220 protein-coding genes, 5 tRNA genes, 3 rRNA genes, 1 other RNA gene and 10 pseudogenes (1 of these 239 cut by a window edge) are annotated in these 230,686 nt (G+C 40.9%); 129 read left to right on the top strand and 110 right to left on the bottom strand.

Features of this window, described 5'->3' with window-relative positions:
- The 22 genes from HDEF_RS11000 to HDEF_RS07940 all read left to right on the top strand — a co-directional run.
- On the top strand, positions 1 to 1,484 hold the 3' portion of the coding sequence (locus HDEF_RS11000; protein ID WP_234809385.1) for an inverse autotransporter beta domain-containing protein. Its footprint begins 754 nt before the window's first position; only the last 1,484 of its 2,238 coding nucleotides appear in the window; its start codon lies off the left edge, out of view; it ends in the stop codon at positions 1,482 to 1,484.
- Between the two features lie 79 nt (positions 1,485 to 1,563).
- Positions 1,564 to 2,418 carry a hypothetical protein gene (locus HDEF_RS08040; protein WP_015874158.1) on the top strand — a complete coding sequence of 285 codons (855 nt, stop codon included), beginning with the start codon at positions 1,564 to 1,566 and terminating at the stop codon, positions 2,416 to 2,418.
- A 33-nt stretch (positions 2,419 to 2,451) separates the two neighbouring features.
- Entirely contained in the window at positions 2,452 to 3,309 is an 858-nt protein-coding gene (locus HDEF_RS08035) for an Ig-like domain-containing protein (RefSeq protein ID WP_044612372.1), read from the top strand.
- 882 nt (positions 3,310 to 4,191) lie between these two features.
- A complete protein-coding gene (gene leuO / locus HDEF_RS08030) occupies positions 4,192 to 5,148 on the top strand; it encodes a transcriptional regulator LeuO (protein WP_015874153.1) in 957 nt (318 codons plus the stop codon).
- A gap of 265 nt (positions 5,149 to 5,413) precedes the next feature.
- Positions 5,414 to 5,872, top strand: coding sequence for a division/cell wall cluster transcriptional repressor MraZ (gene mraZ / locus HDEF_RS08025; protein ID WP_015874152.1), 459 nt, complete (start codon positions 5,414 to 5,416; stop codon positions 5,870 to 5,872).
- Positions 5,873 to 5,898: 26 nt separating this feature from the next.
- Positions 5,899 to 6,834 carry a 16S rRNA (cytosine(1402)-N(4))-methyltransferase RsmH gene (gene rsmH, locus HDEF_RS08020; protein ID WP_015874151.1) on the top strand — a complete coding sequence of 312 codons (936 nt, stop codon included), beginning with the start codon at positions 5,899 to 5,901 and terminating at the stop codon, positions 6,832 to 6,834.
- A complete protein-coding gene (ftsL, locus tag HDEF_RS08015) occupies positions 6,834 to 7,199 on the top strand; it encodes a cell division protein FtsL (RefSeq protein ID WP_015874150.1) in 366 nt (121 codons plus the stop codon). Before rsmH ends, ftsL begins: the two co-directional genes overlap by 1 nt.
- A gap of 9 nt (positions 7,200 to 7,208) precedes the next feature.
- Positions 7,209 to 8,960 carry a peptidoglycan glycosyltransferase FtsI gene (gene ftsI, locus HDEF_RS08010; protein ID WP_015874149.1) on the top strand — a complete coding sequence of 584 codons (1,752 nt, stop codon included), beginning with the start codon at positions 7,209 to 7,211 and terminating at the stop codon, positions 8,958 to 8,960.
- A complete protein-coding gene (gene murE, locus HDEF_RS08005) occupies positions 8,947 to 10,455 on the top strand; it encodes a UDP-N-acetylmuramoyl-L-alanyl-D-glutamate--2,6-diaminopimelate ligase (protein ID WP_015874148.1) in 1,509 nt (502 codons plus the stop codon). The genes ftsI and murE overlap by 14 nt, the downstream gene beginning before the upstream one ends.
- 1 nt (position 10,456) lies before the next feature.
- Positions 10,457 to 11,818 (top strand): UDP-N-acetylmuramoyl-tripeptide--D-alanyl-D-alanine ligase, encoded by a 1,362-nt coding sequence (gene murF, locus HDEF_RS08000; RefSeq protein WP_015874147.1) that lies wholly within the window; start codon positions 10,457 to 10,459, stop codon positions 11,816 to 11,818.
- Positions 11,812 to 12,894 (top strand): phospho-N-acetylmuramoyl-pentapeptide-transferase, encoded by a 1,083-nt coding sequence (gene mraY, locus HDEF_RS07995; protein ID WP_015874146.1) that lies wholly within the window; start codon positions 11,812 to 11,814, stop codon positions 12,892 to 12,894. Before murF ends, mraY begins: the two co-directional genes overlap by 7 nt.
- Positions 12,894 to 14,231, top strand: coding sequence for a UDP-N-acetylmuramoyl-L-alanine--D-glutamate ligase (murD, locus tag HDEF_RS07990; protein ID WP_015874145.1), 1,338 nt, complete (start codon positions 12,894 to 12,896; stop codon positions 14,229 to 14,231). The genes mraY and murD overlap by 1 nt, the downstream gene beginning before the upstream one ends.
- Complete coding sequence (ftsW, locus tag HDEF_RS07985; RefSeq protein ID WP_015874144.1) at positions 14,228 to 15,400, top strand: cell division protein FtsW; 1,173 nt, start codon at positions 14,228 to 14,230, stop codon at positions 15,398 to 15,400. The genes murD and ftsW overlap by 4 nt, the downstream gene beginning before the upstream one ends.
- Positions 15,397 to 16,476, top strand: coding sequence for an undecaprenyldiphospho-muramoylpentapeptide beta-N-acetylglucosaminyltransferase (gene murG, locus HDEF_RS07980; protein WP_015874143.1), 1,080 nt, complete (start codon positions 15,397 to 15,399; stop codon positions 16,474 to 16,476). The genes ftsW and murG overlap by 4 nt, the downstream gene beginning before the upstream one ends.
- 8 nt (positions 16,477 to 16,484) lie before the next feature.
- Entirely contained in the window at positions 16,485 to 17,966 is a 1,482-nt protein-coding gene (gene murC / locus HDEF_RS07975) for a UDP-N-acetylmuramate--L-alanine ligase (RefSeq protein WP_015874142.1), read from the top strand.
- Complete coding sequence (locus tag HDEF_RS07970; RefSeq protein WP_015874141.1) at positions 17,959 to 18,921, top strand: D-alanine--D-alanine ligase; 963 nt, start codon at positions 17,959 to 17,961, stop codon at positions 18,919 to 18,921. Before murC ends, HDEF_RS07970 begins: the two co-directional genes overlap by 8 nt.
- Position 18,922: 1 nt before the next feature.
- Positions 18,923 to 19,738 (top strand): cell division protein FtsQ/DivIB, encoded by an 816-nt coding sequence (locus tag HDEF_RS07965; protein ID WP_015874140.1) that lies wholly within the window; start codon positions 18,923 to 18,925, stop codon positions 19,736 to 19,738.
- Positions 19,739 to 19,765: 27 nt separating this feature from the next.
- Positions 19,766 to 21,025, top strand: a complete 1,260-nt coding sequence (gene ftsA, locus HDEF_RS07960) for a cell division protein FtsA (protein WP_015874139.1) — start codon at positions 19,766 to 19,768, stop codon at positions 21,023 to 21,025.
- A 151-nt stretch (positions 21,026 to 21,176) separates the two neighbouring features.
- Entirely contained in the window at positions 21,177 to 22,331 is a 1,155-nt protein-coding gene (gene ftsZ, locus HDEF_RS07955) for a cell division protein FtsZ (RefSeq protein WP_015874138.1), read from the top strand.
- A gap of 269 nt (positions 22,332 to 22,600) precedes the next feature.
- Positions 22,601 to 23,521 carry a UDP-3-O-acyl-N-acetylglucosamine deacetylase gene (lpxC, locus tag HDEF_RS07950; protein WP_015874137.1) on the top strand — a complete coding sequence of 307 codons (921 nt, stop codon included), beginning with the start codon at positions 22,601 to 22,603 and terminating at the stop codon, positions 23,519 to 23,521.
- Between the two features lie 346 nt (positions 23,522 to 23,867).
- Positions 23,868 to 24,791 carry an ABC transporter ATP-binding protein gene (locus HDEF_RS07945; RefSeq protein WP_015874136.1) on the top strand — a complete coding sequence of 308 codons (924 nt, stop codon included), beginning with the start codon at positions 23,868 to 23,870 and terminating at the stop codon, positions 24,789 to 24,791.
- Positions 24,788 to 25,558, top strand: a complete 771-nt coding sequence (locus HDEF_RS07940) for an ABC transporter permease (RefSeq protein ID WP_015874135.1) — start codon at positions 24,788 to 24,790, stop codon at positions 25,556 to 25,558. The genes HDEF_RS07945 and HDEF_RS07940 overlap by 4 nt, the downstream gene beginning before the upstream one ends.
- A gap of 77 nt (positions 25,559 to 25,635) precedes the next feature.
- Here HDEF_RS07940 and ydgH read toward each other — a convergent pair whose 3' ends face one another.
- The 5 genes from ydgH to artP all read right to left on the bottom strand — a co-directional run bounded on the left by ydgH (position 25,636) and on the right by artP (position 29,667).
- A complete protein-coding gene (ydgH, locus tag HDEF_RS07935; RefSeq protein WP_015874134.1) occupies positions 25,636 to 26,589 on the bottom strand; it encodes a DUF1471 family protein YdgH in 954 nt (317 codons plus the stop codon).
- Positions 26,590 to 26,691: 102 nt separating this feature from the next.
- The gene (gene artM, locus HDEF_RS07930; RefSeq protein WP_015874133.1) at positions 26,692 to 27,360 is read right to left on the bottom strand and encodes an arginine ABC transporter permease ArtM; all 669 of its coding nucleotides are present in this window, start codon (positions 27,358 to 27,360) and stop codon (positions 26,692 to 26,694) included.
- A 5-nt stretch (positions 27,361 to 27,365) separates the two neighbouring features.
- A complete protein-coding gene (artQ, locus tag HDEF_RS07925; protein WP_015874132.1) occupies positions 27,366 to 28,076 on the bottom strand; it encodes an arginine ABC transporter permease ArtQ in 711 nt (236 codons plus the stop codon).
- Positions 28,077 to 28,084: 8 nt separating this feature from the next.
- Positions 28,085 to 28,834 (bottom strand): lysine/arginine/ornithine ABC transporter substrate-binding protein, encoded by a 750-nt coding sequence (locus HDEF_RS07920; RefSeq protein WP_015874131.1) that lies wholly within the window; start codon positions 28,832 to 28,834, stop codon positions 28,085 to 28,087.
- A 104-nt stretch (positions 28,835 to 28,938) separates the two neighbouring features.
- The gene (gene artP / locus HDEF_RS07915) at positions 28,939 to 29,667 is read right to left on the bottom strand and encodes an arginine ABC transporter ATP-binding protein ArtP (RefSeq protein WP_015874130.1); all 729 of its coding nucleotides are present in this window, start codon (positions 29,665 to 29,667) and stop codon (positions 28,939 to 28,941) included.
- 25 nt (positions 29,668 to 29,692) lie between these two features.
- On the opposite strand from artP, the gene HDEF_RS07910 reads away from it, so the two are divergent.
- The 5 genes from HDEF_RS07910 (at position 29,693) to hemG (ending at position 36,388) form a co-directional block, all read left to right on the top strand.
- Positions 29,693 to 30,745 carry a choline kinase family protein gene (locus tag HDEF_RS07910; RefSeq protein ID WP_015874129.1) on the top strand — a complete coding sequence of 351 codons (1,053 nt, stop codon included), beginning with the start codon at positions 29,693 to 29,695 and terminating at the stop codon, positions 30,743 to 30,745.
- A 179-nt stretch (positions 30,746 to 30,924) separates the two neighbouring features.
- Complete coding sequence (gene sohB, locus HDEF_RS07905) at positions 30,925 to 31,971, top strand: protease SohB (protein WP_015874128.1); 1,047 nt, start codon at positions 30,925 to 30,927, stop codon at positions 31,969 to 31,971.
- A 141-nt stretch (positions 31,972 to 32,112) separates the two neighbouring features.
- Positions 32,113 to 34,734 (top strand): type I DNA topoisomerase, encoded by a 2,622-nt coding sequence (topA, locus tag HDEF_RS07900; protein ID WP_015874127.1) that lies wholly within the window; start codon positions 32,113 to 32,115, stop codon positions 34,732 to 34,734.
- A 90-nt stretch (positions 34,735 to 34,824) separates the two neighbouring features.
- Positions 34,825 to 35,799 carry an HTH-type transcriptional regulator CysB gene (cysB, locus tag HDEF_RS07895; protein WP_015874126.1) on the top strand — a complete coding sequence of 325 codons (975 nt, stop codon included), beginning with the start codon at positions 34,825 to 34,827 and terminating at the stop codon, positions 35,797 to 35,799.
- Positions 35,800 to 35,851: 52 nt separating this feature from the next.
- Entirely contained in the window at positions 35,852 to 36,388 is a 537-nt protein-coding gene (hemG, locus tag HDEF_RS07890; protein WP_015874125.1) for a menaquinone-dependent protoporphyrinogen IX dehydrogenase, read from the top strand.
- Between the two features lie 384 nt (positions 36,389 to 36,772).
- Here the strand turns inward: hemG and HDEF_RS07885 are convergent.
- Positions 36,773 to 36,964: pseudogene (locus HDEF_RS07885) on the bottom strand (helix-turn-helix domain-containing protein); the annotation flags it as partial.
- Between the two features lie 363 nt (positions 36,965 to 37,327).
- Here HDEF_RS07885 and HDEF_RS07880 point away from each other — a divergent pair.
- Positions 37,328 to 37,675, top strand: a complete 348-nt coding sequence (locus tag HDEF_RS07880; RefSeq protein ID WP_015874122.1) for a DNA-binding protein — start codon at positions 37,328 to 37,330, stop codon at positions 37,673 to 37,675.
- Positions 37,676 to 37,721: 46 nt separating this feature from the next.
- Here the strand turns inward: HDEF_RS07880 and ispB are convergent, their stop codons facing one another.
- Complete coding sequence (gene ispB, locus HDEF_RS07875; protein WP_044612369.1) at positions 37,722 to 38,693, bottom strand: octaprenyl diphosphate synthase; 972 nt, start codon at positions 38,691 to 38,693, stop codon at positions 37,722 to 37,724.
- 809 nt (positions 38,694 to 39,502) lie between these two features.
- Here ispB and HDEF_RS07870 point away from each other — a divergent pair.
- From HDEF_RS07870 to dolP, 3 genes are read left to right on the top strand one after another with little or no spacing between them, the layout of a single operon-like run.
- Positions 39,503 to 39,859 carry a YraN family protein gene (locus HDEF_RS07870; protein WP_015874119.1) on the top strand — a complete coding sequence of 119 codons (357 nt, stop codon included), beginning with the start codon at positions 39,503 to 39,505 and terminating at the stop codon, positions 39,857 to 39,859.
- A gap of 48 nt (positions 39,860 to 39,907) precedes the next feature.
- Entirely contained in the window at positions 39,908 to 40,513 is a 606-nt protein-coding gene (locus tag HDEF_RS07865; RefSeq protein WP_015874118.1) for an SIS domain-containing protein, read from the top strand.
- Positions 40,510 to 41,082, top strand: coding sequence for a division/outer membrane stress-associated lipid-binding lipoprotein (gene dolP, locus HDEF_RS07860; RefSeq protein ID WP_015874117.1), 573 nt, complete (start codon positions 40,510 to 40,512; stop codon positions 41,080 to 41,082). Before HDEF_RS07865 ends, dolP begins: the two co-directional genes overlap by 4 nt.
- A 246-nt stretch (positions 41,083 to 41,328) precedes the next feature.
- On the opposite strand, the gene nadK is transcribed toward dolP, so the two are convergent.
- Complete coding sequence (nadK, locus tag HDEF_RS07855) at positions 41,329 to 42,243, bottom strand: NAD(+) kinase (protein ID WP_015874115.1); 915 nt, start codon at positions 42,241 to 42,243, stop codon at positions 41,329 to 41,331.
- 133 nt (positions 42,244 to 42,376) lie between these two features.
- Between nadK and grpE the strand changes: the two genes are divergently transcribed.
- The 9 genes from grpE to fumC all read left to right on the top strand — a co-directional run bounded on the left by grpE (position 42,377) and on the right by fumC (position 52,671).
- Positions 42,377 to 43,012, top strand: coding sequence for a nucleotide exchange factor GrpE (gene grpE / locus HDEF_RS07850; protein WP_100103076.1), 636 nt, complete (start codon positions 42,377 to 42,379; stop codon positions 43,010 to 43,012).
- A gap of 332 nt (positions 43,013 to 43,344) precedes the next feature.
- Positions 43,345 to 44,893 (top strand): 16S ribosomal RNA (locus HDEF_RS07845).
- 62 nt (positions 44,894 to 44,955) lie between these two features.
- Positions 44,956 to 45,031, top strand: a tRNA-Glu gene (locus tag HDEF_RS07840).
- A gap of 113 nt (positions 45,032 to 45,144) precedes the next feature.
- Positions 45,145 to 48,046, top strand: a 23S ribosomal RNA gene (locus tag HDEF_RS07835).
- 59 nt (positions 48,047 to 48,105) lie between these two features.
- A 5S ribosomal RNA gene (gene rrf, locus HDEF_RS07830) occupies positions 48,106 to 48,221 on the top strand.
- Together the 16S, 23S and 5S rRNA genes with 2 tRNA genes alongside form the textbook arrangement of a ribosomal RNA operon.
- A 73-nt stretch (positions 48,222 to 48,294) precedes the next feature.
- Positions 48,295 to 48,370, top strand: a tRNA-Trp gene (locus HDEF_RS07825).
- Between the two features lie 876 nt (positions 48,371 to 49,246).
- The gene (locus tag HDEF_RS07820; protein WP_174889345.1) at positions 49,247 to 49,939 is read left to right on the top strand and encodes a hypothetical protein; all 693 of its coding nucleotides are present in this window, start codon (positions 49,247 to 49,249) and stop codon (positions 49,937 to 49,939) included.
- Between the two features lie 249 nt (positions 49,940 to 50,188).
- Positions 50,189 to 51,250 (top strand): quinolinate synthase NadA, encoded by a 1,062-nt coding sequence (gene nadA, locus HDEF_RS07815; RefSeq protein ID WP_015874111.1) that lies wholly within the window; start codon positions 50,189 to 50,191, stop codon positions 51,248 to 51,250.
- A gap of 23 nt (positions 51,251 to 51,273) precedes the next feature.
- Complete coding sequence (gene fumC / locus HDEF_RS07810; RefSeq protein ID WP_015874110.1) at positions 51,274 to 52,671, top strand: class II fumarate hydratase; 1,398 nt, start codon at positions 51,274 to 51,276, stop codon at positions 52,669 to 52,671.
- 89 nt (positions 52,672 to 52,760) lie between these two features.
- Here the strand turns inward: fumC and HDEF_RS07805 are convergent, their stop codons facing one another.
- On the bottom strand, positions 52,761 to 53,552 hold the full coding sequence (locus tag HDEF_RS07805) for an inositol monophosphatase family protein (protein ID WP_015874109.1): 792 nt from the start codon (positions 53,550 to 53,552) through the stop codon (positions 52,761 to 52,763).
- 163 nt (positions 53,553 to 53,715) lie between these two features.
- Between HDEF_RS07805 and trmJ the strand changes: the two genes are divergently transcribed.
- Positions 53,716 to 54,447 carry a tRNA (cytosine(32)/uridine(32)-2'-O)-methyltransferase TrmJ gene (gene trmJ / locus HDEF_RS07800; RefSeq protein WP_171770500.1) on the top strand — a complete coding sequence of 244 codons (732 nt, stop codon included), beginning with the start codon at positions 53,716 to 53,718 and terminating at the stop codon, positions 54,445 to 54,447.
- Positions 54,448 to 54,602: 155 nt separating this feature from the next.
- Here the strand turns inward: trmJ and gyrB are convergent, their stop codons facing one another.
- The 4 genes and pseudogenes from gyrB to dnaA form a co-directional block, all read right to left on the bottom strand.
- Positions 54,603 to 57,017: a DNA topoisomerase (ATP-hydrolyzing) subunit B gene (gene gyrB / locus HDEF_RS07795; RefSeq protein WP_015874107.1), complete on the bottom strand. Its 2,415-nt coding sequence runs from the start codon at positions 57,015 to 57,017 to the stop codon at positions 54,603 to 54,605.
- Between the two features lie 24 nt (positions 57,018 to 57,041).
- Positions 57,042 to 58,121, bottom strand: a pseudogene (recF, locus tag HDEF_RS07790) (DNA replication/repair protein RecF).
- Positions 58,122 to 58,139: 18 nt separating this feature from the next.
- Complete coding sequence (gene dnaN, locus HDEF_RS07785; RefSeq protein ID WP_015874106.1) at positions 58,140 to 59,246, bottom strand: DNA polymerase III subunit beta; 1,107 nt, start codon at positions 59,244 to 59,246, stop codon at positions 58,140 to 58,142.
- A gap of 16 nt (positions 59,247 to 59,262) precedes the next feature.
- Positions 59,263 to 60,615, bottom strand: a complete 1,353-nt coding sequence (gene dnaA, locus HDEF_RS07780; protein ID WP_086935044.1) for a chromosomal replication initiator protein DnaA — start codon at positions 60,613 to 60,615, stop codon at positions 59,263 to 59,265.
- A gap of 307 nt (positions 60,616 to 60,922) precedes the next feature.
- Between dnaA and coaA the strand changes: the two genes are divergently transcribed.
- Entirely contained in the window at positions 60,923 to 61,873 is a 951-nt protein-coding gene (gene coaA / locus HDEF_RS07775; RefSeq protein WP_015874104.1) for a type I pantothenate kinase, read from the top strand.
- A 7-nt stretch (positions 61,874 to 61,880) separates the two neighbouring features.
- On the opposite strand, the gene tatC is transcribed toward coaA, so the two are convergent.
- The 18 genes from tatC to def form a co-directional block, all read right to left on the bottom strand.
- Entirely contained in the window at positions 61,881 to 62,600 is a 720-nt protein-coding gene (tatC, locus tag HDEF_RS07770) for a twin-arginine translocase subunit TatC (RefSeq protein WP_015874103.1), read from the bottom strand.
- A gap of 32 nt (positions 62,601 to 62,632) precedes the next feature.
- Positions 62,633 to 62,854 (bottom strand): Sec-independent protein translocase protein TatB, encoded by a 222-nt coding sequence (gene tatB, locus HDEF_RS07765; protein ID WP_044612559.1) that lies wholly within the window; start codon positions 62,852 to 62,854, stop codon positions 62,633 to 62,635.
- A 3-nt stretch (positions 62,855 to 62,857) separates the two neighbouring features.
- Positions 62,858 to 63,112 carry a twin-arginine translocase TatA/TatE family subunit gene (gene tatA / locus HDEF_RS07760; RefSeq protein ID WP_015874102.1) on the bottom strand — a complete coding sequence of 85 codons (255 nt, stop codon included), beginning with the start codon at positions 63,110 to 63,112 and terminating at the stop codon, positions 62,858 to 62,860.
- Positions 63,113 to 63,135: 23 nt separating this feature from the next.
- Positions 63,136 to 64,767: a ubiquinone biosynthesis regulatory protein kinase UbiB gene (ubiB, locus tag HDEF_RS07755; protein ID WP_015874101.1), complete on the bottom strand. Its 1,632-nt coding sequence runs from the start codon at positions 64,765 to 64,767 to the stop codon at positions 63,136 to 63,138.
- Entirely contained in the window at positions 64,764 to 65,411 is a 648-nt protein-coding gene (locus HDEF_RS07750; RefSeq protein WP_100103461.1) for a ubiquinone biosynthesis accessory factor UbiJ, read from the bottom strand. Before HDEF_RS07750 ends, ubiB begins: the two co-directional genes overlap by 4 nt.
- Positions 65,412 to 65,424: 13 nt before the next feature.
- Positions 65,425 to 66,186, bottom strand: a complete 762-nt coding sequence (ubiE, locus tag HDEF_RS07745; RefSeq protein WP_015874099.1) for a bifunctional demethylmenaquinone methyltransferase/2-methoxy-6-polyprenyl-1,4-benzoquinol methylase UbiE — start codon at positions 66,184 to 66,186, stop codon at positions 65,425 to 65,427.
- Between the two features lie 15 nt (positions 66,187 to 66,201).
- On the bottom strand, positions 66,202 to 66,717 hold the full coding sequence (locus HDEF_RS07740) for a DedA family protein (protein WP_015874098.1): 516 nt from the start codon (positions 66,715 to 66,717) through the stop codon (positions 66,202 to 66,204).
- 101 nt (positions 66,718 to 66,818) lie between these two features.
- A complete protein-coding gene (gene tldD, locus HDEF_RS07735; RefSeq protein ID WP_015874097.1) occupies positions 66,819 to 68,264 on the bottom strand; it encodes a metalloprotease TldD in 1,446 nt (481 codons plus the stop codon).
- A gap of 87 nt (positions 68,265 to 68,351) precedes the next feature.
- Complete coding sequence (gene rng / locus HDEF_RS07730; protein ID WP_015874096.1) at positions 68,352 to 69,839, bottom strand: ribonuclease G; 1,488 nt, start codon at positions 69,837 to 69,839, stop codon at positions 68,352 to 68,354.
- Positions 69,840 to 69,872: 33 nt separating this feature from the next.
- The gene (mreD, locus tag HDEF_RS07725; RefSeq protein ID WP_015874095.1) at positions 69,873 to 70,361 is read right to left on the bottom strand and encodes a rod shape-determining protein MreD; all 489 of its coding nucleotides are present in this window, start codon (positions 70,359 to 70,361) and stop codon (positions 69,873 to 69,875) included.
- A gap of 134 nt (positions 70,362 to 70,495) precedes the next feature.
- Positions 70,496 to 71,353, bottom strand: a complete 858-nt coding sequence (gene mreC / locus HDEF_RS07720; RefSeq protein ID WP_015874094.1) for a rod shape-determining protein MreC — start codon at positions 71,351 to 71,353, stop codon at positions 70,496 to 70,498.
- A gap of 9 nt (positions 71,354 to 71,362) precedes the next feature.
- On the bottom strand, positions 71,363 to 72,406 hold the full coding sequence (gene mreB / locus HDEF_RS07715) for a rod shape-determining protein MreB (RefSeq protein WP_015874093.1): 1,044 nt from the start codon (positions 72,404 to 72,406) through the stop codon (positions 71,363 to 71,365).
- Positions 72,407 to 72,706: 300 nt separating this feature from the next.
- The gene (gene hemL, locus HDEF_RS07710; RefSeq protein ID WP_015874092.1) at positions 72,707 to 73,993 is read right to left on the bottom strand and encodes a glutamate-1-semialdehyde 2,1-aminomutase; all 1,287 of its coding nucleotides are present in this window, start codon (positions 73,991 to 73,993) and stop codon (positions 72,707 to 72,709) included.
- Positions 73,994 to 74,011: 18 nt separating this feature from the next.
- Positions 74,012 to 76,318: a Tex family protein gene (locus HDEF_RS07705; protein ID WP_015874091.1), complete on the bottom strand. Its 2,307-nt coding sequence runs from the start codon at positions 76,316 to 76,318 to the stop codon at positions 74,012 to 74,014.
- A 64-nt stretch (positions 76,319 to 76,382) separates the two neighbouring features.
- The gene (gene trkA / locus HDEF_RS07700; RefSeq protein WP_015874090.1) at positions 76,383 to 77,759 is read right to left on the bottom strand and encodes a Trk system potassium transporter TrkA; all 1,377 of its coding nucleotides are present in this window, start codon (positions 77,757 to 77,759) and stop codon (positions 76,383 to 76,385) included.
- A gap of 17 nt (positions 77,760 to 77,776) precedes the next feature.
- Entirely contained in the window at positions 77,777 to 79,066 is a 1,290-nt protein-coding gene (gene rsmB / locus HDEF_RS07695; RefSeq protein WP_015874089.1) for a 16S rRNA (cytosine(967)-C(5))-methyltransferase RsmB, read from the bottom strand.
- A complete protein-coding gene (gene fmt / locus HDEF_RS07690) occupies positions 79,066 to 80,025 on the bottom strand; it encodes a methionyl-tRNA formyltransferase (RefSeq protein WP_015874088.1) in 960 nt (319 codons plus the stop codon). The genes rsmB and fmt overlap by 1 nt, the downstream gene beginning before the upstream one ends.
- Positions 80,026 to 80,098: 73 nt before the next feature.
- Positions 80,099 to 80,614 (bottom strand): peptide deformylase, encoded by a 516-nt coding sequence (gene def, locus HDEF_RS07685; protein WP_015874087.1) that lies wholly within the window; start codon positions 80,612 to 80,614, stop codon positions 80,099 to 80,101.
- Between the two features lie 122 nt (positions 80,615 to 80,736).
- Between def and dprA the strand changes: the two are divergent.
- Both dprA and tsaC read left to right on the top strand, forming a co-directional pair.
- Positions 80,737 to 81,837: pseudogene (gene dprA / locus HDEF_RS07680) on the top strand (DNA-protecting protein DprA).
- Positions 81,838 to 81,854: 17 nt separating this feature from the next.
- Positions 81,855 to 82,424, top strand: coding sequence for an L-threonylcarbamoyladenylate synthase type 1 TsaC (gene tsaC / locus HDEF_RS07675; protein ID WP_015874086.1), 570 nt, complete (start codon positions 81,855 to 81,857; stop codon positions 82,422 to 82,424).
- A 10-nt stretch (positions 82,425 to 82,434) separates the two neighbouring features.
- Here the strand turns inward: tsaC and queD are convergent, their stop codons facing one another.
- Positions 82,435 to 82,815, bottom strand: a complete 381-nt coding sequence (queD, locus tag HDEF_RS07670; protein ID WP_015874085.1) for a 6-carboxytetrahydropterin synthase QueD — start codon at positions 82,813 to 82,815, stop codon at positions 82,435 to 82,437.
- Positions 82,816 to 82,942: 127 nt separating this feature from the next.
- On the opposite strand from queD, the gene ftsB reads away from it, so the two are divergent.
- From ftsB to rpoS, 5 genes are read left to right on the top strand one after another with little or no spacing between them, the layout of a single operon-like run.
- Positions 82,943 to 83,257, top strand: a complete 315-nt coding sequence (ftsB, locus tag HDEF_RS07665; protein WP_015874084.1) for a cell division protein FtsB — start codon at positions 82,943 to 82,945, stop codon at positions 83,255 to 83,257.
- A 2-nt stretch (positions 83,258 to 83,259) separates the two neighbouring features.
- Positions 83,260 to 83,985, top strand: coding sequence for a 2-C-methyl-D-erythritol 4-phosphate cytidylyltransferase (gene ispD, locus HDEF_RS07660; protein ID WP_015874083.1), 726 nt, complete (start codon positions 83,260 to 83,262; stop codon positions 83,983 to 83,985).
- A 20-nt stretch (positions 83,986 to 84,005) separates the two neighbouring features.
- Positions 84,006 to 84,479: a 2-C-methyl-D-erythritol 2,4-cyclodiphosphate synthase gene (ispF, locus tag HDEF_RS07655; RefSeq protein WP_044612558.1), complete on the top strand. Its 474-nt coding sequence runs from the start codon at positions 84,006 to 84,008 to the stop codon at positions 84,477 to 84,479.
- A 10-nt stretch (positions 84,480 to 84,489) separates the two neighbouring features.
- The gene (gene nlpD, locus HDEF_RS07650; RefSeq protein WP_015874081.1) at positions 84,490 to 85,455 is read left to right on the top strand and encodes a murein hydrolase activator NlpD; all 966 of its coding nucleotides are present in this window, start codon (positions 84,490 to 84,492) and stop codon (positions 85,453 to 85,455) included.
- 54 nt (positions 85,456 to 85,509) lie between these two features.
- Positions 85,510 to 86,517, top strand: a complete 1,008-nt coding sequence (rpoS, locus tag HDEF_RS07645) for an RNA polymerase sigma factor RpoS (protein ID WP_015874080.1) — start codon at positions 85,510 to 85,512, stop codon at positions 86,515 to 86,517.
- Here the strand turns inward: rpoS and HDEF_RS07640 are convergent.
- The 4 genes and pseudogenes from HDEF_RS07640 to HDEF_RS07630 form a co-directional block, all read right to left on the bottom strand.
- Complete coding sequence (locus HDEF_RS07640) at positions 86,451 to 90,398, bottom strand: C80 family cysteine peptidase (protein WP_015874079.1); 3,948 nt, start codon at positions 90,396 to 90,398, stop codon at positions 86,451 to 86,453. The genes rpoS and HDEF_RS07640 overlap by 67 nt on opposite strands.
- Before the next feature lie 300 nt (positions 90,399 to 90,698).
- The gene (locus tag HDEF_RS11710; RefSeq protein ID WP_015874078.1) at positions 90,699 to 90,962 is read right to left on the bottom strand and encodes a phage integrase Arm DNA-binding domain-containing protein; all 264 of its coding nucleotides are present in this window, start codon (positions 90,960 to 90,962) and stop codon (positions 90,699 to 90,701) included.
- Between the two features lie 180 nt (positions 90,963 to 91,142).
- Positions 91,143 to 91,295: a hypothetical protein gene (locus tag HDEF_RS12610; protein ID WP_158533958.1), complete on the bottom strand. Its 153-nt coding sequence runs from the start codon at positions 91,293 to 91,295 to the stop codon at positions 91,143 to 91,145.
- Positions 91,296 to 91,406: 111 nt separating this feature from the next.
- Positions 91,407 to 92,348 (bottom strand): annotated as a pseudogene (locus HDEF_RS07630) (DUF935 domain-containing protein); the annotation flags it as partial.
- Positions 92,349 to 92,417: 69 nt separating this feature from the next.
- On the opposite strand from HDEF_RS07630, the gene HDEF_RS07625 reads away from it, so the two are divergent.
- Both HDEF_RS07625 and HDEF_RS07620 read left to right on the top strand, forming a co-directional pair.
- The gene (locus HDEF_RS07625) at positions 92,418 to 92,795 is read left to right on the top strand and encodes an IS630 transposase-related protein (RefSeq protein WP_012737971.1); all 378 of its coding nucleotides are present in this window, start codon (positions 92,418 to 92,420) and stop codon (positions 92,793 to 92,795) included.
- Positions 92,707 to 93,240 carry an IS630 family transposase gene (locus HDEF_RS07620; RefSeq protein ID WP_086934965.1) on the top strand — a complete coding sequence of 178 codons (534 nt, stop codon included), beginning with the start codon at positions 92,707 to 92,709 and terminating at the stop codon, positions 93,238 to 93,240. Before HDEF_RS07625 ends, HDEF_RS07620 begins: the two co-directional genes overlap by 89 nt.
- Positions 93,241 to 93,255: 15 nt before the next feature.
- Here HDEF_RS07620 and HDEF_RS07615 read toward each other — a convergent pair whose 3' ends face one another.
- The 9 genes from HDEF_RS07615 to HDEF_RS07575 all read right to left on the bottom strand — a co-directional run bounded on the left by HDEF_RS07615 (position 93,256) and on the right by HDEF_RS07575 (position 98,606).
- Complete coding sequence (locus HDEF_RS07615) at positions 93,256 to 93,720, bottom strand: phage portal protein family protein (RefSeq protein WP_086935010.1); 465 nt, start codon at positions 93,718 to 93,720, stop codon at positions 93,256 to 93,258.
- Entirely contained in the window at positions 93,714 to 95,117 is a 1,404-nt protein-coding gene (gene terL, locus HDEF_RS07610; RefSeq protein WP_044612554.1) for a phage terminase large subunit, read from the bottom strand. The genes HDEF_RS07615 and terL overlap by 7 nt, the downstream gene beginning before the upstream one ends.
- Positions 95,118 to 95,136: 19 nt before the next feature.
- Positions 95,137 to 95,667 (bottom strand): hypothetical protein, encoded by a 531-nt coding sequence (locus HDEF_RS07605; protein WP_044612367.1) that lies wholly within the window; start codon positions 95,665 to 95,667, stop codon positions 95,137 to 95,139.
- A complete protein-coding gene (locus HDEF_RS07600) occupies positions 95,667 to 95,945 on the bottom strand; it encodes a hypothetical protein (protein WP_015874075.1) in 279 nt (92 codons plus the stop codon). Before HDEF_RS07600 ends, HDEF_RS07605 begins: the two co-directional genes overlap by 1 nt.
- A gap of 161 nt (positions 95,946 to 96,106) precedes the next feature.
- Positions 96,107 to 96,511, bottom strand: coding sequence for a 3TM-type holin (locus tag HDEF_RS07595; protein ID WP_044612366.1), 405 nt, complete (start codon positions 96,509 to 96,511; stop codon positions 96,107 to 96,109).
- Positions 96,511 to 96,996, bottom strand: a complete 486-nt coding sequence (locus tag HDEF_RS07590) for a M15 family metallopeptidase (protein WP_015874073.1) — start codon at positions 96,994 to 96,996, stop codon at positions 96,511 to 96,513. The genes HDEF_RS07595 and HDEF_RS07590 overlap by 1 nt, the downstream gene beginning before the upstream one ends.
- Positions 96,997 to 97,186: 190 nt before the next feature.
- On the bottom strand, positions 97,187 to 97,531 hold the full coding sequence (locus HDEF_RS07585) for a hypothetical protein (protein ID WP_015874072.1): 345 nt from the start codon (positions 97,529 to 97,531) through the stop codon (positions 97,187 to 97,189).
- 575 nt (positions 97,532 to 98,106) lie between these two features.
- The gene (locus HDEF_RS07580; RefSeq protein WP_148207016.1) at positions 98,107 to 98,361 is read right to left on the bottom strand and encodes a hypothetical protein; all 255 of its coding nucleotides are present in this window, start codon (positions 98,359 to 98,361) and stop codon (positions 98,107 to 98,109) included.
- A gap of 2 nt (positions 98,362 to 98,363) precedes the next feature.
- Complete coding sequence (locus HDEF_RS07575) at positions 98,364 to 98,606, bottom strand: hypothetical protein (protein WP_158533957.1); 243 nt, start codon at positions 98,604 to 98,606, stop codon at positions 98,364 to 98,366.
- Positions 98,607 to 98,903: 297 nt separating this feature from the next.
- Here HDEF_RS07575 and HDEF_RS12850 point away from each other — a divergent pair, with 297 nt between their 5' ends.
- The 6 genes and pseudogenes from HDEF_RS12850 (at position 98,904) to HDEF_RS07555 (ending at position 101,617) form a co-directional block, all read left to right on the top strand.
- Positions 98,904 to 99,068 (top strand): helix-turn-helix domain-containing protein, encoded by a 165-nt coding sequence (locus tag HDEF_RS12850; protein ID WP_202944087.1) that lies wholly within the window; start codon positions 98,904 to 98,906, stop codon positions 99,066 to 99,068.
- Positions 99,065 to 99,403 carry an IS630 transposase-related protein gene (locus tag HDEF_RS13820; protein ID WP_407078902.1) on the top strand — a complete coding sequence of 113 codons (339 nt, stop codon included), beginning with the start codon at positions 99,065 to 99,067 and terminating at the stop codon, positions 99,401 to 99,403. Before HDEF_RS12850 ends, HDEF_RS13820 begins: the two co-directional genes overlap by 4 nt.
- Positions 99,343 to 99,702, top strand: a pseudogene (locus HDEF_RS12840) (transposase); the annotation flags it as partial. The gene HDEF_RS13820 and the pseudogene HDEF_RS12840, both read left to right, overlap by 61 nt.
- A gap of 76 nt (positions 99,703 to 99,778) precedes the next feature.
- The gene (locus tag HDEF_RS07560) at positions 99,779 to 100,252 is read left to right on the top strand and encodes a DEAD/DEAH box helicase (protein WP_015874068.1); all 474 of its coding nucleotides are present in this window, start codon (positions 99,779 to 99,781) and stop codon (positions 100,250 to 100,252) included.
- The gene (locus HDEF_RS13320; RefSeq protein WP_100103922.1) at positions 100,245 to 100,595 is read left to right on the top strand and encodes a helix-turn-helix domain-containing protein; all 351 of its coding nucleotides are present in this window, start codon (positions 100,245 to 100,247) and stop codon (positions 100,593 to 100,595) included. Before HDEF_RS07560 ends, HDEF_RS13320 begins: the two co-directional genes overlap by 8 nt.
- Positions 100,484 to 101,617 carry a tyrosine-type recombinase/integrase gene (locus tag HDEF_RS07555; RefSeq protein ID WP_234809495.1) on the top strand — a complete coding sequence of 378 codons (1,134 nt, stop codon included), beginning with the start codon at positions 100,484 to 100,486 and terminating at the stop codon, positions 101,615 to 101,617. Before HDEF_RS13320 ends, HDEF_RS07555 begins: the two co-directional genes overlap by 112 nt.
- A 454-nt stretch (positions 101,618 to 102,071) precedes the next feature.
- On the opposite strand, the gene HDEF_RS07550 is transcribed toward HDEF_RS07555, so the two are convergent.
- The 28 genes from HDEF_RS07550 to HDEF_RS07415 form a co-directional block, all read right to left on the bottom strand.
- On the bottom strand, positions 102,072 to 102,524 hold the full coding sequence (locus HDEF_RS07550; protein WP_015874066.1) for a tail fiber assembly protein: 453 nt from the start codon (positions 102,522 to 102,524) through the stop codon (positions 102,072 to 102,074).
- Position 102,525: 1 nt separating this feature from the next.
- Complete coding sequence (locus HDEF_RS13815; RefSeq protein WP_015874065.1) at positions 102,526 to 103,554, bottom strand: phage head-binding domain-containing protein; 1,029 nt, start codon at positions 103,552 to 103,554, stop codon at positions 102,526 to 102,528.
- A 28-nt stretch (positions 103,555 to 103,582) separates the two neighbouring features.
- Positions 103,583 to 105,460 (bottom strand): hypothetical protein, encoded by a 1,878-nt coding sequence (locus tag HDEF_RS07540; RefSeq protein ID WP_015874064.1) that lies wholly within the window; start codon positions 105,458 to 105,460, stop codon positions 103,583 to 103,585.
- A complete protein-coding gene (locus HDEF_RS07535; RefSeq protein ID WP_015874063.1) occupies positions 105,460 to 106,848 on the bottom strand; it encodes a phage DNA ejection protein in 1,389 nt (462 codons plus the stop codon). The genes HDEF_RS07540 and HDEF_RS07535 overlap by 1 nt, the downstream gene beginning before the upstream one ends.
- A gap of 12 nt (positions 106,849 to 106,860) precedes the next feature.
- Entirely contained in the window at positions 106,861 to 107,490 is a 630-nt protein-coding gene (locus tag HDEF_RS07530; RefSeq protein ID WP_015874062.1) for a hypothetical protein, read from the bottom strand.
- Entirely contained in the window at positions 107,468 to 107,935 is a 468-nt protein-coding gene (locus HDEF_RS07525; RefSeq protein ID WP_015874061.1) for a DUF2824 family protein, read from the bottom strand. Before HDEF_RS07525 ends, HDEF_RS07530 begins: the two co-directional genes overlap by 23 nt.
- Positions 107,935 to 108,465: a hypothetical protein gene (locus tag HDEF_RS07520; protein ID WP_015874060.1), complete on the bottom strand. Its 531-nt coding sequence runs from the start codon at positions 108,463 to 108,465 to the stop codon at positions 107,935 to 107,937. The genes HDEF_RS07525 and HDEF_RS07520 overlap by 1 nt, the downstream gene beginning before the upstream one ends.
- Positions 108,465 to 109,880 (bottom strand): packaged DNA stabilization protein, encoded by a 1,416-nt coding sequence (locus HDEF_RS07515; protein WP_015874059.1) that lies wholly within the window; start codon positions 109,878 to 109,880, stop codon positions 108,465 to 108,467. Before HDEF_RS07515 ends, HDEF_RS07520 begins: the two co-directional genes overlap by 1 nt.
- Positions 109,852 to 110,334, bottom strand: a complete 483-nt coding sequence (locus HDEF_RS07510; RefSeq protein ID WP_015874058.1) for a packaged DNA stabilization gp4 family protein — start codon at positions 110,332 to 110,334, stop codon at positions 109,852 to 109,854. The genes HDEF_RS07515 and HDEF_RS07510 overlap by 29 nt, the downstream gene beginning before the upstream one ends.
- Positions 110,315 to 110,506 carry a hypothetical protein gene (locus HDEF_RS07505; protein ID WP_044612364.1) on the bottom strand — a complete coding sequence of 64 codons (192 nt, stop codon included), beginning with the start codon at positions 110,504 to 110,506 and terminating at the stop codon, positions 110,315 to 110,317. The genes HDEF_RS07510 and HDEF_RS07505 overlap by 20 nt, the downstream gene beginning before the upstream one ends.
- A gap of 47 nt (positions 110,507 to 110,553) precedes the next feature.
- Entirely contained in the window at positions 110,554 to 111,825 is a 1,272-nt protein-coding gene (locus HDEF_RS07500; protein WP_015874057.1) for a P22 phage gp5 family major capsid protein, read from the bottom strand.
- Between the two features lie 10 nt (positions 111,826 to 111,835).
- Positions 111,836 to 112,732: a hypothetical protein gene (locus HDEF_RS07495; protein ID WP_015874056.1), complete on the bottom strand. Its 897-nt coding sequence runs from the start codon at positions 112,730 to 112,732 to the stop codon at positions 111,836 to 111,838.
- Positions 112,733 to 112,782: 50 nt separating this feature from the next.
- A complete protein-coding gene (locus tag HDEF_RS07490) occupies positions 112,783 to 114,945 on the bottom strand; it encodes a portal protein (RefSeq protein WP_015874055.1) in 2,163 nt (720 codons plus the stop codon).
- A complete protein-coding gene (locus HDEF_RS07485; RefSeq protein ID WP_015874054.1) occupies positions 114,945 to 116,354 on the bottom strand; it encodes a PBSX family phage terminase large subunit in 1,410 nt (469 codons plus the stop codon). The genes HDEF_RS07490 and HDEF_RS07485 overlap by 1 nt, the downstream gene beginning before the upstream one ends.
- 16 nt (positions 116,355 to 116,370) lie before the next feature.
- On the bottom strand, positions 116,371 to 116,787 hold the full coding sequence (locus HDEF_RS07480) for a DNA-packaging protein (RefSeq protein ID WP_015874053.1): 417 nt from the start codon (positions 116,785 to 116,787) through the stop codon (positions 116,371 to 116,373).
- A 73-nt stretch (positions 116,788 to 116,860) separates the two neighbouring features.
- Positions 116,861 to 117,046, bottom strand: a complete 186-nt coding sequence (gene lysC, locus HDEF_RS13925; protein WP_425475040.1) for an Rz1-like lysis system protein LysC — start codon at positions 117,044 to 117,046, stop codon at positions 116,861 to 116,863.
- Positions 117,009 to 117,395 (bottom strand): hypothetical protein, encoded by a 387-nt coding sequence (locus HDEF_RS07470; RefSeq protein WP_015874051.1) that lies wholly within the window; start codon positions 117,393 to 117,395, stop codon positions 117,009 to 117,011. Before HDEF_RS07470 ends, lysC begins: the two co-directional genes overlap by 38 nt.
- A gap of 4 nt (positions 117,396 to 117,399) precedes the next feature.
- Positions 117,400 to 117,864 (bottom strand): lysozyme, encoded by a 465-nt coding sequence (locus HDEF_RS07465; protein ID WP_015874050.1) that lies wholly within the window; start codon positions 117,862 to 117,864, stop codon positions 117,400 to 117,402.
- Positions 117,827 to 118,042 carry a phage holin family protein gene (locus tag HDEF_RS07460; RefSeq protein ID WP_215231434.1) on the bottom strand — a complete coding sequence of 72 codons (216 nt, stop codon included), beginning with the start codon at positions 118,040 to 118,042 and terminating at the stop codon, positions 117,827 to 117,829. Before HDEF_RS07460 ends, HDEF_RS07465 begins: the two co-directional genes overlap by 38 nt.
- Before the next feature lie 208 nt (positions 118,043 to 118,250).
- Positions 118,251 to 118,529, bottom strand: coding sequence for a phage holin, lambda family (locus tag HDEF_RS07455; RefSeq protein WP_015874048.1), 279 nt, complete (start codon positions 118,527 to 118,529; stop codon positions 118,251 to 118,253).
- Between the two features lie 507 nt (positions 118,530 to 119,036).
- On the bottom strand, positions 119,037 to 119,801 hold the full coding sequence (locus tag HDEF_RS07450) for a hypothetical protein (protein ID WP_015874047.1): 765 nt from the start codon (positions 119,799 to 119,801) through the stop codon (positions 119,037 to 119,039).
- Positions 119,802 to 120,058: 257 nt separating this feature from the next.
- Positions 120,059 to 121,048, bottom strand: a complete 990-nt coding sequence (locus HDEF_RS07445; RefSeq protein ID WP_015874046.1) for a cytolethal distending toxin subunit B family protein — start codon at positions 121,046 to 121,048, stop codon at positions 120,059 to 120,061.
- Positions 121,049 to 121,299: 251 nt separating this feature from the next.
- Positions 121,300 to 121,677, bottom strand: a complete 378-nt coding sequence (locus HDEF_RS07440; RefSeq protein WP_015874045.1) for a hypothetical protein — start codon at positions 121,675 to 121,677, stop codon at positions 121,300 to 121,302.
- 381 nt (positions 121,678 to 122,058) lie between these two features.
- Positions 122,059 to 122,463 (bottom strand): hypothetical protein, encoded by a 405-nt coding sequence (locus HDEF_RS07435; protein ID WP_015874044.1) that lies wholly within the window; start codon positions 122,461 to 122,463, stop codon positions 122,059 to 122,061.
- 696 nt (positions 122,464 to 123,159) lie between these two features.
- Complete coding sequence (locus HDEF_RS07430) at positions 123,160 to 123,606, bottom strand: antiterminator Q family protein (protein ID WP_015874042.1); 447 nt, start codon at positions 123,604 to 123,606, stop codon at positions 123,160 to 123,162.
- 126 nt (positions 123,607 to 123,732) lie between these two features.
- Positions 123,733 to 123,954 (bottom strand): hypothetical protein, encoded by a 222-nt coding sequence (locus HDEF_RS14000; RefSeq protein WP_015874041.1) that lies wholly within the window; start codon positions 123,952 to 123,954, stop codon positions 123,733 to 123,735.
- A 103-nt stretch (positions 123,955 to 124,057) separates the two neighbouring features.
- Positions 124,058 to 126,295 (bottom strand): virulence-associated E family protein, encoded by a 2,238-nt coding sequence (locus tag HDEF_RS07420; RefSeq protein WP_015874040.1) that lies wholly within the window; start codon positions 126,293 to 126,295, stop codon positions 124,058 to 124,060.
- A gap of 3 nt (positions 126,296 to 126,298) precedes the next feature.
- The gene (locus tag HDEF_RS07415; protein ID WP_015874039.1) at positions 126,299 to 126,583 is read right to left on the bottom strand and encodes a helix-turn-helix transcriptional regulator; all 285 of its coding nucleotides are present in this window, start codon (positions 126,581 to 126,583) and stop codon (positions 126,299 to 126,301) included.
- Positions 126,584 to 126,678: 95 nt separating this feature from the next.
- Between HDEF_RS07415 and HDEF_RS07410 the strand changes: the two genes are divergently transcribed.
- The 5 genes and pseudogenes from HDEF_RS07410 to HDEF_RS13995 all read left to right on the top strand — a co-directional run.
- Entirely contained in the window at positions 126,679 to 127,377 is a 699-nt protein-coding gene (locus HDEF_RS07410) for a S24 family peptidase (RefSeq protein WP_015994637.1), read from the top strand.
- A gap of 564 nt (positions 127,378 to 127,941) precedes the next feature.
- Positions 127,942 to 128,859 (top strand): hypothetical protein, encoded by a 918-nt coding sequence (locus HDEF_RS07405; RefSeq protein ID WP_015874037.1) that lies wholly within the window; start codon positions 127,942 to 127,944, stop codon positions 128,857 to 128,859.
- On the top strand, positions 128,852 to 130,150 hold the full coding sequence (locus tag HDEF_RS07400) for a DUF2800 domain-containing protein (protein WP_044612362.1): 1,299 nt from the start codon (positions 128,852 to 128,854) through the stop codon (positions 130,148 to 130,150). The genes HDEF_RS07405 and HDEF_RS07400 overlap by 8 nt, the downstream gene beginning before the upstream one ends.
- Positions 130,151 to 130,165: 15 nt before the next feature.
- Positions 130,166 to 130,720, top strand: a complete 555-nt coding sequence (locus tag HDEF_RS07395; protein WP_015874035.1) for a DUF2815 family protein — start codon at positions 130,166 to 130,168, stop codon at positions 130,718 to 130,720.
- Between the two features lie 68 nt (positions 130,721 to 130,788).
- Positions 130,789 to 130,974: pseudogene (locus HDEF_RS13995) on the top strand (hypothetical protein); the annotation flags it as partial.
- A 23-nt stretch (positions 130,975 to 130,997) separates the two neighbouring features.
- Here HDEF_RS13995 and HDEF_RS07390 read toward each other — a convergent pair.
- Both HDEF_RS07390 and HDEF_RS07385 read right to left on the bottom strand, forming a co-directional pair.
- Positions 130,998 to 131,072: transfer RNA gene (locus HDEF_RS07390), tRNA-Lys, on the bottom strand.
- Positions 131,073 to 131,079: 7 nt separating this feature from the next.
- The gene (locus HDEF_RS07385) at positions 131,080 to 131,445 is read right to left on the bottom strand and encodes a CCDC90 family protein (protein ID WP_015874034.1); all 366 of its coding nucleotides are present in this window, start codon (positions 131,443 to 131,445) and stop codon (positions 131,080 to 131,082) included.
- 90 nt (positions 131,446 to 131,535) lie between these two features.
- Here HDEF_RS07385 and HDEF_RS07380 point away from each other — a divergent pair, with 90 nt between their 5' ends.
- From HDEF_RS07380 to HDEF_RS11680, 4 genes are all read left to right on the top strand, one after another.
- The gene (locus tag HDEF_RS07380) at positions 131,536 to 131,868 is read left to right on the top strand and encodes a hypothetical protein (protein WP_015994642.1); all 333 of its coding nucleotides are present in this window, start codon (positions 131,536 to 131,538) and stop codon (positions 131,866 to 131,868) included.
- A 12-nt stretch (positions 131,869 to 131,880) separates the two neighbouring features.
- Positions 131,881 to 134,862, top strand: coding sequence for a DNA polymerase (locus tag HDEF_RS07375; protein WP_015874032.1), 2,982 nt, complete (start codon positions 131,881 to 131,883; stop codon positions 134,860 to 134,862).
- Between the two features lie 139 nt (positions 134,863 to 135,001).
- Positions 135,002 to 135,106 (top strand): hypothetical protein, encoded by a 105-nt coding sequence (locus HDEF_RS13645; protein WP_320408681.1) that lies wholly within the window; start codon positions 135,002 to 135,004, stop codon positions 135,104 to 135,106.
- On the top strand, positions 135,097 to 135,381 hold the full coding sequence (locus HDEF_RS11680; RefSeq protein WP_015874031.1) for a PDDEXK family nuclease: 285 nt from the start codon (positions 135,097 to 135,099) through the stop codon (positions 135,379 to 135,381). Before HDEF_RS13645 ends, HDEF_RS11680 begins: the two co-directional genes overlap by 10 nt.
- Before the next feature lie 16 nt (positions 135,382 to 135,397).
- On the opposite strand, the pseudogene HDEF_RS07360 reads toward HDEF_RS11680, so the two are convergent.
- Positions 135,398 to 135,685, bottom strand: a pseudogene (locus HDEF_RS07360) (CCDC90 family protein); the annotation flags it as partial.
- Between the two features lie 107 nt (positions 135,686 to 135,792).
- On the opposite strand from HDEF_RS07360, the gene HDEF_RS07355 reads away from it, so the two are divergent.
- The 5 genes from HDEF_RS07355 to HDEF_RS07335 all read left to right on the top strand — a co-directional run bounded on the left by HDEF_RS07355 (position 135,793) and on the right by HDEF_RS07335 (position 141,484).
- Positions 135,793 to 136,596, top strand: coding sequence for a KilA-N domain-containing protein (locus HDEF_RS07355; RefSeq protein ID WP_015874030.1), 804 nt, complete (start codon positions 135,793 to 135,795; stop codon positions 136,594 to 136,596).
- A gap of 304 nt (positions 136,597 to 136,900) precedes the next feature.
- Positions 136,901 to 137,674 carry a BRO-N domain-containing protein gene (locus HDEF_RS07350; protein WP_015874029.1) on the top strand — a complete coding sequence of 258 codons (774 nt, stop codon included), beginning with the start codon at positions 136,901 to 136,903 and terminating at the stop codon, positions 137,672 to 137,674.
- Between the two features lie 65 nt (positions 137,675 to 137,739).
- Positions 137,740 to 138,486 carry a Rha family transcriptional regulator gene (locus tag HDEF_RS07345; protein WP_015874028.1) on the top strand — a complete coding sequence of 249 codons (747 nt, stop codon included), beginning with the start codon at positions 137,740 to 137,742 and terminating at the stop codon, positions 138,484 to 138,486.
- Positions 138,487 to 138,505: 19 nt separating this feature from the next.
- A complete protein-coding gene (locus HDEF_RS07340; protein WP_015874027.1) occupies positions 138,506 to 139,888 on the top strand; it encodes a DEAD/DEAH box helicase in 1,383 nt (460 codons plus the stop codon).
- A 450-nt stretch (positions 139,889 to 140,338) separates the two neighbouring features.
- Complete coding sequence (locus HDEF_RS07335; protein ID WP_015874025.1) at positions 140,339 to 141,484, top strand: integrase; 1,146 nt, start codon at positions 140,339 to 140,341, stop codon at positions 141,482 to 141,484.
- 31 nt (positions 141,485 to 141,515) lie between these two features.
- Here the strand turns inward: HDEF_RS07335 and HDEF_RS07330 are convergent.
- Positions 141,516 to 141,592, bottom strand: a tRNA-Arg gene (locus HDEF_RS07330).
- A gap of 821 nt (positions 141,593 to 142,413) precedes the next feature.
- On the opposite strand from HDEF_RS07330, the gene HDEF_RS07320 reads away from it, so the two are divergent.
- The 7 genes from HDEF_RS07320 to rpe all read left to right on the top strand — a co-directional run bounded on the left by HDEF_RS07320 (position 142,414) and on the right by rpe (position 150,163).
- Positions 142,414 to 143,637 (top strand): acetate kinase, encoded by a 1,224-nt coding sequence (locus HDEF_RS07320; protein ID WP_015874023.1) that lies wholly within the window; start codon positions 142,414 to 142,416, stop codon positions 143,635 to 143,637.
- 70 nt (positions 143,638 to 143,707) lie between these two features.
- Positions 143,708 to 145,837, top strand: a complete 2,130-nt coding sequence (gene pta, locus HDEF_RS07315) for a phosphate acetyltransferase (protein WP_015874022.1) — start codon at positions 143,708 to 143,710, stop codon at positions 145,835 to 145,837.
- A gap of 108 nt (positions 145,838 to 145,945) precedes the next feature.
- On the top strand, positions 145,946 to 146,779 hold the full coding sequence (locus tag HDEF_RS07310) for a PA4780 family RIO1-like protein kinase (protein WP_015874021.1): 834 nt from the start codon (positions 145,946 to 145,948) through the stop codon (positions 146,777 to 146,779).
- A gap of 102 nt (positions 146,780 to 146,881) precedes the next feature.
- Complete coding sequence (aroK, locus tag HDEF_RS07305) at positions 146,882 to 147,403, top strand: shikimate kinase AroK (protein WP_015874020.1); 522 nt, start codon at positions 146,882 to 146,884, stop codon at positions 147,401 to 147,403.
- Positions 147,404 to 147,436: 33 nt separating this feature from the next.
- Positions 147,437 to 148,525 carry a 3-dehydroquinate synthase gene (gene aroB / locus HDEF_RS07300; protein ID WP_015874019.1) on the top strand — a complete coding sequence of 363 codons (1,089 nt, stop codon included), beginning with the start codon at positions 147,437 to 147,439 and terminating at the stop codon, positions 148,523 to 148,525.
- Positions 148,526 to 148,659: 134 nt separating this feature from the next.
- Positions 148,660 to 149,472 carry an adenine-specific DNA-methyltransferase gene (dam, locus tag HDEF_RS07295; protein ID WP_015874018.1) on the top strand — a complete coding sequence of 271 codons (813 nt, stop codon included), beginning with the start codon at positions 148,660 to 148,662 and terminating at the stop codon, positions 149,470 to 149,472.
- A 13-nt stretch (positions 149,473 to 149,485) separates the two neighbouring features.
- A complete protein-coding gene (rpe, locus tag HDEF_RS07290; RefSeq protein ID WP_015874016.1) occupies positions 149,486 to 150,163 on the top strand; it encodes a ribulose-phosphate 3-epimerase in 678 nt (225 codons plus the stop codon).
- Between the two features lie 140 nt (positions 150,164 to 150,303).
- Here rpe and HDEF_RS07285 read toward each other — a convergent pair whose 3' ends face one another.
- Positions 150,304 to 151,020, bottom strand: a complete 717-nt coding sequence (locus HDEF_RS07285) for a helix-turn-helix transcriptional regulator (protein WP_044612361.1) — start codon at positions 151,018 to 151,020, stop codon at positions 150,304 to 150,306.
- Positions 151,021 to 151,191: 171 nt separating this feature from the next.
- Here HDEF_RS07285 and trpS point away from each other — a divergent pair, with 171 nt between their 5' ends.
- The 4 genes from trpS to ubiA all read left to right on the top strand — a co-directional run bounded on the left by trpS (position 151,192) and on the right by ubiA (position 154,653).
- The gene (trpS, locus tag HDEF_RS07280; RefSeq protein ID WP_015874013.1) at positions 151,192 to 152,214 is read left to right on the top strand and encodes a tryptophan--tRNA ligase; all 1,023 of its coding nucleotides are present in this window, start codon (positions 151,192 to 151,194) and stop codon (positions 152,212 to 152,214) included.
- Positions 152,215 to 152,244: 30 nt separating this feature from the next.
- Positions 152,245 to 153,204, top strand: coding sequence for a hypothetical protein (locus HDEF_RS07275; RefSeq protein WP_015874012.1), 960 nt, complete (start codon positions 152,245 to 152,247; stop codon positions 153,202 to 153,204).
- A gap of 80 nt (positions 153,205 to 153,284) precedes the next feature.
- Positions 153,285 to 153,812 (top strand): chorismate lyase, encoded by a 528-nt coding sequence (ubiC, locus tag HDEF_RS07270; protein WP_015874011.1) that lies wholly within the window; start codon positions 153,285 to 153,287, stop codon positions 153,810 to 153,812.
- Positions 153,805 to 154,653: a 4-hydroxybenzoate octaprenyltransferase gene (gene ubiA, locus HDEF_RS07265; RefSeq protein WP_015874010.1), complete on the top strand. Its 849-nt coding sequence runs from the start codon at positions 153,805 to 153,807 to the stop codon at positions 154,651 to 154,653. Before ubiC ends, ubiA begins: the two co-directional genes overlap by 8 nt.
- Before the next feature lie 9 nt (positions 154,654 to 154,662).
- Here ubiA and metJ read toward each other — a convergent pair whose 3' ends face one another.
- The 4 genes from metJ to folA form a co-directional block, all read right to left on the bottom strand.
- Positions 154,663 to 154,980, bottom strand: coding sequence for a met regulon transcriptional regulator MetJ (gene metJ, locus HDEF_RS07260; protein ID WP_015874009.1), 318 nt, complete (start codon positions 154,978 to 154,980; stop codon positions 154,663 to 154,665).
- Positions 154,981 to 155,061: 81 nt separating this feature from the next.
- Positions 155,062 to 157,686 (bottom strand): ATP-binding protein, encoded by a 2,625-nt coding sequence (locus HDEF_RS07255; protein WP_015874008.1) that lies wholly within the window; start codon positions 157,684 to 157,686, stop codon positions 155,062 to 155,064.
- A gap of 39 nt (positions 157,687 to 157,725) precedes the next feature.
- A complete protein-coding gene (mutS, locus tag HDEF_RS07250; protein WP_015874007.1) occupies positions 157,726 to 160,290 on the bottom strand; it encodes a DNA mismatch repair protein MutS in 2,565 nt (854 codons plus the stop codon).
- Positions 160,291 to 160,469: 179 nt separating this feature from the next.
- A complete protein-coding gene (gene folA / locus HDEF_RS07245) occupies positions 160,470 to 160,955 on the bottom strand; it encodes a type 3 dihydrofolate reductase (RefSeq protein ID WP_015874005.1) in 486 nt (161 codons plus the stop codon).
- Positions 160,956 to 161,179: 224 nt separating this feature from the next.
- On the opposite strand from folA, the gene ffs reads away from it, so the two are divergent.
- Positions 161,180 to 161,276: signal recognition particle sRNA small type (gene ffs, locus HDEF_RS11200), an RNA gene on the top strand.
- Positions 161,277 to 161,562: 286 nt separating this feature from the next.
- Here the strand turns inward: ffs and HDEF_RS07240 are convergent.
- From HDEF_RS07240 to dksA, 6 genes are all read right to left on the bottom strand, one after another.
- On the bottom strand, positions 161,563 to 161,766 hold the full coding sequence (locus HDEF_RS07240) for an HHA domain-containing protein (protein WP_029588993.1): 204 nt from the start codon (positions 161,764 to 161,766) through the stop codon (positions 161,563 to 161,565).
- 504 nt (positions 161,767 to 162,270) lie between these two features.
- Positions 162,271 to 165,411 (bottom strand): efflux RND transporter permease subunit, encoded by a 3,141-nt coding sequence (locus HDEF_RS07235; RefSeq protein WP_015874003.1) that lies wholly within the window; start codon positions 165,409 to 165,411, stop codon positions 162,271 to 162,273.
- Positions 165,412 to 165,474: 63 nt separating this feature from the next.
- Positions 165,475 to 166,620 carry an efflux RND transporter periplasmic adaptor subunit gene (locus HDEF_RS07230; RefSeq protein WP_015874002.1) on the bottom strand — a complete coding sequence of 382 codons (1,146 nt, stop codon included), beginning with the start codon at positions 166,618 to 166,620 and terminating at the stop codon, positions 165,475 to 165,477.
- 224 nt (positions 166,621 to 166,844) lie between these two features.
- Positions 166,845 to 167,357 carry a 2-amino-4-hydroxy-6-hydroxymethyldihydropteridine diphosphokinase gene (folK, locus tag HDEF_RS07225; RefSeq protein ID WP_015874001.1) on the bottom strand — a complete coding sequence of 171 codons (513 nt, stop codon included), beginning with the start codon at positions 167,355 to 167,357 and terminating at the stop codon, positions 166,845 to 166,847.
- A gap of 12 nt (positions 167,358 to 167,369) precedes the next feature.
- Positions 167,370 to 168,821, bottom strand: a complete 1,452-nt coding sequence (gene pcnB / locus HDEF_RS07220) for a polynucleotide adenylyltransferase PcnB (protein WP_086935007.1) — start codon at positions 168,819 to 168,821, stop codon at positions 167,370 to 167,372.
- Between the two features lie 74 nt (positions 168,822 to 168,895).
- Positions 168,896 to 169,351 carry an RNA polymerase-binding protein DksA gene (gene dksA / locus HDEF_RS07215; RefSeq protein ID WP_015873999.1) on the bottom strand — a complete coding sequence of 152 codons (456 nt, stop codon included), beginning with the start codon at positions 169,349 to 169,351 and terminating at the stop codon, positions 168,896 to 168,898.
- 199 nt (positions 169,352 to 169,550) lie between these two features.
- On the opposite strand from dksA, the gene uvrB reads away from it, so the two are divergent.
- The 10 genes from uvrB (at position 169,551) to HDEF_RS07165 (ending at position 184,036) form a co-directional block, all read left to right on the top strand.
- Positions 169,551 to 171,566: an excinuclease ABC subunit UvrB gene (uvrB, locus tag HDEF_RS07210; protein WP_015873998.1), complete on the top strand. Its 2,016-nt coding sequence runs from the start codon at positions 169,551 to 169,553 to the stop codon at positions 171,564 to 171,566.
- 65 nt (positions 171,567 to 171,631) lie between these two features.
- Entirely contained in the window at positions 171,632 to 172,357 is a 726-nt protein-coding gene (locus HDEF_RS07205) for an amino acid ABC transporter ATP-binding protein (RefSeq protein WP_015873997.1), read from the top strand.
- 345 nt (positions 172,358 to 172,702) lie between these two features.
- A complete protein-coding gene (gene nuoG, locus HDEF_RS07200) occupies positions 172,703 to 175,435 on the top strand; it encodes an NADH-quinone oxidoreductase subunit NuoG (protein ID WP_015873995.1) in 2,733 nt (910 codons plus the stop codon).
- A 20-nt stretch (positions 175,436 to 175,455) separates the two neighbouring features.
- The gene (gene nuoH / locus HDEF_RS07195; protein ID WP_044612548.1) at positions 175,456 to 176,409 is read left to right on the top strand and encodes an NADH-quinone oxidoreductase subunit NuoH; all 954 of its coding nucleotides are present in this window, start codon (positions 175,456 to 175,458) and stop codon (positions 176,407 to 176,409) included.
- A 74-nt stretch (positions 176,410 to 176,483) separates the two neighbouring features.
- Positions 176,484 to 177,026, top strand: a complete 543-nt coding sequence (gene nuoI, locus HDEF_RS07190) for an NADH-quinone oxidoreductase subunit NuoI (protein WP_015873993.1) — start codon at positions 176,484 to 176,486, stop codon at positions 177,024 to 177,026.
- A 122-nt stretch (positions 177,027 to 177,148) separates the two neighbouring features.
- Positions 177,149 to 177,715 (top strand): NADH-quinone oxidoreductase subunit J, encoded by a 567-nt coding sequence (nuoJ, locus tag HDEF_RS07185; RefSeq protein ID WP_015873992.1) that lies wholly within the window; start codon positions 177,149 to 177,151, stop codon positions 177,713 to 177,715.
- Positions 177,716 to 177,858: 143 nt separating this feature from the next.
- A complete protein-coding gene (gene nuoK / locus HDEF_RS07180; RefSeq protein WP_015873991.1) occupies positions 177,859 to 178,161 on the top strand; it encodes an NADH-quinone oxidoreductase subunit NuoK in 303 nt (100 codons plus the stop codon).
- A complete protein-coding gene (gene nuoL / locus HDEF_RS07175; protein WP_015873990.1) occupies positions 178,158 to 180,059 on the top strand; it encodes an NADH-quinone oxidoreductase subunit L in 1,902 nt (633 codons plus the stop codon). The genes nuoK and nuoL overlap by 4 nt, the downstream gene beginning before the upstream one ends.
- A gap of 41 nt (positions 180,060 to 180,100) precedes the next feature.
- A complete protein-coding gene (gene nuoM / locus HDEF_RS07170; protein WP_015873989.1) occupies positions 180,101 to 181,603 on the top strand; it encodes an NADH-quinone oxidoreductase subunit M in 1,503 nt (500 codons plus the stop codon).
- A 393-nt stretch (positions 181,604 to 181,996) separates the two neighbouring features.
- Entirely contained in the window at positions 181,997 to 184,036 is a 2,040-nt protein-coding gene (locus tag HDEF_RS07165) for a hypothetical protein (RefSeq protein ID WP_015873988.1), read from the top strand.
- A 283-nt stretch (positions 184,037 to 184,319) separates the two neighbouring features.
- Here the strand turns inward: HDEF_RS07165 and dxs are convergent, their stop codons facing one another.
- The 4 genes from dxs to HDEF_RS07145 all read right to left on the bottom strand — a co-directional run bounded on the left by dxs (position 184,320) and on the right by HDEF_RS07145 (position 188,489).
- Positions 184,320 to 186,188 (bottom strand): 1-deoxy-D-xylulose-5-phosphate synthase, encoded by a 1,869-nt coding sequence (gene dxs, locus HDEF_RS07160; RefSeq protein ID WP_015873987.1) that lies wholly within the window; start codon positions 186,186 to 186,188, stop codon positions 184,320 to 184,322.
- A gap of 26 nt (positions 186,189 to 186,214) precedes the next feature.
- Positions 186,215 to 187,153 (bottom strand): (2E,6E)-farnesyl diphosphate synthase, encoded by a 939-nt coding sequence (ispA, locus tag HDEF_RS07155; RefSeq protein ID WP_015873986.1) that lies wholly within the window; start codon positions 187,151 to 187,153, stop codon positions 186,215 to 186,217.
- A 4-nt stretch (positions 187,154 to 187,157) separates the two neighbouring features.
- Positions 187,158 to 187,448 carry an exodeoxyribonuclease VII small subunit gene (gene xseB, locus HDEF_RS07150; protein WP_015873985.1) on the bottom strand — a complete coding sequence of 97 codons (291 nt, stop codon included), beginning with the start codon at positions 187,446 to 187,448 and terminating at the stop codon, positions 187,158 to 187,160.
- 300 nt (positions 187,449 to 187,748) lie between these two features.
- Positions 187,749 to 188,489, bottom strand: a complete 741-nt coding sequence (locus tag HDEF_RS07145; RefSeq protein WP_015873983.1) for a helix-turn-helix transcriptional regulator — start codon at positions 188,487 to 188,489, stop codon at positions 187,749 to 187,751.
- Between the two features lie 51 nt (positions 188,490 to 188,540).
- On the opposite strand from HDEF_RS07145, the gene HDEF_RS13920 reads away from it, so the two are divergent.
- Entirely contained in the window at positions 188,541 to 188,687 is a 147-nt protein-coding gene (locus HDEF_RS13920; RefSeq protein WP_234809378.1) for a hypothetical protein, read from the top strand.
- Positions 188,688 to 188,891: 204 nt separating this feature from the next.
- Here the strand turns inward: HDEF_RS13920 and HDEF_RS07140 are convergent, their stop codons facing one another.
- Both HDEF_RS07140 and HDEF_RS07135 read right to left on the bottom strand, forming a co-directional pair.
- Positions 188,892 to 189,557: a hypothetical protein gene (locus tag HDEF_RS07140; RefSeq protein WP_015873982.1), complete on the bottom strand. Its 666-nt coding sequence runs from the start codon at positions 189,555 to 189,557 to the stop codon at positions 188,892 to 188,894.
- The gene (locus HDEF_RS07135; protein ID WP_015873981.1) at positions 189,554 to 189,760 is read right to left on the bottom strand and encodes a hypothetical protein; all 207 of its coding nucleotides are present in this window, start codon (positions 189,758 to 189,760) and stop codon (positions 189,554 to 189,556) included. The genes HDEF_RS07140 and HDEF_RS07135 overlap by 4 nt, the downstream gene beginning before the upstream one ends.
- 495 nt (positions 189,761 to 190,255) lie before the next feature.
- Between HDEF_RS07135 and HDEF_RS07130 the strand changes: the two genes are divergently transcribed.
- Positions 190,256 to 190,744: a hypothetical protein gene (locus HDEF_RS07130; RefSeq protein ID WP_234809377.1), complete on the top strand. Its 489-nt coding sequence runs from the start codon at positions 190,256 to 190,258 to the stop codon at positions 190,742 to 190,744.
- 224 nt (positions 190,745 to 190,968) lie between these two features.
- Here HDEF_RS07130 and prmB read toward each other — a convergent pair whose 3' ends face one another.
- A complete protein-coding gene (prmB, locus tag HDEF_RS07125) occupies positions 190,969 to 191,904 on the bottom strand; it encodes a 50S ribosomal protein L3 N(5)-glutamine methyltransferase (RefSeq protein ID WP_015873979.1) in 936 nt (311 codons plus the stop codon).
- A gap of 100 nt (positions 191,905 to 192,004) precedes the next feature.
- Here prmB and murB point away from each other — a divergent pair, with 100 nt between their 5' ends.
- The 6 genes and pseudogenes from murB to HDEF_RS07095 all read left to right on the top strand — a co-directional run bounded on the left by murB (position 192,005) and on the right by HDEF_RS07095 (position 198,206).
- Positions 192,005 to 193,036 (top strand): UDP-N-acetylmuramate dehydrogenase, encoded by a 1,032-nt coding sequence (gene murB / locus HDEF_RS07120; protein WP_015873978.1) that lies wholly within the window; start codon positions 192,005 to 192,007, stop codon positions 193,034 to 193,036.
- Positions 193,033 to 193,989, top strand: a complete 957-nt coding sequence (gene birA / locus HDEF_RS07115; protein WP_015873977.1) for a bifunctional biotin--[acetyl-CoA-carboxylase] ligase/biotin operon repressor BirA — start codon at positions 193,033 to 193,035, stop codon at positions 193,987 to 193,989. The genes murB and birA overlap by 4 nt, the downstream gene beginning before the upstream one ends.
- 221 nt (positions 193,990 to 194,210) lie before the next feature.
- Positions 194,211 to 194,858: an endonuclease III gene (nth, locus tag HDEF_RS07110; RefSeq protein WP_015873975.1), complete on the top strand. Its 648-nt coding sequence runs from the start codon at positions 194,211 to 194,213 to the stop codon at positions 194,856 to 194,858.
- A 303-nt stretch (positions 194,859 to 195,161) separates the two neighbouring features.
- Positions 195,162 to 196,466 carry a serine/threonine transporter gene (locus HDEF_RS07105; protein ID WP_015873974.1) on the top strand — a complete coding sequence of 435 codons (1,305 nt, stop codon included), beginning with the start codon at positions 195,162 to 195,164 and terminating at the stop codon, positions 196,464 to 196,466.
- Between the two features lie 234 nt (positions 196,467 to 196,700).
- A tRNA-Leu gene (locus HDEF_RS07100) sits at positions 196,701 to 196,785 on the top strand.
- 163 nt (positions 196,786 to 196,948) lie between these two features.
- A pseudogene (locus HDEF_RS07095) lies at positions 196,949 to 198,206 on the top strand (tyrosine-type recombinase/integrase).
- A 48-nt stretch (positions 198,207 to 198,254) separates the two neighbouring features.
- On the opposite strand, the gene HDEF_RS10995 reads toward HDEF_RS07095, so the two are convergent.
- On the bottom strand, positions 198,255 to 200,939 hold the full coding sequence (locus HDEF_RS10995; protein ID WP_048901571.1) for an N-6 DNA methylase: 2,685 nt from the start codon (positions 200,937 to 200,939) through the stop codon (positions 198,255 to 198,257).
- A 109-nt stretch (positions 200,940 to 201,048) separates the two neighbouring features.
- On the opposite strand from HDEF_RS10995, the gene HDEF_RS12205 reads away from it, so the two are divergent.
- From HDEF_RS12205 to HDEF_RS13805, 12 genes are all read left to right on the top strand, one after another.
- Entirely contained in the window at positions 201,049 to 201,426 is a 378-nt protein-coding gene (locus HDEF_RS12205; RefSeq protein ID WP_148207015.1) for a hypothetical protein, read from the top strand.
- Between the two features lie 204 nt (positions 201,427 to 201,630).
- Positions 201,631 to 202,161, top strand: coding sequence for a lambda exonuclease family protein (locus tag HDEF_RS07085; RefSeq protein WP_320408661.1), 531 nt, complete (start codon positions 201,631 to 201,633; stop codon positions 202,159 to 202,161).
- A complete protein-coding gene (locus HDEF_RS13640) occupies positions 202,158 to 202,289 on the top strand; it encodes a hypothetical protein (protein WP_320408660.1) in 132 nt (43 codons plus the stop codon). The genes HDEF_RS07085 and HDEF_RS13640 overlap by 4 nt, the downstream gene beginning before the upstream one ends.
- 27 nt (positions 202,290 to 202,316) lie before the next feature.
- Positions 202,317 to 202,832 (top strand): thermonuclease family protein, encoded by a 516-nt coding sequence (locus tag HDEF_RS07080; protein ID WP_015873970.1) that lies wholly within the window; start codon positions 202,317 to 202,319, stop codon positions 202,830 to 202,832.
- 30 nt (positions 202,833 to 202,862) lie between these two features.
- The gene (locus HDEF_RS13810) at positions 202,863 to 202,964 is read left to right on the top strand and encodes an excalibur calcium-binding domain-containing protein (RefSeq protein ID WP_095034718.1); all 102 of its coding nucleotides are present in this window, start codon (positions 202,863 to 202,865) and stop codon (positions 202,962 to 202,964) included.
- Between the two features lie 110 nt (positions 202,965 to 203,074).
- The gene (locus tag HDEF_RS12605) at positions 203,075 to 203,452 is read left to right on the top strand and encodes a hypothetical protein (RefSeq protein WP_015873969.1); all 378 of its coding nucleotides are present in this window, start codon (positions 203,075 to 203,077) and stop codon (positions 203,450 to 203,452) included.
- A 187-nt stretch (positions 203,453 to 203,639) separates the two neighbouring features.
- On the top strand, positions 203,640 to 204,431 hold the full coding sequence (locus HDEF_RS07070; RefSeq protein WP_015873968.1) for a BRO-N domain-containing protein: 792 nt from the start codon (positions 203,640 to 203,642) through the stop codon (positions 204,429 to 204,431).
- A gap of 277 nt (positions 204,432 to 204,708) precedes the next feature.
- Positions 204,709 to 205,479, top strand: a complete 771-nt coding sequence (locus tag HDEF_RS07065) for a BRO-N domain-containing protein (RefSeq protein ID WP_015873966.1) — start codon at positions 204,709 to 204,711, stop codon at positions 205,477 to 205,479.
- A 117-nt stretch (positions 205,480 to 205,596) separates the two neighbouring features.
- The gene (locus tag HDEF_RS07060; protein ID WP_015873965.1) at positions 205,597 to 205,914 is read left to right on the top strand and encodes a phage antirepressor Ant; all 318 of its coding nucleotides are present in this window, start codon (positions 205,597 to 205,599) and stop codon (positions 205,912 to 205,914) included.
- 101 nt (positions 205,915 to 206,015) lie between these two features.
- Complete coding sequence (locus tag HDEF_RS07055; RefSeq protein WP_044612359.1) at positions 206,016 to 206,243, top strand: excisionase; 228 nt, start codon at positions 206,016 to 206,018, stop codon at positions 206,241 to 206,243.
- A complete protein-coding gene (locus HDEF_RS12745; protein WP_174888364.1) occupies positions 206,218 to 206,472 on the top strand; it encodes a phage integrase Arm DNA-binding domain-containing protein in 255 nt (84 codons plus the stop codon). Before HDEF_RS07055 ends, HDEF_RS12745 begins: the two co-directional genes overlap by 26 nt.
- Before the next feature lie 27 nt (positions 206,473 to 206,499).
- Complete coding sequence (locus tag HDEF_RS13805; protein ID WP_193432929.1) at positions 206,500 to 206,805, top strand: phage integrase central domain-containing protein; 306 nt, start codon at positions 206,500 to 206,502, stop codon at positions 206,803 to 206,805.
- Between the two features lie 95 nt (positions 206,806 to 206,900).
- Here the strand turns inward: HDEF_RS13805 and HDEF_RS07045 are convergent, their stop codons facing one another.
- Entirely contained in the window at positions 206,901 to 207,164 is a 264-nt protein-coding gene (locus HDEF_RS07045; RefSeq protein WP_015873964.1) for a phage integrase Arm DNA-binding domain-containing protein, read from the bottom strand.
- Between the two features lie 151 nt (positions 207,165 to 207,315).
- Positions 207,316 to 207,687 carry a BRO-N domain-containing protein gene (locus HDEF_RS07040; RefSeq protein WP_015873962.1) on the bottom strand — a complete coding sequence of 124 codons (372 nt, stop codon included), beginning with the start codon at positions 207,685 to 207,687 and terminating at the stop codon, positions 207,316 to 207,318.
- Between the two features lie 328 nt (positions 207,688 to 208,015).
- Between HDEF_RS07040 and HDEF_RS07035 the strand changes: the two genes are divergently transcribed.
- Positions 208,016 to 208,477, top strand: a complete 462-nt coding sequence (locus HDEF_RS07035; RefSeq protein WP_015873959.1) for a hypothetical protein — start codon at positions 208,016 to 208,018, stop codon at positions 208,475 to 208,477.
- A gap of 648 nt (positions 208,478 to 209,125) precedes the next feature.
- Here HDEF_RS07035 and HDEF_RS07030 read toward each other — a convergent pair.
- Positions 209,126 to 209,743, bottom strand: a complete 618-nt coding sequence (locus HDEF_RS07030; protein WP_234809376.1) for a helix-turn-helix domain-containing protein — start codon at positions 209,741 to 209,743, stop codon at positions 209,126 to 209,128.
- Positions 209,744 to 210,257: 514 nt separating this feature from the next.
- On the opposite strand from HDEF_RS07030, the gene HDEF_RS07020 reads away from it, so the two are divergent.
- A complete protein-coding gene (locus HDEF_RS07020; RefSeq protein ID WP_044612357.1) occupies positions 210,258 to 210,689 on the top strand; it encodes a Mor transcription activator family protein in 432 nt (143 codons plus the stop codon).
- Between the two features lie 20 nt (positions 210,690 to 210,709).
- On the opposite strand, the gene HDEF_RS10990 is transcribed toward HDEF_RS07020, so the two are convergent.
- The 3 genes from HDEF_RS10990 to HDEF_RS12190 all read right to left on the bottom strand — a co-directional run bounded on the left by HDEF_RS10990 (position 210,710) and on the right by HDEF_RS12190 (position 212,335).
- Positions 210,710 to 211,333 (bottom strand): pentapeptide repeat-containing protein, encoded by a 624-nt coding sequence (locus HDEF_RS10990; RefSeq protein ID WP_015873954.1) that lies wholly within the window; start codon positions 211,331 to 211,333, stop codon positions 210,710 to 210,712.
- Between the two features lie 395 nt (positions 211,334 to 211,728).
- Entirely contained in the window at positions 211,729 to 212,028 is a 300-nt protein-coding gene (locus tag HDEF_RS07010; protein ID WP_015873611.1) for an IS3 family transposase, read from the bottom strand.
- A 58-nt stretch (positions 212,029 to 212,086) separates the two neighbouring features.
- The gene (locus HDEF_RS12190; protein WP_158533956.1) at positions 212,087 to 212,335 is read right to left on the bottom strand and encodes a hypothetical protein; all 249 of its coding nucleotides are present in this window, start codon (positions 212,333 to 212,335) and stop codon (positions 212,087 to 212,089) included.
- Between the two features lie 29 nt (positions 212,336 to 212,364).
- Between HDEF_RS12190 and HDEF_RS07005 the strand changes: the two genes are divergently transcribed.
- The 3 genes from HDEF_RS07005 to HDEF_RS11665 all read left to right on the top strand — a co-directional run bounded on the left by HDEF_RS07005 (position 212,365) and on the right by HDEF_RS11665 (position 214,046).
- Positions 212,365 to 212,835: a glycoside hydrolase family 3 N-terminal domain-containing protein gene (locus HDEF_RS07005; RefSeq protein ID WP_052543464.1), complete on the top strand. Its 471-nt coding sequence runs from the start codon at positions 212,365 to 212,367 to the stop codon at positions 212,833 to 212,835.
- Positions 212,836 to 213,270: 435 nt separating this feature from the next.
- Positions 213,271 to 213,681, top strand: a complete 411-nt coding sequence (locus HDEF_RS12735) for a phage tail protein (protein WP_015873949.1) — start codon at positions 213,271 to 213,273, stop codon at positions 213,679 to 213,681.
- 170 nt (positions 213,682 to 213,851) lie between these two features.
- The gene (locus tag HDEF_RS11665; RefSeq protein ID WP_268802441.1) at positions 213,852 to 214,046 is read left to right on the top strand and encodes a tail fiber assembly protein; all 195 of its coding nucleotides are present in this window, start codon (positions 213,852 to 213,854) and stop codon (positions 214,044 to 214,046) included.
- 84 nt (positions 214,047 to 214,130) lie between these two features.
- On the opposite strand, the gene HDEF_RS06990 is transcribed toward HDEF_RS11665, so the two are convergent.
- The gene (locus tag HDEF_RS06990) at positions 214,131 to 215,627 is read right to left on the bottom strand and encodes a hypothetical protein (RefSeq protein ID WP_015873946.1); all 1,497 of its coding nucleotides are present in this window, start codon (positions 215,625 to 215,627) and stop codon (positions 214,131 to 214,133) included.
- A gap of 524 nt (positions 215,628 to 216,151) precedes the next feature.
- Between HDEF_RS06990 and HDEF_RS13305 the strand changes: the two genes are divergently transcribed.
- From HDEF_RS13305 to HDEF_RS13295, 3 genes are read left to right on the top strand one after another with little or no spacing between them, the layout of a single operon-like run.
- Positions 216,152 to 216,379, top strand: coding sequence for a hypothetical protein (locus HDEF_RS13305; RefSeq protein WP_015873944.1), 228 nt, complete (start codon positions 216,152 to 216,154; stop codon positions 216,377 to 216,379).
- 33 nt (positions 216,380 to 216,412) lie between these two features.
- Positions 216,413 to 216,649, top strand: a complete 237-nt coding sequence (locus HDEF_RS13300; protein ID WP_200488983.1) for a hypothetical protein — start codon at positions 216,413 to 216,415, stop codon at positions 216,647 to 216,649.
- Position 216,650: 1 nt separating this feature from the next.
- Positions 216,651 to 217,241 (top strand): flagellar biosynthesis protein FlhF, encoded by a 591-nt coding sequence (locus HDEF_RS13295; protein WP_234809375.1) that lies wholly within the window; start codon positions 216,651 to 216,653, stop codon positions 217,239 to 217,241.
- A gap of 119 nt (positions 217,242 to 217,360) precedes the next feature.
- Here the strand turns inward: HDEF_RS13295 and tnpA are convergent.
- The 3 genes and pseudogenes from tnpA to HDEF_RS13290 form a co-directional block, all read right to left on the bottom strand.
- Positions 217,361 to 217,642 (bottom strand): annotated as a pseudogene (gene tnpA / locus HDEF_RS11655) (IS200/IS605 family transposase); the annotation flags it as partial.
- Positions 217,643 to 217,926: 284 nt separating this feature from the next.
- Positions 217,927 to 218,121 (bottom strand): hypothetical protein, encoded by a 195-nt coding sequence (locus HDEF_RS12730; protein ID WP_015873941.1) that lies wholly within the window; start codon positions 218,119 to 218,121, stop codon positions 217,927 to 217,929.
- Positions 218,122 to 218,395: 274 nt separating this feature from the next.
- Positions 218,396 to 218,563 carry an HNH endonuclease signature motif containing protein gene (locus HDEF_RS13290; RefSeq protein WP_234809374.1) on the bottom strand — a complete coding sequence of 56 codons (168 nt, stop codon included), beginning with the start codon at positions 218,561 to 218,563 and terminating at the stop codon, positions 218,396 to 218,398.
- 855 nt (positions 218,564 to 219,418) lie between these two features.
- Between HDEF_RS13290 and HDEF_RS12590 the strand changes: the two genes are divergently transcribed.
- Positions 219,419 to 219,565 (top strand): hypothetical protein, encoded by a 147-nt coding sequence (locus HDEF_RS12590; protein ID WP_015873936.1) that lies wholly within the window; start codon positions 219,419 to 219,421, stop codon positions 219,563 to 219,565.
- A gap of 130 nt (positions 219,566 to 219,695) precedes the next feature.
- On the opposite strand, the gene HDEF_RS06965 is transcribed toward HDEF_RS12590, so the two are convergent.
- The gene (locus HDEF_RS06965) at positions 219,696 to 220,370 is read right to left on the bottom strand and encodes a hypothetical protein (RefSeq protein WP_015873935.1); all 675 of its coding nucleotides are present in this window, start codon (positions 220,368 to 220,370) and stop codon (positions 219,696 to 219,698) included.
- Positions 220,371 to 221,196: 826 nt separating this feature from the next.
- Here HDEF_RS06965 and HDEF_RS13915 point away from each other — a divergent pair.
- The 3 genes and pseudogenes from HDEF_RS13915 to HDEF_RS06960 all read left to right on the top strand — a co-directional run bounded on the left by HDEF_RS13915 (position 221,197) and on the right by HDEF_RS06960 (position 222,907).
- Positions 221,197 to 221,319: a hypothetical protein gene (locus tag HDEF_RS13915; protein ID WP_425475052.1), complete on the top strand. Its 123-nt coding sequence runs from the start codon at positions 221,197 to 221,199 to the stop codon at positions 221,317 to 221,319.
- Positions 221,267 to 221,410 (top strand): annotated as a pseudogene (locus tag HDEF_RS13285) (glycosyltransferase); the annotation flags it as partial. The gene HDEF_RS13915 and the pseudogene HDEF_RS13285, both read left to right, overlap by 53 nt.
- 78 nt (positions 221,411 to 221,488) lie before the next feature.
- Positions 221,489 to 222,907 (top strand): hypothetical protein, encoded by a 1,419-nt coding sequence (locus HDEF_RS06960; RefSeq protein WP_100103920.1) that lies wholly within the window; start codon positions 221,489 to 221,491, stop codon positions 222,905 to 222,907.
- A gap of 293 nt (positions 222,908 to 223,200) precedes the next feature.
- Here the strand turns inward: HDEF_RS06960 and HDEF_RS06955 are convergent, their stop codons facing one another.
- Positions 223,201 to 223,842, bottom strand: a complete 642-nt coding sequence (locus HDEF_RS06955) for a protein disulfide oxidoreductase DsbA (protein WP_015873932.1) — start codon at positions 223,840 to 223,842, stop codon at positions 223,201 to 223,203.
- Positions 223,843 to 223,880: 38 nt separating this feature from the next.
- Positions 223,881 to 224,648 (bottom strand): UDP-2,3-diacylglucosamine diphosphatase, encoded by a 768-nt coding sequence (locus tag HDEF_RS06950; RefSeq protein WP_015873930.1) that lies wholly within the window; start codon positions 224,646 to 224,648, stop codon positions 223,881 to 223,883.
- A gap of 109 nt (positions 224,649 to 224,757) precedes the next feature.
- Between HDEF_RS06950 and cysS the strand changes: the two genes are divergently transcribed.
- Positions 224,758 to 226,143: a cysteine--tRNA ligase gene (gene cysS, locus HDEF_RS06945; protein ID WP_015873929.1), complete on the top strand. Its 1,386-nt coding sequence runs from the start codon at positions 224,758 to 224,760 to the stop codon at positions 226,141 to 226,143.
- Between the two features lie 21 nt (positions 226,144 to 226,164).
- Here the strand turns inward: cysS and sixA are convergent, their stop codons facing one another.
- Entirely contained in the window at positions 226,165 to 226,638 is a 474-nt protein-coding gene (gene sixA / locus HDEF_RS06940; RefSeq protein WP_015873928.1) for a phosphohistidine phosphatase SixA, read from the bottom strand.
- Positions 226,639 to 226,954: 316 nt separating this feature from the next.
- On the opposite strand from sixA, the gene HDEF_RS06935 reads away from it, so the two are divergent.
- From HDEF_RS06935 to HDEF_RS06925, 3 genes are all read left to right on the top strand, one after another.
- Positions 226,955 to 228,160 (top strand): phosphoglycerate kinase, encoded by a 1,206-nt coding sequence (locus tag HDEF_RS06935; protein WP_044612354.1) that lies wholly within the window; start codon positions 226,955 to 226,957, stop codon positions 228,158 to 228,160.
- A gap of 62 nt (positions 228,161 to 228,222) precedes the next feature.
- Positions 228,223 to 229,314: a class II fructose-bisphosphate aldolase gene (fbaA, locus tag HDEF_RS06930; protein WP_015873926.1), complete on the top strand. Its 1,092-nt coding sequence runs from the start codon at positions 228,223 to 228,225 to the stop codon at positions 229,312 to 229,314.
- Positions 229,315 to 230,532 (top strand): multifunctional CCA addition/repair protein, encoded by a 1,218-nt coding sequence (locus HDEF_RS06925; protein WP_015873925.1) that lies wholly within the window; start codon positions 229,315 to 229,317, stop codon positions 230,530 to 230,532.
- Positions 230,533 to 230,686 lie beyond the last annotated feature (154 nt).

Below are 230,686 nucleotides of genomic sequence, written 5' to 3'. Positions count from 1 at the left end.
TCACAAAATGGCGTGATTCGTTTGATATGGAAGATTATATGGAACGACCCGCCGAAGGTTTTGATATTCGCCTGCAAGGCTATCTCCCTAATTACCCTCAGTTAGGCGGAAAAATGAAATATGAACAATATTTTGGTAAAGAAGTGGCTCTTTTTAATAAAACAAAGCGTCAAAAAAATCCAAAAGCCGTTAGTATCGGTATTGATTACAGACCTTTTCCTCTTGCCAGTATTTATGTTGATCACAAGCTGGGACAAAATCATCATCGCGAAACAAAATTGGGGCTGACATTAAATTATCAATTTGGGACACCATTAAGTTCGCAATTAGACCCCAATAATCTCAATGAAGCTCGAAATCTGAAACAAAATCGATTAGCCCCTGTAGATCGCAATTATAATATTGTGATGGAATACAAAGAAAAACAATTGCTTAGTGTTGATTTGCCTGCAATGGATAAAAATATATTAGAAGGTGATATTTACGTAATACGTCCACTAATTAAAAATAAATATCCGATTAAAACGGTGTCATGGCTAGGAGATGTATCTCAACTTTCTTTATCCTCTTCATCAGCAGACAAAAACAGTCCGGTGGGCTGGAAAATAATTTTACCCGAGTGGAATTCAGAAAAAGACGCTAAGAATACCTATCGATTAGCGATACAAATAGAAGACACTAAGGGTCATCAAGCCATTTCAAATTATATGGATATTGTTGTTCGTCATGAAAGGAAAATAGCATTATCAGTGGCGGACAGTAGAGAAGATAGCATCAATCAAGGTGAAATCCAGTTGAAGCTTGAAGTAAAAGATCACCATGAGAAAACGATGAAAGAAAAGGATATGACGCCTGAATGGACCATACTCGACCCTAATAATAACAAAATTCCGTTGCTGGAACGGGAAAATTGCTCTGAGGATACCGAGTCTTGTATTCGCGTTCTAAGTACAGAGAAAAAAGCAACAGGTGAACATGTGTTGACATTGAGCAGTGACATGTCAGGCACTTTTGAAATTTCTGCATCCATAAAAAATTACGGCCAAAGTAACATTGTGGATGTCATTTTCAATAAAAATCCTATCGGAAGACGGTTGCTGATGAACGGTCCAAAACCTCAAAATATTTATAGAGGTATTTTTCTTCTAGAGGATAACCCTCACCCGGGATCGGGTGCTCAAGATTATACAAAGCCTGGTGCTCCTCATCCTAAAGTTGGAAAAACCTATCTTTTTCGTGCCTGGATTGACGAAAATAATGACGGTATTTGGGATAAAAACGAACCTGAAGCCATGGATAAAATCACGCGTATACAGTGGAAGTTAGAACCTGTAAATCCTCAAAAGTCTTTCAATTCAGAAGAACTCATCATCAAAGGGGCAACAACAGATCAATACACCATCCCGATCAAAAATGATTCAGAGCCGATCAAGTCTCATCAAGGTTTCCGTTTAATGGTTGAATCTAATGATATTTATTCTTAACAGCACAAAACTCATTAAATTCATTCTCTGCTCTACATGATTAAGACATATTTTTTATTGATTAAAAAAAGGAAAAATAATGAACACTCATTTTTCATTCAAAAAAATGACTTTAACATTGTTGTTACTGACGTTTGGTTTAGGAGAGGTAGGTGCAATTTTGACAAAAACAAAGCGTCACATTCAAGGAGAAATACCTAAGTTAAAAAATAAAAATAATCAGGATGGGGTTGATTTATCTACTACGGCGACAGATAACTTCAAAATAGGTGACGAACTTATATTAAGTTATAGATATAGTGATCCTGATAGAGATGAGGATGATTCAACAACAACAGTTATATGGTATTCCATTATCAATGGAGAAACGAAAAAAATTTCTACCTCTCACATCAAAAACAAATCAGCAAATTCTACCGGAAATGGTGAAAGTAAATTAGAGATTACTTCTGCAACAGAAGGAGCATCTAACTTCAAAGTAAGCATTACTGCTACTTCAAAATCGGGGGATCCTAACTCAGGGGAAAGTTTTGTGATTAATGATATTTTTAAAAATCCCTATGGCGATTCTATTTCTAATAAGATAGAGAAAAATCTTTCTCTAAAGGGCTCGATAGCAGGTATTTATGACTCAAAAGATAAGAGTTTTAGTAAAAACTTGATTAATGAAGAAGAGCAAATAAAAGTAGGGGAAACCTATGTATTTAGACTTTGGTCAGGTGCTGATAAAAATGTCGATTTGACCTCAAAAGTCAAGTATGAGTGGCGTTTATTAGGACAGAGTGCCAGCGATAATATCACTGCCCCTCCAGAAGGTTTTAAAACGAAAATATTCAACAGAGATTTCATTGTGCCAAATAATGAAGAAGCCAAAAAGATCACCAATTCTAAAGATGGGGCACAGGGGTTCAACCTGGCTGTGGATTGGAAGTAATTTTATTTTTTAGAATGAATGAAGAGGATAAAGATGCTCAGCAGATTTTTTCGAAACAATAAAGAATATGACAATTCTGCTTGTGATCATTTTTTTTCTTTGAAAAGAAAATCTTGGGTTTCTTTATTGGGCTATCTCGCTTTGATATTTTGTGGATCTGCTTCTGCGATATTGAGTGGAAAAACCAGCGCTATTCATGGGCATCCGCCTAATGTGAAGGGTACTCTTTATTTATTGCAGCCTGATGGAGTAACTCTCATAGAAAAAGATGAGCTGTTGCATCCATCAGATATTCCAAACAAATTAAAATTATCGAGCCTGAATACAGGGCTCGAATTTTTTGATAAAGACGGTGATCTTGGTTTAAGGGGAAAGATTTATGTTAATGAAGCCGATATCATTTGGATGTATGAAGATGGAAAAAGGCTAAATAGCTACGAACAATCGAAACCGCTCGGTAAAACAAAAAAATATCGAGTCAATGTGGTGGTTCCCGTTGAAGTGTCTAGTGCCACGGGAATTCCTTCTAAAGATAAAATCTCATTTGAGTGGCAGTATAAACCAGAAGTAGGGATCGTACCTAAGATCAGCAACATAAAAACTGTTCGTCCTTCTGTTCTCGCTAATGGGAAAGATTCTCACGTTATTATTATCACGGTTACAGATCAACGCAATCAACCTTTAGAAAATCAAGATGTGCTAATTTCAGTGAATAACGGCGTCAAAATTGCTGACACTTATGGTGAAGACTCAATAATGCTGTCTACAAACAGAAAAGGAAAAATAAGTGTGAATATAACCAGTGATATCAGTGGTTTTCACACAGCCTTTTTCGAGATTATTGAAAATAAATGGCAATCTCAAATTCAAATGAATTTTATTCAACCATAATCCTTTGAAAAAAGAGAAGAGAATATTTCTTTAGGTATAATAAAAACGGCTGAAAATATTTTTTTCTTATATGAAATAATAAGAAAAAACTTATATTTAATTGATATTAAATAAAAAAATAAAAGTGATATATTGATTTTATGATTAATTAAGAATTAATAAAAGAATCAAATTTCTTTTTAAATCACCATAAAGTGAGATTTTTATATATTGAAATATAATAAGAATAAGTTTTAATTTTTTGATTATCCTGAGTGAATTTTCCATTTTTTATCCGTTTTTTTAACAAAACTATCTCTTTAATGCTTTTATTTCTTATATTATTTCAAATTATCTTACTATTATTTTTATTGATTTTAACGAGGTAGATAAGATGAATAAATAACATTAAGGTAAATAAACTTTCTTTAATAAAAGAAAAGTCATTTTTTCATCTTTTAAAAAATAATTTTTTATAAAATAACCGAATTTATTGATTGATTTTTTTAAATTATTTAATTTTATTTATTATTTAATCATATAAATAAATCAGTTTATTACTATAAATAGGTTTTATTGTAAATCTTTTTTAAAAAAAAGATAAATTAATGTAATTTTTATGTTTGATTTAAATTTTTTATATAATTTATCTATGGTAGTATCATTTTTATTAATTAATTTTATTTATTATATTATGGACGATTTATTTAAATGAAAATTATTGGCGATTAGAAAAATTCATACTTTCTACACGGATGGGATTCAATTATTTTCAATAGAAAAAGAAAGATCATTGATTCTATTAATCGCAAGATATGTAAAGTGTCATTCATTTTATGATGTTGGCATTAGCGACGCTTGCTTTTACAGGGTCATCTGCGTTAAAGCTTATTGGAGTTAAGCATGTCTGAATATAACTTAGTAACCGTTAATCAAGTAACCAAAAAAAAATCATTTGACATACATTTAAGAAATGTTGATCTCAATTTGTTGACAGTGTTTGATGCTGTCATGCAAATGCAAAATGTGACAAGAGCAGCGCATTCGCTCGGTATGTCACAACCTGCAGTGAGCAACGCCGTTGCTCGCTTAAAGGTGATGTTTAACGATGAATTATTTGTGCGCTATGGGCGTGGCATACAACCTACATTGCGGGCCCGTCAACTCTTTGGACCTGTACGTCAAGCGTTACAATTAGTACATAATGAATTGCCAGGTGCGGGTTTTGAGCCTAAAACCAGCACACGTTTATTTAATTTATCTATTTGTAGTCCTTTAGATGTTCGATTAACCGCACAAATACTCAATCGTATTAAACAATCAGCACCTAATATACAGCTGGTCATCTCATCTTATTTAAACGATAACATTGAACATCAGCTACGTTATCAGGAAACGGAATTTGTGATCAGTTATTCTGAATTTGAACGTTCAGATTTTCATCAAATACCTTTATTTAATGATGAACTTGTTTTAGCAGTTTCAAAGAATCATCCACGTATTGGCGATACCATCTCTTCCGATGATCTGTTTAATGAGGCGCATGCTGTTGTTTCATTGAATAAAAAAGGATCTTTCAGCGAGCCTTACTACATTTCTAATGAAAGTGCGCAATCAATAGCATATGAAAGTACAGATATGAGTAGTGTGCTCAATATTGTATCTCAAACTTATTTTGTCGCAATTGCGCCTCGTTGGTTGGTACAGGAACAGAGTAAAACGCTTAACTTAAAATTAGTCGAACTGCCTTGGGAAAATGCGACACGTGCATGTTATCTCACCTGGCATGAATCAACTGATAGAGATAATGGTCATCAATGGATGAAAGCATTATTGAAAGAATTTAGTTTATCAATCTAATATCCTCTCTATATCACTTTGATTTTACTACTGAAATACCAGTATTTCAGTAGCATTTCATATCATTTATTTTTCTTTATTGCCCTAAACTATTTCTTGGATGATTAAGTCATTTTTATTTCAATCGGCTTCAACCTTCATTTTTCTTTACTTGACAAAGTTTTTATACTCTCCGTAAACTCGCAAAAAGTGGCAATTTGTGGGGTAAAGTGAGTTAATAATGATTTTTTTATTCTGAGAGGGGTAAAATAAAGGAGTAAGTGAAATGTTTCGTGGTGCGACTATGCTTAGTCTCGACAATAAGGGAAGATTGGTGATTCCTGTTCGATATCGAGATATCCTCAAAGAAAAATCACAATCTCGAATGATTTGTACGATTGATCTTCATCAAACCTGTTTATTACTTTATCCATTTCTAGAATGGGAAAGCATTGAAAAAAAATTATCTGATTTGTCCAGCATGAATCCACTAGAGCGTCGGGTTCAGCGTTTATTATTAGGTCATGCCAGTGAGTGTGAAATGGATAAATCAGGCCGATTATTGATTTCAGCGACTTTGCGTCAACATGCACAATTAAGTAAGGAAGTGATGTTGATAGGGCAATTAAATAAATTTGAAATCTGGAGTGGGCCAAATTGGCAGCAACAAATTAAAGACGACATCACCTCTAAACAACCCGTTCAAGAATCTTTGTCTGAACGATTAAAAGGCTTATCTCTGTAAAATAACGATGTGTCATACCATCAATCATGATTGATAATCAACATAAAACCGTATTGCTTTATGAAGCAGTTGACAGTTTAAATATCCAGAACGATGGCATTTATATTGATGCGACTTTTGGCCGTGGAGGCCATTCCTCTCTCATTTTATCTCGGCTTGGATCTCAAGGAAAATTAATTTCTATTGATCGTGATCCAGAGGCTGTTAAAAAAGCGAAATTGATGAAAGATCCCCGTTTTTCTTTTATACAAGGCTCTTTTTCTGATTTATACCACTATGTAAAAAAGCTTGATTTAATGGGTCGTATTAACGGCCTGTTATTCGATTTAGGGGTTTCATCACCTCAACTCGATGACGCAAAGCGAGGATTTTCTTTTATGCGAGATGGCCCATTGGATATGCGAATGGATCCTTCTCGTGGTTTATCCGCTGCAGAATGGCTGATGAAAGTGAATGTCGAAAACTTGGCTTGGGTATTAAAAAATTTTGGAGAGGAACGCTTTTCAACGCGTTTGGCCAGAGCCATTGTAGAACGTAATCGACTTAACCCTATCAAAAGTACTAAAGAATTAGCTGATTTAATCAGTCATGTCATACCTGTACGAAATCATCATAAACATCCTGCTACACGCAGTTTTCAGGCAATTCGTATCTATATCAATAATGAATTGCAAGAAATTTCCTCTGCTTTGAATGCCGCTCTTGAAATTTTATCATTAGGAGCACGTTTATCCGTGGTGAGTTTTCATTCTTTGGAAGACAGGATTGTAAAAAATTTTATACGCCAACACAGCCGTGGGCCTCAAATTCTTCGTGGATTACCATTAACAGAAATACAAATACAGTCTATGTGGCAACCTAAACTGAAATTGATAGGAAAAACCATGCCATCCCAAAAAGAAGTTCTCGACAATCCCAGATCACGTAGCTCGATACTCCGTTTTGCAGAGAGAATCAATTGATGAAAGATCTGCAAAGAAAGGGATTGGTGTGTCTGATAGGCTCGGATTTGGCTAAAAATGCCAAAATGCCCCTTATATTACTTTTTGCTGTATTGGTATCCGCTTTATTAGTGGTGGCTAACATCCAGCGGACCCGATTGCTGATTTCGGAACGTGAAGAATTGGTTTTGGAACGAACTGCCCTGGATATTGAATGGCGTAATCTCATTTTAGAAGAAACGGCGCTGGGAGATCAAAGCCGGATTGAACGTATTGCGATCAATAAATTTAAAATGCGTCATGTTGAGCCATCAAAAGAATATTTAGTGATCAAAAAACAAAATGTCATTGAATATAAAAACCACCTACCAGATCAAGCAAGATAGTGGATACAAATGGCAAAAAAATTAAAACAGGCAAAAGAACAGACTGGCTCTATTATTCGCTGGAGATTTTTGTTGCTTTGCGGTTGTATTTTATTAGCGATCTTAGGATTAAAGCTTCGCTTGGCTTATCTACAGATCATTAAAACCGATAAATTAGTCCAGGAAGGTGATCTCAGATCACTACGAGTGCAAACAATGCCTAGCCCTCGGGGTATGATCACCGATAGAGCAGGGCGCCCATTAGCGGTCAGTGTTCCGGTGAATGCTATTTGGGCTGATCCTAAAGAGCTCAGTGAAAAAGGAGGCATTACGCCTAACCCCCGATGGAAAGCTTTATCTGATGCATTGGAGCTTCCTATTCCCAAGCTGATTGAGCGGATTAATAGTCATCCCAAAGCACGTTTTGTTTATTTGGCGAGACAAATCAGTCCTGATATAGGTCATTATATTCAAAAGTTAAAATTGCCTGGGATCTATTTACGCCAGGAATCTCGTCGTTACTACCCTGCCGGTCAAACAACGGCTCATATTATTGGCGTAACGAATATAGATGGTCAAGGTATTGAAGGTGCAGAGAAAAGCTTTAATACCTTATTGATGGGGCAGCCGGGTCAACGCGTGGTGCGTAAAGATCGTGATGGTAGAGTGATCGAAGATATTTCTAAAGTAGACTATTATTTAGCCGATCATCTTGTGCTGAGCATAGATGAAAAATTACAAAGGCAAGTGTTTCGTGAATTAAATCAAGCAGTTATTGCTCATAAAGCAGAATCTGGTACAGCGGTTCTATTGGATGTCAATACAGGTGAAGTGTTGGCGATGGCCAATAGCCCTTCTTACAATCCCAATAATTTAATGAATACGCCTCAAAAAGCGATGCGTAATCGCGCCATTACAGATATTTTTGAGCCCGGTTCCACGGTCAAACCCATGGTCGTGATGGCGGCATTACAACATGGTGTAATAGAAAAAGACAGTGTTTTGAATACCACTCCCTATTATATTAATGGTCATAAAATTCACGATATTAGTTTCTATCCCAAACTATCTATTACAGAAATTTTACAAAAATCCAGTAACGTTGGGGTGTCTAAATTAGCCCTTGCGATGCCTCCGTTATGGGTTGCTGAAATTTATTCAAAATTTGGCCTGGGTAAACCGACCCTGTTGGGGTTAGTAGGCGAAAGCAAAGGCTTATATTCACAAAAAAAACGCTGGTCAGATTTAGACAGAGCCACTTTTTCTTTTGGTTATGGATTGATGGTCACACCACTACAACTGGCGCGAGTGTATGCCACTATTGGGAGCATGGGGATCTATCGTCCATTATCTATTACTAAGGTTGATCCCCCTGTTTCTGGTCAACGCATTTTGCCTGCAGAAATCGTTAAGAGTGTTTTACAGATGATGGAAAGCGTCGCATTGCCAGGGGGAGGGGGAGCTAAAGCCGCCATTAAAGGCTATCGTATTGCCATTAAAACCGGTACCGCAAAAAAAGTGGGGCCCAACGGAAAATATATTAATGAATATATTGCTTATACGGCAGGGGTCGCACCAGCCAGTAACCCAAAATTCGCTCTTGTGGTGCTGATTAACAATCCCAGAACGGGGAAATACTACGGTGGGGCCGTCTCTGCTCCTCTCTTTGGGTCTATTATGAACTCTGTATTACGTACAATGAACATTGCACCGGATGCTTTAATTCAAAATGATACTGAATTAGTCATTAATCATTCAGGAGCCGAAAGTGGCAAATCGTAATTTATGTGATTTATTTGCTTCTACTCCTTGGGAACAACAGATCAAGGAAGCACTGCGGCTGGTTCCCATCACAATAAAGGGGATAACATTAAAAAGCGATGAAGTCACTACGGGAGATTTATTCGTCGCTATTGTCGGCCATGAAACTGACGGACGACATTATATTCCACAGGCCCTTTCACAGGGTGCAGGAGCCATCTTGGCTGAAGCAGAAGGCGTAGTGAATGATGATGTGAGCGTTGATCAAATACAGGGTGTACCTATTGTTTATCTTTTTAATTTAAATCAATATTTATCACAATTGGCTGGTGAGTTTTACCATCATCCCGCGTCTCAATTGAATTTGGTGGGCATCACAGGTACTAACGGGAAAACCACTAATACTCAATTACTGGCGCAATGGACCATGGCTTTAGGAGAAGTAAGCGCTGTCTTAGGCACCTTAGGCAACGGACTTTTGAGGCAATTGTCATCGAATCAAAATACCACTGCCTCTGCGATAGAAGTACAACAAATTTTATCAAACATGCTCACACATAAAGCCACTTTTGCCGCCATGGAAGTTTCTTCTCACGCATTGGTACAACATCGAGTGGCCGCTTTACCCTTTGCAGCGAGTGTATTCAGCAATTTAAGCCGGGATCACCTCGATTATCATGGCGATATGGCCAATTATGAAATCGCAAAAAAATCTCTCTTCCTGGATCATGAATCCAAAAATCATATTATTAACGTGGATGATGAAGTCGGTCAGCGTTGGTTACCTGAATTACCAAACGCGGTCGCAGTAAGCACATCTCATCAGATCCCTTCTGGATTGCAGGGCGCTTGGCTGTCTGCTCAAAAAATCCAATATCATGAAAACGGGGCTTTGATTTTTTTTGATTCAAGCTGGGGCAAGGGGGAATTAAAAAGCCCATTGCTTGGTGCTTTTAATGTCAACAATATATTGCTTACCTTGGCGACTTTACTGGCATTAAAATATCCCCTTGATGCCTTATTAAAAGCCGCCTCAAAATTACAGCCTATCCCTGGCAGAATGGAGGTCTTCAAAAAAGTCGGACGGCCCACCGTCATTGTGGATTATGCTCATACTCCTGATGCGCTGAAACAGGCGCTGGCTGCTTCTCGAATGCATTGTCAAGGAAAGCTATGGTGTCTATTTGGTTGCGGCGGCGATCGTGACAAAGGCAAGCGGCCATTAATGGGAAAAATTGCAGAAACACTGGCTGATCAGATGGTCATCACAGACGATAATCCCCGTACTGAATCGCCTAAAATGATTACCGCTGACATTCTCAAAGGGGTATTAAAAACAGATCGAGCTTCTGTGATTCAGGATCGCACAGAAGCGATTACCCATATTCTCAATCAGGCAATGCCAGAAGATGTCATCTTAATCGCAGGAAAGGGACATGAAGTCTATCAATTCATTGAACACCAGAAATTAGATTATTCGGATCGTGCCACGGTCGCGCGTTTAATGGAGGGTTGAGATGATCCCGACTTTTTTGAAAGAGCTTGCTGAGGTGCTTCAAGGTCATTCGATTGGGGATAACGTGCCTATCACAGAGATAGGGATTGATAGCCGTACTCTCAAACCAGGGGCTTTATTCGTTGCCTTAAAGGGAGAACAGTTTGATGGACACCATTTTACAGGCGAAGCCCAGTCTCATGGCGCCGTCGGGTTATTGTCAGAATGCTTATTACCCATCAAATTGCCGCAAATTGTTGTTCCTGATACCCGAAAAGCGCTCGGGCAATTAGCGGCCTGGGTTCGCCAACAGGTCAACCCTCGTCTGGTTGCCTTAACCGGCTCTTCTGGAAAAACCTCTGTCAAAGAAATGACGGCCGCTATTTTGCGTCAATCTGGACATGTTCTTTACACCAAAGGCAATTTCAACAATCGCATCGGGGTTCCCCTCACACTATTACGCTTAACCCCGGAACATGATTTTGCAGTATTAGAATTAGGCGCCAGCCAACCAGGGGACATTGCGGATACCGCCGCATTAAGCCGTCCAGAAAATGTGTTGATCACGAATTTAGCGCAGGCACATCTGTCCGGTTTTGGCTCTTTAAAAGGGGTTGCGAAAGCAAAAGGAGAAATTTTAACAGCGCTTGCACCGACAGGGACTGCGATTATCCATGCCACCAGCCATGATTGGCCCAAATGGAAGTCGGTTTTTCGTGGAAAGCGACTCTGGCGTTTTGGTTTAGAAAAAGGAAAAGAAGTCGATTTTTTTGCGAGTCACCTCTCAAAAATGCCACTGGCCACGGATTTTACTTTGCATTCTCCGTTAGGATCCCAAAAAATATATTTACCATTGCCCGGGCTGCACAATGTTTTGAATGCACTGGCCGCGAGCGCCCTGGCTATTTCGGTAGGAGCAGATTTATCGGCCATATCCAAAGCGCTGTCAGAACTCAAACCTGTGCCTGGTCGAGCATTCCCGATGATCCTAGGGCCTGGCAAATTACTGCTAGATGACACTTATAACGCGAATGTCGGCTCTATGATCGCGGCCACGGAAATGATGTCAAACATGCCGGGTTATCGCGTCATGGTGGTTGGAGATATGGCAGAATTAGGGGAACAATCTAAAAATTGTCACAAAAAAATAGGGAACATCATGCGTCAAGCAGGAATCGATAAAGTGTTCAGTCTCGGCTATTTGAGCAAATTCATGACAGATAGCATTGAGCATGGGGAACATTTTACTCAACGAGAAAAATTAATTGAACGAGTGCGAGATTTGCTCTCAGAGCATTCAGAAATCAGCATTTTAGTGAAAGGCTCACGGAGCTCAGCCATGGAAAAATTGGTTTTAGATATTAAGGAGCAGGCATCATGCTAGTCTGGCTCGCAGAATATTTAGTGAAATTTTACTCTGGGTTTCATGTCTTTTCATACTTAACTTTTCGAGCCATTATTAGCTTGCTAACCGCACTCTGCATTGCATTATGGACGGGCCCTGCTTTCATCCGTTGGTTGCAAAAATTACAAATTGGTCAGGTCATTCGTGATGATGGGCCCCAATCACATTTTTCTAAAAGTGGCACACCTACCATGGGCGGATTAATCATCCTCCTGTCTATTTTTATTTCTGTGGTGATCTGGGCTAATCCTGCAAATCCTTATGTTTGGTCTGTGCTGTTTATTTTAGTGGGCTACGGTTTCATTGGTTTTATCGATGATTACAGAAAAGTGGTCAGAAAAAATGCACGAGGATTATCTCCTCGCTGGAAATATTTTTGGCAATCCATCCTGGCTTTATTGCTGTCTTTTTTTCTCTATAGCATCGGAAAAAATACGTCAGCAACGCAATTAGTGGTGCCTTTCTTTAAAGAAATCATGCCTCAATTAGGTTTGCTTTACATTTTATTAGCCTATTTCGTCATCGTGGGGACCAGCAACGCAGTCAATCTGACCGATGGGTTAGACGGTTTAGCTATCATGCCGACTGTTTTGGTCGCAGCAGGTCTTGCCTTGGTGGCTTGGGCGACAGGAAACATTAATTTTGCACATTATTTACACATTCCTTATCTACGCCACGCAGGCGAGCTTGTTGTGGTATGCACGGCTATTGTGGGGGCAGGGCTCGGCTTTCTCTGGTTTAACACTTATCCTGCGCAGGTATTTATGGGAGATGTCGGTTCGTTAGCCTTAGGAGGTATATTAGGGACAATTGCCGTACTTTTACGTCAGGAATTTTTATTGATTATTATGGGGGGAGTCTTTGTCATCGAAACCTTATCGGTCATTCTACAGGTGGGATCTTTCAAATTGAGGGGAGAACGTATTTTTCGAATGGCACCCATTCATCATCATTTTGAACTCAAAGGCTGGCCAGAACCCAGAGTGATTGTCCGTTTTTGGATTGTTTCCTTGATGTTTGTATTGATCGCATTAGCCACTCTAAAGGTCAGATAATGAGACCCCATTATCAGGGACAGCAGATTGTCATCGTTGGATTAGGATCCACAGGTTTTTCTTGCCTTGATTTTTTTCTCTCACGAGGAATAGTGCCGCGGGTCATGGACACCCGTGTGAATCCTCCTTGCTTGAATTCTGTACCCGCCGGTGTCAATTATCATCTTGGTGGATTCAATGAAAAATGGCTTATGACGGCAGATGTGATCTTGTTGAGCCCAGGTATTTCACTAGCACATCCCATGCTCCAGGCAGCCTCAAAAAAAGGCATCGACATCATTGGGGATATCGAATTATTTTGTCGTGAAATCCCACCGGTTCCTGTGGTGGCCGTGACCGGATCTAACGGTAAAAGCACGGTCACCACTCTAGTAACGCAAATGGCTCAAACGGCGGGCTGGCCGGTTTCTATGGGAGGGAACATCGGCATCCCTGCTCTTAAGCTGTTAAAACAAAAAAGCCGTCTTATTGTATTGGAGCTTTCCAGCTTTCAATTGGAAACCACTCATACTTTAGCTGCCAAAGCCGCCACCGTTCTCAACATCACCGAAGATCATGCCGATCGTTATCCTTTGGGTTTAAACCAATACCAAGCGGCCAAATTACGTATTTATCAAAATGCCCACACGGCTGTCATTAATGCCGATGATCCTCTGACTTTACCCAGAAACGGCACACAAAAAAGCGCCACTAAATTTGAGGTGTCTTTTGGTCTAAATCAGGGGCAATATCGGTTACATCAAGACGGCCATGATTTTTGGTTACAGGCATCAGATCAAAATGTATTGAACACAAAAGACATGAAGCTTATCGGTAAACATAATTACCTCAATGCATTGGCGGCATTGGCATTGGCGGATGCGGTAGACATCCCTCGTGAAGCCAGTTTGAAAGCTTTAATTGAATACAAAGGGCTCCCCCATCGTTTCGAAAAAATTTTTGAAAAAAATGGCATTTGCTGGATTAATGATTCAAAAGCGACGAATGTCGGCAGTACCCTTGCTGCCATCAAGAGCGTGCAGTGTCAAGGCACGTTGCATTTATTGTTGGGAGGGCAGGGCAAATCGGCTGATTTTTCGATACTTCAACCTGACCTAAACCAAAACAGAATTCAAATTTACTGCTTTGGTCAAGGCGCTGAAACCTTAGCCGCACTCAGACCCGAGGTTTCTCAACGCACAGAAACTCTAGAACAAGCGATGAAATTATTAAAATCCCGCTTAAAAAAAGGGGATACGGTTTTACTCTCACCTGCTTGCGCCAGTTTCGATCAATTTTCTGATTTTGAGCAACGTGGCCAAGAATTTTCCCATCTGGCAAAGGAGCTCGGCGCATGAACCTCTCCTCTTTTTTTAAAAAATTAAAAAAACATTCGACTCATGATGCTCTTTACGATCGTTTTTTGCTTTGGATGACATTATGTTTAGTGGCACTAGGATTTGTGATGGTCACCTCGGCTTCCATGCCGGTCAGCCAGAGATTAAACGGAGATTTCTTCTTGTTTTCTAAACGCAGCGCCGTTTATTTTGGTCTCTCTTTTTGCTTATCTCTCTGCGTCTTGCAAATTTCGATGGCACAGTGGCAGCGTTACGCTTATGTGTTTTTATTGATCAGCATCGCCATGTTGGTGACGGTGTTATTTATAGGGCATTCCATCAATGGTGCTTCACGCTGGATTGCCTTAGGGATGATTCGGATTCAACCTGCAGAATGTGCGAAATTATCGTTTTTTTTATATCTATCTCACTACCTTGTTCGAAAAGCGCAAGAAGTCCGCCGTCATTTTTGGGGATTTTGCAAACCTATTGGAGTGATGCTGATTCTGTCGATTTTGTTATTGGCTCAGCCAGATTTGGGCACTGTACTCGTCATGTTCATGACCACCTTATCGTTGCTTTTTTTAAGCGGGGCAAAGCTCTGGCAATTTTTAGCCATAATTGCCTCAGGCCTGTTGAGCGTGTTTTTATTAATTATTTTAGAACCTTATCGTATTCGGCGTGTCACATCATTTTGGGATCCCTGGGCGGATCCTTTCGGCAGCGGCTATCAACTCACGCAATCTTTAATGGCATTCGGCCGTGGTGAACTGTGGGGTCAAGGCTTAGGCCATTCTATCCAAAAATTAGAATATTTGCCGGAAGCGCACACTGATTTTATTTTTTCTATTATCGCTGAAGAACTGGGTTATCTGGGAGTGATCGTGGTTTTAGCCCTGATATTTGGCATCTCTTTTCGCGCTTTGTTTATTGGTTATCGGGCATTAAAATTTGAACAACAATTCTCTGGTTTTTTAGCCTGTGCGATTGGGATCTGGCTGAGCTTTCAGAGCTTGATTAACGTAGGCGCCGCCTCGGGATTATTGCCCACTAAGGGGTTAACCCTGCCATTGATTAGCTATGGAGGATCGAGTTTAGTGATGACCATGATCGCCATTGCCTTGTTGCTACGTATTGATTTTGAGACTCGTTTGGCTATGAGCCAAGCCTTTGCGAGAAGTAAAACATGACGCAGAAAAAAAAACGCTTGATGGTACTGGCAGGGGGCACGGGGGGCCATATTTTCCCAGCTCTGAGCGTCGCTCATCATCTGATGGAAGAGGGCTGGCATATTCGCTGGATGGGCACAAAAGACAGAATGGAAGCCACTTTAGTGCCTCAGCATGGAATTGAAATCGATTTCATTGAAATTTCTGGTTTAAAAAATAAACGATTTTTGTCTCAAGTATGGTCTTCACTAGAAATTTTTCGGGCGGTATGCCAAGCCAAAAAAATCATTAGGGCTTATCAACCGGATGCGGTACTGGGCATGGGTGGCTATGTTTCTGGTCCTGCAGGCTTGGCTGCATGGCTATTAGGCGTGCCCCTGGTGGTGCATGAGCAAAATGCGATAGCGGGTTTTACAAATCGTTGCCTGAGCAAAATGGCCAAAAAACGCTTACAGGCTTTTTCTGGGGCGCTTTCAAATGCAGAAACAGTTGGGAATCCTGTCAGAGCAGAGCTGTTAAAATTACCTCTTCCAAATGAACGCTTTTCTGAGCGTTCAGGCCCATTGCGGATTTTGGTTTTAGGAGGGAGTCAGGGCGCAGATATATTGAATCAAATGATGCCATCTATCACTGCTCATTTAGGAGAAAAAATCCTCGTTTGGCACCAGGTTGGCAAAAATCGGGCACAACATGTTCTGCTGGCTTATCAGAAAAAAAAGCAGTCCCCTTACAAGGTGGTGGAATTTATTGACTGTATGGCTAAAGCTTACTGCTGGGCGGATGTTATTTTTTGCCGCTCCGGTGCTTTGACGGTCAGCGAAGTTGCCGTAGTAGGTTTGCCCGCAATATTTGTTCCCTTTCAACACAAAGATCGTCAGCAATATTGGAATGCTTTGCCTTTAGAGAAAGCAGGGGCAGCAAAAATAGTAGAGCAAAATAAACTCAGCATAAAAACTATCGTCAATTTACTAGAGAGTTGGGATCGCTCGACATTGCTCAGAATGGCAGAAAAAGCAAAAACAGTGGGAAAACCCGATGCCACTGAGCAGGTTGTCTCTGCCATAAAAGCGGCTATTAAAACAAATAATTTTTCATAGAGTCAAAAATGAATCAAAAACAATTAACCAAATTACGCACGATGGTGCCTGAAATGAAACGAGTCCGACATATTCATTTTATCGGAATCGGGGGAGCAGGCATGGGCGGCATCGCGGAGGTATTAGCAAACGAGGGTTATAAAATTACCGGCTCTGACTTGGCCGAGAATGTGGTCACACAGCAGCTCAGTCATTTAGGGATCTGTATTTTTTTTCATCATCATCGTGACAATGTAAAAAATGCGAGTGTCGTGGTCGTTTCTAGTGCCATTCCTGAAGATAATCCAGAAATTCTTGCCGCGCATGAGGCCCGCATTCCTGTCATTCAAAGAGCAGAAATGTTGGCTGAACTCATGCGTTTTCGACATGGTATTGCCATCGCAGGGACTCATGGAAAAACCACTACAACTGCCATGGTTGCCAGTATTTACGCTCAAGCAGGATTAGATCCCACCTTTGTCAATGGGGGTTTGATCAAAGCCGCAGGAAAGCATGCGCAACTCGGCTCCAGTCGTTATCTTATTGTTGAAGCAGATGAAAGTGATGCTTCATTTATTCACCTTCAGCCTTTGGTTGCGATTGTCACCAATATTGAAGCCGATCATATGGATACCTATCAGGGTAATTTTGAACATTTAAAACAGACTTTTATTAATTTTTTACACAATTTACCTTTTTATGGCCGAGCCATTCTTTGTATCGATGATCAAGTGATTCGTACACTCCTGCCTCGTATTGCTCGACATATCACGACATATGGTTTTAGTGAAGATGCAGATATCAAGATCACCGGTTATGAACAAAAAGAATTTACAAGCTACTTTATGTTAGAACGGGTTCATAAACCTATTTTAAAAATACAACTGAATGCGCCGGGTCGTCATAATGCGTTGAATGCGGCCGCGGCTGTTGCGGTCGCGACAGAAGAAGGCGTTGAAGACGAGCACATTTTGCAAGCATTGTCTTTTTTTCAAGGTACAGGGCGACGTTTTGATTGCTTGGGCATTTTCCCATTACAGCCTGTCAATGGGCAGCAGGGGGAGGTGATGTTAATCGATGATTATGGTCATCATCCCACTGAAGTGGCCGCAACCATTAAGGCGGCGAGGGTAGGGTGGCCTACAAAACGCCTTGTCATGATTTTTCAACCTCACCGTTACAGTCGGACTCGAGATCTTTATGATGATTTTGTGAACGTGCTGTCTCAAGTGGATATTTTGTTGATGTTAGAGATTTATTCGGCAGGGGAATCACCTATACCAGATATCAGTAGTTGTGCGCTCTGCGACAGTATTCGTGATTTCAGTCATAGAATGCCTATTTTGGTCACCGATCACGAAAAATTACCATCTTTACTGGCAAAACAATTAAAAGAGAACGACATGGTGCTGGTTCAGGGTGCCGGCAATATTGGTAAAGTTGCCCGAACACTCGCTGAATGTGAGCTAAAAGTGCCGCCATTGATTCAAAAAGAGAGTCATTATGCCTGAGAAAGTGGCCGTTTTACTGGGCGGAACCTCTTCTGAGCGCCAGATATCTTTGCAATCAGGGCATGCTGTGGTGGCTGGTTTAAGAGAAGCAGGGATAGACGCCAGGCCGATAGATACAAAAAATTTTCTTGTGACTGAGCTGAAAGAGAAGGGATTTACCAAAGCCTTTATCGCTTTACATGGCCGGGACGGTGAAGATGGTCATTTACAAGCGGTGCTGGAATTTTTAAAGATTCCTTATACTGGAAGCGGTGTGATGGCGTCCGCATTGGCGATGGATAAACATCGCAGCAAAATGATATTTCAGGGGGCTGGTTTACCTGTATCCCCTTATGTTGCGCTTAATCGTGAACAGATTTGGCCAAATGTTACCCAAAATACATCAAATGATTTATTATTAAATAACAGAATTTCCAATAAATTAATAAAAAATATCAATCAATTGGGGCTACCCTTAATAGTGAAGCCGAGTCGTGAAGGCTCGAGTTTTGGTATGACTAAGGTAGAGCATCTTGACCAGCTGGACGATGCACTGAAAAAAGCCTGGCATTATGACGAAGAAATACTCGTTGAAAAATGGCATTTTGGAACAGAATTGACGGTAGCCATACTAGGCGACACCGTTTTACCCTCAATTCGAATTCAGGTATCCGATATCTTTTATGATTATCAAGCAAAGTATGTTTCAGATAAAACACAGTATTTTTGTCCGAGTGGTTTAAAACAGGAGCAAGAAAAACAATTGGCGACATTATCAATGAATGCTTATCGGGCATTAGGTTGTGATGGTTGGGGAAGGGTAGATGTCATGTTAGATGACGAAGGCCATTTTTATTTAATGGAAATCAATACTGCCCCTGGTATGACAGACCATAGCCTTTTCCCGATGGCGGCTCGCCAAGCAGGTTTTAGCTTTTCTGAACTGGTTTGTAAAATATTGTCATTGGCACATTAATATGTCCCAAGCTGTTTTAAAAAAAGCGCGTAATATCAAAAAAAAGAAGAGAATATTTCGCGATTATCAGCCGTTTTTGGGGATCATTTTTTTTTGGATACTTTTAGTTGTTTTGTGCATAGCATCCTATTGGGCGATTGAGCAGGTTAAACGAACGTATTCATCCCCTCTCTCAACATTATTGTTGACAGGTGAAAGGCGCTTCACCACAAAAAAAGATATTCAACAAGCGATTTTATCAACAGGCATAGCTCACTCTTTTATGGAAGAAGACGTTCACCTGCTTCAACAGGCAATAAAACGTTTCCCTTGGGTAAAACAGGTGTATGTGCGAAAACACTGGCCTGATAAACTCGATATTCATGTGACAGATTATGCGCCTATAGCTGTTTGGAACGACTTACATTTACTGGATCATGAAGGGAAAATATTCAGCGTGCCTCATGATCGTATGACACATGAAAGATTAGTGTTGCTCTATGGCCCTGAAGGCAGTGAACAAGATACGCTGGCTTCTTATCTCACTATGGATCAGCTCTTATCCGCGCATCAGTTTCATTTAAAAATGGCCGAGATGAATGCACGACGCTCCTGGCAATTGATTTTAGATAACGAGATTCGGCTTGAAATTGGAAAAGTTCATATGATGTCACGTTTGAAACGCTTCATTGAATTATATCCATTTTTTGAAAATCACCCTGATCAACGTATCGATTATATTGATTTACGGTATAAAAATGGTGCAGCAGTTCATTGGTCTCCTATATTTGTCGAGACCCAGCCTGTACAGATGCAGAGTAAGAAATCACCGCCCTGAGTAATATGAGATACAGGCAAAATAATAATGATGAAATCAACGGACAAAAAATTAGTGGTAGGCCTTGAGATAGGCACGGCAAAAGTCTGTGTATTAGTCGGTGAGGTATTGCCCGATGGAATGATCAATATTATTGGGATAGGTAATTGCCTTTCCAGGGGAATGGATAAAGGAGGCGTGAACGATCTTGAGTCTGTCATAAAATGTGTTCAACGTGCGGTTGATCAAGCTGAATTGATGGCTGACTGTCAGATTTCTTCCATCTATTTAGCTTTATCTGGCAAGCATATCAGCTGTCAAAACGAAATAGGTATGGTCCCTATTTCAGAAGAGGAAGTCACTCAAGGAGATGTTGATAGTGTCATGCATACTGCCAAATCTGTACGAGTCAGAGATGAACACCGTATTTTGCATGTGATTCCACAGGAATATGCGATTGATTATCAAGAAGGGATAAAAAATCCGATTGGCCTTTGTGGTGTTCGTATGCAGGCTAAAGTGCACCTCATCACATGTCATAACGATATGGCAAAAAATATTGCAAAAGCGGTTGAACGCTGCGGTCTGAAAGTTGATCAATTGATATTTTCTGGTTTAGCGGCAAGTTATGCCGTATTAGCAGAAGATGAACGTGAATTGGGTGTCTGCTTAATTGACATCGGTGCAGGTACAATGGACATGACCGTTTATTATAATGGGGCATTACGTCACAGCAAGGTGATCCCTTATGCCGGCAACGTAGTGACCAGCGATATTGCCTATGCTTTTGGTACGCCTCCCAGTGATGCGGAAGCCATTAAAGTGAGATACGGTTCTGCTTTAGGCAATATGATTCCAAAAGATGATAAAGTGGAGGTGCCGAGTGTCGGAGGACGCCCGCCCCGTAGCTTGCAACGGCAGGCATTGGCTGAAGTCATAGAGCCCCGCTGTGCTGAATTGTTACAGTTAGTTCAGGATGAAATCCTACAGCTGCAGAATAAATTACGTCATCAGGGGGTAAAGCACCATCTTGCTGCAGGTATTGTGTTAACAGGAGGTGCTGCTCAGATGAATGGCCTGGTAGGCTGTGCCCAAAAAATCTTCCATACTCATCAGGTGCGAGTTGCAACGCCTCTTAATATTACCGGTTTGACCGATTATGTACATAAACCGGACTATTCTACTGTGGTTGGTTTATTACATTATGGTAAAGAATGCCATTTAGGTGCCGAATCAGAAATAAAAAAACGTTTTCTAACGGGTTATGTACTAAAACGTATTCATAAATGGCTTAAGAAAGAATTTTAATGATTCAGATATCATCATAAGATTGAAACAATCCATAAAAATCAGGCAAAAAAATCAATATAGAATAATAAAAACCTCTTTTTAATTTTTTTCATAAAATATCAAAAAATGATTTTAAGTAGCCGCAAAAAAATGCGAAACGGAGAAAACTATGTTTGAACCAGTTGAAATAACCAATGAAGCAATTATTAAAGTCATTGGCGTTGGCGGCGGTGGCGGCAATGCTGTCGAGCACATGGTAAAAGAACACATTGAAGGTGTTGAATTTTTTGTTGTCAATACGGATGCTCAAGTATTACGTAAAACGACTGTGGGTCAAACGATTCAAATTGGGAGCACCATTACCAAAGGTTTAGGAGCTGGTGCAAACCCTGATGTTGGACGAAACGCGGCTGAAGAAGATAGGGACGCTCTGAGGGCTGCTCTTGAAGGAGCCGATATGGTCTTTATCGCGGCTGGTATGGGGGGAGGGACAGGCACAGGGGCCGCGCCTGTGGTAGCCGAAATCGCAAAAGAATTAAATATTTTAACGGTTGCTGTGGTCACTAAACCTTTTAATTTTGAAGGCAAAAAGCGTATGTTATTTGCCGATCAAGGCATTATCGAGCTCTCGAAGCATGTGGACTCTTTAATTACCATTCCGAATGATAAGTTACTAAAAGTATTGGGACGAGGCATTTCTCTACTGGATGCGTTTAGTGCAGCTAATGATGTATTAAAAGGCGCAGTACAAGGGATCGCTGAATTAATTACACGCCCTGGTTTAATGAATGTCGATTTTGCGGATGTACGTACGGTCATGTCTGAAATGGGCTATGCCATGATGGGGTCTGGGTCGGCTAGTGGCGAAGATAGAGCAGAAGAAGCTTCAGAGATGGCTATTTCCAGTCCTCTCTTGGAAGATATCGATTTATCGGGTGCTCGCGGTGTATTGGTGAATATTACAGCGGGGTTTGATCTCAAATTAGATGAATTTGAAACAGTGGGTAATACCATACGCGCTTTTGCTTCTGACAATGCCACTGTGGTGATCGGGACTTCTTTACACCCAGAAATGAATGATGAATTGCGAGTTACCGTGGTGGCAACGGGTATTGGAATGAATAAACATCAAGAAAATACTTCGGCTAAGAAAAAAATGCAGACCGGATCAACACATCATTATCAAACAAATGTTCTGCCACCTTTGCCTCAAGAGACAAAGAACACAAATCATCACTTAAGCAATGAAGGTGATACGGAAATCAAAAAAGAACCGGATTATCTTGATATCCCTGCTTTTTTACGTAAGCAGTCAGATCAATAGACCTGTTTAAACCCTACTGAAAACATCGATTTTTGTGTGCTCAGTTTTTTATGAAACAGTTCTCTCTCGGTATCTTTATCTACTAAAATACCCTTTGTGCCTCTCGCGTAGAGGCCTTGAGATTGATGGGCTTATATTTTGCAATAAATTTAATGAAGTCATATTTGAAAATTTAGAATGATTCATCTCTATGTTAGAATTAAGTTAATTTGAAATAAAGATTGTGATTATTAATGATTGTTCTTAAATAAAACTGCGAGATAGTACGCATGATAAAACAAAAAACATTAAAACATGTTGTGAAAACAACCGGTGTTGGCCTGCATACAGGGAAAAAAGTGACTCTTACTATGCGACCTGCATCAGCAAACGATGGGATTATTTATCGTCGCGTTGATTTAAACCCCGTTGTTGAATTTTTTGCAGATCCTGAATCTGTACGTGACACCCAGCTTTGCACCTGCCTAGTAAATGAAAATAATATACGTATTTCTACGATTGAACATCTTAATTCTGCCCTCGCCGCATTCGGAATCGATAATGTGATTATAGAAGTTGATGCGCCTGAAGTGCCTATTATGGATGGTAGCGCCAGCCCTTTTATATTTTTATTACTAAATTCAGGCATCAAAGAACTCAATGCGCCAAAAAAATTTTTAAAATTAAAAGAAACCATCCGAGTTCAAAAAGATGATAAATGGGCCGAATTATCGCCATATGACGGTTTTCGCTTGGATTTTAGCATTGACTTTAAGCATCCTGCAATTCATGAAAATACTCAAAGCTACGGTTTTGATTTTTCTGCACAAACTTTTATCCTTGAGCTTAGCCGTGCCAGAACTTTTGGTTTTATAAAAGATATTGAATATCTGCAATCAAAAGGTCTCTGCTTGGGTGGCAGCTTTGACTGCGCTATTGTGATGGATGATTATCGTGTGCTCAATGAAGACGGTTTAAGGTTTGAAGATGAATTTGTTCGTCATAAAATGCTGGATGCCATCGGTGATTTATTTATTTGCGGTCACAACATTATTGGTGCTTTTTCTGCCTTTAAATCTGGCCATGCATTAAATAATCAGCTATTAAAAGCCGTTTTAGAGAATCAATCCGCTTGGGAGTATGTTACTTTTGAGCATGAAGAAGCTCCTATCTTATTTGGTCACTCGTTAGAGATGTGCTTTGTTCGATAAAGTCATCTGATTATTGACCCCTTCTTTGAGGTGTCTCGACTTTGTTTTGATCAGGGTGACTCGCTCACCTACTGACAATGGCCAAAAGGTCAAATTTAAACCCAGTGGTCAAAAAACATCTCCATGCCATCAACCTCTGAGCGAAGATGCCAACAGCCATCATTTTTCATCGAAACAGACTCTCAGTTCTCAGCACATCCCAAGCACTTAATAATTTTTTGCTTTAGCTTTAAGATTACAATAATCTCCAATGATATTTTTTTCATTTGATCCCTGATCTTGTGTGTTTTTCAGATTTTCGAGGAGGTTAGTATTCTACTTTTTTCTTCTTTAGGTAATGTTATTTATGACTTATGCTCTCGAATTATCACAACTGAAAAAAACCTATTCCACTGGAACAAAAGCGCTTCATGGAATTAACTTACATGTTAATAAAGGTGATTTTTATGCTTTGTTGGGCCCAAATGGCGCAGGGAAATCTACCATCATCGGCATTATCAGCTCTTTGGTAAACAAAACAGAAGGAAAAGTACAGGTATTTGGTGATGATATTGACAAAAATAGTATTCATGCCAAACGCCACCTTGGCTTGGTTCCACAGGAATTTAATTTTGCTTCTTTTGAAACCGTGCTCCAAATTGTGGTGACGCAAGCAGGTTACTATGGAGTACCTCGCAAAGAAGCGCAAATAAGAGCAAAAAAATATCTGACCCAACTTGATTTATGGAATAAACGTAATGAAACAGCCATTCGTTTGTCGGGCGGAATGAAACGCCGTTTAATGATTGCACGGGCTTTAATGCACCATCCAAAATTGCTTATTCTGGATGAGCCTACGGCTGGAGTAGACATTGAGCTAAGACGCTCTATGTGGTTTTTTTTACAAGAGCTTAATGCACAGGGTACTACTATTATTCTAACGACACATTATCTTGAAGAAGCGGAAATGCTTTGCCGTCATATTGGTATTATCCAAGGTGGAAAGCTGATAGAAAATACTTCCATGAAAAATTTATTAAGTAAATTGGAATCAGAAACCTTTATTTTAGACATCTCACTAAAAAGTCAATCGCCTCATCTGGAAGGTTATCTTTACCGCTTCATCGACGATATCACCCTTGAGGTCGACGTCAAACGTGGACAGGGGTTAAACAATGTATTTAGCCAGCTGAGTTCACAAGGGATCCAGATTCAAAGTATGAGGAATAAATCGAATCGCCTGGAAGAATTGTTTGTAAACCTGGTGAATAGAAAAGGGGGGGAAACATGATCCGCTTATATTGGATTGCCTTAAAAAGCATTTGGATGAAAGAAGTCAATCGTTTTACGCGAATATGGGTACAAACCCTGATCCCTCCTATGATCACCATGTCGCTCTATTTTGTTATTTTTGGTAAATTAATCGGCTCAAAAATTGGTCAAATGAACGGCGTCAATTATATGGAATTTATTGTTCCAGGTTTAATTATGATGTCTGTGATCACTAATGCGTATTCAAATGTTGCCTCCTCTTTTTTTAATGCAAAATTTCAGCGCAATATTGAAGAATTATTAGTCGCCCCTGTACCCACCCATATTATTATTATTGGCTATATGGGAGGAGGTATAGGGCGAGGTATTTGCGTTGGAATGCTTGTCAGTATTGTGTCGTTGTTTTTTGTTCCTTTTCAGGTTCATTCCTGGCCGATGGTTTTGCTCACCTTATTATTAACCAGTGTATTGTTTTCTTTGGCAGGTTTACTGAACGCGCTTTTTGCAAAATCTTTTGATGATATTAGCCTGATCCCAACTTTTATATTGACACCTTTAACTTATTTAGGCGGGGTCTTTTATTCACTCACATTGCTTCCTTCGTTTTGGCAATCGATATCCAAAGTGAATCCTATTGTTTATATGGTCAGTGGGTTTCGTTACGGGTTTCTAGGTTTTAAAGAGTTACCAATAAGTATCACAATAGGGGTGCTAATGACATTTATTGTTGTTTTTTATCTTTTGGTTTGGTATCTGATAGAAAAGGGATTTGGGCTACGTACCTAAATTTAAAACGAAAAAGAATATGCGATTGATCTGAACGAACGACCTCATCGCAGGATCTCTGAGGCCACCCCTCTATCTTATTTAAATAGATCCGCAGTGACAGTCAAATTACCCCCATTTTTACTCTGCCATTGACGAGTAATATGATAGTACTTCGCCCCTTTTTTTGCTGCCCGTTTGGCCACCTGGTAGGATACATCTGTCATGCTGGAAAAATGTCCTGTAAAAGTCACTCTATCGAAGGGCTTCATGTTTTTTGCCGCGATATTATTTAATTCCTCAATTTTTATTCCATTCGGTAAAGTTACCGAGTAACGACTTCCTACTGACGAATCTCTTTCAAAAAGACGACCTACCTTTTTGAAGGGATTCATCGAAGATTCTTCATGAATTGGTAAAATTTTCTTGGTGCCACCACCGCCTGCTGCCAAAGCCGCTTTACCATCATCTGAATCAGCGGGAGTAAAATTTGCGTTTGATGCAGGGCGTTTAGGCGCATTGGCTTCATAAATATAAGCCGTAATACTTTGATTGCCCCCTCTATTAGCGTCTATTTGACGAATAATAAAAAAAGCATCCGCTTTTTTTTCTGCGGCCTTTTTAGAAATGGCTTCATCAACGTCAGATTGACTACGAAAGAAACCGGTCACATTTACAGTATCAAATGGAAGTAATAGTTCCGATTCTTTTTGGGGTAATTCTTTCACGCCATTAAATATTCGATAATCATTTTTCTTTATAAGAACAGCGGCGTCTTTATGATAAAGATTTGCCGTGACTCGCCAATTTCCACCCCGATTAGTACTGTGAATGCCCTGAACATAAAAAGCATATGCAGAGAGTTTATCTGCCTGCCGTGACACAGCCTCTGCCACTTCACCAAGGTTATTAAAACGGCCATTTAATGTGATCTGTTTAAAAGACGTGAGAGTCTGTGCTTTTTCTGCTGATAATTCTTGAGCTGCCTTTACTTCAGGAAGGGTCCAAAATAATAAAATGAATGTGATAGCAGTACCATGTTTAAATTTCATAAAAAATTCCTTCGGGAATGACGTGATTTTTTCACGTATGAATGTGAATTCATTTCTTAAAGAGATAAGAAAAAAATGAGCGCGTCAATGAAAAACTTGAGATTAATGACGTCGTTCAAAAGCCAATCCCTTCCTTTCTACAAAACGCATCAATAAGGTCAATACTCCGTTGATGCAGAAATAAATGATACCTACGGCTAAAAATGCTTTGATATCGTAGGTTCTGCCGTATATCAACTGAGTGTAGCCCATCAGATCCATTAAGGTAATGGTGTATACCAGTGATGTACTTTTAAAAATCAATACCACTTCATTTGAATAAGAAGAAAGGGCGCGTTTCAAAGCAAAAGGCAACAAAACACGCAAAGCTTGCGTTTTTGACATCCCGAGAGCCTGGCAGGCTTCCCATTGGCCAACAGGGAGTGCCCGTAAAGCACCGTAAAATAACTGCGTGGTATAAGCGGCACTGTTTAACGTTAAAGCCATCATCGCGCATAACCAGGGCTGAGATAAAAAGTGCCATAACCAGGCGCAGCTGCGCAGAGAGGGAAATTGCCCAGGGCCATAATAAATTAAAAAAATTTGTATTAATAAAGGAGTACCGGTAAATAGTGTCAGATAAATTTTGACAATTGACGATAAAAATGGCCTATGTAGACCCAAAATAAGAGTTAAAACAATAGATAAACCTAAAGCAAAAAACAGAGAAAACGCGGTTAAGGTCACACTGATTTGCAGCCCATTGAGTATTTTCAATATATATTCAAACATGCCTTTTAAGTCCGTTCAAAACGGGTCGTGTAAATCTCAAGGCACTTTATCAAATATTGACTTATCAGCGTGATCACCAAATAAATCAAGGCGGCGATAAAGTACCAGGTAAAGGGTTCTTGAGTACGAACCGCAATATTTTTTGCTTGTAACATCACATCATTCACACTAATCAAAGACACTAACGCCGTATCCTTTAATAAAATCAGCCATTGATTCCCCAAACCTGGCAAGGCATGTCGCCACATTTGCGGCATAATAAGCCGAATAAAAATAAAGAACGAAGAAAGCCCTAAAGCTTGACCGGACTCTCTTTGTCCAAAAGAAATGGCTTTGAATGCCCCTCGAAAAATTTGAGCAGCATAAGCAGAATAAAGCAAAGCTAATGCGATGACAGCGCATAAAAATGGGCTAATTTCAAGGAAATTGGAATGACATTTAATAGGTAATTCAAATAGATAAAAATTTATGGTGAAGCCATCTGTCAGTAGTATAAAGAGTTCTGAAGATCCAAAATAAATAAAAAAAACGATTAAAATTTCAGGGAGCCCCCTTAATAAGATCCCCCATCCATGGATGAGATAACGAAGCCCTCTGTATTTTGATGATTCGCAGATCGCGAAAAGTATTCCTAAAAACAACCCAACTAACAGTGAACAAAGTGCTAAGGAAAGCGTCATTCCTGTCGCATTGAGTAAAGAAAAGAATTCATTCATTGATAAAATCAGCTCTTGGGAAACCATTTTTTGTAAATATGGTCATAGCTTCCATCCTGTTTGATTTGTTTTATTGCTTCATTTAACTTATTGAGTAATGAATCATCAGCTTGCTTGACTGCAATGCCCAAACCTACCCCAAAATAATTAGAGTCGGTAATTTTATTTCCCAGTGCACCCAGAGTTGGATTTTTTATCAGCCATTGATTGACTGCCGCTGTATCACCAAAAACAGCGTCCAATCGACCATTTTTAAGATCTAAAATGGCATTTTGATAAGTGCTATAAGAAATGGGGATCATTTCAGGATGTTCGTCCATCAAAAATTTTTGATGTGTGCTGCCATTTTGCATACCCACTCGTTTCCCCTGTAAATCGTCTATGCCAGCAAATTTACCGGTTTGAATAATAAATAAAGCGGAATTTTTACAATATGGGATCGTGAAAGCCACTTGTTTTGAACGTTCCGGAGTGATATCCAGCCCTGCGATAACAGCATCGATACGACGCGATTTAAGGCTTGGTATTAAGCTATCAAAGGCCTGATTTACAAAAACACACTCTATCTGCATTTTTTGACACAGTGCCTTCGCCAGGTCTATGTCAAATCCTTCGATTTCATTATGAGCACTCATAAACTCAAAAGGAGGATAAGAGGCCTCAGTCGCAAAACGAAGAATTTTTTTCTCAGCAAACACAGACAAACTGATCGCCAGGCTGACAAGGGCAAAAAATACAGAAAGGACTAATTTTTTCATTTTTAACTCCTGTTCTTACTATAAATGGAGCATCATGGATTCACGGTTTTTCACCATTCATGGTGTGGATGTTTAAAAATAGACTTAAAGAAATAAACTCCCGCCTAATGTGATAAATAATGGGCAAAGGCTTCTGTTTTGGGGTGTTTAAAGAGATTACAATCCCCCTCTTCTATTATTTTTCCATTTTCCATGTAAATAAGCCGAGTTGCTGTTTTACGGGCAAATTCAAGTTCATGTGTCACTATCACTTGTGTGATGCCTGTTTCAGAAAGTTCTCGAATAATATCCACCACTTGGGCCGTAATTTCAGGATCTAAGGCCGCTGTGGGCTCGTCAAATAATAAGACCTTAGGTTCCATCATAAGTGCTCGTGCAATAGCGACTCGCTGCTGTTGTCCTCCAGAAAGATGCAACGGATAACGATCTGAAAAATTCTGCAAACGTAAACGAGCCAGCAACTTTTCAGCCCTAAAACGCGCTTCCTGTTTAGAAAGCCCCAGTAACCAGCAAGGCGCTTCTATTAAATTTTGCATCACCGATAAATGTGGCCAAAGATGATATTGCTGAAATACCATACCCACGTTTTTTCGTAATTCACGAATAATGTTTTCTGATAAATTTTCATTGAAATCGAAACGATGCCCTGCAATCTGCAAGATTCCAGAACCCGGCATTTCAAGCAAATTTAATACTCGCAATAAAGAGCTTTTGCCTGCACCGCTGGGCCCAAGTAAGACTAATATCTCCCCTTCAGGACAATATAATCTGATATTGCAAAGTGCTTGTTGTGAACCGTAATAACAGTTAATGCCTTTTAGTTGAATACTCATTGACCTGATTTTAGTGAAATCTTAAGTGCGCCAGAGAGTAGCTTTCATAGAATGTGGATGCAATATTTATTGGCAAAATTTTATTATTTTTGAGAGGTTTCTTTACCAACGAACGCTATCACATGGTATCCAGTGCAGAAAAACCGTTCAGATTCAGTACACTTACAATATAGATATAAATAAAAAAATGAATAATCAAATTATGAAAAGCTTTTTAATTAAAGAACTGAATTTAAATAAAGATGAAAACATAAAGATTACCGCTATCGGAGGTATAACAAATAAAAATTACCTAATATTAACGAAAAAAATGAAATTAGTGCTTCGTGTACCTGGTGTTGCTACTGAGAATTTTATTAATCGTCATAATGAAAAAAATAACAGCGAATTAGTTTTTAAAATGGGTATCAATCCAGAAACAATTTATTTTGATACTATAAGTGGAATAAAAATAACTCAATACATTCCTGATTCAGAAACATTCAGCCCGGGCCTTGTAAGAAAAAAAAATAATATTGAAAATATCAGTCTTTGTTTTCGTCAATTGCATCAATCAAATATTAAATTTTGTAATGAATTTAATGCTTTTTCTGAATATAAAAAATATCAACATATTTTAAATTTAAAACATGACCATGATGGTATTTATCATAATAAAATGCTGGTTGAATTTTTTTATAAAACAGAAAAAATTTTAGACAGGTTGAATAAAGATAGATGCCCTTGTCATAACGATTTAGTTGCAGAAAATATTGTTAAAAGTGGAGATAAAATCTATTTAATTGATTGGGAATATTCCGGCATGAATGATCCCATGTGGGATTTAGCGCCGCATTTTCTAGAATGTCAGTTTAACAGTGAAGAAGAACAAATATTTTTAACGTATTATTTTGAAAGAAATATCCCTAAGGAATCCAAACAAAAAATACTGTTATTTAAATTTATGCAGTATGTACTATGGCCCCTTTGGGCAAAAGTCAAAGAACAATATGATGACAATTTTGAAAAATATGACATAAATCGATTCAAAAATGCATATCAATTCATGCGTCAATATCAAGAGCAATATGAAAAATAATAAAAAATCAGAAATGATAGATTCTGGTACATAGACAAAACCAGATGCCTTTAGACGCCCTTTGCGTAAACCGTTGCAGATGCTAGAGTGACCAGATTTTATGAAATCTACTTTCTGAAAAACTTGCAGCGAGGTTACGCGAGCCGTCCGTTATCATGTTTTTAATAAGGATAAAATTTGTGGAATTACTTTCTTTGTATGGCCTGTTTTTAGCAAAAATGATCACCATATTAGGTGCCTTTGCGGTATTTGCTGTACTCATCATCCATATTCGACAACGTAAATCAGACCAAACTGGTGAACTGAAATTTTTTGATTTAGGGAAAAAATATAAAGAGATAGAAGAACAAATTCGTTTATTTAAAATGTGTGAATCAGAACAAAAAATTTTTCATAAGACGAAAAAAAAACAAAAAAAGCTTAAAGCAAAATTCAAAAAGCAAAAGATGACATCGGGCCAACACCATTCACAGAAACCTTGTATTTACGTTATTGATTTTAACGGAAGCATAGACGCCCATCAGGTCAGTTCCTTAAGAGAAGAGGTCTCCGCTATATTGAGTGTGATGACGAAAGAAGACAGTGTTTTTCTTCGTTTAGAAAGCCCAGGGGGAGTTGTTCATGGCTATGGCTTGGCCGCATCACAATTAGCGCGTTTTCGTCAAGCTGGCGTTTCTTTAGTGGTCTCGGTCGATAAAATTGCGGCCAGTGGAGGTTATATGATGGCTTGTGTCGGAGATCATATTTTGTCTGCGCCTTTTGCCATCATAGGTTCGATTGGCGTCGTAGCACAAATTCCTAACTTTCATCGTTTTTTACAAAAAAATAATATTGATGTTGAATTGCATACGGCAGGTGAGTTTAAGCGAACATTAACCGTATTTGGCGAAAATACAGAGCAAGGGCGTGAAAAGTTTTGTGAAGAATTAAATGAAACCCATCTTTTGTTTAAGCAATTTGTACAGGAAAAACGCCCTCAGATTGATATCAACACCGTGTCAACCGGTGAGCATTGGTTTGGCGTTCAAGCCAAAGAGAAAGGTCTGGTAGACAGCATAGGTACGAGTGATGATTGGTTGATTTCAAAAATGGAAAATCATCAAATCATCCGTGTATCGTATCAAACCCATAAAAGCTTAATAGAGCGCTTAACAGGCAGTATGGTAAAAAGTGCGGATCGTTTATTATTGCGCTGGTGGCGGAGAGGAGAAAAACCCTTCATCTAAAAAACAATCTGGCGACGCTTGTAAATAATCAATATATTTGAACTCAAGAAAACATGAATCAATCTTTCTTTTTTTGAATTTATGGCATGGAATCAATTTTGCCCTTTTTTTTAAAAATTTTAATTCAGGTAATAAAAAATTATGGGTAAATCGCTCGTGATAGTTGAGTCTCCGGCTAAAGCCAAAACAATTAATAAATATTTAGGCAGTCATTATGTGGTGAAATCGAGTGTAGGGCATATCCGCGATTTACCAAAAAGTGGTTCTAATAATAAAAAAAACGCTTCAGAAATCATAAAAAAACAAAAGACTGAAAAAAAGATGTTTCAAGATCATCAAAGTAGCCTGATCAAACGTATGGGGATTGATCCCTATCATGGCTGGAAGGCGCAATATGAAATTTTATCTGGTAAAGAAAAAGTGGTTTCCGAATTGAAAGCCTTAGCAGCAAAGGCAGATCATATCTATTTGGCGACAGACTTAGATCGTGAAGGGGAAGCGATTGCGTGGCATTTACGTGAAGTCATTGGCGGTGATCCCCAGCGTTTCAGTCGGGTGATTTTCAATGAAATCACCCAAAATGCGATTCAACAGGCTTTTAAAAAGCCAGGCGAATTAAATATGAATCGCATTCATGCTCAACAGGCTCGGCGATTTATGGATCGTGTTGTGGGTTATATGGTATCTCCCCTTTTGTGGAAAAAAATCGCCCGTGGGCTATCCGCAGGGCGAGTGCAATCTGTTGCTGTCCGCCTCGTCGTAGAAAGAGAAAGAGAAATCAAAGCTTTTGTGCCTCAAGAATATTGGCATTTAGAGGCAAATCTGTTGACACCACAGAAAATCATGATCCCCATGATGGTAAGTCATTTTGAAGGTGAGCCTTTTAAACCTTTGAATCGAGAGCAAACCTATGCTGCGGTTAACGATCTAGAAGATGCACAATATGTTGTTTTAGACCGAAAAGACAAACCGACCAGCAGTAAAGCGGGCGCACCTTTTATTACCTCCACGTTACAACAAGCAGCAAGCACTCGCTTAGGGTTTGGCGTTAAAAAAACCATGTTGATGGCGCAAAGGTTATATGAAGCAGGTCACATCACTTATATGCGTACTGATTCCACACATCTCAGCCAGGACGCATTAAGCATGGTGAGGAATTATATTCAGAAGCATTTTGGCAATCGTTATTTAATTTCACCTGCTTATGAATATGGCAATAAAAAAAATGCCCAAGAAGCGCACGAAGCCATAAGACCCTCGAATGTTGACGTGTTCTCAGAACAGTTAGAAGACATGGAACCAGATGCGAGAAAGCTGTATCAGCTGATATGGCGTCAGTTTGTGGCCTGCCAAATGACCCCGGCTCAATACGATGTGACCACTTTGATCGTAGAGGCAAAAAACTATCAATTACGGGCTAAAGGCCGGACCTTGCGGTTTGATGGCTGGACTAAAGTGATGCCGGCTTTGCGCAAAGGAGACGAGGAGGAGACTTTGCCAATCATAGCCGTCGGGACTTCTATGCATTTAGAAAAATTGATTCCCAGCCAACATTTCACCAAGCCGCCTGGCCGCTATAGTGAAGCTTCTTTGGTTAAGGAATTAGAAAAACGCAGCATAGGGCGCCCTTCCACTTATGCCACTATTATTTCCACTGTTCAGGAGCGAGGTTATGTCCGCATTGAAAATCGCCGTTTCTATGCAGAAAAGATGGGTGAGATCGTCACAAATCGCTTAGAAGAAAATTTTCGTGAATTGATGAATTATGATTTCACCGCTCGTATGGAAAATGCATTAGATCAAATTGCTCAGCATCAAGCAGAATGGAAAAAGGTGCTGGATGAATTTTTCAGTGAATTTAGCGAGCAACTGAATATCGCTGAAAAAGATCCCTCAGAAGGGGGAATGCGTCCAAATTCAATGGTGATAATGGATATTAATTGCCCTGCTTGCGGCCAAAAAATGGGGATACGTACAGCCAGCACGGGTGTTTTCCTGGGTTGCTCGAGTTACGCGTTACCTCCGAAAGAACGTTGCAAAACGACGCTTAATTTGATCTCAGAAAATGAAATTTTAAATCTTCTTGATGGAGATGAAGCAGAGACTAATGCATTACGTTCGCGACGCAGGTGTGAAAAATGCGAAACTGCGATGGACAGTTATCTGCTTGATACAGCGCGGAAATTACATATTTGTGGTAACAACCCTATCTGTGATGGATATCAAATGGAGCAGGGGGAGTTTCGTATTAAAGGGTATGAAGGTCCGATCGTAGAATGTGACAAATGTGCGCATGAAATGCATTTAAAAGTGGGGCGTTTTGGTAAATATATGGGATGTACGAATGAAGAATGCAAAAATACCCGTAAGATTTTGCGTAATGGAGAAGTGGCTCCCCCGAAAGAAAATCCCGTGCCTTTACCTGAATTACTCTGTGAAAAATCTGATGCTTATTTTGTGTTGCGTGATGGAGCGGCAGGTTTGTTTCTTGCGGCCAACACCTTTCCTCGATCACGTGAAACCAGAGCTCCCCGAGTGGAAGAATTACAGCGTTTTAAAGATAGGCTTCCAGAAAAATGGCATTATCTCGTCGAGGCGCCCCTAAAAGATACAGAGGGGAATAAAACATTCCTCCGTTTTAGTCGTAAAACGAAGGAGCAGTATATTTCTTCTGAAAAATCAGGAAAAGCAACAGGTTGGTGTGCATTTTACATTGATGGGCAATGGGTTGAAGGTAAAAAAAGACCTCTTGTAAAGTCGTAAATAGAGTGATGAATGTAATGTAAGAAGGCGAGAACCAAAGATTTTGCTCAATCGGAGCGTCTCTGTGCTTTATAAAAGGATATTTTAAAGATGAAATTACAGCAACTTCGTTATATTGTTGAAATTGTTAACCATGATCTTAATTTATCTTCTACTGCAGCGGGTTTATATACCTCTCAACCAGGAATCAGTAAACAGATTAAAATGTTAGAAGAAGAACTTGGAATACAAATTTTTGCACGCAATGGAAAACATTTGACAGAGATCACCGTGCCTGGAAAAAAAATCATGGTGATGGCTCAAGAAATATTAGCGAAAGTGAGTTTAATCAAAGCTGTGGCAACAGAATATAAAGCGCCAGATCAAGGAGTATTATGTATCGCAACCACTCATACTCAGGCCCGATACACATTACCTAAATTGATCAAAGGGTTTATTAAAAATTATCCTAAGGTGTCCTTACATATACATCAAGGTTCGCCAATTCAGATTGCGGACGCTTTGTCAAAGGGTAAAGTGGATTTGGCTATTACCACTGAGGATGAAGATTTATATGGTGACGCGGTGATGTTGCCTTGCTATCGGTGGAGGCGGATCATCGTTGTTAAGCCTGATCATCCCTTAGCCCACCGAACTTCTTTTAACATTCAAGAATTAGCGGCTTATCCGATCGTGACCTATACCTTTGGTTTTACAGGACGCTCAACCTTAGATAAAGCGTTTTATGCCTCCGGTTTAACACCGAATATTGCTTTTACGGCCACAGATGCAGATGTTATAAAAACTTATGTACGTTTGGGTCTAGGGGTAGGCGTGATTGCTAATATTGCGATGGATCCTATACAAGACAGTGATTTAATTCGTATTGACGCTCGCGCTATTTTTGATGACAGCATCACTCATATTGGTTTTCGTCGCCATACTTTTTTACGTGGTTATATGTATGATTTTGTAAAGCGTTTCGCCCCCCATCTCACTCGAACACTTGTGGATAAAGCATGTTCCTTGCACTCCCATCAACAAATAAAAGGGCTGTTTGAGAATATTACTCTCCCTGTTTTATAAAAATTTCCGCTTCAAATGAAAAAAAACAGGCACTTTAAGCAGGAGCAAAGGGATGAAAACAAAAACATTAATTCTTTATTCGACTAGGGAAGGGCAAACAAAGAAAATTGCCTCTTTTATTGCAGATAAATTATCATTTTCGATGACATCTGAGATCAAGGCTCTTTCTGGAGCCATGGACATTAACCTGAAATCCTATCAACAGGTGATCGTCGGTGCATCTGTACATTATGGCCGTTTTAACCGAATCTTAAATCAGTTCATCAAACAACATATTGTGCTTTTAAATCAAATGCCGACGGCTTTTTTTTCCGTGAATTTATTGGCTCGAAAGCCAGAGAAGTGTTCCCCACAAACCAACAGTTATGTCCGTCAATTTCTATTAAAAACACCTTGGAAGCCCCTGTTATCTGAAGTATTTGCCGGGGCGTTGCGTTATCCGCATTATCGCTGGTGGGATAAAATGCTGATTCAGCTCATTATGAGTTTAACGCAGGGTGAAACCGATACCAGTAAAGAAGTGGAATATACTGACTGGAATCAAGTTAATATTTTTTGTCAAAATTTTTTAAAAATAATTCAAAATTGATAAAACGGTATTGTTCAGCAAAGTGTCATCAATCAAAATGCAGTCAATTTTGTAAATTGAATCGAGCCGTGCAGATTTAGGATCATTTTTTCAGTTTAAAAATGCGTTATTAAATTAAAAATAAATCATAGCTATAAACTACTCTTTAATTAATCAAAATAAAATGAGAACCGCTCTAAAAAATATCAAGCATACATGGACGAAGGCCAATAGCCCTCAGATGAATGGGATATCTGTGAGCGGTTTCATAAAACAATGTTATAAATAAATCCTTTTTATATTCCTTTAATGTGTATCTAACTCTTCTAAACTCTCTTTGAATTTTTTTCTGATTTTTCTCTCAATCGGTTGACCTGTTTCTGAATCGAAATAACGGGTAGGCTAAATATCCGACGGATGGACCCCTAAACATTCGGCAATCAGCCATTCTCCCTTAGGCCAAGGTCTTATTAATGTATTAGCTAAAGTGGAAGAGCCCAATCCTGATTGTCTAGATAAAGCCGCTAATGTGATTTTCTTTTTACGCAATGCTGCAATAATATCGGCTGAATGCCAATCAGATTTCCTTAAAATCATTGTTTATCCTTCTTTATTGTAAGATACTGGTTAATTAATGTTATAACTAACTTGCTTTCATTAGTTATTTTTTGAACTTAAAGGTTTTTATTCGGAAATTATATCATTATTTTTTAGAAAAAATTTCCTAAATTTTTCTAAAAATCGTTTTTTGTTAAGTACATCTCAATAAACAAAAAAAATGATACAAAAAAAATACATTTTTTAAAAAAAATCTTTAAAATCAAAATGTTGAATTTTTTTCAAAAAATAAATGAATTAAAAAAACGACGAGATTTATCTGAATTGAAAAACAAAATGATGATTTTTATTGTTTTCAACAAATCAATTAACATTTAAATGAAATCAGAGGTAAACAGTTCTATGGATAAGGAATGGTTTTCGGCTAAGGAATTAATTCATTCCCCCGGGCTTCCGTCTTCAACGCAAGGGATTAATCAAATGGCGCGCCGACAAGGTTGGAAACATCGGCGTCGGTTAGGCGTTCAGGGGAAGGCACTTGAATATCACATTGATAGTTTACCAAAACCAATTTTAAAACAGTTAAGGTTAAAGGAAGACGCTGAAAAGTATAGCTTAAATCAACAGGATCCATTTACTATCTGGATAGAAGCGTACCGCCAATTAACAGATTCTGAACGTGAAAAACTGATTGCGTTTCTTTTTCGTGAAGGTATTCAAGGGTTAATAAAAAGACTGAGTAACGATTAATCAACCATTTTGATGGTTTTGCTTTCAGATATATTGAAGAAAAAAATTAAAATGAACGCTTCACAGCGAAATAAGCAAGGCTCTCTAGCGCTGTACGATAAGAATTTTTAGGTAAAATTTGTAGTGCTGAGATGGCTTTATTCGCTTCTTCTTTTGCTCGATTCAACGTATATCCCAATGATCCACATTGTTTCATAATGTTGAGTATTTGAGGAAGCGATTGACGCGCATTTCCTCGTTTAATTGCGAATGAAATCATCTGCTTTTGTTCTTCTGTTCCATGATGCATGGCATGTAGTAGTGGTAAAGTCGCCTTACCTTCATCAAGGTCATCCCCAATGTCTTTGCCAAAAAGATTGCCCTTTGAATTGTAATCAAGCAGATCATCGATTAATTGATATGTTGTTCCAAGATAACAGCCATAACTTTGCAGTGCTGATTCTTGTTCTGGGCTTGCTTTTGCCAAGATGGCCGCAGATTGTGAGGCGGCTTCAAACAAACGCGCTGTTTTGCTATATATGACTTTCATATAATCATATTCGGTAATGTTCACATTATTACAATACATTAATTGCTGTACCTCCCCTTCAGAAATCACATTAGTGGCTGAAGACATCACTTTTAGGATGCGCATTGAACCTAAATCAGTCATCATCTGAAATGCTCGGGTGTAAATAAAATCTCCAACCAAGACACTTGCAGAATTACCAAAAACGGTATTTGCTGTTTTTTTCCCACGACGCAGATCAGATTTATCGACGACATCATCGTGCAACAAGGTTGCGGTATGAATAAATTCTATTAATGCGGCCACAATAATATGTTGATCGCCTTTATAATTTAATGCGCGAGCCGATAAAATTGAAATCATGGGGCGAATACGTTTTCCACCCCCATTAATAATATAAGCGCTTAATTGATTGACAAGCTCTATATCAGAATGCATCTGATCGATGATAATGACATTTAACGCTGCCATGTCTTCTTTAGTTAATGCTTTAATTTCTTTTAAATTCATTGTCTTATTAAAAATTTTTCTTAAAAAATTAGAAAGAGAAATAAAGTTATTGTACTTAAAAAATCAGTCAATGACTCTAAATTTGATGAAAATGATGCTAAAAGCGTTCTTCCTGGAAGACAGTTTATGACCACAGAACCCTAATCAGCCCGTCGCTCAGTCTGATAAGGCAAAGAGTATGCCAGTTGAACCTACGCTAGCGCATTTAGAAAAAAACCGAAATTCTTTTAAAGATTTAGGTGATACTTTAGCATTCTAGAAAAAATTATATTTAATAAACCGAACAAGACCTCCAGGCTATTTTTAACGTCATTTTTTGTCAAAGAAGTTGTTTATTTTTCTCAACAAGTTAGTCCTTATTGCTCTTCTCAGACACGCAGAGATCTATTTCTCGAGCCATTGAGAAATGCCTGTTATAGCGCCGCTTATTTCGCTCAAAAGGGATCACTTGAGCACCAAGATTATTCCCTTTGGATTAGTGATGATAAAATGAGCAACATTCTTCAAATGACGAGCATAAAGTAAATGGTTTTCTTAAAAATTCTTTAGGGCCAAATAAAACGTCGCCTTCTCAAAGTCAGCCAGAGGGCGGGAGTGAAAATCCTTATTAATAGTGCCATATATGATTATCAGAAACTGAATAGTAAAGTTTTTAAAAATACGACGCTGATCTCAAATTTAAATTTTACTCGACACTTTTATATAATTTTTATTATAAAAACGTTAAAAAACATTTAAAATTCATTACTCAGTGCATAGTTTCGTGAATTAATTGATATATAAAGAGTAAAACAGGATCATCAAAAATGATGGACAAAACATTAAGTCGAAGAGAAATAGGTTTTCGCTATGAAATGATCGCCCGCCGTTATCTTGAAAAAGCGGGTTTGGTTTTTAAAGAGTCTAATGTTACTCTTCGGAGCGCTGAGATCGATCTTATTATGCGTGATCAAAAAACATGGGTTTTTGTTGAGGTTCGATTTAAACGAAATTCTTTTTTTGGAAGTGCGGCCGACAGCATCAATAACAAAAAGCAAAAACGCTTACGTGATGCGGCCGCAATCTGGCTATCAAAACGTGGAAGCCATTTTAATACATCCTATCGTTTTGACGTTTTTGCCATTACTGGCAATCAATTCGAATGGTTTCAAAACGCATTTAATTAAATACGATCTTTTAACTAATCATTTTTATTATGAGAGTGGTTATATTACGTGTTGGATAGAATCAAACATTACTTTACTGAAAGTATTCAAACCCAAATTGCTGCTGCAGAAGCCTTGCCTCAGTCCTTGTGTTATGCTGTAACCCTCCTTGTACAAGCATTAACGAATGGCAATAAAATTCTTTGCTGTGGTAACGGTTCATCCACAGCTAATGCTCAGCGTTTTGTCACCAATATGATCGATCGTTTTGAAACAGAACGCCCTAGCTTACCGGCCATCACTTTAAGTTCAGACAACATATTGCTTACCGCGATGAATTACGAACATTTGCATTATGAAATTTATGCACGGCAAGTACAGGCTTTAGGTCAATCAGGGGATATCTTTTTTGCCATTTCGACTCGAGGTAATCATCCTGCCATCATTAAAGGTGTTGAAGCTGCACTCACTCGTAATATGCAAATTATTGCATTGACAGGCGATGATGGAGATGAGCTACAAGGTCTTTTAGGAGAAAATGATGTTGAGATTCGAGTGCCTTCTTCTCGTAGCGTGGGTGTTGAACAAGTACATATGGTCGTTGTGAACTGTTTATGTGATTTAATTGATCATATTTTATTTCTTCAGCAGGATCATGAATGGGAGAAAAAATGAAAATAAATTTGGCGGCTATCGTGTTAAGCAGCGTGATTTTGCAGGGTTGTGTAGGTGCCGTATTGATTGGGGCTGCTGCTGTTGCGACAAAATCAGCGGTTGATCCGCGCACAATAGGAACGCAGGTCGACGATAGCACCTTAGAGCTACGTGTCATTAATGCAATTAATAAAGATCCAAAATTAAAAAAAGAAGCAAAAATATCAGTGACGGCTTATCAGGGTAAAATTTTGCTGACGGGTGAAGCACAGTCCTCTGAACTTTCGGAACGTGCAAAAGCGATTGTTGCTAAGGTAGAAGGAGTGAGTGAAATATACAATGAAATTCGTCAGGGGCGGCCCGTTGATTTAGCAACCACTTCATCGGACATATGGATCACCACTAAAGTTCGTTCTCAGCTTTTATCCATACTTTCGATAAAATCATCAAAATTAAAGGTAGTAACAGAAAATGGAGAAGTATTTTTATTGGGCTTACTGACAAGAAAAGAAGGTGAATCTGCAGCAGAAATAGCCAGTAAAGTGAGTGGTGTCAAGCACGTTACTACTGCATTTACTTATGTTAAATAAGCTTTTAACAGATATGAGATATGGCACTTTTAATAAAGTAATTTTTTTTAATTAATTGTAAGCTACTCTTATATAAGCTAATAAGGTTTTTAATGTTACCCATATGGGCTTTGTTATCACTTCTCGTGACATAGTTATCCTCTTACTTTATCTGTCACTTTATATAACATAATTGATTGTTTAGGCACACACCATAACAAGCAGAAGCATATCTGTGTCTCTGCGTTTTTAAATAGCTTTTTATTTTTAAAATAATTTTTTTGACCATCCAAGTTTTGTATTCAGTCTATTAATATAAATGTAATCTTTTGGATGGATTAAATTGAGATGATGAGCGCTTTTATAAATGACCACTTCTTGATCATTTCCAATCGATAAAACTGTTTGGCTATCACAACTTATTTTTAGATTATGATTTGAATTTTTAAATTTTAAACAAATTTTACTGTTGCTGTTAATTACCAAAGGTCTAGCAGAAAGGGTATGGGGAAACATAGGAACTAACAAAATAGCTTCCAAAGTAGGAGTTAAAATTGGTCCGCCTGCAGAGAGCGAATAAGCGGTAGAACCGGTAGGAGTAGCAATGATCAATCCATCAGAACGCTGAGAAAAAGCAAAAAGATCATCAATCCATACTTCAAATTCAATCATATGAGCGACTTTCTCTGGATGTAACACCATTTCATTAATTGCAGTTCCAGTTAAATTAGGTGTTCTCGGGCAGCTCGAGTTGTTTGGCTCAATCAATGTTAGAGAAGACTTTACCTGCGTTTCTAATAAAAAACGTCGTTCGGTGAGATATTCACCTTTTAACACTTCGGAAAGTTCTTTTTGTACATTATCTGGGCTTAAATCAGTTAAAAAACCGAGGTTTCCTCGGTTCACTCCTATTACTTTGATATCATATTGCGCTAATATTCTCGCTGCACCTAGCATATTACCATCTCCCCCTACTACTATGGCGAGATCGGATTGACTACCAATATCTTTTAGGCTAGCTGTCGTCACATCTCTTAGAGAAAGAGCATCTGCAATCTCTCGCTCAACAATAACTGTGTAATTTTCAGATTTTAGCCAGTGATATAACATATGATGAGTTGCTAAAGCCTCTGAATCTCTAGGGCGACCAAGAATACCTATGCTATTAAATTTTTTATTCATTCGTTTGTATTGTCTCACACGATCTTATCGTTACTGTAGATTGTAATTAATTCACTTGAATCATGGCGAGTGATCCCCATAATAAACTTAAATTTTAACATGCATGCTAAATCGAATTAGGAGAAAAATTAAGATGAGCGAGAAACAATCTGAAGAAGAAAGTTTTGATATAAATTTAGAAAAACAAGCAGAAGAGCAGATAGATCAACAAACTTCAACACCAGTAGAAAATGATGAATCTCATTTTATTAAAAAAGAAAGTGAAAAAAGTAGCGATATTATTACAATGAAAGCTCGAATTTTAAAATTAGAATCTCAATTAACGGATGCATTAAAGCGTGAGAATGAAAATTTGTTAAGGCATAAAGCGAATGAACAGAATATTCACCGTAGTACTCAAAGAGATATAGAGAAGGCGCATAAATTTGCTCTTCAAAAATTTGCCTATGACCTACTGCCTGTAATTGACAACCTAGAGCGCGCCTTAGAAACAGTGAATAAATCTGAGAAGGGAGCGAATCCAATAATTGAAGGCATTGAACTCACATTAAAATCGTTATTAGATACTGTCAATAAATTTGGTATAGAAGTGGTTGAATCTGAATGTAATCTACCCTTCAATCCGGATATTCATCAAGCCGTGGGAGTTGTTGAATCAGATATGCATGAACCTAACCATATTACTTCTATCGTCTGTAAAGGTTATACTTTAAATGGTCGATTATTACGCCCAGTCATGGTTAAGGTATCATCAAAAAAAACATCATAAAATGTAATTTCTCACGCCCAATGAATTTATTTGTCAACAGTTGACTCGATTTTCTGCAGAATTTCAGAATTAACTATAAACCTCAAAATATACGAGACGTTAAATGTAATTAATTAGCATGATAGATGTGTATTGTAATGGAAGAAAGGGATGTAAAGGAGTTGACGGGAGAGAATAAGTGAGTAGAATGCGCGGTCATGTTGTGATTAGGAAGCAGCTCTTTAAAAATTTATCAGATAATGTGTGTGTGCACTGAAGTGAGAGGGAATGATATTAACGTTATGATGTTGAGCAAACAGAGATGTTTGTGAGACGAAGAGAATAAGAAGTAAGAATTGAAGAGTTTGATCATGGCTCAGATTGAACGCTGGTGGCAGGCCTAACACATGCAAGTCGAGCGGCATCGAGTGATCGCAGTTTACTGAGTTCATGTCGGCGAGCGGCGGACGGGTGAGTAAAGTCTGGGAATCTGGCCGAAGGAGGGGGATAACTGCTGGAAACGGCAGCTAATACCGCATGAAGTCGCGAGACCAAAGTGGGGGACCTTCGGGCCTCACGCCTTCGGATGAGCCCAGATGAGATTAGCTGGTAGGTAAGGTAAAGGCTCACCTAGGCGACGATCTCTAGCGGGTCTGAGAGGATAGCCCGCCACACTGGAACTGAGACACGGTCCAGACTCCTACGGGAGGCAGCAGTGGGGAATATTGCACAATGGGCGAAAGCCTGATGCAGCCATGCCACGTGTGTGAAGAAGGCCTTCGGGTTGTAAAGCACTTTCAGCGAGGAGGAAGCGATAAATGCAAATACCATTTATTTTTGACGTTACTCGCAGAAGAAGCACCGGCTAACTCCGTGCCAGCAGCCGCGGTAATACGGAGGGTGCGAGCGTTAATCGGAATAACTGGGCGTAAAGGGCATGTAGGCGGTGAGTTAAGTCAGATGTGAAATCCCCGAGCTCAACTTGGGAATGGCATTTGAAACTGGGTCGCTAGAGTTTTCTAGAGGGGGGTAGAATTCCAGGTGTAGCGGTGAAATGCGTAGATATCTGGAGGAATACCGGTGGCGAAGGCGGCCCCCTGGAGAAAGACTGACGCTGAGGTGCGAAAGCGTGGGGAGCAAACAGGATTAGATACCCTGGTAGTCCACGCTGTAAACGATGTCGATTTGGAGGTTGCGGTCTTGAACTGTGGCGTCCGGAGCTAACGCGTTAAATCGACCGCCTGGGGAGTACGGCCGCAAGGTTAAAACTCAAATGAATTGACGGGGGCCCGCACAAGCGGTGGAGCATGTGGTTTAATTCGATGCAACGCGAAGAACCTTACCTACTCTTGACATCCACGGAATTGTGCAGAGATGCGCAAGTGCCTTCGGGAACCGTGAGACAGGTGCTGCATGGCTGTCGTCAGCTCGTGTTGTGAAATGTTGGGTTAAGTCCCGCAACGAGCGCAACCCTCGTCCTTTGTTGCCAGCGCGTAGAGGCGGGAACTCAAAGGAGACTGCCGGTGATAAACCGTAGGAAGGTGGGGACGACGTCAAGTCATCATGGCCCTTACGAGTAGGGCTACACACGTGCTACAATGGCGTATACAAAGGGATGCGAACCTGCGAGGGAAAGCGGAACTCAGAAAGTACGTCGTAGTCCGGATTGGAGTCTGCAACTCGACTCCATGAAGTCGGAATCGCTAGTAATCGTAGATCAGAATGCTACGGTGAATACGTTCCCGGGCCTTGTACACACCGCCCGTCACACCATGGGAGTGGGTTGCAAAAGAAGTAGGTAGCTTAACCGCAAGGAGGGCGCTTACCACTTTGTGATTCATGACTGGGGTGAAGTCGTAACAAGGTAACCGTAGGGGAACCTGCGGTTGGATCACCTCCTTAACTATAAACTCTCACTATCAGTGTCCACTCACATTATCTGATAAATCATGAAAAAAGACGCTGTCCCCTTCGTCTAGAGGCCTAGGACACCGCCCTTTCACGGCGGTAACAGGGGTTCGAACCCCCTAGGGGACGCCACAGAGATGTGTTCAAAACTATCTTAAAAACAGCTTCAGTGTTTTCAAGAAATTGCTCTTTAAAAATAAGGGATAAGCAAGAGATTGTAAGTCAGAAACAATTTCGGGTTGTAAGGTTAAGTAATGAAGCGTACAGGGAGGATGCCTAGGCAGTCAGAGGCGAAGAAGGGCGTGTTAATCTGCGAAAAGCGACGGTAAGCTGATAAAAAGCGTGTTAGCCGTTGATACCCGAATGGGGCAACCCAGTGCAGAATATGCACTATCGTAATATGAATAAATAGTATTGCGAGGCAAACCAGGGGAATTGAAACATCTCAGTACCCTGAGGAAAAGAAATCAACCGAGATTCCCTAAGTAGCGGCGAGCGAAAGGGGAGGAGCCCGGAGTCACCATCTTTGCGCAATTAGGGGAATCGTTTGGGAAGACGAGCCATAGAGGGTGATGGCCCCGTACCTGAAAATTGCAGCAGAGTGAGCTCGAAGAGTAGGACGGGACACGTGATATCCTGTTTGAAGATGGGGGGACCATCCTCCAAGGCTAAATACTCCTGACTGACCGATAGTGAACCAGTACCGTGAGGGAAAGGCGAAAAGAACCCCGGGAGGGGAGTGAAATAGACCCTGAAACCCTGTACGTACAAGCAGTGGGAGCTTCGAAGCAATGAGAAGTGACTGCGTACCTTTTGTATAATGGGTCAGCGACTTATATTTTGTAGCAAGGTTAACCGAATAGGGGAGCCGAAGGGAAACCGAGTCTTAACTGGGCGATGAGTTGCAAGGTATAGACCCGAAACCTAGTGATCTAGCCATGTGCAGGTTGAAGATGTGTTAATCCACATTGGAGGACCGAACCGACTTATGTTGAAAAATGAGCGGATGACATGTGGCTGGGGGTGAAAGGCCAATCAAACTAGGAGATAGCTGGTTCTCCCCGAAAGCTATTTAGGTAGCGCCTCGTGGGTTTATCTTCGGGGGTAGAGCGCTGTTTTGGCTAGGGGGCCATCCCGGCTTACCAACCCAATGCAAACTGTGAATACCGAAGAATATGACCACGGGAGACACACGGCGGGTGCTAACGTCCGTCGTGGAGAGGGAAACAACCCAGACCGCCAGCTAAGGTCCCAAAGTCATGGTTAAGTGGGAAACGATGTGGGAAGGCTTAGACAGCCAGGATGTTGGCTTAGAAGCAGCCATCATTGAAAGAAAGCGTAATAGCTCACTGGTCGAGTCGGCCTGCGCGGAAGATGTAACGGGGCTAAACCATGCACCGAAGCTGCGGATGCGTGCAAACGCATGGTAGGGGAGCGTTCTGTAAGCCGAAGAAGACGCTCTGAGAAGAGTTTTGGAGGTATCAGAAGTGCGAATGCTGACATGAGTAACGATAAAGCGGGTGAAAAGCCCGCTCGCCGAAAGACTGAGGTTTCCTGTCCAACGTTCATCGGGGCAGGGTAAGTCGACCCCTAAGGCGAGGCTGAAAAGCGTAGTCGATGGGCAACAGGTTAAGATTCCTGTACTGAGTATTACTGCGAAGGGGGGACGAAGAGGGCTAGGCAATCCGGGGGCCGGTGGTCCCGGTTCAAGCGTGTAGGAGGATGAGCCAGGCAAATCCGGCGCATCTTGACTCTGAGGCGTGATGAGGATTGCCCTTATGGGGTAAGAAGTTGCTGATGCCGAACTTCCAGGAAAAGCCTCTAAGCAACAGGTAATAGTCAATCGTACCGAAAACCGACACAGGCAGTCAGGTAGAGAATACTAAGGCGCTTGAGAGAACTCGGGTGAAGGAACTAGGCAAAATGGTGCCGTAACTTCGGGAGAAGGCACGCTGGCGTTAGGTGAAAGGACATGCTTCTGGAGCTGAGGCCAGCCGCAGAGACCAGCTAGCTGCAACTGTTTATTAAAAACACAGCACTGTGCCAACACGTAAGTGGACGTATACGGTGTGACGCCTGCCCGGTGCCGGAAGGTTAATTGATGGTGTGAGTGTCAAAACAAAGCACTTGATAGAAGCCCCGGTAAACGGCGGCCGTAACTATAACGGTCCTAAGGTAGCGAAATTCCTTGTCGGGTAAGTTCCGACCTGCACGAATGGCGTAATGATGGCTAGGCTGTCTCCACCCGAGACTCAGTGAAATTGAACTTGCTGTGAAGATGCAGTGTTCCCGCGGCAAGACGGAAAGACCCCGTGAACCTTTACTATAGCTTGACACTGAATATGAAACCTTAATGTGTAGGATAGGTGGGAAGCGAAGAAGTGTAGACGCCAGTCTATGTGGAGCTGCTGTTGAAATACCACCCTTTGATGTTTGATATTCTAACTTGGTCCCGTTATCCGGGGTGAGGACAGTGTCTGGTGGGTAGTTTGACTGGGGCGGTCTCCTCCTAAAGAGTAACGGAGGAGTACGAAGGTCAGCTCATCACGGTCGGACATCGTGAGGTGAGTGCAAAGGCATAAGCTGGCTTGACTGCGAGAGTGACGGCTCGAGCAGGTACGAAAGTAGGTCTTAGTGATCCGGTGGTTCTGAATGGAAGGGCCATCGCTCAACGGATAAAAGGTACTCCGGGGATAACAGGCTGATACCGCCCAAGAGTTCATATCGACGGCGGTGTTTGGCACCTCGATGTCGGCTCATCACATCCTGGGGCTGAAGTAGGTCCCAAGGGTATGGCTGTTCGCCATTTAAAGTGGTACGCGAGCTGGGTTTAGAACGTCGTGAGACAGTTCGGTTCCTATCTGCCGTGGGCGTAGGAAGATTGAGGGGGGCTGCTCCTAGTACGAGAGGACCGGAGTGGACGCATCACTGGTGTACGGGTTGTCATGCCAATGGCATTGCCCGGTAGCTAAATGCGGGAGAGATAACCGCTGAAAGCATCTAAGCGGGAAACTTGCCCCAAGATGAGTCTTCCCCGCAAGAGATTGTGGTAAGGGACGTTAGAGACGATGACGTAGATAGGCTGGGAGTGTAAGTGCAGCGATGTATTCAGCGGACCAGTACTAATGACCCGAGAGGCTTAACCTTACAACACCGAAACTGTTTTAGAGCGCATGACTTGCTTATTCTGAAGAAAAAAAATATGGCTTGGCGGCCAAAGTGCGGTGGACCCACCTGAAACCATCCCGAACTCAGAAGTGAAACGCCGTTGCGCCGAGGGTAGTGTGGGGTTTCCCCATGTGAGACTAGGACACCGCCAGGCTCCTTACATAAGCAGCCAAAACATTTAAAGCCGGCCTTTCTGTTGACGACATACTTACTGAAAAGACATTTTTAGGGGTGTAGTTCAATTGGTAGAGCACCGGTCTCCAAAACCGGGTGTTGGGAGTTCAAATCTCCCCACCCCTGCCATGCTTAATATAAAAGTTCAAATTTCATCTCACCTCTTCAACTGTTTACAACACCTTTTACCCCTGATTGCCATCGAGGCTCCTGTTTTTCATACAATTAAAAACATCTAAAAAATACTTGAAATATCTTCCGACTTACTCATCTGACCTCAATAACATTGAGCACATATCTCCCCAAGCTAGAAAATGACGTATTAATATGTTCAAGTGCTTCCTGTATAAAAGAACCTGCATCTGAAAGCACTGGGATTTAAGGAAACCGAAAGAGTTGTTTTTTTCAAAAATGAATTAATGAAATCTGATGAATAATCATACCAACTGCATGCTTTTCTAAAATAGAAACTTTAGAGCATTTTAAAAATAGAACATGATTTTCATAACATTATCTTTTTAGCGTAGGTTTTCGCCCCGTTGGCCCAACCCCTAGGTAGAGGAAAAACACACTCATCATCAAGATTTTATCGCGAAAATCCGAGCTAAGGTTGAACATCCTTTTCGGGTATTAAAATGCCTCTCATTCGCCCTTGATACTAAAAAATGCGCTAGAGGGCGCTATACCGTTAAAAGAAAACGTATTAACCTCCTTTTTTATCAGATTATTTTTAGGTTTTCAGTGTTTCCATAACCGTTACAATTGTAAAAAATGAAAATAATTTTCATTTTTTAGATTTAATATTTTTTCAGTATATTTTTATATCAATATATTTATTTTTTAAAATTAAACAACATATTCGGCTATGCTCTTTCCATAAAAATTTATAGTAGTCAGATTAATTTTGATCTCTTATAGATGAAAAAGAGCGTTTTTTGTAAAAATTTATTAAACACTTCAATTAAAATATTCAAATATAATTTATATATTTTAATCGAGGTGTTTATGCATATAAAAATTCCATTTTTTTCTACCAATAGAAAATATGTTTTTGAGACTCCATCACAAAAAAACAACCTTTTAAATAAAGTGAAAAAATTTTTCAAAAAAATAAAAAATTCAAATAACAATATTCAATTAAATAATTTTTTAAATTCTAAAAAAATAGATGTACGTTCTCAGGGAGAAAATTTTCTAAATGATTTAAGAAAAATCAAACACATAAATCTTGAAACAGTGATCCAGTGTCGAAATAAATACAATGATCTTAAAAAAGGGGTGCATACAAATAAAAAAGAAGAAGTAACTGGAATAGCGATGGCCTTCGTTTTATTTGAAAATGTTAAATTTAAATTAGATGATTTTCTAGTAATTGCAAAAATCCGAAATATATGCGAAGAGCATGGGAAAGATCATGGTTTTAGTGATGAAAATTCTACAGATGATTTACTGAAAACAGATTTTAAGGGTCTTGTGGATCAAGCTGCTTTTTATACAGTTCAAGAGGAACTTTTCGGAAAAACCAATTTGACACATGCTAATATAGCAAGTATTTATAAAAATAATAGTTATAAGATAAATCGATATTATGATTATTTATCTAAATTACAGGGTCTTTCAACATATAACGATGAAGAGATAAAAAGTCTTTTAAACTCCTTAAAAGCAGATAAAAAACTGCATGCTTGGAGTCGTTAGATAAATTTTATAATAAGATTTTTTTGAGTCAAATATGCAATTTGTTGATTGGTCTTCAAAGATAAGATTCTCATTCAATAAATATTCGAATTACTTTATCATACATTCCCTCTTTAAAAACACCTACTTTACACAACAACCCATAAATTGAATAAATGAGTACCTTTCGATTATTGAAAATTTAAGTCAACAAGTGCAATCTATATGACATTTAATGCAAAAAATTGAACGATGTATGAGCGATGACCTATGTTAGATCTAAATTCAATTGATTATCCGTTCCCTACTGCTCCCGTTTCATTGAGCCAGAATGAAACCGTATTTTATCGTGAAAAAATCAAAGGATTGTTAAAAAAAAGGAATGCGGTATTGGTCGCGCACTATTACACCAGCCCAGATATTCAATCTTTGGCAGAAGAAACAGGGGGTTGTGTCGCCGACTCATTAGAAATGGCGCGTTTTGGTTGTCATCACCCTGCATCGACTTTATTGGTTGCCGGCGTTCGTTTTATGGGGGAAACGGCTAAAATTTTGAGCCCAGAAAAAACGGTATTGATGCCGACGCTAAAAGCAGAATGCTCTTTGGATTTAGGTTGCCCTGCCGATGCATTTAGCGCTTTTTGTGATGATTATTCTGATCGTACCGTGGTGGTCTACGCCAACACCTCGGCCGCCGTCAAAGCAAGAGCAGATTGGGTCGTCACCTCAAGTATTGCGGTGGAATTGATAGAACATCTGGACGATTTAGGGGAAAAAATCATTTGGGCGCCAGATAAACATTTAGGACATTATGTTCAAAAAAAAACGGGGGCAGATATCCTTTGCTGGCAAGGGGCTTGTATTGTTCATGATGAATTTAAAACACAGGCCTTAGTTCAAATGAAGGCGCTTTATCCTGACGCGGCGGTATTAGTGCACCCAGAATCTCCTCAAACGGTGGTCGAGTTGGCAGATGCCGTGGGATCAACCAGCCAGCTGATTCAATCGGCCAAAAGCTTACCTCATCAAACTTTGATCGTTGCGACAGACCGAGGGATTTTTTATAAAATGCAGAAAATGTGCCCTGATAAAACGCTATTGGCCGCCCCTACAGCCGGTGAAGGCGCAACATGTAAAAGTTGTGCTCATTGCCCTTGGATGGCGATGAATGGTTTACAAGCCATGGCCGAGGCACTAGAAGCACAGAGCAGCCCTCATGAAATTTTTGTTGAAAAGGGATTGATTGAAAAAGCATTGATTCCTTTAAATCGCATGTTAGATTTTGCCAATTCATTAAAATCCTCTTTCAAAAGCACCTCAGAAAGGATTTGATCCTAGTATCAACTGGAGTCGTCATGCTCACAAAACGTATTGAAAAAGATGCCATGGGTTCTATAGAAGTACCGGATGGGCAATTATGGGGCGCTCAAACTCAGCGTTCATTACAGCATTTTTCTATTTCTACTGAAAAAATGCCGGTTTTATTGATTGAAGCGCTCGCCATCGTGAAACATGCCACCGCTCAAGTGAATATCGATTTGGGATGTTTAGAAAAAGCAAAGGGCGAGGCCATTATTAAAGCAGCCCAAGAAATTATAGAAAAAAAACATATTGGCGAATTCCCTTTATCTGTTTGGCAAACAGGATCTGGCACACAAACCAATATGAATATCAATGAAGTTCTCGCCAATAGAGCCAGTGAAATTTTAGGCGGCAAAAGAGGCATGGCGCGTTTGGTCCATCCTAATGACGATGTGAATAAAAGCCAAAGTTCTAATGATGTTTTTCCAACCGCCATGCACATATCTGTTGTGTGTGCGCTTAAGAAAAATTTATTATTGCAATTAAAAATATTACAAAAAACTTTTCAAGAACAATCAGCTGAGTTCCATTCTATTGTGAAAATCGGCCGCACGCATTTGCAAGATGCCACGCCGCTCACTTTAGGCCAAGAAATATCAGGTTGGGCCGCGATGCTGTCTCATAGCATCGATCATATTCAAGCCACTTTACCGCATCTTTATGAGCTGGCATTAGGCGGGACAGCCGTAGGCACTGGGTTAAATACACATCCAGAATATGCTGAACGTGTCGCGAAAAAAATCTCAGAGATGACAAAAGAGCCCTTTGTCAGCGCGCCAAATAAATTTGAAGCGTTGGCGACCTGTGATGCGTTGGTGCATGGGCATGGTGCAATAAAAGGTCTGGCCGCGTCCTTAATGAAAATTGCCAATGATATCAGATGGCTTGCATCTGGCCCTCGTTCTGGGATTGGCGAAATTATTATTCCTGAAAATGAGCCTGGCAGCTCGATCATGCCAGGTAAAGTCAATCCTACCCAATGTGAAGCCATGACCATGTTATGTGCTCAGGTGATGGGAAATGATGTCGCGATTAACATTGGTGGGGCTTCAGGTAATTTTGAATTGAATGTATTCCGCCCCATGATTATTTATAACTATCTGCAATCTATGGAATTATTATCAGATGGCATACATGGGTTTAACCAATATTGTGCAAAAGATATTCAACCTAACAGAACACGTATCACAAAGTTATTAAATGATTCACTGATGTTAGTGACGGCGTTGAATACGCATATTGGTTATGACAAAGCGGCGGACATTGCGAAGTTAGCACATAAAAAAGGTCTTACGCTTAAAGCATCGGCGTTAACATTGGGCTATCTGACGGAGGAACAGTTTGAAAAGTGGGTGCGCCCAGAGGATATGGTCGGAAACAAAAAAATATAGTTTTTATCAGAGTGGCTGGGGCCCCTCCTTGTTTTTTATGTACGGGGGGCGCCAGAATAGTTAAAAAAGACATTCAGTTTTATCTTTTTCTATTCTTTGTCCATTTTTATTTCACCGATGGCTTTCAGTAACGCTTTGATCATCATGGGGTGAGCCGCAATGATATTCTCAGATATCTCATGATCATGGCCCCCTGAAAGATCGGTGACCAGCCCACCTGCCTCACTCACCAACATTTCTCCCCCCCAAAAATCCTGTTTTTTAATGGCGATAGCGAAAAAACTGTCCAAACGGCCTGCGGCGACATAGGCAAAATCGAGGGCAGACGAGCCCGAACAATGAAAATTCATTTTTTTGTTGATAAGCAACATGATCAATTGGCTCAGCTCATGAGGTGCGTGCTTTTTTTGATCGATAGATAAAAGAGTACTGATTGTACTGCCTGTGAGATCCTTCGTTTTATTGTTCATGCGGAGACGATAACCATTAAGCTGAGCACCTTGCCCTCGAGTGGTAGTAAACAATTCATTACGAATAGGATCATAAATGATGGCTATTTCTGTCCGTCCTTTGACACGTAAAGCAACAGAAATGGAAAAATGAGGGAGGCGTTTCAGGAAATTATTTATACCGTTTATTGGATCCACTATCCATTTCATATCAGACTCTTTCTCAGGTATTGCATCGTCATATTTTGTGGTCACAATGTGAGTGGGATAGGATTGATGAATTGTTTCAATGATCCTCTGCGCTGCTTGTTGTTGGACAAAGGAGACAAACTCATTATTTTCTTGATTATAAGAGGGAGTTTCATAACATTTAGCAATAAAATTCCCTGCTTTTCGGGTCGCGCGTATGGCGATATTGAGCATCGGGTGCATTGATTGGTATCCATAAACAGATGTTAAAGAGCAAGAGATCTATAAATCAAGAACCCATAGCCAAAAGCGGGCGAGTATACACATTTCAATAAAATCATGAAAGAGTAGCAAAGGTCATCATGTGATAAAATTCACTTTTTAATTGAGTATTTTTATGGTTCGTATATTGCACAATATTCGTATTGTTTTGGTTGAAACTTCTCACCCTGGCAATATAGGCTCTGTCGCAAGAGCAATGAAAACCATGGGATTGAGTGATCTCTATTTAGTCAATCCATCCAAAAAACCGGACGCAAAAACCATATCATTGGCGGCTGGGGCCGCTGATCTGATCGAGCGGTCTACTCTGGTAGACACTCTAGATACTGCCTTGGCTGAATGCAATCTGGTGATAGGCGCCAGCGCGCGTTCACGAACTTTATCCTGGCCGGAAATAGATCCCAAACAATGCGCACTATATAGTCTTCATCAGGCCGAGAGCGGCCCTGTTGCATTAGTGTTTGGCTGTGAGCGGACAGGTTTGAGCAATCTCGAATTGCAAAAATGCCACTATCATGTGGTCATCCCTACTAACCCAGAATACAGCTCTCTGAATTTAGCAATGGCAGTCCAAATTTTGTCTTATGAAATCAGACTTGCTTATTTGAAAAGCGCCTCTGAATCTCAGATATCCAAAATACCCAATTACCCTTTAGTCAACGAGTTAGAATGTTTTTATCAACATTTAGAAGAAGTTTTGCTGCACGTTGGTTTTATTCATCCGGCTCGTCCAAGACAAATGATGCATCAGTTACGGCGATTATTTACACGTGCTCGCCTAGAGAATAAGGAGCTCAATATTCTACGCGGTATATTGACCTGTATTAAAAAATCTCCAATAAATTCAAAAAAATAATGTATTTTTATCGACAAGGCAGTGCACGTTCAGCGTAAAATATTAATCGACTGTGTCGCTTATGTGCGATTTGGTATGCCGTCGTTGTGTCATCTATTCTTTTTCTTTCATTCATTCGAATGCGCTCATACTATTAGGGCAGCATGAAATTAACGTTAAATATCAATATTAGCCGCTTTTAAAGCGTTCTCTTCGATAAAATTTCGTCTAGGCTCTACCGCATCTCCCATCAACGTTGTAAACAATTGATCTGCGGCGATCGCGTCTTTTATCCTGACCTGTAGCATGCGACGCGTTTCTGGGTCCATGGTGGTCTCCCAGAGCTGGCCCGGATTCATTTCTCCCAATCCTTTGTAGCGCTGAATGGCCAAGCCACGACGAGATTCTTTCATCAGCCAATCCAGGGCCTCTTCAAAACTGTTGATACAGGTCTTTTTTTCTCCTCGTTGAAGGAAAGCACCAGGTTCTAACAGATCTCGTAATTGATCGCCCCAGTGACAGATTTTTTGATATTCGCTACTTTGAATAAAGTGCAGATCGAGCAGATAGTCCGTGTCAACACCATGGGTACGAATTTTCAATACAGGGTCATATATTTCGTTCTCTGTATTTTTATTCAATACAAAAATATAATGACTGCCTTGCGTTTCTTTTTCGTTTAATTTATCCACCAGCAGGGTCATCCAGGCTTGAAGTTTTTCGGAATCTTTGAGGTCGCCTTCCTGTAAGGTTGGTTGATAGATCATCTGATTTAAAAGCGCCCGAGGATATCGACGTTCCATTCGATTAAGCGTTTTCTGCACACTATAGTGTTGATGCACCAATTTTTCGAGCGAGGCACCAGAAAGCGCAGGCGCCTGGGGATGAGTATGAAATTTGACGCCTTCCAAGGCTAAAGACATCTGGTACTTTTCCATGGCATCATCATCTTTGATGTATTGTTCCTGCTTGCCTTTTTTCACTTTGTATAAAGGAGGTTGTGCAATAAAAATATGTCCTCGTTCAATCAATTCAGGCATTTGTCGGTAAAAAAAAGTCAACAATAAAGTACGGATATGTGAGCCATCGATATCCGCATCCGTCATAATAATAATGCTGTGGTAACGCAATTTGTCGGGATTATATTCGTCTCTGCCTATCCCACAGCCTAAGGCCGTGATGAGCGTAGCGACTTCTTCAGAAGCCAGCATTTTGTCAAAACGCGCTTTCTCTACGTTCAAGATTTTTCCCTTTAAAGGCAGAATGGCTTGATTTTTACGGTTTCGGCCCTGTTTTGCAGATCCGCCTGCTGAGTCGCCTTCTACCAGATAAATTTCAGATAAAGCCGGATCACGCTCCTGGCAATCCGCCAATTTCCCAGGCAAACCGGCGAGATCCAAGGCACCTTTACGTCTTGTCATTTCACGAGCTTTACGGGCCGCTTCACGGGCACGCGCCGCATCGATAATTTTATTGACAATTGTTTTTGCATCAGACGGATTTTCAAGAAGATACTCGACCAGTTTTTCATTCATCAAGGTTTCAACCGCGGTTTTGACCTCAGAAGACACCAGCTTGTCTTTGGTTTGAGAGGAAAATTTGGGATCCGGCACTTTGACTGAAATGACCGCGATTAAACCTTCACGCGCATCGTCTCCAGTCGCATTGATTTTTGATTTTTTGCTGAAACCTTCTTTTTCCATATAACTGTTCATGGTGCGGGTCATCGCGGCTCGGAAACCGACCAAATGGGTGCCGCCATCCCTCTGTGGGATGTTATTGGTAAAGCAGTAGATATTTTCCTGAAATCCATCGTTCCACTGCAGAGCGACTTCTACACCAATGTCATCTTTGACAGTCGAAAAATAAAATACCTTTGGGTGGATGGGGGTTTTATTTTTGTTTAAATATGTCACAAAAGCTTGAATACCGCCTTCATAGTGAAAATGCTTTTCTTGATCGTTGCGTTTGTCTTCAAGGCAAATGAAAACACCAGAATTAAGAAAAGACAGCTCGCGTAAACGCTTTGCCAAAATATCGTATTGAAATTCCGTTTGGTTGGTAAATGTTTTTAGACTCGGCCAAAAACGGACCCTGGTTCCTGTCAATTCCGTTTTACCCATCACTTTTAAAGGAGCTTGCGGCTCACCCATGACATAAGTTTGTTGGTGTATCGAGCCTTCACGAGAAATAGTCAGCTCTAATTTTTCAGATAAGGCGTTCACCACTGAAACCCCTACACCATGCAATCCGCCTGACACTTTATAGGAGTTGTCATCAAATTTACCGCCAGCATGCAAGACAGTCATGATGACCTCGGCTGCCGAAACTCCTTCTTCCTCGTGAATACCGGTCGGAATGCCTCGACCATCATCTTCTACTGACACAGAATTATCCTCATGAATAATGACCGTGATTTTTTTACAATATCCAGCAAGGGATTCGTCGATCGCGTTATCCACAACCTCAAACACCATATGGTGTAAACCGGTCCCATCATCTGTATCACCAATATACATCCCTGGACGTTTACGAACGGCATCCAGCCCTTTTAATACCTTGATATTTGATGAATCATAAGTATTTGACATTCAGTTTCTCTCTTAATGTTGACTTTATGGTTGAAGCGCTATTTTGCCGTCTTCGACAAGAAATATTTTTGAGGTGTCATTGACCATGTCAACGATAGATTCGTTGTTGATGGTATTGATGAAAAATTGCGCTTGAGTCGATTTCAAACATTCGATTAATAACCGTCCTCTAGTCGCATCTAATTCAGAAGGAAAATCATCCAGCAAATAAAAACAATTTAGCCCGGTTTGCTGGGTCAACAATTCGCCCTGTGCTAATCGAAGTGCGCAGATCAATAATTTTAGCTGGCCTCTTGACAATATATTTTCTACCGTTTTGCCCTCTGCTCTGACACGAAAATCTGCTTTATGAGGGCCATAGTTGGTGTAAGCCAGTATTTTATCGCGTTCAAACTGATTTTTTAATAACTCGCCATATGCCCGATTCGGATCCCAGCCCTGTTGAAAAGAGAAGTTCAGTGACAGCTCCGGCAGTAATACTGCACAACGGGCAGTAATATGGGGTACAAGCATTTCAATGTATTTTTTTCGCCATTAGCTGATACGTTGAGCCAGAGGAATCAGTTCTTTATCCCAAGGATAGATATGATCATAACAGTTGATGTTCTGTAGTAAGGCGTTGCGTTGTCTGAGTAATTTTTTAAAATTTGCCCATACATTGAAAAACTCGGATTGATGATGGAAACAGCCCCAATCCAGAAAAGCCCGCCGAAACTTAGGGCCGCCAAGGAGTAAAGAAAAACCTTCAGGTGTCATTAATTGTATCGGAAGCATTTTCGCCAAATCAGCGAACTTATGTCTGCTCGATCCATCGATACGTACTTGTGTTTCGCCTTGACGATTTTTGCTTAAACCGATGAGCGCGGTTTCATGATCTTTTTTTAGCCTCGCATGCAGCACAAACTCATGAGCATCATGACGAATAAGATGTCCCGTTTGTGAAGTGCGAAACCCCTTACCATGACCCAAAGTATAAATCGCTTCTAGTAAGTTGGTTTTACCTGAGCCATTCCTGCCGATAAAAAAATTAAACTTTACTCCCAAAAATAGGTCCGCGTAAGCGATATTACGAAAATCACGAATCAGTAATCGTGTTAATGCCATTGAATGCTCATATCAACATTAAAGCCGCATCGGCATGAGAATATAGCTCACCATCTGACTTGAATGATCTTCAATTTGCAGGCTACTGGCCGCATTGATCAACAGAAAACGGACTTTGTCACATTTCAAAATATTGAGAATATCGAGTATATAACTTACGTTTAAACCAATTTCGAGTTCTTCTCCCTCGTATTCAATATCTAAAATTTCTTCTGCTTCTTCTTGTTCCGGATTATTGGCCGTTATTTTCATTTGATTATGGCTCAGATAAAGCCGCACCCCCCGAAATTTTTCATTCGATAAAATAGCCACTCGGGAAAAAGCCTGCTTGAGAAGGTCACATTTTGCTTCAAGTATTTTATTCGGATTTTTTGGAAGAACCCGACGATAATCAGGGAAACGCGCATCGATTAATTTACAGGTGAAGGTCAAATTATCCAGATGAGCTCGAATATTATGCTCACCGATGTGCAACTTTACAGGATGAACGCTGGCCTCTAATAAACGTCCTAATTCTATCACTCCTTTGCGAGGCACTATGACTGAATAGGAAGGCAAAGTCTCATCGGTAGACATAGAACACACTGCCAAACGATGTCCGTCCGTTGCAACAGTACGTAACTCTTTATTTTCTGTTTCGAAGAGCATTCCGTTGAGATAATAACGGACATCTTGATGTGCCATGGAAAACTGAGTGGCATCAATTAATTTTTTTAATGTCTCTTGGGGTAACGAAAATGCGACCTGAGTTTTCCAGTCATCTAAACCAGGGAAACCAGATGAGGGTAAAGTAGAAAGCGAAAATCGACTTCGCCCTGAATAGACAAGTAAGCGATCACCATCCAGGGTTACGGTGATGGTCGATCCTTCTAACAACCCTCGCCAAATATCAAAAAACTTGCGAGCGGGAACGGTGGTAGAACCTGACTCATGCAAATCAGAATGAGATAAAACCACTCGAACGACCATCTCCATTTGTAGATCAGTAGCCGTCAAGAACAACACATTCTCATTGACCTGTAATAGTAAGTTTCCAAGAATAGGCATCGTCGGACGCGCGGATAAAGGGCTGATAACCTGTTGTAATGGTTTTAATAAATGTTCACGCTCAATAATAAATTTCATGTCATCGTTTTATATACTAGGAGGATAATGTTCGAATGAGATTAGAAAAATCTTCCTTCATATTATGACTTTCTTCACACAATTGTTCGATCTTTCGGCAAGCGTGCAGCACAGTGGTGTGATCGCGTCCCCCGAACGCGGCGCCAATTTCAGGAAGACTATGATTGGTGAGCTCTTTAGCTAAAGCCATCGCCATTTGACGTGGGCGGGCGACGACACGTGATCGCCTTTTGGAAAGTAAATCCGCGACCTTAATTTTATAATACGCGGCAACTGTTCTTTGAATATTATCAATCGTGACCAACTTTTCCTGCAGGGCCAATAAATCACGTAAAGCGTCTCGTACAAAATCGATGGTAATCGCCTTGCCTGTGAAGTTTGCGTTCGCCATCACCCTGTTCAAAGCACCTTCAAGCTCACGGACATTAGATCGCAAACGTTTGGCGATGAAAAACGCCACTTCTCCTGGCAACCGAATATTATTTTCATCCGCCTTTTTCATCAAAATCGCTACGCGCGTTTCAAGTTCTGGTGGGGCAATCGCCACGGTTAATCCCCAACCAAAACGAGATTTGAGGCGATCTTCCACTCCATTAATCTCTTTAGGATAACGATCCGACGTCAAAATAATTTGCTGATTGCCTTCTAATAAGGCATTAAACGTGTGAAAAAACTCTTCTTGAGAACGTTCTTTATTGGCAAAAAATTGAATGTCATCTATTAACAATGCATCGACCGAACGATAATAGCGTTTAAATTCTTCGATTGCGTTATTTTGTAACGCTTTAACCATGTCTTGCACAAAGCGTTCAGAGTGCATATACACCACCTTTGCTTTGGTTTTATGCGCAATAATGCCATTGCCTACAGCGTGCAATAAATGTGTTTTTCCAAGACCTGTGTCACCATATAAAAAAAGAGGATTATAAGCAGCTCCCGGGTTACCAGAGACCTGTATTGCGGCAGCCCGAGCCAACTGATTGGATTTACCCTCTACGAAAGTATCAAAGGTGTTTTTAAGATTGACATTAGATCGATAAACATACCCAGATTTAATAGGGGAAGGCGCCCAACTTGGTTTTAAAGAAGCTGGTCGGTTCGTTTCAGAGTCGATTTGTGGGGATGATTTGTTCCCTACTTCAAAGCGAAGAGACGGCACTTCCTGAGGAGAAAAATCATTTAATAAATGACAAATATGATCAATATATTTGTCACGAACCCAATCCAAAACAAAACGATTAGGGGCATAAAACGTTAAAGTATTGTCGATCAATTCCACCTGTATAGGGCGTATCCACATACTAAATTCTGTGGCAGGTAATTCGTCTTGCAATCGGGCAAGACATTGCTGCCAAAGCGAAAGTGACACGGCAAACTCCATTCAAACAAAACTCATTAAAAGATTTTCTGTCATTGTACCACATTGATCACAGGCCCCCCTGACGATGCTCTGCTGCTAAAGTGCGACAAACACTTTGAGCTTCATGCCGGGGAGATAGAATACAGCGCTTTACACAAGACAGGATCATACCTGAAACTCAAACATAGATCTTCTTCCCTGAATATGAAACAGATGGCTAAAATTTTTTATTAAGATATAGATTTCTTCGTAACAGGATTGGTGAGATGTACTATAGATGTCATTTAGAAATCCTGACAATGAGTAAAATCAATTGATGAATCCAAAAAATGCCCATTTGGCAACGCATTACTTACAGTTTGATCGCGCTCAATGGGCTTCATTGCGTGATTCTGTTCCATTAATATTGACAGAAGAAGAAATAATCAGGTTAAGGGGGATTAATGAAAACCTTTCGTTAGAAGAAGTGGCTGCCATTTATTTGCCTCTGTCCAGATTACTGAATTTTTATATTAGTTCAAATTTACGGCAGAGGGCGATTCTAGAAGAATTTTTAGGGACTCACAAGCAAAACGTGCCCTACGTTATTGGCATTGCCGGCAGTGTTGCTGTCGGTAAAAGTACAACAGCACGTTTATTACAGGCTTTACTCAGTCGTTGGCCAGAACATCGACGTGTTGAGTTGGTGACAACCGATGGTTTTTTGCATTCAAATAAAGTTCTGACCGAACGGGGGTTAATGAAAAAAAAAGGATTCCCCGAGTCGTACGATATGAAAAATCTGGTCAAGTTTATTTCCAGGATCAAATCGGGCGCCCCTAAAGTAGAGGCCCCTGTTTATTCTCATCTGAGATACGACATTATTCCTAATCAAAAAAAAATAGTTCAACAGCCGGATATTTTGATCCTGGAAGGGTTGAATGTATTACAAAGTGGGATGGATTATCCACATGATCCTCATCATGTTTTTGTGTCTGATTTTGTAGACTTTTCTATTTATGTCGATGCTTCTTATGATTTATTAGCGCATTGGTATATCAACCGATTTCTTCAATTTCGTCGGGGGGCTTTCTCCGATCCCAATTCTTACTTTCATCATTATGCTCAAATTTGTGAAAAAGAAGCGATGACTGTCGCTCGTCGCTTATGGACAGAAATTAATGGATTAAATTTAAATGAAAATATTTTACCGACACGTGAACGAGCCAGTTTGATTATGACTAAGGGCGATAATCATGAGGTAAAAAGCGTGTGGCTTAAAAAATAAACGCTTTTTACGACCGCTTAGGCAAATAGAATTTCGCACTCAAGACCCCGATTTCAAATAATAAATAGATCGGAATGGCAAGCAAAGTTTGTGAAAATACATCCGGAGGGGTTAGAAGCATACCAATGATAAATGCGCCTACGAACACATAAGGGCGTTTTTTTTTCAATTGATCTGGAGTTGTCACGCCAATCCAACAGAATAAAATAATGGCAACCGGCACTTCAAAAGAAACACCAAACGCCATAAATAACGTCATGACAAAATCTAGATAGTGATTGATATCTGTAGCGATTAAGACCCCTTTAGGGGCTGATTTTGCAAAAAAATCAAAGGCGAGTGGGAATACAATAAAGTAAGCAAATGCCATACCCACATAAAAAAGACAGGTGCTTGAAATCAGTAATGGCAGCATAAGGCGGCGTTCATTTTGATACAATGCCGGGGCTACAAAACCCCAGACTTCATAAAGAATGAATGGCACTGAAATAAATATTGACAGAGTTAGAGTCAGTTTAAGAGGCGTCATAAAAGGAGAGGCTACACCAGTTGCAATCATGGTTGCGCCCACTGGAAACTGCTTTATCAAAGGGGCCGATATCCACTGATAGATATCATTAGAAAAATAAACCAACGATAAAAAAACGACGAATACAGTGATAATACAATGTAATAACCTTTTGCGTAATTCAATCAAATGACTGATAAGAGATGTATTATCCTTCATTTATTTTTTAGATTCGTAGAGTTGCTCAGCATTCATGATCTCCTGGATTTTTTTAAATGCTTAGGTTCAAGTTCTTCAAGTTCTTCAAGGCGAAATTCTTTGGATAAATCATTTTGTATTGTCTCAGAAAAAGAACGTAATATCCGAATCCAACGCGTGACTGTTTTGACTACTATAGGTAATTTTTTAGGACCTAAAACCAACAAAGTTAATACAATCACCAGTAGTAACTCACTAAAGCCAATATCAAACATGACCTAGACCTTTTTTCTTTGATGATTGGTATTGTGATTTTTTTTTTCAGATGTTCGAACCTCTTTTTTAAGAGGTTTTTCTCTTATCATCTTTTCTGAAAAAACAGCATCATTAGCATGATCCTCTTTCATTGCTTTTCTAAAGCCTCTCATTGCCGATCCGAGATCTGAACCCAAGGTTCTCAGTTTATTAGTGCCAAATAATAAAAGTACAATAAGAGCAATAATAAGTAATTGCCAGATGCTGATTCCTCCCATATTCTATTCCTCCGCTTGTAAAATCAATTCAAATATTTCCAGCCTTTTAACCACACAATCACACCTGAAATATAAAACATCAAGAAAAGAAGCCCAGAATCCATCCATTGTAAGAATACGCCCGCAGTGACTGATATTGACCCAATGTAAAACAAATAACGGGATTTGCGAGACCGCTTTTTTTCTTTTTGAAACTGAGACATAAATTGCTCGACATTGTATTGCCATCTTTTATGCTGCTGCAAACTGTCATACAACAAATCAGGCAGCTCAGGAAATTTTTTTGTCCATGATGGGATCTTTTCTTTGAATTGCGATAATACAGACCTCATTCCTACTTGACTTTTTAACCAATCCTCTAAAAAAGGTTTTGCCGTTGTCCATAAATTAAGCTCAGGATAAAGTTGACGACCGAGTCCTTCGACATATAACAGAGTTTTTTGCAATAAAACCAATTGAGGCTGTATCTTCATATTAAAACGCCTGGCGGTATTAAAAAGATTCACTAAAAAATGACCAAAAGAAATTTCAGCCAAAGGCTTTTTAAAAATAGGTTCGCAAACTGTACGAATAGCGAATTCAAAATCCTCAACATCTGTGTCAATAGGGATCCACCCTGAATCAATATATAATTGCGCCACACGACGATAATCACGATTAAAAAAAGCCAAAAAGTTTTCGGCAAGGTAATGTTTATCTTGTTTATTTAAAGATCCCACAATACCAAAATCAACAGCAATATATTGTGGGTTTTCTGGATTTTCAGCATTAACAAAAATATTACCGGGATGCATATCTGCATGAAAAAAACTGTCTCGAAAGACTTGAGTGAAAAAGACTTGAACTCCTCGTTCAGCGAGCCGCGCCATGTGGGTGCCCTGATTTTGTAGAGTTGCAATATCTGAAACAGGGATGCCATAAATACGCTCCATGACCAGCAGATTTTCACGACAATAATCGAAATAAATTTCAGGAATATAAAGCATCTCATTATTTTCAAAATGACGGCGAAATTGCATGGCATTCGCCGCTTCGCGCAAGAGATTCAATTCATTTAATAACGTTTTTTCATATTCTTTGACGAGCTCTTTAGGGCGTAATTGATACCCAAAAGAAAGTAATTTAGGCAACCATCCGGCTAAACAATACATTAAACTGATGTCGGCTACGATCACGGCGTGAATATCGGGCCGAATCACTTTAAGCACCACTTCTTTTCCATTTTTCTTTAGACGGGCAGTGTGTACTTGAGCAATAGAAGCCGAAGCCAAGGGATTAAGATCAAAATGTTCAAACCAGGTTTCTAATGTGCCACCTAAAGCAGATTCTATTTGTTGGCGAGCAATCAAACCATCAAACGGCTCAACCTGATCTTGCAACAGGGCGAGCTCGTCAATAATATCAGCAGGAAAAAGGTCCCGACGAGTGGATATCATTTGCCCAAATTTAATCCAGACAGGCCCTAATCTTTGGAGAGCCAAACGCAAACGTTCACCGAGTGGCTTATCTTTAGCAAGGGGAAGGATCCAAAAAAATAATTTACAACCCCCTCGTATTGGAAGGGTAAAACGCGTCCGTGGAATGAGTTCATTTAATCCATAATCAAGAAATACTTTAATAATGAAATATAAACGCCCAATATCTTTTAGCGTCATTGATTTTTTTCCATGCGAGATATCCTGGCGTTTAGGGCCTCGACATTGAGTCTAATGGCACAGACCTCTTTTTTAAAAGATTCAACAGCAAGAGAAGGAGGGATGAGTCTCCATTCTTCTGTGATGGCCTCTGATAAATGACGTTTTTTTCGCTTTAAATGAGAAACCACAAAATCATGGCCTTTACAAAGAAACTGTTTCACTGTTTCTGCGACTAAATCGCCGCAATAAGGAGATAAGCATTCCGCGATATCCCATTCCACAAGATCGAGTAACGTGACCGAGTGTTGAATAATCTGAATATCGCCTTCTACCATGATCTTCCCTTCACGTATCAATAAAGATAATGTTTCGCGATTTTTCATCAGTCTGAGCAGAGTATCAAAGCGGGTGATAATCGTACAACCGGCTGAACCAGACCAATCAGTAAAAACATCAATGTGATGTTCAGTGAATAAAAATGATAAAGAGAAACTTAATTCGCCTAACTTCAGACTTAATACTTTCCCTGAGAGACGTGAACGAACTGCATTGATATATTTGTCATGGAATGATGAGCTGTTTAAAACTCTCTCGAGAACAGAAGAAAAAAATATTGCCACCATTTTTGGTTCTGTCTTTTTTTCTTTCTCTAATAACAGCACGAAATAAGCCCTCTCAAAATTTAAAACCGCGGTGTAAAGCGACAATACCGCCCGTTAAATTCGAATAAGTTACCTGCTCAAATCCTGCATTCATCATCATTAATTTGAGCGTGTCTTGATCAGGATGCATTCGGATAGATTCCGCGAGATAACGATAACTTTGTTCATCTTGAGCAACAATTTTTCCCATTTTAGGCAAGACATGGAATGAATAAACATCATAAATTTTTCTTAACCAAGGAAATACAGGCGCTGAAAATTCAAGCACAAGAAGGCGCCCTCCTGGTTTTAATACCCTCAATATTGAAGACAATGCTTTTTCTTTTTCAGTCACATTTCGTAGACCAAAAGCAAACGTAATACAATCAAAGTAATTATCACAAAAGGGTAATGATTCTGCATTCGCTTGAACGTAATGAATATTGTTAATCCTGCCCTGATTTCTTATTTTTTCACGGCCTATCATTAACATGGAGGAATTTATATCTGCCAAAATGACTTCACCTTTTTCACCCGCCATTCTAGAAAATTTTGCTGTAAAATCTCCGGTGCCACCCGCAAGATCCAGGATTTTTTGGCCAGGACGTACCGCACTGGATTCAATAGTAAATCGTTTCCAAAGACGATGAATACCAAATGACATCAGATCGTTCATAAGATCATATTTAGCCGAGACAGAATCAAATATATCTGCGACCATATCGGCTTTTTTATTTTTATCTACAGTACGAAATCCAAAATGAGTCGTATTATTTTCTTTGTGCTGATCAGTCATTTTTAAAACTCTAGATTAACCTATCCAATGAGAGAGCGATTTTATACCGAAAGCGCCAGGGGCTAATACACCGAAGGCCCAAATGAGTGCAGAGGTTATATTAGCTAACTGAAAGTAGTATTGAGACATACCACAAATACCGGCCACCAATGGAATAACAGCACGTAAAGGCCCAAAAAAACGGCCAAGAAAAGCGCCAAAAATACCCCAACGCTCAAAAAATACATGGCCACGTTTTAATAAATAAGGGTAACGAGACAGAGGCCAAATTGTTGCTATTTTGTCGTTATAACGAGCACCAATCCAGTAAGAAAGCCAGTCCCCTAAAAAAGCGCCCAGCACAGCTGCAATATATATTGGCAAAAAAGGAATGGCACTTTGACCTATTAATGCACCCAAACCAAGTAAAATAACAGTCGCCGGAAGTAATAAGGAAACAAACGCGAGTGATTCACCAAAAGCGAGGAAAAAAATGATGGGGATCATCCAAATTTGATGATCAGAAACAAAGTCGGTAATAAATTTTATCATACGATTTAGGTTTTATATTCTCATTGAACTTGAACTGTAAAGAGGTAATAGTGTGAAGCCATTACAAATCTATGCCATCCGTTTACATAGACCTTTATAGCCTAGATTGTTCCGCCGACTGTTAGCGCCTCTAATTTTAATGTTGGCTGCCCAACTCCGACAGCAACACTTTGTCCATTTTTGCCACAGACACCAACGCCTTTGTCTAAAGTTAAATCATTCCCTACCATAGAAATTTGTTGCATAGCTTCAATGCCCGAGCCAATCAAAGTGGCTCCTTTGACAGCATGTGTTATAGATCCGTTTTCAATCAAATAAGCTTCTGAAGTCGAAAATACAAAATCACCAGAAGTAATATCGACTTGTCCACCCCCAAAATTTGGCGCGTAAAGACCATATTCGACGCTGCCAATGATCTCTTCTGGCGTTGATTTCCCTGATAACATATAAGTATTCGTCATACGGGGCATCGGCAAATGGGCATAAGATTGACGACGACCATTACCCGTGGGGGCCACTCCCATCAAACGGGCATTTAATTTATCTTGCATATAGTTTTTTAAAACCCCATTTTCAATCAACACATTGTATTGCCCTGGGACGCCTTCATCATCAATAGCAAGTGAGCCCCTTCGCGCATTTAATGTGCCATCGTCAACCACAGTGCAGAGCTCAGATGCCACCATTTGGCCTATTTTCCCGCTAAATGCAGAGGTTCCCCTACGATTAAAATCAGCTTCTAACCCGTGACCCACCGCTTCATGAAGTAAAACTCCTGGCCACCCGTGACCCAATACGACTGGCATACTACCTGCGGGAGCAGGAAGCGCTGAAAGATTCACTAAAGCTATTCTGACCGCTTCTTTAGCGAACGCCTCTGCTCTGATTTCTCCATTTTCTATCCCTAAAAAATAATCATATCCAAAACGGGCGCCGCCTCCACTGTTCCCTTGTTCACGTTTTCCTTCAGATTCAACGAGCACGTTGACCGATAAACGCACCAATGGTCGTATATCTGCCGCAAGTGTCTCATCTGTTGCGGCCACCAAAATGAGCTCATAAGTGCCACTTAAACTGGCCGTCACTTGCTGAACCCCTTTATAGGCCGCTCGAGCAACTTTATCCACCTGATGCAGGATCGCTATTTTTTCTTCTTGGGGGAGACTTTGTAAGGGATCTAAAGGAGGATAAAGGATAGGATGCGGGTATTTTTTAAATGATACAGATGTCACTTGATGAGGTTGATTTTCTATGTTTCTGGCGGAGCAGGCACTTTTCTGTAGTGTGTTCAATGTAATTTGATCTGCATAAGCAAAACCTGTTTTTTCGCCACTGACAGCCCGTACTCCGACCCCCTGATCTATATGATAAATACCTTCTTTAACAATACTATCTTCAATAATCCAGGCTTCATGATAATTGGATTGAAAATAAAGATCCGCGTAGCTCAGCTTCCGTTCTGATAGCTGGCCTAATACCTGATATAAATGTTGATAATTTAATTTATTAGCAGCAAGTAGCTGCTCACTGACAAAGTTAAGAGGCATATGTATCACTCATTATTTTTTATTGTTAAAAAAAATTACAAAACCTGGTCTACACCGTGATCCTGCGTGACAGGACAGCCATATCCATTAAACAGATGGGGGTGAGATTGTTAAAATATGAAACTGATTTTGAGTATAAAGCGGGTCTATTTTTATTTGAATTTTTTTACCTAATAGGCATTGTATTTTAGCTAATGTCTCCGCTTTTTGGTGCAGAAGAAAATCACTAACACGATTTGACACGTACACTAACATTTGCTGTGAATCAGAAGAATGATGTAGCTGTATCATTTTTCTGAAAATTTCATGACAGACGGTTTCAGGTGATTTAAACCAACCTCTGCCTTCGCAAGTTTGACAGCGATCACAAAGTATCTTTTCAATATTTTCAGTGGTACGTTTGCGAGTGATCTCTATTAATCCTAAGGGTGAAAACTCACCGACCGTTGTTTTGACACGATCTTGATTTAATGCTTTCTTCAACGAAGATAATACGTTTTTTTTATGCTCCTCGTTTTTCATATCAATAAAATCAATAATGATAATACCCCCTAAATTTCGTAGACGTAACTGACGTGCAATCACCCGTGTTGCTTCAATGTTGGTATCAAAGATAGTCTCTTCAAGGTTTTTATAACCGACGAAACCCGCGGTATTAATATCGATGGTTGTCATGGCTTCTGTCTGCTCAATGATCAGGCAACCCCCAGATTTTAATGGCACCTTTTTATTCAACAAGGATTGAATTTCGTTTTCAACATGATAAAAACTAAAGAGTGTCTGATTATTTTTTTTTTCAACAGGATAATGTTCTAATTTAGGGAGCATTTCAGGAATATATTCCTCACTGAATGCTTTCAACGAATTATAGGTTTGTTGATCGTCTATCCTAACGCGATCAAGACTAGCCACTACTGTAAAATCACGTAATATACGTTTTTTCAAAGGGAGCTCGGTATACAAAACGTTTTTGCTGCCGTTTTGTGTTTTTCCTGCAATGATATTTGCCCAAAGCGATTTAAGAAAAGCGGCATCAGACGCCAATGCTTTTTCATCCATTCCTTCAGCGGCAGTGCGGACAATAAAACCGTTTTTTTTATCGCAATAAGACGAAACGATATTTTTTAAACGCTCTCTTTCCTGCTCATTTTCAAGACGTTGAGAAATGGCCACTTCTGGTGTCATGGTTAAAACCAGATAACGCGAAGCTAAAGTAATATGAGTAGTCAGACGAGCCCCTTTGGATCCTAATGGATCTTTTATCACCTGAACCATGACATTTTGCCCCAGATGAATGAGTTCAGCGATGTCTTGTCTTTGATCCTCATTTTCTGGAGGCTTTAATGAAAGAATATCTGAAGCATGAAGAAAAGCCGCTTTTTCAAGCTGAATATCAATAAAGGCCGCTTGCATTCCTGGTAAGATCCGAGTAACACGGCCTTGATAGATATTTCCAACTAAGCCTGTCTTATTTTCATTTTCACGTTCAATGTAAATTTCTTGCAGAATATTGTCATCGATATACGCTACTCTGGTTTCAAAAGGGGTGACATTGATTAATAATTCAGAAGTCACTGTTATTTCTCTTAAATTTTAAGATAATTGTTATTATTGGACCAAAAATTTTCGCCGGGTTTTTCGCATCAATAAAAATAGCCAAGGCCAAACAATACCATTGATGAGGGCATTTGAAAAAATTCCAGTATTAAATGAGACATGAATGATCAAAAACTCGGTCAAAAATACCGTGATGGTCATAATTATAGAGAGCAATATAACAAATAAAGTTTGTTGCCATAATGCCATATTTCGGAATGTCTGAAATTTAATGGTAACCAAATAAGCAATCATACTCATTCCCAATGAATGAATACCCAGAGTAGATCCCAATAAAAGATCTGTGATTAACCCTAAAATAAAACCCGTGCCCAGGTTAACTCGATGAGGTAAAGCCATCACCCAATAAATAAAAATTAAAAGAAGCCACGAGGGTTGAAACATATCAATTTGCTGTGGCCAAGGCATGATTTGCAATATGATTCCAATCAAAAATGATAAATAAATGACCCAGCGCCCACGGCTTTTATAATAGCTCATTGATATTACCTTTTCTGAGAAACAGTCTCAGCTGACTTTGCAGAAGGCATTATTGTGGAATAAGAGGAAATATACCCTCTTTTTATAACATCACTTAATATCATTTTTTTGTAAACCTATATCCATTACCTGGTTTACTGAATTTGGGGATCCAACGGCATATTCGCATGATAATTTTTATCCCATATCAGTAATAAATACCTGAAATTTTTTAAATTTACAGTCGGTCGAGCCGTAATAATGCTGTCTGCTCTCTGAGTGTCGATTTTCACTGAAGAAACAACAGCAACAGGATACCCTTCAGGAAAACGTCCGCCCAAGCCTGAGGTCAACAAAATATCACCATCATGAATATCTGCGTCATTATTGAGATACTCTAGTAGTAGATCGTATTGACATCCTCTACCTACTGCCACAGCTCTAATATCATTACGTAAAACCTGTACGGGTATGGCGTGTGATGTATCACAAATCAAGAGCACTCGGCTGGTCAGTTGACTGACACTCATCACCTGGCCGACGACGCCTTTGTCGTTGATCACAGGCTGCCCCTCATAAACACCATGAAAGCTTCCCTTATCAATTACAATTTGATCACTGTAAGGATTACGACTTATCGAAAGCACCTCTGTTATCATTTTTTTTTCTGTTTGAACTAAAGGCGAAGCCATCAGCGCTCGTAGCTGGCTATTTTCTTTTTTTAATTGTTTTAATTTTTCTAAATCAATATTTTTAAGGAAGAGATCCCGACGCAAAGTTTGATTTTCCAGTTCATACTGCTGATGCGTTTTCAGCATTCCCGAGACACGGTCTAATATTTTTCCAGGGGTATTTGTTAAAAAATACAAGGGTGAGACTGCGGTATCAAGATAACGGCGTATTTTAACCAAAGCACCTAATCGAGCATCCAAAATAACCAGTAATATGGCCAGAAAAACAGCACAAAAAAGTCGTAATTCAAGTGACGAATCATGACTAAAAAGACGCCTCATAATGGATGCTTATTCCTCACTAAATAAGTCACCGCCGTGCATATCGATCATTTCCAGGGCTTTTCCTCCTCCACGAGCAACACAGGTCAGAGGATCTTCAGAGACCACCACAGGGATACCTATTTCTTCCATTAATAAGCGTTCAAAATTACGTAATAAAGCTCCCCCGCCTGTTAACACCATCCCACGTTCTGAAATATCAGACGCTAATTCTGGAGGACATTGTTCTAAAGCAACCATGATGGCACTCAGAATACCCGTTAGCGGCTCTTGTAACGCTTCAAGAATTTCGTTTGAATTCAAAGTAAAACCACGTGGTACTCCTTCCGCTAAATTACGGCCTCGAACTTCCATTTCCAGGATTTCATCACAAGGATAGGCAGAGCCGATACCGTGTTTAATTCGCTCGGCTGTGGCTTCACCAATCAAGGAGCCGTAGTTGCGGCGCACGTAATTAATGATCGCTTCATCAAAACGATCACCACCAATACGAACAGAAGAGGAGTAAACGACACCATTTAAGGAAATGACAGCGACTTCAGTAGTACCTCCTCCAATATCAACGACCATGGAGCCTGTTGCTTCAGAAACGGGCAGACCTGCGCCAATAGCGGCTGCCATGGGTTCCTCAATAAGAAATACTTGACGGGCACCGGCTCCTTGAGCCGATTCGCGTATTGCACGACGTTCCACTTGTGTCGCACCGACAGGCACACACACCAATACACGGGGGCTTGGGCGCATAAAACTATTGCTATGAACCTGCTTAATAAAGTACTGGAGCATTTTTTCGGTGACAAAAAAATCGGCGATGACTCCATCTTTCATAGGACGAATGGCCGCGATATTACCCGGAGTGCGTCCCAACATCTGTTTGGCATCAGTACCTACAGCAGCGACTCTTTTAGAGGAGCCGCCTCTATCTTGACGAATAGCAACTACTGAAGGTTCATTCAGTACGATCCCTTGTCCTTTAACATAAATCAGGGTATTGGCGGTACCCAAGTCAATGGATAAATCACTGGAAAACATGCCACGAAATTTCTTAAACATAATGGCGGAAAAGTCCTAAAAATGAAGAGGTCACGAAATTCACCTACTGTATCAGTCAGAAGGGATGCCAACAAGGCCAGAGATGTTAATTAGAGTGAGAATTTAAATGCAATGTCAGCTGATTTTTTAAAATAAAGTTCAAGATAAATAAAAAATAATCCTTAACAGGTAAAAATTGATGACAGCCCTCAGAGGTTTTACAGGGAGCTTAGACATGAAAAATTTAGCGGTTAAAATTCAAAAAATTGAGATCGCCAGAAAATGCTGAATTTTTGCGTTTATCAAATACAGCCCATGGCATCAGAATCGACTTTGAGCAAAGCAGCGCCTTGCAGAACTGATTGTTTTTTCAATTTCTTCAACACCGTGTGCTAATGACATAAAACCTGCCTCAAACGCAGAGGGCGCGAAATAAATCCCTTCTTTAAGCATAAAATAAAAAAAACGTTTAAAACGTTCAATATTGCATTTTTTTACATCTTCATAACAAGTGACTGTTTTCGCATCAGTAAAGAAAAAACCAAACATCCCCCCAAGATGATTAATGATCAAAGGAATATTGTGTTCTTGAGCAGCCTTTTTTAGGTTTAGGACTAATAATGTCGTCAATTCAGTTAATTTTTTATGCAAACCAGGCCGAGCCAATTCTGTTAAGCAGGCAAAACCCGCCGCCATTCCGAGCGGATGGCCTGATAACGTCTCTGCCTGATACACTGGACCTAAAGGCGCCAATATTGACATCACCTCCTTGCGCCCTCCAAAAGCAGCGACAGGCATTCCTCCCCCGATAATTTTTCCTAAACAGGTAAGATCAGGTTTGATATTGTAATACTCTTGAGCGCCTCCTAAAGCCACCCGAAAACCCGTCATCACTTCATCCATAATGAGTAATGCTCCAAATTCATCACATAATTGACGCAATCCAGGCAAGAAATTTTCTGATGGAAGGATGCAGTTCATATTTCCCGCAACGGGCTCTACGATAATAGCCGCTACTTCTTTTGGATAATCCTCCAGGTTTTTTCGGACTGAGCTCAGATCGTTATAGGTACAGATTAAAGTATGTTGAGCAAAATCTTTTGGAACCCCTGGCGAATCAGCTTGCCCTAATGTTAAAGCCCCCGAACCGGCTTTGACGAGTAAACAATCTGAATGACCGTGATAGCAGCCTTCAAATTTGATAATTTTATCTCGTTTTGTGAATCCTCTTGCCAGGCGGATGGCACTCATGGTCGCTTCTGTGCCTGAATTCACCATTCTCACCATATCCATACTGGGCATTAATTGGGTCAATAGTTGCGCCATTTTCACTTCTATTTCAGTGGGTGCTCCAAAACTAATCCCATTTTCAATCGCTTTAGTCAGTGCATCACATATCACCGGATGACGATGTCCCAATATCATCGGCCCCCAAGATCCGACATAATCAATGTAAGCTCGACCGTCTACATCATATAAATAGGCGCCACCTGCTTTTTCTACAAAGAAAGGCTTACCATCCACCCCTTGAAATGCCCGAACTGGAGAATTCACCCCTCCTGGAATAAAACACTGAGCGAGGTCGTATAGTTTATTGGAATCATTCATTTAACAAGTTCCTAATGACTATGAACGTTTATTTTTTATCGCAGAAGCAAACGCATCGCTGAGTGCAGAATTCTTAAAATGACTGATGGGGGCATTTTTAAGAGGTCTTTTTTTGGTCAGTCTCTTTTCTTTTGATTCATTTTCAGAAGCCGTTTTGTCTTTTTTATCAGCGATCTGTTCGTCCAATCGCATGCTCAAAGCAATACGCTTGCGTTCCATATCAATAGAAAGCACCTTAACCTGTACAATGTCGCCCGTTTTGATCAGCTGATGAGGATCTGTCACAAATTGATTAGCCATGGAAGAGATATGCACCAGGCCGTCTTGATGTACACCTATATCAATAAAAGCGCCAAAATGAGTGATGTTAGTAACAGAGCCCTGTAAAATCATGCCTGGAATCAGATCCTTGAGCGTTTCTATCTCATCAGAAAAGATCGGCGTTTTAAACTCAGGTCTCGGATCCCGCCCTGGTTTTTCAAGCTCTTTCAAAATATCGCGCACTGTGGGGAGACCAAATCGGTCATTCACAAAATTCTCTGGATTTAATGATCTTAAAATGGAGATGTTGCCCATCAATTGAGATAAGTGTTGTTTCGTCGATTTCAAAATATTTTCCACTACTGGATAGGCTTCAGGATGAACAGTGGAAGCATCTAAAGGATTGTCTCCATTATTGATGCGCAAAAATCCCGCGCTTTGTTCAAACGCTTTTGGGCCGACTTGGTTAATGTTGAGTAATTGCTGCCGATGAATAAAACGGCCGTTAAGATCACGCCAATTCACGATATTTTTTGCCATGCTTGTGCTTAAGCCAGCCACTCGAGTCAGTAATGGAACGGAGGCGGTATTGAGATCGACGCCCACTGAATTGACACAATCTTCCACCACGGCCGTTAATTTTTTAGCCAACTGCGTTTGGCTGACATCATGCTGATATTGGCCCACCCCAATCGATTTTGGATCGATTTTCACTAATTCAGCCAGAGGATCCTGTAGCCGTCGAGCAATAGAGACAGCACCACGAATAGACACATCTAAATCAGGAAACTCTTCTGCCGCCAGTTCAGAAGCGGAATAAACGGAAGCCCCTGCTTCACTGACAATCACTTTTTGACTGTTTACTTCCGGATACTGCTTTTGAACTTCTGCATAAAAGCGTTCTGTTTCTCGGGATGCCGTTCCGTTCCCAATCGCAACCCATTCTACCTGATGTTCAAGACACAAATGCGCCACTCGGATAGCCGCTTTGGCTGCTTGACCTGTGTGGGGATACACCGTATCGGTCGCGAGCAATTTTCCTGTGGCATCGACTACCGCAATTTTCACCCCGGTTCTTAACCCAGGATCCATTCCCATCGTGGGACGCATCCCTGCAGGGGCCGCCATCAGCAAATCTTTCATATTGAGTGCAAAGACTTCAATGGCTTGTTCTTGGGCCATTTCTCGTACATTCCCCATCAACTCTGTTTCAAGATGGGGGATTATTTTCACACGCCACGCCCATTGCAACACGGTTTTGCGCCAATGATCCGAAGGCGCATTATTAAGCCGAATGTTAAAATGCTCCACCAGAATCGCTTCGCTGGGATCTTCGTCTGAAAGCACCTTTAAAGCCAATTGAAGCACACCTTCACTACGCCCGCGAAATAGCGCGAGCGCACGATGTGAGGGAATTTTTGCAATAGGCTCTTGATAATCAAAATAATCACGAAACTTAGCGCCTACTTCTTCTTTCTCAGGTAAAACCTGAGAAACGAAATGCGCATTTTTCCAAAGATATTGACGCACTTTTGAGAGCAATGCCGCGTCTTCCGAAAAACGCTCCATTAAAATATAACGGGCGCCTTCTAAAGCGGATTTTGTGTCTGTGATGTTTTTTTCAGCATTGATATATTGTTGCGCCAAGATCTCAGGATCTTGATGCGGGTCCTGCCATAACGTTTCGGCAAGAGACTCAAGACCTGCTTCGATCGCAATCTGCCCTTTGGTACGACGCTTCGGTTTGTAAGGCAAATAAAGGTCTTCCAATTCTGCTTTGTTTAGGGTGCTGTTAATCGCATTGGCTAGAGCATCGGTGAGCTTTCCCTGTTCCTCTATCGACTTCAAAATGCTGTGCCGACGATCCGCTAATTCACGCAAATAACCCAACCGGCTTTCTAATAACCGAAGTTGAGTGTCATCTAATCCCCCTGTGATTTCTTTACGATAACGCGCGATAAAAGGAACGGTATTTCCTTCATCTAATAGCTGCACTGCACAAGAAACCTGCTTGGGATCGGCTTTAATTTCTTCTGCAAGAAGATGGTTTAATGAATTCATCATGATTTTTATCATCAACGTAATGGAGCGAAAGAGGAGATTATTTTTATTTATTTTTCATAGTCAGTTACAAAAAAAAGGGGCTAGGTTGAAATAATCGCTCAACATCAGGCACAAATTTTTTATGAGTAATAAACATCACAATATGATCCCCTTGTTGAATGACAGCGTTATTATTGGCAATAATCACTTCATCACCGCGTGCAATAGCCCCAATAACCGTACCCGAAGGAAGCTTAATATCTTTAATTTTACGACCGACGACTTTAGATGTGCTTTCATCACCATGAGCTATCGCCTCAATGGCTTCAGCAACACCACGGCGAAGTGAAAAAACACTCACAATATCTGCTTTGCGCACATGACCCAATAACGCTGAAATAGTGACTTGTTGCGGTGAAATCACAATGTCTATGACGCCGCCCTGCACTAAATCAACGTACGCACTACGTTGAATCAGCACCATGGCTTTTTTAGCGCCCATCTTTTTTGCTAACATGGCTGACATAATATTGTCTTCATCATCATTAGTCACAGCGATAAAAACATCGACTTGCTCTACTTGCTCTTGAGCCAGTAATTCCTGATCAGAGGCATTACCATAATAAACAATCGTATTATTTAACATTTCTGTTAATTCGGTGGCTCTATTTTTGTTACGCTCAATTAATTTAACATAGTAATTTTTTTCTAATTTTAGTGCTAAACCAGCCCCTATATTACCGCCTCCGACTATCATAATCCGTTTGTAAGGTTTTTCTAAACGCTGTAATTCACTTATCACAGCTCGAATGTGTTGCGAAGCGGCCACAAAAAACACTTCATCATTCGCTTCAATAATAGTGGACCCTTGTGGCCGAATCGGTCTATCTTGCCGAAAAATAGCCGCAACCCTTGTGTTGATATGAGGCATACGTTCAGGTAAAGAAGAAAGTGCATTACCGACAAGAGGACCGCCATAATACGCATTTACTGCAACAATACTGATTTTTTTATCAGCAAAATTAATCACTTGCAAAGCCCCAGGATACTCTATGAGCTGATAAATATAATTGATGACTAATTGCTCTGGTGAAATCAGATAATCAACAGGTATGACTTCGGGTTGGAAAAGCTTCGCCGTTTCAAAAATATATTCAGTAGAACGAATACGAGCGATGCGATTGGGTGTGTTAAACAATGAATAAGCCACCTGGCAGGCCATCATATTGATTTCATCAGAATTGGTGACTGCAATTAACATATCTGCATTTTGAGCACCTGCTTCTCTTAATATACGAGGATAAGATCCCTGCCCTTGTATCACTCGTAGATCTAACTTGTCCTGTAGCTCACGCAAGCGGTTGACATCAATGTCAACAACAGTGATATCATTATTTTCGCTCGCCAGGTTTTCTGCCAGTGTTACACCTACCTGCCCTGCTCCAAGAATAATGATTTTCATAATTTTTTATACCCTTGTCACGAGCGCTTGGTGATTTTTGCATAAAAGAAACCATCACCTTCATCAGTTTGGGGCAAGTTTTGTAGACCTATTACTGCTTCATCTTGAATTGTTATGCTTTCTGCATTGAGTTGATGTTTCAAAAATTCGGTGATTTGTTGTTGATTTTCTTCAGGTAAAATAGAACAAGTGCTGTAAAGCAGCATCCCTCCCTGTCTGAGCGTTGGCCAGACAGCTTTGATAATCTCGGATTGTAATTGAGCCAGTGCTGCGATATCACTATCACGCCTGAGCCATTTGATATCAGGATGGCGACGAATAATACCTGTGGCGGAACAAGGCACATCCAGTAAAATTTTATCGAACATTTTTCCTTCATACCATTGCTCAGGTACAAGAGCGTCAGCCACTTTTAGCCTGGCTGATAAATGCAAACGTTGTAAATTTTCTTTTATGCGCTCTAAACGCTTTGCATCGATATCGACCGCTAATACATCAGCACTGGGAGCCCTCTCAAGAATATGAGTTGTTTTAACACCAGGGGCCGCACATAAATCAAGAATATAGTCATCGTTTTGGGGGTCGAGTAAATCAATACATCTTTGAGCCGACACATCCTGGACTGTTGCCCAACCCAGATCAAAACCAGGGAGTTCTTTGACTGAACATGGGGGCAAAATTTGTACTGCGTCAAGGCAAATAGAGTGCGCTTTTGCTTTGATTCCTGATTTTTCTAATTCTGTCAGATATTTTTCTCTAGAATGATGAAGCACATTAACCCTTATCCACATTGGAGGTCTTTCGTTATTCGCCCTCAAAATAGATGGCCATTGTTCAGGATAAGCGGTTTTTATTCGTTGCAATAACCATTGTGGATGTAAATAAGGATCTTGAGCCTCCACTTTTTGAAGTAAGCTTTCTTTTCTCCGCTCAAATTCACGCAGTATCGCGTTTATCAATCCTTTGAATTGTGGATATTTCAAAACAGCAGCCGCTTTCACTGTTTCAGATAAAATAGCATGTGGTGGAATGCGGGTATAAATGAGCTGATATAAGCCAACCATCAGCAAGAAATGCAAAAGACGTTTTTTGGCATTTAACGGGCGTGTCATTAAATGCTTCACACAATGCTCCAACCTTGGCAGCACCCTCAAGGTGCCAAAACACAGTTCCTGGAGCAATGCCTTATCTTTATAAGGGACATGATTCTGTACTTCAGGCAAAACAACACTGAGTGAACGCCCTTTATCTAATACTTGACTGATAATTTGAGCAGCAATAGCGCGAAGATGATATGTATTTTTCATCAGGATAAAAGTTGCTTCCCTATTTGAAACCATTCATTTCTTGAATTGAGAAAATCCCAGGCAGAGATAATTTTTTTACCAGGCAACTGGAATTTCGTCATGTTTAACACACCCTCAGAAGTAAGAATTTGGATCCCGTTTTTATCCGCTTTTAGGACGGTGCCTGGCTGGAGATGAGAAACTTGCTGCGAATCGGGCATGGCTTGAGCTTCCCAGACCTTTATAATTTGTTCATTTATTATGAAATAACTGACAGGCCAGGGGTTAAATGCCCGAACACAGCGTTCTAAATGAGCAGCAGGCAGCAACCAATCGAGGCGCGCTTCTTTTTTAGTTAATTTGTGAGCGTAAGTTGTTTTTTGTTCATCTTGAGTTTCTCCGTGCATTTTGCCTTCAGCCATTTTTTTTAATGTAAGCAATAAATCTTGAGATCCTAATGCGGCCAACTTAGCCTGCAAACTCGCGCCGGTATCATCGGGCTGTATTGGATAAACGGTTTTATACAACATGTTCCCTGTGTCTAATCCTGAATCCATTTGCATAATAGTCACCCCCGTTTCTTGATCTCCTGCCCAAATCGCCCGTTGAATCGGAGCCGCGCCCCGCCAGCGAGGAAGAAGAGAAGGATGCACATTAATGCATCCCAAACGAGGCATGTTCAATACCGCTTGAGGAAGGAGTAAACCATAGGCAACCACGACCATGACATCCGCATCTAAATCAAGGATACTTTGTTGCTCTTCTTTTAAACCGAGTGAATGAGGTTGATAAACGGGAATATGATGTTGGGTGGCCAAGATTTTTACCGGGCTAAAAGCCAGTTTTTTTCCTCTTCCAGCAGGACGATCGGGTTGTGTAAAAACGCCGAGAATTTTTTGTCTATGAGATAATAAATGTTGAAGGTGACAGGCTGAGAAATCTGGTGTCCCTGCAAAAATAATTTTTAAAGATTCGGACACTGAGCTTCCTTAAATTGAGATGAGACGTCTTTCAAAACCAATAGAAAGGGGTAAGTTGTTTTGTGCTATTGGTTCATTTATCTTTTTTTTCATTAATTTTTTGCAGTTTTTCCATCTTTTTTTGGATACGCTGACGCTTAAAGGGCGAAAGGTAATCGACAAAAAGCTTCCCAATAAGATGATCCATTTCGTGTTGAATGCAAATTGCCAATAAGTCATCGGCAGACAACCTAAAAGATCTCCCCTCACGGTTTAATGCTTGAATGGTAATCTCTTTTGCTCTTGGTATGAACGCTTTTTCGCCAGGAATAGAAAGGCAACCTTCTTCAATGCCGGTTTCTCCGCTTTTTTCTAATAATTCCGGATTAATTAATATGAGAGGCTGATGACGATCTTCTGAAACATCAATAACAATAATCCGTTGATGAATATTGACCTGCGTTGCCGCTAAACCAATGCCTTCCGCCTGATACATAGTTTCCAGCATATCATCCGCTATTTGCCGAATTTGATCATCCATTTTTTTTACTGGACTTGCAATTTTGCGAAGCCGATCGTCTGGAAAATGTAATATTTGTAATATTGACATAAATTATTCGATATCTATTGAAGTAATAAAAAATACTGAATGCTCATTTTAATCATTTTTGTTATTGATGAACAACATCATATCAGGCCTGTTTCATAACAGGCTTTGTAAAGAGAGAGATTATGTTAAAAGCAGAAATATGGTTACGAATGAGTATGGTCAAAGGGTTAAATACCGCTCAAAGGATGAAAGTAGCAGAATATTTACAGGGTTATGCTGACATTCAACCGGATCCGGATATGCTTATGGCCGGAGGTTTAAACCAAAAACAATGCCAACAATTTATTTCACCTTTAAATGAAAAATACATTAACGCTACCTTAACCTGGTTAGAAAAAGATGCTCATCATCTGCTGGTGTATGGTGATTCAGACTATCCAAAACAACTCACTTATATCTCTTCTGCACCTCTTTTATTATTTGCGATAGGAGATATCTCTACTCTTTCTCAAGAACAAATTGCCATGGTTGGCAGCCGAAATTTCAGCCACTATGGTGAGCGTTGGGCAAAATATTTTACCAAAGAGCTCGTCCAGACCTGATTGATTATTACCAGTGGATTAGCGATTGGAATTGATAGCATTTGCCATCAATCTGCCTTGAATTCAACGGGTAAAACCATTGCCGTACTGGGCAGTGGTTTAGAAAATATTTATCCTCGACGTCATTGTGATTTAGCCAAACGTATTACAGAAGAAGGGGGCGCTATTGTATCTGAGTTTTTAACTACTGCTCTGCCTTTGGCCACGCATTTTCCAAAAAGAAACCGAATTATCAGTGGGCTGAGCGCCGCAGTTGTCGTGGTAGAAGCTTCTCTGAGAAGTGGCTCTCTTATTACCGCTCGTTATGCACTTGAACAAGGTCGCGACGTATTTTCTTTACCTGGTCCTCTAGGAAGCCCTACCAGCGAAGGGACTCATTGGTTAATTCAACAAGGCGCTTATTTGGTCAACAAACCCCAAGATATTATTGAGCAAATAAGAAGTTCACTAAAATGGTTGCCGATGTCTCGGTCTGCCAGTGTGGCTTTTACACAATCAGAGTCGTCATTGGAGCTGCCGTTTCCTGCTTTATTGAGCAGCATAGAGTATGAAGCCACTCCTGTTGATCTGATTGCCCAACGTACAAATCAACCAGTATCACAAATACTCATCCAATTACTTGACCTGGAACTTGAAGGATGGGTTTCTTCCGTGAACGGCGGGTATATTCGTCTTAAATAGTAAGGTGTAATGATGACATGCAGATAAAAAATAACCCTACGTTCGCTTCAGTCTTAAAAGCATTAAAAAAAGAGCAGGTAATAGCTTATCCGACAGAATCTGTTTTTGGCTTAGGCTGTGATCCAGATAGTCAAAAAGCGGTGAATAATTTATTGCTTTTAAAGCAACGCCCTCAAAAAAAGGGATTGATTTTGATAGCAGCCAGTTATCAGCAATTACAACCCTATATTAATGATGAGCAGGTCAGTGCTGAACAACGTGAAAAAATTTTTACAAGCTGGCCAGGGCACTTAACCTGGGTTTTCCCAACCTCTATCCAAACACCCTTTTGGTTAAGTGGGGAATTTAATTCATTGGCAGTCAGAGTGTCTGCTCATCCTTTGGTCAGACAGTTATGTTCCTGCTTTGGTAAGCCTTTGGTGTCAAGCAGTGCTAACATGACAGGCCAAACACCTTGCCGTACATCCAGAGAAGTGGTTTTACAGTTCGGCCATCAGTTGTCTGTGTTATCAGGCAATGTAGGAGGGCATATGAAACCCTCTGAAATCAGAGATGCGTTGACCGATAGATTAATTCGCTCAGGATAAGTATGAAGGTCTATTGCCCTAAATGGGTCTCAGAGCCTCTATAAATACAACCTGCTGAACAGGTTTCTTTGATAGTGATTGAACTTAATTGAGGTAATTTAGGCTTAAGTCGATCCCAAATCCAAACGGCCAATAACTCACTGGTTGGATTTTCCAATCCTTCGATATCATTTAAATATTGATGATCTAATTTATTCCAAATAGGTTGAAATGCTGCTTTCAAATCAGCAAAATCCATAATCCAACCACTTTTAGTATCAATTTTGCCAATAATTTCTAATCGAACTACAAATGAATGACCATGTAAACGCCGACATTTATGTCCTTCAGGAACGTAAGGAAGACGATGAGCTGCCTCAAATTGAAATTCTTTAAACAAACTGGTGTTCATAATACAAAATTGCCTCTTTTAAACATATTTTTATAGACCTTTATTGGCTTATAAGGATTTTAAAAAGCTTCTGGACTAAAGTACACCCAAAATTAATAGAATGATGAGGCCATTTTTAAGAGGTTATATGAAAATATTTATATTGCTGCTGCTGTTATTAGCAATTGGATTACAATATTCTCTTTGGTTAGGGAAAAATGGGATTCGTGACTTTGTCCGAATTAAAAAGGATGTCGCAGAACAAAAAATAAAAAATAATGAATTAAAAATGAGAAACGCCCAACTTTTTGCTGAAATTAACGATTTAGACGGGGGAAAAGAAGCACTGGAAGAGCGTGCTCGAAATGATTTAGGGATGATCAAACAAGATGAAAAATTTTATCGTTTGATCCCTGAATCCTCAAAAACCAACATCGTTTCTCCTGCTAAACAATTAAGATAAAAATGAACACATACACTTCTCTTTCTCTTGAGGTAATGGCTGTTGTGCCTGCTGCAGGCATCGGGTCTCGAATGAAAACAGATTGCCCAAAACAATATTTCTCAATCAGAGGTAAAACAATACTTGAATACGCGGTTAAACCTTTATTATCTCATCCTTGTATTCAACAGATTATGATTGTGATTCACCCTAAAGATCATTTTTTTCAATCAACACCTCTTGCTCGACATCCGAAAATTCGGGTGGCTTTAGGTGGAAAAGAACGTGCAAATTCTGTTTTGGCAGGGTTAAAATATTTCGGTTACCTTAACGTGCATTCTAAATGGATCCTGGTTCATGACGCCGTTCGCCCCTGTGTCAGTGATGAAGATATAGAGCATTTACTTTCTATTACTCAACACAGTGAAGTAGGAGGTATATTAGCCACGCCTGTTCGAGATACAATAAAAATAGCTCAGGCTGATATGACTATTTCATCTACCCCTGAGAGAGCCAAACTTTGGCATGCCCTGACACCACAGCTATTCCCTTTTGGATTATTAAAAAATTGTTTATCACGTGCCTTAGCAGAAAAAAAACTCGTCACAGATGAAGCCTCTGTACTTGAATGCTATGGTTATCATCCACTATTAATCCAGGGGAGATCTGACAATATCAAGATCACTTATCCAGAAGATTTAAAGTTAGCTGAATTTTACTTAAACCAAAAACATGATGAATCACCATGAACGTGAATATGTTAAATCTAATACGCATAGGAAAGGGTTTTGATGTCCACAAATTTGGCGGGTCTTCTCGCCTGATCATTGGGGGGGTTTATATCCCTGAAAAACAGGGTGTGATAGCCCATTCAGATGGGGATGTGGTCTTACATGCAGTGATTGACGCATTGCTCGGTGCTGCAGCTTTAGGTGATATTGGAACACTTTTCCCTGATACCTCCCCAGATTTCAAAAATGCCGATAGTCGCGCCTTATTGTGCAGAAGCTATGAGAAAATTCTGGGGAAAAAATATCAATTAGGGAATATAGACATCACTATTATTGCACAAGAACCTAAAATGGCACCTTACATTCCAGAAATGAGAGAAAATCTGTCCAAAGATCTTCAGTGCAACATAGATCACATTAATATCAAAGCCACCACAACCGAAAAATTGGGTTTTATTGGCCGTGGTGAAGGTATTGCATCTGAAGCAGTGGTTTTATTAATCAAAAAATGAAGATAATATAATGAAAAAAAACACCCGCCGCATTTTATATCAATCTCTATTTATGATTGCCAACTTCTCTCTTTTTGCCTGTAGTAATAAAGACTCAAAACCAGCGCCTATTAGTGTTGCCAGAGACCATTCTATTAAAATTAAACAAGAACATGACAGAATGCATACAATTATCTATAACCGCAGTTATGATAATACTCTTAAAGGCAGTTATAACGGGCATACCTATCGAGTGAAACGAGGTGACACCTTATTTTATATTGCTTGGCTTACAGGAAATGATTATCGTGATTTAGCAAAAAAAAATAATATTCCTGAACCTTATACACTAAAAATTCATCAGTTAATTCAGTTAGATAAAAACTCTAAACAGATGATAAAACAAAAAGACGTGACTTCTATTGGCTTACCTCTTCGCCCATCTCACCAGGAAATTCAAACAACAATGGTTGATTCTCAATCAACTAACGCGTATTCTCAACATTCAGGTAAACAAAATGTTAGCGAAATATTGCAAAAATCAGCTATTGTTGAAAAATCAACACCTGATGTTACTTTGCCTCGTAATCCGATTAATACCTCAAAAAATCATGGTACAGCTCCCACGCTTCAATGGAAATGGCCGACTGACGGAAAAATTATCGATGAATTTTCTGCTTCCGAAGGAGGTAATAAAGGGATTGATATCAGTGGTTCCCGAAGACAACCTATTTTTTCAACAGCAGATGGGCAAGTGGTTTATGCAGGGAATGCATTACGAGGTTATGGTAATTTAATCATTATTAAGCACAGTGATGATTACCTGAGTGCCTATGCTCATAATGACAAGATACTGGTCCGGGAACAACAAAAAGTCAAAGCTGGGCAAAAAATAGCAAATATGGGTAGCTCCGGAGCCAGTTCAGTAAAGTTACATTTTGAAATTCGTTATAAAGGGAAATCCGTCAACCCGCTGCAGTACCTTTCGCAGCGATAAATTAAGCAAAATACGCTGAAATTTTGTTTTCGGTATTACGGGCAGGAGCAGCATATGAGACAAAATACGCTGAAAGTTAACGAGTTAAATGAAGATATTAATTTTACGCAGTACAGTGAAAAAAATAATCTAGACCCAGAAATTTTCACTGAAAAATTTTTACTAGTCGATGAATCTACTGAAAGTGAGTTAGATGAAGACGAAGAAGATGAATTATTAGTAGAAAATGTCACACAGCGAGTACTGGATGCAACTCAGCTTTATCTTGGTGAAATTGGCTATTCTCCCTTATTAACAGCAGCAGAAGAAATTTATTTTGCTCGCCGTGTATTGTGTGGCGATGAATCGTCACGTCGAAGAATGATAGAAAGTAATTTACGTTTAGTGGTAAAAATTTCTCGTCGTTATATCAATCGTGGTCTGCCATTATTAGACTTAATTGAAGAAGGTAATTTAGGTCTCATTCGTGCTGTTGAAAAATTTGATCCTGAGCGGGGTTTTCGTTTTTCAACTTATGCCACATGGTGGATACGTCAAACGATTGAGCGTGCGATTATGAACCAAACGCGAACTATTCGTTTACCTATCCATGTCGTCAAAGAGTTAAATGTATATTTACGTGCTGCAAGAGAACTTTCCCATAAACTTGATCATGATCCCAGCCCAGAAGAAATTGCAGAGCAACTGAATAAACCTGTTGATTATGTCAGCCGTATGTTACGGCTTAATGAACGTATCAGCTCTGTTGATACTTCTTTTGGAAATGCGGCAGAAAAAGGATTATTAGATGTTTTATCTGATGAAACTGACAATGATCCTGAGAATACAACCCAAAATGATGATATGAAAAAAAGCGTCGTTAAATGGCTATTTGAATTGAGTACTAAGCAACGAGAAGTCTTAGCAAGACGCTTTGGATTATTAGGTTACGAGCCCGCGACACTTGAAGAGGTGGGATGTGAAATTGGTTTAACGCGTGAACGTGTTCGACAAATTCAGGTTGAAGGCTTGCTCCGTTTGAAAGAAATGCTGCAAACACAAGGTTTAAACATATCCGCTTGATTTCCTCCCTTAAAGTTTTTGACCCCGTCACCAATGTCAAACATATTTCTTTTTTCTCGATGACCGACCACCTCATCGTCTCCGTCTCCCAAAAAAAAATAAATTTTGGCCGGGTTTGTGGCATTGGGGGGATTGGATTGCATATCAGAAGAGGAGAGGCTTGAAGGCGTGACCAGTCTGTTTAAAGATAAAATCCCGTCTGAATGTGCCTCAGTGTCAAGCGATATCTTGTCATCGGTAGGTGAAAGTGCCTTGATGTCGTAAAATTTGTACTGGCTGTCTTGTAAGGTAAGATCCATATAAAGAGGTAAATCGTTCTGCACTTTTTTTTCTCTATACTCTAATAAAATTGCCCCAGCTTGGGAGGGCAATATTTTATCTTTAATGTCTTCGAGTAAATATCGAGTCCCTAGACGGATCAACATAGTCCATTTTTTACCTGTTAATTTTTGATAGGGATGTTCGCTCAACATGATGTTTCCTGTGCTGTAATACACCGTCTCTATTTCTGTATCGGAATCCAATAATGTTTGAAAATGGGTTTGACACTGTTGCAGCAGGGTTTTTTTAGCCTCTATTGCTGCCTGTCCTTTGGTGACCTGATTGGTGATGTCGATGTCCACTTCTGCGCCCCAAAATTTCAACCATCCCGTCCGTAATTTTTGTAACCCCGTCAATGTGGTATATCGCTCAATCTCTTGCACCTGACGAACTGAAAAATAGATCCCCCCCGCTACAGCGGTCAACATACCTAAGGCTATTCCTATCGCCCCAGCCATTAATGCGATTTGTCCCGTCAAAGCCAAGAATGCAAGGCCGCTTCCTAGACTGATAGAAGCACTTAAAGAAGACAGTGCCAGACTGACCTGTAAATCTTGTCGAGCATCAGGGGCCGTTGCCGTTTTCAGTTCAGTGGCGGCTTTTTGGGCTTGATAAATATCGAAAGCGGCTCCAAACATATTTAAAAAAGCCCCGCCATATCGAGCCACCGTGACGCCTGCTTTATAGTGCAAACCTCTTATTCTGGAAGAGACCCCCAGAACAGGCTGATAAGAGATCTTTTGCATAATGCGGGCGCCCAATTGTCTAAACCCTAATGTTAACAAGATGCTCCCCAGGTCGTATAACAGACCCGACATCGCGAGTTTGGCTTGAAAGTCCAGTGCCTGTTTTTCAGGCTCCATTAATTCATCAGAAGAACGACGGCGCCAGTAATGAGACAGGCATGTGACAGATTGGAGCCAAGAGAGACCTTGACTGGCTTCCCCAAACATACCGATCGTACGAGATAGCTTTAAAAATCGTGGGTTGAGGAGATTTTTCTGAGTTTGAACCGGCTTCAAGGGTATCGACAAAGAACCATCAGTCGTGCTCATCAATGATTGCAATTTTTTAAAAGAGGCAGATTGCAACATTTGAGTCGGCTCCAACTGATACACATCCAATACAACCGCCCCCCCTTGTTGAGGCGTACCGCTTAAGCGGGTGAAATAATCATGTAACAGCACTCTCATGGGGTGACTGGCTTTTTGAACATCTGAAGTCGTGACACGTATTTCACCAAAATTCGCATCATAGAGAGACCAATGAATTTTTTTATCAACGCTTTGACGTTTGGCTATCGTTAAAATATGTTGCCCCATACGCAGCTGGTAATACCCTGCCGTTTGATGCGCCAATGTGTTAAAAAATTGAGAGAGATTCTGAGCGCCTTTGTGAACAAAAACAGAGGCGTCTTCCATCTGATGAATCACTCGCCTGAAACTTTCGGCTTCTTTATCGTCTAGTGGAAAAAATATTTTTTGCGCGCTGATCTCAGCATGAGATTGAAAAGAGTTCAGTAATTTGACAAGTAAAGCGTCATCGCCCGTCTTGAGTAAGCTTAAATAAGCTGCACTCACCTTTCTCGCTTTTTGTTGCGCCAAGTCACTGCCATCGTCTATATAAATCGCTTGTACAGAAGGCTGAATTTCAGCACGAAATTCAGCCGTATTATTGTATAATTTTATCCTTTCGTTCCAATTCAACAGATTTTCGACGACGAAGTTATCCCAGTCAGCGGTTCTTTTTAAGGCCAGCTGTCCTGTTAAACCCCCTAGTTGATCATGAGCGTCACTCAATTGCATCAGGCTTTGTACTTGACTTGTAAATTCAGAATACAGCAGGGGATCAGACAATGTTTGATATAATTTTTTTCGGTCGAGTTCTCCTGAGGGGAGGTGAAAAAACTCCGTTAAGAGTTGAAAATGACCTAAGCTTAATAAGCTCTCCCGCCTCGAGGAAAGGTGATCGACCAAAATCAAAATTTGTTTTAATTTGTCCGTTAAAGAAGAAGTCATATGTTTTTGAGCACGAGCCATATCTGAAAGATTTTTCGAGCTCTTTTGATTCATTTCTGAGGTGATGTTCCTTGTATGACCGGTGAAGCCATCAACCCACTGACGTACTTTGATCACTTTTAACTCAATGTCTAATTCTTGGGCAATGTCTCGAGCAGCCTCACTGAATAACCGAAAATTTTTTGATGTCAGAGTTTTTGAAGAAGAAAAATGTGAAGCACCCCCTGTATTTTTAAGATCATCAGAAGATATTAAAAACAGCCCGGTGATTTTAATGTCTTTTGTCACCGGATAGTGGGGATAAATATTGATATCTGGTCGACCAGTGATCAGCACTGTATTTTGTGAAAGGGTATTATTGATAATATCATCAGGCGTGGCTACTCGTTGCGGGTAAGAAAATAATTGTTTCGATAACATACCATTACGTGTTAATTCAGAAACAGGAATGTTTTTTGTCAGCGCTAATCCCTCGCCGCCGGATTTTTTTATCACTTCTTTAAAGTTGGCTTCAAGCGAGGTTTCATCTGGGTCGGCGGCCAAAATATTTTGTTCGGGGACCTCTAATATCACGCCTACCGTATAACCTCTGAGGGTCTCATTTGACAAAATACTGGCAGAAATAAGATCAGATTGCCTGAGTTTATCCTGAATGTTTTTTGAAAAAATGTCTTTGCGTGACATCAAATCTGTGATGCTAGAAGGATAAACAAGATACCTAAATCTTTTATTTTGTATTTTAGGATTCGTAAAATACCGAGGTGCCCAGGCATCTAATACAGGAGATAACAACCTAAAAGCGCTACTGTGCTTTTTTTGTATCAGCTCACCATTTTTATTCCAGCCTAAAAGCAAAGTCTTGCCTGCCGTCTGAGCCCCGATTTCTGATAGTGTTTGAGTAGTAAATTTTTTACCAGAGCCAGAACCATCAGCGACAGCCACGAGTTCTGTTCTGGCCGATATGTCGGCCAGAATACCCTTGCGTTTCATTGCTCTCGCAAACTGAGTCGCAAAATTAGGGGGGGTGTAATTGATCAGCCGACATCCCACTAAACTGATCCGGTTTGGAGTACTGTCGATATGATATTTTTTACTAAAATGTTGATTAAAATGAGTTAAAAGTTCGGCTAAACCACCCGGGTTCATGCCAGACATTCTCCTAATAGAGGGTGATGTATTTGCACGAGCGGGATTGCCGTGTCCTACTACTTGCCAACGTAATTTGCCTTGAAGCGCTTTTGGACAGCCTGATAACACGCGATAATGATTTCGCTGGTCAAGTTGGACTAAAACTGAGCCGGGATGTTTTTCCGCTAGTCTCAAGGCAGCATCCAGGATGATCGGATCATTTTCTAGCTGGATAATCAGTTGTCCCGCATATCGGGTCAAACCGCCATCAGATCTTGTCATGACAGTTTCATATAGGCCATCCCATTGGGTAACCGGCACAAAATCAGCAGGTGTCCGTTTGGTTCGATGAACAGGCAGACCAGATTGATGATGAGGAATAAAAGAATTTCGGGGGAATTGCTCTTGGGTCATGGTTATTTTTCATCCTTAAAAAATAGAAAAATTCTGAGGGAGTCATTTTTGTATTAGTATTAATAGATATCTCTGTTTTAGAGTATATTCGAATTACTAAGGATATTCTAAAACACGTCTCATTAAAAATGAGACCTTATAAATCTATATTTTATAAAAAACAGATCAAAATTCCATTTCACCACTGGGCCTACGCATTAATCCCCCACGGCTGTCTTATTAAAATTTCTGCAATTCAGTCATCATGTTATTATTTATATATCTGTCTTTTTTAGATTTGATACAAGTTGAGCGTTGCTGTCATTTTTTTGTAAATTGTTCCATCCATTCTGTCATTGAGAGCGCCTTCACTTCGTTGATTCTGTCGTTCAGGCTCACAGGGGCGTCAAAAATCTGCCGATTGGCCGAAATGGCTTCATTGATGGCCATCCGCTTTTCCTTTCCTAATCCATATTCTTTCCCCGTCCGTGGGTCTCGGTAGCAGTAGTAGCCCTGATGACGAACATGCAGATGAGGAGATAGATCCCGGCTGTTTTTCCTGTTCGGGCCATGTATTTTCTCCATTAAGGTTTTTTATGCATGAATAAGGCAAGGCCTACGGCCGATGAGATGAGGCCTTACGTCATATTGTAGTGGCATAGTTAATTTGGCCACCTGATAAAAACCAGGTGATAGACTTAAGTTATCAATACAGGTGTAAAAATGGATAAGAAACACAAACTCCCCTACAGCCCTGAATTTAAGCTAGAAGGGGCTCATTGACCGCCTCACCCCATCACGGAGGGCGCTGATACTCACACCCATGGCTTCACTGCCTTGACGAAACGGGTAATTTTGTTCGATAACCAGATGGGCTACTTCGCGTTTCAATTCTGGTTTAAATGTTGGCTGAGACATTTTCTTGTACTTCCTTTGTTCAGTAACGCTTTCGGGATTAATTTACTGTCTGAATTCATTAAGCCAGAACAAGGCCAACGTGCCAGTTATGCAAATATTCCGCCCCCGGGTCTACCGTCGCAAAGGTGCGCTGGGGGTTATCTGCGGTTCCCAATCGGTTAACATCTCCTCTGCTAAAACCTCAATATCATCAGGTTGATTTCTGTTGATAGCCCTGTTTGAACAGGCACAGCCCTGTGCGCGGTTTGTTGCGGAGGCTTGAGCGGGGGTTGTAGAGACACTCAATAAATCCGCCTCTTTCGCCGGCTCTGAGAGCCCCAGCTTGTTTCTTACCTCTGATGCCGAGACTTTCAGACCCAAGGGCACCAGCTTTTCTAAATTCGCCGCCAAGGCCGTCACATCTTCCTTTTCAGGGAGGGTGATCATGACACGCGGGTAAACGGCTTGAGGGCCATAATTAATATCAATATAGGGCCGGATCAGGTCACGGTTGAGGGTATTGGCCAGTTGCCTGGCATCTGCGGCAATAATGTCTTGCCGTACGGCTTCCTGCGACGCTTCATTGCCTAATTTCCCCGGCGTGCCTTCCGTGGTCGCCGTTTGACCCAATACGGCCTTGGAGATTTGCCGGTCAATCCATTCGACCATACGGGAAAAGACTTCAGAGGCCCCGGACGCCTGCGCGACCTGCTGAAATTCAATCACCATGGAATCAGGCAGGATGGCCGCCGCATCAGAGCCTATATTGGCCACCGCCGTTTTTAATACTTTTTTATCTTCTTCACTGGCTGACGGGCCATATTTGCCTAACCGGAGCGGAATACCGTAACTCTCAAGGAATCCGAGCCAGTCTTTCATGCCATACATCTTGCAGAGATAGGAAAAGGCCACCAGTCGGGCTAAGCCCCCACGAAGCGCCAAGCCTGATTTCAATCGCGGTTGATGCACAATAAATTTATAAGGGGGCATCGACAGGCCATGAATGGGGTCGGCTTCGTCCACAATGCGCATGTCTTCAGGATGTTCAGGATGAAACAGGAAGAAACGCGGATCGCGCCAGCGGTATAGCTAAGCGATTTAATTTTAGTTACAATATAAAGAACTAATTAGCATGAGGTCACTATGAGTTATTCAGTGGATTTTCGTCAAAAAGTCCTGAGTATTCGAGAGAAAGAAGGACTGAGCATCAGAGCAACGGCGAAGCGTTTTCACGTAGGTACAGATACTCTCAGGCGTTGGCTCAAGCGAATAGAACCGAAACCCTCGGGTCCGCGTCGAGGCAAGATGGATAAAGAGGCGTTTATCAAAGATGTGGCAGAGTATCCAGATAGCTATCAACGGGAACGGGCGGCCCGTTTCGGGGTGTGCCCCAAAGCCATCTGGCAAGCATTGAAAAGATGGGGTCTGACCTATAAAAAAAACTCTGCGTCATCCCAAGGCAAACGAAGAGGCACGACAGGGGTTCCAGGAAAAAATCGCGGGGTATCAAAAGCAGGGTAAATCTCTGGTTTATCTCGATGAGAGCGGCTTTGCTCACGATATGCCCCGCCTCTACGGATACGCTACACGAGGTCAACGCTGTTTTGGGACTCACGATTGGCAGGCTAAGGGCCGCACTAACGTCATTGGTGCCTTATTAGGGGTCACTCTCATCGCGGTGGGCCTCTTTAACTGCTCCATTAACAGCGATGTTTTTTATGCCTGGGTCACTCAGCTGCTCCTACCCGCTCTTCCTCATCCGTGCGTGATGATGATGGATAACGCTTCTTTCCACAAGCGAAAAGATATTCAACACGCCATTCTCAACGCCGGTCATTCTATTGAATATTTGCCTCCTTATTCGCCCGAGTTCAACCCTATTGAGCACACATGGGCTCAAGCTAAAAGAAAAAGAAGAGAACTTCAATGCGACATCAATACCTTGTTTTCAGAACATATTATGTAACTATTCTTATGTCGTTTAGCTATATGCTTTCGGTTCCCACTTCACACCCGTTCTATCCCACATAATTTCATTCACACTATAGCCCTTACCGAGGGCGTCCAAGGCATTGTCTACCAGGTCGCCAAAGTCAGGGGCCTCCATCAGGCGGTGAATGTCTTGTGCACATTGTTGTGCCCGGCTGTCTTCGCCCCCGGCAACGACGGTGACCGGTAAACTGGCCACCGCCATCTTGCGGGTACGCAACACGCTGGAATAATGCGGGTCACGTTCTTCCATTTCTTCAGCCAGGGTCAAATACGCCTCCGTATCCCCTTCCGCTGCGGATTTCAAGAGATTGGCCAATCGTTGTGGGGTTAAGCCACTGGCGACCGAACCCCTCCCCCAGAGATGACGAACAGCGGTAGGCCCCGCCAGTTCACCTGAGAGTTTTTGGGTCTCCTGCTTTTTCTGCGATTTCTTGTTTCGAACCATCTTTACCATGCTCCTTGACGTTTGAAGCGATGGCCATCGCCCTTAACGGGGCTGTAGCCGTAACTTTGTTGCTGATTGCTCACCCAGCCCAAGAATTGGCTGGTGCTGTCGATTTGGTCGTCATGCTCTGCCAGCGGGAAAGTGAATAGCTCTTTCTCAAAATCCAGTAACCAGGCGGCTGAATCAGGAATAAAGACCTTCCCCGCTTCAAACTGGGCAGACTGGGCAGACATGCGGGTCAGCTTGTCCTGTTCAGGGGTGATGGCAATGATGGGGAGTGGGGTACTTGCCTTTAACTCTTGAATCAAAGATTGACCGCTGGCTTTGTCCTCAATCAAAATCGCATTCGGGTGCCATTTTTCAGCCAGGCTCTTCACTGCCGACTTCAAACGCGGATATTCCACCCGGTCACGCCACACCTCCAGCAAGTAATAGGCCAGTTGGGTTTCTGCCCATGTGGTACACACAGACGGGTCATTCAGTTGGGCCGATTTGTAGGCGGTATCCCATGATTGAACAATTCGGACAGGGTGAGCCGGAGGCGTTTTATAACGATGGACCCACGGCTTTTTAATCATGCCCCCTTCAGCCGGGACCGGTTCCTGCTGGTATTGACCCGAGAAGCCATAAGTGCCTAATGCTGTCTGGGTCTTGGCGATTTCAGGTTTCCCTTCCCGTTCTGGATGCAGAAGTTCACCCGGGCTTCGGGTTTTACGGATACGGCCAAAGTCAATCATAGTCCTGCTTTCTGCGATGGCCGGAATTTTGACATGTTCCCAGCCCCCTTGGGCGAGTAAGTGCCCAGACAGGTCTTTTTCATGAAGCCGCTGCATGACGACCACAATGACGCCGTTTTTCTTGTCGTTTAAACGGCTGTAGAAAGTCTGGTCAAACCATTCCAAGGCTTTTTCTCTTTCTGTTGGGCTTTCCGCTTGTCGGGGGTTGTGCGGATCGTCCACAATCAGAAAATCTCCCCCTTCCCCCGTCGCGGTGCCGCCGGTACTGGTGGCTATTCTGTGCCCCCGTGCCGTGGTGACAAACCTGGATTTTTCATTTTGATCTTTCACTAAACCCACACAGGGGAAGACTCGCCGATACCAGGCGCTTTGAACCACTAAACGACAATCCACACTGTGTTTCAGGGCTAATTTATCTGAATAACTGGACGCTAAAAACTTTGAACTGGGCGCATGACCCAATACCCATGCGGGCCAGGCGACAGACACGGCGATGGATTTCAGATAGCGCGGCGGTATATTGATGATCAACCGTTTTATGTCACGGTCAGTACAGGCCTTCAGGTATTCCGCTATCAGGTCAACGTGCCAGTTATGCAAATATTGAGCACCGGGGTCTACTGTGGCAAAGGTGCGTTGAATGAAGCTGGAGAGGTCATCACGTAACATCGCCTCATAGAATTGGGCTTTATTGGGTACGTGCATGGAGATATCGCTCTATAATAACGTCATCCACCTCAGACAGGGGGATACGGTCATTTGTTGCTGGGTCATCCAGTCCCCGAATACGGCGGATCACTTCCACATTATGGCGGTTGGTTTCTGTCAATACTTTCAGGTTGCGGGCATCCTGAACGATCAAATGGAGGTACTGTTTCTCTTCAGCCAACCTTTTCAATGCCTTATTGGCGATTTCCAACGCTAACCGGGCATTCTCCAAACCGGTGCCCATGTCCTTGATGTCTTCAATGGCCGCCGCATCAATCGCTTTAACCACCGCTTCGGGTTGGTTGGCGACTTCGGGGGCGGGTTTACCGGCAAAGTGGGCTTTGACGCGTTCGCGCTTGACCATGCTCCCGTCACGAACCCAACCGTATTGCTTTGCTCTACGGCGAATCGTGCCCTCAGAGGTACCAAACTCCGTGGCCATTTTGCGTAACGACTGCAACCCGGCACGGTACTCGGTTTCTACGCCCAGCCAGTCAATGATGTTAGCCATCACTGACCGTCCATTCTTCGTTCAATCAATCTGTCCAATTTGGCATTGATGGCCCGTAGGTCTTGCCTGATTTCGTTTCGGGTTGAGTCAACATGGTTTTCAAGACGCTTATGGTTTTGAGCGAGAAATTCGATGCTTTGCGCGTTTTGTTCAACGCGTTTATCTATCGTTAAGGCCCATGAAAATAAAGACAGGGCAATCACCAGGGTGCTGATGATGTGGCCGATACTCACGGTCTTATCCAAGTGCCACTCGCGGCGGCCATTGGGTGGATTCATTCTATAACCCTTTATTTGATATCGCATTCACGGAGGCGGCTAACGCCGGGTGTTTTCTTCGGCAATCCCCGTACAGACCAATCCCCGTTTTTGCTCAATAGAATCGGTCAGCCGTCTTGCCCTCATCAGGCCGCTGCCACGGTGGCTTTTTCAATCATGACCTAGTCCTTACGCATGAGTTCAGTGAGTTTAGGAATGACTTTTTCAGCACTGCGACCCACGACATACCCCCCCAGGCCAATTTGAAGCAATGTCCATGCTTCCTGTGCCAATCTGAATTCTGTCAGGCCGAATGTATCCGCCACCACCAGACCGAGGAAAGTCAACATGGTGAGGGGTCTCCAATTGCGCTGCATCCAGCTTGCCCCCTGTGCTTCAGCGGCGATGACTTTTGTCTTGGTTTCAACAAGACGGGCTTCATAATTTAACATCTGTGCCGCCATAGCACTTTGCATTTCAAACAGCCTGGATTTCACTTGAAGGCGCTCTTCGTCGCTGGTGTGCATTTCATCAATTAACTGTGTGACGGGCTGAACCAGCCCGGATAAAAAAGGCCATACCGCCATTATGAGGCCTCCTCCAGGCATTCATTGTCGGGAAAGTCTGACGAGGAAAGTTCAAAGTGGGGGCCATCCATGAACGGCTTTTTACCCACCGCTTTTTTACGCTCTATGTACGCGATAACTGCGTCGCTTAAATTGTCTTCATCGTTAATGCAACTCCAACACGCCCCCCAATAAACACGAATTCCGAGTTCTTCCGCGGCTTGCTTCATCGCGTCCGCTATCGGGTAATATAACGGCCAATCCCAACGAACTGAGCCATCTAAACAAGCGCCCAAGTCAACGGCGTGACCGGTTAAGTGGCGGCTATTCATTGTTTTGGAAGCGCCCTTGGCCAAGAGGGTTTTCTGGCGTTCGACTGTTCTGACGCCTTCCAGCACAGTAAAATCCACAGGGGTGATTTGGATAGCCCGTTCAACCACACACACAAGGTCAGGGTGAACCCCTTCCAGACGTTGGCGTGAGCGGGGGCCTAATTTGTAAGCCATAACGTTACCTCGTTTCAGGTCTTCTGATAACGCGGTAGCTTGGGGATAAACGCTGTCAAAGTTCAGATGAAATGTTTCACCTAATGGGGAGGGGAATGAACAGGTTAAGAAGAATTTTGACGGTTTTTGGCGTCTGATGAAACGATATCAAGAGTCGAAGCCTTGATGGCCGCCAGCACACCAACGGTGACTAAGCGGCCAGTCTGGCGATATTCAGGACCTGGCGAGACGTCAGGCCATACTTTAACGCGAGAATGTTAGCCCGATTCTCTTTTTCAGGTGTCATGCTGTGATATTCGCGGCTGATGATGTCATTCCTCACCTGTCGAAAGACTTTTTTACAGGGGACTTCTATCACATCCCCGCAATAGTAGTCACACAGCTTCTGTGCGGTGTTGGCCCCAAGGACCAAGCTGAACGGGTGGTCCTCTGTCACCTTGGCGGGCACGTATAAACGCGCGCCACCCATTAATTGCCCTAACTTCACCGCCATATCGGGGCCGATGACTTCGGCGATTTCGTGCAATACATTCATGCTGCTTTCTCCATTGCGTCATCCGGTTCAGGTTGCGTCATTCGATGCGTCACAGCGTATTTTTTGGTCTGTCAGGTTTAAGGGTTGCACCAAGCTTTTAATAATATTTTTGGTTAATGCTTTGTTTTAATTAGTCTTTAACTAAAAAAGTTGCAGCGGTTGGAGGGTTGCACCATTTTTAAAACTTAGTAATAGTATAAAACAGCAGGTGACTAAATTATTTTATTCCCTTACCATTTAATAAGAACAGGTGCAACCTGCAACCTTTTTAAAGTAAATTATTGTATTTAATATATTTTTTGAGGTTGCACTTTGCCTTTTTACCTGCAACCTGTTGCAACCTTTTTTATCCACATGTTTTGATAGACTCCCTGATCTTTGTTGAACTGATATTTTTTGACTCCACCAATAAACACATTCAGATCAGACTTGCTATTTTCGTCGCCCACACCAAAATAAGGTGGCAATTAAAAAGCAGAAACACAATCAATATTTTTATTTAATATCAAATGGATACATTTTAAACAGGCAATTAGGTGGCACCATCAGTTTTAGCAGAGACAGCCTTAAAAGCCTTATGCTATGCGGTGTTCCCGCTTGATGGGTGGCACAGTTCGTAAGGTGGCACTAATAAAAAACATATATACAACATAATATTTTTTATTATTTTTTTTCTTACGCATTAGTAAAAAATAGGTGCCACCTGCCACCTGCCACCTGCCACCTGCCACCTGCCACCTGCCACCTGCCACCTTTTCTAGATATACATTTGATATAATATAAAAAATATCGGGGGCACCTGTACTTTTTAAGTGCCACTTAGCTGCCACCTTTAGATTCCGCATTGCTTTACAGATTCCCTTATTTCTTTGTTATCAAGCTTTTTTCCTTTTACCAAAATCCACGGTCTATGCTTTTTTCCGTTAATCTTGATTTGATCGTAATATTGCGCATGATGCTGTAGGAGTTTGGTCAACTGGGTTTCATCAATTGCAAATTCACCTTTATCGGATAGCTTCCCCATTTCACGAACAATCTGACGAAAAGTCATCGCTGGATAAGGCGGATTCTCCATCAGTTCCAAAGGTCACATCTAGGGGTAGCACCACCCTCTTGTCAGAATCTTTTCTAACTCTATGTATAATAATGATATTTTTATTAAAAGGTAACAGGAGTAAGTAGGTAGCACCCCCATTTAAAAACTATATATAAATATATATAGTTTTTTAGTTAAATTTTTATATAAATTAATAAAATTAGGTGTTACCTGTTACTTTTATCATCCATTAGATTGATTTTACTTGTTTATGTTATAGCTTAACGAAATAATTTCGGTTACGAAATAAATTTAATGATTTCAAAAGGGAGAGAGATGAGTCATTCAGTTGATTTTCGCCGTCACGTGCTGAATGTAAGAGAAAAAGAAAAGTGGAGCATAAGAGAAACGGCAAAACGCTTTCACATCGGTGCCACTTCGATTACCCGCTGGCTGAAGCGAATTGAAAAGAACCCCTCTTCCCCCGGCAGCGTAAAATAGATAAAGCGGCTTTACTCAAGGATGTTGAGCGTTACCCGGATGCTTACCAGCATGAAAGGGCTAAACGTTTCGGGGGGTGTACCAAAGCCATTTGGTCCGCCCTGAAACATTGGGGCGTCACCTATAAAAAAAACCTCAATCATCCCAAGGCCAACGAAGATATGAGGCAAGCCTTCCAAAACAAGATAGCTGACTATGAAAAACAGGGGAAATCAGTGTTTACCTGGATGAAAGCGGCTTTGCCCATGATATGCCGCGTTGATATGGCTATGCCCCACGGGGTCAACGCTGTTTCGGTCAACATAATTGGCAGGCAAAGGGTCGAACCAATGTGATCGGTGCGTTACTGGGAAAAGCGCTGATGGCGGTGGGATTGTTCATGTGTTCTGTGAATAGTGATGTGTTTCACGCTGGGGTCATTCAGATACTTCTGCCGAGTTTGCCACCCGACTCTGTGGTGGTCATGGATAATGCGACCTTCCACAAACGTTTGGACACTCAAAAAGTGATCGATGACGCGGGGCATATCATTGTATATCTGCATCCTATTGAGCATAAATGGGCAGAAGCAAAAAGCAAAAGAAGAGCGGTCAATTGCAGTATCGATGCTTTATTTTCTCATTACATGACGTAACCGAAATTATTTCGTTCAGCTATATACAGACGATAAAGGCGCTTTTGAAACAGTTCACGATACCAAGCTGGACGCCTTGGAAGAAATGATTCAAGAAGCGGCTGGCCAACCTGTGCTGGTTGCCTACAACTACCAATCAGATTTAGCGCTAATCAAAGTGAGATTCCCCAAGGCTGAACTTATTGGCCATGCCGCTGACACGATTGACCGTTGGAATACTGGAAAAATCCCTCTCCTCCTGGCGCATCCTGCCAGTGCGGGGCATGGACTCAATCTTCAATCTGGCGGCAACATCATTGTGTGGTTTGGTTTGAACTGGTCGCTTGAACTGTATCAGCAATTTAACGCAAGGCTTCACCGCCAAGGCCAGACCAGGCCTGTTTTTATCCATCATCTCGTCATGAATGACTCTATAGATCTCACCGTCCTTGAGGCTCTAGAGAACAAACACATCACTCAGAAAGCGTTATTGGATGCACTAAAAAAAGACATCTCAGGGCGTTTGGCTCCGGATTTAAATCTCAAATTGAGAGGAAAACAGAATGAATGAAGAAATTTTTACCCTGAAAGAAGCCTGCCAATTTATGAAACTCAGCGAAAATACGCTCAAAACATGGATTAAATCTGGACGGCTGCCTTGCAATAGAACTGGGCACGATGGGAAAAGAGGTGAATATCGCCTCTTAAAAACAGATTGTATTGAATCCATCCGCCGCACGATCAACAATGAAAATGTGAATGCGGTTGGCAGACAAAAGGAGCAGTTCGTATGTCAATCAAAATGCGGTACGGGATCTGGCACTGTGATTTCGTTACGTCAAACGGCCAAAGAATTAGGCAATCTCTTGGAACAGCGGACAAGAAGGAAGCACAGGAGTTGCACGATAAACTAAAATCGAATGCTTGGCGAGAAAATAAACTCGGAGAAATTCCGCAAAAAACATTTGAAGAAGCTTGTGTGAGATGGATTAAAGAAAAGCAACATAAGCGATCATTGGATGATGATAAAACCAAAATTGCATTTTTTTTATTGCATTTTTCAAAAAAGTCCTTGTCAAATATTACAGAAGATGAAGTCACCCATGTGATTTCAGAGATGAAAAATCGCAGACATCAGCAACGGTGGGTCTCAATAAAGCGTGCCTCCTTAAAAACAGGTTATCAAGTACCTGATTTTAATGATAAGGCGGTGTCACCCGCTACTCGCAGTCAATATCTGTCTTTTATGCGAGGTCTCATGCGTATTGCCGCCAATGAATGGGGATGGTTAGCCAAGCCCCTGAATTTAAAAGTACGAAAACCAAATGATAAGCGTGTCCGCTGGTTATCTCGTGAAGAAGCGAATCGACTGATTTCAGTGGTAAATCAAAATTTCAGGCCGATAGTGATCTTTGCGTTAGCCACGGGGTTACGTCGTTCTAATATTATCCATTTAGAATGGCAGCAAATAGATATGGAAAGAAAAGTGGCGTGGATCCATCCGGAGCAAGCAAAGGCAGGTAAAGCGATTGGAGTTGCCCTTAATGAGACGGCTTGTAGGGTTCTGAGAGAGCAACTTGGAAGACACTCTCGTTGGGTTTTTGTGAGAAAGAAGACAGTCCAAGGCCGTGAAGGAGAAAAGCAGGATCTTGTGAGTAAATTCAGGGTTGATGATAATAGAGCTTGGAAAACGGGGTTAAAAAAAGCGGGGATAGAAAATTTTCGTTTTCATGATCTTAGACATACTTGGGCAAGTTGGCTGATACAATCAGGTGTTCCACTCTCTGTTTTGCAGGAAATGGGCGGCTGGGAATCTATCGAAATGGTACGTCGTTACGCACACCTTTCGCCCAGCCACCTGACTGAGCATGCCAAGAAAATTGACGAGGCGTTGGCAAACGATGTCACTAATCTGGCACTTTTAAATAATTCCTAGGAGACAAAACTACGTAACCCCTTGATTTTATTGGTACGCCCTACTGGATTCGAACCAGTGACCTACGGCTTAGAAGTGAGTAGCTTCACCTTATAATTCATTGATATACCGCATCTTTCCTCGCTCTCACGCCAAAAGATGCTTTCAGAAACGTACAGATAATCCATCATACTTGCGGATACTTGTCCCAAATCCGTCCCACTAAATAAATATAGCTAAGCGTCTTTGTACTAATCACATTAAAAATGTTATTTTTCAAGTTATACATAATAATTCGCTAAACAACCATTAAGTCTTTTAGCTCTGTTTTTAATCTGTGTTTATTTTCCAATTTTTGGATTAACTAATACCAAACCACCCTAAGCATTCGTTTAACCACCAAGAAATTTTTATGGCTAAGTTAGTCGCACTTAACAACACACTCAATCACTAAGATAATATCTTTATGATGCAGTTATTCCGGTTTCTTAGGCCAATCAATATCCGGCGCGTTTGAGGTATCGAGACGATTAAGCAGTACTCGATATCGCTTCCATGCTGTCAATTTTTGCGTCTCTTCTTGCGTTGCCATCTCCAAATCAATCGCATCTTGCAAAGGGGAAATAACCTCTCTTGCACCCTGCATTAGCCCGCTTTTTTTATCTTCAGCCTCTGTGATTAATTGATGCTTTGTTTTAGGCGGAATATCAACCCAGCACGGATAGCCATCATCAGTACTGCCTAGCATTTTACCTTCAGGGGAATTACCTAGTGCATATTCAGCATAGACTTGGAAAGACACAGGTTTAGCCCTACTATCCCAACTGCCATTTTTTATATATTCATCTTTTAAAGATTCAGCTAACCAGCCTAATCCATCCTTGCAACTAAAATACATTTGGTCTTCAAATCGATATGATGTCTCCATTTTATACTCCTATCGCCATCCAATAATAACCATCCATATACTTCTCGAGTCTATCAACTACATTTCTTACATAATAATTAAATCCCCTTGTCGTTACATCATAAGCAATCCCTATAAACATAGCGTGACCGCGTGTATCATGCGCTTTAGAACTCGTCGTTATACTATATACAGCTGAAGAAAATGCAGTAGGAAAATTAATTGGATAATAAAACCCTGTTATATTTTCTTTACTTGTATATCCCCACTGAATAATTATGCCCGTATTCGGATCTTTCATCCAACCATTTGCCAATTTATTTGTTGTCCATTTTACTGAATTTATTTTTGCATCGACTTCTGTTTTTGTATAGGTATCTTCCTCTACTGCCAGCGTGCCATTTTTTTGTGGAAATAATAAAGTGGTCTGTGTGGCTGTATCGTAAATCTGGGTTCTTCTTGAATTTTTGACATACGCAAACACAGAACCTGCTGACCCGTCTGTACCGCCCAGATTAAAAATCGTATCACCGTTTGAGGATTCAAGGTTAAGTCTTCCAGCTTTGAGGGGTTCTTTTGAATTTTTTTCCGCAAAAGTATCTGTACAGGCTTTTTGGCTCATCACATCGGTTGTTGAGTCACCGGTCGTTTGTGTAGTCGTTCCTTTTAATTTTTCGATATACGCAATATACTTTTCAGCCTGTTCTTTAAATCTATTGGGGCCATATTTCAATATGTCAGCGAAATAAAACTGTTGGGCGCCATCACTATCATAGACCGCCATCGAGTGGCTTTCGACTGTCACAAATTTAGCGATTTGTCCATTATAAACCGGGAACCCGGCGTGATTAATCATAATGGGTTGAGCAACCGGCACTGTTGAGCCATCTTCGTTTTCAATATACACTTGAATCTGGTTCGTTGGTATTGTTGGATCGGTATTGCTTTTACCGATATAGATTTTGCCGTTTGAACATGCCTGAAATTTTCGTCTTAGCGTAAATAACTGAGTGGGCATACTCACGACAATATTGGGGATAATTTTTGACATACCTTTCTCCCTGCATAGAGTAAGTTTTTTATTGCGTTTCTGACTGCTGTTGACGGGAAGAGGCCGCAATGATAGGGCGAAAAAGCTTAACAGCGTTATTTAAGGCCCGCTCATAAGCTGGCGTGCCCGTCTTTTTGTTTGCCAGCCGCAACAATGCGTTTCTTACCGGCCTGGACTCATACATCCTCATCACCATCCCGAAGCCCACTTCACCGGCTAGAGACACCCCGCCAGAGCCGAAAGCCGCTCCAATCCTTAGCGGATTAGCCAATGCCTGACCCGTCTGTGTCACTATATTTGCCGTATCCGCGCGCTGAGTTGTCTGGAGGACATCATTGAGCGCCTCAAGCTCCTTCATATGCCTTGCGCTGAATACCGTGTTATAGATTTCGCCACCGGCTTGCTTCTTCAACTTGCTAATTTGTGTCATGAATTTTGCGGGCGAATCCCCTACCGTTTCAGCAATTTTGGCGATATATGCTGCACGTACGGCATCCTTTCCGGTATTATCCAGCGCTGGCCATATACGTTTAATATCTGAGGCATTACGACTGTAGACTACGCTGTTAATTAACTCGGGGGTGGCTTCACGGGTCGCTTTATTTAGGTTGCGAGCGATGCGTTTATTCAGCACCTTGTTGTAGACGTTTTCGTAATCCGAATTCGCTTTGAGGTAAGTGGCGGCTTCCTGGGGGCTAAGGGACTTGCTGACTGAGTTTCGCAAATCTTTTGTCATGGCATTTTCAACCCGATTTGTGATTGCTTTGGCGTGGTTTGGAAACACCATGGCATCTCCCTGAACATTTGAGCGAAAGGCCGTTCTGTGTTGCTTAAGCAGGTCAAAATCAACACCGCCTTGCTGAGTTAATTCTCCCTTTAAATTTCGGAGGGTATTAAGCAAATTCTGGTCTACCGATGTCCCTAGCTTCTCAAGCCTTGGTAGAACGGTATCAATGGCGTTAACGGCATGGGTTGTTTCTACCGGATTTACGCCCATTTTTTGCGTTATATCGTCAATAACACGCCCCGCGGCATCTTTACGACTTTTCAAATTTGAGGTCAGTGACTTAACCACCGTATCAGGATTGTACTCACCAAACCGGTCGAGATAATCACTGACCAGTTTGCGGCGTGTTGTCTGTTGCGCTGCCCTACGCGCCCCCGTACCCAGCAACGCACCTTCCCCGCCCTGAGTCAGCCCGCGAGTCAGGGCATTCTGGGGTGGAAGCATGTCTGATGTCATTGACGCAACGCCCATTGATTCAGCTGTCATCATCTTCTGGGCTGCCTCTGGAGCAATCTCACCTTTTAGTGCCGTAATCCCCTTCCCAACCCCTTTTGCCGCTGCAGACAGCAACCCTTGCGCGGCAAGGTTAACCCCAGCATTTGTCGCAGCGTTCTGGGCAAAATCGCCTCGTTGATTCGAGGCATCAGCAAGCGAACCTACCATCATCTTTCCTGCTGCGCCAAGCCCTGGGATAAGGTAATCACCCACTGTTTCCCCAGCCAGGGCGTAAGGGTCTGCAGGCCTGTCTACGGGACGATAAATATCGCCTAATAATCGACCCCCACCGACAGCTTGACTTAATGCATTGATAAGATTAGCCCCGCCTTGAAGGACATCAAACGGGATATTCACTAAACCCCGTCCCGCCTCCGTGAACGGATCTTGTATTTGCGACGATTCATGGGGATTCTGTTTGTCGTGATAAGCTAAGATTTCATCCGTGGGGATATCAAGATTGGCCATTTGAGCCGATGACAACGCATTATTATCGTGATGATTCGCTATTTCCCCAGACTGAGTAGATTGCCCAGCAAAGTACTCGTCAATGGCCTCACCAATACCATCGATGCGAGTACCATCAGGAAACACAAACGTTTTCCCCTTTGCCGTTACTTTCATCACTCTACCTTAAATTGAATGCCTGACTTTGATGTATAGCGACCATCTGATTGCAGACGTTGATTGTGGGCAGCGGAAGAGACGACCAAAGCATCATAGACTCTTCCTGATTGCCCTCTCAGGGCGTTGTATTGACCTTGCATCTTTTTCATTTTTGTTTCTGTTGCGAGTGTAGAATCGCCCGGCTGAGGGAGATACATTTTTGCATATTCTTGCATCTCGGGGAGCGTAATGGCGGCGCCTGTTTCTGGACGAAGAATGGCATACAGGGCATCCCTTGCATTGACCATGTACTGTTGCTCTACTGGAGAAAGACTCAGGTTCGCAATGGCTCCCTCACCCAGCGCGCGATTGATTAATGCCACGCGTTTAGTGTCTATTTTTTTCCCTAATTTATGCATTGAATCCATGGAATCCTTCAGGCGGAGGGCGAATCCCGCTGCTTTTTTTGATCCCTCATTGGCTTTGTCAATGATACTTTGCGCGTGTGGCAGGCTGATTGGCTTAATGCCATCACCCGCAATGGGCTGGTTTATTTTTCCCGTTTCTTCACTCCCATCCGTGTAATATTTGGTTACTGAGCCATCGTCATTTTTCTCAACCTTCATGAGCTTTTTACTGACGGTATTAATACCCGCCGCATTCGCAAATGCCATCGCCGCATCCGGATCTGACTGAAGCATTTCAGCGTATTGACGATAGTTTTGCATCGCCGCAGTAGGCGCATAAGCAGCAGTTAACGCATTTGCTCCACTGATATACTGTCCTCGCATTGTTAAAGTCTCACCTGCTCGATTGCTTCGTTCCGTTTCAGCCAATTTATTTCTGTCAATATTCCGCCCTTCTTGTTTATCCTGAACGTCAAAATAACTCTTTGGGTCAGCGTGCAGATGAATTAAATCGGTCATTTTGTCAAATTGTTGGGGGTCTTGCTTGTAGGATAAAAAGACTTCTTCGGGTGTCAAACCGAATTGACCTAATAGGGGTACATTTTTCTGTAAAGAAGCGATAAGCGATTGATCCCCCCTTTTCGCTGCAAGACGCAAATCCATTGCCGCTTGACCAATCATCTGATTTCTATCCTGATCAATAAAACCCATCCCTTTTTGAATGCGCTCGATTTGTTCAGGATGTGCCGCGGCCAATTGCTTCATGGCATCACGATCATTAGCCGCATAAGCCGTACCCAATGATTTCATAAAATCCGCTTCTGACTGCTGTTGTTTGTTCGCCTCTAATCGCTCAGAAATGGCCCCTAAACCCTGGGCTAACATCACACCCGTATTGGGTCTTTCTGCATATTGCGGTACAGTGGGCAAGCCTAATCCGCCCGCCGTTTGATTTTCTATTTGCAGACTTGGCAATCCCGCCAGTTGAAACGTTGCCATAGAAACTCCTGATTAAAATAAACTCCCTAACAGACCGAGCCCTCCACCGATGGCAGCACCCCAGGGGCCGCCAATAGACCCCTTCATCGCGCCAATGCTTGCTCCGGTTAACGCACCGGCCATACCCCCACCTAACGCGCGGTGAAATCCAGAAGGACTATTGGCCGCCGCGGCATTAGCAGCCCCCATATTCTGTAATAACTGACCCACGTTATTGGCATAATTTTGCCCGGCAGAAGCCTGTCCACTGGCCGCATTCATCCCCATACCCACTAAATTACCGTAATTTTGCATCTGTCCCGATAACCAGTTTTGACCCAATGCGGGTGCAATCGCGGCTAATTGATTGCCGGTTGCGGTTGAACCTAAACCGCCTGTCGCTTCAGCGGCATTTAAATGTTGATAGCGGGCTTGATTGGCTAAATCATTAAACGGTTGGGAGTGGTAAAATTGGTTTAATGCCTGTCCTTGACCGTCTAATGTCGTCAGATTTTGCAATTCCCCTAATGCCGGGCCGCCCACTTTCATATACGGCGCCAAATTTTGCATCACCTGATTCCATTGTGCTCTTTGCAAGCCGATTGCTTCACGTGATGCTCTGGCCTGTTCGCTTGCGCCATTATCTCCGCTGCTTCCACCCATTGACTAATTCCTCTTTCGTGACTTGATACAGGGTCATATTGATTTGGTGATGACCTGCCGTCAAGGCGTTATCAATCACCCCCACTTTTCGCATCTTCATTAATTGACAGATAACTTTCCCCCACGGCGTTTTTTCAGGAACATAAGTTATAACGGTGGAAAAATTGAGATTATCCATCAACCATTTTGAAAAGTTTCTGGTTGCTCTCAAGGCATATTTACCGCGGAAACCCGGATCAAACACCGGATGCACTTCAATTAACTTGTTGCGAATAAATTCAATTGAGAAAAAACCAACGAGCATTAACCCTTCGTAAACACCCACATAAAGCTGATTATTTTTTAATTGATACTCCCCGTTATTTTCCATGGCATAACCGACCTTGGCTTTATCGGTAAAAAACCGATAAAACTGTTCGATATTCTCAATCACTTTAATTTCCATCAGTCAATTAACCCATGCGAACGTAACGCCGCTTCTAATGCGTTAATGCGTTGTCTGGCTCCCACTAATCCATTCGCTAACGCTTGAACTTCAGACTGATGATAAGTTACGCCCAGCGAAAATGATTCATCCGCATGAAAAGCCCCTTTTAACGCCGTCCCGGTGGCCGCGGTAAATCCCGTCACACGTTGGCCAACCACCTTGATACCATTCACTGAATAAGCCGTCTTGACATTCAGTGACGAGGAGAGCGATTGTAAATCAACCTGCGATTTTGAAATAGCGTCTGCCTGAACCGCATTAATCCGCTGCGCCTGTGTCGCCAGTTCCCTATCTTGCTCATCATTTTTTGTTTTCGACTGAGAAGCCTCATCCGCCGCTTCATTGGCTTTACCGGCCACCCTGCCCATATCCGATAAACTGTTTAAGACAATCATCCGGTAGGCGGTCGAAAAATTAGCGGGTAAAATCGTCGGGTCAATATGCGTAACCTGAATTTCAACTGGGTTATCCGCCTTACGTCGGTTCATTATGCCATCCTGATTGACAAATCGGATAAGGTCACCGGTGATTTAGTGATGATACGGATTTTAAAGCCGATATTTTTTCTCACGCGTCCAATCCGTCGCCAGAGAATGCGTTTGTCATACTGAAAAGGGGAATTTTGTTCTATTAGTTGTTCTCTGCTGTAATTAATGCCGTCTGTTGTGACAGACAGAAATAACTTATCCGCGATTTGAGCAACACCCGTTGAAGCTTCCAGTTCAAAATCAAATAATCGGGCATTATCCGCTTTTATCATCGGGGTATAAAGAATATGTTCAGCTTGTTGTCCATATTGATTTGACGCATTGAAAATTAAATGACCGAGCACGCCTTCTTTCTTATCACCCACGGTGATTTGATTGTCAAAAAACATAAAATCAATCGCCCGATAAGGGTCATCATAACGTCCACTTTTCAGTAATGACCATTGTGAATATTGATGGCTTGCTGAGCCATCAAAACAAAGCGTGTGTTTGGGTAGGTGAAGGAGTAATAATTCATGGTTGTCAAATCGCACCGATTCCAAAAATGAAGCGGCTAATTCATCCGCAGAATAATAACGGATAATTTTATCAATGCTCGCAGTAGATATTTTGTTTTTTTCACCTGCGCCGATGAGATAAACCGCCGGTTGCCCGGTCGATTGATGGCTCAAGATGGCGTATTTGTCCTGATAATGACATTTGCAATCACGACCGGCAATACCCGCCTGGATCATATAAGCGGCTTGATGAATATAAAGCGGTTGGGATGTATCCGCCGATCCGGTTAAGGTGAAATACTCGATACTTGACGACCCAAAACAAACAATCAGGTCTCGCCATGCGTCGACGGAAACGATGCCATCGGGCTGAGATTCAGCACGATAAAAAGGCCGATATCTATCCGGTTTGGATTCATCTTCCAAATCAGTGACGCCAAATCGTTCACCCCCTTTTTGTAACCAGATGTAACGCCCCCGATTTCGACAGACATCAATCACTTCACCTAAATCATATTGCGTGTATTTATCCTTTGGCCAGTTTGATAATGCCTTCTCGGTACCGTCATAGCCATATAACTTGAGTTTACCCTCAACACAAACCGCCTGACTATGACTCGAGTGAGACATCGACACGCGGCGCATTCCCGCTATATCCGCCACTTCGTTGTCATTACGATAAAGTGTATTGCCACAGACCCGATACAGCGCGTTATTTTTGGTATTAAAATGGACACCCCGTGAAACACCCTTTACGTCCTGCTTTTTCTCAATGCCAGGGAAAGAGCGTAAATAACCCGAGGCATTCAGGACTTCTTTCGGTGTGGCTAACATATTTACAGGTAAGGCATCAATATAATCGGCTGTTTTGATATCTTTAACTAATCCTTTAGCTAACGGGATCTGCATTTTTGGCATGAAAACCTCGCTCAACATAATAACTCGCCGTACCTAACGCGGTATAGTTATTCCCCTGGCCAACCGGCATATCACCCCGTCTTGCTATCGAGGGGACGCTCAGCGTATCAGTGAGCAACGCATCATAGGCGGCCGCCGCTGAAGCTTCTTGTCTCGGTGTGGGTTCAATGCCATAATCCGATAACATTCTCAGCATCAATTGATAACCCATCACCTGTTTGTATTTGCGAGGAAGCCCTGAAGCATCATCGGCGGTGGGGTTTTCTTCTTCTGCGGAAAATTGATAGCCCAAATCCCCAAATGTAATCTGCAACTCGGCCATCAAGTCTTCAAGGTCATTAATGCCCTCCTCAAAGGATTGGGGCTCTACATCTATATTAGTCGCCTCTGAAGCAATACCCGCTTTACGTAATGCAAACAGAACAATCTCCCCTTTAGTCAGCGGTTTTGTCATCGTTAGCCCTTTTCCCTTTTTTAGGTTCTTGGGATTTCTCTGGTGTCTTTATTTCGTCAATCGACGACACAAAGCCCCTTTTTTCGAACTCAGGGAAATCCCTTGTCACTATCACCGCTTGGACATACCCTGCTGCATTATCCGACCAGGCAAAAACACTTTTTCTTTCCATTTTCACCTCAATAAAAAGGGCACTAAAGCGCCCACTTCGTCATAAATTTAAGGATTACCAAAGAATTGACCGCCCATATGCGGATTAAAGCAGACATAAGCAGGCAACAGGTCAAAACGCATCATCTGCTTGTTTGCATCACCATCCGCATATTTGTGTACACGAATAGAAAACCCTTCATACGTTGCCACTGCTGAGTCAATGCTATGCAATTTTGGCAAGGGGATGGTCCCAAGCCCACAGAAAAACTTATTGTAGAAAAGATTAGGTTTCATCTGTTGTTTAGCCGTTCCTATGATAGAAACTGCATCTCCTGCCTTAACTTTTGCATCAACGGCATTGTATTGAGAATTTTTTTCATCATAAATCGGAACACCAGATAATTTGACAGTGACATCACCCGAAGCGGTAGAGTTAGTCTCTTCCAGCACCGTTGCCGTAAAAATCATCGCTGTTGATCCATTATATAATGTTTGTTTGCTTTGCTGATTTAACCAATGAGTAGACGTGAATTTAAGTTGATCACCGGCTTTTAGGAAGCCTGTTTTACTCGGGGTGGCGCCTGTCAATGCTACCGTAAATTGATAGGAATCCTTAACCGACAGATAATCAACGTTAGGGGCGGTTTTCACTGTGAGGGTTCCACCAAAATCCCCCTGTTCTCGGGAAGCCAGTCCATTAGACATCAATGCCCGAATACCGCCGAAATTACCTGATATCTGCGCATTCTCCCAGGCTGTACGCACTAATTGATCCGCAGCATGTAACCCCGATTGCGCATCCGCCAGCCGTTGGGCTGACCAGGGATCCATGATGGCATAGTTCTCGCCTGTTTTAATACCGATATCTTTTATAAATGAAGCGGTTTGAGCTACATCAGCCCATTTTTTTATCGCTGTATTCGGTGAACCGAGCGACAAAGCGCCATTGTTCATCATAAAATGGGCTAATTCGGTTTCCAGATCAGTGACCATGCGTTCATGAATGGGTGATAAAATTTGATCAAGCTGATTAAGCTTTAGCGCCTCTTCAATTTGTGTCCATTCGACGGCCACCGTGATATATTTACCCACTTTGCCTGTCGCTTTAGCAGAGAAAAGACCATTTTTATCTTTCCCCGTAATGTCACCCGTCTCTGTTCTTTCAGACTTAAATTGATGCGGACGCTTAAAGCTCACACTGTCGCCTGTATTTGAATTTATCTCACCCGATAATAATTGTCTGTCAACGGTTTTACACAAAACAATATCCGACATAAAGCCCGGTAAGAATTTTTTTAACACGATTTGACTAATATTTGACTCTAGATTATTTGCCATTTTTTTACTCTTATTCAATCATTGCGCCGGGGCACAATTGGGTAAACTCATCGGATTTCACGTTTCCAGCCCCCCCTTTTAGCTCAGGCTCTGGTTTAGGGGTTTTCTTAGGTTTGGGGGCCAGTTTTACCTTCTGGCTAATTTGGCCTAACAGAAACGCGGCACGAATAGGATCATGTTCAGCGGTCAGCCGCTGGCGTAATGCTTTGTTTTTTCCAAGTGCATAGGCGATAAGTTCTGTTCCCTCATCAGCCGCATGAATTAAAATTTCCTGCTGTAATATGGGTACCTCTGATCGCACAACCTCTTCCATCTCCGTATAATCTTTAACGGGTAATTTAGCCGCGCGTTGTTGATGAGACTTTAAACGTTGAATAAATCGTTCCTGAACTTCTTGTTGCTGCCTTTGCTGTGCTTGTTGCTTTTGTTCGACATGGCTTTTGTTCTCATGCCAATCGGTAAGTGCTTTTTCATAGACTTCTTCATCATAATCACACGATCCCAAGGTGGGTTTATCGGGAATAACGTTATTATGATTAACCTGCGATTGATGAGACTGCTTGGTGGTTAATTCCTCAAGCTGACGTTTCAGATCGCGATTTTCTTTCTGTGTTTCTTTAAAACCTTTTCTCAGATCTTTAACCCACTTAGGCGCAGGTTTACCTTCTATTGAGTCATCTTCTTCGCTTAGCGATATTTCTTCATCGCCAATTTGCAATGAATAGTCTTGATCCTGCTCGACTTCCTGATCGGATTTTATTTCAATATTATCAGTATCAACTTTTTGCACTTGAGCAGCATTATTCTCACGCTCTTGCGCTGGCTGCTCAGCGGTATTTTGCGGGGGTGTTTCCTGATTTTTGGATACCGGTATCGCCTGACCATCGATGATCAGTTCGTTTTCCATTTATGACTCCTTAACTCTGCGAGAAGTCCGCAGGTAACTGTAGGTTATGTTCAGATTGAATGGTTTTTAGCCGCATCCCTATTTTGTTTATGCTGCGTATCGGTTGCTTTTAGAATTAACTCGGCATCCGCTCTAGAAGCATCACCCTGTTCTTTTTGGAACTGGTGAAGCATTTTAAGGGCTTCCCTAATTTCTGCTCTTTTAGCACTATCAGCAGAGGCGAGAATTTGAACCATTTTCGCTTCTGCTACTCTCGCCTCAGTTTGTGCCTGGAAGGCTTTCACCTGGATAGCCAATTCTTCGTTCTTCGCTTTCTGAACCTCCGCTTGCCCTTGCATCAATACCCCTTGAGCGGCGACAAGTTCAGCATTAGGTTGTTGTGCTTGCTGTATCATCTGCGCAACCATCTGCTCTTCTTCTGTATTGCGCGGTTTAACGACGCCCTGCGTTAATAACTGTTTACGGTTATATTCCTTAAACTCGTCGAGTCCTTCACCCTCCATATTATCCAGAATGATACCTTGTAAAACCTGTCGCATTGGGTCTTGCGGTAACATGCCCGCCAACAGATTGGTCAGCACTGAAACCGTCGCATCCCGTCTTGCGGTATAAGACGGCCCCACATCGACCGTGACATCATAACGCCCACTGGATAAGTCATTCATCGCGACGACTTGCCCGGTCTGATTATCATTGATGACCACCGACATTAAGGCGATATCGTCAGTGCCGTCCGCATTAACAATACGAACCTGTCTATCCGAGCCGTAGACTTCACGGGCCATCGATAACCAAACTTCACCCGCGCGCTTAAGGCTCTTCGCCATATTGTCAAGATAAATAAACGAGGACATATCGGAACGATGCATCAGATTATTAACCGTTTCTTTGGCTATATTGCTGGGCATTGGCTGCATCGCCTGGCTTGAACCGGTGACTTCTTGAATATCCGCCCCCGTTTGCTGTAATAACGCCGCCATCGCCTGATTCAGTGGCTGGGGTTGCGTGTATCCGACTGGCGTCGGGGGCGCAATAATATTACCTTGCTTGTCAACAATCTCATTGAGTGGCAAGAAAGCCGGCCTATTTTTATTTCGATTCGCCCAATATTTCTCCAGGGTTTTTATCTGACTCTTACCGACAATCGGAATTGAACCGGTATCCTGTGTGGCCGAATCTGCCAGCATCGACACCTGTAAGTTATACAGACGTTGGGCATCCATAGCTTTTGCTATGTGACCTTCGACTCGCTCAATATCATCGATAAACCACCGCTTACCATATACCGGAATTAACGGGATATGCTCACCGGGTATTCGTTGCGCTTTCTCAAGGAAGCCCTCACCATCCACCACGGAGACATAAACCCGCCGGCGCTTAATGGTTCGCCGTGCCGCCTCAATGAACCCGATGTCTGCCAGCTCATCCTCAACGAGTTCAAGCTGATCACTGTCATAGGTGACGGTTTCACTTGTCAATGGGTTTTGAAAACTCACCACATCCACCGACTCTTTTTTTACTTCGTAGTATTTTGCGATATAAACCACATCAACATCGTACCAATCATAATCCCATGATCGTTCAATGCCGCTCATTAACGTTGCCGGGTCTTTGTTGTATTCCGCCTTATACTTTTCAGCAGAGAGTGAGTACATGCAAAAAGCCCATTCTGCGTCAGATTTATCATATTTCTTCGCATCAGGATCGAACCAAACAGAGCGGGCGGGGTCGTATATTGGCTCGAGGCAAATACGTTGTCTCTCATCCATCGGATCAAGCGCATTGACTAAATTTGTCGTCAGCCTAAAGCAACCAAACCCCCCGGTTGAGCCGTCATCAAAAGCGTTATCGCACGCTTCGCCGCCATCCGTTTCTTCGTAGTCTGCGCGGAACAGGCCATTTAATTTATTGGCTAACGCTTCGCTGGCGGCCTTATCGCCGGGCCTAAACTTAACCGTAATCCGATTGTTGCGATATTCGCTGACTATCCGATTAAGCTCGGTCGATATTTTATTAATTTCAAACTTTGGATACTTCTCAAAATGTTTGCCTAATTCAGAGCCCGCGGCCGTTTCCCCTTCCCATTGCCCACCCGGGACGCGCGCAAATCTTGTCGCCTCGAGACATTTTTCTCTCACCGCTTCCTGCGGGGAGTGCGCTCGGTCAAACTTGCGCATAATTTGTTCATGTCTTTTTTGTAATGTTTCAGCCATCATGACCAACTTGACGATGAGGGGACAACGATTTCCGTGTCTTCTGTTATGCGCAGAGGATTAGCAAAGGACATCATCAGCGTATCTGCCATATTGGGCGATTTTATTCCTTTTAATCGCATTTCATCTTTGCTCATCAACTGAATTAATCGGTTTCCGGGTGTGCGTTTTCGTTGTTGTTTAATCAGCTCTGACTTGAGTTGTGACAGTTTCGCTATTTTCGAAGAGAGACTGATCAACGCCTCCGGATCGAGATATTCGCCCTTTTCGACGGCGCGCCACGTTTTATAAAATCGGTCCGCTAAATAAACCCAATATTGCGCGCGTTTGTTTCTAAAGGTATCTCGGTGAGTTCTGTCATCATTATTTGAAGAAGGCAGGTACTCACCATTGCCGGGTACATAGATTTCATCAGGATAATCAGGCGAATCGCCCGCCCCAAAGCCCGTCACCACTATCTTGTTACCGTCATTGCTGTGTCTTAGATGCGTTTTGACAGTGCCGGCCCCTAACCCAATATTGTCATAGATAAAATCATCCGCCCGATAGTCAAACGCTTCATCGAAAGCCGTCATCGTTGCATCAGCAACATCACCTTCTGACCAGCTCACGCAATCTTCAATCAGCACGCCATAGCGTTTGGATAATGCCTTTTCATCCTGACCGGAATCAGCGGGGTCGAAAGTGACAACACGAATTCCGCTTGGTTTAAACCCTAACTTGATATGTGCATCAATCGCCGCCTCCACCCACTCAGGCTGAATTAATGCATCCTCGTAATTCGCATCACACTCGCCCCCGTAAACATGCCGCCATTTTTTATAGTTTTCCCGTTTCATCTTCTGCGCATCATTTTTAAGCTCTGCCGGTAACCAGGGATTATCCAGGTAGCTCACTTTGCCAACATATAAATCATCGTCTTCATAGTAACCTTGCTTATCGATTATCGCTTTGTAGGGCTTGACAAAACGCTTATATACAGCACCGTCTTCTTCTGCTGGATTAAAAGAAAACCATAACTCAGAGCCCGGCTTGCGAATAGTGGGAATAAGGGTATCCAGACTTTTCTCAGATACGGTCTCCGCTTCCTCCACCCAAGCAACATCAAAATCATGTTTGGATTTGATAGACGCAATATTCCGTGCCAACTGGCCATATTTGAAAATGGAATCATTGATGCCTTCAATGTAAGTATTAAGAATACGAAACCGATTTTGTAATCCCAACGTTTCTACCTCGGCCTGCAATACCGCATGGACAGAATCTTCAATCGAATTCATAAATTCCCGCAAGCACAAAAACCGGCGTTTATGCATGGAGGCCGTGATTAAGGCTATTTTCGCAAATGAAACGGTTTTCATACCACCCCGACCGCCAAAGTAAACCTTTATGCGTTTCGGTTTGAACATGGACGCGAACTTTTCGCTAATTTGCACTTTCACGCTGAGGTATGCCGATAAATTCAATACTGATTTTGTTGTCCGTTTTTATCGCGCCGCCCGCTTTGCCTGACAATTCAGTTTCTTGTTTGTCAGCATATCCATGCTTACTGAGCATCAATTTTGTAATAGTGGGATTAAATTCCCCTTTCAAGCCACTATTTAGCAACTTATTTTCTTGTAAGGCGAGAATTCCTTCAACGATGTCCGAAAATTCAACATTTGATGATGATGACCATTCATAAATGGTCGACCGAGAAATATTGAGATAACACGCTAAGCCAGCGATATTAGGCACAACATCCCCCACGGTTTTGTATTCCCCCATTAAATAGGCTTTGGCCTTTTCGAGGCTTACGGTTAACTTGCTTGGACGTCCCATTTTCTTCTTACTGACCATCATTTACTCGCCAGATTGACTGGAAAAGGCGTAACGCCGTGTTTTGATGTATTTCTGTAGATATTCAGTCTGCTTTTCATTTTTGGCTATCATTTTTCTGTTCTTCAATTCGCCTTATCGCCGCTTTATCCTGGTTACACATCTCGAGAGCCAGTAGCAGTTGCTCATTGAGTACCAGGCTATCGCCCCAGGTCATGTGCTCCGATATCACCGGCAGAGAGCAATCATCCAGGAGCGTGGATGGAATGGGCGCTGGCGGCACGGGGAGATATTTTATCGGCGTGCGCACGCAACCGGTTAACAGCGGCAGTAGGCACAGGCAGATGAGCGCAGCGTTCAGGGGTAATCGCTTCCTGTATCTTAATCGTTTGAGGCTGGGATGCCTGAATGGCCTGTTGGTGTGCATCCTGGGTGGCTCCCGCTATGGTGTTAAAAATATCAACCGCCTGCTCATAGTGGGTAAACTGTGCACGGGCAGCGTCGCGTTCGGCACTCAGTGACTGGTTCGCCAGTTTCAGGCGGCTGTTCTCAACATATTGAAACCTGATTACGATGGAGAGTACGGCGATTGTGATAAGTAACACAGCGGTGAAAAGGAGCTTCCAATGCATGACGTTAATCCGGTAGACAAAGCTCACGCTCTACCGCACGACGATTAATCAGTCCTTTAGAGACTTTACCTTCATCATATTTCCAGCGCCGCATCTCATCACACGCGCCTTGTCTGTCACCCACATTCAGTTTTTTGAGTAACGTTGAACGGACAAAGGCCCCACTTCCTACGTTATAAACGAATGAGGCCAAAGCCGCTTTCTGCATTTCAGTCAGCGGAACGGTAACGTGAGTCTCAACCACCGCCATCGACGCCTTCAGGTCACTATCCAGTAAAGCCTGACATTCTTCGTCTGTGTAGTGTTTACCCGGAATAATCGCTTTCCCTGTATGCCCGTAACACACCGTTAGCACGTCACCCCTGTCTTTATAGGGTTTGTGCCTTAAGCCTTCAAAATACGTTACCATGGTCGAGGCTAATAACACCGCACTACCACCTATGGCCATCAGGATTTTTTTCGGTATCATCATAATGCCGCGCTTTGAGTTTGTATTCTTTTTTGCGGTAGTACACGTTGATAAGAAATGTCCCGATTGTGCAGACAATACCGGTCACCGCTACCCACTGCTCAAGCGTAAAAAAACCTAAAACGGTCGCCATCAGACTTGAGAGATAGGCCGTCGGGGTTGCGTATTTTTCAGACATATTTAGTGACATTTATTTTTTAAGATTTGACGTATAGCGATAACCATTAACAAGTGGACAAACTTATTGTTAATGGTTATCGCTATATTATAAAATTATATGGATCAGAAAATTAAAGTTATGTCCATTTATTAATGGTTATCGCTATAGAACATTAACAAGAGCATACACAAATATACTTCTTAAGCTTTTGCTGCGTTTTCAGAATTTATCCAAGCTTTTTCTTCAACCAACTGCCAATATAGTCAGTACCTAAGTAGCCAATCACGATACTGATTAACCAGGTGTAATCTGTCTTCATTCCTAAAAATAACAGCAATTCATGCGCCACCGAACCGAATAAAGCACACATCAATGCATCAAGTAGCGAGCAGTTAAAGCTTTTTTTCTGATATAAGCCGCGTAGCAAGGCAGTCATGAAAGCCAGCGCAGCCCCGATAATTCGATGCTTGAGGATGTCTAATAGGGTTTGGCAAAAATTTGGCATGCTAATCGGTTCTTAGTGTTTTTTTAGAGTGTTAATTCGTGGGAGCAATAAATTATTTAAGTTGAAATGCCTTACGCTTCTACTTCCAATTAACAATAAAGTTAATCAATGTACAGAGAATAGTGACAAGAAAGGCACATTTATTAATTAGCAGGGTAAATGACTAATTTAATGTACTTTTACGAGAAAAGTTGTTAATTCTTCGTGAATGGTGATCATTTTGAGGTTCTAGGGGCTGTCGTCACAAGATAAACGTGCCGTATTTAGTTCATTTAACGCACTATTTTTGATTAAAAATTACTCAAATGTTACCTGTCATGGTAAGTAATTTATCAAACTTACCATGACAGTTTATCTTTTTTTATATTCGTCTAAGAAAGTAAGTAAAATATGTTTTTCTTTAACTCGTGACCACAGCCCCTAAAGATTTCATTTTTTTTTCGTTTGACTAAGCACCATCATATTTGAATATTAGCCCCCAAAAATTTATTTATTCAACAAAGTCTTTTAGACGAATGAATGTAGGATAGAATAAAATATTTTAGCCATAATTCCTGTAGAAGATTTAAGGAACTTTGGTGCGTTATGGTCGAGAGATTCTGTGTTGTCACCAAAACGACGGTTATCCCAGTCATCTTTTGATTCATACTCCCACTTCCCTTTATCATAAAGGTAGCTCCAGCCTGAGCCAAATGCGCCAGTTAGGGGGTCTGTCGATACAATAGCAACTGGACGCCCATTTTTATCAAAGAATATTTGGCCTGCATATCTCTCAGTAGATATACCCCAATTACTTCCTGATAAGGTTTTCCAATTATCATCTCCATATTTAACATCATCTCCAGTGAAACCAATAGAAAAAGAACCATCATTAAATTCGATACCATATGGACGATAAATAGAGTTGCCTTTTGCTTCCTCTAGACCATAGTCGTATATGCCGTATCCGAAGGCGGTCTTCCAATATGATTTATGATACCAGTCTTTCCATGATGGATAATTTTTCTTGTAAAATCCTCCACCGTTTTTGGCTCGATTAAAAACTTTTTCCACAATAGTTAAATTTAAAGCTTTGAGCTCCCACTCATACAAGGGTGTATTATCATTAAATATCACATGATTAACTGGTCTACCTGAAAAGCAGTACTTGGTAAAATCGTATTTTTTTTCAGCATACGTATAATGATTGGAAAATAATAATAATAATACTGAAATAACAATAATACTTTTAAGGTTCAGTGATTTTTTCTTCATGCCAATTTCAGCTTCCATTAGTTATTGAAATAGAAAGTTTATATATAAATAAAGCATGGCCTACCCGGGGGCGGGATCGCGAATGTTTTTTAAACAATATGGAAATAAAAAAGTACAAAAAGTGATTAAAAAAAAATATATATACTTTTAGAGCTGTTTTGCGCATCGAAATGTTTATTTATAAACCAATTCGCTCATAAAGTGAACATTCGTGCTTTACCCTGATGGCCTACCGGATTAGTAAATTATTCTTAACCTTCAGAAAGACTTAGGACTCAATTAAATTTAACAGGTTTATGGTCTGAAGGATTCATACTAAGCTGCAAAAGATAAAGCGCTATTATTGCGCTGACATGGTGATCACTATGAGATGCTGACCCACCCAATACACCATAGTCAAGTTCTCTTGAACTACTAGGATTTGGGCTTTCATGTGTACTTTCCCCTGTATGAACATTTTCGATAAATGTTTGCATTGGCGGAGTGGAGCTGAGTATCTCGCTATTCAGCTCGCTGGGAATTCGGTTAAAATCACCTATCATTGCCCATGTGTGATTAGGAGAATTCATTGCCATATAGTCTCGGATTATATTTACAGCTGATCCAGCTTCATTTCTACCACCTCTATCCGGCGCTGCATGTACATTAAAAAAAACAGCATTCTCTAGACGTATTCCTATAATAGGTCGATTTATATTAGTACGACGTTGATTTGTATAAATCGGGGCGGTAAAAAAAATATTGTCTGCTCTTTGCCTTGTAATGATAGCAGTATTTACGCGAGGATACTGGTTTCCGTTACTCATCACGTAATGATCTCTTCTATCATAATAGTATAGATAAAAACTTTCTCCCCTACTAGTTTGCCAACTATACTCTCTCACTGTTCCAAAAAGTACATCATTTTGATTTATTTCTCCTATGTAACAAAGTCTTTGAGCTTCATTAACTATAGAATTATAATCGTGAGATTCTGTTACACTGCCTTCATTTCTCGATGATGTAGGAAGCGCTCCAGCTTCCTGAATTGCCAAAACATCAAATTGACCATTAACCATTAAATTTCTAACATCATTCCAACGAGCACCATTTGTGTTCCATGTACCAAAAATAAAATCTTTTACATCGCGATTATGATTATGGCTCTGAGAGTAGGATATTGGTATAAAAAAACAGACAAACATAAATATGCTGAAGGACTTCACTAGTTGTTTTTTATATAATAAAATAAAATGATCTTTTACTATTTTAGTAAAATTTTTCATTGGTATATACTCATATTAATATTGCTTGTATCTACATAAATCATAAAATTAATTATTAATAATAGCGTTTGACAATGACTTCTATGCCGATAACATCGCTTAGTGCTAATTAAATTAATTCGGCGAAAAAGACGAATTATTTGGACTTTATATTTTTTAATAGCGACCCATTTTTATTGGGGTTGGCGTATGTCCATGTAAATGAATCATATCTTCTTGAGGTATAGCGATATGATTCGAACATTGTTTATTTACTGTTGTAAACCAATCACATCAACTGAATAATTTTGGGGAGAACCATAACATTGATTGGTAGAAGACCATGCGTTAATTTTTACACCAGTTAGCAGTGAAGTTTTTAACATATCATACATAGCTTGCCCTTTACCTCCATCATTCAGGTTCGTCAGCCGTTCTACAAAATGTTGCTGTTTATTTTTATTTCCATATTCTTTATATTCAAAATAAATACAATTTCCATCATCAGGGCAATTAGGCCCAATATCTGAGCTCTGACCTATTTGTATCGCACTCACAACACCACCACTTATACATTTTTGCATCGCATAAGAATTACCAGCCAAAAGAATAAAACTTAATGTAACAATTATAGATTTGAAAAGCGTCATTTACGAATTCCTTTATTTAATTAAATTGGGGGTGGTCATCAATTAAAAGAAACCATTGTGGCTGTCAGATATAGAAACAGCTTTGTCGTGTAATTGATTGTTTAATATTGCTGGTCTGTTAAATATTTTAAGTTGAACTTCGCCCTTAACTATTAATGTCTGATAAAAGGCGCTATTGCGATATCGAAGTATCCCTAGATTCATACTTATCATAAATAATATGAAGAGTCATTTCAGCTTAAAACACACGTTCAACGAAACATTTGGTTCTTATTGATTATGACAATTTTTTAGCGGTTGGTTAATTAATTTTTTACTGATAGGCTTGTTGTTGTTTTTTGAATATTTTTCATCAAAATGCTATTTACACAATTTATACTCTCAATTACTCAAACTAATACTTTCAACGATAACTTCATTGTTCATGTATGCCATATCTCCTTGCCTTACATACATAAGTCCAAATCCACAAGTATTTAAAGAGGACCAAGCTTGAATTCTGATTCCTGTTAATAATGCGGTCTTTAATATATCATACATTGCCATCCCTTTGCCTTCGTCATCAAGATTCATTGAATTATGCACATGACCTGATTTTTTATTTTCATCCTCTACATATTCAAAAAAAATACAATTACCATCAGATGGACATTCATTGGTTGTTTGCGGTTTTCCAATTATTAACTTTGTTACGATGGCATTGTTTATACATTGGTTAATTGCATAAGAATTATAGCTAAAAATAATAAAACATAGCACAAAGATTTTTGGTTTAAAAAAAGCCATTTATAACTCCAGTTAGTCTGAAGATTCAAGAAATTCGTATCAGTATTGTTTAGGAGTTAAGTTTTCTATCTGAAATTTACATGATCAAACTTCAAAAATGAAAATCTATGTTTAATACTTCTAGCCATGTCATCTTATATCTTCAAATATCATATGTATATTTAATTACTCAAACCAAGAGCATCAATTGATTTTCCATTCTCAATGTCACAATGTCCTAAATTAGACCATGCATTAATTTTCGCTCCTGTTAACAATGATGATTTCAAAATATCATACATAGCAGAGCCTTTTCCGTTGTCGTTTAGGTTAGTTAAATAATACACGTAATGTGACTTGACTTGATTATCTTCCGAATATTTAAAATAAATACAAGCCCCGTTATCAGGGCATTCGTTCCAATGTTGATCATGCGAGCCTATACGTAATTCTGTTACAACTCCATCTGTTATGCATTTTTATATTGCGTAAGAATTAAGCGGTACAAAAATAATAATTAATAGAGCTAACATCGATTTAAAAAAAGACATTTGCATCCCCTATATCATAAAAAAACATTAAATTATTTTAGTATTGTGCTTTGAATATTTGTTGAAAAATAAATTTTATGCTAATGACTTTAGTTTAAAAATTAACAGCATAAAATAGACTTTTTAAATAAACTATTTTGAATAATTATTATATTAAAAATTTAATTTATATCATATTACCAAACTTTTTGCGGACCGCACTAATCCTTTTTTTACTTTTTTGTGGCGAATAAATTTTAACCTCCGGGTCCATGTCTAATCGCACGGCGAGCAGCGATAAACAACCGTCAATAAAGCCTTCTGCAATCAGTAATTTTGCCCTTATCATCCCCTCATCCACTCGACGTCGGCGAGCGATGGCCCGCTTCGAATAGCCCTTGACGTAATACGCAATAATTAAACTTAGTTCTTCAGGCTGGCGTACTTTTTGCAATTGCGAAACGCAATTATCGATAATAAGACCATCCTCATCTGAGCACGAAGGGCGCATAGACGGTCGTAATGGGAGCAATCCCTTAAAACCTGCCGCTATCGGCGACCAGTCTATCCCGGCATTATTATCACGGGTCCAGGTTCCCCATCGCTCTAACACTTGTTGAATATCTCTGCGCATCGCATTTTACCCTCAGTCTTACTCTAATTGCTTTATTCGAAATATTTTGTGGGGTGAATTTGTCAGTTCACGGGTAGTAGCAACCCGCATGCCGATTACCTGCACAACAAGTGAAGTAATATTTTATTAATGTCTCTGCTCATGTTTTTTTGCTCCGGTTATGAACGGGAATATTTTTACCGTTCGTAGGCGTAACAACCTGCAACAACCTATAAGCAATAGGTTGTTACGCTTTAACTTATTGATTTTGAAAGAATGTAACAACCGTAACAACCGTAACAACCTTTTTCCTATTAAATATATATATATAAGATATCTATAACCTTCTATGTAATGTTTTGTATGCATAGACTTACCTAAGGCTATTAATAACAAAAAGGTTGTTACGGTTGTTACACTAACTTTAAACTATTGATATTAATAAAATAAATAGTGTAACAACCTAACGAATTTAGGTCGTTACAGGTTGTTGCAGGTCGTTACGCCTCTCCCAAACCCGACAAACTTTTCCATCAACACGACGCAGAACTTGTTTAAAGTTGCAATTTTGCAAAACATGGCCCATTCGCATTTGTTCCCGTCGCGATATATTTTTCGGTTCAAGGTTCAATGCTTCACGTAAAATATCTGCAGATCGTAAAAATTGCCGTGCCCGTGGTTTTTGTCCGGTCATTAAATCCGGTTCATCTAACCAACGCTCGATAATTTCCTGCCACGCATCTTTGATAAAATACTTTTCATGTACCTGATTAGCCAATTGCTCTGCTTCTTGAAATTGAATACCGGTTTCGTTAAAAACTTCTCGCGCTTCTGCCCAAAGTTGAATGACATCCTTTTTGATACCTTCTACATCCATTTTTCCAACTTCAACGGGCAGCCAACGCCGATTACCGGTTTTATCACCTAAAAATTCATCTTCATTCGTAGTACCAATACTCAATGAGCGTCTGGGAAATTGGGTGGCGAATTCTTTAAACTTGGGGATCCACTTTTCATGTGTCCGAGTGACAAAGGCTTTGATAGATTCCAGTTCTTTGGTATTAAGTCCGCGTAATTCGCTAATTTCTGCCACCAGACAGCCCCGCATCTTACGTGCCAGATCATCATCTTTTTCAGCAAAGGAAATTTCAGTAAAAAAAGTTGGATCAGGGGATAACGCCGCCACGCCAGACGATTTTCCAGAACCTTGCGCACCCACCAAAATGGGCACCATATCCGCTTTAATACCGGGCTTTAACACGCGTCCCGCAAGGGCGGTCCACATATATCGCGATACCGCACGGGTATAAGTCGTGTCTTCAGTACCCAAATGGGTATGGTAAAACGTTTCGATACGCGGTATGCCGTCCCATTCGAGGCTTTTTAGCCATTCCATAGCGGAATCAAAGGGGTTCTCAACGGCTGCCAGTAATACCACATCGCGAATTAACTCACGTCCAACCGCTCTAAAGCCTCGCTTTTCCATTGTGATACGCAATCGGGAATAATCGGCATCGGTAAAGGTTTGCCACTCTTTAGTGCCAACAGGGGCAAACATGATCTCATCACGAAAAGTATCAAACCGAATTTCTACACCGACAAAATCGGCGTACATAACCGCTTTAGCCGCGTTGTCAATGGTGGCTTCTATTTGGCCTGACGTTTTATTGCGTTTAAACGTAGGCCATTTTGAATTTTCAGTATTGGTCAGGTCGTCGAACTCATCTACCGTAGCTACCGCAGTTTTTAATCGCTCAGCACCGGGATTTACCCACCCTGCTTTTTGCGCTAAACTGAATATCGCCTGATAACCTGTTCTATCAGCACGTAGTTCAGCCCATTTGGCTTCGGCGGCTTCGATATCACCTTTAGCCGCTGCAGAAGACCAATCAAGCCACATCGTTTTAGCTTCATCCTCAAAGTGTGTGTCTTTGAACCAGGCGAGGCGATTGCCCATATCGACCCATGAAGGGTAATTCTCGGCCTGGTTTAATATTTTCGGATACCATAATGCGGAACGTAAATCTTCAAACGTCTGGTCATTGATATTTTGCAAATCGACTAAACGGGTTAAATCGTCATCAGCATGCTTAATAACAGGCGTATTATCCGAGGCTAATAACGTATCCACATCGATCACCGTGCCTTCAAAACTTTCGTACTTAGCCCCTTCATGAGGCGCAAAAATCATATGCGACGGCTCATAGACAGAGCTGTCCCACTTGATTGCTAAATCACTGAGCCATTCGAAACAATCTATCAACTCCTGTTCAATGCGGGGCCCTAGCTGTTTGTACTCTGATGCAGTCACATCACGGGACAACAGAAAACCAATGCGCCAACGTTGTTCACCCTGAGCAACAGGGTGTTCATGGCTGGCAGTGGTATAAGCGAAACATCGATAAAAACGGAGAATGCCTGTTAGCATGTCCCACGCCGCTAACGTACAACCGTCCATGTCGAGCCATAGCACGCTGCGTTTACCCGCATTAAGGGCATTACGCCCTTTCTTGGCATTTTTCATTGCGCCCCAGATATAATTAAGGGCTTTTTTCTTTTTGTCGAAAATGGCTTTTGGATCGGTGGGACTAATATTAATATGTTTGGTTAATTTTTTTATCGCCCGCTGATACTCGGCAAAAGAGTCAGCAACAGCAGGCCTCGGGCGTTTGTCATTAACACTACGCCCGACGGAATAACTTATTTGCATAGGTTATTTGGCCTTTGACTTATTTAGCCTTGATGTACTAAAAGAATTAGTGGCTAGCTCTAAATACAATTTTTCTAAGGCAACCATGGTAGATATACGCGGATCTTTATTCTTTCCTGTCAGTATTCGGCTTATTGAAGGCTGTTTAATACCCGTATTAGCTTCTATTTCTGATTGAGTTAATCCCTGCGCTAATAATGCCTGGACGATTTCTATAGGTGATTTCTTATACACGGTCTTTCTCCAATTGTTCATTTCCTTTAAGTGTTTAAAAATACCAATTCGCATAAATATTTGCAATGCGAAAGATTTATTTAAATTTAAATATAATATGCGTAAAAGTATATTTTGAATTTTATATAGGATTAAAGGGGAGTAACATAATGGGAATGATGACGGCCAAACTAAATAAAAATATCAAGAAATTAATGGCTGAAAAAGGAGTGAAAAGCGTTGCTGAACTATCACGCCGAATTGGGATGCCACAACCTACACTACATAGAATGTTAAGTGGGGAAGTAAAAAGTCCACGATTAAAAATAATCCAAAAAATTGCGGATTTTTTTAGGGTGGAAGCTAATGAATTGCTATATAAAGATTTAATCACATCACATATTTCTATAGAAAATAAGACAAAAGCATACGAAAGAGTTGAAGTCAAGGCTATTCCATTCAACTTCTGTAAGGTGCCCGTGCTGGGAACAACACAATTGGGGGGAGGGGGATATTGGAATTCTAAAGAATCCTCAGCCGGACATGACTATGGTTATATTATTTGGCCGACTGAAGATCGAGATGCTTTTGCCCTTCGTTGTCAAGGTGAATCCATGATGCCGAGAATTCAACATGGAGAATTCGTGGTTATGGAGCCCAACCACAAGTATAAACCGGGTGATGAGGTTCTCGTTCAAGACGATCACGGCCAGGTTATGGTAAAAACATTTCTGTATCAAAGAGATGATGTTGTTCATCTGCTTTCAATTAACTCCAACCATCCGCCGATACGTCTCGCCGCGTCAACTATTGAAAAAATTATCTATGTAGCGGGTATTGCTAAAGATTCGCTTTACTATAGAGAATAAGTAATCCCTTTTTTAAAACCGCCACCTTATTTAAGGTTTAGCAAAATAAATGCGAAAAATAATTGACTAAGTGTATTTTTCGCATAATACTGGTTATGCGTTTATGAATAAACGCCTTGCTCTTTAACAATTTAGAAAGTCGGAACAGCACAGATTTTTCTGTTGAGACCCCTGCGCATAAAATGCGATGTACCGCCAAACGCGATCCGGTTGGCGAGAAGATTAGCACCGTTTCGTAAAGAATAACGGTCGTGAAAGGGCAACACTGGCAGAAAAAGAAAGGAAAACGCAAACAACATTAAAACGAATTGGCTTACAAATTTTGTTTGTAAGAAAACACCAGGAAACCACTGCCGCTTGAAGTGGCTAAATAACCAAGCATCACCTTATCTAACACCCTCCATCGGAAAAAATACTATGCAAAAAGCAAAAATTCTGTCATCGGAGCGATTTCCGATGAATAACCACGTCCGGCGCTTACGCTATTTGAGAAAACTTGACGCGTTAAAACGCAACACCCATTACCCGTTCCCTGTCACTTTATATCGTTGAGGTCGACGCATCATGCTTACCGCAAATACCCCTCTGCTGGCCAGACTGGCAGAAAACCATACGCAAATGCTAATGGCGCATAATCAACTGACCGAAGCCCATACAATGTTAATTAGCCAGCTGGTCGTACAATTTGAACATGACCCGCATGAACCGAGAGAGGCAAATAAACCGAAACCCTTTGCGCAGGATGTTAAGCCACAACCCGTTGCACCATCAGTTATCGTTGAGCCTAAAGAAGCCATTGAGCCTGTTGTCGAAGCACACACTAAAGCCGATGACAAGCCAGCACCGGTTGTTGCCGAGAAAAAGGGTAAAGTCGCCAAGGCAGAAACGAAACCTGCTAAAGCCGTTAAACCGATGGTTGAAGACCCTAAAGTAGCGCCTGAACCTGAACCGGTTGATATTGAATCGCTTGATTTGCGTCACGTGGTCTCCCTGTCCGTCTTGTTCGGTGATAAAGCAGTTAAACCTGACCATACGCAAGTCGCTAAAGCCAAAGCCACTTTTGCGGCCGAAAAAGCAGATGGCGTTACCGGACAAATTGATGCGCTTTATTGCGCTTTAAACGGCATAAGTAACATTAAAACGCTCTCAAAAACCTCGACTTTTGATTTATGCCTAAAAATGCTGGCCAATTGGGATAATCTCTTTGGTATTACCGAACGTCGAGAATTCGCCTTGTCATTACTGCATGAATTGCCTACGCCGACGGAGGTCAAACCGATTGATTTTAATGCGCTTCGCAGTGAGGCCTCCGCACGCATTACTCAATTGGTCAAAGGCGGATATCGTAACGAAGCGCTGGATATCCTTGCATCCTTCAACGCTAAAAAACTAGGTGATGTTACCGATGATAATTTAGCTCGGTTTATTGAAAAATCCCAAAGCGTTTTATCCGATGATAAATCAGAGGGTAGCGATGGCTGAACATGCAAAACTTGCCCCCTCCTCAGCGCATAGATGGCTTAAATGCCCTGGCAGTGCCGCATTAGAAGCCACCTTACCCGATAAAACATCGCCGTTTGCTGAAGAAGGCAGCGCGGCGCATGCGTTAGCGGAAAGTATCTTAAAAAGGCGCCAGAATCTTTATAGCGAAGGTTGTAGACAAACATACGGTTTTGATGCGAAAGAGTATATCGGCACGTATCCGCTGCTAAAAGCCAACTCACCCCAAGTGGATGAAGAGATGATTGAGCACGTCCAAACCTATATCGATACCGTCTGGCAACTGGCGAACGGGAAAATGTTACAGGTTGAAGAACGGGTGGACTTTTCAGCGGTCATTGGCGTAGATAATTCGTTTGGCACCGCAGATGCGATTATCGTAAGTAGTGATGAACTACAAATTCATGACCTAAAATATGGTAAAGGCGTTAAAGTGGATGCCCAGAAAAATGAGCAGCTCATGCTTTATGCGCTGGGCGCTTTACAACAGTTTGACCTTGTTTATGATTTTAAAACGGTTCGTCTTTTTATTCATCAGCCCAGACTTAACCATCTGTCTGAATGGGCACTGTCAGTTGACGAATTAAAAGACTTTGGCGAACAGGCTAAATCAGGCGCGCAAAAAGCCATGAAGATGGCAACCCTTGCCGAGCTCAGTGGTCTCGATGCCCTACCGGATAGTGCCTTTTCACCGGGGGCTAAACAATGCCTGTTTTGTAAAGCAAAAGGTGGATTGTGTTTTGCACAGGCGCAATTCGTCCATAATGAAGTCAAAGGCGATTTTGTCGATTTAACCCAACCGCTGGCATCACAATTAAGCGATGCACCAAAACGCATTACGCTACTAACCCCTGAACAAATGGCAAAACTCTACCCGCATGTCGATTTGATAGAGAGTTTTTGTAAAGCCCTGCGAAATCGGGTCGCCGAGGCATTACATACGGGGCAATCGGTACCTGGCTTTAAACTGGTTACCGGCAAACAGGGTAATCGCACCTGGGGTGATGAACGTGAAGCCGAAACACTGTTAAAAGGCGCCAAACTTAAACAGGAGCAAATCTACCACAAGAAAATTATCAGCCCACCCCAGGCTGAGAAACTGCTTAAAAAAGACAAACCACATCGATGGGCAAAACTGGAAGCGCTTATTGAGCGAGCAGATGGTAAACCCGTTATCGCACCGGAATCGGACCCAAGACCTGCCATTATTACTACCCCCTTAAACGACTTTGACGATGTGACCGAAGCGGCACTCGTTGATAAATCCATTTAATCAAAAGGTAACTTTATGAAAATCAAATTAAACAACGTACGTCTGGCTTTTCCTGAGTTATTTGAACCTACGCAAGTCAGTGGTCAAGGGGCGTTCAAATACCGCGCCAATTTTCTTATCCCAAAAAGTCGTACGGACCTGATTGAGGAAATCAAAGCCGGTATCAAACACGTGATTGGCGAAAAATGGGGCAACAAGGATATCGAAAAAATCTATAACAGCATTTGTAATAATCCTAACCGTTTTTGCTTACGCGATGGGGATAGTAAAGAGTACGACGGTTACGCCGGAAACCTGTACCTCAGCGCCAGTAACAAATCCCGCCCATTAGTCATTGACCGTAACACCTCCCCGTTAACCGCACAGGATGGTCGTCCCTACTCTGGCTGCTACGTGAACGCCACCATTGAGTTTTACGGCTATGACAACAATGGTAAAGGGGTTTCAGCCTCATTAAGAGGTGTTCAATTTTTTCGTGATGGTGATGCTTTTACAGGGGGAGGTGTGGCTTCCGTTGAAGAGTTTGACGACCTGAGCATGGCTGAGGAAGAAGAATTATTGGCCAGCTAACACCCGGGAACCACTGCCGCCTTAAGTGGTTAAATAATCAGGCAGTTAGTCACTCGAGGAGGCTTAAAATGAAATTAGATAACCCGCATCGGTATATTGGTGAAACGATTGTGCTCACTAACCCCAGTAATAACAGCCAATATTTGCTTAACCTGGAACAACAGGGTTATGCCGATGAGGAAACCAAAACATTAATCAATATGATTCGACTACTGGTAGAAGAAAACAAGTACCTAAGAAAAGAGAATAATCTATTGGCTAAAAGCCATCGGGGAGTTGGCGGGCTGTGCAGGACTCAAACCCGCAAGCGATGGGCTAAAAGCCCTCAGCTCTATCGTTAAGCTAACAGCCCAATATCATTATAGCGCAGGCATCAAAAAGGCTTTTACCACCAGAGAAAGGATACCCAAAATACCAGCGCCTAACATCCAGCGTATTAACTTTTGCTCAGCGCGAATACCTGACATCTCAAGTTGCAGGTCTTTGCGGGTTATTTCCATATCTTTACGGACATTGGTTATTTCAGCCGATAAATCTTTACGGACATCAGATATTTGAGTAGTTAAATCTTTACGGACATCTTCTAAATCACGTTTTGTCGCTACATCAGCAACCTCATGCGATTTGCGTACTACCAGTGAGATAGCTCTAGCCTTTTCTCTAGAAATACCAGCACTTTCTAGTTCTTCCGATGCTTGTAGTGCATCAAATGCAACCTGACCCATAATTAATCCTCCCGTGTTTAGGTAAGTATAACGGGTTTAGGGTTCCATCTGCAAAATCTTTCATCAATTTCATTATTGAGGAATTTTCACATGCAAAATTTAATGAATGCACAAAATATCACCCTATCCGGCGGAGAAACGATCGACTCACAACAATTACTGGTCATGGTCAATGAAACACGAAAAGATACAGGTCTCAGAAGAAATGGTTTGAGTGATGCGAAATGTCGCCAGTTAGTGATGGCGTGGAATATACCTTATAAAAAAGTGCCTCATGTTGTACCCGGTGGCCCAATTACCCAAATGTCAGTGGTTGATGAAGAAGCCTTTAAAAATGCACTGGATAAAATGATGCTTAGGGCTGAGAAACGCGGCAGTCAGTGGTATCACCCTAAAATGGGGCGTTTTTCTGTTACGGCCTGATAAGGATGGATTATGCAAAATTTACTATTTTGCGATTTAGAAACCTACAGCGATATCCCCATTAATTGTGGCACTCATCGCTACGCTGAAAATGCAGAAATATTACTTTTTGCGTATGCGTACAATCATGCTCCTGTCAAGGTGTGGGATGTGACGCAAGATAAAACAATGCCCGCAGATTTAAAAGCCTATTTTGATGACTCAGAAATCTTAACCGTCTGGCATAATGGCGGTATGTTCGATACGGTCATTTTAAAACGAGTGTTAAATATCGACTTACCCTTATCCCGTGTTCACGATACGCTGGTGCAAGCACTAGCACATGGGCTACCCGGTGCGCTTGGCTTGCTTTGCGATATCTTCAACGTCAATAGCGATAAAGCCAAAGATAAAGAGGGTAAAGCCCTTATCTCTTTATTGTGCAAACCCCGCCCTAAAAATAGCAAAATACAACGCGCTACGGCGTTAACCCATGCAGAGGAATGGCAACGTTTTAAGGATTACGCAGGCTCTGATATTTTAGCCATGCGGGAAATTTATCAACATTTACCCAACTGGAATATGAATGTTGATGAAACCGAACTATGGCAGCTAGACCAAAAAATTAATCGCCGTGGGATGTGTATGGACGTTGAGTTGGCCAAAAGCGCCTTGACCGCCGTTGAAAACGAGCAAAAGCGGCTATCAACTGTTACCCAGCAATTAACGGATAATGCCGTACAAAACGCAACCCAACGCGATGCTCTGCTACAACATATCGCTTCTGCATTTGGCATCACGTTACCAGATATGCAGGCCAGTACGCTACAGCGCCGCATTAATGACCCTGATATCCCACCGGATTTACGCGAACTGCTGTCAGTCCGTCTGCAATCCTGTACAACCAGCACCAGTAAATATAAAGCGCTGTTAAAATCGGTGAGTGCAGATGGACGACTTAGAGGAACTAAGCAATTTTGTGGCGCCTCACGCACCGGACGCTGGGCGGGGCGTGTTTTTCAACCAGATAATCTCCCCAGACCCACGCTTGACCCAAACACCATTGATAACGGGATTGAAGCCTTAAAAGCCGGTTGCGCCGAGCTGATTTGTGATGACATTATGCAACTGACCAGTTCCGCGCTAAGAGGGTGTATTATTGCACCACCGGGTAAAAAGCTGGTTATCTCGGATTTGTCGAATATCGAAGGCCGCATGCTGGCATGGCTGGCGGGGGAAAACTGGAAAGTCAAGGCTTTTAGCGAGTTTGATAACGGCAAAGGCGATGACCTCTATAAACTCGCCTATGCGCGCGCGTTTAATCTTTTACCTGAGGACGTCACCAAAGACCAACGGCAAATCGGTAAGGTGATGGAACTCGGCTTAGGCTATGGTGGAGGCGTTGCGGCATTTCTGACATTCGCCCTCGCCTACGGTCTGGATTTAGATGAACTGGCGGAAGCCGCATTACCTCATATACCGCCTGGCGTTAAACGAGAGGCAACAAGCTGGTATCAAAAATCCGTTGAAACAGATAAAACTTATGGCCTCAGCGAAAAAATCTTTGTTAACTGCGATTCCCTTAAGCGTATGTGGCGCAATGCCCATCCACAAACCGTATCATTCTGGTACGACATTGAAGACGCCGTAAAACAAGCGATTCAGTCACCGGGGATAGCGTTTAAGTGCCGTAAACTTAGCGTCCGGCGCGATAAAGGCTGGCTCAGGATTTGTCTACCATCAGGGCGGAGTCTTTGTTACCCTTCTGCGCGAATAGAGAATGGACAAATCACCTATATGGGGACTAACCCCTATAGTCGTAAATGGGAAAGGCTAAAAACCTACGGGGGGAAATCATGTCTCGCCAAAGGAACACTTGTGTTGACTATAACGGGTTGGATGCCTATAGAAATCGTTTCACAAGATGCTTATGTATGGGATGGTATCGAATGGGTACGCACAGATGGCAGTGTTTTTAATGGTAATCAAGAAGTTATTCAGGCTTACGGAGTTGGGATGACCGCTGATCACCAAGTATTGACGGAAAAGGGTTGGAAAAGTGCATCACAGAGCAAAAGATATAACAGGTCTTCGTGTCGGCTACCTGACGGCTATGAACTACCACGGTTCAGACGGAAAGAAATCAATCTGGAAAGCACGTTGCACCTGTGGACACGAAATAATCATAGCAGCAACCGAATTACAAAAACAAAGAAAACAAGGTATAGCTGCCTCCTGCGGATGCCGAAAGGCACAAACAATATCATGCAAAAACCAAAAGCACGGAATGTCAAAACACCCCGCTTTTGCTGTATGGAGCAGCATGTTAGCCAGATGTACTCGCCCTTCCCACAAAGCATGGTCAAATTATGGTGGTCGGGGAATAACGGTTTGCAAACGTTGGCAAAAAAGTTTCAGCAATTTCTGGGTAGACATGGGCAAGACATACCAACCCGGCTTATCTTTAGATCGCATCAACAACAATGCAGGTTACCGCCCCAAAAACTGCCACTGGGCTACGTCGCGTCAACAAGCTCAAAATACTCGACGAGCACGATACGTGCAAACTCTCCTCGGCACAATGAATATACAGGAATTAGCTCGCCTAACAGGGATTGCTCCAAGCACGCTTTACTATCGCCTGGTAAAAAGGGTAAGTCCAGTACAACTAGTGGAGCACCCAAACATATCGCGGAAGTTTACGACCTGATCAATTGCGGGCCTCGCAACCGTTTTGTAATAGCAACACCCGATGGGCCCTTAATTGTTCATAATTGCGAAAATATCTGTCAGGCCGCCGCACGCGATGTCTTGGCATATAACATGCCGCCTATTGAAAAGGCAGGTTATGAGATTGTCCTAACCGTCCATGATGAAATTATCAGCGAAGCACCCGATACACCCCAATTTTCAGCCGAGGGATTAAGCAAACTCTTAAGTTTTAATTCGGACTGGGCTTGGGATTTACCGCTTAGCGCCAACGGGTTTGAGACTTATCGCTACCGAAAGGAATAAATAACACACAGGATAAAATAAACATCATGGCCTTTAGAAAAAACGACAGCCCACTTTATTTTAAGGCGGCACAGGATTTCACCTTGAACAATCCGGTCAATACCATGAAGCCGCGCGCGCATGGTCACAGGCAAATCGGCTGGCGCGCAATCGCAATAATCGTATCTGGAGTGAGAACCGCGTCGATTTTTGCCTGATGCAAATTAAACGGGAAAACATAAAAAGGATGTATCCATGCGGTTAATTAGGGAAGACAGCATTGAAAAACACCTGGTGCGTGAAGTGCAAAAAATCGGCGGTATTGCCTATAAATTCGTTTCACCCGGACGACGAGGCGTGCCTGACCGATTAGTTGCCCTGCCCAATGGCAAGATTATTTTTGTGGAGTGTAAAGCACCGGGCGAAAAACCTACCCCTTACCAATTACGCGAACACGCACGGCTTTTTGCCCTGGGCCATCAGGTTATCGTACTGGACAGTCAGGATCTAAGCAGTATCTTACCACCTTATGAGTTGTAGGGTGCCTTTTAACCCGTTTTATAATTAAAGTTACGATCGTTGCCGCTGCACCAACGATAGCTAACATGACACCGCTTAGTTTTATTAAAAGACTATTAGTTAACGCTTCAACATCTTTGCGAACTAGTGTTATTTCAGAAGATAAGTCTTTACGTACATCTTCTAAATCTCTTTTGGTTGCTACGTCAGCAACCTCATGTGACTTACGTACAGCAATAGAAATTGCTTTTGCCTGCTCTTTTGGCAAGCCTGCATTCTCTAATGTTTCAACAAATTCTTGTGTATCAAATGCAACCTGACCCATACGAAAAATCCTCCCGTGTTTAGGTAAGTATAACGGGGTTTAGGGTTCCATCTGCAAAATCTTTCACATTAATACCTTGATTCGTTTAATTACGGAGAAATATTTTTATGTCTAAATTAGTCGTTATCGAAAATACCATTGTACGCCAAGACGCTTTCGGGCTTTATTGTCTGAATGATTTGCACCGGGCAGCAGTTGCTCAGGGTAAAGCAACAGAATCGCAACGGCCTTCTGTGTTTCTCAGAAGCGAGGGTATCAGCGCTTTTGTACAAAAAGTAAGCGAAGCATCGCAGAGTGCTTCGGTCAATATCATCAAAGGTGGCCTTGAATCTGGCAGCTGGGCAGTTGAAATTATCGCCATCCGCTATGCAGCATGGATAGACCCCTATTTTGAAGTTCAGGTCTACGAGCGGTTTAGGGATTCGGTAAAAAGCAATAACGGCGTACTTGTCGAAAAAGTACAAGCTGGCTTAGCAATGATCGCTTTTTACAAACAGGAACTACGAATAGCACCTTCTGCTATGTTGGGGGCTATGAAAAAACTGCAATCTTCCCTTGGGATACCGGATATACTACCTGATTACGCTGTTGATACACCAGAAGGGAGTTTAACAGGTTCAAGCGAAGTAACGCACTCTTTTACCGAACTTCTACAATTACATGGCAAACCTTACAGTCCACCATCTGGCTTTAAGCGTCTGCAATTATTAGGTATTGTTGAGCGTAAATCACGTCCAAGTAACAAACATCCTGACAAGGAAAAACTATTCTGGTCACTGACGGAAAAGGGATTACAGTTTGGTAAAAATCTTACTGACCCAAACCATCCCCGTCAAACGCAACCCCATTTCTATGATGGCCAATTTCCTAGGTTATTAGGTGTGATGATGAACGGGATTGCAGCGGCATAATAAAAACATTGACATTTTAAATACCCATTGACGAAAGAAAATCATGCGCTATAGTTTATTTGCATCTGCAAAATCAGATGTCGGGATTGACCTCCTGATGTAACTAACAAGGCGCACAGCACGCCGACAGCGTGTTTTTTTATGCGTCAGTCTGCCATATCAAGAATCAATGGTGGGCTGGATGGGGGAGCCGTAAGGCTCGCCGGGATCCTTGTTAGCCGGTAAGGTCAACCTCGTCCAGTTCACCACCCAAGATTGACCTCAAAGGTGGTGATTATCCTTAAATAACAAGGAAATCATTACTATGACTACTTTAATTTTCCGTAATACTGTTCTTGAAACTATTTTCCATAACAGAGAAATTTGGTTTACTTCTGCTGAACTTGCTAGAGCACTGGAATATACAGAAACGGATGCAGTAACAAAAATTTTCAATCGCAATAAAGATGAGTTTTCCGAATGTATGACAACGACGGTCAATTTGGGCGTCGTTAGAAAAACGGGAACGGTTAGAATGCCAGTTCGCATCTTTTCTCTAAGAGGTGCACACCTAATCGCTATGTTTGCCCGTACACATATAGCAAAAGAATTCAGAAAATGGGTGCTAGATATCCTCGATAAACAAGCCGTTAATCAAACCTCCAGCTTTACTCCCCAACCCCAATCGAAAGCCGTAGAGCGTTTTAGCCATTCAGACACACGTAATTTAACACATTTAGTTTGGTGTATGACAAACGGCTTTCGATTTGAGCGTTCATGGAGTAATGCGGTGTGGCTGGCGCTACGTGAAGTGACGGGCACACCCTCCCCTGAGCGTTTTCAGGTAGAGCATATACCGTTAATGACTGATGAGTGTAGACGCATTTACTATATCACTGAGACATTGCGCCAGATTATCAATGACGCAGAAAAGCAGGCGATTAAGCGAATTTTACGCAAGCGTGAGAATATCGATACCGTATTAGCGGAGATCAAACAGCTTTTTGATCATTTCCACCATCAACAAATCGGGATAATCACCGAGCACACCGATCACTGGTACGAAGGTGAATTGACCCACTTCCTAGAACGTCACTAATTAATTTTAACGCCCCTTTTTGCAGGGGCAATATTTTATCAATTTCATTATTGAGGAATTTTTACATGCAAAATTTAATAACTTTCCAAAGTTTAACTATGTCAAGTATAGAGATTGCGGAACTGGTCAACAAACGTCACGACAACGTAAAACGGACTATTGAAACATTGGCTAAGAGTGAGATTATTCAACTTCCTCAATCTGAGAAAGTTGAGAATAAACAATCAAATAGCCCAAATCGCTTTACTGAAGTTTTTATTTTTGAAGGTGAACAAGGTAAACGTGACAGCATTATTGTTGTTGCTCAACTTTGCCCTGAATTTACGGCTTGCCTGGTTGATCGTTGGAAAGAACTGGAACAGAAATTAAACACCCCTTCATTACCCACTAACTACATCGAAGCGCTTGAAGCCTTGGTTATCTCAGAAAAGGAAAAAGCTGTTATAACTGACCAGAGAAATGAAGCTATCCGTACCAAATCCCATATTAGTCGCAAAAGGGAAGCGACTGCACTTCAACGTAATTCAGCCTACCAGCGCATTGCTAATCGTGCGACACGAGAGCGTGAAAAAATGGCCGCTCGATTTGGCGCAAGTAAAGAATGGGCTTCTCAACAGGCAGTGTGGAGAGCGACGGGAAAAATGTTTGGCTGGAAAGTGTTAAATGCCTGGCTCAACAAACACGATATTTATGACCCACTCACCTCGGGATACCCAACCTGTTTCAATCCTGACCAAAACCGCCGTGAAGTGATTTATCCGAGGGAGGCGTGGCTTGAAATACACGGTATCGATATCGCTGAATTATTTTAAAACAGCTAAAAGGCAATTTATGAAAACCTTCACCCCTCGACCTTACCAAAATCTCATTATCAATCACCTACTCGATATCAAACGCTCAAATGTCTGGGCGGGAATGGGGATGGGCAAAACAGCAGCAACCCTGACGGCATTAGAAAATCTCTATTTATCAGGCAGTGAAACCAAACCGACATTAGTGTTAGCCCCGTTACGGGTAGCGCAATCCACCTGGCCAGATGAAGCGCTTAAATGGAGCCACCTGCGTAATATTGAAGTACAACCCATCATTGGAAACTCTAAAGCACGGATAGCGGCACTCAAAAATACCCATGCCAGCGTATTTACGGTCAATTATGACAATCTCGTCTGGCTGGTTGACATACTTGGTGACACTTGGCCTTTTGGCACAATTATTGCCGATGAGAGCACTCGGTTGAAATCATTCCGGTTACGCAAAGGCGGTAAACGCACCGCAGCAATTGCCAAAATAGCGCATAAATCTGTTCATCGCTGGGTAAATCTGACCGGTACGCCTTCACCTAATGGCCTGATGGACTTATGGGGGCAAGCGTGGTTTGTTGACCAGGGCGAGCGCTTAGGCAGAACCCATAATGCGTTTACGTCTCGCTGGTTTAACCGTATTCAGTTGCCCGGGCAACAATGGAGTCGGTTTGAGCCTTTAGGATTTGCGCATCTACAAATTCCGTTAGCGCTTAGCGATGTCACCTTATCCCTTAATGCGGCCGACTGGTTTGATATCGAAGAACCGATACACAACGTTATCAACGTTACGCTACCTGCAAAAGCGCGAGCGCACTATCAGGCGATGGAAAAAGAACTGTTTCTTGAATTGGGCGATAGCGCTATTGAAGCGTTAAATGCCGCGGCCAAAACAATAAAAACCTTACAAATTGCAGCAGGCGCTATTTATAGCGATGACAATCACAACTGGACAGCGATACACGATGCCAAAATTCAGGCGCTAGAGAGTATTGTTAATGAATCAGGAGGGACGCCAGTACTGGTCGCTTACCACTGGAAACATGACCTGGAGCGTTTATTAAAAGCCTTTCCAAAAGGAAAAATGTTAGATGCTAACCCCCAAACCCTCACAAACTGGAATAGTGGCAAAATCCCCTTGCTCTTTGCTCACCCCGCAAGCTGTGGACACGGCTTAAATTTACAGGACGGCGGTAATATTCTGGTCTTTTTCTCCCACTGGTGGGACTTAGAGCAGTACCAGCAAATTATCGAACGTATCGGCCCGACTCGTCAGGCACAAGCCGGACATAACCGCCCTGTCTTTATTCACCATATCGTTGCTAAAGATACCCTCGATGAAGTGGTCATGGAACGACGCAATTCAAAACGGGCAATACAGGATTTATTACTGGAAGCGATGAAAAGGAAATAAAAAAATACCAGCATAAAGCTGCCCAGCACCGGGGAAAAATATTGCTGTTAACTAACACACAACGGCAACAATATTACCACAAAAAACCATACAGCAAATAATCTCTAGTACTCTCTTTTCCACTAAATCCTATCCCTGGGACGAATTAACCATTCGTGCTTAGGCCATCTGTTTTTGGGGCAATCAAGCACCTGAGAAGGGTGTCAGTTTTTGAATGAGGAATGTAATGAACAAAGCGACTTTAACGCGGCAAGAGGCAGCGAAAATAATAGGAATAAGTGAAGACACTCTGACTAATTGGTGCAAGCTGGGGATCATTAGTTATCAACGCAAAAATCCGTACAAAAAGAAATCACCTTATTTATTTACAAAAGAAGCTTGTATTGAAGCCGTTAAAAATTCGATCAATACTCTCTCTGAGAGCGAGATTGATGTCAGCAGGAGTAACAAATGTCAATCTTCAAACGTGGTAAAATTTGGTACGGCAGTTACACAACACCGTGCGGAAAAAGAATTAAGGAATCACTTGGCACAGAGGACAAAAAACAAGCTCAGGAGTTACACGACAAACGAAAAGCTGAATTATGGAGAATAGCAAAGTTAGATGATTTTCCTAATGTCACATTTGACGAAGCCTGCTTGAGATGGATTGAAGAGAAGGCTAACAAGAAATCTTTAGACGATGACAAGGGTAGACTTGGTTTTTGGCTACTGTATTTCAGCGGTACCCGATTAAAAGATATGACAGAAGCAAAAATATATAGTGCTATTAGCAAAATGAAAAATAGGCAGCAACAATTAAGATGGAAAAGTAGAGTTAATTCAGCAAAAAGAAAAGGAATAGAAATACCCGCTTATCAAGCGAAAGAAGTTTCTATAGCAACAAAAGCTAAGCATTTGGCACTACTTAAATCAATGATGAGATCTGCTGAAAGAGATTGGAAATGGATAGAAAAATCACCGGTTATTAAGGTTCCATCGGCTAGAGAAAAACGTATTAGATGGTTAGAACCGGATGAAGCAGAAAGATTAATCAATGAATGTCCTGAACCCCTTAGATCGACGGTTGAATTTGCGCTGGCAACCGGGTTACGTCGTTCAAATATCATTAATTTAGCGTGGTCACAAATTGATATGCAAAGAAAAGTTGCCTGGATAGAGCCAGAAAACAGCAAATCGGGAAAAGCTATAGGTGTAGCTCTAAACGATACGGCTTGCTGTATTCTGACGCGACAATTGGGTAATCATCAAAAATGGGTATTCGTACATACAATGTCAGCAAAGCGATCTGATGGTTCACAAACAAATTCGATTAGAAAAATGCGGGTCGATTCTAATACGGCATGGAGGGCGGCATTAAAACGAGCCGGAATAGAAAATTTTCGTTTTCATGATCTTAGACATACTTGGGCAAGTTGGCTGATACAATCAGGTGTTCCACTCTCTGTTTTGCAGGAAATGGGCGGCTGGGAATCTATCGAAATGGTACGTCGTTACGCACACCTTTCGCCCAGCCACCTGACTGAGCATGCCAAGAAAATTGACGAGGCGTTGGCAAACGATGTCACTAATCTGGCACTTTTAAATAATTCCTAGGAGACAAAACTACGTAACCCCTTGATTTTATTGGTACGCCCTACTGGATTCGAACCAGTGACCTACGGCTTAGAAGGCCGTTGCTCTATCCAGCTGAGCTAAGGGCGCAGTGAAAATTTCTATTATTTTTCATGGTTCCGATTATACGGATCCCTATTTTTGCGTCAACACCTCTCTAGTAAGCAGCCAAGGCGAATCTTATTCAAATTCTTGTATCAAGATATCGAATTGAGAGTAGTTTATCCAAAGGTAAGTTAATTTTTTATAAATTAGAGTTTTTTGAGTCCATCATTGATGGTAACAATAGAAATCACATGTCGATTTTGTGATAAACCGGATGAGGTTATAACACTGTTAACAAAACCCATTAAAGACTTTAAGACAAGTGATAGCGAACAAAGAAAAGAAGGTGACATTGAGCTTATCGAAGAGTAAAGCCAGCCCTGGAAAAACCCATTGTCACTCCATCGTTTAAAGCGCCCATAAACCTATAAGATAGTATGCCAATAACCATAAAAAAGGGCACATCACGCCAAGGGACGCCGTTTCTCAATACGTACAAAACAGCTGAGAAAAATACTGATGCCCGCAGGTTAGGTTCGATTATTTTTATAAAATTCCCCTCCTTTGATGGGATAGTGCCTGATTTTCATCTTTTATCACCCTCAAAAAAAACAGAAATTATTTTAACATTGACTTTCTTAACAGTGCCATATTAAAAAATTAAGACAAAAGATATTAAAATGATGAACGCCCCTCTACGTTTTTGAAAAAGGTCTATTGATACACTCAAACGTTTTCTCAATCATTTGGCTTTTAAGGCATATCGTTTTTTGATAAAAAAATGCTAATCTTGTCAAATCATTAGATTTTTCAAAAACGTATGTTTTACAGTACAAAAAATATATATAAATAATATAGGTATTATTATGTCGAACGCTTTAGTCCTGGTTCTCAATTGTGGTAGTTCATCTTTAAAATTTGCGATTATTAACCCTGATACAGGTGAAACACATCTGTCTGGTTTAGCGGAATGCTTTGATTTACCAGAAGCACGCATAAAATGGGAGACGGGCGACAAAAAACAAAAAGCGCAACTGAGCAACAAGGCGGCACATACACAGGCCTTGGATTTTATTGTAAACACTATTTTGTCAAAAGAAATCGAGCTGGCTTCACAATTAAGCGCTATTGGTCATCGGATTGTACATGGCGGAGAACATTTTACGGAATCTGTGATTATCACTGACGAGGTCATTGAAGGTATTGAAAAAGCGATTCCATTTGCGCCCTTACATAATCCTGCACATTTGATTGGCATTGCTGAAGCTCGAAAATTTTTACCTAAACTTTCTAACAAAAATGTCGCGGTGTTTGATACGGCTTTTCATCAAACTATGCCAGAATGCGCTTATCTTTATGCTTTACCCTATGAATTGTATCAAAATCATCGTATTCGTCGCTATGGTGCACATGGCACCAGCCATTTTTATGTCAGCCAACAAGCGGCCAAATTTTTAAATAAACCTTTGGAAGAACTCAATGCCATCAGCTGCCATCTGGGTAATGGCGGCTCTGTGACAGCGATACGCAATGGGCAATCTGTAGACACTTCTATGGGGTTGACCCCATTGGAAGGCTTAGTCATGGGCACCCGCAGTGGGGATTTAGATCCCGCGATTATTTTTTATTTACATCATGTCCTATCAATGAATATCGATGAAATCGATCAAATGTTGAGTAAAAAATCCGGCCTGTTAGGGCTCACTGAAGTGACCAGTGATTGTCGTTATGTTGAAGATCATTATGATAATTTTAAAAAACCAGAAGCTCGGCGAGCAGTGGATGTATTTTGTCACAGATTAGCCAAATATATTGGGGCTTATACCTCTTTAATGGAAGGGCGTTTAGATCTCGTTATTTTTACAGGGGGGATTGGTGAAAATTCGTCTTTGATACGTGAACTCACACTCAATAAACTCAGTTTATTAGGTTTTGAAGTGGATCCCTCACGCAATTTATTGGCGCGTTTTGGACAATCAGGCGCTATTACAACAGACCATAGCCGTTTAGCAATGGTGATCCCCACTAATGAAGAGAAAGTCATCGCTCAAGACACCGCTCAGCTGACGCGGGCTTTGCAGAATGTGTAAAACCGCTGAATAAAATATGAATCAGTAGGTTATGACAAACAAAAAGAGGTGCATAGTGTTGCCATCAATTATGTTAATTCCAATCGGTACTGGTATTGGTTTAAGTAGTGTAAGTCTAGGTGTGATCCGATCGATGGAACAAAAAGGGATACGATTAACTTTATTTAAACCTATTTCTCAATCAAGCTCTAATAAACCAGATAAAACGACTGCGATTATTCGGGCGCATTCTAATCTCAATGTGGGAAAATCGCTTAATCTTGATTATGTTGAAAGCCTACTCAGAACCAGCCAACAAAATGTTTTGATGGAAGAAATTCTTGCGCATTATCACGAAAGTACCTTGGATAACGAGGTGGTATTGATAGAAGGATTGGTTTCTATACGCCAGCATCAGTTCGTTAATATGTTAAATGAACAAATTGCAAGAACGTTGAATGCCAAAATAATTTTTGTGATGGCGATGGGGAATGATTCACCCGTTCAACTGAGAGAGCGTATTGAATTGGCTCGTTCGAATTTTGGTGGCAGTAAAAACAAAAATATTGTAGGTGTCATCATCAATAAATTAAATGCCCCAATGGATGAACAGGGTCGTACTCGCCCTGATCTATCAGACATTTGTGATGGTTCAAGAAAAACAAATTTGAAAAATATTGATATTGAACATCTTCAAAACCATCTCCCTCTCCCTTTACTGGCTTGTATTCCATGGCATGCTGATCTGATAGCGATTCGCGCTACCGATATCGCAAAACATCTTGGTGCCCAAGTGATCAATGAAGGTGATATTCAGACCAGAAGAATCAGGTCTTTTAACTTTTGTGCTCGCAGTCTCCCTAATATGTTGCAATATTTTCGAGCCGGCGCTTTATTAGTGACCTCTGCAGATCGCTCGGATGTTTTAGTGGCTGCTTGCCTGGCAGCGATGAATGGGGTTGAAATTGGGGCAATTCTTCTCACAGGGGGTTACATTATAGACCCCAGTGTGAATCAGCTATGCCAGCAGGCCTTTCAAACTGGCTTACCCGTTTTTAAGGTGGAGACAAATACTTGGCAAACTTCTTTGAATCTACAAAGTTTTAGTTTAGAAATTCCGGTTGACGATCATGAACGTATTGAAAAAGTGCAAAATTATGTCGCTGACCATATTAGCAATCAATGGATTTGTTCTTTAACTGCTTTTTCAGAGCGAACACACCGTTTATCTCCCCCTGCGTTCCGTTATGAGTTAACGGAGCGTGCACGTAAAGCCAATAAACGGATCGTATTACCCGAAGGGGATGAGCCTCGTACGATCAAGGCCGCGGCTTTTTGTGCCGAACGAGGGATTGCACGTTGCGTATTATTGGGCAATCCAGAGGAAATTCACCGAATTGCAGCGGCACAAGGTGTGGAATTAGGCCAAGAGATTGAGATCATAGATCCTGTGACGACCCGTGAAAATTATGTTGCACGCCTTGTTGAGCTGAGAAAGAATAAAGGCATGACGGAAGTGGTCGCTCGTGAGCAATTACAAGATAACGTTGTTTTGGGCACCTTGATGCTTGAACGAGATGAAGTGGACGGTTTAGTTTCAGGAGCAGTACATACTACAGCCCATACTATTCGCCCCGCATTACAACTCATCAAAACAGCCCCAGGGAATTCACTGGTTTCTTCTGTGTTTTTCATGTTGTTGCCGGATCAGGTGCTGGTGTATGGTGATTGTGCGATTAATCCCGATCCCACGGCGGAGCAACTTGCTGAAATTGCGATTCAATCCGCGGATTCAGCGGCTGCTTTTGGCATTGAGCCTCGTGTCGCAATGATCTCTTATTCTACAGGAAATTCAGGCACCGGCAGTGACGTAGAAAAAGTCAGAGAAGCCACTATGATGGCACAAAAAAAGCGCCCTGATCTGATGATTGATGGGCCATTACAATACGACGCCGCTATTATGGCAGATGTGGCTCAGTCTAAAGCACCTCATTCTCCTGTTGCAGGTCAAGCTACCGTTTTTATCTTCCCTGATCTGAATACGGGCAATACGACCTACAAAGCGGTTCAACGCTCTGCTGATTTAGTCTCGATTGGCCCTATGCTGCAGGGCATGCGTAAACCGCTGAACGATCTTTCACGTGGTGCACTAGTGGAGGACATTATTTACACCATCGCATTAACGGCCATTCAAGCCGTATCGATTAAAAATGGAACTTAATGGAATGATGAGCAATAGTATTCAACAAAATACAGACTCCAGAATAATAGACTGATAAACTTCAGTCTTAATCATCGGAAATAGGCTGATTAAAGGTATAAAGACCCCATGAAAGCACCAAAACGACTCCAGACTTTGATTGATGATGGTCTGGTTGATGAAGTGATCAGACAATTAAAAAGCGGAAAAGAAGCCGATGTTTATGTTGTTCGCTGCGGCTCTGATATCCGTTGTGCAAAAGTATATAAAAAAACAGAAAATCGCAGCTTTAGACAAGCAGTGGCATATCAAGAAGGCCGAAAGGTACGTAGCAGCAGACATGCTCGAGCTATGACAAAAGGATCTAAATTTGGCCGAAAACAGCAGGAAGAAATCTGGCAGAATGCTGAAATTGAGGCTCTTTATCTATTAGCTCATGCCGGCGTTCATGTTCCTCAACCTTATGCTCACCTTGATGGTGTCTTATTGATGGATCTGATTACGGATGAAGATCACTTGCCGGCACCTCGTATCAGTGATGTTTTTTTTACTGAACAGCAGGCACTGTCAGATCATGAGATGATCATTCAATCTGTGGTTCGAATGCTTTGTATCGGTTTGGTACATGGAGATCTTTCTGAATTTAACGTTCTCAGAGGATCTGCAGGTCCTGTGATTATTGACTTGCCTCAAGTCGTTAATGCTTCAGCAAATCATCACGCAAAATCCATTTTAGAAAGAGATGTAGGTAACATCACCCGTTTTTATGGGCAGTTTGCACCCACATTACTGAATCGAAAATACGCTCAGGAAATGTGGGCGTTATATTCGGAAGGGCAGTTAACACCTGAAACTCAATTAACGGGTTATTTTAAGGATGATACTAAAACAGCAGATGTCAAAACCGTCATAGAAGAAATTCATGCTGTGATTAGTGAAAAGAAGGAAGAAGGACGTTATTAGGTTACACGAAAAAAATTTGCTTTAATGAGTCACCATGGCATTTATGCATATCATGAAAAAATCTGTTTTTCACAAACCAATTACCTCGACAATACCGAAAATATGATAGAGAAACGAAATATTTTTCTGGTCGGGCCTATGGGTGCCGGCAAAAGTACTATTGGCCGACAACTAGCCCAACAGCTCAGTATGGAGTTTTTTGACTCTGATAAAGAAATTGAGCGATGTACAGGCGCTGATATCAGCTGGATATTCGATCTCGAAGGGGAACAAGGCTTTCGGTATCGTGAAGAAATATTAATTAATCAACTCACTGAAAAAAAAGGCATTGTGTTGGCGACAGGGGGAGGTTCAATTAAATCTAAAGAAACCCGAAACGTTTTATCAGCCCGTGGGGTGGTCATTTATTTAGAAACCAGCATTGAAAAGCAATTGATCCGGACTCAGCGTGATAAAAAGCGCCCTCTATTACAATCAGTAGGTCAGTGTCCTCAGTTTTTTCAAACACTGGCAAAAGAACGAAATCCTCTTTATGAAGAAATCGCGGACATCATTATCCCAACAGAAGATCACAGCTTCAAAATCGTTGCAAAAAAAATTATTCACCTATTAGAAAAACCCTAATTTTTTGTATTTCAAAAGGTCATTAACGTCACTATGAAGAAAATGACGATTACTTTAGGTCCGCGCAATTATCCTATTACCATTTCTTCAGGATTATTGAATCATTTTGATTCTTTTGAGCCGCTCAAAAAAGGGGACCAAGGCATGTTGGTGACGAATCAAACCTTAGCGCCTCTTTATCTTTCTTCAATTCGAACGGTTTTAGAGCAAGGCGGCGTCAGGCTCGATCATATCATTTTACCCGATGGTGAAAAATATAAGTCATTGGCGTCTATTGAACTGATATTTACTGAACTTTTAAAAAAATGGCATGGGCGTCACACCACTTTGATTGCCTTCGGAGGGGGCGTCATAGGAGATTTAACAGGTTTTGCGGCAGCCTGTTATCAAAGAGGCATCCGATATATTCAAATCCCCACTACTTTGTTGGCGCAAGTAGATGCTTCGATAGGCGGAAAAACGGCCGTTAACCATCAACTTGGAAAAAACATGATTGGCGCTTTTTATCAACCTGCTTCTGTCATTATTGATATTGACTGTTTATCTCATTTGCCTCTGCGTCACTTTAGTTCAGGGTTAGCTGAAGCCATCAAATATGGTATTGCTTTTGATTTTGATTTTTTTTGTTGGTTAGAAGCCAATATGGATTCTTTATTAAGAAGAGATGTTGATGCTTTAAGTCATTGTATTAGTCGTTGTTGTCAAATAAAGTCCAAAATAGTGATGGAGGATGAACGTGATGAAAATGGCTTAAGAGCCTTACTTAATTTAGGTCATACCTATGCTCATGCCATTGAAACAGAAACGAATTATATTTTTTATCTACATGGTGAAGCGGTTTCTATCGGTATGTTGATGGCCGCTCAAACCGCTCAAAAATTAGGGCTATTTTCCAAGACCGATATCATACGAATAAAAAAATTATTATTACGGGCAAAGCTGCCCATTCAAGGATTTCATCAGATTGATCCAAAATCCTGTTTATTGCATATGATGCATGATAAAAAAGTCATGAATGACAAATTACGATTAATTATCCCAACCGCTATAGGTCAGTCAGAAATATATGAGGGAATCGACAATGATATTGTTCTCGCTTCTATTAAAGAGACGTTAATGTGATCAATGAGTTAATAAAAAACAGGTTGCCAATCCTGTAAAAAAACAAATCGACTCGGTTTTATTCTATGACTGCTGGCTTGGAGAAATGAAATGGAGGTGAAATTTTCAGCCCTTTTACAAAAAGGGTCAGCATTTTGAAGAAAAAACGGGCTTTTTTGAAATGGGCGGGCGGAAAATACCATCTCATTGAAGAGATACGCCGCCATCTTCCCTCAGCAGATTGCTTGATTGAACCTTTTGTTGGGGCCGGTTCAGTTTTTTTAAACACGCACTATCGTTATTACATTCTGGCCGATATTAATCGTGATTTAAGCAGCCTCTACAATATCGTGAAATCACGTGTTGATGATTTTGTGCGTGATTCACGTTTGCTTTTTCATCATCAATGTAATAATGCAAAACAATTTTATGGGCTCCGGAAGGAGTTTAATACCTGTAAGGATGAATATAGGCGAGCCCTGTTATTTTTATATTTGAATCGCCATGGTTACAACGGCTTGTGTCGTTATAATTTAAAAGGAGAATTCAACGTCCCTTTTGGATCTTACAAAAAACCTTATTTTCCAGAGGAAGAATTGTATTTTTTCTCTGAAAAAGCACAAAACGCCATTTTTATCTGCGAGAATTATCAACAAACTTTAATGCAAGCCTCAGGGAGGGCAGTGGTATATTGCGATCCACCTTATGTTCCTTTATCTATGACCGCTAATTTTACTTCTTATTTTCATAACGGCTTTAATGCTTTAGATCAACAAAATTTAGCTCAGATGGCTCATCAGCTCCGTCGTGACAATCAAGTTTCAGTTTTGATTTCCAATCATGATACGGCTCTGACACGGCAGTGGTATCATCAAGCTTCACTCCATGTAGTGAAAGCCAGGCGTACCATCAGTTGTAATGGTTTTGGCCGTCGTAAGGTGGATGAACTTTTGGCTTTATACCGTTAACTAAAAAAAATTCATGAAAAAATATTTAATTGCGCCTTCTATTTTATCTGCAAATTTTGCCCGCTTAGGCGAAGATACTGCCAACGTCCTCAGAGCAGGTGCCGATTTTATCCATTTTGATGTGATGGATAACCACTATGTGCCTAATCTGACGATGGGCCCGATGGTGTGTCAAGCCTTGCGGGATCATGGAATTGAAGCGCCCATCGATGTGCATCTCATGGTAAAACCCGTGGACGCCCTGGTTAGCCGTTTCGCTCAAGCTGGGGCGAGCTATATTTCGTTTCATCCTGAAGCTTCAGAACATATTGATCGAACTTTACAGCTGATTAAACAACAGGGATGCCAGGCTGGTTTAGCGTTTAATCCTGCCACTTCTCTCCATTATCTCGATTATGTTCTGGATAAGTTAGATCTGATTTTATTGATGTCTGTCAATCCTGGTTTCGGAGGGCAAGCCTTTATTCCCAGCACGTTTAAAAAATTAAGCCAAGTCCGAAAAATCATTGACGACAGTGGCTATGACATTCGTTTAGAGGTTGATGGTGGTATTAAGGTTGATAATATTGCTGAAGTAGCACATTGCGGAGCGGATATATTTGTAGCCGGTTCTGCTATTTTCAGCCAACCTGATTACCATGTGGTCATTCATGCCATGCGAAATGAATTACTTAAAGTTAAAATTAATTAGATATATGATCTATACCTATTTAAAAAAATAGTCTCATTCAAAAAATTTTGATGTATTCGTTGATTTGTTTTTATGTTTAAATTTATTATTTTTAATTTTTATAAAATAAGTAAAAAATATATTGAATATTATTTTTGAATTTAAAAAGCATATGAAATTTGTTTTAATAATTTGAGTTCATAAGCTAATTTTATAGCATGCCTTGAATTAATCGCGCCTAATTTATTAGTTATATTTTTCATATGAAATTTAATACTACATTCTTTAATACCTATTATTTTTGAAATTTCTTGATAAGTTTTACCGATACTTGCCCAATGTAAAATTTCATTTTCTCTTTTTGACAAGCCAATATTTTTTTTGGTAGGTATTTCAAATTTTTCATAAAGAGACAGTAACTTTTGATGCGTTTTAACTAATAATAAATACATTTTTTCTCTGTCTATAAAAAAATCATTTGTTTTTAAAGGTCTGTCATCAAAAATGGATAAAATCGCCAGATTTTGCTTATAATCATGTAGAACAAAAGTATGACCTCTACTGATATCGTATGTCTTGGCTTGATCCAGTACCTTTGGTAAGGCCAATTTCGATGAAATTAAAATATTTTCATCCCATTCAAAATCCTCAACCCTGGACAAAGCCTTAATAACAACAGGATCAATTAACTGGTGATTAAATTCCAGGTATATATCAAACCATTCGGGACAGTTACTTATAATGCATATATGATGAAAATCTTTTTTATGTATGACTAAATAACCAAATTTATTTTTATGGTTTTTCAGCATATTCTCTTCTAAATATTCTTTAACTTTTTTGTTGATTAGCTCGTTTTTAAAAAACATTTTGGACATTTTTATTCATTCCATGAAACACATTAAATTTAATTATAAAATTTTAAAATCAATGATATTTGAAAAATATTTTTAGTATTATGTAAAAAATATTTTATTTTTGGAATTATAATCAGAAAACGAGTAAATATAAATAATTTTATACCATTTAAAATTTCAAAAAGGCATCAAATGAATCAATCAAATGTCATCAAATCCGTCGTATTTAGTGGGGCTCAACCCTCTGGCTCTTTAACTATTGGAAATTATATGGGTGCCTTACGTCAGTGGGTAAACCTACAAGAAGATTATGACTGTATTTTTTGTATTGTTGATTTACATGCCATCACCACACGCCAAAACCCAGAGTCTCTGAGAAAAAGCACTTTAGACACATTAGCGTTATATTTTGCATGTGGAATCGATGCAAAAAAAAGCACTATTTTCGTTCAATCTCATGTCCCTGAACATACGCAATTAAGCTGGATTCTTAATTGTTTCACTTATTTTGGTGAACTCAATCGAATGACACAATTTAAAGATAAATCTTCACGCCATTCAGAAAATATGAATGCGGGCCTATTGAATTATCCGGTTTTAATGGCAGCTGATATTTTGCTATACCAAACCCATCAGGTACCGGTCGGAGAAGATCAAAAACAACACCTGGAATTGGCTCGAGATATAGCAAAACGTTTTAACGGTATTTATGGCGATATTTTTGTGATTCCTGAGCCTTTTATTGCTCAAAGTGGAGCACGGATCATGTCATTACAAGAGCCAAACAAAAAGATGTCCAAATCAGATGAGAATCGAAATAATGTAATCGAATTATTAGAAGATCCTGAAAATATTATCAAAAAAATAAAAAAAGCGATGACCGATTCTGATGAGCCCGCTCAAATTTATTACGACATAAAAAACAAACCAGGGGTGTCGAATTTGCTGGATATATTATCTGGAGTGGTCAATAAAAATATGTCTGAGTTGGAAAAAAATTTTTCGGGTAAAATGTACGGTCATTTAAAAACAGAGTTAGCGGAAGCTCTTACTCATATGCTCAATGATATACAGAAACGTTATCAACATTATCGTTCAGATGAACCCTATTTACAGCAAGTGATGAAGCAAGGGGCTGATCAGGCCAGGGCGCGAGGACAGCTTACAATAAAGAAAGTGTATGACGCCTTGGGTTTTGTGCCTGCTCCTTTCTAAATACATAATAATTAATAATAAGGATAATAAATGAATATTTTACGTTTTTCTTTCATGTTAGTTACCCTCACATTCACCTCTTTTCCTGTTTTTTCAGCGCCGTTAAAAAATTATTTATATACTTCTTCGGGTAATTTAGAAAAAATCAAACCTCTGTTAATACGCCCAGACATTGATGGCGTACAAATAGTTTATAATTGGAACATCTTGGAAAAACAAAAAAATCAATATGATTTTTCTGAAATTGAAAAAGATTTAGAGTATGTCAATAAATTACATAAAAATTTATTTATTCAACTTCAAGATCGTTTTTTTTCACCTGATGCTAAAAACGTACCCTATTATTTATTGAATGAGCCTGTCTACAAGAAAGGCCTTGTTCATCAGTATGATAATCCGGGAGAAAATAAACCGATTGCTTCAGGTTGGGTGGCGCAAAAATGGAATCCTGAGGTACAAAAAAGATATCAAAAGTTAATAAGCGAATTAGCCAAGAAGTTTGATGGCCGTATTTTTGGTATTAATTTACCTGAAACATCGATTGATATTGATATCAAAAAAGACACAACAGGGTTTACTTGTGAAAAATATTTCAATGCTGAAATAGAAAATGCGCTTTTCACCAGAAAAGCTTTTAAGAAATCTCATGTGGTGCAATATATTAATTTTTGGCCTTGCGAATGGAATAATGACCATCAATATATGTCAAAATTTTTTGCATTAGCAGAAAAAAATAATATCGGATTAGGTGGGCCCGATATTATACCGAATAAAAAAGGCCACATGAAAAATGCCTATCCTTTTTTTCATCAGTATAAAGGAAAACTCGGTTTGGTCGCCATGGCAGTACAAGAGCCTACTTTGACTTATACAAATCCCCAGACTCGTCGACCTTTTACAAAAGCTGAATTCACAGATTATGCAGAAAATTATCTGGGATCCGATATTATCTTTTGGAGTCTTTCTTCTCCTTGGCTCGATCGTCAATAAAAATAATGTGATTGAGATAAAATAATCATCAGAAAAAGTGATAATAAAAAACCACTTTATTTCTGTCAGAGAAGTGACTTATGTCCACGAAAAAAAAATCCATTATCAAATGTATTGATTGGCGCTCTATTGAAGAGCCTGATTTGCCATTGGAAGTGGCGGGATGGCTGATGGAAGCAGGCTCTATGACTGAGCGCTTTGAGCGACATTGTCACAAGATAATCATCGATCTCAAACACGAAGGCTTTATTGAACATCAGGCTTTATCTGATGAAAAAGAGCTGCTCCCTGAGAGCCCACGTTATTGGATACGAGAGGTCGTGATGTGTGCTGATGATGAACCCTGGCTACTTGGCCGTACCGTTATCCCACAGGATACCCTGTCAGGGCCTGAACATGCGCTGTTGAATCTCGGCAAAACACCTCTTGGGCGCTATTTGTTTAGTAGTAAGGATCTGAAACGAGATTACATTCAAACGGGACGTCAAGGTGATCTCTGGGCAAGGCGATCCTTATTACAGTTATCCAATAAACCGCTATTATTAACAGAAGTTTTTTTGCCTGCTTCCCCTCTGTATTGCCATTCCAGGAACACCAAGCTTGCATAAAAAAACATGGAAAGCCTATTGCCGGCTCATGCGTATCGATAAACCCATAGGCATATTCCTGCTTTTGTGGCCGACCTTATGGGCACTCTGGATAGCCAGTAAAGGGATCCCTGATATCAAAATATTGGCCATCTTTATATTAGGGGTTTTTTTCATGAGAGCGGCGGGATGTGTGATCAATGATTATGCTGATAGAAAGATTGACGGTCACGTGAAACGTACTGCAAGTCGACCCATACCCAGTGGCGAAGTTGATCTCAGATTTTGCAAAATTCTGTTTTTTGTCCTGATTTTTCTTTCTTTTTGTCTGGTGTTGATGCTCAATCATATGACGATTGCGATTTCTCTGGTTGCGGCTCTACTCGCTTGGGTCTATCCCTTTATGAAACGGGTCACACATTTACCTCAGCTTATATTGGGATTGGCTTTTGGATGGTCAATTCCCATGGCTTTTTCTGCTGTGACTCAAACCTTACCTATAGTTTGCTGGCTGTTACTATTTTTAAATCTTTGCTGGACGCTCATCTATGACACCCAATATGCGATGGTAGATCGTAATGACGATTTGCGAATTGGTGTTAAATCTACTGCAATTTTGTTCGGCCAGCATGATAGATTGATCATAGGTTTATTACAATTTATCACAGTTTTTTTAATGATATTAGTGGGATATTTGATGCAGTTTGGAGTCTTGTTTTATATTTCTGTTGGATTAGTCGGCATGTTATTTATATATCAACAAAAATTGATGATAAGTGCAGATGGATATTTTCAAGCTTTTATGAACAATCATTATGTCGGGTTCATTTTATTTTTAGGCATTTTTTCACATTATTACTAAAAAATGGGGTCAGTATTCCCAAGTATCAGGATTGATCCCCAGATCACGCATTAATATCCTGGCTGCTTGAGGAATTTCGTCATTCCGTTCTTTTCTCAGATCATCGTCATTCGGCAAAGGTTGGCCTGTGAAAGCATGCAAAAAAGCTTCGCATAATAATTCACTGTTAGTAGCATGGCGTAAATTATTAATTTGTCGACGAGTTCTTTCGTCTGTCAGTATTTTGAGTACCTTCGTTGGAATGCAAACGGTAATTTTTTTAACCTGCTCACTTTTTTTGCCCTGTTCAGCATAAGGGCTGATATATTGGCCATTCCACTTCGCCATAAAACCTCTTATTTTTAAATAACATAATTCTAATGATTATCCTTCTTTCCTTCAAGGTTAGGACTTATTTTATGGTAAATCTTAACTCAAAAATTGAGACAAATGCGCTTCGGCGGCAATAGTTACGTTTTCTATCTCATCTAATAATTCAAACCACTCCGCCTGTAAATCTTTAACAAGGGTTTTTTTATGTAATTCCTTTTCAAGGACACCACAAATTTTTTGCAGCTGAGGCAACCCGCTATAAGCCGCGCTGCCATGAAGCTGGTGGATAACAGATAATATATTCGCTTCTTCCTCAGCGTTTATTGTCTTATCCCCCAGAGCCAAAATTTCCTGAACTCGTTTTTTAACATCAGGAAGCAGTTCTAAAAGCATTTTCAAGAGATCACAGGCCAAATCTTTTTTATAAGCGGCTTGTTTCAATGCCAGATCCCAGTCTAGTGAAACAGGTGGTATTTTTCCGCCCACAAAAATGGCAGGGCTGTGAGATACCATTTTTTTGCTATAGCGTGAAATTGCTTGAATCAGACAGTTTTCATTAATAGGTTTTGTTAAATAATCTGTTATCCCCGAGGCTAATAACAGCTCGTTCTGCCCCTGTGTGGTATAGGCTGTCACGGCAATGATGGGAGTATTTCGATGTAAAGGCAATTGATGTATCAGCTCACTGGTTCGGATCCCATCCATTTTTGACATCTGAATATCTATCAGAATCACATCAAGCTGAGTTTGAGTCGCTATAGACAATGCTTCTTCTCCGTTGCTGCACAAAATGATTTTATCTACTAATGGTTCAAGTAAAGTGCCGATTAATTTTAAATTTGCGGGATTATCGTCCACCGCCATCACTCGAAAAGCTAAGCGGTTAGATAAATATGTTGAAGCTGTTGGCAAAAACTCAGAGGGCGCATTTTTTTTAAACGTTTTTTTTTCGAGCAACAAAGGAAACAATCGACGAGCCGAAATGGGTTTGATAAGGCATCCTTTGGCACCGAGCTGTTTCAATTGTTCTGAATCTACATGCGATTGACTGGGCAATGCCAAAATAATTTCGTCCGCCAGTGCCATGGCGGTCATTAATTGATCGTTGTGCTCCGCCATATTATCGCGAACAGGAATGGGAACACCGAGCAGCCCAAAATCGTAATTTTGCTTTGGCAACCCCATAAAAGAAGCGGCATAAGTCACTTTTAATGGGGTCATATTCAAAATATCAAGCGAAGCTTTGGCAACAACAGAATTGGATTCAATATAAGCCAGTTGTTTTCCAGCTAAAATATCCATAGGGAGAGGAAGATCTGTGATCTGTTGATTCAAATCGAGCTTAATATTAAATCTAAACGTAGACCCCTGATTGACTTGACTGTCAAAATTGATCTCCCCCTGCATTGCCTGGACAAGTTTTCTTGTGATAGCAAGACCTAAACCTGTTCCACCGTGGCAACGAGAAATACTCGCATCCGTTTGTATAAAAGCCTGAAATAATTCTGCCTGCTGTTCAGGGGCGATCCCCTTTCCAGTATCCTGGATTTCCACCAGCAAGTGGATGCTCGCCTCTTTTTTTGCAATTAAAGCGACCTGAACAATAATATGGCCCTTTTCTGTAAATTTAATCGCATTACCTAATAAATTGGTGATGATTTGCTGAAATCTCATTGGATCTCCCATCACCCAATCGGGTACATCATGATGTATTTTTAGAATTAATTCCAAGCCTTTTTCATGGGCACTGTGAGCCAGCAAAATCATCACTTCATCTACATTTTTCCTCAATTGAAAAGGAATATGATCTAAAATGAGTTTTTTTGCGTTCAATTTCGAAAAATCTAATACATCGTTGATAATAGACAATAAATTATGAGCAGATTGTTTCATCGTTTTAATATAATCGGTCTGAGTGGGCGTCAAAGAAGTTTTGAGTGTTTGTCGGGCGAAACCTATGACACTATTGAGAGGCGTCCTCAATTCATGCGATATATTGGCCAAAAACTCTGATTTCATGTGAGAGTCTTCCTGCACTTTTTTCTTGGTCATTTCCAACTCTATATGTTGAATTTCCATTTTTGCCAGGGTTTTGCGTAAATCTGAAGTGGCTTGACCGATGATTTTCAAACGATAAATAAATAATGTGGCCATACAGAAAGCAAAACTCAAGAACACCCCCAAAATCAGACATTCCTTCCGTTGTTGTAAGCGTGTGGCCTGTAAATCGAGATCGATGGCGATATACCCCAAAACGGGTTCCTGTCTATTATTTACAGGCAAATGATATCCTAACAAGCGGACCAAATGATGCTCAGAAGTAATGGGCATTCGTAAAATTAAGGAATTTTTCAAATGAGTGCGCATCAGCTTTGTTGGAATAGGGGTATTTTTAGGAAGCCTTAAGGAATAATAATCAGAATTTGAAGTCACAAAAAGCGTGTTGTCTGTATTAAAAATGGCGATAGATTTGACGATACTTGAATGTTGACGATGTTGCCTATAAATCAGCCGCCGGGCAAACTCCTTGTTTTGATATGTCATGGCGTATTCGCTGACAACAGCTAAGGATTGAATAATATAAGTGCCTGCATGAATCACCTGTTTTTCTAATTCATGATAGCGATGCATCATAAAAAAGGCGCTGAGCAGCAGCCCAAGCAAAACCGTAGGAGAGAGCATTAAGATCATCATTCGGGCACGAAAACTGTATTGAGTCATATCAGTTCCAATAAAAATTCTGTACCCCAATATGTCGATTTAAAACATCTTTTGTAAATAATATATCCACTGTAATGCATCATACGGTGTCATCGTATCTGGCTTTAAGGTTTTTAATTTACGAATAACAGGATGATCCGTAGACTCTTTTTCAAAAACAGGCTTTGAAGCAGGGAGGGATGGTTTCGTATGCCCGTTCTCTTCTAAAGTAAATTCCAGCTCCTCTAATCTTTGACGAGCCCTATCGATGACTTTCTTTGGCACGCCCGCTAAAGCAGCGACGGCTAAACCATAACTTTTGCTTGCAGCACCTTCATGAACAGAATGCATAAACGCAATCTCATCTCCTTGCTCCAAAGCTTGAAGATGAACGTTCACTATGCCGTTGATTTTTTCTGGTAAGCTTGTCAATTCAAAATAATGAGTGGCAAAAAGCGTCATGGATTTAATGTGGATAGACAAATTTTCGGCACAAGCCCAAGCCAGAGAAAGGCCATCATAGGTGGAAGTCCCCCGCCCGATTTCATCCATCAAGACCAAACTTTTCTCCGTGGCATTATGTAAAATATTCGCGGTTTCGGTCATTTCAACCATAAAGGTAGAACGGCCTGAAGCCAGATCATCTGCCGCGCCAATACGAGTAAAAATACGATCAACGGATCCAATGATGGCTTTGTCAGCGGGTACAAAACTTCCGATGTGTGCCAACAATACAATCAGTGCCGTTTGGCGCATATAAGTACTTTTCCCACCCATGTTAGGACCTGTGATGATCAACATCCGGCGCTCAGGAGACAAAGAAATGGGGTTGGCAATAAAAGGTTGTTTTGAAACCTGCTCTACCACTGGATGGCGCCCACCCGTAATTTCAATCACGGATTTTTCAGTCAAAACAGGGCAAACATAGTTGAGTGTATCTGCTCTTTCAGCCAGATTAGAAAGCACATCTAATTCAGCCAGCGCGGTAGAACTCGTTTGTAATGAGGCAATATGAGGTAGCAACAAATCAAAAATTTCTTCATAGAGATCTTTTTCTATGCTTAATGCCTTTCCTTTGGAGGTGAGCACCTTATCTTCATATTCTTTTAATTCAGGAATGATGTAGCGTTCGACGTTTTTCAGTGTTTGACGCCGAGCATAATGAGCGGGAATCAAATGACTTTGGGCACGACTCACCTGAATATAGTAGCCATGTATGGCGTTAAATCCTACTTTTAGGGTATCTAGTTTTAACTCATGACGCTCACGTATTTCGAGTTCATTTAAATAATCATGAGCGCCATCAGATAGTGCGCGCCATTTATCTAATTCTTCGTTATATCCTGTGGCAATAACGCCTCCATCCCGTATTAATACAGGGGGAACGTCTACTATCGCTCGCCGCAGTAAATCAAGTAATGCATCAAATTGACCTATTTCAGATAACAATTTTTTTAAATGTTGAGATTTACACGTATTTAATACGTCATGAATTTCAGGTAACTGCTCAAAAGCCAAGCGCATTCTGGCTAAATCTCTTGGCCGTGCGGTACGCAATGCGAGCCGGGCAAGAATACGTTCTAAATCACCGACTTTACGTAAAAGCGGTTTTAAATCAGAAGCCACATGCTGTAATACCCTGATGGCTTCTTGTCGATGATGCAGTGTGCTCATATCTGTTATGGGCATATGAAGCCAACGCTTTAACATTCGACTCCCCATAGACGTCACCGTACAATCCAAAATACTGGCCAGCGTATTTTCTGTACCCCCTGATAAATTTTCAGTTAATTCTAAATTACGCCTGCTGGCAGCATCTATGGTGACATTGTCTTCCTCGTGTTGCAGGATCAGTTCTCTGATGTGAGGTAACGAAGTACGTTGTGTATCTTTGACATATTGCAGTAAGCAGCCTGCTGCTCTTAAAGCCAAATGTGCCTGTTCTACACCAAAGCCCGTTAAATCTTGTGTACCAAATTGTAGATTGAGCTGTTGACGGGCCGTTTCGAGCTCAAATTCCCATAAAGGGCGGCGACGCAAACCTTGACGGGATTCAATCAAATCAATGAGCTCAAAGGTTTCGGGATAGAGTAATTCAGAGGGATGAGTACGTTGTAATTCGGTTTTTAAGGCTTCGAGGTCTTTTGGTTCCATTGCTCGAAAGCGCCCTGAACTGATATCTAAGGTGGCATAACCCAAACCTTGTTTGTCTTGCCAGACAGCGGCCAGCAAATTATCTTGTTTCTCCTGCAATAATGCTTCATCACTGATGGTGCCAGGCGTCACGATACGAACGACCTTGCGTTCAACAGGCCCTTTGCTCGTTGAAGGATCTCCTACCTGTTCACAAATAGCCGCAGATTCACCTAATTGAACAAGTTTTGCTAAATAATTATCGATGACATGATAGGGCACGCCTGCCATGGGAATAGGTGTGCCTGCAGATTGCCCGCGTTGAGTCAATGAAATATCCAGTAATCTGGAAGCGCGTTTGGCATCGTCATAAAACAATTCATAAAAATCGCCCATTCGATAAAACAAAAATACCTCTGGATGTTCAGATTTAAGCCGTAGGTATTGCTGCATCATTGGGGTATGAGATTCACATTTATTGATACTGTCCATAGGAATATTTCTCCTGCTTTAAGTGAATTTAAAATTAACAGGGAATGCCATTTTTAAAAATGAAGGAGAGAAAAATATGATCTGGTTTTTTGCGCTGCATATTAACCGATTTAGCTTAAAACAAATACTTCAGCCACATTAATATTTTGATATGAATCCGATCAAAAAGGCTGACATCCTCATCTTACTCTGTGCAAAATTTGAAAGGAAAAAGAATAAAGATGACTATTATCGGGAGAATGAGATTCTTGAAATACCATTTCCCACTGTTGTTGTTCATATTCAGGAAAATAAGTATCACCTTGGATATTTTTTAAAACCTCAGTGAGGTAAAGACGATTCGCTTGAGGTAAAAATTGACGATAAATTTCAGCGCCTCCAATCACCATGACTTCAGGGGCATCCTGAGCCGCTTTTAATGCTTTTTCCATCGAAGAAACCCCTATCACTCCTGGAGAGGCAATCCCTTGGCGGGTCATCACAATATTCATCCGCCCAGGCAAAGCTCGCCCTAGAGAGTCGAAAGTTTTACGCCCCATAATAACAGGTTTGTGAAGGGTATTTTTTTTAAACCACGCAAAATCAAGAGGGAGATGCCATGGCATCTTATTATTCAAGCCAATCACACGATTCTGAGCCATGGCGGCAATTAAACTGATGATCATAGTCTTAAGTCCAAAAATGAGAAAAATCAACAGATCTCTTACAAAACTGACCTCGGGCGGAGGGTTGTGCTTTATGATCAAGCTCCCATCGGATAATATTGAATGTTGATACATTTAAAGTAAGCATTTCAAGCCCTTTTTATAGTAATCCTGGTTGCTATTTGAAGATATATGTTTGATAATGCGGCCGCTCAGAAACTCTAAATCATCTTCAATGGTAGCTCTGTTGGTCACCTGGTAATACTCACTTGTGAATTCGGTCAGATCCGGAAGGAAGCAGCCGTAGCAGGCTTTGTATGTATTTGGATGCAGCCAGCAGAGTTGCCACCTCAATTTTATTTTCTACAGCTAAATGTCAATTTCTCAATCATCACTTTCATTTTTTTATGAAAGCTATTTAAATTCCTTAAAAGAATTTTTTGGTGTTATTCTAAATTTTGAATAAAAAAACACCATATTTAAAATAAGTTATTATTTGTAATAAATCATTTTAAATTTTTTAATCAATTAATAGATAAAGTGACTTATATATTTATAATATTAGAAAATGAACTCATTTTTTATCAAGCCAAAAATTAACATGGCGTCGCACTAAATGTTAAATAAATTATTTAACATGTTGCCACACTGATGGAGGGATTTTATCGTAGAGTTTATTCATGGTCAGTTCAGCTAAACGATGATCAGCCGCAGAATAAAATAATTCAAGTTCATCATCAGGAAGTTCATACTTATTCTTTTCGATGACACGCTCTAAAGTCTGAAGGGTTGTACATTTTCTTAAACGCATCAGATACTTTTTTTTCGTCATAATAGGTTTTGTTGTCATAGTTTATTTTTTCTCAATATTTAAATTTAGGGTTGTTCTTTATTATTATTCTATTTTTTTAGAAAATAGATGGATTAATTTCAAAAAAAATATCATAAAAATTGACAATATAAATTCTATAAATGCTAAACAGAATAAAATATTTCATTAATTAAAGAGTTTTTTATTTTGAAAGAATGTCTTTGATTTAAGTGATTTCTGACAAGGCATTTTTCATATCTTGAGATACAAAAAATCATATTATTTATATAGAGTTTAATGCAAAAGCGAGAGTTTTCATTAATATTTAATGCTTGTCAAGTAAAATCAGGGGATATTCTTTTCAAAAATTTATCAGTGAGATATATGCTCTATATCTTTACTTTGAAAAGATCCAACGTAAAAATTTATAAAAATTAATTCACCTTGGTTTTTTATAAAAAAAGCTAAGCTAGCTTATTAAGCATTTATTAAGAATGGCCTTTTTTCGGACATCAATTATAAAAATCAGTTTTTATCTGAATGTTGAATACCAAGGTGCGTTTTTTGACCAAATCGACGCAAAAAAACCACAAAAAACACCGGAACAAAATAAATGGCTAAAACGGTAGAGGCTATCATACCGCCAATCACCCCAACACCAAGGGCATGTTGTGCTCCTGAGCCCGCCCCATGGCTCATCGCCAGAGGTAAAACACCCAACATGAATGCTAAAGAGGTCATCAAAATCGGACGTAAACGCATTCGAACAGCAGATAACGTGGCTTCTATCAGACCTTTCCCTTCTTTTTGAATTAAATTTTTTGAAAACTCAATAATTAAAATCGCATTTTTAGCCGATAAACCAATAGTGGTTAACAAGCTGACCTGAAAATAAACATCGTTGTCCAAACCACCTAAATAAGCGGCTAATAGTGACCCCAGGACCCCAACAGGTACAACCATTATCACTGAAAAAGGAATTGACCAACTCTCATAGAGCGCGGCCAGGCATAAAAAGACAAAGATCAGGGAAATGGCATATAAAAACAGAGATTGATTAGCAGACATACGCTCCTGAAAAGAGACGCCTGTCCAATCATAACCAATACCATTCGGAAGTTTTTTTGCGAGCTCTTGCATCAATGCCATGGCTTCCCCTGTGCTTTTACCAGGCGCCGCTTGACCTTGAATTTTCATTGATGGAAAGCCATTATAACGTTCTAAACGGGGTGAATTATATTTCCATTGAGTGGTAGAAAAAGAAGAAAATGGCACCATTTGACCTTGGTTATTACGAACATACCAATGGTTAATATCCTCTGGCAACATTCGAAAAGGAGCGGCGCCTTGAACAAACACTTTTTTGACTCGCCCCGCATCAATAAAATCGTTTACATAGATCCCAGCGAATGCAGAACCTAGTGTCGTATTAATATCAGAAAGAGAAAGTCCAAGGACTCGTGCCTTTTCTTTATCCACTTCAATTTTAAACTGCGGGCTGTCTTCCATTCCACTGGGGCGCATATTAACTAATACATCTCGATGTTGAGCTGCCATCGCCAATAATTGATTACGCGCTTGGGTTAACTTTTGGTGGCCTAAATTTCTTTGGTCAAGTAATTCAAAGTCAAAACCAGTCGCAACACCCAATTCAGTTATTGGGGGCAAATTAAAAGCGAACACCAGCCCATCCTTGATTTGTGAAAAAGCTCTAGATGCACGCGCTACAACAGCCGAGACGGTATCTTTTTTCTCAGTACGTTGACTCCAATCGTTTAAACTAATAAATACAAGGCCCATATTTTGACCCTGTCCATTAAAACCAAAACCACTCAAAGTCAAGACAGACTTAATCACATCTTTTTCTTGAGTTAAAAAATAATCAGTGACTTGTGAGAGCACTTTATCTGTTCTTTCTTGACTGGCGCCGACAGGGAGCTGAACCATCGTCACAAAAACACCCTGATCTTCCTCTGGTAAAAAGGAGGTCGGTAAACGCAGAAACAAAACACACATACCAATCACAATAAACAGATATATTATCAAGTAACGACCTGTCCCTTTTAAAATATGCTTCACACTATAAGTATAATGATGGCTGCTTTTTTCAAAAATATGATTAAACCAGCCCAAGAATGCGCTGACTTTATTTTTTTTATCTTTATCAATAGGCTTAAGAATAGTGGCACATAATGCAGGGGTGAGGATCAAAGCCACCAAAACCGATAACACCATGGCGGAAACAATGGTGACAGAAAACTGACGATAAATTTCCCCAGTCGAACCTTCTAAAAAAGCTATTGGAATAAATACCGAAGACAAAACTAACGCTATCCCTACCAAGGCCCCCTGAATTTGTTGCATCGATTTCTTAGAGGCTTCTTTAGGTGAAAGCCCGTCTTCGTGCATCACCCGTTCCACATTTTCAACGACAACTATGGCATCGTCCACCAATAGACCGATGGCGAGCACCATTCCGAACATCGTTAACGTATTGATGGAATAACCCAATACTGAAAGAACGCCAAATGTGCCCAGTAACACAACCGGAACCGCAATCGTCGGTATCAATGTCGCTCTGAAATTTTGAAGAAAGAGATACATCACCAGGAAAACCAGGACAATCGCCTCTAACAAAGTCTTAATCACTTCTTGAATCGATATTTTAATAAAGGGAGTCGTATCATACGGATGGACGACTTTAAAACCAGCAGGAAACGAAGGCTCAAGTTTGATCAACTCTTCTTTTAGTGCATTAGAGGCTTCTAGAGCGTTTGCGCCCGTAGCAAGTTTGATGCCCACACCAGTAGCCGGCTTTCCATTGTAAAGAGTGTTAAGTTTATAACCTTCTGCACCAAGTTCAACGTTCGCGACATCTTTTAAGCGTACTTGAGAACCGTCAGGATTGGCTTTAAGTAAAATCTGAGAAAATTCTTTTGCAGAAGTCAAACGGGTTTGAGCAACAATCGAAGCATTGAGTTGTTGCCCAGCAATAGTAGGTGCTGAACCTAACTCTCCTGCCGCAACCTGGTTATTTTCTGCTTGAATGGCGTTCATCACATCAAGCGGAGTGAGCTTGAAATCATTTAATTTATAGGGATCCAACCAGATACGCATCGCGTGCTGTGCGCCAAAAAGTTGCACGTCACCGACACCGTTTATTCGACTGAGCGGATCTTTTAAATGAGAAGCCACATAGTCTGCTATTTCTTCTTGTTTCATCGATCCATTTTCTGAGATAAAAGCAAGAAACATTAAAAAATTTCCTGTGGATTTTTCTACTATAACACCTTGTTTTTGAACCTCTTGCGGTAAAGCTGGCATCACTCTTTGTAATTTATTCTGAACCTGTACCTGAGCAATATCAGGATCCGTTCCCAGGTTAAAAGTCAGAGTAATGTTGGCATTTCCAGAAGAATCACTGTTAGAAGACATATAAAGCAGGTTATCGATACTATTCATATTTTGTTCAATAACCTGAGTCACCGTATTTTGTACCGTTGTGGCATCTGCTCCAGGGTAATTCGCCACGATTAAAATAGTAGGAGGAGCCACCGCAGGGTACTGAGCTACGGGCAATTTTGTGATCGCTAATGCACCCAGAAACATCACGATGAGGGCGATAACCCAAGCAAAAATAGGGCGCTCTATAAAAAAATTAGCCATGAATAACGGCTCCGTTAAACCTTTTAAGGTTTTTAGTGAGACAAACTGTAAGCAGAGTAAACATCAAGATTCTTCTTGCACTTTGACTTGCATCCCTTGGGCAATTTTTTGTAAACCGGTGACAATAACGCGATCGCCTGGCTGTAAACCAGAAGTCACAAGCCATTGATGACCGATCGCTTGCGCTGTTTTGAGCTTACGTAGCTCTACTTTATCGTTTTTATCCACCACCATGGCGGTTGCTTGACCCTCTGGATCACGAGTCACTCCCTGCTGTGGTACCAACAAAGCGTCACTTTTTATACCTTCGTCTAAACGGGCACGAACAAACATCCCAGGCAATAACAATTTATGAGGATTAGGAAAAACAGCTCGGATTGTAATAGATCCCGTCGTTTGATTAACTGTAATATCTGAAAATTCTAAAGTGCCTATTTCAGGATATTCAATGCCACTTTCTAATAATAACTTTACCTTTGTTTTTCCGTTTTCATGTTTTAATTGGCCACTCGCTAGTTCCTGTTGTAAACGTAAAAAATCCCCGCTCGATTGCGTTAAATTGACATACATAGGATCAATCTGCTGAATGGTAGTTAAAGGATTGATTTGAGCGTCTGTTACTAATGCACCTTCCGTCACAGATGACTTTCCACTACGACCGCTCATAGGGGCGATAATTTTAGTATATGAAAGATGAATGGTTGCTTTTTCCAGGGCAGCTTTTGCGCTAAGAATCTCTGCATCGGCGCGCATCGAAGAGAGTAATGCTTGATCGTAATCTTGTTGGCTAATGTAATGCTTGCCATGTAAACTTTTATAGCGTTTTAAGGTGAGCCTGGCGATTTTGGCATTTGCTTGCGCTTTTGCTAAATCACCCTGAGCACTGTCATAGGCTGCTTTATAAGTGGCTGCATTGATTTCATATAATGGGGCACCCTCAGTGACATCACTGCCTTCTACATAATGTCGTTTTAATATTATCCCGTTAACCTGTGGCCGAACTTCCACAATTCGAAATGCAGATGTACGACCAGGGAGCTCACTAGTCATATTAAGAGATTGCGCTTTCAAAATAATCACACCCACTTCAGGCATTTGTGGATGAGTATGTTTAGGAGGATGTTTGTTATTATCACATCCTGTCATCAGCAAACTCACTGAGAGCATAAAAACCGTTGCTAGAGTTAAAATTTCTCTATTTTTATTCATAAAAACCTCAAATTTCTGAAAATAAAAGTCAAATTGTATTAAATTTACTTTTATTAAGATTTTGCTCTGATGACAGATCTGATTAAGTAATCATTAAAGATGATTTATTCTTAAAATAGATTATATATAGAAATACTATTTACATGTAGGAAAAAATGTAAATCAGCCTTTGATGAAGAGAGAAAAAGCGTGGCCCCCGCCTGTATTGCCCAAAACATTAGGTTTTAGGGCAGCCCCGAGGACAATTCACAAATATCCAATAAATCCTCTTGCCTCAATTTAGCTAAACATTGAGCTAAAGATTCACCATCAGGAAAGATCAGATCAGGAGCAATATCTGATAATGGATAAAGTACAAATACACGATCTTTTATCCCATAGTGAGGAACCCTCAAACGCGGAGTACTGATGATTTGATCCCCATACAATAAAATATCTAAATCCATTGTTCTTGGTCCCCACCGATCTTTTTCTCTGATTCGTCCATGGTTCAGTTCAATCAATTGTGTATGATCTAAAAGTGTCTCAGGAGAAAGTGAGGTATCGAGTGAAACCACTGCGTTTAAGTAATTTGGCTGATCCTGTGAACCGAGTGGTTTTGTTTGATAAAACGACGAAATTTTAACCGTATCAGGCCTATCAGATAAACGAGTTAAAGCGGTTATTGCACTTTTTATCTGTTTTTCAGGTTCTGATAAATTACTCCCCAAACCAATGTAAACCCGGGTGTTTGACATATTTTTTACCTTCTACTCAGTGTTCAATGTTTTAATATCAGGCGTTCTTTTGGAACGAGAGCTCCGACGACTTGAGTCTTGTTGGAGAGCATCTATCATCAATTCTTTTTGCAATACTGTACCTGCTTGAAACTCAGCCCACCACTGAGCAATTTTTTTAAGATTATGCTGATTTTCTACTTCTGCTCTTAAAACTAATAAATCATATGCAATGCGAAATTTAGGATGTTCCGTCAATTGGAATGCGCGGGGTTTTTGAGAATGAGAGAAACGAATTTGAAATAACCAAATATCCTTCATCACCATAGTAAAACGTTTAGGAATCGCAAAAGAACGACAAATTTCATTCAAAATATCATCCGCCGCCATCGAAAAAGTTTCAATATAGGTCAATTTGCCGTGTTCTTTTTTTATATTTTGAGTTCTTTCAACGAAGGGATACCAAAACATGGCTGAGAACAAAAAAGCGGGATGAATCCCTAATTTATTTTTCAAGCGTTCATCGGTATTTTTGAGCGCCTGAATGATGATCTTTTCCATAAAAGAATCGCTTTTTTGAGCCAGATTTCGAGCAATCAATGGAAATAACAATGGAAAAAGTTGATATTCACAAAGCTTAAGATAAGTTTTGTATCCATGACCGGACTGTAATAATTTCAATGATTCTTCAAATAATCGTGCACCGGGGACTTCCTTTAATAGGAAAGCGAAGCGGGGTATCGGTTTTCCTGTTTCAGAACTGATAGCCATATCTAACTTGGCTGAAAAGCGCACGGCTCTTAGCATTCGCACTGGATCTTCTGGATAACGTATTTCAGGATCACCAATTAAACGAATGAGCCCCTGTTTGATATCTTTCAGGCCACCTGTGTAATCACGTAATGTAAAATCGGCTATCCCATAGTACAAACTGTTAACAGTAAAATCACGACGATGGGCGTCTTCTTCAATAGAGCCAAAGATATTATCCCGAAGTAACATGCCATTTTGTGCGCGTTGAGAAGAATGAGTGTTTTGGTTTGCAGATTTTAGCCCATGATGGCCTCGAAAAGTGGCCACCTCAATGGTATCTGTGCCGAACATAATATGCGCCAAACGGAAACGCCGACCAATTAATCGACAATTTCGAAATAATTCACGCACCTGATCTGGCGTGGCATTAGTGGTAATATCAAAATCCTTGGGTTTTTTACCCAATAACAGATCACGCACTCCCCCTCCAACCAAATAGGCCTCATAACCCGCCTTATTTAAACGATAGAGTACTTTCAGCGCATTTTCACTGATATTTTTTCGAGAAATAGGATGTTTTTTGCGAGGTATAATGGTCATCCCATTTTTTTTCTGAACTTCTTTTGTGACGATCTTCGAGAAACCTGTTGAATTCTTCCCCTGATCAAACCCTTTATTTTTATTCTTTCGAATAAAAATTTGATTAAAAAAATGAGTGACTCGACTAAAAATAGGACACCTCAGAAATGGATAATAAATTTTACGCTTTTTTAACTCATGATTGAAAAGAAGAAACGAGCCTTATTTTAGCCCATCCCCTGTTTTTCACGAATTTCAGCCAAGGTTTTACAATCAATACACATATCGGCGGTAGGGCGTGCTTCTAAGCGACGGATTCCAATCTCTACGCCACATAAATCACAGAAACCAAAATCGTTTTTCTCCACTTTTCTGAGCACTTTTTCGATTTTTTTGAGCAATTTTCTTTCTCTATCCCGATTACGTAACTCAAGACTAAAGCCTTCTTCTTGAGCCGCTCTATCAACCAAATCAGGAAAATTGGCCGCCTCATCCTGCATATGAGAGACAGTACGACCGACTTCATCTTTCAGTTGATGGTACCAGGCATTCAGAATTGTTTTGAAATGCTGGAGTTGTATTTTATTCATATACTCTTCGCCGGGTTTCTCTTTATAAGGTTTCACACCAGCAATATTAAGAAGACTCAAGGACGAAGTTTTACGTTTTTGCTGTTCTTGCATGTAATCCTCCTACTATTTATAAAAAACACCTAAACTTTATACAGAAAAATGAGCGGCGCTATAAATAACAGATGGTAGATAAGTTGGCAATTACTCCATAATCTTAGAGTCAATCTCAAGTCTGAAGAGAGACTGAAAACAAAAATCAAATTTAAGTTAAAATTGATTTTTTAAATCATTTTTCATGGAAGCCAATAAAATGCGTAAAGCATTCAAATTACACTCAAATTTTAAACCTTCTGGAGATCAACCTGAAGCCATTCATCAACTGAAAGAGGGATTAAAAAATGGTTTAATGCATCAGACGTTATTGGGGGTTACAGGTTCAGGAAAAACTTTTACGGTCGCGAATGTTATCGCCGATCTTAATCGGCCCACGATGATCCTGGCACCTAATAAAACATTGGCTGCTCAGCTATATGGTGAAATGAAAGATTTTTTTCCAGAAAATGCCGTGGAATATTTCGTTTCTTATTATGATTATTATCAACCTGAAGCCTATGTACCCAGTTCAGACACCTTTATCGAAAAAGACGCCGCCGTTAATGAACATATTGAGCAAATGAGGCTTTCTGCCACGAAAGCGCTTCTGGAACGTCAGGATGTCATCGTGGTGGCTTCGGTTTCTGCTATCTACGGCTTGGGTGATCCTGATCTGTATCTGAAAATGATGCTTCATTTAACAAAAGGTATGATCATAGATCAAAGAGCCATCCTGGCGCGTTTGTCAGAATTACAATACAGTCGTAATGATCAGGTTTTTCAGAGAGGGACTTTTCGCGTCAGAGGCGAGAATATTGATATTTTTCCAGCAGAATCAAGCGATTTTGCGGTGAGGATCGAATTATTTGATGATGAAGTAGAACGCCTATCATTGTTTGCTCCTTTAACGGGGCACATACAGAAGACGGTTCCCCGTTTCACCGTTTACCCAAAAACCCATTATGTCACGCCCAGGGCGCGTATTTTACAATCTATGGAAGAGATCAAAATTGAGCTGGCGCAAAGACGTGAACAGTTGTTGGCGAACAACAAGTTGGTTGAAGAACAGCGCCTAACCCAGCGTACTCAATTTGATCTGGAAATGATGAACGAGCTGGGTTACTGCTCTGGGATTGAAAATTACTCACGTTATCTCTCGGGTCGTGCTGCCGGAGAACCACCTCCAACCCTATTTGATTATCTTCCTTCAGAAGGTCTATTGGTAATTGATGAATCACATGTGACCATTCCGCAAATCGGTGGTATGTATAAAGGCGACCGTTCTCGTAAACAAACCTTAGTAGAATATGGCTTTCGTTTGCCTTCTGCTTTAGATAATCGGCCCATGCGTTTTGAGGAATTTGAATCGCTTGCACCTCAAACCATCTATATTTCGGCAACTCCGGGCCCCTATGAACTCGGAAAATCAGCGGGAGAGCTGATAGAACAGGTGGTTCGTCCAACAGGCTTACTGGATCCTGTTATTGAAGTCAGGCCCGTGGCTACCCAGGTAGATGATCTTTTATCTGAAATTCGACAGCGGGTGGTGATTGATGAGCGCGTGCTGGTGACCACATTAACAAAACGCATGGCAGAAGATTTAACAGAATATTTAGCAGAACAGGGGGAACGTGTCCGTTATTTACACTCAGATATCGATACTGTAGAGCGTGTTGAGATCATTCGTGATTTACGACTAGGAGAATTTGATGTTTTGGTGGGCATTAACCTGTTGCGAGAAGGTTTGGATATGCCTGAGGTGTCTTTGGTGGCCATATTAGATGCAGATAAAGAAGGTTTTTTGCGATCTGAGCGCTCTTTAATTCAAACTATTGGCCGCGCTGCACGGAATTTAAATGGCAAAGCCATTTTATATGGTGACAAAATCACGGTTTCAATGAAAAAAGCCATAGATGAAACTGAACGTCGGCGTAAAAAACAAGAGTCTTACAATAAAGAAAAGGGTATTGTTCCAAAAAAATTAGAGAAAAAGATTCGGGATATTTTAGAGCTGGGCCAATCTTATACCAAAGGGAAAGCGAGAAAACGTACCACAACACTTGAAGAAAACAGCACTAACTATACTGCCCTCTCCCCAAAAGCAATTAAGAAAAAGATTGATGAATTAGAACAAAAAATGCACGATCATGCGCAGAATATGGAGTTTGAAAAAGCTGGGCAACTACGAGATGAAATTCAACAACTGACCCTATTATTAAATGCGCCTCAATAAACCTGGTGAGGCACCTCATTTTTACTGTACATTTTGTCATATTGAAGGAATAAAAAAGATAAAAAATGATTTCTTTACGCAATGTTTCTAAATGGTATGGTAGTTTTCCTGTGCTGAAAGAGTGCTCTATAGAAGTGAAAAAAGGAGAAGTGGTTGTTATTTGTGGTCCTTCTGGATCAGGAAAATCCACTTTAATTAAAACCATCAATGGATTGGAAGCCATCCAAAAAGGGGATATTCAAGTCAATGGTATTTCAGTTCAAGACAAAAAAACACATCTGGCGTTACTACGAATACAAATAGGCATGGTTTTTCAGCATTTTGAGCTGTTCCCTCATTTATCAATTACAGAAAATTTAACACTGGCTCAAATCAAAGTATTAAAACGGGATAAATCTTCTGCCATTGAAAAAGCCTTATTCATGTTAGGAAAAGTGGGGCTCTTGGCACAAGCAGATAAGTTTCCGCCCCAGCTTTCAGGGGGGCAAAAACAGAGAGTAGCCATTACTCGGGCGCTTTGTATGGATCCTCTGGCGATGTTATTTGACGAACCGACTTCTTCTTTAGATCCAGAGAACATCAGTGAAGTCTTGGATGTGATGGTGCAACTCGCCAATGAAGGCATGACCATGATCGTAGTGACTCACGAAATGGGTTTTGCTCGTAAAGTGGCAGACAGAATGATTTTTATGGATGAAGGAAAAATTTTAGAAGACACCTTAAAAGAGGATTTTTTTCATCAAGCAAAAACAGAACGAGCGAGGGATTTTATTGCAAAGATTTTGCATTAACTCTCTTCAAAATCGATAAAAAACAATAGTTTTTTCGGTAGCCGTTTTTTGTAGACCTGCTCTTTATTATTTTGCAAGAAAATATCCTCACTGATTTTTTTAAATTTCAGAAGAGGTTATAATGAAGAGGCAAAAATTAAACGAATTTGAAATAAAAAGCGCATTTTTTTTAAATGCGAATGACATAAAAGAAACTTCGTTTTACACCTACTATGATCTACACAAATTTAGGGGGATACATGTTCACCCTCAGTGAACCTTCACAAGCCAACAGGCATTTTAGGCCCGTTTCTGAAGAGTCTCGCCACAAGCTCAAAATTTTATTGATCACTACAGCAGGCGTATATGGCAACAATACATGTTGATGGTAAAGAATATGAAGTCAACGGAAGCGATAACCTATTACAGGCTTGTCTTTCTTTAGGTCTTGATATTCCTTATTTTTGCTGGCATCCGGCCTTGGGAAGTGTTGGGGCTTGCCGACAATGCGCGGTCAAACAGTATCAAAATGCCGAAGATACTCGAGGACGCCTGGTGATGTCGTGCATGACGCCCGCCATTGAGGGCACATTCATCTCCATAGCAGACGAAGAAGCGAAACAATTTCGAGCCAGTGTGGTCGAATGGTTGATGCTCAACCATCCTCATGATTGCCCCGTATGTGAAGAAGGGGGGCACTGTCATTTACAGGATATGACAGTGATGACCGGCCATAACTCACGAAGATATCGCTTCAACAAACGTACCCACCAGAATCAGCAGCTCGGCCCCTTTATTGCGCATGAAATGAATCGTTGCATCTCTTGCTACCGCTGTGTGCGTTACTACAAAGATTATGCGGATGGCACAGACTTCGGTGTTTATGGCGCGCACGATAACCTGTATTTTGGTCGTCCAGAAAGTGGCACCTTAGAGAGCGAATTTTCGGGTAACCTCGTAGAAGTCTGTCCTACTGGGGTATTTACCGATCAAACCCACTCTGAACGCTATAACCGAAAATGGGATATGCAATTTGCGCCCAGCATCTGTCACCAATGTAGTGTGGGTTGCAATACCAGCCCAGGCGAACGTTATGGTGAGTTACGTCGTATTGAAAATCGCTATAACGGCAGTGTAAATCATTATTTTCTTTGTGATCGAGGGCGATTTGGCTATGGCTACGTCAATCGAAAAGATCGTTTGCGTCAACCCTTACAGCGTCGTGGAGAAGACTGGATCACTTTAAATGCGCAACAGGCTATTCAAGTGGCACAGGGGATCATCAAAGCCTCTAAAAAAGTCATCGGTATTGGTTCCGCTCGCGCCAGCTTGGAGAGCAACTTTGCCTTAAGGCAATTGGTAGGTGCTGAAAATTTTTATACCGGCATGGCTGAATCAGAGCAAAGACAGGTAGAATGGATGCTGAAAATTCTGAAAGAAGGGGGCATATACACTCCCTCTCTGCGTGAAATAGAAAGTTATGACGCTGTCTTGATTTTAGGAGAAGATCTCACACAAACCGCGGCTCGCATTGCTTTATCGATACGCCAAGCTCTCAAAGGCAAAGCCAGAGCGATGGCAAAAGCACAAAAAGTGTCGGATTGGCAAATTGCGGCAGTCTTTAACATCGGGCAAAATGCCAAAAATCCGCTTTTTATCACTAATATTGACCAGACCAAAATGGATGATATCGCGGCCTGGAATTATTGTGCCCCCGTTGCAGATCAAGCGCGCCTCGGATTTGCGATAGCACACGGTTTGGATCCTTGTGCTCCAGCAATTGATGACTTATCACCTTCTCTTCAGTCAAAGGTAGACATCATTGTAAAAGCCTTATTTGAAGCTAAAAAACCATTGATCATCAGTGGTTGCAGCTCAGGAAGCGAAGTACTGATTCAGGCATCCGCAAATGTAGCGATGGCCTTGAAAGCAAAAAATGCGCAAGTGGGTCTAGTCTATGTGCCCTCTTCGGCCAATAGCATGGGGCTGACCATGATGGGGGGTAAATCGCTTGATCAAGGGCTACAGGAACTCACGAACGGTTCGGCTGATACAGCCATTGTTTTAGAAAATGATCTGTATCGCCATGCACAGGCGGGTAACGTCAATCTGGCCTTAAAACAAGTCAAATCTCTCATGGTATTAGACCACCAGAATACAGGTATCATGGAAAAAGCGGATTTGATTTTCTCAGCCGGCAGCTTTGCTGAAAGCGATGGAACTCTGGTGAATCAGGAAGGCCGTGCTCAACGATTTTTTCAAGTCTATGACCCCTCTTACTACGACAATCAAAACCACTCTGCCATCTTTGCGAGCTGGCATTGGCTCAGGGCGCTTCATAAAACAGATGCAGATTCTGTCAAAACAGCCGGTACTCTAGATGAGATCATTCAAGACTGTGTTGATGAATTACCGCAATTCAAAGGCATTACTGAAGCGGCCCCTAATGCGGCTTTTCGTATCAATGGGCAAAAATTAGCCCGATCGCCTCATCGCTATAGTGGTCGCACGGCTCAGCGTGCACAAATCAGCGTGCATGAACCTTGTCAACCCCAAGATCAGGATTCTCCCTTTGCTTTTTCTATGGAAGGGAACAACAGCCCTTTTGCCGATCGCCAACAAATCCCCTTCGCCTGGGCACCAGGTTGGAACTCTCCTCAAGCTTGGAATAAATTTCAGGCAGAAGTCGGTGGACACCTTCGTTTTGGCGATCCAGGGGTACGTTTGATTCAATCTTCTAATGGAAGATTGCCATATTTTGACACAATCCCCCAGATTTTTCAGAGGGACAGTACCTCTTGGGTGGTGGCACCTTATTACCACTTGTTTGGGAGTGAAGAACTGTCTCAGCGTGCAGAAGTCATTCAGAAAAGAATGCCTGATCCCTACTTCGTCCTTAATAGAGAAGAAGCCAGAGAACTGGGTTTACACGCCGATCAGGAAATGGAATTCATCTGTGCCGGTCAAACACTTCGTTTGCCGTTGCTTTTAAGTCATCACCTTTCCCCAGGTCAAATCGGTCTACCGCTTGGTTTACCAGGTATCCCCCCTTTTTGGGTGGGCTGCTCTATTGAACAGTTACGTGAGGTGTCCTTGTGAGTGAATCCGCGTTTGAGTTTATGCCTATTTTGATCGAAGTCTTAAAAGCGGTCTTGATTTTGGTTGTCGTGGTTTTTTGCGGGGCCTTTATGAGTTTTGCTGAACGCCGACTGCTGGGTTTATTTCAAAATCGCTACGGGCCAAACAGAGTGGGTTGGGGCGGATCACTTCAACTCGTCGCAGACATGCTGAAAATGTTCTTTAAAGAAGACTGGACCCCCCCCTTCTCTGACAAAGTCATTTTTACTCTGGCGCCTATGATTGCTTTCACTTCCTTGCTGTTGGCCTTTGCTATTGTGCCTGTTAGCCCGACCTGGGGGGTCGCTGATCTCAATATCGGTATACTCTTCTTTTTAATGATGGCCGGTTTAGCGGTGTATGCCGTTTTATTTGCCGGCTGGTCCAGCAACAATAAATATGCTCTATTGGGCGCGATGCGCGCTTCTGCACAAACCTTAAGCTACGAAGTTTTTATTGGATTAGCGCTGATGGGGGTTGTGGCTCAAGCCGGTTCTTTCAACCTACGTGATATCGTTCATTCACAAGCCCACCTTTGGAACGTCATCCCTCAATTTTTTGGTTTTATCACCTTTTTGATCGCGGCGGTGGCGGTTTGCCATCGACATCCCTTCGATCAACCAGAAGCAGAGCAAGAGCTGGCCGATGGTTATCATATTGAATATTCTGGCATGAAATTTGGATTGTTTTTTGTCGGTGAATACATCGGCATTGTGACTGTCTCAGCACTCATAGTGACATTATTTTTTGGAGGATGGTACGGCTCCTGGTTACCGCCCGTCATTTGGTTTGCTCTGAAAACCGGTTTTTTTATGATGATGTTTATTTTAATTCGAGCGTCTTTACCTCGTCCTCGTTATGATCAAGTGATGTCTTTTGGCTGGACAATATGTCTGCCATTAACACTATTGAACTTGCTGGTCACTGCGGCGGTCATTTTATCAAAAGGCTCTTAACCGCCTGTTTTCAACGCCTATCTTCTCTCAGGCGCTGGGTTTGACCTCTGAAATTATTTCAGAAAGGGAACAACATGACTTTTAAAAAACTTTTATTAGGCCTTGCCACTCAGTTGCGAAGCTTGTGGATGATAGGCTTGCATGCGTTTCATAAAAGAGAAACGCAGATGTATCCTGAAAAACCAGTTTATTTACCCCCCCGTTATCGAGGGCGCATCGTGCTCACGCGTGATCCTGATGGCGAAGAACGTTGTGTCGCCTGCAATCTCTGTGCCGTGGCCTGTCCCGTAGGGTGTATTTCATTACAAAAAGCGGAAAAAAAAGATGGGCGATGGTATCCCGAATTTTTTCGAATTAACTTTTCTCGTTGTATTTTTTGCGGTTTATGTGAAGAAGCTTGCCCTACTACAGCCATTCAATTAACGCCTGATTTTGAAATGGGAGAATTTAAACGCCAAGACCTTGTTTATGAAAAAGAAGACCTATTGATCAGCGGCCCTGGAAAATACCCTCAATACAATTTTTATCGTGTCTCGGGTATGGAAATAGAAGGCAAACAAAAAGGCGATGCTGAGAATGAAGACAAGCCAATTGATGTGAAAAGCTTAATGCCATAAAGCTTTTTTCTGAATCATATCGGCTAATCGTGATCAAAAATGAGTTTAAAATGCCGATTTATTGTCATCTTTTTTAAAAATCTTTTGTGGCTCTTATTCATTTAAAGTTGGAGATCGTGACATTGGAATTTTCTTTTTATACCGCTGCGTTGGTGTCTGTCTTAGCTACTGTTCGGGTTATTTTTCATACCAATGCCATCCACTCGCTTTTGTACCTCATCATTTCATTATTAGCGATTTCTGTTGTGTTTTTCTCTCTAGGGGCTTACTTGGCAGGGGCGTTAGAAATTATCGTGTATGCCGGAGCCATTATGGTGCTTTTTGTCTTTGTGGTCATGATGCTCAATTTAGGACAATCCGAAGAAAAACAAGAACGCGTAGGGTTAAAACCGGTTTTTTGGGTGGGGCCCAGCTTGCTCTGTTCCCTATTGCTCTTAGCGTTGCTTAAAGGATTTCATGGGCTTTCAGGAGAAAGCATGATAGGAACATGGGTGAGCGCAAAATCCATCGGAGTGCACCTATTCAGCGCTTATATTCTTGCTGTAGAACTGGCCTCCATGCTGCTATTGGCTGGTTTGGTAGTGGCTTTTCATTTAGGAAAAGAAAATAAAAAAAGACTCGAAGAAAAAAAGAGGCCCACGTCTTTTGGGGAAAAAATATCAAAAAATGATCTGTCAAAAACCATTTAAAAAAATAGATCAACACAAAATAGATATCTCTTAAAAACCCAATGGGTATCCTCTGATACTGTTTGATAAAAAATGGGCAACACAGAAATCAGAGCCCTTCATCGATTTTGTATCAGATCTAATAAATGATTGGAGAAAACAGCATGATTCCTATGCAACACGGGCTAATTTTGGCCGCTATTTTGTTTACATTAGGACTGACAGGGCTGCTCATACGCCGTAATTTAATTTTTATGCTGATCAGCCTTGAAGTCATGATCAATTCAGCTGCGCTGGCCTGGGTGGTCGCTGGCAGCCATTGGGGGCACCCCGATGGACAAATTTTCTATCTATTGGCAATCACTTTGGCTGCAGCAGAAGCCAGTATTGGATTGGCGTTGCTTTTACAACTGTATCGACGCCATCACACACTCAACATTGATATTTTGAGCGAGATGCGCGGATGAACTTACTTTTTTTAACACTGTTTTTTCCCTTATTGGGATTTTTGCTGCTGGCTTTTTTTGGAAGAAACTGGTCTGAAAACAAAGCGGCACTGATTGGTGTAGGAGCGATTGGCTTATCCGCTTTAACAACACTCTATGTTGGCGTTAATTTTATCACTCAAAAAAACGCTTTATCGTCACCAGATAGGCCTTTTTTCTTTGAACAAACTCTGTGGCAGTGGATATCGACCGATTATTTTCATATTCCAATAACTCTGATGTTAGACGGCCTCTCCCTAACCATGCTTTCTGTGGTCATAGGCGTCGGTTTTTTAATTCACCTGTATGCCTCCTGGTATATGCGTGCAAAACACAGCTCTCACGATGAAAAAGAGCAGGCTAAAGTGGGTTACGCCCGTTTTTTTGCTTATACCAATTTATTTATTGCCAGCATGGTAGTCCTGGTATTAGCGGACAACCTCCTGTTGATGTATCTCGGTTGGGAAGGCGTTGGTTTATGCAGCTACTTGCTGATCGGCTTTTATTACACTCATCCTGCCAATGGTGCGGCCGCGATGAAAGCCTTTGTCATCACCAGGATAGGCGATGTATTTTTGGCTTTGGGGCTGTTTATTCTCTATCAACAGCTCGGGACCTTAAATATTCGTGAGCTGATGATCCTGGCACCTACACACTTGGCGGTGGGCTCTGATGCCATCACCTGGGCCACATTGATGTTATTGGGCGGCGCTGTTGGTAAATCGGCCCAATTGCCACTTCAAACTTGGCTGGCAGATGCGATGGCGGGCCCGACACCCGTTTCTGCCCTAATTCATGCTGCGACCATGGTCACTGCAGGCGTTTATTTAATTGCTCGCACGCATGGCTTATTTTTGATGGCGCCAGAGATATTGCACTGGGCAGGCATCATCGGAGCAATCACGTTGCTGTTAGCAGGCTTTGCGGCGCTTGTACAAACGGATATTAAGAGAATATTGGCCTATTCAACCATGAGTCAAATTGGCTACATGTTTCTGGCCTTAGGTGTCCAAGCCTGGGATGCTGCGATTTTCCACCTGATGACCCATGCTTTCTTTAAAGCGCTTTTATTTCTTTCTGCTGGCTCTGTGATCCTCGCCTGCCATTATGAACAAAACATCTTTAACATGGGGGGTCTCCGTAAACCACTGCCATTCCTTTATCTGTGTTTTTTGGTCGGCGGTTCAGCTTTGGCGGCGTTGCCCGTCATCACAGCGGGTTTTTACAGTAAAGACGAGATTTTATGGGGAGCATGGCTTCATAACAATATAGAGCTGATGATCGCTGGTTTGGTTGGGGCTTTTTTGACGGCGGTTTACACTTTCCGCATGATTTTGATTGTTTTTCACGGTGCGCCTCCAGAACATCCTCCTTATAAAGCCGCTCCCAGAGAAATATCTCATCATGTGCCACTCTGGGTGTTGTTAATACTCTCTACGTTTATAGGGGCGTTAATTATGCCTCCTTTGGCGGGGGTTTTACCAGAAAACCATGCACTTGAAACCGGCAAAACGATCCTGGCATTTTGCTCAGGGCTGATTGTGATAACAGGTATTTTACTGGCGAGCTTTTTGTATTCAGGGGATAGACACTGGGCTCAACGGTGCCAAAAAACCTCTATCGGGACTTTTTTGAGCGCCTTATGGTTCAACGCGTGGGGATTTGACCGTCTTTATGATCGCGTATTTGTAAAACCTTATTTATGGATTGCACGCTGTTTACAAAGCGATCCCCTCAATACCAGCATGAATTTTTTATCGCTTTTGTGCCTCTGGGGAAATCGCCTCTTTTCTTTGAGTGAAAATGGGCAGATACGTTGGTACCTAGCCTCTATGGGCGCCGGTGCTGTCTTGATATTAACGCTGTTGTTGATGAATTAATAAAATTGACTGAATTTTTTTAACTAGGAACGTAAAACGCCATGCTCGCACCCGCTACTGCTACCTTATTGCCTTGGCTTATTTTTATCCCTTTTTTAGGGGGATTGCTCTGCTGGCAGCTAGAGCGTTTTGGCTCATTTGTGCCCGTCTGGACAGCTTTAATCACTATGGGCGTCAGCTTATTACTGATTTTTCAAATCTATTGGCAAGGATGGGGCAACTCTCATTCCGCTTTTTTAGCCCCCATCAAAATGTTTCCCGAATGGCGGGCAGAATTTGTATTACCCTGGATTCCGAGCTTAGGCATTGAATTTCACCTGGGATTGGATGGATTATCCTTCTTAATGCTGGGATTGACTGTTTTATTAGGCACTTTAGCCGTTCTTTGCTCATGGCAAGAAGTCAAAAAAAATCAAGGATTTTTTTATCTCAATTTGCTCTGGATTTTAGGTGGCGTCATCGGCGTCTTCCTGGCTATTGATCTTTTTTTATTCTTCTTTTTCTGGGAAATGATGTTGGTTCCCATGTACTTTTTAATTGCCTTATGGGGACATAAAGCGTCAGATGGAAAAACCCGCATCAGTGCGGCCACGAAATTTTTTATTTACACTCAAGCCAGCGGCTTAATCATGTTGATCGCTATTTTAGGATTAGTTCTTCTGCATTATCGGGCCACGGGAGAGATCACCTTTAATTATGAGAATTTATTAAATACGCCCATGTCTCATCAGGTCGAATATCTCTTGATGTTGGGATTTTTTATTGCCTTTGCGGTCAAAATGCCTGTCGTTCCCTTACACGGCTGGTTACCCGATGCACATAGTCAAGCGCCTACGGCAGGCTCAGTCGATTTGGCCGGCATTTTATTGAAAACTGCCGCTTATGGCCTTTTGCGTTTTTCTTTACCTTTATTTCCACATGCCTCACATGAATTTGCCCCAATCGCTTACTGGCTTGGCATTTTTGGCATTTTTTACGGTGCATGGATGGCGTTTAGCCAAACGGACATCAAACGTTTGATCGCTTACACCAGTGTTTCACATATGGGATTTGTTTTGATCGCCATTTATACTGGGAGCCAACTGGCCTATCAGGGCGCGGTGATTCAAATGATTGCGCATGGGCTCTCTGCCGCTGGCATGTTCATCATCTGCGGGCAGCTTTATGAGCGTTTGCATACGAGGGATATGCGTGAAATGGGCGGGCTTTGGGGTCGCATCAAATATTTGCCTGCTATTTCTCTGTTTTTTGCCGCTGCAAACCTGGGAATGCCCGGCACAGGCAATTTCATCGGGGAATTTATGATTTTATTTGGCAGCTTTGAAGTCGTGCCCCTGATCACCAGCATCTCTACTTTCGGACTTGTGTTCGCTTCGGTGTATTCATTGATCATGATGCAACGTACTTTTTATGGTGCACCTAAATCGAAAAGCCCCCTCTCACCCATGACAGCAAGAGAAGGCTTAATCCTGATGCTCTTACTCACGCTATTGGTCCTGTTAGGATTTTATCCACAACCCGTTCTGGATATTTCTCATCTCTGAGAAAATAAATCGGTCATTAATATTTAATTAACAGTAAAATCAGCAATCTAAAATAAAAAAATCATATGTCCTATTAACAAAGTAATTTTAGTTAACTAACTTGAAATAACTTTTTTAAAAAAGTTAAAAAAAGAAATTATTCCAATTGATCTCCTCAACGAAAATTAAAAACCCAGTTAAGAAATATTAAGCACTAATCACTTTAATTTTTTTAGATAAGAATTAAAATTAATCTTTATTAAAGAATGATAAAAAATATTAAATGCTGAGAAAGCTTAAATGATTAAAATTGAATTTTCTGATTCAGAAAAATGATATTTTTTATTGATCCATCAATCTGGATTTTTTTAAAAAATTATTCTTTAACAACTCAAAATAAGGGAAATATTAATTATGTTAGATTTTGGTACAAGAAAATCGAGACGTAGAAGCACTTCTGTTCAAGAAAAAAACAAAGAATTTACTCAAAAAGCAACGTTTAAGCTGGGTAAAAACAAGGAATTTACAATTAATCTTTATGGGAAAAAAAATAAAAACATCTTTAATAGAATGAGTGAAAATGCTTTTAAGGAAGCGTTTAGAGAGATTTTATTGACTGTCGAAGAGAAATTTGAGGAAATAACAATAAAAAACAGGCCGGCTACTTTTAATTTATTTATTTCTAAAAACTACAATGATGATAAACAATTCATTAACCAAAGCAAGAAAAGTGTTAAAGAAAATTATAATATGCATGTCAATACTTATTACCACACTGAAAGCGAACAACCCGATAGGATAAAAGCAGTTTTTGCTCAGGCTTTGATTTGTCATTGGGCTGATCAGAAAAATTTTGAAAATCCAATTCTAGACACGATTATGGATGGTATCGCCAATTATATTTATGATTTATCAAAATCTAAAGATTATAAACCTATTATGATCGACGATAAGATCGTCAAAGAAATTAAAGGCAAAGGCTTCGCAGAAATTATCAAGGACACAGATCTTGTTAAAAAACATCCATCAATCAAATCCGCTCTGATTTATTTTATTGATGAAAATTCTCCTAATTTAAATTTAATAAAAAAATGGTCAAACTTAATTAATCAAAATACTTCATTAAAAGAATTGGAAAAAGTTTTTAATCAAGATATCGAGGATCTTAGCCAAAAACTCAAAAAAAACAACGAATCTCACATATTTGATAAATTTATAGAGAGAGAAGAATCAAAAGCGGAGTTCGTAAGTAGTCATTATGGATTACAGATATACACAGAACCAGACCCATCAACGTTTCATTTTGAGAAACCTGAAAAATCTGATATCAAAGAACCAATACATCAAAAAACTGAAGAAATAATACCTCCTCAAGTTTCATTACCTACTCAACAAGAAAACACTTTCTATCTGAAAAAGACCTTTAGCTTTGATCTAAAAGATGGTAAAAAAATAGACGTTAAGCTTCATACGAAAAATCACTTCAATGATACTTTTCTTTCTCAAAAAAATATTTCTGATGCATTAAAAAAAGTTGTCGAGACATTCGTAAAATTAAATCTAAGACCAGATCTGGATGCTACATTTAATTTATTTATTTCTCAGGACGTCTCTGATCTTCAAAAATCCATCGGGAGCAATGAAAATGATTCAGATAGTCATGTCTATGATATGCGTGTCAATGCCAGATCTGGTACATCGCAAAGTGATACAGATAATTCTCTTTTAAGACCAATTGACATGAATGCTATAACAAAAGTTTTTGCTCAATCTTTAGCTTCTCATGTTACCAAGAATAAAAATCTTCAAAACACGATTCTGGGAGCCTTTGGAGATTATATTTATGATTTGTCAAAAATTAAAAAAGAAGGAACTCCTTTTATTTTGAAAGAGACTAATGATTATCAATGGATGCAAAAAATCAAAAATTTTGAATATAACAAGTTAATCAATTTTATGAAGAAAGATTCATTACTACAAAAAGTAATGCTTGCGCTTTTGGATCAAAAATCTAGCAGAACAGCAATAAATTTTTGGGTGGAAGAAATTAATAAAAACAATCATTCACCAAATGAGTTTTTAGAAGCACGAATGAATAAAATTAGAGACAAAATAGGAGCAGAGAGGTTGCGAGAATACTTGATAGAATTTGTAGAAAAATATACATATGAAAAAATTACTGATCGCAGGTTTTACTCACCTATAAATGGTATTCGTTATGGTGATTTGAGAAATCAAGACCCACCTCAATCAGCTTATTCTTATGAACATAAAATACCTGCTTCTTTCTTCCGATCCAGTAAATCAATGAGATCTCCAAGCGATACTGAGAACATATCTCTGATTAGAGATGCTTCTGGTAGTTTTGTTTCTCAAGAAAGGGTTATTTATAACAACCATTCACCCGTTCAAAACGGATCTAAAAATTCAGCTATTATCTTTCCAAATAATTAAATAAATGTATCCGGTCGTGTTTTTACGACGAATATGACCGGCACTTTATTTAAAAGCAGAAATAAATGATAAAGCCCCAACACTTAGATGGGGCTTTTTTTAGCTTGAGTTTCTCCCCAAAATAGGGTTTTTTGGTTTTTCCCGGTGTCTTTATCGTCAATTCGGTAGTCGACAGGCACACATTTAGTGCTCTTTATGACATGGTACAAAAGGTTCACTAACCTGATTCCTGCCAAAAAATCCTTTCCAGAAAACCTTATCTTTGCTGGTGATATTCGGATTTTTACATTTCAGATTCGCAATAGGCTTGAATTTGCTTTTGAATCCCCCGACTGTCTAACCCATATGCCGCTCTCATTTCGTTCTGTTCCCCCTGTGGGATAAATTGATCGGGTAGACCAATGTTTAAAAGCATCACTGTTTTTTTGTGAGACATCAAGCACTCATTCACCGCACTGCCTGCACCACCTTTGATCACATTTTCTTCTATTGTCACTAAAAGACTGTGGTTTGATGCCATCGCCAATATCAACTCAGTATCCAAAGGCTTGATAAATCGCATATCGACCAAAGTGGCATTGAGATGAATAGCCACTTCCCTCGCCACACTCAGTAAAGTCCCAAAACACAAAAGGGCTATCTTTTCCCCTTGAATTTTGATTTCAGATTTACCAATGGTTAAAGGAAATAAAGGTTGCAAAGCCACTCCCGTGCCTTGACCTCGGGGATAACGCACCGCTGCAGGCCCAGGATGCAGATATCCAGTGTGTAACATTTGCCGACACTCATTTTCATCGCTGGGCGCCATGATCACCATGTTGGGGATACAACGCATGAAAGAGAGATCAAAGGCGCCTTGATGTGTTTGCCCATCTGCACCTACTAGCCCTGCTCGATCAATCGCAAAGAGCACAGGCAAATTTTGTATCGCTACATCATGGATCAGCTGGTCATACGCACGTTGTAAAAAAGTGGAATAAATCGCGACCACGGGCTTGTATCCTCCAATGGCTAAACCCGCTGCGAAGGTGACCGCGTGTTGCTCAGCGATGGCGACATCAAAGTACTGTTTGGGATATTCTCGAGAAAAACGCACCATGCCAGAGCCTTCTCGCATAGCAGGTGTGATCGCCATTAATCGCGGGTCAGTGGCTGCGGTATCACAGAGCCAGTCCCCAAAAATGTTAGAATAGGTCGGTATCGAATCAACCGTTTTCGGTAAAGTCCCTGACAGGGGATCAAATCGAGGAACCGCATGCCAAGCAATCGGATCTTTTTCAGCAGGTGTATATCCTTTGCCTTTTTTTGTCACGACATGCAGCAATTGAGGGCCTTTGAGATGGCGCATATTTTCAAGCATGTGGACCAGCGTGTAGATATGATGACCATCAATAGGCCCGATATAGTTGAAGCCCAATTCTTCAAATAAAGTACTAGGTACCACCATTCCTTTTAAGTGTTCTTCTGTCCGTTTTAAAAGCGCTTTAATAGGTGGTGCAGCGGAAAACGCTTTTTTGCCTTTTTCACGAAGGCGAGTATAAAATGAGCCTGATAATAATTGCGCAAAGCGATTGTTTAATCCCCCGACATTTTCTGAGATAGACATGTCATTATCGTTGAGTATCACCAACATATCGCTGTGGAGCTCACCGGCATGATTCATGGCTTCAAAAGCCATTCCTGCTGTGATGGCACCATCTCCAATCACGCAAATGATCTTTCGCCCTAAGCCTTCTCGTTCTGCGGCGACAGCTAAGCCTAAACCGGCGCTGATAGAAGTAGAAGAATGCCCCACAGAAAGGACATCGTAATCACTTTCTTCTCGAGATGGGAAAGGGTGTAACCCATTTTTTTGTCGAATGCGGTCAATTTGATCTCGTCTGCCTGTTAATATTTTGTGGGGATAGGCTTGATGGCCTACATCCCATATCAAATGATCAAAGGGCGTTTTGTAAACATAATGCAATGCCAGGGTGAGCTCAATCACACCTAGCCCAGATGCAAAATGCCCACTCGACTGGCTCACCGCGTCCAGTAAATATGATCGTAATTCTGAGCACAATTCTGGCAAAGATTCTTTAGGCAATAAACGCAATGACTCTGGCGTTTCTGCTAATGCTAAGGTGGGATATTTTTCTTTATTAAAATTCATTCAGTACTCATGCTAAGTGACATTTTTTAATAATGACGCTCTAAAATAAAGTGAGCACAAGCCTGTAAAGGCAGCGTGTTATAGACACTGGCTTCAGGCACTGTTAAAGCAGATAAAGAAGACTGATAAAGAGCCGCCATTTTTTTTTGGGCGCCTTTTAAGCTCAATAAGCCCGGATAAGTCGCTTTACCTCGTTGTTGATCTGATTTTGGTTTTTTCCCTGTTTTTCTGGCCTCCCCGATTTCATCCAAAATATCATCTTGCACCTGAAAGGCCAGCCCGATACTTTTGGCGTATTGATCTAGCCAGGGAAGGGCTTTTCGCCCGGTTTCACCAGCGGCTAGGGCGCCTAGACGCACCGCGGCCCGAAGCAAAGCCCCGGTTTTATGGTGATGAATCAGCTCAAGGGTCTCAAGAGAAATGTCTAAATATTCAGACGCCATATCTAATGCCTGCCCTCCACACATACCAGTGGCACCACTGGCCCGCGCAAGCTCAGATAGCATTGCTAATCTATCTTCTGTGACGACATCTGGCATGCGGTCATCTGCCAAAATCGAAAAAGCCAGGGATTGTAGTGAATCGCCCGCCAAAATGGCATTAGCTTCACCAAATTTGACATGGCCGGTTAATTCTCCTCGACGCAAATCGTCATTATCCATAGAAGGAAGATCATCATGGAGCAAAGAGTAAGAATGAATGCATTCTATAGCGGCCGCAGGCGCATCGAGATTGCTCAATGACAAGCCGAGCATTTGCCCTGTGGCGTATACCAAATAAGGACGTAAGCGTTTACCGCCCATCAAAGTGGAATAACGCATGACGTCTAGCAATACAGTATTATAGGCGGGCAATTTGTCCAGTGCACTTGATAGGTACGTCTCAACACGTTTCTGATATTTTGAAAGCTGCTGATCAAAATCAAAGGAAGTGTGTTGATCCGAAAAGGAGATTTTATCAGGCATACCATTACTCAGAATCAAGGGTGAACGGATTTAATTTCGCATCAGGGGTATCGCTGAGTAAAATTTTTACATGTTGTTCTGCCTCTAACAACGTTTTTTGCGTTTGTTTTGTTAATTTGATGCCTCGTTCGAATTCATTGAGGGCTTCTTCTAATGAAAGATTGCCCGACTCCAGGCGAGTAACAACCTGCTCCAAATCATTTAAGGCGGTTTCAAAACTGATCGAGGCATTTTTTTTTATTTTGGATTTTTTTTTCTCAGAAAAGTCTGAGCTTGCAGAGGTTAATTTTGGCATAAGGGGTCTCAAAAGAAATCAATGATCAAGATTGAAAATAGGTTTTAAAATAGTAGCATTGAATCTTCAGATGAAGATGAACCAACCATATCAGCTCTATCCTTTTCTTCCACGGGGAGCATAATCATGAGTCAGGGGTATGTCGTTGGCAAAACCGCTTTCATCAAGATAAATCATCTCTTTTTCAACTGCACAGCATTCAGGGCTTACGATAAAAGCAAAGTTCCTGATAGAGGTGGGATATTTGCTCTTATGGCTTTCAGCGAATCACTGCATTAAGGTCTTTAAAATAAGCCGCTTTCACAGACTCATATCAAGTAGCTTACTGACCGGACTCAGGAGTGTCTGTGGAATATAGTGATCATAACCTTTATGCCTGCAGTACTCGCTGAACTGAGATAAAGAGTTAGCCCCTGCTTTACGATATATGACCTGTAATTTATTTTCCACTGTACGGTGTGATAATCCCAAATGAAGGGCAATGAGCTTGCTACTCATATTTTGCAACACACAAAAAATAACCTCGAGTTCTTTTTGGGTAAATACGTTTTCTGGCGGATAAAATAAAAAGTAGCCGGGCTTGGCACGTGATAATAAGTGTTTTTTTAGTAATAGGTCCTCAACTTTTCTAGCGTGAAAAATGGTCCCAATACAAAGCCGACTGTGTTCTTCATAAAGCGGATATTTATCAAAATAATAAAGTCTCATCAGTTGATCGGTTTCATAGGGGTGAATTTCAATGGAGCAAAGACGATCCTTGCGCTCGATTGTTTTGCGATCATGCTGCTGAAAATGAGAGGCGAAACTCGCGATTGGAGAGGGTAATTCATCATCAAGGTGTCCGGCAATACAGAACACTTTGGGGTTGATATTGAGAAGTTGGTAATAAGCAGGATTAGCGTAAATATATTTTGAATTAATATCCTTGACACCCCACGGCTCCTGTGAGGATTCCCAAAACATGAGCAATTGCGCAGGTAAAACGGACAAAGAGTGCCCCGTATCTTGAGCCTCTCTCGCAATTTTTTCTATATTGTTCACATGAATGCACCTCGTTTGTTAAGTTAAAGCTATATATTTGACATTATTGAAATGGACCTCAATCCTTCATTTGCCTTACAAAATTTATGTTCTGGCACTATGGATAAAAAACTCGCACAGACATTTGCTTATACCCAAAAATTTCGTGGATTGCAAAATTGTCTTTTGCGGGTTGTCCACCAAAATATAGACTATTAAAAAAATCAGGCGATAACCTGAATTTTTCTCTGAAACGGGCAAGATATAGAGGCATTATAATCGGCTCGTCATTAAGCCTGAATCATGAATAACATTGAATTGAATCTATTAAAACACGCCAAAAATTTTTTAAGAATAAATTATTGATATTGTTTATTGACTTGGATTGACAAGGAAGTAAAAATTGACGCTAAAGTCTTGTTTTTAGATATGTGTTTTTGATAAGTCAAATTGAGAGTGTGAGTCGTAGGGCTTTAAATAAACAGGTTTATTAATCTCATTACTAAATTCTTCGGCAATTGCTTTTTGCATGTTGATCTTAATATTATTAATGGATTCAGCAAAATCATAAATCCACTCATTTTCCGCTCCTGTTGTGCTTGTAATATGGATAGCATCTAGCAAACAAAGTGGTCTGTGATAATAATCAAAACATTTCATTTGTAATAAAATCCATTTTTGCGCCAAGCTCTGATAAACCGCCATTTTTTGTTTTACTTTTCCATCCAATAAATGTAGAAAGATTTTTTTTTGATTCGCAGGAGAAATCCCTTCTAGTTTATTTAGCTTGTTATCATACGACACTTTATTTAAAGCACAATTGATAGGAATATTTTTGTCTAAAAGGTCACTATCATTAGTTAATTCTCTTTCTTTTATATCAGAAATATCTTTTTCAGTATTTCCGTAGACAAACGTATCTTCATCTATAGCATCTTGAATCAAAAAAGAAAAAGTATATGCTCCGTCTTTTTTTGGTCTAATAAATGCTTGAAATTTATTTTGATAAACAGGATGGGCCATTTGCTTGAGTTGATAAAAAGCAATCACTTTTTTTACTGCTGATTCAGTGTTAATTAAGTTCATCATTCATAATTTTGATGTGTTAACTCATGAACTTTTTCTAGCACTTGAGTTTTTTTGGTTCGACAAAAAAAACCTTTAATGGTTTCCCATACGCCCATATCGGTAGTGTTTTTCTTTGACAGATTTTTAATCGCGTATTCGATATTTCTTTCGTTAAGCACTTTCTGGGATAAACCATTATTTTGACTTTGAATAGACAGCGACATGATATTTCTCCTTAAGCATTCTTGAAGGGCGAACGCTTTAAAATATAGCAAAAAAAGAGTAAAAAATACTTATATATGATGTTTTATTAAAAAATTTATAAAAGGCTCAAACAGGTTAATTGATTGGAACACGATATTATTGCGCGTATTATCGAGGAAAAGGCTGTCTCGGTTAGCAGACATTAAATACACGGGGGAAGGCGTATTTAACCCGTTCAGAAGCCTATATCGCAGGTCAGGTTGATGTACTTTTAGAGGGACTGAATATTCAGAAAAAAACCATGATTATCTGGAATTGAGGTTAAAAAATATATTTTCATAAAAATTAATCATTTTTAAATTTTTGGAATATGTATTAAAATAGACCCACATATGTTAATGCATCAAATCCTCTGAATGCATTCAGAAAAGGTATTTTTTAACAAATAAGGAAAATAACAAATGCTAAATGTTCACGTGCAAAAAATAAAGGACCAAGATTTCCGGATTGATCATATGAAAGAAGAAGTTTTTTCTAAAAACATAGCGTATTTTCAGCAAATACCAGAGAAAATCAAAAAAACCGGGGGTGATTTTTTAAATTTACCAGCGGATTATGATACATATTTTTTGGAAACAGATCATAAAATGGATGAATTTCTATTGAATTTTAAAAATGAATTGAAAGACAGAAAACACGAAAACGTGACTCTTAGTGAAGAAAAAGAAGAGATCCATCGTAAATTTGAAGCAGCTATAGAAGCAGCTCTGTTTGAAGTGGAAATAGTCCTAAAAGAAAATCAAGACAAATTGCAGGTGCAAGAAATAGAGGATCTTATTAATGTTTTAGCAGCTAACAAAAATGACGGTATTCCATTATTAAAAGAAAGTGTTTCTGGTTTTTCTGGCGTGGACACATATTTTATTCCTGCAAACAATGATTCATCTTTTTCGTCTGTTAACGATAACGATAACTACTTGCTCACATTTGTCAGCTTATCGTAGCTGTAAAGGTTTTTCCCTTACAAACCTACTATATTAAGAAGACAACCATAAGTTAAATAAATTGTCTCCGGTATTGTTTTAATGAACATGACCGGAGTTTTTATTTTAGAAATAGGGAGTAAAATTTCAACAAAACATAAAAAGGCTTGGGCCTCGTAACTCCTCATAATTCTCTGATTCTGCGGCAAGCGTGCACAAAATACAAAGTCTCTGCCAGGGATAAATTAAGATGTCTGCCCGGAAAAATAAGTATCCACCTGTTCTTTTGTCAGCACAAACAAACCCTCCCCCCCTTTCTGACATTGCAGCCATAAAAAAGGAACATCAGGATGTTTTTCTATTAAACTTCCTTGACTGTTGCCGACTTCACAAATCAATACCCCTTTCTCTTTTAAAAACCTTCCGGCACTACTTAATATGCGCTGTACTAGTTTTAAACCATCTTCTCCTGCTTCTAATCCAAGACGAGGCTCAAAAAGAAATTCGGGCGGTAAATCGTTCATATCTTTGGCATCCACATAGGGAGGATTAGTCACAATCAAGTCATAAGTGATGCGGGGCAAATCGTTAAATAGATCGGAATAAATAGGGGTGACTCTATTTTCAAGCCCATATTGCTCAATATTACATTCGGCTACAGCAAGAGCACCTCTAGAGATATCTACTGCATCTACTTCTGCTTCAGGAAAAGCCTCTGCGCAAGCAATCGCAATACAGCCACTGCCTGTGCACATATCCAGTATATGAGCAGGTTTTACTGATAATAAACCATAAAAGTGATCCTCAATGAACTCCCCTATAGGAGAACGCGGTATCAAAACTTGCTCGTTAACATAATACGACTGTCCACAGAACCAAGCGGTATTAGTGAGATACGCTACTGGAATACGTTCATTGATCCTGCGAATAATGCGCTCAAGAATACAGTGGCGTTCACTTAGGGTTAATCGTGCACTTTTTATTTCTTTGGGCATATTGATAGGAAGCGATAAACTAGGGAGGATGAGTTGTACTGCTTCATCCCAAGGGTTATCAGCCCCATGACCGTAATAAATATCTGAAGCATTGAATTGGCTGGTGGCCCAGCGCAGCCAATCTTGAATGGTATGTAATTCTTTTAAGGTATCTTTTATAAGTACTTTATCAGAAAAGGTGCTCACAAATTTGCATTCTCTTTAGAAGGGAAGGATTTCGTCTTCAACAATACGCTCATGATATTATCTAAAACTAAAAAATAGATGGAAAAATAAACCTCATTATATGATGCCTCTCAAATCTCTAAAACATTTAAATACGTTTTCTATTACTGCCCATGCAGTTGATGTGATTTCCGTAGATTCAGTCAACATTTTAATTGAGGCTTTTCGTAATACGAAAAATCTCAAACTTCCTTTTATTTTTTTGGGATCGGGCAGTAATGTCCTCTTTTTGGAAGATTTTTTAGGTGTTGTGCTATTAAATCAAATAAAAGGGCTCAGTTACACAGAAAGTGAAACTGATTGGCATTTGCATGTTGGCGCGGGTGAAAACTGGCATGAATTAGTCTGTTACACATTACAACACAATATCTTGGGTTTAGAAAACCTTGCTTTGATACCAGGTTCTGTAGGAGCAGCACCCATACAAAATATTGGAGCCTATGGTGTTGAATTCGATCAAATTTGTGAATACGTTGATCTGCTAGATCCCTGTACCGCTGATTGCCAGAGATTGAGCAGAAAAGATTGCCGTTTTGGATATAGAGACAGCATTTTTAAACATTATTATAAAACCTGTTTTGTTATTGCTGTCGGCATTAAGCTAAAGAAATGCTGGGTGCCTAAATTAGATTATGGTGATTTAAAAAAACTGGATCCTTTTAAGGTGACGGCAAAAGAGATTTTTGATTTTGTTTGTGCGATTAGGCGAAATAAACTCCCTAATCCGCTGTTGATCGGGAATGCTGGAAGCTTTTTTAAAAATCCACAGGTGGATCGCGATACCGCTGCTTTGATGATCAAAAATTATCCCGATTTGGTTTATTACCCTCAAGCGGACGGAACAGTAAAATTAGCCGCAGGCTGGCTGATAGATCAATGTCATTTGAAAGGATATACAATAGGCGGTGCGGCTGTCCATGATCGTCAAGCATTGGTCCTGATAAATAAAAACCATGCCTCCAGTCAAGATATATTGGACCTGGCACGTCATGTTTATCAAAAGGTTGCTTTCACATTTTCAGTTTACCTGGAACCTGAAGTACGTTTTATTTCTGCTGAAGGAGAAATCAATCCAATGGCTGTTTTATCGTGAAAAATTTTATCGTGCCTTTTCGCTTAATCCGATTGTTATCAACGGGGGCTGCCTATTCAGGCGAACAATTAGGGCAATATCTTGAAATAAGCCTTTCAGCCGTCAATCAACATATTCAAACGCTCCGACATTGGGGGCTGGAAATCGAGGCTCAAACGATTAAGGGATATTATTTATCGTCTCCTATTGAATTACTGGATGAAAAAAAAATATTGAGAGATTTACCTGAAGGCCGGATAAAAGTATTGGCTTTAGTCGATTCAACGAATCAGTATTTATTAGATAATATAGAGACACTCCGTTCTGGTGATGCCTGTGTCGCGGAGCACCAAACAGCAGGGCGAGGAAGGCGGGGCCGAGAATGGGTTTCACCCTTTGGTCAAAATCTTTATCTTTCGATGTTTTGGAGACTCGAAAAAGGGACGGCAGCGGCTGTCGGATTAAGTTTGGTCATAGGGATTGTGATAACGCAAGTGTTGCGCAATTTGGGGGGAATAGACATCCGAGTGAAGTGGCCAAACGATCTGTATTATCGGGATAAAAAATTGGCAGGGGTTTTGGTGGAGCTTCTGGGAAAAAAATTTAAACCCGCTCAAGTGATTATTGGTATGGGTATTAATATCAACAACCCATCATCAAACAAAGGGATTGAGCAAAATTGGAGCCATCTCAAAGAAGCAGGAATAACAATAGATCGTAATAAATTAACCGCTTTATTATTATCGGAATTACGTTCTCAACTCATTGAATTTGAAAAGACAGGTTTATCTACTTTTATTTCGAAGTGGCACGAGTTGGATAATTATCTTAATCGACCCGTCAAATTAATCGTCGGGGATCAACAAATACAAGGCATTGCCAGAGGTATTGATCAACACGGGGGGTTATTATTAGAAACAGAAGGAGGCATCAAAACTTATCAAGTTGGAGACATTTCTCTTCGTGGAAGATGATTTGTGTTCACAGAAGTTTGAGTAAAACGGATTATAAACATTTTCATAATATCAAAAATATTTTCAACTTGTATGACGGTGAAGCCTCCATTTTTTTTAAAATGACAAATAAAAAATCTTTGTTTTTCGCCTCAAAGATATAGACACAATCAAAATATGGCGGGGGACAGAACAATCAGCCAACCGGAATGGTAATCACACATTTGATGAAAAAAATAGAGATGAATCAAAAAAAACGCAGGGAAATTTTAGCTCGTTTACGTGATCAAAATCCTCAGCCTCGTACTGAATTAGTGTATAGCACTCCGTTTGAATTGTTAATATCAGTCTTGCTTTCAGCTCAAGCCACTGATCTAAGTGTGAATAAAGCTACCTCAAAACTCTATCCTGTGGCGAATACACCAAAGGCGCTTTTATCATTAGGTGTCAATGGGCTCAAAGAATATATTAAAAGCATTGGATTATTTAATACCAAAGCCGAAAACATTATTAAAACCTGTTCTCTGTTGCTGGAAAAATACCAAGGCGCCGTGCCCGAAGATAGAGCGGCATTAGAATCTCTGCCTGGTGTCGGTCGCAAAACAGCCAATGTGGTTCTTAATACCGCTTTTGATTGGCCGACTATTGCTGTTGATACTCACATTTTTCGTGTTTGTAACCGAACGAAATTCGCATCTGGTCAAAATGTTGTTTTGGTTGAAAAAAAATTGCTTAAGGTCGTACCAGAGGAATTTAAAAAAGATTGTCACCATTGGTTGATTCTCCACGGGCGATACCATTGTATCGCGCGTAAGCCACGTTGTGGCTCTTGTATCATTCGGGATTTATGTGAATTTAAAGAAAAAACAGAATTGACGGCTTCGTTCTAAATATTTTGAAATAAGTCGTTGCTCTATCCGTTTTTTCCTATAGGTATTTTTCTATCCTCCTTCAAAAAATAAATCCCATCATTTTTTTATGCTTTATAGAACTTTTTTATTTTTTAATAGTCATAACATATGCCATTGCTTTTAAAATCCACATTGTATTGAGGATCCCGATAAATCTCCTTTTTAGGTTTTGTTTATCGGGTTTTTTATTGTTTTAATATATGATATTTTAATGAAAAATTGTTATTTTTTATTTTAAATCAATCCCCTCCCAACAAATCATAGAAAATTACAATAAGTATTATGAAGATCATTAAAAATTCCCCCTTGGTTTCAAAAAAGTCGAAAGATGCTCTGCCCTGGTCCAAAAATGACACTATGTGGATGTTAAGCTTGTATGGCACCGCTATTGGCGCCGGAGTTCTTTTTTTGCCTATCAACGCAGGTATTGGCGGTTTATTGCCACTGATAGTCATGACGCTGATTGCCTTTCCAATGACCTTTTTTGCTCATAGAGGTCTTTGTCGTTTTGTACTTTCAGGGGCACATCCAGACAAGGACATTACCGAAGTAGTGGAAGAACATTTTGGTGTCGGAGCCGGTAAACTGATCACATTGCTGTATTTTTTTACGATTTATCCGATTTTACTGGTTTACAGTGTGGCTATCACCAATACGGTCGAGAGCTTTTTGATACATCAAATGCACATCTCCCCCCCCCCACGCGTACTTTTATCCTTTACTTTAATTTTTGGCTTAATGAGTATCGTCCATTTTGGAAAAAATGTGATTGTGAAAGCCATGAGTATTTTGGTCTTTCCATTTATTTTCGTATTAATGCTGCTGACTTTTTATTTAATCCCCTACTGGTCAGATGCTATTTTTTCAAATGTATTCTCCAACGAAACCACCTCTACCAAGAGTATTTTAATGACTTTATGGCTCATTATTCCTGTGATGGTATTTTCGTTTAATCATTCACCGATTATTTCGGCTTTTGCAGTAGCAAGCCGTAAAAAATACGGCGTAGATGCTGAAAAAAAATGCGGAAGTATCCTGGCATGGAGCCATATCATGATGGTGATCACGGTGATGATGTTTGTTTTTAGCTGTGTGCTTTCTCTATCTCCCTCGGATTTAGTACAGGCAAAATCAGAGAATATTTCTATTTTGTCTTATTTAGCGAATCATTATAATAGGCCTCTTATTGCCTACATCGCGCCTATTATTGCTTTTATTGCGATTTCAAAATCTTTTTTGGGGCATTATCTCGGAGTCCAGGAAGGATTCAATCGGTTAGTGATGCAATTAATGTGTACTCAGAATAAAAAGGTAAAGACGACGTATTTAAACCGTATCACCGCCATCTTTATGCTGATCAGCACCTGGATAGTAGCGACGCTAAACCCTAGTATACTGGGTATCATTGAAACGCTGAGCGGCCCTGTCATCGCCATATTACTTTACTTAATGCCGATGTATGCTATCCATAAAATTCCAGCAATGCGTCAATACAGTGGCTATACGAGTAATATTTTTGTGGTGATTATGGGGTTAATGGCAATCTCTGCCATTCTTTATAATTTATTGGATTTTTGGGCTCCCTAACCCCCCCAAAATGTATATAGGCCCACCTTTTGTATGAGTAAGACAGTTGACGAAAGAAGTCTTATTTATCGTTTATGCTGCTCATCAAATAGGCATTGTGAGAGAAAATGCTCAGTGTTCACCCGAGATTTGATGAAGCGCAATTTTTTGTAATAACGCTTTTTATATAACAGTTGCATGAAAAAGAACCTCGGGTATAATCGCTGGCGGTTTTCACAAACGCCTTTTCTCAGTGCCGAAGTGGCGAAATTGGTAGACGCAGTTGACTCAAAATCAACCGCTTTCGGGTGTGCCGGTTCGAGTCCGGCCTTCGGCACCAGTATCTAGTCCATCCTCATCCGAGGAAGTCCAAAAAACCTTTAAAATCAAAGATGGCGGTGATTTTATCATCCGGCGTCCTCCAAGCACATCCGTTGCAATCCAAACCCCGCTGGGGGCATAATTGGGGGCATCCCCACTTCGATAAGAAATGTGCCCCCAAAATGAAGCTGAATGCCCGCCAGGTCCACACTGCAAAGCCTAAAGAAAAAAACTATAAAATGGCCGATGGTGGCGGTTTGTACCTTGAGGTCACGATCAAAGGATCAAAGTACTGGCGCATGAAGTACCGACGGCCAGCCGATAAAAAAGAAGACCGGCTTGCCTTTGGCGTCTGGCGGACAGTGACGCTTGCTGAGGCTCGTGCTAAGCGTGACGAAGCTAAAAAGATGTTAGGGCAGGGTATTAACCCTAAAGCTGAGCAGAAAGAAGCCCAATCTGAGAACGCCGGGGCTTATACTTTTGAAACGATCGCTCGCGAATGGCATGCGAGTAACAAGCGCTGGAGTGATGACCATCGTTCGCGGATGCGCTACCTTGATCTGTATATTTTTCCTCATATTGGTTTGGCAGATGTTCGTAAGCTGAAAACCAGCCAGCTGTTAGCACCCATTAAGGCTGTTGATGCCAGTATGCCAGTGGCAGGCACGATGTCGCTCAGCGCTTTCAGCAGCGCGTTACAGCAATAATGCGCTATGCCGTTCAGAACGATTACATTGAATCCAACCCTGCTATTGATATGGCCGGGGCACTTTCTACGGTCAAAGCTCGGCATTACCCTTTAGTCGTTTTCCAGAGTTTCTTGCGCGCCTTGCCGCATATCGTGGACGAATTATGACGCGTATTGCCGTAGAGCTTTCATTACTGACTTTTGTCCATTCCAGTGAGCTGCGCTTTGCCCGGTGGGATGAGTTCGATTTTGAAAGAGCCTTGTGGCGGATACCTGCACAACGCACAGAGATAAAAGGCGTTCGTTACTCCCATCGTGGCATGAAGAGGAAAGAGGAGCATCTTGTACCGCTAAGCCGTCAGGTTTTAACTTTGATGGAAAAGCTGAAGCAATTAAGCGGTGATAATGAGAGGCTCTTTCCCGGCGATCACGATCCTAAAAAAGTCATGAGCGAAAACACGGTTAACAATGCCCTACGTGCTATGGGGTATGACACGAAGACCGAGGTTTGCGGGCATGGCTTCAGGACAATGGCACGAGGCGCGCTGGGTGAATCAGGGTTGTGGAGTGAAGATGCGATAGAGCGGCAGTTGAGCCATTCTGAGCGAAATAGCGTACTAGCTGCCTATATTCATACATCAGAGCATTTGGACGAACGCCGCTTGATGGTTCAATGGTGGGTAGATTATCTATATTCGAATAAAGATACTTATACCACGCCTTTTGATTTCGCTAAAAATAATGAGCGGTAAGTGAATCGATAACTTTGAAAAAAAGGGCGCTTAGCGACCTCATAATTTTTATTTTGGTGGCTTAAATGCGGATAAAATTATTTCCGCGTCATTTGTTACAAGCTCAAGGTTGTTAACCGCCAAGTCAATTATTTGTTTTTTCGAACTAACGGTTTCCTTTTCTAAAGCCTCAAGTTTTAATAAGGATTCAACAAATTCTTTTTCTGTAGTTTCCTTAGGGTAGGGGATTGATAAAGACTTCATAGCATCCCATTTCACTCGCGTTCTATTAGCTCCCGTAGCTACAAGTAAAATTTCTGATAAAACTACTGGAGATCTCAATATAGCCCAAAGCATTTTAGGTTCAAAACCTGGCTTTGCTCTTAAGATAGTGTATTCTGAAGATACAACGCAGCCGCCCAAATCTTCAGGTACTACGGCTATACTTCCATAGCTGGCCGCAATATTAGATATGACCACATCACCTTCAGAAACGCGATAAAGTCTATTGTATTGCGTATCAGCAGGGAAGATTGCATTGCCAGCCTCAGACGAACCGTCATAACGAACTATTAAAGGCACTTCAGTCGCTGAGTGTTCTGCACACTCAATTACTTCATCCTCAGTAAATACTTTAAGCTCAAGAGCATCCTCAATTTTTGTAACTTTGAAACCTTTAGAAAGCCAATTTTCTTTGTTACTACCTACTGTCATAAGGCAGTGTTTAACATCTAATCTATCGGAAATTCTGTCAGCATCTACGATATACTTTTCATTACCATTGCCGCTTGTAAATTTTTGGTATTCATGGGAAATATCTTCTATTTCTTCTTTTGCTTTTTTCTTATTGTGTGCATCAATAGGCAATGTGCGAGCTCTTGCTGGATCGTCGATGCCCACAAAGACACATGGATACATGAAAATACTAGGTTGTGATTCATTCTCAGTATGTTTTTTTGTCAGAATCAATATGGATGTTTTCACGCGATCCATAGAACGTTGAAAAGCATCACCTGGTAGAGATACTACAGCATTAATGATAAACTTTTCTCGAAGCCAGTCTCTAAACCATGAGTAGTCTTTTCCATTCAGGATTCCATCATCAATGACGGTTAAAAGTCGCCCACCTTTTTTCAACACATCATAGTACCTTTCCATGAACATTAAGTTAGAGCGAAGTTCAGTTTTTACTTTGCCAGCGTCATAAGTTTTTAAAGAATATTGAGAAAGGATTCTTTCAGCATTTGAAATCTCGTTTTTTTCCTTATCTTTTGACTTGCCAATTGAGTACTTTTTAGCAAATGGTGGATTAGTAATGATAACATCGAAAAAACCTTCTTTATTGGCATAAATATTGCGCATCTGTTCTTTTTCTGCCAGCAACTCAGGTTTGTCCGTTTTATGAACTGGCAACTCTTTGTCTAATGCGTCAATGTTGTATATGCAACTTCCGCCATCTCCATGTAAATACATATTTAGCCTGGCAATACGCGACAAATTTGGATCTCTTCCTATATCTGCGCCAAAAATATGTCCGTAGGCAATGGCTTGCTTGTACTCCTCTTTCTTTTCTTTGGAAAGTGAAGGGTTTTTTTCTATTTTACTCCACATGTCTGCAAAAACATCGATTAAAAATCCTCCTGTGCCGCAGCATCCATCATAAACACGATCACTTCTTGATATATCTTGCGCGTCAATTTTAAGCCCAGCAAGAGCTACGCCTAGTTTTACAACACTTCGCGGGGTAAAATATTGCCCTAAATCTTTACCGCGCATAGTGGCACTCAAGAAGGTTTCAAATAATCTACCATTAAGATCTGCATCAATGCCAAATAGAAACAAATGTTCGAGTTTAGATACTACGCCATTTATAGTTTCGGGCGTAAGATTTATCTGGTCATCCTTTTCAAATATTCTCTTTTTCTTCTTAGTAGATATTTCTATTTCCATTTTCGAAATGAAATCAGAAAACCATATTGAACTCAACGGGTTAGCCGTATGTTTTTCCTGTTCTGCTAACAGTTTTCTAGAAAATCTTACATCAGCCAATGGAACGTTGAATTGTTCCTCTTCAACCTTATTAGGGTATTTGTCACGTATTTCTCTATCGGATAATAGTTTGAGCGCTACTATTTTAACAAACTCCATAAATGCGGCGCCTTGACTGATGTTGTCATTTTTATATATAAATTGGTGACACCAAGCAAAAGCTTCATTAACATCTTTTAAGGGGGCTTTCTTTAATTGCAACGAGTTTTCTTCATTTGAATCTTCAGTCTCTTTAGATAGCTCATTTACATTTAGCAACTCCTTGAGTTTTTTGAATTTATTATTGTCATTTTCAAAATCAGAAAAACTCAAGGCTAATATTGGCATGTTTAAATCATGCTTGTAGAGTTGCGTGAGGTTTCCGTTACTAAGTAAAAAATATTTAACGGGTTTATTTTTTTCATGCTCACCATTTATTGTTGCACAATAATCTCTTGGCTGGAGTATATGATCCTCCAAACTTTCACTAGGAGATTTGGCCTCAACTATTAACCGGATTTTATTTTTAAGCACAACTCCATAATCTGGACGATACTTTACAGCTCTGCGTGAATTTAATTTTTTTACAGATAACTCGGCAAGAGAGCGTTTAGGTCTGATGTTTTGGTCTTCATAACCTAATTCTGTTAGCAATTTCATAAGGAAAAAATTCTCGACATCAGCTTCATTATGAAGGTTATCAGAATTGCAAAATATATTTTTCACGTTATCGGTTTACTCGTTTGATTCAATAAAAGCAACTTGTTGCTTAGTTTCAAAGCTGCATACATTTTATCCAGCCTCAGCTTAGGCAGAAGCTAACATCAGCTTTTAGATGCTACAACGCTGGCATAAAGGAACATCTGCTTTTCTGGAAAGATTACATAGACATTTCTGCTTACTGATTGAATTTAGCTCCTCTGTTATGTATAGCGCGATAGCGCGCGCTCGTAGCCCCGCCACTGCTGGCCTTTCCTGCCGTCACGGGTTGCCGGAGACTCATGCGTTTTCATGCAGCATAGACATGCACTCACGCACTAGGCGTAAAAAAGCCCGGCACGGGCCGGGCATCGGTGAATTTGTGTCTCTGTGGCTCAGAAAAGTTTACGCTTGCTACGGTCGGTTCTGGCTACCCGGAAAGGATGCGCACCGCTCACGCTCAGCACGTCATCACGGAACATCAGCGGCTGGTTTACACTCGTCCACTGCCTGATAAGGTTCAGGACATATCTGTAGTGGCATAGTTAATTTGGCCACCTGGTTTTTATCAGGTGGCCAAATTAACTATGCCACTACACTCTGGGGCGTATGTCGTGACGATAACAGACGCCCGGTTCCGTGTGCAGCCCAGCGGGGCCAAATCGATGGAACTGTCGATTGAAATGGACGCCCTCCCTTTTTAACCCCGGAGGTAGAGATGATGCAACAAAGAACCCCTGACTGGTTCGAGGCCCGTTGTGGCAAAGTCACGGCCAGCCGGTTAGGAGACCTGATGGCCAAAACCAGAGTGGGGGTTGCCGCCTCGCGGGCGCGATATCAGGCCGAGCTGATTTGCGAACGTCTGACCGGGCAACGGGAAGAGGGGTTTGTCACGGCGGCCATGAGAAGAGGTACGGAGTTAGAGCCTGAGGCCCGAGACCTGTACCGCCTGTATTTCGGGAACGAAGTGAAAGAAGTGGGACTGATACCCCATCCGGCTATCCCGGATTTTGCCGCCAGTCCGGACGGGCTGGTCCATCAGGAGGGATTGCTGGAAATCAAATGCCCGAATGCGTGGACACACCTGGAACTCCTTAAAACAGGGCAGATTAAAACCCCGTGGCGACTCCAGATGCAGGCGCAAATGATGTGTACGGCAAGAGCCTGGTGTGATTTTGTCAGCTATGACAGTCGCTTCCCTCAGAGCTCACCTACTTTCAAGTCCGAGTTCATGTTGAACCTGTGTTGAACGAAGAAATTGAACAGGCCGTGCACACCTTTCTCAATGAAATAGAGAAAGAAATTGAGTGTATTAAAAAAAATGCGTCTAAAATGCCATCTCAAGTACGACCTGCAACAGACAGTCTCCCTATGTAACCTCATTTATCCAAAAGGACATATCTGATGAAAAACATCCTGATTCTGCTCATCACGGGTTTGCTGAGCGCTTTCTCGTGGGCGGACGACATCACGGGACGCGTGGTCAGCGTTCATGATGGCGATACGCTCATTCTGCTCACCCCTGAACAAAAGCAGATTAAAATTCGACTGGCAGAAATAGATACGCCAGAAATCGGCCAGCCTTATGGAAACCAAGCCAAAAAAGCGCTCGCTGATTTGGTTTTCGATCAAACCCTCACCGCTCGTTCAAACCAAAAAGACCGGTATGGCCGAGTCCTGGCTCAGCTGTATCTGGGAGAGGTGTGGATTAACGCGGAAATGGTCAAACAGGGCGATGCCTGGGTGTATCGACAACACAGTCGAGACCCGCGTTTGCTGGCCTTTGAAACCCAGGCCCGGGAAGAGAAGAAGGGATTGTGGGCCCTGCCAGAGTCACAACGCGTCCCGCCCTGGGAATGGAGAAAGTCGAGGTGGACCCAAAGGAAACATCCCCCTTTCCTCTCTGAACCCGCACCATGAACCTGGGGTGATAAACGCACATGCGCCCAAATGACCTCCTGTGAAGAAGCCCGTTTTTATTTGAAGCAATGCGGGCTGAGTGCGTTGGACAGAAACCAAAACGGCCGTCCTTGTGAAAAGCTCTGCCGTTAAGTGCAAGGCGTTTTTTTATCTCGGCACGGAAATCAAAGGAAACATCCTATAAGCTCACACAATCAGTCTTAAAGCTATACACTCATTTTTTTTAACTCAGGTTATTCACAATGATTCACATTGATATCCAAATTATTCAAGCATTTTCGAGAGCTTTCGTTGTTAAAAATTTCCGTAATCGGTTTGTACATGAGGCTATCAAAAAGCCAGCCAGACTACACCAACGCATATGTCACGGAATAGAAGACGTGTTTCCTATTGCATATAAGAATTGTTCGTTTCAGTTCTTGCCAGATGAACCGTGCTTAATTTTATGTGGTAATTTGAGATTAGAAAAAAGCACATGGAGCCAAGTACAATCAGTTGGAATTGGTGGTTTTTTAGTGATGAGTTTATCACAGTTAAAATTTTACGCTGAAACGGAAGGTAGGCCAAAATCTGAAATATGGGGGGCTTCACTCAATCATGGCACTGTTAAAAAAATTTAAATAATTATAAAGTTTTATAAAAAACCGCTCCAGATTAATCAAAATGACTTTCTTAACAATGCCATAATCGGTATCACGGGCATGCCCGATGTATTCCCTTTTTTTAATCTCAGCCCTGCTCGAAAATTTGACGAGTCAATCCTTTGTCCTTTTTTTACCTCAACCCTGTCACTCTGGAGAATGTGTGATGTCTCATATCCTTAAAACACCCCTGATGCTTTTTCAATCTGCTGAGGCCAATATTCAACTGCAAGGCATGCTTTACCAAGGCAAGCCGGTGTTTTTTGCGGTTGAATTGGCCAAGGCGCTGGGATATAAAAACCCACATGAAGCTTTACAGGATAACTGTAAGTTATTGATTAAACTTAATTCTAGCCAGACGCTAGAATTGAATTTAGGTTTTAAACCCAAGGGAATTATCCTTGCCCCAGAGTCTGACCTGTACCGCCTGATACTCAAAAGCAAATTGCCCTCTGCGGAACGGGTTCAAGACTGGGTCTGTGAAGAGGTGTTGCCTACCTTGCGACAGCAGGGGAGCTATAGCATGAATAAAACCCATCGTGACGCAGGGAGTGGCTTACCTGAGTTCCGTAAGGCCAGAGCCATGCAGATTCAAATGGAAATTGCTGAAAAAACATTTCAGTGGGCAACAGGGCTTTCCGACATTGCCCGCCAGGCAGTGATTGCAGGACTGATTAACCCTATCGCAGGGCATGAGGTCATTCCTCTGCCTGTGATTGAAGAACAGCACTATAGTGCGACGCAAGTCGGGAAGATATTTCATGTTTCAGCCAACAAAATTGGCCGTATCGCCAACGACAATCACATGAAGACCGATGAATACGGAGAATATTATCTCGACACATCTCGCCACAGCAGCAAACAAGTGGAATCCTTTCGCTACAACGAGAAGGCGGTGAAGAAATTCAAGCGCATTCTGATGGCTGAAAAAGAGGTCAAAAACCATGTTTTGGTTTAATCCGTTGACGAAAGAAAGTTTCCTGGTCTATATTGATAACGCACCTGCCAATTCAGGTGTCGAGATTAGCCTCCCGCCGAAGTGACCGCGACTTTATTGACACGCCGCGAGCGTGTTTTTTTATGTCGTCATTCATGCTTCATCTCTATGGTGGACTGGATAGGGCAACCGTAAGGTTGGCTGGTTGGTTACTCCGGTAAGGCTAACCCTGTTCAGTTCATCACCCAAGATTAGCCTCAAAGGTGGTGATTAATATTAAGTAACCATCGGAGTTCTTATGACCAATCAATTACTCACGCCCTTCTGTTTTGAATCTTTTGTCATTCGTGTTGTGATCATTAATAATGAAACTTGGTTCATTGCTCAAGATATTTGTTGTGCATTACAAATTCAAAATGTAACTCAAGCAGTTGAAAGACTTGATGATGATGAGCGATCTATGTTTAACATAGGCCGTCAGGGGCAAGTTAACATCATCTCTGAATCTGGCTTATACACTCTTGTACTTCGTTGTCGAGATGCTGTAAAAAAAGGAACCCTGCCTCATCGTTTTAGAAAATGGGTGACTCATGAAGTGCTCCCTCAAATTCGTAAAACAGGACAATATCTTCCTGAAAAATACCAACCTGAATCCCCAGAAGTGTTTAACGGCAACGACCTCAATAACCTGGCTCGCCTAGTCTGGGAGATGAGTGACGGATTTCGTTTTGAAAATTCATGGAGTCACGGCATTTGGTTTGCTCTGCGGCAGGTCACCGGGATTCCCTCTCCGAAACCGTTTCAAACCCGTCACATTCCTCTTATTGCCGAAGAATGCGTTCGGATTTTTCATCTGACGAATCGCTTCAAAGACGTCGTCGCAGACACAGAAAAACAGGTCATCCGTCGTGTTATTCGACAACGGGAAGACGCCGATAACGTCATTTCAGAAATGCACGCTTTACTGGAAGCGGCGGCACATCAAACCGAACACACCTTGTCATCGACCCTGGAAAAGTGGCAACAGCGTGAATTAAGGCAATTTCTTCACCGAGGCCAGACGACTTAAACATCGCCTTTTTTTGACTTTTTACTCTCACCTTTTATCGGGCGGGTTCTTTTCGCCCTTCATACGGCCTCATTCATCGGCCGTAGGCCTTGCCTATTGACTGATAAGGACTGGACTATGTCTCAAACACATCCCCTGATTGCCATCAAAGCGCACCTCATCAATGGGAAAACCGTTCAAACGGTCAATGCCCGTGACCTTTATCACTTTTTGGAAGTGCGGCTCTCGTTTTCAACCTGGATGAAAAATCACATCAACCGCTACGAATGGGTCGACAATACAGACTATCTCGTTTTTACCCATTCTGGACCTCATGCCGGACGCCCGTTCAAAGACTATGTCCTCACCCTGGAGAAAGCGAAAGAGATGACGATGCTGACATGCACCGAAAAAGTGCGCGCTCTTGAAAACAGGTTGAACGAAATCCTGTCCTGACCTAACACCTTTGTTCTTTTTTGGCGAATTGCTCTCGCCCTCAATCTCGCCTCATTCGAATGAATGGGGTTTTTTTATCTCAATTTTAAAGGAAACACCCCATGGAAATCACGCTTAAAGAGTGGAATCAAAAACAGCCTCGCCCCCGTTGCATCGAACAAGTCCGTCGATGGGTCCGCGCGGGCATCATCTACCCCGCTCCTCGTCTCGATGGCAGGGAATACCTCGTTCAGGCCAATGCCATCAAAATCAACCCCCTCAGCGTCAAATATCACACTGGACAAACCCTCATGGAAAAAATACATGGCCCGCAAAAGAAAAACGGCTAATCGGGACTTGCCTCCTCATCTGTACGTTCGCAACAACGGCTACTACTGCTACCGAGACCCAAGGACGGGGAAAGAATATGGATTAGGAAAGGAAAAGCGAATGGCCATCAATGAAGCCATCTCGGCCAATCGGCAGATTTTTGACGCCCCTGTGAGCCTGAACGACAGAATCAACGAAGTGAAGACGCTCTCAATGACAGAATGGATGGAACAATTTACAAAAAAATGACAGCAACGCGGGCTTCGTCCCAACACACTGAGAGATTACCGTTTAAGATTAAAAGCCATCAACAATACTTTTGGTGACAAAGAGATTAAAAAAGTCACCACGAAAGAGATGGCAGAATTTTTGAACAGTTACCCTGAGCAGGGAAAAACCGCCACGGCAAAATTAATACGGGGAATATTGATTGACCTTTTCAATGAAGCAATCGCAGAAGGACATTTAGAAACCAATCCCGTGGTGGCGACAAAGGCGCCTCGGGTACAGGTACAGCGAACGCGTTTATCTTTAGAGGAATTTTTATTGATAAGGGAGTGCAGCCGCCACTTCCCATCATGAATATCTTGCCACTGCATTCGTTCGATATCTCCGAGTCTTTGACCTGTAAGTAAGGCTAAATTCATTCCTGATTTGATACAAGCTGAGCGTTGCTGTCATTTTTTTGTAAATTGTTCCATCCATTCTGTCATCGAGAGCGCCTTCACTTCGTTGATTCTGTCGTTCAGGCTCACAGGGGCGTCACAAATCTGCCGATTGGCGGAAATGGCTTCATTGATGGCCATTCGCTTTTCCTTTCCTAATCCATATTCTTTCCCCGTCCGTGGGTCTCGGTAGCAGTAGTAGCCCTGATGACGAACATGCAGATGAGGAGAGAGGTCCCGGCCGTTTTTCCTGTTCGGGCCCTGTATTTTCTCCATTAAGGTTTTTTATGCATGAATAAGGTCGATGCCAAGGTATTGTCGGTTTGATGTGCCGCCGCTTCCAATAAAGCGTTCATTGCAGAGCAAACCAAATGCCGTGACGCCATGAGTGGTCAACATGAAATCCGTGACTCATCTCCAAAACGAATCAAGCCAGGTTATTGAGGTCGTTGCCGTTGAATACTTCCGGGGATTGAGGTTGGTGTTCTGGCACTCCGACTTCTTTATCGAGAATATCTAAACACCATTTTCGAAATTCTTTGGCGACAGGCGTGTTGGCAAACATCGCTATCAAATGCGCCCCACACAGGGAGAAAATTCTTACCGTTTTTTCACACAAGCTGTTGTGTATTCCGTTGAACGTCAAATTGACGGTCTCGGTCATGCACGGTGTAAACTCATCTTTTTTAGGGTCATAAATTCGTGTCACAAAATCTGCTCTTGCGTATTGCAATGCGTTAGCAAGCTCGGCAGAGCTTTTCGCATGTTGTGGGTTGTAAATAAAAGGATTCAAAGTCATGCCATCTCTTGATAGCCTGATTCGGTGTTAGGGAAACAATCAGGTTGTCCGGCCAATGTCATCCAAAGAAAGGCCCCTACAATATTCAACGTCATGGCAACCTCCTTTGATTAAGGGGCTTCAACAAGCGAATAAACCACTCAATCAAAGGATGACGAGGCGGTTTTTTTGGCTGACCCCGTCGATGTGGGTGTTTTTTCATCAAAAACTCCTGAAATACAAGGCGAGCCAGGCCCGCCTGATGAAAGGGGGAAAATGAAACGAAATGTTAAATTTTGCAGATTGAGCGTCAGATCGGTTACACTGGTCTTAAAAAGGAGGTTCCCCTATGGGTCAGGTGGCATTTGATACATTGCAGGCAACAGAAGATCTAGAAACGGTCGGTATGTCGAGAGAACATGCGCGGGCAATATCTCTTATTGTGCGTAGGTCTCATGAAGTGGCTGATGTGGCGACGAAGGCGGATATTGCGGACGTGAAGCGTGATATCGCCGACGTCCGAAAAGACTTATCTGCTGAGATCGCTGATGTCCGTAAAGACTTATCTGCTGAGATCGCTGATGTCCGCAAAGATATGAAAATTCAGTCTGAAAAAGTGGATGCTCAATTTGCAGATGTCCGTAAGGATATCGATACCCGATTTGAAAAAGTGGATGCTCAGTTTGCTGATATTCGTAAAGATATGAATAACAAATTAGAGAAACTGGGTTTAAGTTTAACGATCAAAATGGGCGGAATGATAGGCTTTTTAGTGGTGTCTATCGGCCTGATGTTGAAGTATCTTCGTTAAGTCTTTAACGATGACTTTTCGCCCGAAACAACCACACCCTGTAGAGCATTCGGTTATCTAAGCTGTATTGGCGTGTGTGGCGATGTAAAAGCACTTTAGGTACGCTTAAAACAACCCCCCCCCTTTTTTTCGCTCTTCCCTCCACTGTGTTTCCAATCTTTGTCTTTCTTCTCGACAACGGACGGTCCGTCTGAGTTTGCATCTTTTTTTGGCATTCATACGCATTCTCCTGTCAATGGGTTTGGGTGATGAGGGGGTCTTCACTAATGTTGCCATATGGTCGTCATCTCATCCCGAAATTCACTGAGTGAGGGTGTACACCTTCTCGGCATACCTTTGAGTTTTTAAAGAGCGTCCGCCTAGGCGGGTAAAGTATTATTTATTAATATATCCTAAGATATTTTTATTGCAATATCTTTGAGTTTACTTTTGGTTATATCTATAGTATAACTATGATATCTGAGAGATTTTTATATCTGCATCAGAAAAGATGAGAGTAAATGATAAATGTAAGATAAATAGCAATAAATTGAATTATCACTCAGTTTTGAATGGGCAATATATATATATTTAAAAAGGATTTTTTATGATAGAGATAATACGACTAAAGGCAGGGAAATATAAGGTTGCTCAACCTTCTTTAAGTTTTTATCTTCGACGAAGACTGCGAGAAAGATACACCAAAACACCTATAAGTGATGATTTAGATGTTAATTCGAACAAAGGTATTCTTAAATCATCTACAGATAAAAACCCAAACATGCCACCTTGCATGAAACGATAAACTGACATTGTATCATTAATGCAAGCGTAGACTAAATCGCCTGTTCCAGGTATCTCTTCTGTGTCTACAACAATTAACGTCCCCGCCGGAGCATCGGCACACCCACTGTTGATATCAAGACGATAAGCCCTGCAGTATTTTGATTTCACCAAATCAGGAACCAACACTTTTTCTCCGGTAGGACCATTTTTCCCATACACAGCCACTGAAAAAATATCATCATAAGAAATATTTTTTTCGAGATTTTCTTTTTCATTCTCTCTTATCAATCCCTTGCCTTCACTTAACCATTCTGGCCTAACGCGCAACACTTTAGCTATTTCAATTAATTTCGTGCTACTGAGGGCTTTTCCATTGAGTAATTTCCAAATACTGGGTTGAGTCATGCCGGCTGCATCAGCTAATTTTGCCTGTGTCAGTCCTGTTTTCTTCATTGCCATTCTTAAGCGTTCAGCCAATGTTTTTTCATTCATGTTGCTCATGATATAACTTGAGGTATTTTTAGTCAAATACTCAAAAGAATTGCAAATTAATAAACTAAAGGTTATTATCTCTTATCTAAAAAGGGTGCAGGAGTTAATTGATGTCCATAAATATACATATACAACATGCGATTAACATAGCCGGTAGCCAAAAAAATTAACTCAGTCAACGATTTTGGGATGGTTATATTTAAAAAAAGTGGCACCCAAAGTGCTTTGAAACGACCATTGCAGAAATAAAAATCCGAATGCACAGAGAACAACACAGAGCCCAACAAGCACCAATGCACACCTTGCTCAAACAGGCTCACATTCCGCCCCGTTTTGCGTCTGCCTGAATCATATCAGCCGGTGAATGCACAGGCCGCCAGACAGTGCCTACGCGTCTGTCAAACCTATGCAGAGCACTGGCCCGCACGAAAGGCGCAAGGTTGCGGATTGGTTCTGAGCAATCTGGCCCCAACCGAACTGGCCGACTGTATCGGAGAGAGTGTGATGGACCGGATGCAAGAATGTGGGGGCGGCACACTGGCGTTCACTTGGGGCAGTTATCGACAACGAAAAGGTCAATGCGTTTAAAGGAGGTTTTATTTTACCCAATTTATTACAGGAAATGACCGACGTCCTAGGCCCTGCTCTCACCTACAAATTAGGTCAAAGTATGGGCGGTGCGCGAGTGTATGTCCCTAAAAAAATCCAGGCAGATTACCCTTTGGGGCTCTTGCTGGGAGGTCAGGATGCCGAGCGGCTTTGTGCACATTATGCCGGCAATGTCTTAGACCTGCCGAGCAAATATTTTTTTCGCGCCGTTCGGAATCATCACATCCGACAGGAATACCACAGTGGCACCCTCACCGGCTCAAGAGCCGACCACCTGGCCCTCAAATATGGCTTATCGAGACGACAGGTCTTGAATGTGGTTCGGCAGCAGTGTCATTTTGATTAAAATCATTTAAATGATTTGTTTTATAATAATTCCTTCCATGTAGAATTGTTGCCTACTTTTGCACCAGTGAGTATCGCACCACTGGCAAGCAGCTCATCTTCTGTCATATCCACATTTCTTAAGTCCGCGTTAGTGAAGTCTGTGCCTTTTAAATTGGCGCCTGTTAAATCCGCGCCTTTTAATGTCGCGCCTTCCAGGTTGCCTTTCTTAAAGTTAGCACAATGCAATTTGGTGTTATTGAAATTCGCTTTCTGTAAATTCGCTTCACTGAATCTAGTGAATTTTAGAGACTTGTTTTCACTGAAATTTACGTTTTCTAGACTCGCCCCGCTGAAGCAAGCGTGAAATAGTTTTGTTGTGCTTAGGTCCAGGTCATTTAGATTCGTTTCAGACATGTCTGCTCCGAACATATCCGTATTTCGAATGGTTGAGCCCCTAAAATCCGCGCCCTGTGCATTTAACAATATTAGTTGCAACTCATTTAAGTTCGTGTTCGTTACGTCTGCGCCTACTGGTAGACGCAGTCCATCTAGAACTGTTTTTCCTTGTTCTCGTAACTCGTTGAATACATGTTTGTACTCAATTGAATCATACTTTTTAAAATCAGCTGGGTGCTCTTCGTTATGTTTTGCAATCAATTCCATTATTATTTCTTCTATTATTGATTTTGTAGAAGTAGATAAACCATTTGCTTGAGAATCATCTTGTGTTGCTTTGCTTGTGGTGTTTTCTGTTCTCGGTTTAGATTTAAAAAAACAACGACTAAATGCAACTATGATACGGAAGCTGGCGTGGCCTTGCTTTCAATGCCTGCCTCACGCATCAATTGGGCTGTTTTGTAGCGCGGCCGATTCCCTGCGGGACCCTACCGCGCCCCGGCTATTTCTGTGTCATTCCATCAGCCGTATTTTCAGGCGTTCACGTTCAGGGGTGCCTTTTTTCTGCCGATGACATTGATAATAGTCAGTACTTCGATTGAGGCCAAAGACATCACATCATTCTGTTTTAGGGTAATCCTCACTTCAGTCATTAATGAGGCTTATCGATTGTAAAAGTCTGACATTAAGAGAGCTGAAGCCTTTTTGAGGATATCTTTCTCCCGTTCAACCTTGCGGAGTCTGGCTTCCAGCTCTTGAATCCGTTGTTGGTCTGCTGTCATTGTTTTACCCTGGGAAATAGTTTGTCCTCTTTTTTCGCTCATTGCCCGCTTCACCCCATCACGGAGGGCGCTGATACTCACACCCATGGCTTCACTGCCTTGACGAAACGGGTAATTTTGTTCGATAACCAGATGGGCTACTTCGCGTTTCAATTCTGGTTTAAATGTTGGCTGAGACATTTTCTTGTACTTCCTTTGTTCAGTAACGCTTTCGGGATTAATTTACTGGCTGAATTCATTAAGCCAGAACACACCCTCCGCCACAATGTTCCCGTAGAGGGCTGTCTGGTTCAGGCATTAAATCGACTTCTCCTCCTGTCCCAGTAAAATGAATGGCATGACCACTGCCCGGCGGGGAGATAACGACCCTGCTGAAAACCAGGTTCGTTTTTCCGCCGGCAGACACAATCAGGTCACCTGCGGCATGGAGAGACCCGCCCGTGATGGTCACGGTCGTGTCTGTGGCGCCTGTGTCCGAATACAGCACCGCGGAGGGGGTGTGGCCAGGGTTTGAATATGGCTGTCATGAAGAAAAAAGAATTAAAACCGTATCAATACCTACTTGCTCAGAAGGACGCCTGCCCGATTGTTATGACTGCTCATGTTGTTAATCGTCATTTAGATCCCGGCGGTAAACCGGCTACCTTGTCTAAGGCTATCATACAAGGAAAGTTGCGTGATGAGATGGGATTTCAGGGCATTGTTAGCACCGATTGCATGCAAATGAGCGCTATCGCGGATAATTACAGCTTGAGTGAAGCATTAAAGCTGTCTATTAATGCCGGTGCCGATATGTTGATTTTTAGTAATCAGCAATCTCCTGTTTGGCAAAATCCCGCAGATGTCATTGATCTTATTTATGCGCATGTAAAATCAGGCGAGATTAAATCCAGCAGAATTGAGAGCGCTTATCAACGTATAATACACCTCAAGAAGAAATTGTCAGATGTAGATAAAAACATTGCTAACATAATTGACACACAATAAGGATATACAATGAGTTCGTAGCTCAGTTTTGTTGATAGTGGCAGATGATTATATACTCAAAATGCAGTCGCTCATCGCACAAAAAGGCGGGGGATGTAAGAGCATAGCACTTTCTTACCCCGCATCTTCAAGTTTATTGAATATATATCAAACAATGATCTTAATGTCGTTGATGAACCTGAAATGATCGGGCCGTCTGATGTCTTGGTTATCCGGGGTAAAGCGGCGAACATGAACAAGGGCTTCAAAGAGCTTAAGACACGAACATGGCAAAAACCCGGTAAAACCCCGGTAAAACCCCAACACGAATGACGTTAAAAGAAATCCTGGACAGTATCGCACGTGAACCCCATTTAACGCCTAAGCTGAGTGATGAGTTTGGCACGATAGACTATGAGGTAGTTCAATCAGACGAATGAGCATGATTTAAATTTATTGACCCGATTGGGAGGCAAAGTGGGTGCCGTTGCCAAGTCTGCGAGCGGGTTTTTACTCTACGTTAAAAAGGGAGAAGCGAAAACTGCGAGCGGAGCATTTATCCGTCCCATATTTCTGACGCCCAAAGAAGTCACAAATTGGCGGGTCTCTTTGGTTGAGCGAGGAGCGTATGCCAGCGTCAAAGCAAAATACCGTGATAATGCGCAATCAAAAGAAATGGAAGTGACAACGGGGGATGAAAACCGGCTTACATCATTCGCAGGCTCTTCAAAGATGAAGCGGAAGCGAGCAAGGCGGCGAGAGCGCAACTGGAGAATTTTGAGCGAGGCAAGTCTACCTTCAGCCTATACTACCGGGCAATCCCCTATTCATGGCAGAAGCGCCTTTGCCCCTGTCCGGCTTTCGTGAGGGGGTGAATGGGGCTTGGGTGGTTGAGACCGCAACCTACACTTTTAATCGTGGGGGCTATTCTGTCAGCCTTGACGGAACGGTAAAAAAGCAAACAGCATAAAACCTGTTTTCAATAAAATGATATAATAGAGCTTTAGCCATCTCAAAACCATCGACACTGTGTCACATTGAAAAGGAAAAAAGACCGATTCATGCACATCGCCATAAAAGCCATCGCGCCCCTGCAAGATGCCCTCGACCTAGGGGTTTCCACGGAACAAGAAATCGACACCCTCCACGCCTGGAAAACCTATCGCGTCGCCCTCCATCGACTCGACCCCAAGGCGAGGGCAATGGCGCGGCCTGAAGTGCCGAGGGGGTAGGAGGACTGTACCCAGATTGGTGGTGTCCCGGTCCGTTTTATTGTCTTGGCCGCTGAAAAATCACCCTGCCCTTTCGCTTCACCTTTACTCCTTGCTAAGGATGTTTTTAATCTCGTCTATGCGAGTTTCCATTATAGAATATATGTCGTCTTGTGACTTAGTCCTAAAATCCTGTGTCAATATCAACTGAGCATAAAGACATTGAGGAGTATACGGAATGACTCTAAAATTTGATCTTAAAAGATCTTTCCCGACATCTGTTGCTAACTCGCTTTGGGATGTTAATTGTCTTTTTTGGAGCTCTTTTTCAGCCCCTGGATTCAATTCATACCATGAATCATTCTTCTTAAGAAGTACTTTATAATGCCCAGATTGATGACCTCCTCCATTTCCTGTTCTAATCAAAAGCAATGGATAATTGAAAGAGTCTAATTCAGATTTTAAGTCGTTTTCACCGTTTTCTTCAAATTTGAGGGATTTGAAATATTTTTCATTTTTTTTACCCTCACAAGCACCAAAGAGATACCCTAAATCTGTCTGAACATCTTTTTCATCATTTAATGTTGGTTTTGTAAAATCCAAGTTTCCTCTAAATCTTAGTTCTCCACCCGTAAGTATTTGATAAGCAAGGGCCATTGTACTTTCAGAACAAGAATTATCTATTAGAGAATTATAATCTTTTTCTTTTTCATTAAAATTTTTTATTTTTTCACTAAGTTCGTCAAGCTTCAATTGTTGTTGTGGCGTAATATTAGAATAAGGAATCTCGTTGAGTTCTTTAAGTTCGCTACGTATTTCATTGATTTCTTCTTTACGCTTTTTCGAAATACCACCACAATTATACTCGACTAAATTAGGTTTAGGTAATTCATCATCACGTTCAAATAAATGATTAATATTGTCTAGTAAATCCTCGTTTGTGACTACTAACGTCTTAAGTTCTTCAGGAGGACTATCTGAATAAATCGTTTGAGCAGCTTTTTGAGCTCCTTCTGAAGCTGGAGATATGGTTAGAGAATCGCCTATGCGAGCCCCTGTTGAAGATCCAGGTGTATTTGAAGAAACTGAACTGGAAGAATGAGGCATTAAAGTATGATGATTATTGCTCTGAATTGAATCCAAATGCCAGTTTAGTAATCTGTTTATTTCCTGGGTCCAGGCTTTGACACTTTTTTCTATTCCATTTAAAGATTCAGTATTTTTGGCTGTTTGGATTGCTCTTGAGTATTCTCCGCCTTTTGCTTCGTATTCTCTTGCGGCTTCGGCGTATGGGCTGTGTGTGCTGTTTAAAATAAGATTTAATGATTCTCTTGCTCCTTTGATTTCATTTACTAATTCTTTTGATCTGCTTTCGACTGTGAGCGTGTTTGACGCTACGCCTGCCCTTGATTTTCCGGTCTCTTTTGAATAGGCAACGTTTCTACTTAACACAACAGATTTTCTATCCGTCTTTAAGTTTTTGACCCCGACAAAAAATTTTTTGAACTGTTGCCAGATTCCTGTTTTTGCTTTTTGAGACTCAATTGGAGTTTTAGTCGTTCGATTGGAACGTAGACAATTTAGACATGAAAATAAACTCATAATACTTACCTTATTTTTTTATGTTGTTAGATAAATTCAAGGTATTTTGACTTTTTAAATTATAAAAAAATTGCAAAAACCGCTCATTTTTATGTGTGGTCAAAAATAACTTATAAAAACATCGGGTTATATGGCGCTGTTAAAAATTGTTGTTATTAAATATTATGGCTAACGCCTTATAAGTTGATTGAATCATCTAATTAATAGATTGATATAAAATGATTTTTATAAATCAAACAGTATCATGTAATATCGAAACAGCTATATTTTTATAATAAATACAAACGCTCAAACATCGTCCCGCTTCGATTTGACCAAAGAGGTAAGGCCCCTCAGGCCAGTCTATTTCCCCCGCCTTGGGATCATAGGTATCTACACATCTTTATGGATATCTGCTATTAGGTTGTAGCATGATCTGAACTTACCTATTGGCGGGATTGATGCCCGCCTCAACCGACGTTATCAGCGTCTGGTTAAACAACACATGACACCCGCAGCCCGATTGGCCCCTACGGTTAAAGACCTTGCTAGCGGGCAGAAAACAACATTCGCCACAACTCAGGCTGTCTGGCGTTTTTTTAATAATGAACGCAAATGAACCGATTATTTCGCTGGCTCTCGAGCAGGTTGCGCTTGGTCGGCATCCATACGCTCTGGTCGTTCACGACTGGTCTCGTTTACAGTTTCGTACCCACAACGGGAAAGAAGAACGTTTGAAAATGACGCAGGGTGGTGAGGTCGGTTATGAATGACAAACCAGTCTGCTCGTTGATGCTGAAAAGGGGTTGCCAATAGCACCGCTGTCTCAAACACTTACGGATGGGGCGGGTTGTCGTTCAACGCTAACAGAGGGTTTGTCTGGGAGACTGACTCATATGGATGCTTTGGTGGCTGATATCAGACGCGTTGAGTCTTTGAATACGGGGAAGAAATGGGTTCATCTCATTGACCGCCCAGGGAATAGGTTGGCTTATCCGGGGAAAGGAAGGGCATCGGGCCGAGTGGGGAGGGAGAACCCGTAAAATGGGTGAAATGGCAAATGATCTGCCCTTTATCGCATGCGGACAAATTCGCTGGAAAGGGAAAAAAGCCAATATGGAGATCGGCGAAACATCTGTCATCATCACGCGAACCGCAAAACCGAAGCGGAAAGACAAGAACACGGGCCGGCGAGTGAAAGTACAGCCAGGCGTAGCTCTGACGCTCAGACTGGTTGCGGTTCGCCTTACCGATACTGACGGTAATTTTATCGGACGCTGGACGCTGCTCACAAACGTAAGCCGCGAGAGCATCAGCGCAGAAGTCGCTCGCTGGTATTACTGGCGCTGGAGTATCGACTCCTTTTTGAAGCTGCTCAAAGGGGCTGGACATGACGTAGAAAAATGGCGTCAGCTTAGTGCTGGAGCTGTGCTACGCAGGTTATTGATAGCCAGTATGGCATGTGTACTGGTATGGAGACGACAACGCTCTGAAGACGACGACAATGTAGCCGCCCGTCAGTTAATTTGTCGATTATCCGGACGACAACAAAAACGAGGACGAATAGAAAGCGCTCCAGCTCTGCTCGCAGGACTATCCATCTTACTCAATACCTTGACTTTATTAGCAGAATAGACCCCTGAAGAACTTGCTCATTTCGCGATGGCGGTTCTTAACCCTACATGATCTGTAGATAACTATGCGACATAAGGCAGGAGGGGAATTTGGACGGGCTTGAAAAGCCCGAAGAACCATCAGCCACGCTGATGTTGAATATATTGTTTTACCACTTCCAGCGGCGCGCCTCCGCACGAACCAGCAAAATATGAGCTAGAAACTACCGGCTTGCGGTAAGCACCGCGTAAATCGAGAAACTCATTCCGAAGACGGCGGGATGTAACAGCTTTCAATGAGTTAACCAATACTGACAATTGCACGGTTGGCGGGTACTCAATCAACAGGTGCACATGATCGGACTCCCCGTGACTTTCTTTCAACTCAGCGCCAAAATCACGGCATACTTCACCTGCATACTGAAGCGGGTATGGTTAATTTAAATACGGGTATGCTTAAATCAGTAATTTTTATTGTCGGGTGCAATCATAGGCTGGTTTTGAATCAATCATGAGTTTTTAAAGAGGGGAAAGGGTTATCTAAGGGGGTTTATTGCTTCTGGCTTGATTTTATGACTCTTATTAGTCAGAGGGTCAATACTAAAGCTCTTTTTGACCAAGTACACTGGCATCTCTTCTATCTGAAAAAAAGACAGATAAAAATACTTTTGATAGGTACAAACTAAAAAAACAGAAAAAACCTTCAGTTAGGGTGAATCTTGAAACAGGCTTTTCATTTCAGTCTCACTCAGACCCGTTATTTGTCTCACAGATTGGCTCTCCATCCCGTTCTCCAGCAAATGACGCACTATCTTTAGCGAAGCCTGTTTTTCCCTTTCTTCTATTCCTTTTTTCATGCTTTTTTGAATTCCTATCTCTTCAATTTGTTGAGCCATCGTCATCAGTACGCCCCATGTTTGTCTGATTGTTTCGCTATCTCAGTGATAAACTGCATCGGGTTTGTCGCATTTCCCTCTTGAATCAGATAGTTCATCATCGTGATGACTTGTTTTTCCGTATACTCATTATACGATAAAATGGCCCCAATTTAATTGAGTAACTCGCTCATATCCCGTCGTCGGATATGGTCGGGTAGCAACGTGACATCTCTGTCACGCCGCCCCCTAAGAACGGTACGTGCAAGTTTCCCCGCATACCGCTCAAGCCTTTAATAAGTTACGATACTATACGATCGTAACCAGCAGCCCTACTATGTTTTTGTCGATGGCAATTGGGATGTAAGAGTTCAAGATTACTCAGTTCATTTCCGCCTCCTTTCACTCTTTCGACTTTATGGTGTATGTTCCAGCCAGTTTCTTGAGTAATTAATTGGTTGCAGCACAAACAGCGTTTATCTTGTTTTATCCATAGTGGTATGACTTTCTTACTTTCCCACGGCTTTTGTTTTCCAGGTATTTTCTAGCCTTTTTTCGAAATATATTTCCCATTCTTTATCGAATGCGCAGGCTTCACTTCTGATTGCCCATGTATCCGCACAAAAATCACAGATAGCCTACCTCATGCCTTTTGGTTCAGGCCTGTCAGCATCTTTAGCCTGTTACTGATAACGGTCTTTATTAACAGTTCACATCTGTTAACCATACCGATAAACCCAGCAACTCATCCGCATGATGCTTACAGTTAATAACTATTCCCTCACGGTTTCGTTATCGCAATAACGAAAAGACAAAATTTAAAAAAATCATTTAAAATCAAATATATAAACAATTTTTTGATTAAAATATAGGCAGCAAAAGACAATTAAAGTGGGATAAAAGCCGACATTTTCAATGTGATTTAACAATCACTTAAATTTTATTATGACTTGTTGTTTTATTCAAAAAGTAGAAAATTTTGTTGTCTTTCAGTGTCTTTTTTTAATATCAGATACCGTTTTGATTAGGTTTTAGCAAGGGCTAATTTTTTTATCAAAAGGGATGCCAGATTTGAGCACAACAAAGAAAAAATAAAAAATCATATTGAGGACTCTCCAGATTTAAAGAAAAATAAAGTCTTGCTGGAAGCCGTCCCTGTATTGAAGGAAAAATCCTGAGCACCAATTTGTTGGCGTATTTAGTTAATGTGTCAAAATTGAGCCACAGCAAAGAAGGGATGGCCTCTGCGGGACTAAAACAAGGCGGAAACTGAGGAGAGCTGTGTCTATGACCGCTTTGACCGCCCTTTTCCTGCAATCTGATAGTGAAATCTGATTGGCAACGAGTGTTATCTCACCATAAAAACGGAAAAACAGGAATTCGTACGGCTATGTGGAAATGGCTACAACTGGCCTATGGTGCGTTGAAATCCAGCATTCCATTTGATGCAAAAATAGCACTTGCGTCATGATGCCCCAAGACGGAACCTGAACTTTTCAAATAGTAAATCACATTATCAATGTGACAAATAAGCATATGCATCAAGGCCATTCAGCCCGCCAACCGCTATGACGACGAAAGTGCGCATGATCGAAACCAATTTATTTTTTTGTTACCTTTGAGTTTACTGGCGCTATATCAATATAAAAATCAGTTATAACCATAGACGTATTACGGTATGTAGTTTCTTTATCCACGCGCCTAACCGCTGTTGCATGCAAACCAAAATTATCCATTATTCGTTTTGTCGACTTTCCATTCGGAGTTTTTTCAAAAAAAATATTATACAGTTCCTCTCCGTGTTTGCCTTCTGTCAAGCTTAGAGTTTCTGTATTGATCACATCTTTTCTTTTAATTTTCTGAGGAAGCTCTCCATAAAAACCCTTCTCTTTGGCAACAACCTCATATTGATATGCTGTAATTTCATTGGCAAAAACTGGGGATTTTTTACCACGAAAATTGTATATGAATGTCCACTTATTTGCTTTATATTTATTATGAAAACTATCGTTAGACGATACATTACTTTTACTACTGTTAGTCATAATCTTGTGATTTTTTAGTGGTGGTGTTGTATTAAAATTGCCTTCTATACACTGCCTCTTTTCCAGAGAAATTTCATACATTGGACGACTAGGAAGCTCTTCAGATGAATGACTTAATTTCCGCAGAGAATCTTGAATATTATTAGATGTATTAGTTGAGTTATTTGATTGATGAACTGATTCAGTTGTGGATGGGGAGCGAGAAAAACCCGCAGTAGAAAGTGTAAACATTTTTTTATTTTCCTAATGTTGTTTAAAAAAATTAGTTGTTAATTCAGTCCCTCAATATTTTTTAAATTCAAATTTTTAGAGGGATTATTCGTGTATTTTGGTTTTAACGTGATTGGTTGTGATGTAATTTTATCTCTCTTTAATACAGATAAATATCAAAAACCGCTTATTTTTTATTTGACAAAAATAAAGGTCATAAAAATATTAGATAATAACCTGAATAACTGTCTGAAAAGGACAAAAATACGGGACGGGTTTAAATAGACCGGGAATTGAGCTTGACTGATAGGTCATTTCACTCAATTTAATGAAAAACAAAGAGTAGGCTTTTATTAAAGGGAAAAGAAGAAACAAAATTAAAAGCGTACTTTCCAGCAGAATGCTATACTCAGGGCCGTCCAGAATATGGTGACTATTTTTATGGACATATACATTATTAACACCGCATTTTCCGATAAACGTAACGTTTTTTCCGCAATGGCGGATAAGTCAGTAAATAAAAAGGTATTTAGTAAAAGTGTACTTGGAAGTTGAATCAATTTATTTACAAAAAATTGAATAAAAAATGACACAGGTAAACTTTTTTTGACGTTTGTTTTAATTAAAATATGTAATAAATTTAAAATTTAATAAATGACTTTTTAAAATAAATTTAATCATTGCAAAAGACGTAAAGTCTGGTTTAAAACTGATTCAAGATTATCAAGACCTCGGGAAAACGGTAGACGCATCAGGTCCGTCCCAAGTTGAGCAAGACAAAAAGGCCGAAAGAAAAGCGGAGAAAGCCAGCTAAAAGCTATTATCATGACCTCTGTCGGTGTACGAATTGGAATTCGGCGATCTGGAAGACGCGCTGAGTGACATCATTGTCGATCATCCGGCCTGCCGAGTTAACAGTGATTCGTTTTCTCGACGGCGTTCAGCTCATTGGTATCGGGGTTCTGGGTAAATATATCGGCAAGATTTATATGGAAAGTAAAAAAAGGCCACGATACATCATAGAAAGTATTACAAAATCGGTTTTTGATAAAATGTTTTAAAAAATAATAGATTTAAAATCTAATTTTAAGTATTTGTATGCAAAATATTTAAATAAAGCCAACCTAAGGAATTTTTTTATGACTCATGATAATAAAATCACCTCTAACAATAATATTACTCGTTGTTCCAGTGAACGTACTGAGCCTCAAAAATCATTGTTTATCAGATATTTTATATCAATTAAAAATATATTTATTTCTTTATTTTCAAAGAAGGATGCTCAACCTGTTAAGAAAGATTCAACAGAATATATTCGTATGCTTTTCGACAATGCTGTTGAAGAGGGAAGAGTGCCAGGTCTTAACAAACTCCCTGATGATTTCGTTAATGATGCACAAAAACATAGCCAGAATATCAAGAATATAGTTGAAGATTGCAACATTTCTGATCAAAAAAATGTGTCCTTAGCAGTGAGTCAGTTATTCCTGGAGAAGAGAATTATAAAGCAGGACGAGCAGGAAAAAAATAGCTATTGGAGTATGCTTCAATACGTACAAGAAAATATGAAAAAGTTGAATGAAAATACAAAAGGAGGGATGCCACTTACCAAGCTTTCTCTTGATTTCCTTGTTAAATGTTACCAGCAAAAAATTAATGAAAATATTCAATCAGTTTGGGCGCTCTTTAAAGAAGAGCCTCCTAAACCTGAAGAAGATCTTGGAAATCACATTAAAAACTTAAACATCGTCGTGGAAGCTTGTCAAAAAATTGACATTTCAAATATAAAGACATTATCAACCATTTTTCAACTCTGTAAAAAACAAAAGGGAAACCTAAAAAGTAATGAAAAATTACTTCTTACAAAAGAGGAAGTCATAGAAGTCATATTTAATTCTTCTAATTCTCAAAAATTGGGTAATGTAATTGAACACAAATTTTCTGAGGAAACACTCAATGAGGTTATAAAATATGGAACTGAAATGGCAACTCAAGGTACAAAGACTCACCAACAAGAATTTTCCAAAAAAGCAGATGAAGATTCATTAAATGAATTATCATGTTCATTAGGTTTAAGCAAGCAAAGCATTAAGGATTATCCGCGTTTAACGGTTATAGTTGCTGGAGAAAAAATTTTTTCTGAAAATGAAGGTGATAAACAATTAAAAGAATGTGCTACCCAGTTTCAAACACATACATTGTCGATTAATTCTTCTTTTGATTTTCCAGGATTTATGAGTTGCTTTATAAATCAATCCATATTTCGACCAGGATTGAGAGAAACACAGTCAAAAGGAAAGCAGGTTTTAAATCAAGACTGTTTTTTTAAGGGTGGCTCCAGCTTTTTTGAAATTAAAAAGATGGATGAAAATAATAATTCAACAATAGCAACAATAAAAGCCAGATGTGCAGGATCTATCGGGAGTCTTGCAAGCCCAGCAGAAGCTGGATTACCGGTAGAGATAACATTCAAACTTGATGTCATAGAAAATGAGAGTAAATTTCAAATAAACCAGCAAACAGCACAAGGGGAATGCGTATTTATTGATTTAAAGTAAAAAACATTGGATACAGAATGAAAAAGTCAGTGATTTTCATACAACGAGAAAACTATAGAAAACTACACTTAAACCTCCGTTTAAGGAACCTTCGAGGTAGCAAAACATGCCACCTCTTTTGATAGAACTGTGGATAACTTTGTGAATAAAAAAATTGGAAATTTATTTTTAAATTAAGAAATTTTTAAACATATTATTAAATTGATATTAATCATATAGTTATTTTTAATTTTTCAATCACTTAACTAAATTGAACATTTTTTCTTGACTGTGGATATAAATGATGAATCCTGCTACTTTTTTAATAAAAAACCAACGAGTTCAGCATATTCTTTGGCATAAGCTTCCTTCGAGCTGGTATCAATATTCTCATTTTTAATCATATATTTTCCTTTCACAAAGACGGCAGGCACCCCTTGTAATTTTAAATCAGATACTGTCCGTTCTTGTTTATCCACTAAAGCGCTGACGGGGATACTGTTCCATGCACCATCATATTCTTCCTGAGTGACGCCAGCCTGTATAAAAATTTGACGAATATCCTCTTGAGTTGACAGTGTTTTTGTTTCCTGTGCTGCTTTAAAAAATAAGGGGAGCACCTTTTTTTCGGCATTTAATTTCACCGCAACGGCCCAAGCTCGAGTTAACTCCTTCCCAAGCGGACCTAAAAACGAAACATGATATCGAGCCAACTTCACACCTTTAGGTAAATTTTTTTCTAACGTATCAGAAATATGATACTGCTGGTCAAAAACGTAACAATGGGGGCAATTAATTGAAAAAAATTCTAATACATCAGGCACATTGTTTTTAGCAGGGGTATCCAAAACGATATATTGATTCCCTGCTTGAAATTGCTTATCTGTTTGAAATTGTGCTGCACAGACGCAGAATGTCATTAGAAAACTTATCAGTAACACATAAATTTTTGTCATAGAATAAAAATCTCCATATCTAATAATAAAGTTAACGCTCAGATTTTTTCGAAATCAGACACCCGAAATGGAAAAAAAATGAGCTCAATCGCATCAAAGGTGACCTTTATCATGGATCCTTCATTGTGCCAAGCACTCAACACGGCACGCCGCGCGATTTTTTTTGATGATAATAAAGGCGTTACGATCATCTCAATGTTGTGAATAGCAGGTCTGTGAGTATGGCCGTGGATAATCCAATCAACATCATGACAGGCCATCAGATCGAGCACCGATTGAGGATCAACATCCATGATTTCTTCCCCTTTTTTTTTATTTTGCTCTCCACTTTGGAGCCGCAATTTTTTCGCAATGTAAAAACGGAAAGAAAGTGGCAAGCATAGAAAAAGCCTCTGAATAAAACGATGGTGGGCTATTTTACGAAAAATCTGGTACTCAGTATCTTTCGTACAAAGTGTGTCACCGTGCAATATGCATATATTGTAGTCATAAAGTTGAATAACCTTGCATTCTGGAAGTAAGATCATACCGCTTTCGTCAGCAAAAGCCTGGCCTATCAAAAAATCGCGATTGCCGTGAATAAAATAACAGGGGATCCCTTTTTTTTTCAAAGCAAACAATTCAGCCGCGACTTCCCGGTAAAAAGGATGGGGATCATCATCGCCTATCCATTTGTCAAATAGATCACCTAAAATATAGAGGCTTTCAGCTTGAGTGGCTTCTGTTTGCAAAAATCTGAAAAAATTTTTTGTGATTTCTGGATACTCAACGCTGAGATGAATATCACCAATAAAAAGCGTGCTCATTTTAAGCCCTCAAGAGAATAAAAAAGCATGATATTATGAATATATTATTCAAAAAAATGATGTAAAAATTAAAAACACCCATCAAAAATAAAAAAAACGGGATCTTTGTATGTTAAAAATTTTTAATACATTCAATCGAAAAAAAGAACTATTTACACCTATTCACCCAAATACAGTGGGTATGTATGTGTGCGGTGTCACCATATATGATCTCTGTCATATTGGGCACGCCCGCACTTTTGTCGTTTTTGATGTTGTGGCTCGTTATTTACGTTATTTGGGATACTCTCTGACTTATGTTCGTAATATCACGGATATCGATGATAAAATTATTCAAAGAGCGTCTCAGAATCATCAAAGTTGTGAAGCATTAACAGCACAGATGTTAAAAGAAATGTATCGGGATTTTGATGAACTAAACCTATTAAGACCTGATTTAGAGCCGCGGGCGACGGAGCATATTACAGAAATGATTACATTGACCCAACAGTTACTGGATCAAAAATATGCTTATGTGGCTGCTAATGGAGATGTCCTCTTTTCAGTCGAAAAAAATCCTCATTATGGCTTATTGTCCCGTCAAAATTTAGAACAATTACAGGCAGGCGCTCGAGTAGAGGTCATGGAAAGCAAACATCATCCAATGGATTTTGTTTTGTGGAAAATGTCTAAACCCAATGAGCCTCATTGGCCCTCGCCCTGGGGAGAAGGACGTCCAGGTTGGCATATAGAATGTTCTGCAATGAATGCCAAAGCGTTAGGGCCACATTTTGATATTCATGGTGGCGGCGCAGATTTAATGTTTCCCCATCACGAAAATGAAATGGCGCAATCTATCTGTGCTCATAAAGCCCCCTATGTGAATTGTTGGATGCATTCTGGCATGATCATGATCAATAAAGAAAAAATGTCAAAATCCCTTAATAATTTTTGCACCATTCGGGATCTGTTGCAGCGTTATGATCCAGAAACCCTTCGTTATTTTTTGTTGTCTGCACATTATCGTAGCCCGCTCAATTACACTGAAGAAAACCTTAAGCAAGCTCGTATTGCGCTGACACGTTTATATACCGCCTTGCGGGACACCAATCAGAAAGCCTTTCCAGAAGGGGGGGAGTCCTTCGAGAAACGCTTTGTTTCAGCCATGAATGATGATTTCAATACACCTGAAGCCTATGCCGTATTATTCGACACTGCACGTGAAATCAATAAATTAAAAAAAGAACACCCAAAGGCAGCGGATGGCTTGGCGGCTCAATTAAGGAAGATGGGTAAAGTCTTGGGTTTGCTCGAGAGCGGCAGCCTGTTGTCTCTTCTCAATCCTGAAAAAGATGACCGGCATCAAAGCGCCGAAATTGCCGATTTAATCGAGAAACGCAACCTGGCTCGTGCTCATAAAAACTGGGAGGAAGCAGACAATGCCCGAACTCGATTATTTGAAATGGGCGTTGTGGTTGAAGATACTGAAAATGGCACGAACTGGCGAAGAAGATAACTCGTTTGATAATCAGAAAACTCATTTCGCTTGAGCAGGGGTGATGTGCCAATTTAAAGAGGTTTCATTTTTATCAATATCTAAATCAAGATGCGTCATGGCTGCCGTATGGAATACAAGGGGGGATTGTTTGGGGCAAAATTCTGATACCAAATAATCTACCAGAGGCAGATGGGATATAAGCAATACCGATGAATATCCTTTTTTTGCTAATGTTTTAAGGTAATGAGAGATCCACTCAGGATCTCCTCCAGGCGTCAGCTCTGACATCATTTTTTGATTTTTAGGTAAAACTAAAATTTCACGTAACACTTCCAATGTTTGTTGGGCTCGTAAATACGGGCTCACTAAAACCTGGTCAAAATTAATGGATTTTTTATTTAACCAATAAGCCATTCGGCGAGCTTGCTCTCTACCAAATAGGCTTAGAAACCTTTGTGCATCTGTTTTGGCATTAAACTCTGCGTCCCCGTGACGCATAATAAAAATTTTCATATTGACTACCGTTTTTTGAAGTGTCATATAAATAGAGACAACGCAGATATTTTTTCTGGGGATTATGAGATAGTAAGTATGCGCCTTTTGGTTCAATTTTTTACTCCAGTAAAAACCTGATATCTTTGCGATTTAAGCGAAATAAATTAATTATATTAAAATTAATATTTTACTCATGTATTTATAATTTTTTAAAATAAAATATCATCATGTTTGAGTGAGATATGAATGATAAAGTACCCAGTCTTCATTTTATCAAATTCACAACCCTTGCTAAGGTTTTTCAAGAAGTCTATTGATACAAGAGAAAATTTTCATGCCTTTTATTAAAATGTCTGATGTAGATTTGGCGGGTCAGCGCCTTCTAATTCGCTCTGACCTCAATGTTCCGCTTAAAAACGGAGAAGTGATTTCTGATGCGCGGATCCGTGCATCATTGCCCACGATTACAGCGGCACTTAAACAAGGAGCAAAAGTCATGGTGGCCTCGCATTTAGGTCGCCCAACTGAAGGGCAATACGACGCCGCTTTTTCTTTATTGCCTGTCGTCAATTACCTCAAAAACCACCTCTATTCTGAATGCCCCTTTCCCATCCGTTTTGTTAAAGACTATCTTCATGGTATCGATGTAGTGCCTGGTGAATTAGTGGTTCTCGAAAATGTGCGATTTAACAAGGGGGAATTAAAAAACGATGTTCAGCTCTCTCAACAGTATGCTGCTCTGTGTGATGTCTATGTGATGGATGCCTTTGGTACCGCGCATCGTGCACAGGCCTCGACCGAAGGTGTCGGTCAATACGCCCCTATTTCATGCGCGGGCCCCTTATTATCGAACGAACTACAGGCATTAAATCAAGCGTTAAGTCATCCGGCACGACCTATGGTCGCCGTTGTAGGCGGCTCTAAGGTGTCAACCAAACTGACCGCTTTGGAAGCCTTATCTAAAGTGGCCGATCAATTGATTGTTGGAGGGGGTATTTCCAATACTTTTTTGGCCGCACTTGGCCATAATATCGGTCAATCGCTTCACGAAGCAGATTTGATTCCTGAAGCCAAAAAACTCCTGGAAACCTGTGATATTCCTATCCCTACCGATGTCCGTGTGGCCACTGAATTTTCTGAAACCGCTCAGGCCACTCTAAAGCCCGTTGATCAAGTCAATTCCGATGAAAAAATTTTGGATATTGGTGATGTTTCTGCGACACATTTAGTGAGGATTTTAAAAAACGCAAAAACCATTTTATGGAATGGTCCAGTGGGCGTGTTTGAATTTCCTAATTTTCGCAAAGGTACTGAAACATTGGCACGAGCGATTGCTGACAGCGAGGCTTTTTCTATCGCTGGAGGTGGGGATACACTCGCGGCAATCGATCTCTTTTCTATTGCTGATCGCATTTCTTATATCTCTACAGGAGGCGGGGCTTTTTTAGAATTTGTTGAAGGCAAAGCATTGCCCGCAGTAGCGATGTTAGAAAAGCGTTATCAGGTAGACATGAATGCTTACAATAAAAAAGAATCATAACACTAAACTCTATTTTTCTTTTAGGTTTGCCTATTTTTATTCACTCAATTTTAGGACATAAAATGTCAACACTATTTCATGTGATAAAACCCGGCGTTGTGACGGGAGATGACGTACAAAAAATCTTTTCTATCGCAAAAAAACATCAATTTGCGCTGCCTGCGGTGAACTGTGTGGGGACAGATTCCATCAACGCCGTATTAGAAGCGGCATCCAAAGCCAAAGCCCCTGTCATTATTCAATTTTCTCATGGTGGAGCCGCGTTTATTGCAGGTAAAGGCATTACTTCGTCAGAAACTCAAGGGTCAGCGATACTGGGTGCAATTTCTGGCGCTTATCATGTCCACCAAATGGCAGAACATTACGGTATTCCAGTTATTTTGCACACAGATCATTGTGCAAAAAAATTGCTTCCATGGTTAGATGGCTTATTAGATGCTGGAGAAAAACATTTTGACAAAACAGGCATACCTTTATTTTCATCCCATATGATCGATCTGTCGGAAGAATCTTTAAAAGACAATATCGATACTTGCAGCCAATATCTCAAGCGTATGGAGAAATTAGGAATGACTCTAGAGATTGAATTGGGTTGTACTGGTGGTGAAGAAGACGGCGTTGATAATAGCCATCTTGATAATTCATCGCTCTACACTCAGCCAGAAGACGTGGCTTATGCTTATGAAAAATTGCATCAGATCAGCCCTCGTTTCACAATTGCCGCCGCATTTGGTAATGTCCACGGAGTCTATAAACCCGGTAATGTTCAACTGACGCCGACAATATTGCGCGATTCTCAACAGTATGTTTCCAAAAAATTTAGTTTGCCTCCTAACAGCTTAAATTTTGTATTTCATGGGGGATCAGGTTCGAGCGCTAAAGAAATTAAAGAAGCGCTTGGTTACGGCGTAATCAAAATGAATATCGACACAGACACGCAATGGGCGACCTGGGAGGGGGTGTTACAGTATTATAAAAAAAATGAGCTTTATTTGCAGCATCAGCTCGGCAACCCTGAAGGGGCTGATCGGCCAAATAAAAAGTATTATGATCCCAGAGTATGGCTGCGCTCAGCTCAGCTCAGTATGATAGAACGTCTAAAGCAAGCATTTGCAGATCTTAATGCGGTTGACTCCCTGTCATCAACATCATAAATGAATGTTTATCTGGTTGGAGGTGCGGTTCGCAACAGGTTGCTAAAATTACCCGTCACAGAGCGAGATTGGGTCGTTGTCGGTGCTACGCCTGAAGAAATGCTTCTTTTGGGATATAAAAAAGTGGGGAAAAATTTTCCTGTTTTTCTTCACCCCGAGACAAAAGAAGAATATGCGTTGGCTCGAACAGAGCGCAAAATGGCAGAGGGCCATACCGGTTTTGCCTGTTATGCCTCACCCGACGTAACTCTGGAAGAAGATTTACTGCGCCGTGATCTGACTATCAATGCAATTGCCTGTAATGATAAAGGCGATTTGATAGATCCCTATCAAGGCGAAAAAGACCTGAATCAGCTTATATTGCGACATGTTTCAGAGGCTTTTATTGAAGATCCTCTTCGGGTGTTGAGAGTGGCTCGGTTTGCCGCTCAGTTTGCTCATTTGGGTTTTAGCATTGATTCAGTGACTTTGGATTTGATGACAAAGATATCCCAAAGCGGCGAGTTGCTGACGCTATCACCAGAAAGAGTTTGGAAAGAAACAGAAAAAGCTTTGCTCAGTCCCAGTCCTCACATTTATTTTCAAGTATTGAAGCATTGTTCAGCCATATTGGTGCTTTTCCCTGAAATAGACACACTTTGTTCCCCTCTACGCTGCCCTCTTTCACATGGATTATCGACTCTTTCCATTGCCGCTAAGCTTACCGATCAAAAGGAAGTCCGCTTTGCCGCACTTTGTCATATTTTAGGGAAAAAACTCACTGAGTATGATGTTTTAGGTACGCACGATCGTGCCGTTTTAAAACGGGTTCCTTTATGTGATCTGAATAAAATAGAGCAACTCTGTGAACGCTTAAAATTACCGAATCTGTTCAGGGAACTGCTCAAACACACACTCAAATATCGCGGTCTGGTTACGATCATAAACAGACTCTCTTTTCCCCTTTTATTAAACTTTTTTGATGAGCTCGATCTTTGGCGAAAACCCTATCGTTTAGAACAACTGATCCTCATCAGTAAAGCGGATGAAAGTACCGAAGGAGGAGTCGAAGGCAAGCATGACTATCAAGCGCAGTATGTAAGAGAAGCGTTTAATATCGCGCGGGCGGTTTCAGTCAAAAAAATTCTTGAAGGCGGTTTTCGGAAAGAGGCTATACAAAAGGAGTTAACACGTCGCCGTAACCAAGCATTAGATCAATGGCAAAAACAGAAAACATGATAACCACCACTACAAATCAATTGGTATTTTATTGGCCTGCCCCGGATTTTTTGGAAATACTTTACCTGTGATTGCTGCAAATTTAACAAGTCGTATTAACGACTATTTTCAGATACTTAATCTTTAATCTTCAGGTTAATGGTTAATTAGGTAT

The organism is Candidatus Hamiltonella defensa 5AT (Acyrthosiphon pisum) (genome assembly GCF_000021705.1).
Classification (GTDB): Bacteria; Pseudomonadota; Gammaproteobacteria; order Enterobacterales; family Enterobacteriaceae; genus Hamiltonella; species Hamiltonella defendens.
Note: the sequence above shows the minus strand (reverse complement) of the source record. Positions and strands in the feature narration are given on the sequence as shown.

Bases quoted from the DNA above. Each gene is read 5' to 3' on its own strand.
- ubiB (WP_015874101.1), bottom strand. From the start codon at position 64,767: ATGACGCTAAAAGATATTGGGCGTTTATATTTCATTATTAAAGTATTT.
- folA (WP_015874005.1), bottom strand. From the start codon at position 160,955: ATGATCATCAGTTTAATTGCCGCCATGGCTCAGAATCGTGTGATTGGC.
- HDEF_RS07535 (WP_015874063.1), bottom strand. From the start codon at position 106,848: ATGGCAACGTTTCAACTGGCGGGATTGCCAAGTCTGCAAATAGAAAAT.
- hemG (WP_015874125.1), top strand. From the start codon at position 35,852: ATGAAAACAAAAACATTAATTCTTTATTCGACTAGGGAAGGGCAAACA.
- ftsL (WP_015874150.1), top strand. From the start codon at position 6,834: ATGAAAGATCTGCAAAGAAAGGGATTGGTGTGTCTGATAGGCTCGGAT.
- ftsB (WP_015874084.1), top strand. From the start codon at position 82,943: ATGAAAATATTTATATTGCTGCTGCTGTTATTAGCAATTGGATTACAA.
- fbaA (WP_015873926.1), top strand. From the start codon at position 228,223: ATGTCAACACTATTTCATGTGATAAAACCCGGCGTTGTGACGGGAGAT.
- HDEF_RS07235 (WP_015874003.1), bottom strand. From the start codon at position 165,411: ATGGCTAATTTTTTTATAGAGCGCCCTATTTTTGCTTGGGTTATCGCC.
- HDEF_RS13320 (WP_100103922.1), top strand. From the start codon at position 100,245: ATGAATGAAGAAATTTTTACCCTGAAAGAAGCCTGCCAATTTATGAAA.
- xseB (WP_015873985.1), bottom strand. From the start codon at position 187,448: ATGCCAAAATTAACCTCTGCAAGCTCAGACTTTTCTGAGAAAAAAAAA.
- def (WP_015874087.1), bottom strand. From the start codon at position 80,614: ATGTCAATATTACAAATATTACATTTTCCAGACGATCGGCTTCGCAAA.
- murC (WP_015874142.1), top strand. From the start codon at position 16,485: ATGAATCAAAAACAATTAACCAAATTACGCACGATGGTGCCTGAAATG.
- murF (WP_015874147.1), top strand. From the start codon at position 10,457: ATGATCCCGACTTTTTTGAAAGAGCTTGCTGAGGTGCTTCAAGGTCAT.
- HDEF_RS07540 (WP_015874064.1), bottom strand. From the start codon at position 105,460: ATGAAAGTAACGGCAAAGGGGAAAACGTTTGTGTTTCCTGATGGTACT.
- terL (WP_044612554.1), bottom strand. From the start codon at position 95,117: ATGTTACGTGATGACCTCTCCAGCTTCATTCAACGCACCTTTGCCACA.
- tatC (WP_015874103.1), bottom strand. From the start codon at position 62,600: ATGAAGGATAATACATCTCTTATCAGTCATTTGATTGAATTACGCAAA.
- HDEF_RS07055 (WP_044612359.1), top strand. From the start codon at position 206,016: ATGGAAATCACGCTTAAAGAGTGGAATCAAAAACAGCCTCGCCCCCGT.
- tatB (WP_044612559.1), bottom strand. From the start codon at position 62,854: ATGTTTGATATTGGCTTTAGTGAGTTACTACTGGTGATTGTATTAACT.
- mraZ (WP_015874152.1), top strand. From the start codon at position 5,414: ATGTTTCGTGGTGCGACTATGCTTAGTCTCGACAATAAGGGAAGATTG.
- HDEF_RS07450 (WP_015874047.1), bottom strand. From the start codon at position 119,801: ATGGAAGCTGAAATTGGCATGAAGAAAAAATCACTGAACCTTAAAAGT.
- HDEF_RS07060 (WP_015873965.1), top strand. From the start codon at position 205,597: ATGTCTCAAACACATCCCCTGATTGCCATCAAAGCGCACCTCATCAAT.
- HDEF_RS07940 (WP_015874135.1), top strand. From the start codon at position 24,788: ATGATCCGCTTATATTGGATTGCCTTAAAAAGCATTTGGATGAAAGAA.
- artQ (WP_015874132.1), bottom strand. From the start codon at position 28,076: ATGAATGAATTCTTTTCTTTACTCAATGCGACAGGAATGACGCTTTCC.
- HDEF_RS07870 (WP_015874119.1), top strand. From the start codon at position 39,503: ATGGACAAAACATTAAGTCGAAGAGAAATAGGTTTTCGCTATGAAATG.
- HDEF_RS07615 (WP_086935010.1), bottom strand. From the start codon at position 93,720: ATGGTAAAGATGGTTCGAAACAAGAAATCGCAGAAAAAGCAGGAGACC.
- ftsI (WP_015874149.1), top strand. From the start codon at position 7,209: ATGGCAAAAAAATTAAAACAGGCAAAAGAACAGACTGGCTCTATTATT.
- metJ (WP_015874009.1), bottom strand. From the start codon at position 154,980: ATGGCGAAGTGGAATGGCCAATATATCAGCCCTTATGCTGAACAGGGC.
- HDEF_RS07355 (WP_015874030.1), top strand. From the start codon at position 135,793: ATGTCTAAATTAGTCGTTATCGAAAATACCATTGTACGCCAAGACGCT.
- HDEF_RS07595 (WP_044612366.1), bottom strand. From the start codon at position 96,511: ATGGCGGTATGGCCTTTTTTATCCGGGCTGGTTCAGCCCGTCACACAG.
- HDEF_RS07045 (WP_015873964.1), bottom strand. From the start codon at position 207,164: ATGGAGAAAATACAGGGCCCGAACAGGAAAAACGGCCGGGACCTCTCT.
- nuoL (WP_015873990.1), top strand. From the start codon at position 178,158: ATGAACTTACTTTTTTTAACACTGTTTTTTCCCTTATTGGGATTTTTG.
- nuoK (WP_015873991.1), top strand. From the start codon at position 177,859: ATGATTCCTATGCAACACGGGCTAATTTTGGCCGCTATTTTGTTTACA.
- HDEF_RS07525 (WP_015874061.1), bottom strand. From the start codon at position 107,935: ATGGAAATTAAAGTGATTGAGAATATCGAACAGTTTTATCGGTTTTTT.
- gyrB (WP_015874107.1), bottom strand. From the start codon at position 57,017: ATGTCAAATACTTATGATTCATCAAATATCAAGGTATTAAAAGGGCTG.
- HDEF_RS07310 (WP_015874021.1), top strand. From the start codon at position 145,946: ATGAAAGCACCAAAACGACTCCAGACTTTGATTGATGATGGTCTGGTT.
- HDEF_RS07400 (WP_044612362.1), top strand. From the start codon at position 128,852: ATGGCTGAACATGCAAAACTTGCCCCCTCCTCAGCGCATAGATGGCTT.
- HDEF_RS07030 (WP_234809376.1), bottom strand. From the start codon at position 209,743: ATGAGCAACATGAATGAAAAAACATTGGCTGAACGCTTAAGAATGGCA.
- HDEF_RS12850 (WP_202944087.1), top strand. From the start codon at position 98,904: ATGAGTCATTCAGTTGATTTTCGCCGTCACGTGCTGAATGTAAGAGAA.
- dolP (WP_015874117.1), top strand. From the start codon at position 40,510: ATGAAAATAAATTTGGCGGCTATCGTGTTAAGCAGCGTGATTTTGCAG.
- dxs (WP_015873987.1), bottom strand. From the start codon at position 186,188: ATGAATTTTAATAAAGAAAAATATCCCACCTTAGCATTAGCAGAAACG.
- trkA (WP_015874090.1), bottom strand. From the start codon at position 77,759: ATGAAAATCATTATTCTTGGAGCAGGGCAGGTAGGTGTAACACTGGCA.
- HDEF_RS13920 (WP_234809378.1), top strand. From the start codon at position 188,541: ATGGACCTCAATCCTTCATTTGCCTTACAAAATTTATGTTCTGGCACT.
- HDEF_RS12205 (WP_148207015.1), top strand. From the start codon at position 201,049: ATGCTACAACGCTGGCATAAAGGAACATCTGCTTTTCTGGAAAGATTA.
- HDEF_RS07880 (WP_015874122.1), top strand. From the start codon at position 37,328: ATGGATAAGGAATGGTTTTCGGCTAAGGAATTAATTCATTCCCCCGGG.
- HDEF_RS07405 (WP_015874037.1), top strand. From the start codon at position 127,942: ATGCTTACCGCAAATACCCCTCTGCTGGCCAGACTGGCAGAAAACCAT.
- HDEF_RS11710 (WP_015874078.1), bottom strand. From the start codon at position 90,962: ATGGAGAAAATACATGGCCCGAACAGGAAAAACAGCCGGGATCTATCT.
- nadK (WP_015874115.1), bottom strand. From the start codon at position 42,243: ATGAATAAAAAATTTAATAGCATAGGTATTCTTGGTCGCCCTAGAGAT.
- dksA (WP_015873999.1), bottom strand. From the start codon at position 169,351: ATGCAAGAACAGCAAAAACGTAAAACTTCGTCCTTGAGTCTTCTTAAT.
- HDEF_RS07410 (WP_015994637.1), top strand. From the start codon at position 126,679: ATGGGAATGATGACGGCCAAACTAAATAAAAATATCAAGAAATTAATG.
- artM (WP_015874133.1), bottom strand. From the start codon at position 27,360: ATGTTTGAATATATATTGAAAATACTCAATGGGCTGCAAATCAGTGTG.
- HDEF_RS14000 (WP_015874041.1), bottom strand. From the start codon at position 123,954: ATGCATACAAAACATTACATAGAAGGTTATAGATATCTTATATATATA.
- uvrB (WP_015873998.1), top strand. From the start codon at position 169,551: ATGCGTAAAGCATTCAAATTACACTCAAATTTTAAACCTTCTGGAGAT.
- HDEF_RS07470 (WP_015874051.1), bottom strand. From the start codon at position 117,395: ATGCATTGGAAGCTCCTTTTCACCGCTGTGTTACTTATCACAATCGCC.
- mreB (WP_015874093.1), bottom strand. From the start codon at position 72,406: ATGTTTAAGAAATTTCGTGGCATGTTTTCCAGTGATTTATCCATTGAC.
- HDEF_RS07445 (WP_015874046.1), bottom strand. From the start codon at position 121,048: ATGAAAAATTTTACTAAAATAGTAAAAGATCATTTTATTTTATTATAT.
- rsmH (WP_015874151.1), top strand. From the start codon at position 5,899: ATGATTGATAATCAACATAAAACCGTATTGCTTTATGAAGCAGTTGAC.
- HDEF_RS07320 (WP_015874023.1), top strand. From the start codon at position 142,414: ATGTCGAACGCTTTAGTCCTGGTTCTCAATTGTGGTAGTTCATCTTTA.
- coaA (WP_015874104.1), top strand. From the start codon at position 60,923: ATGAATCCAAAAAATGCCCATTTGGCAACGCATTACTTACAGTTTGAT.
- HDEF_RS07085 (WP_320408661.1), top strand. From the start codon at position 201,631: ATGATGCAACAAAGAACCCCTGACTGGTTCGAGGCCCGTTGTGGCAAA.
- murB (WP_015873978.1), top strand. From the start codon at position 192,005: ATGATGCCTCTCAAATCTCTAAAACATTTAAATACGTTTTCTATTACT.
- aroB (WP_015874019.1), top strand. From the start codon at position 147,437: ATGAAGAAAATGACGATTACTTTAGGTCCGCGCAATTATCCTATTACC.
- HDEF_RS07380 (WP_015994642.1), top strand. From the start codon at position 131,536: ATGCAAAATTTAATGAATGCACAAAATATCACCCTATCCGGCGGAGAA.
- rpoS (WP_015874080.1), top strand. From the start codon at position 85,510: ATGAGACAAAATACGCTGAAAGTTAACGAGTTAAATGAAGATATTAAT.
- HDEF_RS07705 (WP_015874091.1), bottom strand. From the start codon at position 76,318: ATGATGAATTCATTAAACCATCTTCTTGCAGAAGAAATTAAAGCCGAT.
- HDEF_RS07435 (WP_015874044.1), bottom strand. From the start codon at position 122,463: ATGGCTTTTTTTAAACCAAAAATCTTTGTGCTATGTTTTATTATTTTT.
- HDEF_RS07165 (WP_015873988.1), top strand. From the start codon at position 181,997: ATGTTAGATTTTGGTACAAGAAAATCGAGACGTAGAAGCACTTCTGTT.
- HDEF_RS07465 (WP_015874050.1), bottom strand. From the start codon at position 117,864: ATGATACCGAAAAAAATCCTGATGGCCATAGGTGGTAGTGCGGTGTTA.
- ftsZ (WP_015874138.1), top strand. From the start codon at position 21,177: ATGTTTGAACCAGTTGAAATAACCAATGAAGCAATTATTAAAGTCATT.
- HDEF_RS07340 (WP_015874027.1), top strand. From the start codon at position 138,506: ATGAAAACCTTCACCCCTCGACCTTACCAAAATCTCATTATCAATCAC.
- artP (WP_015874130.1), bottom strand. From the start codon at position 29,667: ATGAGTATTCAACTAAAAGGCATTAACTGTTATTACGGTTCACAACAA.
- HDEF_RS06965 (WP_015873935.1), bottom strand. From the start codon at position 220,370: ATGTTTACACTTTCTACTGCGGGTTTTTCTCGCTCCCCATCCACAACT.
- HDEF_RS07010 (WP_015873611.1), bottom strand. From the start codon at position 212,028: ATGTCTCAGCCAACATTTAAACCAGAATTGAAACGCGAAGTAGCCCAT.
- HDEF_RS07550 (WP_015874066.1), bottom strand. From the start codon at position 102,524: ATGGAGACATCATATCGATTTGAAGACCAAATGTATTTTAGTTGCAAG.
- cysB (WP_015874126.1), top strand. From the start codon at position 34,825: ATGAAATTACAGCAACTTCGTTATATTGTTGAAATTGTTAACCATGAT.
- HDEF_RS07500 (WP_015874057.1), bottom strand. From the start codon at position 111,825: ATGGCAAATAATCTAGAGTCAAATATTAGTCAAATCGTGTTAAAAAAA.
- HDEF_RS07510 (WP_015874058.1), bottom strand. From the start codon at position 110,334: ATGACAAAACCGCTGACTAAAGGGGAGATTGTTCTGTTTGCATTACGT.
- HDEF_RS07965 (WP_015874140.1), top strand. From the start codon at position 18,923: ATGTCCCAAGCTGTTTTAAAAAAAGCGCGTAATATCAAAAAAAAGAAG.
- aroK (WP_015874020.1), top strand. From the start codon at position 146,882: ATGATAGAGAAACGAAATATTTTTCTGGTCGGGCCTATGGGTGCCGGC.
- HDEF_RS07140 (WP_015873982.1), bottom strand. From the start codon at position 189,557: ATGATGAACTTAATTAACACTGAATCAGCAGTAAAAAAAGTGATTGCT.
- HDEF_RS11680 (WP_015874031.1), top strand. From the start codon at position 135,097: ATGCGGTTAATTAGGGAAGACAGCATTGAAAAACACCTGGTGCGTGAA.
- HDEF_RS07575 (WP_158533957.1), bottom strand. From the start codon at position 98,606: ATGGAGAATCCGCCTTATCCAGCGATGACTTTTCGTCAGATTGTTCGT.
- HDEF_RS07590 (WP_015874073.1), bottom strand. From the start codon at position 96,996: ATGGCTTACAAATTAGGCCCCCGCTCACGCCAACGTCTGGAAGGGGTT.
- HDEF_RS10990 (WP_015873954.1), bottom strand. From the start codon at position 211,333: ATGGAATTGATTGCAAAACATAACGAAGAGCACCCAGCTGATTTTAAA.
- HDEF_RS07040 (WP_015873962.1), bottom strand. From the start codon at position 207,687: ATGACTTTGAATCCTTTTATTTACAACCCACAACATGCGAAAAGCTCT.
- HDEF_RS13815 (WP_015874065.1), bottom strand. From the start codon at position 103,554: ATGTCAAAAATTATCCCCAATATTGTCGTGAGTATGCCCACTCAGTTA.
- ftsA (WP_015874139.1), top strand. From the start codon at position 19,766: ATGATGAAATCAACGGACAAAAAATTAGTGGTAGGCCTTGAGATAGGC.
- HDEF_RS07920 (WP_015874131.1), bottom strand. From the start codon at position 28,834: ATGAAAAAATTAGTCCTTTCTGTATTTTTTGCCCTTGTCAGCCTGGCG.
- nuoG (WP_015873995.1), top strand. From the start codon at position 172,703: ATGGCAACAATACATGTTGATGGTAAAGAATATGAAGTCAACGGAAGC.
- HDEF_RS06950 (WP_015873930.1), bottom strand. From the start codon at position 224,648: ATGAGCACGCTTTTTATTGGTGATATTCATCTCAGCGTTGAGTATCCA.
- murD (WP_015874145.1), top strand. From the start codon at position 12,894: ATGAGACCCCATTATCAGGGACAGCAGATTGTCATCGTTGGATTAGGA.
- HDEF_RS07490 (WP_015874055.1), bottom strand. From the start codon at position 114,945: ATGGCTGAAACATTACAAAAAAGACATGAACAAATTATGCGCAAGTTT.
- fumC (WP_015874110.1), top strand. From the start codon at position 51,274: ATGCTCACAAAACGTATTGAAAAAGATGCCATGGGTTCTATAGAAGTA.
- nadA (WP_015874111.1), top strand. From the start codon at position 50,189: ATGTTAGATCTAAATTCAATTGATTATCCGTTCCCTACTGCTCCCGTT.
- HDEF_RS07805 (WP_015874109.1), bottom strand. From the start codon at position 53,552: ATGCACCCGATGCTCAATATCGCCATACGCGCGACCCGAAAAGCAGGG.
- sixA (WP_015873928.1), bottom strand. From the start codon at position 226,638: ATGAAAATTTTTATTATGCGTCACGGGGACGCAGAGTTTAATGCCAAA.
- HDEF_RS07035 (WP_015873959.1), top strand. From the start codon at position 208,016: ATGGGTCAGGTGGCATTTGATACATTGCAGGCAACAGAAGATCTAGAA.
- HDEF_RS12610 (WP_158533958.1), bottom strand. From the start codon at position 91,295: ATGTCTCAGCCAACATTTAAACCAGAATTGAAACGCGAAGTAGCCCAT.
- HDEF_RS07455 (WP_015874048.1), bottom strand. From the start codon at position 118,529: ATGCCAAATTTTTGCCAAACCCTATTAGACATCCTCAAGCATCGAATT.
- HDEF_RS13295 (WP_234809375.1), top strand. From the start codon at position 216,651: ATGGGTGAAATGGCAAATGATCTGCCCTTTATCGCATGCGGACAAATT.
- HDEF_RS07970 (WP_015874141.1), top strand. From the start codon at position 17,959: ATGCCTGAGAAAGTGGCCGTTTTACTGGGCGGAACCTCTTCTGAGCGC.
- HDEF_RS06925 (WP_015873925.1), top strand. From the start codon at position 229,315: ATGAATGTTTATCTGGTTGGAGGTGCGGTTCGCAACAGGTTGCTAAAA.
- HDEF_RS07345 (WP_015874028.1), top strand. From the start codon at position 137,740: ATGCAAAATTTAATAACTTTCCAAAGTTTAACTATGTCAAGTATAGAG.
- HDEF_RS08035 (WP_044612372.1), top strand. From the start codon at position 2,452: ATGCTCAGCAGATTTTTTCGAAACAATAAAGAATATGACAATTCTGCT.
- ydgH (WP_015874134.1), bottom strand. From the start codon at position 26,589: ATGAAATTTAAACATGGTACTGCTATCACATTCATTTTATTATTTTGG.
- HDEF_RS07070 (WP_015873968.1), top strand. From the start codon at position 203,640: ATGTCTCATATCCTTAAAACACCCCTGATGCTTTTTCAATCTGCTGAG.
- HDEF_RS07275 (WP_015874012.1), top strand. From the start codon at position 152,245: ATGAATATTTTACGTTTTTCTTTCATGTTAGTTACCCTCACATTCACC.
- HDEF_RS07505 (WP_044612364.1), bottom strand. From the start codon at position 110,506: ATGGAAAGAAAAAGTGTTTTTGCCTGGTCGGATAATGCAGCAGGGTAT.
- grpE (WP_100103076.1), top strand. From the start codon at position 42,377: ATGAGCGAGAAACAATCTGAAGAAGAAAGTTTTGATATAAATTTAGAA.
- HDEF_RS12605 (WP_015873969.1), top strand. From the start codon at position 203,075: ATGATTCACATTGATATCCAAATTATTCAAGCATTTTCGAGAGCTTTC.
- HDEF_RS07530 (WP_015874062.1), bottom strand. From the start codon at position 107,490: ATGGGTGGAAGCAGCGGAGATAATGGCGCAAGCGAACAGGCCAGAGCA.
- HDEF_RS07440 (WP_015874045.1), bottom strand. From the start codon at position 121,677: ATGACGCTTTTCAAATCTATAATTGTTACATTAAGTTTTATTCTTTTG.
- nuoI (WP_015873993.1), top strand. From the start codon at position 176,484: ATGACTTTTAAAAAACTTTTATTAGGCCTTGCCACTCAGTTGCGAAGC.
- HDEF_RS07460 (WP_215231434.1), bottom strand. From the start codon at position 118,042: ATGTCTGAAAAATACGCAACCCCGACGGCCTATCTCTCAAGTCTGATG.
- HDEF_RS07520 (WP_015874060.1), bottom strand. From the start codon at position 108,465: ATGAACCGACGTAAGGCGGATAACCCAGTTGAAATTCAGGTTACGCAT.
- HDEF_RS08040 (WP_015874158.1), top strand. From the start codon at position 1,564: ATGAACACTCATTTTTCATTCAAAAAAATGACTTTAACATTGTTGTTA.
- ubiC (WP_015874011.1), top strand. From the start codon at position 153,285: ATGTCCACGAAAAAAAAATCCATTATCAAATGTATTGATTGGCGCTCT.
- HDEF_RS12745 (WP_174888364.1), top strand. From the start codon at position 206,218: ATGGCCCGCAAAAGAAAAACGGCTAATCGGGACTTGCCTCCTCATCTG.
- HDEF_RS07420 (WP_015874040.1), bottom strand. From the start codon at position 126,295: ATGCAAATAAGTTATTCCGTCGGGCGTAGTGTTAATGACAAACGCCCG.
- HDEF_RS13810 (WP_095034718.1), top strand. From the start codon at position 202,863: ATGACCTCCTGTGAAGAAGCCCGTTTTTATTTGAAGCAATGCGGGCTG.
- HDEF_RS07820 (WP_174889345.1), top strand. From the start codon at position 49,247: ATGCATATAAAAATTCCATTTTTTTCTACCAATAGAAAATATGTTTTT.
- HDEF_RS07135 (WP_015873981.1), bottom strand. From the start codon at position 189,760: ATGTCGCTGTCTATTCAAAGTCAAAATAATGGTTTATCCCAGAAAGTG.
- HDEF_RS07285 (WP_044612361.1), bottom strand. From the start codon at position 151,020: ATGTCCAAAATGTTTTTTAAAAACGAGCTAATCAACAAAAAAGTTAAA.
- HDEF_RS07480 (WP_015874053.1), bottom strand. From the start codon at position 116,787: ATGATGGTCAGTAAGAAGAAAATGGGACGTCCAAGCAAGTTAACCGTA.
- tatA (WP_015874102.1), bottom strand. From the start codon at position 63,112: ATGGGAGGAATCAGCATCTGGCAATTACTTATTATTGCTCTTATTGTA.
- lpxC (WP_015874137.1), top strand. From the start codon at position 22,601: ATGATAAAACAAAAAACATTAAAACATGTTGTGAAAACAACCGGTGTT.
- HDEF_RS07740 (WP_015874098.1), bottom strand. From the start codon at position 66,717: ATGATAAAATTTATTACCGACTTTGTTTCTGATCATCAAATTTGGATG.
- tldD (WP_015874097.1), bottom strand. From the start codon at position 68,264: ATGCCTCTTAACTTTGTCAGTGAGCAGCTACTTGCTGCTAATAAATTA.
- HDEF_RS07350 (WP_015874029.1), top strand. From the start codon at position 136,901: ATGACTACTTTAATTTTCCGTAATACTGTTCTTGAAACTATTTTCCAT.
- HDEF_RS06990 (WP_015873946.1), bottom strand. From the start codon at position 215,627: ATGAGTTTATTTTCATGTCTAAATTGTCTACGTTCCAATCGAACGACT.
- nuoM (WP_015873989.1), top strand. From the start codon at position 180,101: ATGCTCGCACCCGCTACTGCTACCTTATTGCCTTGGCTTATTTTTATC.
- trpS (WP_015874013.1), top strand. From the start codon at position 151,192: ATGAATCAATCAAATGTCATCAAATCCGTCGTATTTAGTGGGGCTCAA.
- HDEF_RS07600 (WP_015874075.1), bottom strand. From the start codon at position 95,945: ATGAATCCACCCAATGGCCGCCGCGAGTGGCACTTGGATAAGACCGTG.
- HDEF_RS07485 (WP_015874054.1), bottom strand. From the start codon at position 116,354: ATGTTCAAACCGAAACGCATAAAGGTTTACTTTGGCGGTCGGGGTGGT.
- folK (WP_015874001.1), bottom strand. From the start codon at position 167,357: ATGTCAAACACCCGGGTTTACATTGGTTTGGGGAGTAATTTATCAGAA.
- mraY (WP_015874146.1), top strand. From the start codon at position 11,812: ATGCTAGTCTGGCTCGCAGAATATTTAGTGAAATTTTACTCTGGGTTT.
- ftsW (WP_015874144.1), top strand. From the start codon at position 14,228: ATGAACCTCTCCTCTTTTTTTAAAAAATTAAAAAAACATTCGACTCAT.
- HDEF_RS07255 (WP_015874008.1), bottom strand. From the start codon at position 157,686: ATGACTCAATACAGTTTTCGTGCCCGAATGATGATCTTAATGCTCTCT.
- HDEF_RS07065 (WP_015873966.1), top strand. From the start codon at position 204,709: ATGACCAATCAATTACTCACGCCCTTCTGTTTTGAATCTTTTGTCATT.
- tsaC (WP_015874086.1), top strand. From the start codon at position 81,855: ATGCAGATAAAAAATAACCCTACGTTCGCTTCAGTCTTAAAAGCATTA.
- HDEF_RS07005 (WP_052543464.1), top strand. From the start codon at position 212,365: ATGGCTGTCATGAAGAAAAAAGAATTAAAACCGTATCAATACCTACTT.
- HDEF_RS07335 (WP_015874025.1), top strand. From the start codon at position 140,339: ATGTCAATCTTCAAACGTGGTAAAATTTGGTACGGCAGTTACACAACA.
- cysS (WP_015873929.1), top strand. From the start codon at position 224,758: ATGTTAAAAATTTTTAATACATTCAATCGAAAAAAAGAACTATTTACA.
- HDEF_RS07240 (WP_029588993.1), bottom strand. From the start codon at position 161,766: ATGACGAAAAAAAAGTATCTGATGCGTTTAAGAAAATGTACAACCCTT.
- HDEF_RS06935 (WP_044612354.1), top strand. From the start codon at position 226,955: ATGCCTTTTATTAAAATGTCTGATGTAGATTTGGCGGGTCAGCGCCTT.
- HDEF_RS07080 (WP_015873970.1), top strand. From the start codon at position 202,317: ATGAAAAACATCCTGATTCTGCTCATCACGGGTTTGCTGAGCGCTTTC.
- HDEF_RS12730 (WP_015873941.1), bottom strand. From the start codon at position 218,121: ATGACGATGGCTCAACAAATTGAAGAGATAGGAATTCAAAAAAGCATG.
- nth (WP_015873975.1), top strand. From the start codon at position 194,211: ATGAATCAAAAAAAACGCAGGGAAATTTTAGCTCGTTTACGTGATCAA.
- HDEF_RS07375 (WP_015874032.1), top strand. From the start codon at position 131,881: ATGCAAAATTTACTATTTTGCGATTTAGAAACCTACAGCGATATCCCC.
- ispD (WP_015874083.1), top strand. From the start codon at position 83,260: ATGAACACATACACTTCTCTTTCTCTTGAGGTAATGGCTGTTGTGCCT.
- HDEF_RS07415 (WP_015874039.1), bottom strand. From the start codon at position 126,583: ATGCGAATTGGTATTTTTAAACACTTAAAGGAAATGAACAATTGGAGA.
- hemL (WP_015874092.1), bottom strand. From the start codon at position 73,993: ATGAATGATTCCAATAAACTATACGACCTCGCTCAGTGTTTTATTCCA.
- HDEF_RS07205 (WP_015873997.1), top strand. From the start codon at position 171,632: ATGATTTCTTTACGCAATGTTTCTAAATGGTATGGTAGTTTTCCTGTG.
- HDEF_RS07605 (WP_044612367.1), bottom strand. From the start codon at position 95,667: ATGGCTAACATCATTGACTGGCTGGGCGTAGAAACCGAGTACCGTGCC.
- rpe (WP_015874016.1), top strand. From the start codon at position 149,486: ATGAAAAAATATTTAATTGCGCCTTCTATTTTATCTGCAAATTTTGCC.
- HDEF_RS07105 (WP_015873974.1), top strand. From the start codon at position 195,162: ATGAAGATCATTAAAAATTCCCCCTTGGTTTCAAAAAAGTCGAAAGAT.
- dnaN (WP_015874106.1), bottom strand. From the start codon at position 59,246: ATGAAATTTATTATTGAGCGTGAACATTTATTAAAACCATTACAACAG.
- leuO (WP_015874153.1), top strand. From the start codon at position 4,192: ATGTCTGAATATAACTTAGTAACCGTTAATCAAGTAACCAAAAAAAAA.
- mreC (WP_015874094.1), bottom strand. From the start codon at position 71,353: ATGAGGCGTCTTTTTAGTCATGATTCGTCACTTGAATTACGACTTTTT.
- HDEF_RS07385 (WP_015874034.1), bottom strand. From the start codon at position 131,445: ATGGGTCAGGTTGCATTTGATGCACTACAAGCATCGGAAGAACTAGAA.
- nlpD (WP_015874081.1), top strand. From the start codon at position 84,490: ATGAAAAAAAACACCCGCCGCATTTTATATCAATCTCTATTTATGATT.
- HDEF_RS07430 (WP_015874042.1), bottom strand. From the start codon at position 123,606: ATGCGCAGAGATATTCAACAAGTGTTAGAGCGATGGGGAACCTGGACC.
- murG (WP_015874143.1), top strand. From the start codon at position 15,397: ATGACGCAGAAAAAAAAACGCTTGATGGTACTGGCAGGGGGCACGGGG.
- HDEF_RS07640 (WP_015874079.1), bottom strand. From the start codon at position 90,398: ATGACCCAAGAGCAATTCCCCCGAAATTCTTTTATTCCTCATCATCAA.
- HDEF_RS07230 (WP_015874002.1), bottom strand. From the start codon at position 166,620: ATGAATAAAAATAGAGAAATTTTAACTCTAGCAACGGTTTTTATGCTC.
- rsmB (WP_015874089.1), bottom strand. From the start codon at position 79,066: ATGAAAAATACATATCATCTTCGCGCTATTGCTGCTCAAATTATCAGT.
- HDEF_RS07495 (WP_015874056.1), bottom strand. From the start codon at position 112,732: ATGGAAAACGAACTGATCATCGATGGTCAGGCGATACCGGTATCCAAA.
- ubiE (WP_015874099.1), bottom strand. From the start codon at position 66,186: ATGACTGATCAGCACAAAGAAAATAATACGACTCATTTTGGATTTCGT.
- ispB (WP_044612369.1), bottom strand. From the start codon at position 38,693: ATGAATTTAAAAGAAATTAAAGCATTAACTAAAGAAGACATGGCAGCG.
- HDEF_RS07585 (WP_015874072.1), bottom strand. From the start codon at position 97,531: ATGAATGTATTGCACGAAATCGCCGAAGTCATCGGCCCCGATATGGCG.
- pta (WP_015874022.1), top strand. From the start codon at position 143,708: ATGTTAATTCCAATCGGTACTGGTATTGGTTTAAGTAGTGTAAGTCTA.
- topA (WP_015874127.1), top strand. From the start codon at position 32,113: ATGGGTAAATCGCTCGTGATAGTTGAGTCTCCGGCTAAAGCCAAAACA.
- HDEF_RS07395 (WP_015874035.1), top strand. From the start codon at position 130,166: ATGAAAATCAAATTAAACAACGTACGTCTGGCTTTTCCTGAGTTATTT.
- HDEF_RS07625 (WP_012737971.1), top strand. From the start codon at position 92,418: ATGAGTTATTCAGTGGATTTTCGTCAAAAAGTCCTGAGTATTCGAGAG.
- mutS (WP_015874007.1), bottom strand. From the start codon at position 160,290: ATGGACAGTATCAATAAATGTGAATCTCATACCCCAATGATGCAGCAA.
- HDEF_RS07130 (WP_234809377.1), top strand. From the start codon at position 190,256: ATGAAAGAAGAAGTTTTTTCTAAAAACATAGCGTATTTTCAGCAAATA.
- ispA (WP_015873986.1), bottom strand. From the start codon at position 187,153: ATGCCTGATAAAATCTCCTTTTCGGATCAACACACTTCCTTTGATTTT.
- HDEF_RS06960 (WP_100103920.1), top strand. From the start codon at position 221,489: ATGACTCATGATAATAAAATCACCTCTAACAATAATATTACTCGTTGT.
- nuoH (WP_044612548.1), top strand. From the start codon at position 175,456: ATGCCTATTTTGATCGAAGTCTTAAAAGCGGTCTTGATTTTGGTTGTC.
- HDEF_RS07515 (WP_015874059.1), bottom strand. From the start codon at position 109,880: ATGCCAAAAATGCAGATCCCGTTAGCTAAAGGATTAGTTAAAGATATC.
- mreD (WP_015874095.1), bottom strand. From the start codon at position 70,361: ATGAGCTATTATAAAAGCCGTGGGCGCTGGGTCATTTATTTATCATTT.
- queD (WP_015874085.1), bottom strand. From the start codon at position 82,815: ATGAACACCAGTTTGTTTAAAGAATTTCAATTTGAGGCAGCTCATCGT.
- HDEF_RS07555 (WP_234809495.1), top strand. From the start codon at position 100,484: ATGCGGTACGGGATCTGGCACTGTGATTTCGTTACGTCAAACGGCCAA.
- HDEF_RS06955 (WP_015873932.1), bottom strand. From the start codon at position 223,842: ATGACAAAAATTTATGTGTTACTGATAAGTTTTCTAATGACATTCTGC.
- HDEF_RS07945 (WP_015874136.1), top strand. From the start codon at position 23,868: ATGACTTATGCTCTCGAATTATCACAACTGAAAAAAACCTATTCCACT.